Below are 230686 nucleotides of genomic sequence, written 5' to 3'. Positions count from 1 at the left end.
GCCTCATCGGCTTCAACAACCTGCCGACCACCGCGCCGCTGGCGCCCATCACCGCCCGCGTGCGGCCCGAGGCCCAGCGCAGCCGCTTCGCGGTGCGCCGCAGCCTTGCGGCGCTCGGCTACCAGGAAACCATCAACTTCAGTTTTGTGGAAGCGCACTGGGAGCAAGACCTGGCCGGCAATGCCAACCCCGTCAAGCTGCTGAACCCCATCGCCAGCCAGATGAGCGTGATGCGTTCGTCGCTGATCGGCTCGCTGCTGCAGGTGCTCAAGTTCAACCTCGACCGCAAGGCCCCGCGCGTGCGCGTGTTCGAAGTGGGCCGCGTGTTCTTGCGCGACGACAGTGTGGCCACCACCGACAGCACCGTGCGCGGCGTTCACCAGCCCATGCGCGTGGCCGGCCTTGCCTTGGGCGATGCCGAAGAAGCGCGCTGGGACGGCAAGCCGCACCGCGTCGACTTTTACGACGCCAAGGGCGACGTCGAAGCGCTGCTCGCACCCCTGGTGCCGAGCTTCGAAGCGGCCGAGCATCCGGCCCTGCACCCCGGCCGCTCAGCCCGCGTGTTGATCGACGGCAAGGCCATCGGCTTTGTCGGCGAGCTGCATCCGCGCTGGCGCCAGAAGTGGGACTTTGCCCTGGCCCCCGTGGTTTTTGAACTCGACCTCGACGCCGTGACCGCGCGGCCCGTGCCCGTGGCCCAGCCGGTGCCCAAGCACCAGGCCGTGGAGCGCGACATTGCCGTGGTCGTGGCCGAGTCCGTCACGCACAATGCGTTGATGCAGGCCATTCAATCGGCGCCCGCGGCGCAAGGGCTGCTGCGCGACGCCACGCTGTTCGACATCTATCGTCCGCAACCTGCGCGTGACGGCACGGCGCCCGCATCGGGCGGTCTGGCGCAAGGGGAGAAGAGCATGGCGGTTCGCCTGAGCTTCCAGGACGACAACGCCACGCTCACCGACGAGCAGGTGGAACCCGCCGTGCGCGCGATCGTCGAACAACTGAGCGCCACACTCGGCGCCCGCCTGAGAGGTTGATGAGAATGAACGCTGCGGAATTCACGCTCGAAGCCCTCGAAACGCCCGCACTCACCAAGGCGCACCTGGCCGACCTGCTTTTCGAGCAGATCGGCCTCAACAAGCGCGAATCCAAGGACATGGTCGAGGCTTTCTTCGACCTCATCGCCAACAGCCTGATCGAAGGCACCGACGTCAAAATCTCGGGCTTTGGCAACTTCCAGATCCGCGTGAAGGCACCGCGGCCGGGCCGCAATCCGCGCACCGGCGAAGCCATTCCCATCGGCGAGCGGCGCGTGGCCACCTTTCATGCCAGCGCCAAGCTCAAGGAACAGATCCACGGCAGCATCGAGCCCAGCGGCACTTCCGAGGTCGAGTGGAGCCTGGGCGCCGAATAAGTGCTTGGTGCTGCGCGGCTGCGTAGAGTAATCTCTAAGGTTTCCTGCGCACGGTCTTGATTTCAATGGAGAAAACGCTCCCGCCCATTCCCGTCAAACGCTACTTCACCATCGGTGAGGTCGGCGAGCTGTGCGGCGTCAAGCCGCACGTGCTGCGCTACTGGGAGCAGGAGTTCACGCAACTGCGCCCTATGAAGCGGCGCGGCAACCGGCGCTACTACCAGCACCACGAGGTGCTCATGATTCGCCGCATCCGCGACCTGCTCTACGACCAGGGCTTTACCATCAGCGGCGCGCGCAACAAGCTGCAAGAACTCGTGCAAGGCGAGCGAGAGCGCCGCAAGGCCGGCATCGTTCCGCTCGAGGGCATGGAAGCCGTCGAAATCGACCAGGAAGAGTTCGATGCCGCCATGCACCAGGACGACGAAGACACCCACAACCCCGAGCCCCAGCAAGCCACGGCGCGCACGGTCGATCCGTCGCAGCTGATGCACCTGCGGCGCGAGCTTTTTGAAATTCGTGAGCTGCTGACCGTCGGACGGTGATTTCAGCCGGCTATAATTGAGAGCTTCGGTGTGTGGCGCAGCCTGGTAGCGCACTTGCATGGGGTGCAAGGGGTCGAAGGTTCGAATCCTTTCACACCGACCAATATCGTCAGATAGATCAACGGGTCAGAGTCACAAGCTCTGGCCCGTTTTTTTTTTTGCTGTTGGACGACAGCGCCCCGTTGCCGCGCGCGCCATGAAGAGCAGGCAATGCTCTAAAAACGCCAATAAATACGCGAGCCGCGCAGATTTCAATTGCGATTACAAAAGTATTCGTGGCGACTAAAACAGGCGCCCTCCGTTTGCTTTTGATGTATTAAATCTCTAATGCCTGAGCTGCGACTAATTCGAAGATTAGTGCTTGCACCCCAAAATTAGTTGTCCGAAAGACGACAGGTTTTGCGGTGAGATTTCGCCGACCGACCCCCTCCTGAAGCGCGCAACGGAACGCGTGCGCGGTACCTAACGAGCGGGGCGGTGGTCAGGCTCAGGCAGCGCCCACCGGCTTTCTCCCTCGTCGCCACGAGGGATGGCACGCCTCCCAGACGCCCCTCAACCTCCCGTGTTCGCATCCAACGGTGTCGTTTGCCGTCGATGAGACGCCGACCACACTTTCACAAAACTATGGGTTGCGAAATGTAAGTAGTGTTATCTATTTTATGACATTGATTGCGCGCTCTTTTTGCCATGGGAAACGTTTTGGCAACAATAGATAAGATGACCTAAATAAGAGGAGGCATAGAGAAACAGCTAATCCTCAGCAAGATGTTCGCCCGAAGGCGTAATAAAAAGCGGAGGTTTGTTTTGAGACATACATCGGTCGCCGCTCTATTGGTGAGTACCCTGCTTCAAGCCTGCACCATCGTGCCTGGCATGGGTACCGTAGAGCCCTACCAAAGCGCCGAGGATCTGCCGCCCAAGTTCCAGTACCTGCCCGACGCAGCGCCCGAAGACCGGATTACCCCCATTACCCCGGCCCTTGTGCGCACGCTGGCCAAAATGACGCCCAAGAGCGTGCCGCCAGACGTGGGAGCGCTGTTCGGTAAGGCGCAGCGCTACACCATCGGCCCCGGAGACGTGGTGGGCGTCATCGTGTATGACCACCCCGAACTGCTGCCCAGTGCCGGCGCCGTCATCTCGCAGCAGGCCGACCCCACGGGCGTGAGTGTGGCGCCGGGCTTCATCGTCGATTCGTCGGGCGAAATCGCCTTTCCGTATGTGGGCCGCGTCAGGGTTGCGGGGCTCACTGAGGCGGAGGCCGGCGACCTCATCTCAAAGTTGATCGTCACGCAGGTGCGCGAACCCGAAGTGACGGTGCGCATCCAATCATTTCGCAGCCGCCGCGCCTATATAGAAGGCGAGGTGCGCGTGCCGGGCTCGCAGATCTTCACCGACGTGCCCATGACGCTGACCGAGGCCATCAACCGGGCCGGTGGCATCACCGCAAGCGGCAACCGCGCGGCTGTGACCCTTGTTCGCGATGGCAAGTCAATCGACATCGACCTGACGCGCTTGCGCGAAGCCGGCCGTGACGGCAACGACATTCCCTTGATGAACGGCGACACCGTCCGCGTGGGCCATCGCGAAGACGCCAAGGTGTATGTGATGGGCGAAATCCTCCGCCCATCGGCACTGACGGTGCGCAGCAACGGCCGCCTCAACCTGAACGAAGCGTTGGGTGAAGCGGGCGGGCCGATCCTCACCACCTCCAACCCCGGCCAGATCTACGTGATTCGCCAGGGTGCCACGGGCTTGCCCGCGATCTTCCATCTGGACGCCAAGAACCCCGCCGCAATGGTGCTGGCCAGGCAGTTCAGCCTGGAGGCGCAAGACGTGGTCTACATCGACCCGGTGCCGCTCGTGAAGTGGAACCGCGTGATCAGCCTGATATTGCCCGCCGCCCAGGTGGTGAATCTGGGTAGCGAAACGGCGGATCGGTTCCGCTGATAGCGGGCCATCGGCTGAGGTGGAGACGCTGCAAGAACCAGTCGGATCTCTGTTTGTTAGTTCAACCCCGTAGAGATGCCGTGCTTCGAGGCCGGTGCTTTCATACGCATGCTCCTATGAAAATCCTCCTAGTGTTCGGTACCCGACCAGAAGCCATAAAGATGGCGCCGCTGGTAAAGCATTTGCAGACGCTGCCGGCCTTTGAAACCCGGGTGTGCGTGACAGCCCAGCATCGCGAGATGTTGGACCAAGTGCTCAGTCTTTTCGAGATCACCCCGGATTTCGATCTCAACCTGATGAAGCCAGGCCAAGATCTGACCGACATTACAGCCGGCGTGCTGCGCGGGTTGAAGGAAACTTTGACGCAATGGCGGCCCGACGCAATGCTGGTCCATGGCGACACGTCCACTACGTTCGCCGCAACACTGGCGGCTTTCTATCAGCGCATTCCGGTGGGCCACGTCGAAGCCGGCTTGCGTACTGGCAATCTCTATTCACCGTGGCCCGAAGAAGCTAACCGCAAGCTCACGAGTGTGCTTGGGCATTGGCACTTTGCACCTACCGATGCCTCACGCGACAACTTGTTGGCGGAGGGGGTGGCACCTGACACTGTCCACGTGACCGGCAATACCGTGATTGATTCCCTGCTGCAGGTGCGGGACCGGATTAGGGACGACATGGCGTTGCAGCAGCGCTTTGCCGAGCAGTTCCGCTTCATTGACCCGGCCAAGCGCCTGGTGCTCGTGACCGGCCACCGACGAGAAAACTTTGGTGGCGGCTTCGAGCGAATCTGCGAAGCCCTAGGCCGCATCGCCCGCACCCATGCCGATGTGCAAGTAGTTTACCCCGTGCATCTGAATCCGCAGGTGCAGGAGCCTGTACGGCGCCTGCTGGGCAACGTCGGCAATGTGCATTTGATCGAGCCGCTGGATTACCTGCCCTTCGTCTACCTGATGGATCGGAGCACCCTGATCCTGACCGATTCGGGCGGCATTCAGGAAGAGGCTCCTTCGCTGGGCAAGCCCGTACTTGTGATGCGCGACACCACCGAGCGGCCTGAGGCGGTTGCCGCCGGCACTGTGAAGCTCGTGGGCACGGATATCGAACGAATCGTTGCCCAAGCGCATGTGCTGCTGACGGACGCCGCCGCTTACCAAATCATGGCCCACGCCCACAACCCCTACGGCGACGGCCGAGCTTGCCAGCGCATTGCCCAAACCTTGTCGCTCGCCGAAAAGACCCGTTCAGTTTCTCAATCAGCAATCGCATGACCTTCAAGACCGTTTCCGTCATCGGCCTCGGCTACATCGGCCTGCCAACTGCTGCCGTTCTTGCATCGCGCAAGGTCAAAGTCATCGGTGTGGACGTCAACCAGAAGGCAGTAGACATCATCAATAGCGGGCAAATCCACATTGTCGAACCCGACCTCGACATCGTGGTGCATGCAGCTGTGACGGAAGGCTATTTGCGCGCCACAACTCGACCCGAACCAGCGGAGGCATTCCTGATTGCAGTGCCGACTCCTTTTAAGACCGGCCCCACGGGTGATCATGAGCCGGATCTGAGCTATATCGAAACAGCAAGTAGGTCGATCGCTCCGGTACTCAAGAAAGGCGATCTGGTCATTCTTGAGTCCACTTCGCCCGTAGGCGCCACAGAGCAAATGGCAGCTTGGCTGTCCGACGCAAGGCCAGATCTGACTTTTCCCCAGACGCATGGAGGCGAGTCCGATATTCGAGTGGCTTATTGTCCCGAGCGCGTATTGCCTGGCCAAGTACTGCGCGAGCTTGTGCAAAACGATCGGGTTATTGGTGGGATCACAACGAAATGCTCGGAAGCGGCGATTGCACTTTACAAAATCTTCGTTCTAGGCGCTTGTATTACAACCAATGCTCGAACAGCTGAGATGTGCAAGCTGACAGAAAACAGCTACCGTGACGTAAACATCGCATTTGCGAATGAACTGTCTTTAATTTGTGACAAGCAAGACATCAGTGTCTGGGAGCTTATTCGGCTTGCCAACCTTCATCCTCGAGTAAATATCTTACAGCCCGGTCCCGGAGTCGGCGGGCACTGCATCGCTGTAGATCCGTGGTTCATCGTCAGCGCTTGCCCCAAAGAGGCTCGACTTATAAAAATCGCGCGTGAAGTAAATGATTACAAGCCGGAATGGGTAGTCGAGAAAGTGCAGGCCGCCATTTCCAAATTGTTGCAGGCCAACCATTTGATGCGATTGAAAGACGTGTCAGTTGCTTGCTTCGGCCTGACCTTTAAGGCAAACATAGACGATCTTAGAGAAAGCCCCGCTCTAGCCATAGCCGAAAAAATAAGCAAACTAGGAATTGGGGAGTTGTTGGTTGTCGAACCTCACATCTCCAGCTTACCCGCAGTGATAGAAAATGCGGAACTGGTCACCGCTGAATACGCGCGAAAAAGAGCCAATATACTGATACTTTTGGTCGACCACAAAGACTTTGTTGGAAACGTAAATCTAAAAGCTCAGCAATTGTTGGTGGATACGCGTGGAATTTGGGACAAATCGGCCGTTGCGGCCTGATGAAAATTCGCCCACATGAAGCCGAATAGTTCGATGAGTCGTAACTTGCTCCGTTCGGCCGCCATTCTATTTGGTGGGAGTGGTTTATCTAGCCTAATAGTGCTCTTGTCGACCTTGTGGTTGACGCGATTGTACGCGCCAAGCGAGTTCAACGATTTGGCCATATTCGCATCTTTCGTAGGAGTGATTGCTTCTGCCGCTTGCCTTCGATTCGACATTGCTTTGACCATTCCCGAGCAAGAACGACGAGCGAATGCCCTATTGGTTCTTGCGCTGCTGTCTTCCTTTGGAATCTCGATCACGCTGGCCGTTTTGATCTCCATCATGCCTAAATCTTGGGAGTGGATATTCGGGACAACTGGCAAATGGAGAATGGCTTGGTTGCTTCCTCTCGGTATTTGGATGACCAGTAGTTATAGTGCCATTCAATATTGGTTGGTAAGGAAAAAAAAGTTCGCTCTATTGTCGAAATACAAGATCTTCCAAACATTAGCCGGCGTGAGTGTTCAGATTTTAATTGGCGAATTGGGAGGCGGCGCTGTCGGGTTGATGCTTGGCCAAATCATGATAAGCGGAATTTCTTCCCTTGCCTTGGTTTTTTGGTTCGCAGGCGCAGTGTCCTCATATTCTGTTGGAGCATGGCCGAAGATCTTATATGTCACCTTTAGGCAATATAAATTTTTTCCTAAGTACTCCGTCCCAGAGTCGCTGCTAAATATGGCAGGAATACAGGTGCCGGTAATACTTATTGGCACGCTGTTGCTCAACTCTGAAGCTGCATACTTGTTTTTGGCCACGCGAATAATGCAGGCGCCGATGGCACTGATGGGGATGTCTATTTCTCAGTTGTATTTATCGGAGGCGCCGAAAGCAATGCGTGAGAACCGGCTGCCTGATCTAACAATTTCTGTCATTAAAGGATTGTTGAGAGTTGGAGTAGGGCCTTTGCTTCTCGCAGGGCTTCTTGCTCCCGCGCTTACCCCTCTTATTTTTGGAAGCAACTGGGCGCGATCTGGGACCGCAATGTTGTACTTGACGCCTTGGTTCGTCATGCAGTTTCTCTCTTCGCCAATTTCAATGGCACTCCAAGTAACTAAAAATCAAAAGGCAGCGCTTGTCTTGCAGGGCTTTGGATTTTTCTTGAGAGTCGGCTTCGTTATTGTAGGAGTGTGTTTTGTCCCGCAATCGGCGATCGAGCTCTACGCCGCATCAGGCTTTATATTTTATTTTGTTTATTTTCTCCTGCTCATGAAAATTTGCGGGATTGGTATTGCTAGATTAATTGCAGAAGTGAAAAAAGAGGTCATTCTTCTTTTTGTAGCCTTGCTCCTAGGAAGTTTGACTTTCCTAGCCGCATCGTCTGGCTTGAGGCGGAGTTAGGGCAGTGTTGACAGCTTATTGTTTGGTGCTAACTTGTAATCGAGAAACCTAATGAAGGAAATTTTGTTCATTAGTTCTGCGTTGCAGCAACCTAGACATCAAAAGAGAATCGATTTATTTCGCAAAAACTTCCGTTTGACGGTTTTCTATTTTTTGAGAAATAAGTACACGGTTAACATTAAAAATTATGCGACTGAGTCGATTGAAATTGGGGCGGCAAAGGATGGAAGTTATGGAAGTCGAGTATTTCTACTTCTTAAGCTCTGGCTGCTACTTTGGAAAAATCCGTCGGAGCTTGTCTATTGTACTGGTCCGGATCAAGCTCTAATTGCCATATTGGCGAGGAAGAAAGTTTATCTTGAATTGGGCGATCTCTATCAATTGGATGGTCGAGGTAAGTGGTTTGCGCCTCTGGATGGATTTTTTTGTCGTAAATTGGCTGGCCTGATATTAACTTCACCATATTACCTGAGTGCCTACTATGCAAAAAAATACCCGAAAATAGTGTCAAAAACAATTGTCATAGAAAACAAGCTTCCATTTTGGATGAAGGCTGAGGTTGATGGTTTTCGGAGGCTCTTGCCGAATAAAAAGCGAGGTGAGCGCATTCGCATTGGTGTAATTGGAAATTTCGTTTTTCGAAAACCACTCGAAGCACTTGCTGAGTTATTAAAGCGTCGTTCTGATATTGAATTGCACGCATATGGAGATGGATTAATTTCGGTATTCGAGGGGTTGTCAAATTTTACCTATCACGGGACATTCAGAAGTCCTGAGGATTTGCCTGAGATCTACTCTTCAATCGATGTAAATTACATTTTATACGATGCTAGCAATAACAATGTGAAACTTGCTCTTCCAAATAAACTTTATGAATCCATTGCATTTGGATGTCCAATAATTTGTTCCGAAGACGTTTCCCTGGGCTCGCTTGTCCAGGAAAATGGATTTGGGATCGCTTCGCCCATTAGTGACATTGAAGGATCGCTCGATAAATTGATTGTTCATTATGAAAATTATCTCAGCCGCCTATTGAGTGAGCCTGAAGCGAGCTACCTTGATATGCAGCAAGATAAAATCCTCTCATTGATGAGTAATTGAAGTCTGCTATGTTTGACAATAGAACGCTATTGATTTCCGGCGGTACTGGCTCATTCGGTAATGCCGTGCTCAAACGCTTTATTTCGACCGATATTGGAGAGATCCGCATCTTCAGTCGGGATGAAAAAAAGCAGGATGACATGCGTAAGCGCTATAACCATCCTAGGCTTAAGTTCTACATCGGTGATGTACGAGATGCGCGAAGCGTGGCCACTGCCATGCGCAATGTCGACTATGTCTTTCATGCCGCGGCGCTAAAGCAGGTTCCGTCTTGCGAATTCCACCCGATGCAGGCGGTACGCACGAATGTGCTTGGCACCGAAAACGTTTTGGAGGCGGCAATCGCCGCAGGTGTTAAACGCGTCGTGTGCCTAAGCACTGACAAGGCCGTTTACCCGATCAATGCCATGGGCATCAGCAAAGCGATGATGGAAAAGGTGATGGTCGCCGCCAGTCGAAATCTGGAGAGCACAAACACCGTCATTTGCGGTACCCGCTACGGCAACGTCATGGCCTCCCGCGGCTCGGTAATTCCGCTGTTCGTGGAACAGGTTCTGGCAGGTAGGCCCATCACCGTGACGGACCCAACCATGACGCGCTTCATGATGACTCTGGAGGACGCGGTCGAACTGGTGCTGCATGCCTTCAAGCACGGCAGCAACGGCGACATCTTTGTGCAGAAGGCGCCGGCAGCCACTGTGCAGGTACTGACACGAGCCATTCTGGAGGTGATGCGCAAGCCGAATCATGAGGTGCGTGAGATCGGCACACGCCATGGCGAGAAGCTCTATGAAGCGCTGTTGAGCCGAGAGGAAATGGCCTGCGCCGAAGACCAGGGCGACTACTACCGCGTGCCGCCTGACGGCCGTGACCTGAACTACGCCAAGTACGTGGAGGAGGGCGAGCAGCGCATTACCCGCAGCACGCACGGTGAAGACTACAACTCGCACAACACCACCCGGCTCGATGTGGATGGCATGAAGACACTGCTGCTCAAGCTCGACTTCATGCGACGCATTGCCCGCGGTGAACCCGCCATGGCGCAGGAATAAGACCATGAAGGTATTGATTACCGGCGCCCGCGGCTTCGTGGGCAAGAACCTGCAGTTGCACTTGGCCGAGCGCAAGGACGTGCAGGTGGTCTGCTTCACCCGCGACGACAGCGTGGGGCAACTGCCCGCGTTGCTGCAAGGGGTGGACTTCGTGTTCCACCTGGCGGGCGTCAATCGCCCTCATGACCCGCAAGAGTTTGCTACCGGCAACGCAGAACTTACACAGAGCCTGTGCAGCGCCGTCTGCGCCGTGGCCGAATCGACTGGAAAGAAGGTTCCCGTCGTCTACACCTCGTCCACCCAGGCGGGTTTCGACAACCCTTACGGCCGCAGCAAGCGCGGAGCGGAAGAGACGCTGCAGGCCGCCGCCCGCAGCCACGGCATTCCGGTGCACCTCTTCCGGCTGCCCAATGTGTTTGGCAAATGGTGCCGCCCCAACTACAACTCGGCCGTCGCGACGTTCTGCCACAACGTCTCGCGCGGGCTCCCCATCCAAATCAACGATCCGTCTGCGGCCGTCACGCTGGTGTACGTGGACGACGTCATCGAACGATTCGTTCAGTTGATGGACGGTGCAGATGCTCAGGTAAACGCGGATGGTCTTGCCACCGTGGCGCCGCAATACACGACCACGGTAGGTGAGCTTGCCCGGCAGATCCAGTCGTTCAGGGACAGCCGCAGCACGCTCATGACCGATCGCGTGGGAACGGGGCTGGTGCGGGCGCTCTACTCAACCTATGTGAGCTACCTGCCACCCGAGTCGTTCGCCTACCCGGTGCCGCAGTACGGAGACGCGCGCGGCGTGTTCGTCGAGATGCTCAAGACGCCGGACGCCGGCCAGTTTTCGTTCTTTACCGCGCACCCGGGCATTACGCGAGGCGGCCACTACCACCACAGCAAGACAGAGAAGTTTCTGGTGATCAAGGGTCAAGCTCGCTTCAAGTTCCGGCACATGCAGACCGGTGAAGCTCATGAGTTGATCACGGCGGGTGACAAGCCTGAAATTGTGGAGACCGTGCCCGGCTGGACGCACGACATCACCAACATCGGCACAGAAGAAATGGTCGTCATGCTCTGGGCGAACGAGGTGTTCGACCGCGCGCGACCCGACACCTTCGCCTGTCCGCTGTAGACGCTTCGATTACTGATTGTTCCCATGAAAAAACTCAAGGTCTTGACAGTGGTGGGCACGCGCCCCGAGATCATTCGCCTCTCACGAGTGCTGGCGCGTCTCGACGAGCATTGCGACCACGTGCTGGTTCACACCGGGCAGAACTATGACTACGAACTCAATCAGGTCTTCTTCGACGACCTCGGCGTTCGCAAGCCCGACCACTTTTTGAACAGTGCGGCAGATTCGACGGGTGCCGCGCACACCATCGGCAATCTCATCATTGCGGTCGACAAGGTGCTTGGGCAAGAGCAGCCCGAGGCAATGGTGGTGCTGGGTGACACCAACAGTTGCCTGTCAGTCATCCCCGCCAAACGGCGCAAGATTCCGATCTTTCACATGGAGGCCGGCAACCGCTGCTTCGACCAGCGCGTGCCGGAAGAAACCAACCGGCGCATCGTGGACCACACAGCCGATGTGAATCTCACCTACAGCACCATCGCCCGCGACTACCTGCTGCGCGAAGGGCTATCGCCAGACCTGGTGATCAAGACTGGCAGTCCGATGTTCGAGGTGTTGTCGCACTACCGTTCGAACATCGATGCATCCGATGTGCTCACGCGGTTGAGCCTTGAGGCAGGCCAATACTTTGCGGTGAGCGCCCACCGCGAGGAGAACATCGAGTCTCCCCAGTCCTTCGCAAAGCTGGTCGATGTGCTCAACGCAGTGGCCGAAGATCATGGATTGCCGGTGATCGTCTCGACGCACCCGCGTACCCAAAAGCGCATCGACGCGACGGGCGCTCGCTTTCATGCCAATGTTCGCCTGCTCAAGCCTCTCGGGTTTCACGACTACGTCAAGCTGCAGATGTCTGCCCGCGCGGTTCTTTCCGACAGCGGCACCATCAACGAAGAGTCGTCCATCCTGAACTTTCCGGCACTCAACCTGCGCGAGGCGCACGAGCGGCCCGAAGGAATGGAAGAGGGCGCGGTAATGATGGTGGGTCTTGAGGTTGCTCGTGTGCGCCAGGGATTGGCCATCCTCAATACCCAGCCTCGCGGTGAACTGCGAGGCTTGCGCCAGGTCGCCGACTACAGCATGCCGAATGTCTCGGACAAGGTGCTGCGCATCATTCACAGCTACACCGACTACGTGAATCGGGTCGTGTGGAAGAAGTACTGATCCCATGGCCACTCGTGTCTTACTGCTGACGCAATGGTTCGATCCCGAGCCGACCTTCAAGGGCATTGTGTTTGCGCGCGAGCTCGTTCGGCAAGGCTTCGAGGTAGAGGTCGTCACTGGCTTTCCAAACTATCCGGGTGGAAAGGTGTACCCCGGCTACCGCATCAAGTGGCTGCAACGCGAGGTGATAGATGGCGTGCAGGTCACCCGCTTGCCGCTATACCCCGACCACGGCCAGTCCGCCATCAAGCGGGTGTTGAACTACGCGAGCTTCGCGGCGTCTGCGTTCATCTATGGCTTGCTCTTTGCAAAGCGCCCCGCGGTGATGTATGCCTACCACCCGCCGCTGACTGTGGGCGTGGCGGCTGGGTTGATCCGGCTTCTCCGCCGAATTCCGGTCGTCTATGACATCCAGGACATGTGGCCGGACACCTTGCGGGCGACCGGCATGCTCAACAACGAACGGGCCCTCGGCATCGTGGCATCGGTCTGCCAATGGGTCTACAAGCGTGTAGATCACATTGCCGTGCTGTCGCCCGGCTTCAAGAAGTTGCTGATGCAGCGCGGTGTTCCTGAAGCAAAGATTGATGTGATCTACAACTGGGCCGATGAGGCTTCGCTGAGGGCACCCAGCGGTCAATTGCCAGCAGCGTTTCCAACTGCCGAGAAGTTCCGCATCCTGTTTGCCGGGAACATGGGCAAGGCGCAGGCGCTCGATGCCGTTCTGAACGCAGCTGTGCTGCTGCAACAACGCGGGTCGCGTGTTTGCTTTGTATTGCTGGGCGGCGGTGTGGAGGTGAGTCGCCTTGTCGAGCGAGCTGCGGACCTGCAGCTGGGCAATGTGGTGTTCTTGCCGCCTGTGCCAATGGCCGAAGTTGGCACTCTGCTGCAAGCCGCCGACGCATTGCTGGTGCATCTGCGCAAAGACCCGCTGTTTGAAATCACCATTCCGTCCAAGACGCAGGCTTACATGGCCGCCGGCAAGCCATTGCTCATGGCAGTCGATGGCGATGCTGCCAATCTGGTGAGAGAGTCCGGCGCCGGGGTCATTGCTGCGTCTGAAGATCCGCAGTTGTTGGCGACTTCCGCCGAAGCACTGGCGGCCATGGCCCCAGAGGCGCTGGCAGGAATGGGTGCGAAGGCCCAGCGTCACTATCGCGAGCACCTGTCGCTGCGAATCGGCGTCGAGAGGTTCGGCGCGCTTTTCAGGCAGCTAGGCGCGAGAAGAGCATTCGACATGAAGCGAGTGTTTGATGTCTTCTTGGCCGCGGTGGCATTGCTGCTGTTTTCCATCCCCCTTGCATTCTTGACGTGGCAGGTGAGTCGCAAGCTTGGCAAGCCGGTTTTCTTCCGACAGGTTCGGCCGGGGCTCGAAGGGCGGCCTTTCGAGATGGTCAAGTTCCGCACCATGACCGACGCGCGCGACACCATCGGGCAGTTGCTGCCCGATGCCGAGCGGCTCACGCCATTCGGACGCTTCCTGCGTTCGAGCAGCCTTGATGAGCTGCCCGAGCTCTGGAACGTCGTCAAAGGCGAGATGAGCCTGGTGGGGCCACGCCCCTTGTTGACTGAGTACATGCCGCTGTATTCGGCGGAGCAAGCTCGCCGCCACAACGTGCGGCCCGGCATCACCGGCTGGGCGCAAGTCAATGGCCGCAACACGCTGAGCTGGGAAGAAAAATTCAAGCTCGACGTCTGGTACGTCGACAACCGCACGCTGTGGCTCGACATCAAGATCCTGTGGCTCACGGTGCGCAAGGTGCTGGTGCGCGATGGAATCTCCGCGGCGGGCGAGGCGACCATGCCGCGCTTTACCGGCTCTACTGCCGCCTCGCCCGGAGGTGAGTCGTGACGCACCCCTTGTTTGCCGTCTACGGCGCCAGCGGATGCGGCCGGGGCGTGATGCCGCTGGCGCGCGCGCAGCTGGCGCGGCAGGGCATTGCCGAAGCGCGGCTTGTTTTCATCGACGACGCTCCCGTGGCAGCAGTGGTCAACGGCCAGCGGGTGCTGGGCTACACAGAATTCCTGCAAGAAGAGGCGAGCGAGCGTTACGCCGTCCTTGCCATTGCCAACAGCAAGATGCGCGAGCAGTTGGCCCTGCTTTGCAAGGCGGATGGCGTGCGCCCCTGGACGGTGAGTGCGGACAACGTAGTGCGCATGGACGACGTGGTGCTGGGCGAAGGCGCGGCTCTCAGCCCCTTCGTCACCATCACTTCCAACATTCGCATTGGCCGGCATTTCCACGCCAACCTTTACAGCTATGTCGAGCACGACTGCGTGATCGGCGATTTCGTCACCTTTGCGCCGGGCGCCAAGTGCAACGGCAATGTGGTCATCGAAGACCACGCCTACATCGGTTCGGGTGCCGTCATCAAACAGGGCCAGCCCGGCAAGCCTCTTGTCATCGGTCGCGGTGCCGTGGTCGGCATGGGCGCCGTGGTTACGCGCGACGTGCCGGCCGGCGCCACGGTGGTGGGCAATCCGGCTCGTCTGTTTTCTCCCAAAGGTTGATTGTGCTGAATACCTCGTTTTCTCCCTGGCCCAGCTTCACCGCCGAAGAGGCCGAAGCAGTGCAGCGCGTGCTGCTCTCCAACAAGGTCAACTACTGGACCGGGCAGGAGTGCCGCGAGCTCGAAAAAGAGTTCGCCTCGTGGTCGGGCACTGCGCATGCGGTTGCGCTGGCCAATGGCACGCTGGCGCTCGATGTGGCGCTGAAGGCGCTGGACATTGGCCCGGGCGACGAAGTGGTGGTGACGCCGCGCACTTTCATGGCAAGCGTGTCGTGCGTGGTCAATGCGGGTGCCACGCCGGTGTTTGCGGATGTCGATGCCGACAGCGGCAACCTGTCGGCGGCAACCATTGCACAGGTGCTCACGCCGCGCACGCGCGCGGTCATCTGCGTGCATCTGGCCGGTTGGCCCTGCGACATGGATCCGATCATGACGCTGGCCGAACAGCATGGCCTCAAGGTCATCGAAGATTGCGCCCAGGCGCATGGCGCGTACTACAAGGGGCGGCCGGTCGGTTCCATCGGGCATGTGGGTGCCTGGTCTTTTTGCCAGGACAAGATCATGACCACGGGTGGCGAGGGCGGCATGGTCACCACCAACGACGAATCGCTATGGCGCGCCATGTGGGAATACAAGGACCACGGAAAAAGCCACGAGGCGGTGTTCAACCGCGAGCACCCACTGGGCTTCCGCTGGTTGCACGAAAGCTTTGGCACCAACTGGCGCATGCTCGAGATGCAGGCGGTGATCGGCCGCATTCAGTTGCGCCGCATGACCGAGTGGACGGTGCAACGCACCCGCCATGCAGAAGCGCTGTGGGCGGCCTGCCGGCCCTATGCAGCAGTGCGCGTGCCAGAGCTGCCCGAGGACAGCGTGCATGCGCACTACAAGTGCTATGTCTATGTCCAGCCCGATCGACTGGCACCCGGATGGAACCGCGACCACATCGTGAATGCTATTCAGGCCCAGGGCGTTCCTTGCTATCAAGGCTCCTGCTCGGAGGTCTACCTTGAGAAGGCTTTCGACGGCACCGGCTGGCGGCCGGCCGAGCGCCTGCCGGTGGCGCGTGCCCTGGGCGAAACCAGCGTCATGTTCCTGGTGCATCCCACACTGACGGCCGCTGAAATGGAGGCCAGCTGTGTGGCCATCAAGCGGGTATTGAAAGAAGCGAGCGCCGCATGAGCTTGCACACCGCGCGAAGCTGGTTGCCTAAGCCAGGAGCCCCGGTCTGGAGCTGGCTGCTGGCGCTGGCCATGCTCGTGCTGCTGGTGTTGAGCCTGGCGCCGTCCTCGCTAGCCTTGCCCACCACCGGCTGGGACAAGGCCAACCATGCCTTGGGTTTTGCGGTGCTGGGGCTGCTAGGCCAATGGGCCTGGCCGGGGCGCACGGCCGTCGTCCTGACCGCGCTGCTGGCCTACGGGGGGCTCATCGAACTGCTGCAATCCTTCACGCCCGATCGCAGTACCGAGGCTGTCGATCTGCTGGCCGATTGGGTGGGGTTGCTGATTGGCGCCGGCTTGGCGTTCTTGCTGGACCGCCTGCGTCCCGCGGGGCAGGGGGCGCAATGATGGATTCACAGCATGCCGGGTTGGTAAAAACTTCTTCAGGGGGTTCGCATGATCGATCGTATGGCTCAGCCTATGTTGGCGCTGCCGCGCCCCGTAAAGCGGGTGTTGGCCTTGTTGGTGGATGCCGGACTGTGCGTGCTGTGCGTGTGGCTGGCATTCAGCTTGCGCTACGAGCGGTGGATAGAACTGACGGGCGTGCATTGGCTGGCGGTTGCCGGTGCAATCATGCTGGCGCTGCCGCTTTTCGTGGTCTCGGGCTTGTACCGTGCAATCTTCCGCTATGCCGGCAGCGCGGCGCTGATGGCTGTCGTGCACGCCTGCTCTCTGTTCAGCGTCGGCTATGTCCTCATATTCACCGCATTCGGCGTCGAGGGAATTCCGCGCACGGTGGGGCTCTTGGTGCCTGCGCTGCTGTTGTTCACGGTGGGCGCTTCGCGCCTCGTGGCGCGCTATTGGTTGGGCGGCTTGTACACGCAGGTGCTGCGCGGCAAGGCGCTGCCGCAGGTGGTGATCTACGGTGCCGGCGAGGCCGGCCGGCAGTTAGCCGCGGCACTCGCGCACAGCCCGGAAATGGTGGTGCGGAGATTTGTCGACGATTCGGTGCAGCTGCAGGGCAGTACGCTCAACGAACTGCCCATTGATCCGCCGTCCTGGCTCGAAGCCCATGCTGCCGCTGAAGGCATTACCGACGTGCTGTTGGCGCTGCCGTCGGTTTCGTACGGCCGCAGGGCGCAAATTCTGAACGAGCTCTTGTCGCTGCACCTGCGCGTGCGCACGCTCCCTGGCATGGCCGATCTGGCGCAGGGCCGGGTGCAGGTCAAAGATTTGATGGAGGTCGACATCGAAGACCTGCTGGGCCGCGACCCGGTGGCGCCGGTGGACGATCTGCTGAATCGCCATGTGCGTGGCAAGGTGGTGCTGGTGACCGGTGCGGGCGGTTCCATTGGCAGCGAGTTGTGCCGCCAGATCGCGCAGTTAAGGCCCTCGGTACTGTTGCTGGTTGAATGGAGCGAGTACGCGCTCTATGCCATTCACCGCGAGCTGGAGCAAGAAGCCCCCGCGCTGAGCGTGGTGCCGCTGCTGGCATCGGTGTGCGATGGCGCGCGCATGCGCCAGATCATGAGCGTGTGGCGGCCCAATACCATCTACCACGCCGCGGCCTACAAGCATGTGCCGCTGGTGGAGCACAACCCCGTAGAGGGCCTGATCAACAACACGCTGGGCACGCTCACGGCGGCATTGGCAGCGCGGGACAACGGCGTTGGCCAGTTTGTGCTGGTCAGCACCGACAAGGCGGTGCGGCCGACCAACATCATGGGCGCAAGCAAGCGCCTGGCCGAAATGACGCTGCAGGGCCTCGCCCAGCAGAAATCGCGTACCTGCTTTTCCATGGTGCGATTCGGCAATGTGCTGGGCTCCAGTGGCTCGGTGGTGCCGCTCTTTCGCCAGCAGATCGAAGCTGGCGGACCCATCACGCTCACGCACGAAGACATCACGCGCTATTTCATGACCATTCCCGAGGCGGCCCAACTGGTGATCCAGGCCGGCGCCATGGCCGAGGGCGGTGATGTGTTTGTGTTGGAAATGGGGTCGCCGGTACGCATCATCGACCTGGCGCGTCGCTTGGTGGAACTGTCGGGCCGCACGGTGCGCGATGCGCGGAACCCGGAAGGAGACATCGAGCTGTTGATCACCGGCCTGCGTCCCGGCGAAAAGCTGTATGAAGAACTGCTGATCGGCGACAACGCCATGCCCACCGCGCATCCGCGCGTGATGAAGGCCCATGAAGCGTGCCCGCCGTGGGCAGAGCTGGCGACGCAGATCGATGAGCTTCGCACGCTGCTCGCGCGCAACGATGTGCCTGGGCTCAAACGCAAGCTTCAGCAGCTTCTGGGCGGCTACCGGCCGCATGCGGAGGTGGTGGACTGGGTACACCTGGAGCGTGAGCGCCAGAGTGGGACGCTGCCGGAGCATGTCGCAAGCACACCCAGTGCCGCGGCGCCAGTTGCTACCGTCTCGCCTTCGGCCCTCGCTCCAATTTGATCTGATCTCTTATTGGAACTTTAATTTTTAATCGATTTTGATTCTAGGAATTTTAATGTCTGCTGCCACCATTCGGCATCCGGATCCCAATTCTTTTGAGGCTCATGATTCCAAATAACAATTCCATCAGAATGTTTGTAGCATGTCTCCAATTCCAGCATCCAGTAGTCTGCAGGAAGATATTTTCCGCCAAGTAGTGGGTTCCCGCTATTGAATTGCGGCCACAAATAGCAATACACGGGCTTGCCGAACCTCTTTGCAACTCGCAAAGTCTCTTCCGCGTAAATCCTCCATCCCTCCTGATTTCCGTAAAGCGTATAAAGAGAGGGAAAAATTGCATCTACATGCGGAACAAAATCCTGCGCAGCACGGCTATTCAGATTTTCCCATTTTTGCCGCTCCGACTTTCTGCCCGCGTCAAGCAAAGGCCAATAAGTCCTGGTAGGTACCACACCATAGTAGCCGAGCTTGATTCCAGGGCGAGCCGCGCGAATGTTTCGAACTACATTCAAATACTTTTCCCTGCTTTTCGAGCGCTCGTCTTCGTTGTCAGTGTAAAGATGCCAACGTTCGATATCAATGACTGTTGGCAATGGTCCTGAACCCAAGCCGTCTAGCAAGTTTTTTAGGGCCTCTCCTTCGATCATTTGGTCTGATGTTTTTGAAGGGAGCAGCATAGACTCGTAAATAAGTGGATTTCTTGGAACTCCAAATGAAGAAACGTCTACGCCGCCCTTGTAGGTCATCGACTGGACCACTAAAAATGGCTTACTTGATGATTGTGCCGAAGCAGAATTAGCTCCAAAAAAACAAACTGACATTAGCAGCGTAATATAGAATTTCATTTCTACCTTTCTAAAAGCCTCCAAGTTGACGCATGGTCTTGGGCGGCGAAGATTTTCGGCGATTGAAGATGCCACTGCTCAATGCGCAGCACATTGTGTGATATCAGTTTCTTGCTTCCCGGCCCGTTTCCCTACGCAAGCCAATCAATCAGTATTTTGAAGCATCCAGATGCCAGCCACCTTAAAGCTAAATTTCGTAACTCTTGGTCTCGCTTCGTTTTTTCTTCTTGCAACTCTAAATACAGCAGTCACCAGCGATGAATCACAGCGGCTAGTACTATTTCTTCGGCCATTTCTGGTCGGCGTCGTTATTGCTTGCATCATTGCCAATGCAATCAAACGAGGCATTACACCTCGCGGTTTCATAGGTATAGCAATTTATTTACTGGCGGTGCTATACGGCATTGCTGCAGCGTCGCTCAACAATTCTCTGAGCTTGGTTCTTGATTCGCTTTTCATAGACGTGCCGATGGCATTAAGCGGAATTTATTTGCTTTCGGCTGTTGGAAATCTAGACGATAACAGGCAATTCATTCAGGACGAGCAAGCAAAATTCTTTGTCTATTATCCGTTCATAGCAGTCCTCGTGACTGCCGTGGTTGGCGGATTCATTTTTGAAATTCCCCCACGATTCAACTTCGAATACGGCTCCGACCAGCTTGGCCAGGATGTGGTATACAGTCTGGGCTTGACGAACTTTTATGGGTTGGCAACCATTGCAGCCGCATACCTAAATATCAGAAGCAAGACCCGACTGCGTTCAATCCTAATGACGGTACTTATGCTTTTCTTTTTAGCATTGTCGCTCTTGGGTGGAGGTCGAGGGGAGCTATTCGCAACCATACTAATAGTTGCTCTCATCCTCATCAAAAATCGACCGATCTTTACGATCGGCATAATTTCATGCGCTGCGCTAATGCTGATGATATCGGTTGCCGACTTGTCGAGTTTGAGCGATTCATTTGTCATCGTCCGTCGACTCACAGATCTTGCTGGAGGGGATCTGAGTTCGCGAGACGCCCTTCTTTACCAAGTGATCGATCTACTATCGGACGAACTAAACTGTCTTATTTTCGGTTGCGGCCCGGGGTATTTTCAAATTTATTATAGATACGATTTCGGCCTATATCCGCACAACTTATTGGCTGAGTCAGTGGTTTCATTTGGTATTTTTTTCACCGCAGTTTTTTTGTTCTTTGTTGGGCGCGGCCTAAGAAGATACTGGAAAGCCGTTGGACGCCTTGACCCATTTTTACTTCTCGTGCTTTTCTTTTCGATTGTTGGCCTCAAAAGCGGCTACTTGTTTGGATCTTGGATTTTTGTTGCAGCTTTTTTTAATCTGGCGGCACTTGCAGTGACAAGGCGGTCATATGAGCCAAACATTAACGCAATCCGCAGTTGAATTGGCGTTCAGCTATCGATATCAATCCGTTTGTGTCTGAGCGGTCGGGAGAGTCGCCCCGACAGGCGATTGAAGAGATTTCCGCTTTTTGGCAAGAGCCGGTTTTTCAACGATAAACCATGAGATGAATGCAATGCTGAGCGTCAGCACGAGCGCGATCGGCAAACTCGGTTTCGCTAGTATGAGCAGCAGATTGATTACCGGCATGTGCCACACATAGGTGCCGTAGCTCAGATCGGCACCCAGGTGCACGAACGGTGTTCCGAATGCCAGCCACACCACTAGGCAGATGTAGGCGGAAAAATAGATGATCCCGACACGGTTGCCCGATGAGCCGACGATGGGGTCTTGGTCAATTCCAAACGCGATCACGAAGATCAGCGGAATGACCGCCAGCGGCAGCATTCGCATGTGGCGCTGCAACCAGGCGAAGTGCTTCACCGCCAACATTCCGAAGCCGAACATCCATCCCCATACGATTGGTGTTAGAGCCAGCACATCGAATAGGGTCTTGTCCCGCACAACCGGCTGGGTCAACATCAACGGTCCGACCAAGTAGACCGCGAACGAGAGGGCAGAACAAATCAGCACGGCTTGGCGCACATGACGCTCGAGCGCGACGATGACAGGCACCATGAAGTAAAAGAGGATCTCGGTGGTGAGTGTCCAGAGTGAACCGTTGATGACCCCCACACCCACATCACGAAAGTGGCTTGGGTTGTACGCTTGGCCGAGGGATATCTGGGCAATGAACCATCCGGCATATGTCGGAAACCTGCTGACAATGTCGCTGGCGCCGTGGGCCGCCATCGCTACTATCGCGCCGCCGGCAGTTACAAAAACCAGTCCGGGGAAAAGCCGAAGGAAACGATTTTGGAAATAGCGCTTCCCCGGCGCGTTAAAGTAGGACGCGTAGATCAGGAAGCCGCTCACAAAGAAGAAGGCCGGCACCCCTGGAAAATGCTTGAGGAGTTTTACGATTTCGAAATGCGCGTTCAAGTGCTCGGACGCGTGCACTACAACTACTTGCAATGCAAACAGCAGGCGCAGCCACTCAAGGTTGTTCTGCTTTGGAAAAGAGAGAGGCGCACGCTTTGCGCCATCGGAATTCAGTGCCATCGATTCTCCAAGGCTCTAGGCTCTTCAAGCCTAAGAGGCGATTAGACCACTAGCCTCAGCACTCAGCAGATATTCGCCGAGCACCAGATTGCCTCTTCATCCCATTGGGATTTCGGCTTGCTTAATGCCCATTTCCCGGTAGTCGACCGCCTGCCCGCGCTCCTCCGCAAGGTTCTCAGCCAGTAAATTATGGGTTCCGGCATTGGCGCCAGTGCGAGTTCATAGCCTCGCTAAAGGCCTTTGAATTTTGGCTAGCTGCTTCCCGCGCGGCTCTACTCGTTGTATTTGTACTTCGTGTACCTGTAGCCACCGTAGCGGTACCCTTGACTGCCGTAGTGGCGCCGTGTCAAGTCGATGCCGTTGAAGATGACGCCGCTGACTGCCTTGCCACCGTGTGAGAGGCGCTTGGCGCTTTCGCTGAGTTCGCCAAGCTGGGTCTGATCCGCGCGCGCCACTAGCAGCACTGCGCCCATGTAGGGGGCCACGGCGGCCGTGTCGGCGGCCACCAGTACCGGCGGCGTGTCGATCACCACCAGTTCATACTGCGCGGACAAAATGTCGAGCAGTCGCACAAAGCTCTCCGACATCAGCATGTCAGCCGGGTTGGTCGGCAGCTTGCCGGTGGTCAGTATGTCGAGGTTGGGCAATACCTGCGAGCGAATGGCCTGCTGTGCCGAAAGCTCGCCAGCCAGGAGTTCCGAAAGGCCGTTTTCGCGCGGCAGGCCAAACTGCTTGTTCAGGTGGCCCTTGCGCATGTCCGCGTCGATCAGAAGCACCCGCTTGCCGGCGTGGGCCATGATGGCGGCGAAGTTGCCTGAAACAAAGCTCTTGCCAATGTTCGGCGTCGCACCGGTAATTAGCACGCGGTTATTGCCGGCTTCGAGTGTGGCAAATTGCAGTGCGATTCGCAGACTGCGCAACGCCTCGATCGAGGGACTTTCCGGGTGAGTCACGGCCAGCAACTGGATGCCCTTGGCACCTGCGGCAATGCTTTGGTCGAGGGCCATCTGCTCAGCCGTGAAGGGCACCACCGAATAAACCGACAGGCCGGTGTGGGACTCGATCTCCTGCGGATCCTGAATGCCCCTGAAGAACCAACTGCGCATCAGGGCCAGCGCCATGCCGGCCAAGAGGCCTAGCACCAGCGCCAGCGCTACGATCTGCGCCTTCTGCGGCTTAATCGGCTTCTTTGGCTTCACAGCTTTGTCGAGCAGGCGCACGTTGCCAGTTTTGCCTTCCTTCACCAGGCGCAGCTGCAGCGCGTTGTTCTGCAGCGACTGGTAAAGGCCACTGTTCACCCGTACGTCGCGTTCGAGGCGCAATGCATCTTGCTGAAGCGTGGGCATGCGGCTCACGCGCGTGTTGAGGCCGCCGATCTCTTTTTCGATGGCGGCAATTTGCCCATCGATGGTCTTCACACGCAGGTTGGCATCGGCAAAGTGCGCGACCAGTTCGCGGCGCTTCTGCTGGGCTTCGAGCAACCTGGTCTGCAGCTCGATAGTCTGGGCCAGCACGCCCTTGGCTTCTTCGTCGAAGGCCACGGTGCCGTTCTTGTTGCGAAAGTGCGTGTAGGCATCTTCAGAGGCTTCGAGCTGGCGCTTGAACTCGGGCAACTGCTCGTCAAGGAAGATCAGTGTTTTCTGCGCCTCGGCCGCCTTGCGCTCGACGTTCTGCTGCACGTACTGCTCGCCAATGGCATTGAGGATGCGGGTGAGCCACTCACGGTCGCTGTCTTCCAGTGTCACGTTGATCACGTTCGATTGCTTGCCTTGTTCGGCGAGCTGCAGGCGCTTTTGCAGGTCCTCGACCGTCCGCAGCTGCGAGGCGCGCGATACGACGAATTCCGCACCGCGCTTGCCTTCGAGCTTGTCGATGAGGAGGTCGATGGCGCCGCCTTCGAGCACGAAGTGCAGCCGCTGGCCGACGGTGCCGGTCAGCGGCTTGTCCATCGCCTCATGCCGCAGCGTGTACTTGCCTTCGCCTTGGGCGGTAATCAGAAAAGGCTCGTCGTCCTCAAGCGCAGGCGGCACGTCGAAACGCGTAACTACTATGCTTTCGTTGCCATGGACATACCCACCAATGCCGAAGACGCCAGGGTTCGAAAGCCCGTCAGCTCGTCGCGCCAGCCAAGTGCCGAGTACGGGCAGGTAACGTGGCTTGGCGTCGATATAGGCCTGGGTCTTGTCCACTGCCGCGCCGAGCACCATTCGCGAGCGGATGACTTGGATTTCGCCAGTGGCAGGCGTCTTCACGTCGAAGAGGTTGGAAGCTTCTCCCAAGAAGCCCTTGGCATCGGGTGCAGAGTCCTCGACTTGGACCAATAGGTTGGATTGGTAGATGGGAGTGGCCATCACCGCGTAGGCCACTCCGAGCACGAGCGTCACCGCGGTGACTGCAGCCACTAGCCACTTGCGGTCAATCAGGATGTCGATCCATTCCGAGATATTGATCTCGTCATCGTCCGCCGCTGCAGCTGAAATTGCAGCGGGCTGACCGGCGCGCGCGCCGCTGGAAGTAGTGACAGCAGTAGTGTTCATTTGAATTTCCGAATGCGTTCGGCCCAGGTCTTGACGCCAGCGTCGATGAGTTGGAGCGCGTGCTCGAAGGCTTCCTGCCCCATGCGGTAGGGGTCGGGAATATTCAGCTTGGCGGTTTCGGCAAGGCGAAAGACCCTGCCGCGCGTCAGCGGATAGTTGTTTTCGATGTGGCGGCGCTGACCTTCGTCCATGGTGAGGATCAGGTCGGCCTCAACGCACATGGCTTGGGTGACCTGGCGCGCGCGGTGGTAGCCAAGGTCGAGCCCCCGCTCGGCCATCAACGCCTGGGCAATAGGGTCCGCAGGGTGGCCGATCAACGCGCCCGTGCCGGCCGAAGACACGGTGATCTGCGGCAGGGTCTTGGCGAGCAAGACTTCCGCCATCGGGCTTCGGCAGATGTTGCCGATGCAAACGACAAGAACGGTATTCATGGGCTGCGATCGAAATTCAAGATGTTGTCTCCGGCACGAGGCTTTTTATCTTCCGGGGCTGCAAAGTTGAAGGCGGCGTTGTCGCGCACGGAGGTCAGTTCATAAATGGTGTTGCTGCGGCCCAGGCGGGCGCCGCCGTCGCGCGTGAGCGGCGACCATCCAAAGCTCAGCGCAAACTTGGTCGACCGCGGCAGCAGCGCGTCGAGTGGAATCGAAAGATAAATGCCCTTGTCGAAATCGCCTTCGCCAAAGCGAGCGGAAGATACGTTGGTCTTGGTTGCATAGGCGCCAAGCACAAAGCCGTTGTCGAAGCGGCGAATCACTTCAAGCGTCACGCCGCGATCGCCCGCCAGGTATTGGCCCGCGCTGATCTTTGCCATGACACCGTTCCAGCCGGTGTCCCAATACAGGGTGGCGTGGCCGGTGGTCACCTTGTAGTCGCGCAGGCCAAAGTCCTGGTTGAAGTCGCGCTGCCGCACGCGGTTGATGTCCACGCCAAAGGCAACCGGCGAGCGTGCCGGCCGGTACATCCATTCGGCACCCACGCCGGCAAACATGGATTCGAGCAGGCCGCCATACATGCTGTAGTAGTGGTTGCTCGACATCTGCCCCACGTGCGTGAGCTGCAGCGACGGAATGGTGAAGCGCTTTGACGTGACGTACTCGCGCTGGTAGGTGCGCACGCGCGGCAGGTCGCTGGGCGCGGTATAGGTGAACTTGTCGTAGTTGTCGGCCAGCCGCAGGTTCACCGCGCCGCTGAGCCAGGTGCGCGGGGTAAAGCGGTATTCGGCCGTGGCCTGGATGCCAAGCTGATACAGAAGAAAGGCGTCGGGCCCGCCGACGATCTGTCCATAGCTCGGCGCAATGCCAAAGGTGAACTTGTCGCGGGGGCGCACCCAAGGGGCCTGTGTCTCGGTGGCGGCGGCCTCGGCGGCAACTCTGTTTCCCGTGGTGTTGCTCTTGTCGTCGGGCCGGGCCAGTTCGGGTTCGTAGTCGCGCTTGGACACGGCACGCGCGGCATGCGGCGGCAGGGCCTGGATGCGCACGGCCACCCACTCGGCGCGATCGATGGCCTGTGCATGCACCGCAAGCCCGCGCTCCGAGTAATGAAAGACAAAGCTCTTGATGGTGTTTGGCGCATCGTGATGGAGCACCGCAATGGCCTTTTCCACGCGCGCGGTGCGGTAGACGGTGTTGCTGTCGCTCACCCACACATGCAGCACGTCGTCCTTGGGCGCAATGCGCTCGACGGTCCACTCGGTCAGTGCTTCGATCTCCGCCGCGGTTGCCGCCCAGCCGGGCGAGCGCTCGGACGCCTGGGGCTTGAATTCCGGCAGCGGCCGGTCGGCCGGTTTGGGCGACTGCGACGCCGCCAGGTTGCTTGCCAGCGTGAGGCCAATCATGAACTTGTCGCCACGCTCGAAGCCGGCGGACAGCGTGACCTTGGGCGACACGCGGTATGAAAGACCGATGTTGAAGGGCGTGCGCTGGCGCTGGTTGTTGTTCTGCGGCTCGCTTTGATAGTCGTTGCCGTCGTACTCGAGCTTGAGCGTGAGCGGCTCCCACGGCGTGCGCCACTGCACGCCGCCAAAGAGGGCGGCAGGGCCACGAAAGTAGGAGCCGAACCGGGCCTGATTGCTGCTCGCGCTAGCGCGGGTGTCGAAGCGGCTGCCCAGCAGCTTGAAGGGGTTGCTGATGTTGCCGCTCGCGCCCAGGTAGCCCCATCCGATGCCAAGGCTGAAATCGAAGTCATGCCAGCGCTTGCTGGCCACCAGGTACTCGCCGGAGAAAAGGCCGGTACCGCCAAGGTCGCGAAAGCCCAGCGCAAGCTCGGGCACGTGGGCGCTTTCCTTGAGCAGCCGCACCTTGATATCGATGCTCTTGTCCTTGTTCGACTGGCCGGTGGTGCTGGCTGTGTACGCGCGGTTGGAGATTGACGTGTAGCGAAAGCCCGCTTCCAGCCAGTCCAGCGGCTGGAACATGAAATTCAGCCGCGTGTAGGGCCAGATCGACGTGAACGACGTGCGCATGTCGCCGGCCAGCCCCATGCGGGCCGTTGGCGTTTGCAGCAGGCCGGTTTCGCCCCAGTCGTTGCCGCTGATCTGGAGCGGGAGCGGCTGCGAGGCCACTGCCTCGGGGAGAGCCCCGGTGACGGTGGGTGCCGCGAACACGGCTGCGTTGGCGGCCGGGGGCGCATTGAATAGTTCCTGCGGCGACGCGCCTTGCACCGCCAGGAACTTGATCATGCCTTCCGACAGGCCCGCCAGATCGGGCATGCGGCTCGGCGGGGCCCAGATCCAGGCGCCGGGCGCGGGCTCATCGGCGGGCTCGGCGTTCCAGGCCCCGATGCCGACGCGCGCGGTGCGGCCGTCGGGCTGCGCGATCCAGGCCCAGTCGGCTTGGCCGTCGAGCTTGCAGGCGCTGAGGTAGTCGAGCACCGAGCGTCCGCTTTCGTGCGGCACACGGCAAAAGCTGCCGTCCGGCTGCACCACGGTCACCGTTCGCAGCGGGGCGGGCGGAACGGCGAGCCGCTGGCCTTCGCTGAGCACCGGGTCTTCTTTCGGATTCGCCTGCAGCCAGCGCGGATCGACGATGCCCAGCGCCACGCGGCCGGTCGCCGGGAGGCTGTTCAGCATGGCCAGGAGCCGTTCGCGCGGCGCGCGTTCCTCGGGCGAGGGGGCCGATCGGATGGCCGCTTCGACCCGAACCATCAGCGTATCTTTCAGGTACTGCTGGGCGAGCACTTCCTGCGGCACCTGCCACGCCAGGCCGGGGCCGGCCGCTTCCCCGGGCTGGCGCAGGAGCCAGTCGCTGAGCCGCTCGCCCGGGCGCACTTCTGCGGCGCCGGCAGGGGCGCTCGAGGCGGCGTGGGCGGAGGACATCATCAGCACGCTCGCTGCGGCCAGCAGAGTGAGGTGAAGTGGGTTGATGACAGTGCCGTGCGGGGGTGGAGTCATGAACCAGCGCTTGTCGAAGCAACGTTGGCTGGCACAGACGGATTCCACCGTTCGAAGCTCAAGCACGGATCAGGGGAAAGGCACCGCTCGGAATGGACCACCTTTTTGAGTCTGTCGCCAACCCAATTGGTCGCGAGGCCGGCCATTCCCACAAGGCGTCCCCGGCCCTCGAAAGTGGCGCGCAAATAGCTGAATTCCGGACGAAACGTGTGGGAGTCCGAGGGCGAGGCCTTGTAGAGGTGCCGAGCCGCGGCAAGTATTGCCGAGCAGCTCGAAGAGCATCCGCCCAAAAAAAAGGATGATGCGAGTACGCAGCATCCCTTTTTTCGCACTGCGCCAGCGGTGCGTTGGACTCTCGCTAGGAACCCCCCCTTGCGGAGGGCTCCGTTCATTACCTGGTGCCAGTGCTGCCGGTAGTTCCTGTTCCGGTTCCGGTCCCGCCTGGGCCGCCGGGAAGGAGGAAACCGCCGCCACCACCACCGCCGCCACCGCCAGCGGCGGCCGCCAGCAACACTCCGCTGCCAGCGATGATTCCGACCTGTTGCCCGGTGAGGCTGCCACCGCCTGCTGCGCGCACGGCAGCAGCCGCGTCGACCGGTGGCGTGGGCAGTTGTTGGGCCAGTGCAGGTGCGGTCGCAAAGGCTGCGACGGCCATGGCTGCGATCAGGTGACTGTGTTTCATGGATATTCCCCGTTCGGACGAAGCTTGGAAAGCTACAACTGCTCGTAACCTGCGATGCGCATTGTTACCCGTCAACGGTGCAAATGTTACCACTCCATGAGGAACGGCAATAGGCAGAAATGGGTAACAGCGGGGCGCGGCGTTGCACCAAAACGGCACCCCTCGCACGGCCAGCGAGTTGAAAACTTCAGGCTGACAATTGAAATAAAAATTAGAACTTCAGAATTCTTTTGAGGGCAAATCTTTAAAGATTGCAGCGCAGTTGAAGAAGATGATTCCGCTGCTGCTGAAATTATTGGTTTCAATTAATGAATGAAGCATCGCTTGGAATTCGCTGTTTCGGTGCCCCGGGCGCGTTGTTTCTCACTGGAGCGGGGCGGTTGGCGCACCTCGCACCAGGCGCTCGAAGACATCTTCCGGGCCCATCTGGCCGCCCTTGAGCATGATCTCCATGCCGTCGAGCGCGGCATCGTCGCCGTGAATCCGGCAAAGCGACGCGCCCGCGCCCATATCGGCCACGTAAGAAAGCCCCCAGGCATCGAGCGCCTGCACGGCGTGGCTCGAGGTGTCGCCTCCGGCAATGCCGACGCGTTGCAGTCGCACCTTGGCCAGCACCTTGGCCAGCAGGTCGCCGCCGGCGCGCGCGAGCGCCTGGGCGTCGAGCTTGAATTCATCGACTTCCTGGCCGGCGGGGCGGGTACAGGCCAGCACGTTGCAGCCGCGTGCCAGCCCCTGAGCGATTTCTTGCGCGTGGCGCTCCAGCGTGGCGGCGTTCCTTAGCGCGAGCCTTGGCGCGTCGAGCCACACGATGTCGAAGGACTGCGCCGCCGCCACCTGCCGCGCCGTCACGGGCGACAAGCTCCCCGCGAGCACCAGCACGGGTCCGCGCGCGGGGGCGACGTGGCGTTGTTCGGCCCGCGCAGTGCTGCGCGCGCCGAGTGCGGTGGCCAGCGCATCGACCACGCTGCTCGGCCCGACGGCAAGCAACGTGGCGCGCCGTGCCTCCGCCCACAGCACTTCGCCGATGGCTGCGAGCTGCGGGGCGTCTGCCACGTCGAACAGCACGGCGCCGGTTTCGGCAGAGTCGACGGGTGTGTGCAATGCGTGGTGCAGCGCCTCGCCGAGCACCTCTGGCCCCTGGGAGACGACCGTGAAAGGAATGGAGCGCACACCTGCCAAGCCCTGCTTCGCCAGATGCAGCCGCAAGTCCGCCTCGTGCATCGGCGTGACAGGGTGCCGGCTCATCGTCGGATGCCGGTCAATGCGGAACACCTCGCCGCCAGCGCCCGCCGCGGCGAACAGGTTGCCGAAGAGGCAGTGCCGCCCGAGGTTGGGCTGACCGCCGACGATGGCGGTCCACGGCTGTTCGACGGCACCGCGCAGCGCGCGCACGGCGGCGCCGATGGAGCCGATGTGCGGCGCGCTGTCGAAGGTCGAGCAGGTCTTGTAGTGCAGCACGCGTGCACCGAGCGAACGGAACAGCGTGGCGACGGGCGCCAGTTCGGCCTGCATGGCTTCGGGCGCCATGGCGCGCGCCGCGCCTGCAATGCCCAGCACGTCGAGCGGCCCGGCTTGCGCAATCCGGGCGGCGTCGGGAGACTTCAGGAAGAGCAGGGCGCGCAATCCGGCGCGCGCCGCGGTGCCGAGCGTGTCGGTCGCCCCTGTGAAGTCGTCGCCGTAGTAGACGATGGCCGGAGCCGGACTCATGGCTTGCCGAAGAAGTCCAGTGCGCGCGCCAGTTCGGGCGCGCTGCGGGCCGCTTCGTCCAGCGTGGTGCCGGTCCGCGTGGCCGACCAGGCCTGCCGGATGCTGGTCACGCCGGCTGCCGCGCCATCGGGATGCGCGAGGATGCCGCCGCCGGCCATGAAGAGCAGATCGTCGCTGCCGATGGCCGCCCAGGTGGCGGGCACCGTGCCGGCCCACTGGCCGGACGAGAAAGCGGGCATCACCCGGTCGTCGGCGGCATCGGTCAACGGCGTGAAGCAGTCGCGCGCCGATTCAATGACTTCGCTGTCGGGCTGCGAAAACTTGCCTTGCAGGCCGTGCACGTGCATATGGTCGACGCCCGCAAGCCGCCACAGCGTTTGATAGGCCTGAAACGAAACGCCCAGCAGCGGATGCCGCGACAGCGCACCGTAGCCATTGCGATGCCCATGCAGCGCCAGGCCGGTGTGGCGCCGCAGCGTCTGGATGCCCGAATGGCCGCACCAGTTGAGGCTGGCCATTACGCACGATCCGCCTCCGCGCTCGACCAGGTCGGCATGCCGCTTCATCGCATCCGTTTCATCGGTGATGTTGAAGGCCACCATCACGTGCTTGCCAGTGCGCTCCCGGTGCGCGCGCACCACGGCCATCACGGCGGGCACGCGCTCGGCGAGCGGCGCATGCGCGGGGTCGGCGCAAACCTCGTCGTCCTTGATGAAGTCGACGCCCGCGGCGCAGAGCCTTGCGACCAGCTTGGCGGTCTCGGCCGCTGAGAGGCCCACGTTCGGCTTGATGATCGTGCCGACCAGCGCACCGCTTGCCACGCCGGTGGCGCGCCGCGTGCCCGCGATGCCGACACGGGGCATCTCGAACTGCGCGCGGTACGCGGCCGGCACATGCAGCGATTCGAGCCGCAGGCCGGTCACTTCGCCCAGGTCGTAGAGGTTGCCCGACACAGTTGCCGCAAGCGTCGGCAGGTTGGCGCCGATGTTGGCCACGGGAAAAGAAATGTCGACATGCGCGCGCCGCCATGGGCCGCGCGTGCCTTTGCGCTCGAGCAGCGCATTCGGCAGGCTCGGCACTTGCACGGGCGCGAGCTCGGTGATGGCCTCGACCGTGGCGCGCGCGCGTTCGCGCAGCGCATCGGTTTCGCCCTCCACACGCGTGAAGGTGCCGCACGATTGCTCGCCGGCCATCACCTCGGCCACGGCGGCCGGGTCCAGCGGCGTCTCGATGAGGTAGCGCGCGTGGATGCGTTCGGCAGGCGCCATAGTCACGCTCACAGCTTGCTCAGGTCGGGAAAGGGCCGCACTGGCTCGCTGCCGTCCCAGCCCTCGGAGGCGCTGCGGATCAGGTCGAACATCTTGCCTTTCGGGCCTGCCACTTCGGAGAGCTCGATCACCGTGCCCGGGTGGTATTCGGTGTCGAAGTAGATGAAGCGGCCGCGCTCGCCCACCTCGCCGCTCATCACGGGCTTGAAGCCTTGTGCGGTGAGGCGCGCAAGGTCGGTGTCGTAATTGGCCGTCCAGTAGGCGACGTGCTGCAGCCCGGTGCGCCCGGCCTGCAAAAAGTCGCGGTACATCGAGGGCACGTCGTTGCGCGTCTGGATGAGCTCGACCTGTACATAGCCCGAGTTGGCCAGCGCCACCGAGTTGTGCGGCTCATGCGCCTCGCCCTTGTAGCGGTAGTTCTTGATGGGCACCTTCGGGTTGTAGAACCAGGGGCCTACGCCCAGCGTGGTGCTCCAGTAGTCCATGGCGGCCTCGATGTCGTGCACGACATAGCCCAGCTGGCGAATCTCGCCGAGGAATCGACTCATTGCGGTTGGCTCCGTTGGTGTGAGTGTGTTGTTGTGATCAGAACTTGAGAAAGCCGGTCGAGAACCACGGGAACGCGGCCACGATCACCAGGCCGACCAGCATCGCGGCGATGTAACCCCAGATGTGCTTGATGCCTTCGTCGGGGTTGACCTTGCTCACCGCACAGGCGCCGTAGTAGCCCACGCCGAAGGGCGGCGCGAAGAGGCCGATGCCCATCGCGAAGATGACGACCATGGCGTAGTGCACCTCGTGCACACCCGCTGCCTTGGCAATGGGGAACAGCAGCGGCCCGAACAGCACGATGGCCGGAATGCCTTCGAGCACGCTGCCCAGCACGATGAAGGCGACGATCGATACGGCCAGAAATCCGTAGGCACCGCCGGGCAGGGCGCCCATCACACGCGCCAAGTCTTGCGAAAAGCCCGATTGCGTGAGGCCCCAGGCCATGGCCGTGGCGCAGCCGACAATGAAGATGATCGCGCCCGAGAGCGAGGCCGTGTCCACCAGCATCGGCTTGAGCCGCTTCCAGTCGAACTGCCGGTAAACAAAGAGCCCGACCAGCGCCGAGTAGACGATGCCGATGGTCGACACCTCGGTGGCGGTGGCCACGCCTTCGACCACGGCCGCGCGAATCACGAAGGGCAGCAGCACCGCCGGCAGCGCGACCAGCAGCAGCTTGCCGATCTCGCGCTTGCTGTGGCGCTGCACGCCGCTCAGGTCTTCGCGCCGGTAGCGCCACCACACCACCACGCACAGCGCGGCGCCGAGCACCACGGCCGGCAGCAGCCCGCCTGTGAACAGCGCGGCAATCGAAATGCCCGTGACCGAGCCGATGGTGATGAGTACGATCGATGGCGGAATGGTTTCTGTCTGCGCCCCCGTGGCCGAAAGCAGGGCGACCAGGTCGCCAGGCTTGGCGCCGCGCTTGACCATCTCCGGAAACAGCACGGGCGCAATGGCCGCCATGTCGGCGATCTTGGAGCCCGAGATGCCCGATACCAGGTACATCGCGCCGATCAGCACATACGAGAGGCCGCCGCGCACGTGGCCCAGCAGGCTCGCAAGAAACTGGATCATGGCGCGCGCCATGCCCGTCATCTCGATCAGTGCGCCCAGGAAGATGAAGAGCGGCACCGCGAGCAGGATGAGGTGCGACATGCCCTCGTCCAGCCGGCCCACCATCACCAGCAGCGGCGTGCGCGTGGTGAGCGCCAGGTAGCCGAAGGTCGCGAGAGCGAAGGAGAAGGCAATGGGTACGCCCGAGAGCACCGTGGCTGCCACTACCACCACGAAAAAGATCACCAGGTTGAGCTTGCCGAGCGTGGCGAAAAGCGGCGCCGCAAGCCAGAAGGCCGCCACCAGCGCACCCATGCCCAGCACCGCAACCGCAATCTGACGCCCGGTGCACACGCGCAGCAAACGCAGCAGCGCCATCACCACCATGATGCCGATGCCGGCCGGAATGGCCGCGGCGCGCCAGGCGTTGCTGATTTCCAGTGCGGGCGTGACGATGAACGACTCTTCATGCGCGTAGTCGATGGAGGGCCAGATGATCAGCACCAGGAAAGCGATCGAAGCCGCGATGGCAAAGGCATCGAGCATCGCCCGCGTCGAAGGCGCTACCTTCTGCAGCAGCGCCGTCATGCGCATGTGCTCGCCGCGCCGCAGCGCCACCACGGCGCCGAGCATCGACAGCCACAGGAAGAGGATGGACGCGAGTTCGTCCGACCACACCAGCGGCGCATGGAACACATAGCGCGACACCACGCCCGCGAACAGCACGCAGATCTCGGCCAACACCAGCAGTGCGGCCACGGCCTCGACCACGCCGCCCAGCACGCGGTCCGCGCGGCCCGCCATGCCGCTCAGTGCGTTGGCGGACGGCCCGGCGCCCACGAACGGCGCAGCCTCGAAAGTGGATTCATGCACCATGGGCAATCAGGCCAGCTTGCCGACCGCGCCTTCGAGCAGCGCCCAGGCTTCGGGGCCGAAGCGGCCCTTCCACTCGCCATAGAAGCCCGACTCGCGCAGCTTGGCGCGAAAGCTGTCTGCCACCGGCCGGTTGATGGTGAGGCCCTTGGCCTGCAGGTCGCCGACGACCGAATCGTTGAGCTTCTTGATGTCGTCGCGCTGTTGCATGCCGGCATCGTTGATGGCGCGCGCGACGATGGTCTTCAAGTCGTCGGGCAGTGCCTCCCATGCGCGGCCGTTGGCAATGAACCAGTAGCCGTCCCAGATGTGGTTGGTGAGCGAGCAGAACTTCTGCACCTCGAACAGCTTGGCCACCTGGATGATGGGCAGCGGGTTCTCCTGCGCATCCACGATCTTGGTCTGCAGGGCGGAGTAGACCTCGCTGAACTGCAGGCTCGCGGGCGCGGCGCCCAGGCCTTTGAACATGGAGATCGACAGCGGGCTCACGGGCACGCGGATCTTCAAGCCGTCCATGTCCTTCGCATTGGTGACCGGGGCCTTGCTGCTGGTGGTCTGGCGAAAGCCGTTGTCCCACATCTTCTCGAAGGCGTAGAGGCGCGACTTGGCAATGGCGCCGCGCACGTGCGCGCCAAGCTTGCCGTCCATCGCGGACCAGACCTGGTTGTAGTCGTTGAAGGCAAAGCCCACCGCGTTGATGGCTGCCACCGGCACCAGCGTGGCAATGACCAGCGCCGAGGGCGTGAAGAACTCGATGCCGCCCGAGCGCACCTGCGCCAGCATGTCGGTGTCGCCGCCCAGCTGGTTGTTGGGAAAGATCTTGATCTCGACGCGGCCCTTTGTTTCCTTGGCGATGCGGTCGGCTGCCTCCTGCGCGCGGATGTTCAGCGGATGCGTGAGCGGCAAATTGTTGCCGTACTTGTACGAGAACTCGGCCGCGCGGGCGATGCGCGGCAGGGCCGCAACGATGCCGGCGGCGGGGAGGGCGGAAAGCGTGCGCAGGGCGCCGCGGCGGGTCAGGCGAGTCGTCGATGTCATGTCTTGTCTCCGTGATGCGGTTGATGCAATCTGATGCATCCTTGTAATCGGGGCCCAGTGAAGATAAAAGCCTGCATGATCCAGGTCAAACTCTGGCTTGATGGTTTTTGATGTATGCGGGATAACCCTTCACTATCTTCCGCGCCTGCGGATGCGCGCCGTGCCCGCATGGTCGACATTGCGCGCGCCGCGCAGGTTTCGACCGCCACCGTCGATCGCGTGCTCAACCGCCGCCCCGGTGTGCGCGACGCCACGGTGCAGCGCGTACTCAAGGCCGCGGGCGAACTCGACTACCTGCCCGGCCCCGAGCTCTACGCCGCGCTCACGCCGCCGGCCCTCAGGCTGGTGTTCCTGCTGCCGGCCGGCACCAACCGCTTCATCCGCATGCTGGGCGACATGGTGGGCTATTCGCAGGAGCACTGGGCGCCGTTCAACGTGCAGTGCCGCACGGTGTTGATCGAGAGCTTCAATCCGCATGAGCTGGCGGACGCGCTGAGGCGCCATGGCCAGCGCTGCGACGGCATCGCGATGATGGCGCTGGAGCACCCTGCGGTGCGCGAGGCCGTGGCGGCGCTGGCCGCGCGCGGGCTGCCGGTGGTCACGCTGATTTCGGATCTGTCGAATTCGGAGCGCGCCGCGTTCGTGGGGCTCGACAACCGGGCAGCGGGGCGCACCGCGGGCTATCTCATCGGTCGCTTCATCGGCGCGCGCGCTGCCAAGGTCGCGCTCATTGCGGGCAGCCTGAGCTACAAGGCGCACGAGGAGCGCGAAGCCGGCTTCCTGCACGTGATTGACGAGATGTTTCCAAAGCTTGAAGTGGTGGGCCTGCGCGAAGGACAGGACGACGCCGGCAAGAACTACCGCCAGACCCGCGCGTTGCTGGAGCAGTACCCCGACATGGGCGGCATCTACAACATCGGCGGTGCGTCCGACGGCGTGGCGCGGGCACTGAAGGAGGCCGGGCGCGAGCAGAAGGTGGTCTTCATCGGACATGGCCTCACGCCCGATACGCGCACGCTCTTGATCGACGGCAGCATGGATGCGGTGATCACGCAGAGCCCGCACACCACACTGATGAACTGCGTGCGCATCTTCGCCAACCTGCGCGACAAGCGGGAAGCGCTCAGCGGCGTGGAGACCACCCGCAGCCAGGTGATCTTTCGCGAGAACCTTCCGTAGGTTTTTTCGATCCCGCTTTCAGTAAGCCGCGCGCGAGACCGGCTCCGCAGCAGGCGGCGCGCCGGTGAAATCGGCGGCCAGCTTGCGGGCGGCGCCCGCATACAACAGCACGTCGACACCAACCGCGACAAAAGTGCAGCCGAGTTCCAGATAGCGCCGCGCCAGTTTCGGATCCGACGTGAGCGTGCCCGCGGCCTTGCCCGAGGCCACGATGGTGCGCATCGCGGCTTCGATGGCGGCCTGCACCTCCGGGTGGCCGGGCCGGCCCCGATGCCCCATCGACGCGGCCAGATCGGCCGGGCCGATGAAGACGCCATCGATGCCATCCACGGCGCAAATCGCCGCAAGGTTGGAGAGCGCAGTCACGGTTTCCACCTGCACCAGCAGGCAGACTTCTTCGTCGGCGATGTCCAGGTAGTCGGTGCGCGCGCTCCATTGCGACGCACGGCCCACCGCGCTGCCGACGCCGCGGATGCCCAGCGGCGGATAGCGCGTGGCCGACACCAGCGCGCGTGCCTGCTCGGCCGTGTCGACCATCGGCACCAGCAGGTTCTTGGCACCGATGTCGAGCAGCTGCTTGATGAGGGCCGTCTCGCCCTGCACCGCGCGCACCACCGGCTGCGCGGCGTGGGGCGCCACGGCCTGCAGCGCGGCCAGGGTCGAGCGCAGGTCGTTGGGCGCGTGTTCGCCGTCGATCAGCAGCCAGTCGAAGCCTGCGGTGGCGCTCACCTCGGCCATGTACGGGTCGGCCATCGAGAGCCAGAGGCCGATCTGCGGGCGGCGTGCGGCCAGGGCCGTCTTGAAGGGGTTGTGGGCGGGCATGAGAGAGGTATCTTCAGTAGGTGATGTTGCGTGCGTGCGTGCGGTGTCAGCTCACGATTCCCAGATGCCATGGGACGAATTCATGATCGCCCAGGCCCAGCGCTTCGCTGCGCGTGCGCTCGCCCGAGGCATGGCGCAATATCTGCTCGAAGATCTGCTGCCCCAGTTCGGGCACCGAGAGTTCGCCGTCGATCACCACGCCGCAGTTGATGTCCATGTCTTCTTCGAGGCGCTTGAACATCGGCGTGTTGCTGGCCAGCTTGATGGTCGGCGCCGGCTTGCTGCCGAACATCGAGCCGCGCCCGGTGGTGAAGCAGATCAGCTGTGCGCCGCTGGCAATCTGCCCGGTGACCGCCACGGGGTCGTAGCCCGGCGAATCCATGAAGACGAAGCCAGCCTTGTCGATGGGCTCCGCGTATTCGTACACGGCCTGCAGCGGCGTGGTGCCGCCCTTCATGGCCGAGCCGAGCGATTTTTCGAAGATGTTGGCCAGCCCGCCGGCCTGGTTGCCGTGCCCGACCACGCCGTTGAATTGCGCGTTCTGGCCGGCCGCATAGCGCTCCCACCAGGCCAGTCGGTCGAGCAGTTTCTGGCCGACCTCGGGCGTGACGGCGCGCCGCGTCAGCATGAATTCGACACCGTGGATTTCAGGGGTTTCAGAAAGAATGGCGGTGCCGCCGTGGCGCACCAGCACGTCCATGGCCGCGCCCAATGCGGGGTTGGCCGTGATGCCTGAGAAGCCGTCTGAGCCACCGCACTCCAGCCCGATCTTCAGGTGGTTGGCGCCGACGCGGGTGCGCTGCGCGGCGTTGGCTTCGGGCAGCATGTCTTCGATGGCGCGAATGCCGGCTTCGATGGTCTGTCGGGTGCCGCCCACGTCCTGCATCACCATCGTGCGCATGAGGCGGCCCTGCTGCAACCCTTGCGAGTCGACCAGCGCATCGACCTGGTTGCGTTCGCAGCCCAGTCCGACGATCAGCACGCCGGCCAGGTTGGGGTGGCGCGCATAGCCCGCCAGCGTGCGGCGCAGCACGTCGAAATGCTCGCTCGGCGACGACATGCCGCAGCCGCTGGTCTGTGCAAAGGCGGCCACGCCATCCACGTTGGGAAAGGCCGCGAGCCGCTCGGGCGTGAAGTGCGCCGCAATGCGCTTGATGACGGTGGCCGAGCAGTTGACCGACGACAGGATGCCGATGAAGTTGCGCGTGCCCACGCGGCCGTCGGCACGCACAAATCCCATGAAGGTGGCGCGCTCTGCATCGGGCACGTAGGCCACGGGCCGCACGTCCTGGCAAAAGCCCGGATCGCGGTAAGAGTCGACCAGCGTGAGGTTGTGGCTGTGCACGTAGTCGCCGGCCTCCAGGTCGCGCGAGGCCACGCCAATGACGGTGTCGTACTTCTTCACCTGCTCGCCGGCCGCAATGGCGCGCGACGCGATCTTGTGCCCCGCGGGAATCTGCGCACGCGCGCGCACGCCGAATTCGGCAATCGTTTCGCCCAGGGCGATCGGGCTCTTGGCCACCAGCACGTTGTCGTGCGGGTGCAGGCGAAGCAGGGGGCTGTCGTTCATCAACCCTTCTCCATCAGTTCCTTGAGGTTGAGCTTGCGGATCAGCTCGGTCTCCTGCTTGTAGACGGCTTCGACATACCTCTGGTAGTCGGGCCCGTCCTGGTACATGACGGGCGCATCGATGCTGTCGGCCACCTTCTTGAATTCTTCGCTGTTCACCGCCACGCGGAACGCATCGCGCAGCTTCTTTTCCACCGCGGGCGGCAGCCCGCGCGGCGCGCCGATGCCGTTGGGCGCTTCCACCACCACGTCGTAGCCCAGCTCTTTGAGCGTGGGCGTGTCCTTGAAGCGCGGCGTGCGTGCCTCGCCCCAGGTGGCGAGCAGGCGCAGCTTGCCGCTCTCCACGTGCGGTGCCCAGGAGCTGCTGTCGGCCAGCATGTCGACCTGTTCGCCCAGCACGTCCTGCAGCGCCGCGGCGCCGCCCTTGTAGGCGATGGCGTTGAACTTGACGCCGGCCGCCTGTGCGAACTGCTCCATGCCCACGTGCGTGGCGCCGCCCACGCCTGCATGGGCATAGCTGATCACGCCCGGCTTGGCCTTGGCCTGCGCCACCATATCGCGCAGCGACTTGAACGGCGAACTGGCGGGCACCGCAATGCCGAAGGTCTGGCCCGAGGTGCGGGCGAGATAACTCAGGTCCTTGAGCGGATTGATCTGCACGGTGCCGATCTGTGCAAAGCGTGTCACCGAGATGGGAATCTGCCCGATCGTGTAGCCGTCGGGCCGGGCCGATGCCAGCGCCTTGGTGCCGATCATTCCGGACGCACCGGCGCGGTTTTCCAGCGCAATGGGTTGGCCGAGTTCGCGCGCGGCGATCTGGCAGATGGCGCGCATCGACCGGTCCGCGGTGCCTCCGGCCGGCCAGGGGCAGATGAAGGTGATGGGGCGATCGGGATAGTCGGCGGCCATTGCGCGGCCGTGTACGGCGGCCAGTGCGGCGGCGCCGAGGCCGCCCAGCATCAGTTGACGCCGCTGCAGGGAGCGATGGATGGTCATTTGTCTTGTCTCCGACGATTTGTAGTTCGATGAAAGCAGAGCACATTCTTCCGTAGACAATCATTGCAATCCAATGAAATAGCGGACTCTCTTCATAGCCTGAAGGTTATGAAGCCAAGAAGAGGCCGCACGAACCACGATGAGCCAGATTGACCGCGTCCTGCGTTCCAACCTCAAGCTGCGCCACCTGCAAATGCTGGTGGCGCTCGACCAGTTTCGCCATCTGGGGCGCGCGGCCGAGTTTCTGTCGGTGACACAGCCGGCAGTGTCCAAGTCGCTGGCCGAGATCGAGCGCATGTTCGGCCTTGCGTTGTTCGAGCGCTCCACGCGCGGCACCGAGCCCACGCCGTACGGTGACAGCGTGGTGCGCTTCGCACGCTCGGTGCTCGCCGACTACGACCGCACGCGCGACGAGATTGCCGCGGTAGCCAGCGGCGCCGCGGGTCGCACCAGCGTGGGCGCCATGGTGGTGGCTTTGCCGGTGCTGGTGGCGCGCGCGGTCGAGATGCTCAAGACGCACTCGTCGCAAACCACCGTGCTGGTGGAAGAGGGCGACCTCACGCGCCTCTTGCCCAAGCTGCGCCTGGGTGAGCTCGACTTGTTCGTGGGACGCCTGGAGCCCGGCTACGCTGCGCCGGACCTCGAAACCGAGCCACTGCTCTCAGAGCCCATGACCGCGGTGGTGCGGCCCGGGCATGCGCTCGTCGCCAAGCGCCGGCTGGGCTGGGCCGACCTCGCCAAAGAGCACTGCGTGATGCCGCCCCCCTGGGCGTCGCTTCGCGTCAAGCTCGACCAGATGTTTTTCAAGGACGGCGTGCATCCGCCGGCCGACCTCATCGAATCGGCGTCCTTCCTGGCACAGATCAGCTTTCTGCAGCAGCGCGATGCCGTGGCTTTCATGGCGCGCTCCGTCGCGCGGCACTTTCAGCAGCAGGGGCTGCTGAAAGTGCTTTCGCTCAAGGTGCCGATCGACCTGCCGCCGGTCGGCCTCATCACCATGCGTGGGCGCAGGCGCACGCCCAGCACGCAGCAACTCATCGAATGCTTGCGGCGCGCAGCCAGGATGAAGTGATGCGGCGGACGGGGGCCCGACAGTTGTAACAGCCGCGAAAGGGCTTCAAAGTTGGGGATCGGCACGGTATCCCCAATTTATGGGTATGCGGCTTCCCGTGCTTTCCTGCATCATTGAGGGATGTATCTGAATACTTTGGTTTCAGGGCTTCCGCCAGAGGAACGCGCGGCCCTGGTCCAGGCCAGCGAGCTTCGTTCATACCGGCGCAACGAAATCGTTCTTTCCGTGGACGAATGGACGGATCGCCTCTACTGCGTAGCGAGCGGGCTTTTGCGGGTCGTGGCGCATGGCCGCAGCAGCAGCGGCGATGTAACCACCGAATTTATCCGCCGCGACGATTTCTTTTTTGGCGCCTCGCTCGCCGAAGACCGCCACCAGGCTGCCCAGACGCTGATTGCTGCGCTGCCCTCGTCCGTATATCTCATTCCCATTTCCACGATGCGAAAGCTGTGCGAAAGGCATCCTCGAGTTGCCTTGGCACTGCTCGATATCGCCATGAAGCGCGTGGGCGTCATGCGGGGGCAGCTTCGCCGGATTTCGGCGCTGTCGTCCGAAGATCTCGTGAGCCGGGTGCTGCATCAACTGACACAGCTGGCGCCTGCGGCGACGGGTGGATATGACAAACGCATCACCCAGTCGGTGATCGCTTCCTATTCGGGCCTGTCGCGCGAAGTGGTCAACAAGACCATGCGCGACCTGGAGAGCCGCGGTCTGGTGCGCCGCGACGACCATGGCGTGCACGTGCCACCCGACTTCGCGGCAACCGACTTCGATCTGCCGCCCGCCGAACTGGGCCGGGATGGGTCCGGCGCGTCTTGACGGCAGCCGTGTCGGACGAGATGCGGAGCTTCCTATCTGTGAACCCAATTTTAACTTTATTCACATTTGTGATCTGCACCACATCGACGACTCGAAAGCGAATGCCAAGGACCGGTGTTGTCCTTAGCATCGAATCGGTCTCTTCCATGTTCCCGCGAGCCGCGACTTGACGGCCTTCGGGGCCCATCTTTGCGGAACGCCAATGCAGGCGAGCTTTTGAAAATGTCCAACGCAAACATCGAATCGAGAATAACGTGGCACCCCTCCTGGCAACAGGCCGGACGGTTCACGGTAGGCAGTCTCCCGACGTTCGCCGCCAACGACGATTGGCGCATGAATTCCGCGGTGGCCGCGGGAGCCGTGCGTGATCTCTTCGTCAAGGCGAATGCCCTGGACCTCGCCTCGCTGATGCGTTCCATCGAGCTCGGAAACTCCCCAGCGGCGTCACAGATTGCGGGTCGCATCTTGGCATCCCTCTCCGCATCGGCTGAACCGAAGCCGCCCGCGAAAACGAACGGGCTCTTGTCGCCGCGCGAATTGAAGGTGCTGCTGCTCATATCCGAAGGCCAGAGCAACCGGCAGATCGCCGAGGAAACTCATCGTTCGATCAACACGATAGAAGCGCAGCTCAAGAGCATCTACCGAAAGCTGGACGTCAAGTCGCGTACCCAGGCAGTCCGTGAGGCAACGCAGCGGGGGCTGCTGAACTGAGAGCAAGGTGAACTGCGGCGGCCCGAGCTCGATCGCTATTTGGGCGGCGTGTTCGCTGGCGCGGTGTTCGCAGGAGCGACCTGAGGTGCGCTCTGGGTCGGCGTCGACGGCGTGACCGGCAATTCATCCCGCGTCTGCGCCAGGAAGTTATAGGCAAGCGCCAGCAGGAAGACGAAGATAGCCGCGCCGATGCCCCAGCGGAACACGCGCTGGTTGTCGCGCTCGTCGCTTCTGGCTTGTCGAGGATTCATATCGGTCACCCTTCAGTGCAGTTTTCCGACGCTGCACCGGCGCGCGAGAGCGAGCTGTCGGACAGCGGCTCGGCTCGCTGTCGCGAAAAAACAGAACAATGCGGCGCCTGATCAGGCTTTGGCGCGCTCGATGATTTCGTGCACCGTGTGCGAAAGATTCGAGAGATAGAGTGCATCGGCTGAAAACGAACGGCTCATGGCCCCAATGAGCTGGCCGAAATCCTCGTCCACCGGACCCTTGCCCGCATCGCCGCTCCCTCGGGAGAGCAGCAATCCATCGATTCGGCTCTGCACCCGCATGTAGTCGGCCCGCAGCAGCACACTGCGCGCCAGCAGCACATCCAGGGTCAGAAGGTCCAGTGCGGTCATGGGATGTTTGTGTTCGCCCGATCCGAAGATTCGATCGGCAGTTGGACGCAACGCGTAGGAACCTTTCTCGTGTGAGCCGGCTGGGCAGACTACAACCGGAGGGAAGCACTCCCGGCACCTATGCGGGCATGCCGTTTGCCGCTCTCGCGATGTTGTCCCTCCCTTCAACGCCTTGGATGTCCTCCCATGAAAAGATCGCAATCGCGCGTGGGCCATGCCAGCGAGTGCTATGAACTGCTCGAATTCCTGTGTCGACGACAGATGCCGGTGGTGTGCTCGGAGCCCGACGACATTCACAAGATCCTGGCCCTGCGCAGCGCATCGCTGCTCCAGGCGACGACCGAGCCGGCGGTCGTGCTGCGCACGGGCGAGCGGTGGATCGCGCGTGCCACCGTGACCGCAATCACCGCGGAAGGCCGCGCCGCCTGCATGGAGCGCAGCGCGATGGCGCTGACTGCCGGGCGGCGTTGAGAGCGCCGGCAGGCTTCGCCGGCCGGGTGCACTTCAGAGCTGGCCCTGGCCGTCGCCCGTGCGGTCGTGTACCCAGCGCATGGCTTGCTGCTGCGCGTGCCGCAGCGCCTCTGCCTCGGTGGCGTAGGCGATCTCGTCCGTGTCGTCAGGCAACATCGTTTCCTGGTCGTCCGACCCCTGGCCAAGGCAAATCACCACGGGCCGGTACACGCCCGTCTTCGTGCGGGGGGCGCTGTAGGCGAAGCGCCACCCGCGGTAGACAAAGACGTGGCGTTGCTTTTCGTCCCCGGGTGTCGAAGCGGCGCCGGGCTCCGTTCCAGACGGGTCTTGCGTGCTCATCGGTGGTAATCCCCCGTCATAGCACCGTCGCTTCCGCCTCGTGAGGCGGAGGCTTGCCGGCAAACCAGAGCGCGCTGCGGCCGTCGGGCGTCAGTGCCAGAAACCGGGCCACCCTGGGTCCTCCGGCTTCGGGCTTGAGCGTCAGGGCCACGACGAGGCCGGCGGCGCGCAGCACCAGCAGGTTGTTGATGTCCTGGGGATCAGTCAGCGTAAGAGGCACGCGGCACTTCGCGAGCGTGCGCAAGAATTCGATGGACATGGTTCTCCTTGTGCCTATGGTGCCGCTGGCCCGTGGCGACTCTTCATGCAGGCCATGCCGGGGCTCCCGGTTCTCCTCCTTGCGCGCGGCGGCGTTCGAAGGGGTCGATGTTCATGCCCTGGCGGTATTTGGTGACGGTGCGGCGCGCAATGCGGAAGCCCTGCTGCGCCAGCTGGCGTGCCAGCGCCGCGTCGCTCAGCGGTGCCAGGGGCTTTTCTACCGCGATGAGTTCGCGAATGAGACCTTGCAGTGCCATTGGCGCGCTTGCGCCGCCGGCCGCGTGGTCGAGTCCACGCGAGAAGAAGTGCTGCAGCTCGAAGACGCCGGACGGCGTGGCCATGTACTTGTTGTGCACGGTGCGCGACACGGTGGAAGGATGCACGCCGACCTCGTCCGCGATCTCGCGCAGGCCGAGCGGCTTCATGGCGAGCGGGCCGTGCTCGAAGAACATCTTCTGCCGCGCGACGATGGCGCGCGCCACGGCGAGGATGGTGGATGCGCGCTGCGACACGCCGCCGACCAGCCACCGCGCCTGTTCCAGGCACTCCTTCATCGCAGGGCACTGGCTTGCGCGATGTTTTTCGAACAGTTGCGCGTAGGCCGTGTTCAGCTTCACGCGCGGCAGTGCGCTGGCATTGAGCGAGGTCTTCCAGATACCGCGCACCTTCTTAACGGTCACGTCGGGAATCACGATGCGGGCCGCGGTCTCGCCGAACTGCCAGCCCGGGTGCGGGTTCAGGCGCCGGATGCAATCGATGGCGGACTGCACGTCTTGCGGCGACGCATCGAGCGCCTTTGCGAGCTTGCCGACATCGTGCGCGGCGAGAAGGCCGATGTGCTCTTCGAGAATTCGGCGTGCGAGCCGCCGGGTTCCTTCGCTCGCATCCATCGGCTCGTTCGTATTCCTTGCGCTGGCCTCGAGCTGCAGGCCAAGGCACTCGGCCACGCTGCGCGCCGCCACCCCGGTGGGATCGAGCGCCTGCACCCGCCGCAGCGCCGTACGCAGCTCGCGTTCGGCGCCCGCGCCGGTTTCTCCCAGCGCGGTGCCGATGTCTTCGAGCGAGATGCGCAGGTAGCCGTCGTCGTCCAGCGCCTCGACCAAGGCGCGCGCAAACGCCATCTCGCGCGAAGACAGGCGCAGCACGCCGAGCTGCCCGTGCAAGTGGGCGCGCAGCGACTCCCGCAGCGGCACGCGCTGCATCACGTCGAAGCTTTCGTCATGCGAAAGATGACCATCGCGCGGAGCGGGTGCCGCGTCGGTACGGTCGAAGGCCGCGGCTGCTTCGAGTTCGGCGGCAGCGGCTTCGTCACCCTCGGTCTCGGACGGCGGGGCCTCGGCGCCATCGTCCTGCTGCGGCGCATCGATCTCGAGAAACGGGTTCAGCTCCGCCGCATCGCGCAAGGCCTGAGCGTAGTCCTGCGAAGACATCTGGAGCAGCCGCACGGCCTGCTGCAACCGGGGCGAAAAGAGGGGGGCCTGCACTTGGCGGGCTTGCAAAACAATCGTCGTGTTCATGGTGTTGCGTAGCGCCTGCTATCCCCGGTAGCGGGATTGCCGTGCAATGGTCGTGCCAGGGCATTTCGGCCGCGGATGGCCGAGTTTCAATAGAAGTTTGCAAAACTGCGGCGAATCCATCGCCGCCCTGGGGAAGGGTTGCTGCAAATCTTGCGGTTCTCCGCGGGCAGACAGAGAGGGCGCCTTTGCCGCAAACTTTGCGCCATGAAAAAATCATCGAGGGATGCCGGCGCGGCTCCGGCGAGACCCCCAATGCTGTTGCTCGGGCTATGCGCAGCCGCTCTGGTGGGGCTCGGCTTCGTGTGCCGGGAAAAAGCGCGTTCCGCGAAGGGCGATGCCGCCGCTGCCGACATGCTGGCGACCCACCAGGCGCGCCAGGCCCGGCTGGCTCTGCGCGCTCAACGCCTTGAACACGATCTGCGAAGCCCCATTGGTGCCATGGCCGTGGCCCTGGAGCTTTTGCGGACTTCCGACGACAGCGCCACGCAGCTCGAAGCCTTGCAGGTGATCGAGCGCCAGGTCGCGCGTATGACGGCTCTGACAGAGCAACTGCACGAATTCGCACAAGGCTTGAACGATTGAACCGTCGGGTGGGCTCTCTGTCCGGGTGCAGTATCGCGACCGGAGCGAGACGACGAGTCGACACAAAGCAAAAAATCACAGCGAAGCAGCATTCCATGGTGCAAGACAGAGGGCATCACGCCAGGAACGAAGGTGGGCCACGCACTCATTGTTGAAGACGACGAAGATTCGGCGCGGATGATCGCCGCCTTGGTCGCACGCGAAGGACACACCGTCATGTGTGCCCACGCCATCGCTGCCGCACGCAGGCTCATCGCCATGCAGCGGCCCGATCTGCTGCTGCTCGACCTGCATCTGCCCGATGGCAACGGATTCGATCTGCTGGACGATCCGGAGATCGTGAGCGACACCATGCTGGTGCTGATGACCGGGCAGGCGAGCCTCGAGACCTCCATCAAGGCCCTGCGTCTGGGAGCGGCCGACTACCTCGTGAAGCCGATCAATCCGCAGCATCTGAAAGGCCTGCTCAAGCGCCTGATCGCACCGTCGCAACTGCGCGCCGAACTCGACGAGGTGCAGGAGCTCTGGCGTGAGACCGGGCGGTTTGGCCACCTCATCGGCCGATCCCAGCCCATGCAGCGCGTCTATCGGCAGATTTCGAGAGTGGCCGGGACGGCCGTGACCGTGTTCATCCATGGTGAGAGCGGCACGGGCAAGGAGCTGGTGGCCCGCGCCGTGCACGACCTGAGCCGGCGGCGCGAGCAACCCTTTCTTGCCGTCAACTGCGGGGCGCTGTCGCCGCACCTCGTCGAAAGCGAAATCTTCGGCCATGAACGCGGCAGCTTCACCGGAGCGGAACGCCAGCACCAGGGTTTCTTCGAGCGCGCGCACGGCGGCACGCTGTTTCTGGACGAGGTGACGGAAATGCCACCCGAACTGCAGGTGAAACTGTTGCGCGTGCTGGAGAGCGGGACCTTCATGCGGGTAGGTTCCACGCAGGTGCAGCAGACCGACGTGCGCATCATTGCGGCCACCAACCGCGACGCCGCCGAAGCGGTTGCGCGCGGCAAGATGCGGGAAGACCTGCTGTACCGCCTCAACGTATTTCCGATCGGGCTGCCGCCCTTGCGCGAACGCGGCGACGACATCGCACTCATTGCCAACAGCTTTCTGCAGGACCTCGGGCGCCAGGAAGGCGGCACCAAGCATCTCACCCAGGGGGCGCTGGCGCGGCTGGCGGCGCACCGTTGGCCGGGCAACGTGCGCGAACTGCGCAACGTGGTGCAGCGAGCCTGGGTGATGGCGTCCGGCGACAAGATCGACGAAGAATGGCTACCCGCCAGCGGCGACGCGGAATTCGCCAGCATCGATGTGCGGGCCGAGCCCGAGATAGCGCAAGGCCAGGCACATGCGCCGGCTCTCAATGGTGGCAAAAAAAACGGCGCTGCTGCTGCGGCGACGCCCCTGGACGCTGGGGAGCACCAGATCGTGGTTGAAGTGGGAATGCAACTCGCGGAGGTGGAACGGCGCGTCATTCTTGCCACCTATGAACGATGCGGGCGCCACAAGGAGCGAACCGCGGCGCTGCTCGGCATCAGCATGAAAACGCTCTACAACCGGTTGAAGGAGTACCAGCAATGAGGAGAAGGTGGCGGCGGCTGCACCGGGCCGTGCCGATGGTCGGGTGACGAGGAGCCCGCGGCGGTGGCCGCCGTGACGCGCACACCCGCGCGATAGCGCTCCTTCCAGCTGCGCAGGCGCAGCCTGTAAGCCGCGGCCGCGGCGGGATCGAAGTCGGTTCCCAGGTAGTTCGCCGGATTTTCGAGTGGATGGTGAGCGAAATAGCTGCTGAGTTCGTTCATTGCGTGTCTCCGGTGCGCCGCAAGGCAATGGCCACTCGGCAAACGGCGTGCCGACCGGAGCCGGCACGTCGATAGCCGCTGCAACTAGGAGAAAGCGCTTGGATGAGATGAACCCCGGCCACGCCGAGCAAGAGCTGGGCGATCGGATCGATGACGCCATCGTGGTTCCGCGCGTGGCCGGGGAATCTGTTGCCCAACAGCTGGAGCGGGAGGTCGCGCGCCTGAAGCTGCAGCTGCGCGCAACCGTGGGGCAATACGAGACGTCCACCGAGGAGCTCAAGGCGAGCAACGAAGAACTGCACGCCCTGAACGAAGAGCTTCGTTCGGCAACCGAAGAGCTGGAGACCAGCCGAGAGGAGCTTCAGACCGTCAACGAAGAGCTCACCACCGTCAACCACGAGCTCAACTGCAAGGTGGATGATCTCGACCAGGCACACGGCGACATGCTGAACCTGATGGGCGCGACGGCCATTGCCACCGTGTTCCTCGACCGCGAGTTGCGCGTGACCCGCTTCACGCCCAGCGCGGTGGCGGTCTTCAAGCTGATTGCCGCCGACCTGGGGCGGCCACTCTCGGACCTGAGCACGCCGCTGCACTACCCGCAGCTGGCCGCCGATGCGCGCCGGGTGCTCGAGACGCTGCAGCCCACCGAGCGCGAAGTGGGCGACAGCGCAGGCAACTGGTACCTTGCACGGGTGCGGCCCTATCGGACCATCGAAGACCGCATTGCCGGCGTGGTGCTGGCCTTCGTGGACATCACCGGGCGCAAGGCCGCGGAAGAAGCGCTGCGCGAGAGCGAGGAGCGGTTGCGGCTGATGCTCGAGAGCGCGGTGGCCGCGCGCAAGGCGCTCGAAGCCGCCGATGCCGCAAAGGACCGCTTTCTTGCGGTGCTCTCGCACGAGCTGCGCAATCCGCTCGCCTCGATCAGCGGCGCGGCGGAACTGCTGGCGCCCGAGGCGCTTTCCACGCCGCAGCAGGCGCGCGCGGCGCGTGTGGTTCGGCGCCAGGCATCCGCCATGAAAGTGCTGCTGGGCGATCTGCTGGACGTGTCCAGCCTGCGAAGGGGCCGGCTGGAGCTGCGCCGTGAACGCGTTGCAGCGCAGGGCATCGTCGATGCGGCACTGGAGGCGACCGGCCCGCTGGTGGAGCTTGGCCGCCACCGGCTCGAACTGGATATTTCCGGCGACGAGATATTGCTCGACGTCGACCCCATGCGCTTGACGCAGGTGATTTCGAACCTGCTCTCCAATGCGGCCAAGTACACGCCCGACGAGGGCGAGATCCGGCTGTCCCTGCATGCGGAGTCCGGCGACGCGGTCTTCGCGGTCACCGACAACGGCATCGGCATGGAGCCGGACACGGTCGACACGATGTTCGAGATGTTCACGCAGAGCGTGCATGCGCAGGAGCGCTCGGCGGGCGGCCTGGGCATCGGGCTGGCGCTGGTGCGCAACATCGTCGAGCTGCATGGCGGCACGGCAACGGGCGAGAGCAGGGGCCTCGGGCTCGGAAGCCGGCTCACGGTGCGCGTTCCGCTGGCCGAACAGCGCCCGGCTGAGAGCGAACCCGCGCAAGCATTGGCGGCGATGGTTTCGTCGGCCGCGGGTCCGGACGAAGGAAGCCCGCAGCGCGTGCTGCTGGCGGACGACAACGTGGACGCCCTCTGGGGCATGGCGCGCATGCTGTCCATCTCCGGCTTCAGCGTGAGAACGGCCGACAACGGACTCGATGCGCTGCGCGTGGCGGAGCACTTCAGGCCCGATGCGGCGGTGCTCGACGTCGGCATGCCGGGGCTCGACGGGCACGAGGTGGCACGCCGCATTCGCGCGCAGCCCTGGGGGCGCGGCATGCTCCTTGTCGCGGCTACCGGATGGAGCCAGCCCGAGGACAAGTTTGCCGCGCTGGAGGCTGGCTTCGACGAGCACTTGGTCAAGCCCGTGGCTGCGGCCGACGTGCAACGCCTGCTGCGTGCGCGCGACGGAACGGCCGTGCCGGGCGGCTGAACCCTCTCACGCCGCGGGCACGCCGCTTGCCACGCAGGAGGAATCCACCGTACTTTTGCTCGTCAGGTATGCCGAACTCCCTCGAACAACAGCAGGCCATCTTCATAGGCGCTTCCGCGGGCGGCGTCTATGCCATGCTCGATCTCGTGGCTGCGCTGCCGGCCGAGTTTCCCGCGCCCATTTTCTTCGTGCAGCACATCGGTGCTCACCGCAGCCAGCTCGCTTCCTTGCTCAGCGGCCGGGGCCCCAACCGCGCGGTCGAGGGCAATGAGGGCGAGGTGCCGACGCCGGGCACCATCTACATCGCGCCGCCTGACCATCACATGCTGCTGGAAGGCGGCCTGGTTCGCCTGACCCGCGGACCCAAGGAGCACCATGCCCGCCCCGCAATCGATCCGCTTTTTCGCTCCGCTGCGCTGGATTGCGGCCCGCGCGCCGTGGGTGTCGTTCTCACCGGCATGCTCGACGATGGCAGTGCCGGCCTGCGCGCCATCAAGGACTGCGGCGGCATCGCTGTCGTGCAGGACCCGGCCGAAGCCCATGAGCCCGGCATGCCGCAGAGTGCGATGGCCGCGGTACAGGTGGACCACGTTGTCGCACTGCGGGAGATGGGCCGTCTCTTGTTCGAGCTGGCCCAGCCACGCACCGAACTGCCGGCCACCGAGCCGCCCGCAACGCTGCGCCGCGAATACGCTGTGGCGCTGGGAGATCGTGCCGTGGAAAACCTGAAAGCGATCGGCAAACCCTCGATGTTCAGCTGCCCCGACTGCGGGGGCGTGCTGTTCGAACTGAACGACAAGCGCCTCGTGCGCTACCGTTGCCACACGGGCCACGCCTTCAGCATGCGCAGCCTGGCCGCCACGCAGGAACTGGTGACCGACGCCGCGCTGTGGACTGGCCTGCGAACATTGCAGGAGAAGGAATCCATCTTGCGGCGGCTGGCTCTGGTCCAGAAGGCGGAGGGTGTCGGCAGCGCCGAAAACTCCCTGCGCGAAGCAGACGAGTTGGCTGCCGCGAGCGCTGCACTTCGCAAGCTCACGATGAGGGCGCCGAGCCCGGCGAACTTCGACGCGGACTGAGGCAGGCACGCCGCTTGCCGAATGGCGGATCGACGCGCAAAGGTTGCGCGCACAGGCCCGCGCTGGGTTCGCGGATAGAAGGAAAGCATTCAATGAACGATCAAGAAGGGCGCATCCGTTCCCGGCGCGGCTTTGCAGGGATGGATCCCGAACGCCAGCGGGAGATTGCCAGGCAAGGCGGGCGCACCGCCCACGAGTTGGGACGCGCCCATGAATTCACCCCCGAGGAGGCCCGCCATGCGCGGGCCAAGAGTCTCAACGGACAGGGACTCGCCGCCGAACGGCCCCAGGAATAAGCAGGCAGCATGGAGGAGCCGCCGCGGTCAGGCGATCGCGGCGCGCGGCGTGGCGGGTTCCCGCCTGCGCCGCTATTTGCGGCAAGTTTTGCAGGCCGTGGCCGGGCGTCTTTTTCTCCCGCCAATCTCGAAAACCCTGATGGCAGCGGAGGTGGCCCGCTCGCAAGCCCCGGAGAGGCAAAAATGGGTGAAAAATCGGCCCAAAAAACCGGAATGCGGCACTGGCAGGGGGCAAAATTTCAGGATCGAACGAGCGCACGGCAAGCCCGGGGCTCCGGCTCCGCAACCGACATTCAATGCCCACATCGAATCCGCCTTCGCCTTCTCCCGCCAGCGATGAACGAAAGCTCACGCCCAGTACCCTGAGTTTCCCGGTCATCGGTATCGGTGCCTCCGCGGGGGGGCTGGAAGCATTGATCCGTTTTTTTGAGCAGATGCCGGCCAACCCGGGCATGGCGTTTGTCGTGATCCTGCACCTTTCGCCCAAGCACGAGAGCAACGCGGCAGAGATCTTGCAGCGTTCCGCGCAAATGCCGGTGACGCAGGTCACAAAGCCGGTGCCGGTGGAAGCGAACCATGTCTACGTGATTCCGCCGGGTGTCGAGCTGACCATGAACGATGGCTACGTGCGGGCCGCTCCCAACGAACGCGCCACGGGGCACCAAGTGGCGGTGGACGTGTTCTTTCGCACCATGGCCGAGGTGCACAAGGAGAGGGCCGTCTGCATCGTGATGTCCGGCACCGGAAGCGACGGCGCGGTCGGGCTCACGCGCGTGAAGGAGAGCGGCGGCCTGGCCATGGCGCAGTCGCCCGACGACGCGGCGCACGACGGCATGCCGCGCGCGGCCATCGGCACCGGCATGGTGGACATCGTGCTGCCCGCGGCCGAGATGGGCCCGCGCCTGGTCGAGCATTGGCGCAATGCCCAGCGCATTCGCATGCCTGGCGACGAGCAGGCGGAACCCGCCCGGGCGGCCGACGACAGCGGCGACGCGACCAGGCAGGCCGAGAAGGCGTTGCAGGAGATCATGGCGCTTCTGCGCACCTACACGCGGCACGACTTTCTCCACTACAAGCGCGCCACGGTGTTGCGCCGCATCGAACGCCGGCTCCAGGTGAATCGCCTGGCCGATCTGCCGGCGTATCGCGACTTCCTGCGCGAACATCCCGAGGAGGCGGGACCGCTGCTGCAGGACATGCTCATCAGCGTGACCAACTTCTTCCGCGACCCCGAGGCCTTCGAAGCGCTCGAGCGCGACGCGCTTGCCCAGCTGATCTCGAGCAAGCAGCCCCGCGAGCAGGTGCGCGCCTGGGTGGCGGGCTGCGCCACGGGCGAGGAAGCCTATTCGCTGAGCATGCTGCTGCGCGAGCAGGTGCACCTGCAGTCCAAGCCGCTCGACATCCAGATCTTTGCCACTGACATCGATGAGCGCGCCATTGCCGCGGCGCGCAAGGGCCTCTATCCGCAGGGCATTGCAGAGGATATTTCGCCCGCGCGGCTGCAGCAATTCCTCGTGGCCGAGCAGGACCAGTACCGCGTCGCGACCTCGGTGCGCGAGCCGGTGCTCTTTGCGCTTCACAACCTGCTGCGCGACCCGCCGTTTTCGCGGCTGGACATCATCTGCTGCCGCAACCTGCTGATCTATCTCGACCGTGCGGCGCAGACCCATGTGCTGGAGATGTTCCGCATCGCGCTGCGGCCGGGCGGTTATCTGTTTCTGGGCACTTCGGAATCGATCGATGCGGTGGGCAGCCTGTTCACCTCGGTCGACAAGAAGAACCGCATCTACCGCGTGAACCCGGAGCTGCCGCCCGGGCGCCACATGCCGCTCATCAGCGATGCGCCGCTCAAGCCCGGCTGGGCCGGACCGATGGAGGCGCTGCGCTCCCCCAAGCGCTCTGAACGGCTGAGCTTTGCGGAGCTGCACCAGCGCGCGCTGGAACAGTTCTCCCCGCCGAGCGTGCTGATCAACAGCGAGCACGAGGTGCTGCACCTGTCCAACGGCGTGGGCCGATTTCTCGAGAGGGCAAGCGGCGAGCCGTCGAACAACCTGCTGAACAACGTGCGGCCCGATTTGCGCCTGGAGCTGCGAACCGCGCTCTTCAAGGCCGCGCAGACGGCCCGCAGCGTGGAGACCCGCCTGGTGCAAAGGCGCGACGACGGGCGGCAGGTGTTCCTCAACATCACGGTGCGGCCGCTGCAGCCGCAGAAGGAGGACGACGGCAAGGAAGGCGCACCACAGCTCACGCTCGTGGTGTTCGACGAGGTGGAAGACAGCATGCGCGCGGAAAGCGGCGAGCCGGCCGACGCGGCGCGCGAGCTGCTCATCGGCCAGATGGAAGGCGAGATGCGCCAGCTCAAGCTGCATCTGCAGGACACCATCGAAGGCGCCGAGACATCGACCCAGGAACTGAAGGCCTCCAACGAGGAACTGCAGGCAATCAACGAGGAGCTGCGCTCCGCCACCGAAGAACTCGAGACCAGCAAGGAAGAGCTGCAGTCGATGAACGAGGAGCTGGTGACGGTGAACTTCGAGCTCAAGATGAAGGTGGAAGAGCGTGGCCGCATCAACGACGACCTGCAGAACCTGATCACCTCGTCCGAGATTGCGACCGTGTTCGTGGACCGCGGCATGCATGTCAAGCGCTTCACGCCGCATGCGAGCAACCTGTTCAACCTGATTGCCTCGGACCTCGGGCGCCCGCTGTTCGACATCACCAGCCGGCTTGACTACCCGGAGCTGGCGGACGACACAGCCGCGGCTTTCAAGGAGCTGCGCAGCACCGAACGCCACGTGACCAGCACGCAAGGGCGGCACTACCTGGCGCGGATACTCCCGTACCGCACGGCGGAAGACAAGATCGAAGGTGCGATCCTCAATTTCTTCGACATCACCGACCTGACCGCCGCCGAAGAGCAGGTGCGTGCAGGCGAAGAAAGGCTGCGGCTGGTGGCAGCAACCACGCGGGACTTCGCCATCATTACGACCGATGAGAAGGGCTTGATCGCGACTTGGAATGCGGGTGCCCGGCGCATCTTCGGCTACTCTGAAGAAGAAATGCTGCGCAAGCCGCTTGCGACGATCTTCACGGCCGAGGATCAGGCGAACGGCGTGCCCGAAAAGGAAATGCGGCGCGCACTGGAGTCGGGCCGCTCCGAGGACGAACGCTGGCACCAGCGCAAGGACGGCAGCCGCTTTTTCTGCAGTGGCGTGACGACGCCGCTGGAACCCGCCGCAGGCGGCGGCTTCGCCAAGATCGCGCGCGACATGACGGGTACCAAGCAGCATGAGCTCGCCCAGGAGCATCGGCTCTTCAAGGAAAAGAAGGCCAGCCTCAGCGCGCAGATGGCCAATGAGCTCAAGGACAAGTTCCTGGCCGTGATGTCGCACGAACTGAAGCAGCCGCTCAACCTGATCCAGATGAACGCCGAGCTCTTGATGCACATGCCGGCCACCGCCGAGAACCCGTCCGTGCGGCGTGTCGGCGAAACCATCAAGCGCGCCGTGGCCAGCCAGACGCGCATCATCAACGACCTGCTCGATCTCTCGCGCATCCGCACCGGCAAGCTGCGGCTGAACCGCGTGGCCGTCGACCTGGGCGAGCTCGTGCAGGCCACGGCGCACGCCGCGGTAAGTGGCGCGGCCGGCAAGAAGCTCACGCTGGAGGCGGACTGCGAAGCCGGCGTGGTCTGCGATGGCGACCGTGTGCGCATCGAGCAGATCGTGTGGAACCTGTTGAGCAACGCAGTGAAGTTCACGCCCGATGGCGGGCGTATTTCGGTCCGCGTGGCAGGCGACGAAGATTTTGGCTGGCTCAAGGTGGGCGACACCGGCTGCGGCATTGCACCGGAATTTCTTCCGCACGTGTTCGGCATGTTCAACCAGGCGAGCAGCGACGCCACGCCACCCAACGGTGGCCTTGGCATTGGCCTGGCCCTGGTCAGCGAATTGACGCGGGCCCACGGTGGCCGGGTGGAGGTGCATTCGGCGGGACTGGGGAAGGGCGCAGAGTTCGACGTCTGGCTGCCGCGGGTGGGGGCGCATGTGGAGCCCCCGGCGCACAAGACGCCGGCTGAGGTCGACCTCAGCGGATGGCGCGTGCTCGCGGTGGACGACTACGCCGATGCGCTGGCTCCGTTCGCCGAGGTGCTGCGGCTCGAGGGTGCCATTGTCGACGTGGCGCCAAGCGCAAAGAAGGGCCTGGAGCTGCTCGAGACGAACAGCTACGACCTGCTGGTGTCGGACCTGGGCATGCCCGAGATGGACGGCTACCAGTTCATTGCGGAGGTGCGGCGGCGGCCTGCCACGCGCGAGCTGCGGTCCATTGCCATGTCAGGCTTCGGCCGGCGCGCCGATGCGCGCCGCGCGCTCGAAGCAGGCTTCAACGCGCATTTGCCCAAACCCGCTTCGCTCGATGAACTCAAGGCGGCCATCGGCAAGCTGTGATGCCGCGGGCTGGCCCGGCGTCGACGATCAATCAGCCGATGTGCGGAAGATGAAGCCGCTTGCGGGCGCGATCCACTCGACTTTGTCATTCGCGTGCACCGCGGGCATGACCGCTGTGCCGGTGAAAAGGGTGCGTTCCTCGGCCAGCAGAAACTGGCGCGCGGCCGCGCCATCGTCCGCCGGCCCCGGCTGCAGGACGCGCAACGTGGCGCCGCCCAGGTCGAGGGTCTGGCCATGTTCCGGCCACAGCACCGCGGCGTTCGGCCATGATGCAGATCGAAGTTCGTCGAGCGATGCGGCCGATTCCTGTGTGCGCGCCGCTGTCGAGAGCAGCCAGCGCACGGACCCGGGAGCCGCCTGGCCCTGCGCCGAGCAGCGCGGCGCGGGGTCGATCAATGCCCACTGGCCGCTTTCGCCGCCGACAAAATAGCTGTGCGGCGAGCCCGCCTCGCCGGCCACGCGGTGGATGCGCGCCGAGAGCTGGGTGACCAGGCCGGCCTTGAGTGCATAGCGCGCATCGCCTCGGCCATCGGGGTCGAGTCGGCCGATCTCCTCATACGCGGCTTCTTCGATGTTCACGGCGCGGCGGCCTGCGGGCCCATCGGCCACGCGCGGCATGTTGAGCGGAATCCCGGTGAGGGCGCGCGCATGGGCCATGCAGTGGTCGGCGCTGTCGAAACGTGCCAGTTGCTCGAGCGTGCGCCGCGTCACGTTCATCAGCTTGAGCCCTCGGCGAGTTTCCACTGCTTCGGCCGGCTTCAGCCACATGTGTTCGACGATCTCGCGGCCATCGGGCTTCACGTTTTGTGCGGGCGGCATCGCCGCGATGAAGAAGCGGGTGTCGAACCGGCGCGGCATGCCGGGCGGCGTCAGCCAGTGGCTGAAATAGGCCAGCCGGTCCATCGCGAGACGCCAGCCTTGTGCGTCGCACATGGCAAGCAGCGCATCGGTGCCTTGCTGGGCCGCATGGCGCATGGCCTCGAGCCGGCCGGCGGGCAGTTGGTCGAGTTCGACCAGGCGGTCTTCGCTGTCGCCCGCGAACAGGATGCCGGCCTCCTCGAAGCATTCGCGCACCGCGGCGGCGTAGTAATCAAGGCCGCCATCGGGCAGGCCCAGGCGCGTGCTGGCCGCGGCATCGTCCAGCCCCTTGCACATCAGGTGCAGGCTGCGGTCGTGCGTGTCGACCACGCCACCCGGGAACACGCTGGCGCCGCTGTTCTGGTCGTCGGCTTTTTCGGCGCGGCGCAGCAGCAGCACTTCCATGCCGTGGGCGCTGTCGCGCAAGAGAATCAGACTGGCTGCAGTGCGGATGGGGCGCGGCACGGACGATGGCGGGGCCGGCGTGGCCGCCGAGGGCTTGGCGTTCATGGGCGCCGATTGTCGGGCCAAAGCCTCAGATGGCGCGCTGGTTCACCCGCTTGGAAAGCTGCTCGGCGCTTTCCTTGCGCTCGCTGTAGCGGTCGACAAGGTAGTCGGCGGCGCCGCGCGTGAGCAGCGTGAACTTCACGAGTTCTTCCATCACGTCGACCACCCGCTCGTAGTACGAAGAAGGCTTCATGCGGCCGGCTTCGTCGAATTCGAGGAAGGCCTTGGCAACGGACGACTGGTTGGGGATGGTCAGCATGCGCATCCAGCGCCCGAGCACGCGCAACTGGTTCACCGCATTGAACGACTGCGATCCACCCGACACCTGCATGACGGCGAGCGTCTTGCCCTGCGTCGGCCGTACGGCACCCACGCTGAGCGGGATCCAGTCGATCTGCGCCTTCATGATGCCGGTCATGGACCCGTGACGCTCGGGCGAGCACCACACCATGCCTTCGGCCCATTGCGCGAGCGTGCGCAGCTCCTGCACCTTGGGGTGATCGTCCGGTGCGCTGTCCGGCAACGGCAGGCCGGCGGGATCGAAGATGCGCGTTTCGCCGCCCATCGCCTCGAGCAGGCGCGCCGCTTCTTCGGTCAAGAGGCGGCTGTAAGAACGCTCGCGCAGCGAGCCGTAGAGCAGCAGGAAGCGCGGTGCATGCCGCGGCGATGTCGCGCTGGCCAGTCGCTCGGACGAGGGCCGGTCGAACAGCTCGGCGTCGATGTTGGGGAGTTCACGCAGGGCGATCGACACGGCGGCCCTCCGCATCGATGACGGCTTCGCCGTCTTCCTTGGTGAACGCGCCTTTTTGCGGCGCCGGCAGGATGTCGAGCACCTCTTCGGAGGGGCGGCACAGCCGCGTGCCGAGCGGCGTGACCACGATGGGTCGGTTGATGAGGATCGGGTGCGCGAGCATGAAGTCGATCAGCTGCTCGTCCGTCCACTTCGGATCGTCCAGGCCGAGCTCTTCGTACGGCGTGCCTTTCTTGCGCAGCAGGGCGCGCGGCGCCATGCTCATTGCGGCGAGCATTTCGCGCAGCGTTTCCTTGCCGGGCGGCGTCTTCAGGTATTCGATGACCTGCGGCTCTTCGCCGCTATTGCGGATCATCGCCAGCGTGTTGCGCGACGTGCCGCACGCCGGGTTGTGAAAGATGGTGATGGAGGAGGTCGGTGATTGCATTCTTACAATTATGCAACTATTATTGAAATATGGAAGAACAAGACATCGTCAAGTCGCTTGCAGCGCTAGCCCAACCCGTGCGCCTTCAGGTGTTTCGCGCCCTGGTGGTGGCGGGCCCGGCGGGGCTCACGCCCGGTGCGCTGGTCGATGCGCTCGGCGTTCAGGCCACCAGCCTGTCGTTCCACTTGAAGGAGCTGGCCCATTCCGGGCTGGTGACACAAGAGCGAAGCGGCCGCAACTTGATCTACCGCGCCGCGTTCGAGCAGATGAACGCGCTCATCGGCTACCTGACGGAAAACTGCTGCCAGGGCGAGGCGTGCCTGCCGCACGCAGCGCAGGCCTGTGCATGCTGAATGAACGAAAAAAATGAAGCAACTGCGTATCCATCCAAAGGCCCAGGTCGCCATGGCGAGGCCGTTTCTTTCATGAGCGCCAATCCCGCCGCCGTTGTGCCGTCCGCATCTTCCGCACCGCCCCCCGCCATCGGCTTCTTCGAACGCTACCTCACGATCTGGGTCGCGCTGTGCATCGTGGCCGGCATTGCGCTCGGCCAGTGGCTGCCGGGCGTGTTCCGCGGCATCGCGTCGCTGGAGGTGGCCAAGGTCAACGTGCCGGTAGGCGTGCTCATCTGGGTGATGATCATCCCCATGCTGCTGAAGATCGACTTCGCGGCGCTCGGCCAGGTCAGGGCGCATTGGCGCGGCATCGGTGTCACGCTTTTCATCAATTGGGCGGTGAAGCCTTTCTCGATGGCGCTGCTCGGCTGGATTTTCATTCGCCACGTGTTCGCGCCGCTGCTGCCGCCAGGGCAGCTCGACAGCTACATCGCGGGCCTCATCTTGCTGGCCGCGGCGCCTTGCACCGCGATGGTGTTCGTCTGGAGCCAGCTGTGCAGGGGCGATCCGTACTTCACGCTGTCGCAGGTGGCGCTCAACGACGCGATCATGGTGGTGGCCTTCGCGCCCGTGGTCGCGCTCTTGCTCGGGCTCTCGTCGATCACGGTGCCGTGGGACACGCTGCTGACGTCGGTGGGCCTGTACATCGTGGTGCCGGTGATCATTTCGCAATTGCTGCGCAAGCATCTGCTCAAGAAGGGCGCGGCGCACTTCCAGGCGGTTGCGGCGCGGCTGGGGCCGTGGTCGATCTCGGCGCTGCTGCTCACGCTGGTGCTGCTGTTCGCCTTCCAGGGCGAGGCCATCCTGCGGCAGCCGCTGGTGATTGCGCTGCTTGCGGTGCCCATCCTGATCCAGGTGTTCGTGAATTCCGGCCTGGCCTATGTGCTCAACCGCAAGCTGGGCGTGGCGCATTGCGTGGCCGGCCCGTCGGCACTCATCGGCGCCAGCAACTTCTTCGAGCTTGCGGTGGCCACGGCCATCAGCCTGTTCGGCTTCCAGTCGGGCGCCGCGCTGGCCACGGTGGTCGGGGTACTGATTGAAGTGCCTGTGATGCTGCTGGTGGTCGCGGTGGTCAACAGGTCGCAGGGCTGGTACGAAAAGGGCGCGAAGACGGCCTGACGGAAGCCGGCGATCGGCAGGGGGCGCCGGGCTCCCCGCAGGGCGTGTTCTCCGACATGGCCGGGGCGGCTTCAGGGCCATGATCCGGAATCCGGTTCTTCTTCGATGCAGAGTCCATGAAGATCGCGACCTTCAACGTCAACGGCGTCAATGGCCGGTTGCCGCGCCTCCTGGAGTGGCTGGCCGAGTCCCGCCCCGATGTCGCATGCCTGCAGGAGCTCAAGGCGCCCGACATGGGCTTTCCCGCGGCCGCGATCCGCGAAGCGGGCTACGGCGTGGTGTTCCACGGGCAGCGCTCCTGGAACGGCGTGGCCCTCCTCGCGCGTGGAAGCGAACCGATCGAGACCGGCCGCGGCCTCGACGGCAATTCCGAAGACAGCCAGAGCCGGTACATCGAAGCCGTGGTCAACGGCGTGATCGTCGGTTGCCTGTACCTGCCCAACGGCAACCCACAGCCCGGCCCCAAGTTCGACTACAAGCTCGAATGGTTCGAGCGGCTGAACGCCCATGCGGGGCGTCTCTTCAACTGCGGCATGCCGGCCGTGCTGGCCGGTGATTTCAACGTGGTGCCTACCGACGCCGATATTTACAACCCGGCCTCGTGGCGCGACGATGCGCTGCTGCAGCCCGAAAGCCGCGCCGCCTTCGCGCGGCTGCTCGAGCAGGGGTGGACCGACGCCATCCGCGCCCGACATCCGGGCGAGGCGGTCTACACCTATTGGGACTATTGGCGAAACCGGTGGCCGCGCAACGCAGGGCTGCGCATCGACCATCTTCTGCTGAACGACGAACTGGCGCCCCTGCTGGTCGACGCGAACGTGGACCGCGAGGTGCGCGGGCGGCCCGGCGCAAGCGATCACGCGCCAGCGTGGGTCGAACTGGCGCTGCCCGCGCGCTGGGCTTGAGCGCGGGAAATTGGAAACTGCGGCGGAAAAACCACGGTTAACCGGAATGGTGACAGAGAGGTTACATTTGAAGACTGTGCACTATTCAATTACTTGGCCCATTCCTGAGGATCCATTCCAGTGATTACCGGAGCAACGGCCGATGCCAGCTTTTCCCGGGGTTTCGACGCCGGGTTCGTCATGGCCTTTCAGCCCATCGTGGATTTCGAGCGGCGGGAAATCTTTGCGCACGAAGCGCTGGTGCGGGGCGCCTCGGGCGAGGGCGCCCTGGAAGTCTTCTCGCGCGTGAATCCGCAGCACCGGTTCGCGTTTCATGAAGCTTGCCGCGTGAAGGCCATTGAAACTGCATCCGAACTGGGCATGCAATCGAAGCTCAGCCTCAACATCATGCCCAACGACGTGGCCGGGCAGACAGAGTGTTTTCATACGGCCATGGCGGCCGCCGAGCGCTGCAACTTTCCGGTCCACCGCCTGATGTTCGAGATCACCGAAGGCGAACGCGTGGCCGACCTGCCGGCATTGGCGGCCGCCTTTCGCACCTACAAGGGCTATGGCTTCACCTCGGCCATCGACGACTTCGGCGCCGCCTATGCGGGCTTCGAACTGCTCGCGGAGTTCCAGCCCGACGTGGTGAAGATCGACATGGGCCTGGTGCGCAACATTCACAACGACCCGGTCCGGCTCAGCATCGTGCGGGGCCTTGTCGGCACCTGCCTGGAGCTCGGCATTCGTGCCGTTGCAGAAGGCGTCGAGTCTTCCGACGAAGTGCACGCGCTCCAGTCGCTGGGCGTGGAACTGTTCCAGGGATTCCTGTTCGCCCGGCCCGCCATCGCCACGCTGCCGCCGGTGGCGTGGGACGCCGCCTGAGGCGGAGGCACGGGCCGCGCCTTCGGGCGCCGACTCACATGTTGCTGGTTGCGCGGACCTCTTCGATGGTGGTCTTGCCCGCAAGAACCTTGTCGATGCCGTCCTGGCGCAGGGTGCGCATGCCTTCCTGCATGGCGGCGTCCTGCAGTTCCTCCGCGCGGGCGCCGTTCTGGACCAGGCGGCGCAGCGTCCTGGAGATCACCATCAGTTCGTGAATGCCGACGCGCCCGTTGAAACCGGTGCTGTCGCAATGCGGGCATCCGGTGCTCGTGAAGGCGTGCAGCTGCCCGTCGCGGCCATATTGGCCGAGCCAGTGCTTGTGTACCAACTCGCGCTCGGCCTGCATGGCATCGTGCGCGGCGAATGAATGCATGTAGTCGGCCAGCAGTTCCTCGACCTCTTCGGCGCGCATGGGCCGGCTCTGGATGCAATGGGTGCAGAGGCGGCGCACCAGCCGCTGCGCCAGCACGGCCAGCAGCGAATCTGCAAAATTGAACGGGTCCATGCCCATGTCGAGCAGCCGCGTCACGGTTTCGGGCGCGCTGTTGGTGTGCAGCGTCGACAGCACGAGGTGGCCGGTGAGAGAGGCCTCGATGGCCGTCTTGGCGGTTTCCTCGTCGCGGATTTCGCCGACCATGATCACGTCGGGATCGGCGCGCACGAAAGCCCGCAGCGCCTTGGCAAAGGTCCAGTCGATGCGCGGATTGACCTGGACCTGGCGCAGGCCGGGCTGGGTGATTTCGACCGGGTCCTCGGCGGTCCAGATCTTTCGCTCGGGCGTGTTGATGTGCATGAGCGCCGAGTGCAGCGTGGTGGTCTTGCCCGAGCCCGTGGGGCCCACGCAAAGCACCATGCCGTAGGGGCGTTCGACCGCCTTCTTGAACTGCGCGAGGTTGCGCTGCGAGAGCCCGAGCTTGTCCAGCGCAATGGGTTGCGCCGAGGCCAGGATCCGCATCACCACATCTTCGAGGCCGTTGGCCGTGGGAATGGTGGCCACGCGCAGTTCGATGCGGTGCTGCGGCGAATACTTGGCGAAATTGATCTTGCCGTCCTGCGGCTTGCGCCTTTCGCTGATGTCCAGGTCGCACATGATCTTGATGCGCGCCACCACCACGTTGCGGTAGGTGGCCGGCAGCTCCAGGTGGGTGTGCAGCCGCCCGTCGCGGCGGAACCGGATGCGGGTCTTCTCCTGGCCGGGATAGCTTTCGATGTGGATGTCCGACGCGCCTTCGCGGTGCGCGTCGATGATCATGCTGTTGATCATTCGCACCAGCGAGTTGTCCGACTGTTCGATGGGCGCCTCTTCGACCACCGGAGCGCGCTCTTCCTTCTCCAGGGTGACCAGCAGTTCGCTGGTACCTGCTCCGTCGAAGTCGAGCGGCCGCGAGGGGTCGTGGACGATGGTGGGATCGGGAGTGTCCTGGCCGAGCTTTCCGTAGGCCTTGTAGAGCACGGTGTCCAGCACCAGGCATTCCCCGATCACCGGCACCACCTTCATCTGCGTGATGAACTCCACTTCGTCGATTGCCGCGTGCCGGCTGGCCGGATCGTCGAGCGCAAGAATGAGGCGCCCCTCGTGGAACATGAGCGGCATGACCTGCAGGCGCCGCGCTGCGCCGTGCGTGATGGTTCGCAAGGCGTCCACTGCCACCGGGAACACGTGCAGGTTCACCAGCGGATAGCCCATCTTGCGCACGAGCGCGGCCTGCAGCTGGGCCCTGGTGACCACGCCCATGCGCACCAGCGTCTCGCCGAGCGGCACGCTGCGGTCGAGCTTCTGCTGCTCCAGGCCTGCGCGCAACTGCTCTTCGGTGAGGACGCCGAGCGCCATCAGTGCCTGGCCGATACGCAGGATCGGCATGTGGCTTTGAACCTCCAGCGCATGCAGCAATTGCTCGGGCGTGACGACTTCTGTGGGGGACATGAATGGATCTCCTGTGGGGCGATTCTGCTGGGGCCGGCCGGGCTTGTCAGCAAGAGAGCGGCGCCGCCTCCGCGCGGGCGCAATTCGGCACTACGAAAGTTCTCAGAATGAAGGTGGCCTGGTCGATGCGGGCGCATCAATCCGAAAACCCGAAGGTATTGCGGCCCGCCGACTTGGCGCGGTAGAGCGCGGCGTCGGCGCGCGCCAGCAGGTCGGCGTCGGTGATGGCGGCGTCGGTGACGGCCGTTTCGGTGGGCTGGTGAAACGCAATGCCGATGCTGGTGGTGACCCTGAGGCTCTGGCCGTCGAGCTCGAAGGCCGAGGTGCCGATCTGTTGGACGATTTTTCGTGCCACGGCCACGGCGGCTTCGCGCGTGTGCACGTTTTCCAGCACCACCACGAACTCGTCGCCGGCCAGGCGCGCGACCGTGTCGGTGCTTCGCACGCTGGCCAGCAGGCGCTTGGCGTATTCCACCAGCACACCGTCGCCGGTCGCATGGCCGAAGGTGTCGTTGATGGTCTTGAAATGGTCGACGTCCAGAAACAACACCGCCAGCGCGTTGCCCGAGCGCTGGGCGCGGGCCAGGGCGCTGGGCAGATATTCGTTGAAGGCGAGCCGGTTCGACAAGCCCGTGAGCGGATCGAGGCGGGCCAGGTCGATCAGCTGGCGCTCCACCGCCTTCAAGGCGCTGATGTCCAGGCTGAGCGAGAAGATGCCGCGCGTGACGCCGTCGGGACCGATGTCGGGCACGTAGCTCACGCGGGTCGTGCGGTCGAAGTCCTTCGTCCGGGTCTTGGCCTCGAACTCCACGCGCTCGCCGGCCAGCGCGCGCGCGATCATGGCCTTGCGCGAAAGATAAAGTTCCTCGCCCGCCACCTCGCTCACATGGCGGCCCAGAAGTCGGGCGGGGTCCACGCCCATCCACTCCCGATACGTGGCGTTGGCGAAGGTGATTTTTTCGTCGCGATCGATGTAGGTGATGAGCGCCGGCAGGTTGTCGGTGATGGTGCGCAGGCGCATCTCGCTTTCCGCTTGGCGCAGTTCCGCCTGCTTCAGCGCGGTGATGTTGAAGGTCATGAGATAGAAGCCGACGAACTTTCCCTCGGCGTCCATGTCTGGAATCAGGTTGACCTGGAAGTAGCCGGTCTTTCCGTAGAGCGGGGCCTGGACCGGAAAGCGCACCGACTTGCCCTCGCGCACCAGCGGAAGGTAGGGCCGCTGCTGCCGGTACACCGCCTTGCCCACGGACGAGCGCAGGGTCACGCCGTCGAGCGGGCCATCGCCCAGGCCAGCCATGCGCCGCGCGCGGCTGTTGGCGAACAGGCAGTTCTCGTTGCTGTCGAAGTAGCCCACCAGCGCTGGAATGCTGTCGGTCACGTCGCGCAGCCGCTTTTCCTGCGCGGTCAGGGCCTTGCGTATGTTCACTTCGTCGGTGATGTCGAAGGTCATGGCGAACACGCCCTGCACCACGCCGTTCGCGTCCTGGTCGGGAATGTAGTGGGCCTTGAAGGTCCGCTCGCCGATGCCAAGCGCTGCGTCGCCGGCTTTCTCGATGACCACCGTTTCGCCGGCCAGCGCGCGCTCGTAGGCGGGCGCAACGATCGCGAAATCGGCCGGGCCCCGGACCTCGGGCATCGACCGGCCGACCATCGCACGCTCTCTGTGCAGCGCCATGACCTGTGCATTGACGAAGGTGTATTTGAGCGACGCATCGACGTGCGACACCAGCGCAGGAATGTTGTCCGCGATGATGCGCACCTGCGCTTCGCTGTGCGCCAGGCTGAATTCGATGCGCTTGCGCTCCGTCACGTCGGAGGTCATGGCGTAGTAGCCGCGAACCTGTCCGGCCTTGTCGAGATCGGGAATGAGCTCGGTCTGGAAGTAGCGGTCGTGTTCGCCGCGGCTCGCATCGCCCCGCCTCTCGAAACTGACGGCCTCGCCGGCCAGCACGCGCTCGACGCCGGCCTTCATGGCCGCATCGTCTTCGCCGAAGCTTTGTGCCTGCCGCCCGATCAGCTGCGCCGCGCCGCGGTCGAGCTTCTTGCAGAGCGGTGCGTTCACGAAGGTGTAGCGGCCTTGCGCATCGACGTGCGACACCATCGCGGGCAGGTTGTCGGTGATGTCGCGCAGGAACTTCTCGCTCGATTTGCGTTGCCACATCAGCGTGTCGAAGGTGCGCGCAATGTCGCCGATCTCGTCGCGCGGATAGGTGCGCGGCCCAGCCGTTTCGAGGGCCGGGTTGTCCACGTCGAGCATGTGCCGGTGCAGGTGCGTGAGCGGCCTGAGCTGCCGGCGCACGAGGCCCAGTGCGGCGGCGCCGGCGACCACTGCCAGCACCACCGCCCCCATCCATGCAGAACGCTCGATGGCGTCGACCCGCGCGAAGGCTTCCTTGCTGGGATACATGGACCCCATGACCCAGTTGGTCTCGCGCAGCCGCTTGAAGGCATACAGCCCGTGCACACCCGCATGGTTGACGCCCTCGGTCGCGCCTTCGTAGCCTTCCATCGGACGTTCGATCTCGGGGTTGCCGACCCCCTTCAGGCCCGTCTGGTTGACGATGCGCTCGGTGCGCGGGTGGTCGATCACGGCACCGTCGGTGCTGGTGATGAACAGGTAGCCGGTCCGGCCGAATTTCACGTCGGCAAGCTCGCCCAGGATGTTCCGTTCCTTCAGGTCGATGGCCCCCGAGATCACATACTTCACACGGCCCGCAGGATCGAGCACCGGTTCGGTCAGGGCGATCTGTGCCAGGCCGGTGAGCCGGTTCAGATAAGGTTCGGAGATGACGCTTGCCTTGGCGGCGAGCGTCTGCTGAAAGTAGGGCCGGTCCTTGATGTTCACCCTGCCGGGCTGCTGCGCACCGCTGAGGCTCGCGATCAGATCGCCGTCGGCCGTAAAGAATGCGACGTTGCTGAAGGCCTTCCGAAGCGACGGGTGCTTTTCGACAAAAGCCTGCAGCGTTGCCGCGTCCGGGAAGTCGTTGGTCGTCACGCTGTCGGCAAAGGTTTCGAGCAGGGTGCGCCGGCTGACGAACTTTTGATCTACTGTATTTGCAATGGCCGACAGCCGCGCGAACGCTTCGTTTTCGATCGAGGCCTTCATGCTCGTCTTCACCAGCTGCAATGCCACGGTGGCAATGGCGAAGGTGGCCGCAAGGACCACCGCGGCCACGCCGAGACTGAGGCGTGTGTTCAAGCTGATGTGGATATTCCTGAGACCTGATGAGTTCATTGGGGTGGAAAAAGCATCGCGATGCGGCCCGCTTTGCGCACCTAGTGTGTCAGAAGCGGGGGGTAGGGTACCTCGCGCAATCCCCCATGGCTCGTGGGTCGTCCCATGGCGTCACATCTCCTCGCGCTTGAGCAGGTAGTCGAGCGGGCCGACTCGGAACCAGCGGTAGCCGTAAGGCTCCAGCAGCATGCAGTGCTTGCCTTTCGCGTCGGCGCGGCTGTGTGCGTTCGACAACAGGTTGATCAACTGCTCGCCATGCCGACCGAACGCCTTGGCTTCGAGCTTGATTTCCAGCGGGTCGGCGCGGAAGTTGTGGATGAAGGCCACCGCATTGCCGCGCCACTCGTAGCGAATCACGAGCACGGATTTTTCAACGTGGGGAATCACCTTGAAGTCGCCCCATCCGATCTCCGGCACCTCCTTGCGCATGCGGACCACGCGCTCCATCCAGTTGAGCAGCGAATCGGGGTCGCGCCGCTGCGCCGCCACGTTCACGTGCTCGAAGCCATAGGCGCCGCCACTGATCACGGGAATCACCGGTTTCGACGAGACGGTGAACCCGCCCTGGCGTTCGGTGGACCATTGCATCGGGGTTCGCGCACAGGTGCGCTCGGGCAGGTTCAGGTCATCGCCCATGCCGATCTCGTCGCCATAGCGCATGACCGGCGTGCCGGGCAAGGTGAACATCAGGCTGTAGGCGAGCTCGAGCCGGCGCCGGTTGCCGCCCAGCATCGGTGCGAGGCGGCGGCGTATGCCGCGATCGTAGAGCTGCATGTCCTTCTCGGGGCCGAAGGCCTCGAACACGCGCTTGCGCTGTGCGGGCCGCAGCCGCCCGAGGTCGAGCTCGTCGTGGTTGCGCAGGAACATGCCCCACTGCGACGTGGCTGGCCGTTCGCGGGTGGCCTCCAGCGCCTTGGCCAGCGGCCGCGTGTCGCCCGCGGCCATGGCATAGAAAAGGTTCTGGTTGACCTGGAAGTTGAACATCATGTGCAGCCGCTCCCCCTCGTCGCCGAAGTAGGCCATGTTGGTCTTGGCCAGCACATTGGCCTCGGCCAGGATGATGGCGTCGCCACGGCGCCATTGAAGCAGCTCGCGGAACTCCCGCAGCATGTCGAATCTTTCCGTCGGGTGCACGACCTTCGGGCCTTTTGCGCCGATCACGAAGGGCACCGCATCCATGCGGAAACCCGACACGCCCAGCTGCGTCCAGAAGCCCATGATCTTGAGGATCTCCGCCTGGACGGCCGGGTTCGCCGTGTTCAGGTCGGGTTGAAAATCGTAGAAGCGATGGAAGTACCAGCGCCTTGCGACCTTGTCGAAAGTCCAGGTCGATTTCTGCACGCCGGGAAAAACCACACCATCGGTATAGCGGGGCGGCTTCTTGTCGGACCAGACGTACCAGTCGCGGTATTTTGAATTCCGGTCCTTGCGCGCCTCTTGAAACCAGGGGTGCTGGTCCGAGGTGTGGTTGACGACCAGGTCCATCAGCACGCGCATGCCGAGCTGCTCGGCCGAATGCGTGAACTCGACGAAGTCGCCAAGCGTACCGAATCGGGGGTCGACGTTGTAATAGTCCGAAACATCGTAGCCGTCGTCATGGCCCGGCGATGGATGGAACGGCATCAGCCACAACGTCGTCACACCCAGGCCATGGAGGTACTCCAGCCGCCGCGTCAGCCCCTCGAAGTCGCCGCAGCCATCGCCGTTGGAGTCCATGAAGGTTCCCACCGACAGGCAATACACCACGGCGTTCTTGTACCAAAGGTCGTTGATCATGCCGGGGAACCTCCTAAGAATAGGTACCTCGCAATGCAATAACCCGAAAGGAAATTCGATGTCGGCCGATGCTTGGTGGAAGAACGGAATCGTCTATCAGATCTATCCGCGTTCGTTCCAGGACAGCGATGGAGACGGCATCGGCGACTTGCGAGGCATCCAGAGGCGGCTCGATTATCTGGTCGAGCTTGGCGTGGATGCTGCGTGGATTTCACCGATCTACCCCTCACCAATGGCCGACTTCGGGTACGACATTTCCGACTACTGCAATGTCGATCCGCGTTTTGGGACGCTCGAGGCGTTCGATGCACTCGCGGCTGAATGCAAGGCGCGCGGCCTGAAGCTGGTGCTGGATTTCGTGCCCAACCACACCTCGGACCGGCACCCATGGTTCGTGCAGAGCCGGGCTTCCCGCAACAACTCCAAGCGCGACTGGTACCTGTGGCGAGACCCCGCGCCCGGCGGCGGACCACCCAACAATTGGCTGAGCAACTTCGGCGGACCCGCATGGACCTTCGATGAAGCCAGCGGGCAGTACTACTGCCATTCGTTCCTGAAGGAGCAGCCGGATCTCAACTGGCGCAACCCCCAGGTGCGCAAAGCCATGTATGACGTGCTCCGCTTCTGGCTGCGCCGCGGCGTAGACGGCTTTCGCGTCGACGTGCTGTATCACCTCGTCAAGGACGCCGAGTTTCGCGACAACCCGCAGAACCCTTCGTTCCAGGTGGGCCAGGATCCTTCGCACCAGCTGCTGCCGCTGTACACCACCGACCGCCCGGAGATGCAAGACGTCATCGTCGAGATGCGCCGCGTGGTCGACGAGTTCAGCGACGAATCCTCCACGCGCGTGCTGATCGGCGAGCTCTATCTTCCGCTGGAGCGGCTCATGGCCTACTACGGGCGCACCTCCGACGGGCTGCTGCAGGGTGTTCAGCTGCCGTTCAACTTCCAGCTCATCGCCGCGCCGTGGCATGCGGCCGAAATCGACCGCATCGTGCGCAACTACGAAGCGGCATTGCCGCATGGCGCGGCGCCCAACTGGGTGCTGGGCAACCACGACAAGCCGCGTATCGCGAGCCGTGTCGGACAGGAGAGGGCGCGGCTCGCGGCCATGCTGCTCCTCACGCTGCGCGGCACGCCCACGCTCTACTACGGCGACGAGATCGGCCTCACCGACGTTCCCATTCCGCCGGACGAAGTGCAAGACCCGTTCGAGAAGAACGAGCCCGGCAAAGGCTTGGGGCGCGACCCGCAGCGCACTCCCATGCAGTGGAGCCGCGCGCACGCCGCCGGCTTCACGGACGGCACGCCGTGGCTGCGCCTGGGCGGCGACTGGGACATGCGCAATGTCGAGGCGCAGCTGGCCGATCCGGCCTCCATGCTGCAGCTCTACAAGAAGTTGATTGCGCTGCGGCGCAACGAGCCCGCGCTGCATGAGGGAAGCCACGAGCAACTCGAAGCGGGTGCCGACGTGCTGGCCTATGCAAGAAGCTCGGGCACGCGGCGGCTGGTGGTGCTGCTGAACTTCGCCACCGCCGAAACCCCGGTCGCCGCGAACCTTCTGCCGGCCGACACCGTCGTGCTCGCCTCGACCCATGCCGACCGCACCGGCGCGGTGAAAGGCGAACTGGTGCTGCAGCCGCTCGAGGGCGTGATCGTCGCGCAGTAGCCGGCGGCCTCTGGGCTGCGGCAGCTGCATAAGGCAGCGCCTATTTGCCGGATGGATAGGTTTCCGGCACCTCGATATCCGGCGCGGCCGCGTCGCGCTCCAGCGGCTCGACCGCGCGGGTCCGGTCGAAGTGCAGCAGCGCGTCGAACTGCACCGGCAGACGGGCGAAGAAGTAATGGCTCTGCCGCTCGGTCTCAGGGCGGTAGATGACGCCAATGGCGCGCTCCAGCCGCTGTTCCCGCAGCGCAAAGAAGTGGCTTCCTTCGCCGCGCAGGGGCAGCATGAAGCGCTCCAGGCCGGTCTCGTGCATGAGGCCTTCATAGCTGTCGGGCCGGGAGGAAAGAACCTGTTTGCGCTCGGGGGCCGCACCCCAGTCGGATGCCGCCATCACAGTGCCCGTGTGGGTGGTAAAGCCCACGAGAACCGCGTCGCGGCCCTGGCGTTCGCGCACCAGTTGGCCGACGTTGAGCTCGCCGCGCTGCTCGCCCATTTCAGTCGCGCGCGCATCGCCCAGGTGCGAGTTGTGCGCCCACACCACGATCTTCGGGCGTTCGCTGCTGCGCCACAGGTGGCGCTCGAGTTCGCCCAAAGTCTCGACCATGTGCCGGTCGCGCAGGTTCCACGACGACACGTCGCTGAGGTACATCGAGCGGTAGTACGCCTCGGCGTTCTTCACCAGGCGTGCGTTCTGCTCGGCATTGAAGGCTGCATCCTCATTGGCCGCAATGCCGCCGCGCCATGCGTCGGCGGAAGCGCGGCGCATCTCGACCAGCATGTCGATCACTTCCTGCCGGCACGAGGCGGTGTTGCCAAGCCCGGCCATGAGCCCATAGACCTGCCCGCCGTCGCCGAAGCGGTCGAAGCACGCGTAGCGTTCGCGTGCGCTCTGCGCCGTGTCTGGATCGGTCCGGTCGAAGTAGGCGAGCACGGCCTCGATCGAGGCATGCAGGCTGTACAGGTCCAGCCCATAGAAGCCGGTCTTTCCCTGCACCGGGCCGGCCTCGTTGAAGGCCCGCTGCCATTCGATGAAGCTTGCCACGTCTTCGTTGCGCCACATCCAGGTGGGAAAGCGCCGGAAGCCCGTCAGCGCATCGCGCGCGCTGGCGTCTTCGCCGTCGCCGCGGACGTAGCGGTTGACGCGATAGGCATCGGGCCAGTCGCCCTCGATTGCCACGGCGTTGAATCCCTTTTCGGCCATGAGGCGGCGCGTGATGTCGGCGCGCGCCGCATAGAACTCGTGCGTGCCGTGCGAGGCCTCGCCGAGCAGCACGTAGTGCGCGTCGCCGATCAGATCGAGCAGGGCGTCGTGGTCGCCCAATGAGCCGTCCATCGGGTGGGCCGCGAGGCGCAATGCGTCGGTTTCTTTCGAAATGCGTGAGGGCGGCATCGTTCATTGTCCTCAGTCGGAGAGCGGGCTGCGGCGGCGCGCGTTGTGAAGCAGGCGGCACACTTCCTCGTCGCTGGTCTGTGAGAAATCCAGGTACCAGCGGCCCACTCCCAAAAAGGGGTCCGGCATCTCGGCGCACACGACCTCGTCGGCCTCGCTGCGCAGCAGCTCGCAGGCTTCGGGCGCCCCCACGGGCGCGGCCACCACGACGCGGGCGGGGGCCTGCCGGCGCACCGCGCGTACGGCGACGCGCATGGTCGAGCCCGTGGCGAGGCCGTCGTCCACCAGGATCACGACGCGGCCGCGCAGGTCTGGCGCGGGCCGCCCGCCGCGGTACACGCGTTCGCGCCGTTCGAGTTCGTACGCTTCGTTGCTTGCGACTTCCTCGACGTCCCTGGTGGAGATGCCGAGCTCGCGCACCAGCATGTCGTCCAGCAGCCGCTCGCCGCCGCTGGCAATGGCGCCCATCGCAAATTCAGGATTCCACGGCACGCCGAGCTTGCGCACCACCAGCACGTCGAGCGGGGCGTGGAGCGCCTTGGCCACCTCGTACGCCACCGGCGTGCCGCCGCGCGGCAACGCAAGCACGGTCACGTCGGAGCGGCCGGCCAAGTTGGCCAACCGTTCGGCCAGCACGCGACCCCCATACTTGCGATCGCGAAAAGATTCGAAAGCCATTTCGATGTCCTTGCGCCCACCTTATTTTTTGCGGCGCACGGACGTTGTGGGGCCGATGCGCACATCGGCGTAGGCATGCGCTGCCACCGGGGCACGATGCGCGCGCCGGATCGAGCGTCTTGCGCAGGCCTGCCTTCCACGCATCCGGCTGGTGTTCGACGGCGGGCAGGCGCGCCAGGCGTTCGGTACCGCTCATCTTTCACCTCCGGAGCGCATGTGCATTTCAATCAGGACGCCTGGATCTCGATGCGCCTCGGCTGTGCGTGCTGGGCCTTCGGAATGCGCAGCTTCAGCACACCCTGCTTGAGTTCCGCCGAGATGGCGCCCGTGTCCAGCTCCTTGCTCAGCGTGAACACGCGGCGGAAGCGGCCCAGGCCCACTTCGGTGTGGCTCGATTCGAGACCCTCGGGCACCGACAGGTCGGACTCCGCTTCGATGGTGAGCGTGTCCGAAGCCACGTGCAGGCCGAGCTTGTCGCGCGAGACCCCTGGCAGGTCGGCATAGAGCGTGATGCCGCCGCTGTCCTCGATCACGTCGACCGGGGGCGTGAGCGCGGCGTCGCTGTAGCGCGCGCCGTCTTCCTTGCGGGCGAGCTGCGCCCGTTCGGCAACGCGAGGCGATGTGTTGGTAGTCATGGCCATCTCTCCTTTCAAATTTGCTTGCGGCTCTTTTCGTTTCACTGGACTGCGATGCGGCGCGGCTGCGACGAAGCGCGGCGCTGCACCGAAATGCGCAGCACGCCGTCCTGGTACTTGGCCGTCACCGCCTCGGGGTCGGCGTCGTCAGGCAGGGTCAGCACCCTGCGGAACGAGCCCTCGAAGCGTTCGTTGATGTGGATGGCCGCCTTCTCGTCCTCTGGCGGGAGCGCGTTTTCGCGCTTTCCGGCGATGGTGAGAAGGCCGCGCTCCAGGTTGACTTCAAGGCTCGACGGGTCGACGCCGGGCGCGAACGCATAGATCTCCACCGTTTGCGGCGTGCCGCCGATGTTCAAGGCGGGAAAGCCGTTGCGGCCAAAGCCACGGATGGTGGGAGACAGATCGAAGGCCTGCTGCATCTCGCGTTGCAGGCGATCCATTTCGGCGAACATGTCGCGCGGGAACAGGGATCGGTACATGGCGAAAACCTCCATTCAGACAAAAGTTGAACGGAGCGCCGGAGGCGTCTCCAGCGCTTCCGATGAGCGAAATAGGCGCTGCCGGCGTGTTTTCAAGAGGCTCTTTTGGGGGCCGATGGCACGGCCGTTGCGCGCCGGACATGGATTGCAGCAATTTTTACGCGCCCCCGCCCACGATTCCCGCCCCTCTCGAGGCGCGCAAGGCGCATCCTCCGGATACGCGCGGAAATCCATGCCGCCGGGTGCATGGGTCCGCGCTGGATTCGAGCCGCAATGCACGCGCTCAAGCGATCAGGAGACAGCCATGGACTTCGAAGGGATTTACTGCTTTGACACGGCGACGGTCCGCTTTGCAATCTACCCCGATGGCCGCGATGGCGCGCGGATCATCGCGCAGATTTCAGAAGAGACCCTGCACGATGTGTTCGGCACCAGGAATCTGGGCGACCGCCTGCTGGATACATGCAAGACGCACTTCGTGGCCCTCAGCGCCGCCGCGCTCCGGTGCCACCGGGCCAACCCGAAAGCACCGATCTGCCTGACGATCGACGATTTCTCGCCGCGCGCCTTGCCAAGGTCCGCCAACGACCATGACGCCACGTCGGGGGCGCCGGTTGCCGCGTAAGTAAAAATGCCGCGCCTCGCGCGTGGGTTGTTCAAACCCACAGCGCGTGATGGGCAACTCTCCGACACCGCAAGGCGGCTTCAGCCTTAACCGCCGGGCTCGGATTTTTTGCAAATTGGGCGGTCAGGTCTTGTGAAAGCCGAAAGCGTGCCCCTTTGGGCACCCGGTTCGCTGGCCTTCTGCAAGCAAGGAACACCGGTGCCAGTGAACCAGCCGCCAAGAACGCCAGAAGCACAAGACGCCTACCTGTTTCGGGAGGGAACCCACTCCCGCTTGTACGACCTCCTGGGTTGCCACCCGGCAAAGGAAGGCGGAGCGCATTTCGCGGTCTGGGCCCCCAACGCAGAGTCGGTGGCGGTGGTGGGCGACTGGAACTACTGGTCGGGTGAAGCCGACCCGCTTTCGCCGTCGCCAGACGGCACGGGCATCTGGCAAGGCCATGTTCCCCACGCGGCGCTGGGCCAGGCCTACAAATACCGGATCCGGTCCCGCTTCGGTGGCTTCGTCGTCGACAAGGCCGACCCCTTCGCGTTCTGCAGCGAGCTGCCGCCCGCCACGGCCTCGCGCATCTGCGAACTTTCTTACGAATGGCAGGACCGCGAGTGGATGACCAGGCGCGGCGCGCGCAATGCGCTGGACGCGCCAACGTCGGTCTACGAGGTGCACCTGGGCTCATGGCGCCGGCGCGATGGCCAGTTCATGAGCTACCGCGAGATTGCCCACGAACTCGCGGCCTACGTGAAGCAGATGGGCTTCACGCACGTCGAACTCATGCCGGTGACAGAGCATCCGTTCTACGGCTCGTGGGGCTACCAGACCACCGGCTACTTTGCGCCCACTGCGCGCTTCGGATCGCCGCAGGACTTCATGTACCTGGTCGACCACCTGCATCAGAACGACATTGGCGTGCTGCTGGACTGGGTGCCTTCGCACTTTCCGACCGACGAACACGGCCTGGCGTATTTCGACGGCACGCATCTCTACGAGCATGCCGATCCGCGACAGGGCTTTCATCCGGAGTGGAACTCGAGCATCTTCAACTACGGGCGTTCGGAGGTGCGCAGCTTCCTCGTGTCGTCGGGCCTCTTCTGGCTGGACCGCTACCACCTGGACGGCCTGCGCGTCGATGCGGTCGCGTCGATGCTGTACCTGGACTATGCGCGCAACCACGGCGAATGGATTCCCAACCGCCATGGCGGCCGCGAGAACCTGGAGGCGATCGATTTCCTGCAGACGCTGAACCGCGCCGTGTACCGCGAGCATCCCGACACGATCACCGTGGCCGAGGAGTCGACCGCGTGGCCGCGCGTCTCTCGGCCGACCGACATGGACGGCCTGGGCTTCGGCGAGAAATGGAACATGGGCTGGATGCACGACGTGCTCGCCTACATGAAGGAAGAGCCCATCCATCGCAAGTACCACCACCACAAGATGACGTTCTCGCTGGTCTATGCGTTCCACGAGAATTTCGTGCTGCCGCTCTCGCATGACGAGGTGGTCCACGGCAAGGGCTCGCTGCTGGGCAAGATGCCCGGCGACCCCTGGCAGCAGTTCGCGAATCTGCGCGCGCTGTTCGGCTTCATGTGGGCCCACCCGGGCAAGAAGCTGCTGTTCATGGGCGGCGAGTTCGGGCAGCGGCGCGAGTGGACGCACGACGGCGAACTCGAATGGTGGGTGTGCGACCTGGAAGGGCACTCGGGCCTGCAGCGGCTCGTGGCGCAGCTCAACCGCGTGTACCGCGGTGCACCCGCGCTCTACCAGCAGGACTTCACCGCCTCGGGCTTCGAGTGGATCACGGCGGACGATGCCGAACGCAGCGTGTTCGCCTTCGTGCGCAAGGGGCGTGACGGTCATCCGCCGCTGCTGGTGGTCAGCAACATGACGCCGGTGCCGCGCACCAACTACCTGCTGGGCGTGCCGCAGGGCGGCTTCTGGCACGAACTCATCAACACAGATGCGGTGGAATTCGGCGGTTCGGGTTGGGGCAACCTGGGCGGCGTCGAATCCGCGCCCGTGCGTTCGCATGGCCGCATGCAGTCGGTGTCCATGACCCTGCCGCCACTATCCACGCTGATCCTGGAACACCGGCCATCATGAAAAAACTGTTCGCAAACCCAGAGACGCCCGCAGCTTCGAGAATGCCCGACGTGCGCGACGGCAATCGGCGCGCGGTCATCGACGCGATCCTGCCTTCGGTGGACAACGGCCGCTTTCCGGTCAAGTGCGTGGTGGGAGAGCAGGTGCGCGTGAAGGCGCATTGCTTCACGGACGGCCACGACGTGCTGCGCGTGCAGCTGTGCTGGCGGCCGCACGACAAGACCGAGTTCCGCGAAGTGCCGATGAAGCTGCTGGTCAACGACGTGTGGGAGGGCGCCTTCTCGCCGCCCGCGCTCGGGCGCTACTACTACACCGCGTTGGCGTGGGTCGATCCCTTCGAATCGTGGCGCAGCGAAATGACGCGACGCGTCGAGGCCGACGACGTGCGCATTGCCTCGCAAGTGGGCGCGCTCGAGGTGGCCGCCGCCGCCGAGCGGGCTGAGGGCGCCGACCGGCAGGCGCTGGCGCGATGGGCGACCGAGCTCGATGCCGTGGCGGCCCATCCGTCGTCGGAAGTGTCGACCCTCAAGGCGCTGGCGCTCGACGAAGAGCTGGCCATGCTGGCGCGCCGCCACCCTGACAGGCGACACGAGGTGCGCTTTCCGGTCGAGCTGCCGCTGGAGGCCGAGCGCGAGCGCGCGCGCTTCAGCACTTGGTACGAGCTGTTTCCGCGCTCGGCAGGCACCACGCCTGGCGTGCACGGCACCTTCAAGGACGTGGAGGCTCGGCTGCCCGCCATCGCGGCCATGGGTTTCGACGTGCTCTACTTTCCGCCGATCCACCCCGTTGGCCGCGTGCAGCGCAAGGGGCCCAACAACGCGCTGGCCAGCGGGCCTGACGACGTGGGGAGCCCCTGGGCCATCGGCGCGGCCGAAGGAGGGCACAAAGCGATCCTTCCGGCCCTTGGCACGGCAGAAGATTTTCGCCATCTCTACGCGCAGGCTGCGGCGCACGGGCTCGAGATCGCGCTCGACATCGCGTTCCAGTGCGCGCCCGATCATCCCTACGTGAAGGCGCATCCCGACTGGTTCCGCTGGCGGCCGGACGGCAGCGTGCAGTACGCCGAGAACCCGCCCAAGAAATACCAGGACATCTATCCCTTCAACTTCGAGAGCGAAGACTGGCGCGGCCTGTGGGCAGAGTTGCGCAGCGTCATCGAGCACTGGATAGGCGAGGGCGTGCGCATCTTCCGCGTCGACAACCCGCACACCAAGGCCTTTCCGTTCTGGGAATGGGCCATCGGCGAAATCCGGCGCGAGCACCCGGAGGCGATCTTTCTTGCCGAGGCGTTCACCCGGCCCAAGGTGATGCACCGGCTGGCCAAGCTGGGCTTCTCGCAGTCGTACACCTACTTCACCTGGCGCAACACCAAGCAGGAGCTCATCGAATATTTCACCGAGCTTTCCACCTCGCCCGGCGTCGACTACTTCAGGCCGAACGTGTGGCCGAACACGCCCGACATCCTGCACGAGCAGCTGCAGGGCGGCGAGCCCTCGGTGTTCATGGCGCGGCTGGTGCTTGCCGCCACGCTGTCTGCCAACTATGGCATCTACGGCCCGGCCTACGAGTTGCGCGAGCACCTGCCGCGCTCGCCCGGCAGCGAGGAATACCTCGACTCCGAAAAATACCAGCTGCGCCACTGGAACCACGACGACCCGGCCAGCCTGGCGCCGTTCATCGCCCGCGTGAACCGCATCCGCCGCGAGAACCCGGCGCTGCAATGGGACCGCGGCCTGCGCTTCCTCCCCATCGACAACGAGCAGCTGCTGGCCTACGCCAAGGCATCGGAGGGCGGCGACAACGTGATCGTCACGGTGGTCAACCTCGACCCCTACAACGTGCAGTCGGGCTGGGTGGAACTGGATCCCAAGAGCGTGGGCGTGGACCCTCTGCGCGCGTTCCAGATGCACGATCTGCTGAGCGGGCAGCGCTTCACCTGGGAAGGCGGGCGGCACTACATCCGGCTCGACCCGCACAGCGTGCCCGCGCACATCTTCGTCGTCAGGCGGCGCCATGGCGACGAACGCGACTTCGACTACTTCCTGTGAGGCCGCGCCCATGAACGCTCCTGTCTCCCACATTGCGCTTGAAACGGTAGAGATCGACATCAGCGACGATCCGCTGTGGTACCGCGACGCTGTCATCTACCAGCTCAACGTCAAGGCGTTCTTCGATTCGAACAACGACGGCATGGGCGACTTCAAGGGCGTGACGGCCAAGCTCGACTACGTGAAGGAACTGGGCGTCAACACTATCTGGCTGATGCCGTTCTACCCCTCGCCGCTGCGCGACGACGGGTACGACATCGCGGCCTATGAAGACGTGAATCCGCAGTACGGCACGCTCGACGACTTTCGCGAGATGCTCGATGCCGCGCACGAGCGCGGGCTGCGCGTCATCACCGAGCTGGTCATCAACCACACCTCGAGCGATCACCCGTGGTTTCAGGCCGCGCGCCGCGCGCCGGCGGGCTCGCCCGAGCGCGATTTCTACGTGTGGAGCGACACCGACCAGATCTACCAGGGTACGCGCATCATCTTCACCGACACGGAGACCTCGAACTGGGCCTGGGACCCGGTGGCCAAGGCCTACTACTGGCACCGCTTCTTCAGCCACCAGCCGGACCTGAACTTCGACAACCCGGCCGTGCTGGAGGCCATCTTCAAGGTGATGCGTTTCTGGCTCGACATGGGCGTGGACGGCTTCCGCCTGGACGCCATTCCCTACCTGGTGGAGCGCGACGGCACCAGCAACGAGAACCTGCCCGAGACCCACGCGGTGATCAAGAAGGTGCGCGCCGCCATCGATGCGCAGTACAAGAACCGCTTTCTGCTGGCCGAAGCCAACATGTGGCCGGAAGACGTGCGCGAGTATTTCGGCGATGGCGACGAGTGCCACATGGCGTACCACTTTCCGCTGATGCCGCGCATGTACATGGCCATTGCGCAGGAAGACCGGCATCCCATCGTCGAGATCATGCAGCAGACGCCGGACATTCCCGAGGGCTGCCAGTGGGCCATTTTCCTGCGCAACCACGACGAGCTCACGCTCGAGATGGTGACCAGCAAGGAGCGCGACTACATGTACACCATGTACGCCGCCGACATGCGCGCGCGCATCAACCTGGGCATTCGGCGGCGCCTGGCGCCGCTGATGGAAAACGACATCGATCGCGTGAAGCTCATGAACGGCATGCTGCTGTCGATGCCGGGCTCGCCCATCATCTACTACGGCGACGAGATCGGCATGGGCGACAACGTGTTCGTGGGCGACCGCAACGGCGTGCGCACGCCCATGCAGTGGAGCCCCGACCGCAACGCCGGCTTCTCGCGCGCCGATCCGCAACGCCTGTACCTGCAGCCCATCATGGACCCGATGTTCGGCTACGAGGCGCTCAACGTGGAGGCGCAGGCGCGCGACAGCAGCTCGCTGCTCAACTGGACCAAGCGCATGCTGGCGGTGCGCAAGACGAGCCATGCCTTCGGCCGCGGCAAGCGGCGCTTCCTGAAGCCGGGCAACCGCAAGATCCTGGCCTACCTGAGCGAATACGGCGACGACATCATCCTGACGGTGTTCAACCTCTCGCGCGCCGCGCAGCCGGTGGAGCTCGACCTCTCGGCCTTCAAGGGTCGCGTGCCCATCGAGATGCTGGGCCGCGCGCCGTTTCCGCCCATTGGCGAACTGCCGTACCTGCTCACGCTGGCCTCGTACGGCTTCTACTGGTTCCGGCTCACGTCCGACGCCGAAATGCCCAGCTGGCACCAGGAGGGCGTGGCGCTCCAGGAGTGGCCCACGCTGGTGCTGTTCGACGGCTGGACCAGCTTCTTCCGCGACCGCGTGATGCCGTGGCGCATCGGCATGTCGGAGCGCATGCGCAACCAGTTCGAGCTGGAGACGCTGCCGCGCCACATCGAGATCCAGCGCTGGTATGCGTCCAAGGGCACCACCATCGAACGCGCGCGGCTGGCCGACCACGTCATCTGGGAAGTGGGCCCGCTAAGCTGGATGCTGCCCCTGCTCGAACTCGACGGGCCGCCCGGCGGCGCCACCTATTTCATGCCGTTGGCGCTGGCCTGGGAAGAGCGCGACGAAGAGCGCATGGCCGGGGTCGCGCAGGCGGCGCTCGCCAAGGTGCGGCAGCAGGCGCAGGTGGGCCTGATGGGCGACGCGTTCTACGACGAGGCTTTTTGCCGCGCGCTGTTGCAGGCGATCCGCAACGGCATGGAACTGGAAACCGCGAACGGGCGGCTGCGGTTCCGCGCGACGGCCGCCTTTGCCGCCATCGACCCCGACATCGCCAGCTTGCCGGTCGGGCGGCCGAGCGGCGTGAGCAGCAACACCGTGGTCACGCTGGACGAGACCCTGTTCCTCAAGGGCTACCGCCACCTGCGCGAAGGCCTCAACCCCGAGCTGGAAATGGGCCGCTTCCTGACCGAGGTGGCCAAGTACCCGCACTGCGTGCCGGTGCTGGGCGCGCTCGAATACACCGGCAACGACGGCCGCACCATGACGCTGGCGATGGTGCAGTCGTATGTGTCCAACCAGGGCGACGGCTGGGACCATACGCTGGGCTACCTGGAGCGATTCCTGCGCGACTTTGCCACCACCAACGGCGCGCTGCCGGACCCCATCGCGGTGCACGGCGGCTTCCTGGCGCTCATGGCCACGCTGGGCCGGCGAACCGCCGAGCTGCACCAGGCGCTGGCGATACGCACCGGCGCGGCGGCGTTCGACCCCGAGCCGATGCTGGCCGACGACATCGCGCGCTATACGGCGCAGGCTCGCGCCGATGCCACGGCCACGCTGGCGCTGCTGCGCGAAAGGCTGGGTCAGCTGCCCGCGGCGGCGCAACCCGATGCCGAGGCCCTGCTTGCCATGGAAGACGCGTTGCTGTCAGCGGTCGATGCGCGCAAGCCGCAGGCGCAGGGCGGCATCAAGAGCCGCTATCACGGCGATTTCCATCTGGGGCAGGTGCTGCTGCGCGACAACGATTTCGTCATCATCGATTTCGAGGGCGAGCCGGCCCGCGGCTTCGATGAACGCCGGGCCAAGGGCTCGCCGCTGCGCGACGTGGCCGGCATGCTGCGCTCGTTCAACTACGCGCGCTGGTCGGCCCTCAGGCGCGTGGCGCAAAGCGCGGAGGAGGCCGCCTACCTGGCGCCGCCGGCTGCCGGCTGGGAGCAAGCCGCGCGCCAGGCCTTCATGGACGGCTACACGGGGGCGTTTGGCGCGGAGGGCGACGCGACGCGCATCGATGCCGAACTGCTCGCGCTGTTCGAGCTCGAGAAAGCACTGTACGAGCTTCGCTACGAGCTCAACAACCGCGCCGACTGGGCACAGGTGCCGTTGAACGGCGTGCTCGCGATCCTGCAGGCCGAGCGGCCCGGTTGATGCTTGCATCGCATCCGCCGCTTTCGTCCGCCACCGCAACCGCAATCACGCACCGGAGAGAAACATGGACAGATTTGGCATTCACCTGGAGCCGCTGAACGCAATGCTCTACCAGGTCGGAGCCTTCGTGCCCCGCCTGGCCATTGCGCTGGTCGTGGTGCTGGCCGGCTGGCTCATTGCCAAGACGGTGCGTTTTGCGGTCACCAAGGCGCTGCGCGCCATCAATTTCAACGTGCTGACCGAACGCGCCGGGCTGGACAACTTCCTGCGCCAGGGCGGATGGCCCGGTGATACCAGCAGCCTGTTCGGCGTGCTGGCCTACTGGCTGGTCATCTTGGCGGCGCTGCTGATAGCGTTCAACGGCCTCGGCCTGAGCTACATCGCCGACCTGCTCGGGCGCGTGGTGTGGTTCGTGCCGAATCTCTTCGTGGCCTTGCTGGTGCTGGCCTTCGGTTCGTACTTCGCCCGCTTCGTGGGAGAGGCGGTGTCGAGCTACTTTCGCGGCGCGCAGTTGCGCGATGCCGTGCTGCTGGGGCAGGTCGCGCGCTATGCGGTCATGGCCTTCGTGATCCTGATTGCGCTCGACCAGGTCAAGATCGGCGGCGACATCGTGCGCGAGAGCTTCCTGGTAGTGCTGGCCGGCGTGGTGTTTGCATTGGCGCTGGCCTTCGGCCTGGCGGGCAAGGACTGGGCGGCGGAGCAGATCGAGCGCTGGTGGCCGCGCCAGCCGAAGGACAACAGCTTGCCCAGGGACCACAGTCCGCCGAGGAGCAGCCCGCACGACGATCGCCCGCCGCGCTGAAATTCATGACACGCAGCCCACGCAACTCGATCACGGCCGTCTGGCCGGGGCGGCCGTATCCGCGCGGCGCCAACTGGGATGGGGAGGGCGTGAATTTCGCGCTTTTTTCCCAGCACGCACACGGCGTGGACCTGTGCCTCTTCGACGAGAAGGGCCGCCATGAACTCCAGCGCATCCCGATCCGGGAGCGCACCGACGGCGTATGGCACTGTTACCTGCCCGAGGCACGTCCGGGGCAGGCCTACGGCTACCGCGTGCATGGCCCCTACAAGCCGGAGGAGGGCCACCGCTTCAATGCGCACAAGCTGCTGGTCGACCCGTACGCCAAAGACCTCGTCGGCGAGCTGCGCTGGGGCGATGCGCTCTACGGCTACACGGTGGGCAGCAAGCGCGAAGACCTGTCGTTCGATCGCCGCGACAGCGCGCCGCTGGTGCCCAAGGGCCGCGTGCTGGAGCCCGCCTTCACCTGGGGCGACGACCATCGGCCGTCGGTGCCCTGGCAGGACATGGTGATCTATGAGCTGCACGTGCGCGGCTTCACCATGCGCCACCCCGATGTTCCGCCCGAGCTGCGCGGCACCTACGGCGGCCTGTGCTGCGCACCCGTGGTCGACTACCTGAAGCGCCTGGGCGTGACCACCATCGAGCTGCTGCCGGTGCACAGCTTCCTGAACGACCGGCACCTGGCCGAGAAGGGCCTGCAGAACTACTGGGGCTACAACTCGCTGGCCTACTTTGCCCCGGAGACGCGCTATAGCGCCTCGGGCAAGGTGAAGGAATTCAAGACCATGGTGAAGACGCTGCACTCGGCAGGCATCGAGGTGATTCTCGACGTGGTCTACAACCACACCTGCGAAGGCAACCAGCTCGGGCCCACGCTCTCGATGCGCGGCGTGGACAACGCCTCTTACTACATCGTCAATGCCGAGCGCCGCCGCTACTACGACGACTTCACGGGTTGCGGCAACACCGTCAACCTCGAGCATCCGCATGCCCTGCAGCTGGTGATGGATTCGCTGCGCTACTGGGCCGAGGAGATGCACGTCGACGGTTTTCGTTTCGACCTGGCCTCGGCGCTCGCGCGCGAAGCGGGCAAGGTCGAGAACCTGGGCGGCTTCTTCGACGCCATCCGGCAGGACCCGACGCTCAACCGCGTCAAGCTCATCGCCGAGCCCTGGGACCTGGGGCACGGCGGCTACCAGGTGGGCAACTTTCCGCTTGGCTGGGCCGAGTGGAACGACCGCTACCGCGACGGCATGCGCGGCTTCTGGAAGGGCGATGCGGGCGTGATCGGCGAGGTCGGCAAGCGGATCTCCGGCTCGGAAGACCTGTACGGCTGGTCGGGCAAGCGGCCCAACGCGAGCATCAACTTCATCACCGCGCACGATGGCTTCACGCTCAACGACCTGGTCTCCTACAACGAGAAGCACAACGAGGCCAACGGCGAAGACAACCGCGACGGAAGCAGCCACAACATCTCGTGGAACTGCGGCGTCGAAGGGCCCACCTCGGACCCAGAAATAGAGGGGTTGCGCGAGCGCCAGAAGCGCAACCTGCTGGCCACGCTGCTGCTGTCGCAGGGCGTGCCGATGCTGCTGGCCGGCGACGAGCGCGGCCACACGCAAAACGGCAACAACAACGCCTATTGTCAGGACAACGACATCAGCTGGATCGACTGGACGCCCACCCCGGAGCGGCAGGCGCTGATCACCTTCGTGGAGCGCACCATCGCGTTGCGGCGTGCCCATCCCTCGTTCCGGCGGCGCAGCTTCTTTGCCGGCAAGCCCTCCGAAGCCGAGACCGTGACCGACGTGGTCTGGCTCAAGCCCGACGGGGCCGAGATGCGCCCCGAAGACTGGAGCGACACCAACGCGCGGTGCATTGCGATGTACATGTCCGGCGGCGGCATTGCCGACCGCGGGCCGCGGGGCGAGTCGCAGCACGACGACGATTTTCTGGTGCTTTTCAACGCGCACCACGACGAGATTTCATTCACGCTGCCGGCCGCACGGTATGGCGCGTGGCGGTTGTTGCTTGACACCGCCAGCGGCACGCCACCACCTGCCACCGAGGACGTGGCCGCGCTCGCGCCGGCCTGGTCGGAGCCCGCCTATCCGCTGCAATGCCGTTCGCTCGTGGTGCTGAGCCGGCCGGACGTGCGGCCATGAGCCGTGTTCACGAGATGCCCTTCGGTGCCACGGTGCACGGCGGCGGGGTCGACTTTGCGCTTTGGGCGCCCTCGACCGGCAGCATCGTTCTGCTGCACACGCCCGCCGGCGCGGCGACCGCGTCGCACGCCATGCAGCGCAGCGCCGATGGCTGGCACCGCCTCACGCTCGCGGAGGCGCGCCATGGCGACAGCTACGCCTACCGGCTGCCCGACGGCACCACCATGCCCGACCCGGCTTCGCGCTTCAACCCACAAGACGTGCACAAGCCGAGCCAGGTGGTCGATCCGGGCCGCTTCGAATGGACCGACACGGCGTGGCACGGCCGCCCCTGGCACGAGGCCGTGGTGTATGAGCTGCACGTGGGCACATTCACCGAGGAAGGCACTTTCAAGGCCGCACGCGAGCGGCTCGGCGAACTGGCGGAGCTTGGCATCACCGCCGTCGAGCTCATGCCTCTCGCGGATTTTCCGGGTGCGCGCAACTGGGGCTACGACGGCGTGCTGCAGTTTGCACCCGATGCCAGCTACGGGACGCCGGACGACCTCAAGGCGCTGGTCGCCGCCGCGCATGCGCTGGGGCTCATGGTGTTGGTCGACGTGGTCTACAACCACTTCGGGCCGGAAGGCAACTACCTGCATGCGTGCTGCCCCGAATTCTTCAACGCAGCGGAGCGCACGCCCTGGGGCTCCGCCATCAACTTCGACGGTCCCGGCTCGCGCACCGTGCGCGACTTCTTCATCCACAACGCGCTGTACTGGGTGGAAGAGTTCCACCTCGACGGCCTGCGCATGGACGCGATCCACGCCATTCGCGATACGTCTCCCAAGCACATCGTGCAGGAGATCCGCGAGGCGCTGAACGCCGGCCCGGCGCGCGAGAGGCATGTGCACCTGGTACTGGAGAACGATGCCAACCAGGCCTCGATGCTCGCGCGCGATGGCAGCGGCCTGCCCATTGCCGGCACCGCGCAGTGGAACGACGACCTTCACCATGCCGTGCACACGCTGGCCACCGGTGAACGCGACGGCTACTACGCCGACTATGCCGACGACCCGCCGGCCGGATTTGCCCGTGCGCTGGCACAGGGCTTCATCTACCAGGGCCAGCCGTCGGAATTTCGCGGCGGCGAGCCGCGGGGCGAACCCAGCACGCAGCTGCCGCCTGCGGCCTTCGTGTCTTACCTGCAGACCCATGACCAGGTAGGCAACCGCGCGTTCGGCGAGCGCATTCATGCGCTGGGCGATCCGGTGCTGGTGCGCGCCGCATTCGCCTGCCTGCTCTTGTCGCCGCACGTGCCCATGTTCTTCATGGGCGACGAGTTCGCGGCGTCTTCGCCGTTCCTTTATTTTTGCGACTTCGGTCCCGAGCTTGCGTCGGCTGTGGCCGAGGGGCGCCGCGCGGAGTTCGGCGGCTTCGCGGCCTTTGCCGACAAGGCGGCCCGTGCGCGCATTCCCGATCCCAATGCCGAGGAGACTTTCCTTGCATCGAAGCTGCGGTGGCGCGAGCGCGGCACGCAGCCGCACTTCGCGCGCCTGTGCGAAGTGCAGAAATTGCTCGACGTGCGCCGGCGCCTCCTGGTGCCGCACTTCGCGAGCGCACGCCGCGCGGGAAGCCATCGCTCTGAGGAGGGCGTCATTCGAGTCGAGTGGGAGTTGGCTGGCAAGCGTCTTCATCTGATCGCCAACTTTGGCGCGCAGCAAGTTCTACAAGCTGAGGTGCTGCCCGGCGAAGTGATCTACAGCGCGGGTGCCGCAGCCGACGCGGAGGGCCTGCGGCTCGAGCGCGGCGCGGTGCGCGCGACGTTGGAGGAGATGGAGGGCAGCACTGGTGGCTGATCCGGGTCATTGGTCCCACGACGTGCTGGAGCGCCTGTGCTGGCACTACGGCATCTCGCCGACCTATGTCGATGCGTTCGGAACGCAGCGCCACGCCACGCCCGAGAGCCTGGCCGCGCTGCTGGCCGAGTTCGGCGTGGAGGCGGGCGCTGTTGAAACGGATGCAGCTGGCTCGTCGCCCGTGCCCGCGATGCCGCCTGTGCGGGTGGTGGAGGCGCACGCGCCGCACTGGTCGCTGCAGCTGCCGCATCTCTCCGGCAGGCTCCACTGGCGGTTGAGCGACGAGGAGGGGAATTCGCGCCAGGGCGAAGTGGAGGCACAGCCCTGGCCGCATGGCAGCTGCACGCTGCAGTTGGCGGAACCGCTCGCGCCTGGCTATCACTGGCTGCACATCGACGGCCTGGTGGGGCGGACCCTGGTCGTCGCTTCGCCCGGCCGCTGCTACCGGCCGCCTGCGGTGCGCGATGGCGGCCGCGTCTGGGGGCCGGCGGTGCAGCTGTACGCACTGCGTTCGCAGCGCAATTGGGGCATGGGCGATTTCGGCGACCTGGAGGCGTTGATCGACGGCATGGCCGGGCAGGGCGCCGACGTGGTCGGGCTGAATCCGCTGCATGCGCTGTTTCCGACCGATCCGCTGCGCGCCAGCCCCTACAGCCCGTCGTCGCGGCAGTGGCTCAACGTGCTGTACATCGACGTCGAGGCGGCCGATGATTTTGCCCACTGCGAGGCCGCGCGCCGGCGCGTGGAGTCGCCTGAGTTCCAGGGCCGCCTTGCGGCGCTGCGGGCTGCGCCGCTGGTCGACCATGCCGGCGTGGCGGCCGCAAAGTTCGAAGTGCTGGAGCTGCTGTTCGAGCACTTTCGCTCGCACCATCTGCCGCAGGCCGGTGCGCCCGACGAAAGGGGCAAGGCATTTCTCGCCTTCGTTTCGTCGCAAGGCGAGCCGCTTCGTCAGCACGCGCTTTTCGAAGCGCTGCAGGCCCACTTTGCCGCGGCCGATCCGCAGTGCTGGGGCTGGCTCGCATGGCCCGAAGCCTACCGCGAGGCCGATGCGCCCGAGGTGCGGGCCTTCGAGGCGCAGCACGCAGATCGCCTGCAATACCACCAGTACCTGCAGTGGGTCGCCGATAGTCAGTTGGCGCGCGCAGGCGAACGCTGCGCGGCGCTTGGCATGGGCATCGGGCTCTACCTGGACCTGGCCGTCTCCGCGGACCGCGGCGGATCGGACGCCTGGACCGCGCAGCATTGCTTCGCGGTCGGTGCCAGCATCGGCGCGCCGCCTGACGAGTTCAACCCCGCCGGGCAGAACTGGGGCCTGCCGCCGCTGCGCCCGGACCGGCTTCGCATCCATCACTACGAGCCCTTCGTGCAGATGCTGCGCGCCAACATGCGGCATGCGGGCGCGCTGCGCATCGACCACGTGATGGGGCTGATGCGCCTGTTCTGGATCCCGCCGGGCCGCACCGCGCACGATGGCGCGTACGTGCGCTACCCCGTCGAAGAAATGCTGGCCATCGTGGCGGTCGAGAGCCATCGCCATCGCTGCATGGTGGTGGGCGAAGACTTGGGCACGGTGGAAGACGCGATGCGCGAAGCGCTCGCGCGCGCCGATGTGCTGTCGTATCGCCTGCTGTACTTCGAGAAGCAGCATGACGGCGGATTCACCCCGCCCGAGACCTACCCGGCGGCCGCGCTCGTCGCCATCAGCACGCACGATCTGGCCACGTTGGCGGGGTGGTGGTCGGGCCATGACCTGCGGCTGCGCCTGGCGCTCGGGCTCTTTCCCGACCCGCGGCTGTTCGACGCGCAGCTGCTGGGCCGCGCGCAGGAGCGCATCCGCTTGCTCCTTGCGGTGCGCGAGGCGGGTCTGCTGTCGCAGGACGAAGCCGCGCAGGCCCTCGCGCATGCCACGCCTTCGCCGCGGGCCATGCAGGCTGTGCATGCCTATCTTGCCGCGGCGCCGTCGGCGCTGATGGTGTTTCAGCTCGAAGACGTGGCCGGCGAAGTGGAGCAGGCCAACATGCCCGGCACCACCGACACGCATCCCAACTGGCGGCGCAAGCTGGTGTCGACCGTGCACGAACTTGCGGCCGGCGATGCCATGCGGGGCCTGACCGAGCGCCTGCGTGCCGCACGGCCGCGCCGCAGCGCGGCTGCGGAACCGGCGCCGCTGCGGCTCCAGGCGCGCGTGCCGCGGGCCACCTACCGACTTCAGTTTCACAAGGGCTTTGGCTTCGACGACGCCATTCGCGTGCTGCCTTACCTGGCGCAGCTCGGCGTGAGCCACGTGTATTGCTCGCCGATCCAGCGGGCCCGTGCGGGAAGCACCCATGGGTACGACGTGGTGGCCCATGCCGAGATCAACCCCGAACTCGGTGGCGCCGAAGGCTTTGCGCGCTTCGTCGAGGCGCTGCAGGCGAACGGGCTGGGGCAGCTGCTCGACATGGTGCCCAACCACATGGGCGTGCTCGGCGCCGACAACGCATGGTGGATGGACGTGCTGGAGAACGGCCCGGCCTCGCTGTTCGCGCACCACTTCGACATCGACTGGCAGCCGCTCAACAAGGAGCTGGCCGGTAAGGTGCTGCTGCCGGTGCTTGGCGGCCACTACGGCGAGGTGCTTTCCAGCGGAGAGCTGGTGCTGCACTTCGAAGCAGCGGAGGGCAGCTTCGCGCTGCGCTACTTCGACCACCGGTTTCCGCTGGCGCCCGAAACCTATCCCGTGGTGCTGGCGCGCGCGCTGCCGCACCTGAAGGACCCGGCGCTGACCGCTCAACTAGCCAGCCTCTCGACCGCCTTCGGGCACTTGCCGGGCCGCCACGCGCAAACGCCTTCCGAATGCACGGAGCGCGTGCGCGACAAGGAACTGTTCAAGGCCCGCCTCGCGCACCTGGCCGAGGCGCATCCGTCGCTGGCGCGCGCCGTGCTTGCGTCGGTGGCCGAGCTCAACCTCGCATCGCAGGAGGCACGCGACGAGCTGCACAAGCTCATCGACGTGCAGGCCTATCGGCTCGCCTATTGGCGAGTGGCGGCCGACGAAATCAACTACCGGCGTTTCTTCGACATCAACGATCTGGCGGCAGTGCGCATGGAGCGCGAGGAGGTGTTCGAGGCCACGCAATCCTTCGCGCTCGATCTGGCGGCGTCCGGCGCGGTGGACGGCTTGCGCATCGACCATCCCGATGGCCTGTACGACCCCGCGCGCTACTTCAGGCAACTGCAGGAAGGGTATGCGCGCCGCGCGGGCATTGTGCTGCCGGTCACCATGGGGCCGGACGGCCGGCCGCCGCGCCCACTGTACGTCGTCGCCGAGAAGATCGCCGCCTCGGAAGAAGAAGTGCCCGTTGAATGGCACGTGCACGGCACCACCGGCTACCGCTTTGCCAACGTGGCCAACGGCGTGCTGGTCGACACCACCGCGGCCGAGGCCTTGCGCAAGACCTGGCATCAGTTCACGGGCGAGACGCAGGACTTCGAATCCGTGGCCCGGTCGAGCAAGCGCGAGGTCATGCGCAATGCGCTGTCGTCGGAACTGAACGTGCTCTCCACCGAGCTGCTCAGGATTGCGCGGGCCGACCGCAGCACGCGCGACTACACGCTCAACGCGTTGCGCCGCGCGCTCACGGGCGTGGCGGCATGCATGCCCGTGTACCGCACTTACATCGTCGAGGCGCCGTCCGCGCAAGATGCGCATTTCATCGACGCCGCCACCGAGTCGGCCGAGCAGCAGAGCCGCGATGCCGACCGCTCCGTCTTCGCCTTTGTGCGGCGCGCGCTGCGCGGCGAGGCGGCCGAGCATGCGACACCCGCGCTGGCCGAACGCGTGCGGCGCTTCGCGATGCGCTTTCAGCAGTTCAGCGCGCCGGTCGCGGCCAAGGGCGTGGAGGACACATCCTTCTATCGCTACTTTCCGCTCAGCTCGCTCAACGAAGTGGGCGGCGAGCCCGACCATTTCGGCTTCGACGTGCCCGAGTTCCACCTGCTCAGCGCCGACCGTGCGCAGCACTGGCCGCACACCATGCTCGCGACCTCGACGCACGACAACAAGCGCTCGGAAGACGTGCGCAACCGCATCGGCGTGCTCTCCGAAATACCTGGCGATTGGCGCGATGCGCTGGAGCGCTGGCATGCGTTCTGCCGTGGCGGGGAAGAGGCCGCTGCACCTTCGCGCGCTGACGAATACCTGCTCTACCAAACCCTGCTGGGCACCTTGCCGTTTGGCGGCCTCGATGCGGCCGCAGTGCCGGCGTACGCCGCGCGCATCTGGCAGTACATGCAGAAGGCCGCGCGCGAAGCCAAGCTCCATACGCGCTGGACCCAGCCCGATCCGCACTACGAAGCCGCGCTCGAAGACCTGGTGAAGAGAATTCTCTCGGACCGTTCAGCGGATGCATGCCTTGCGGACATCCAGCGCATGGCCGATCGCCTGTCGTGGTTCGGCGCATGGAACGGCCTGACGCTCACGCTGCTGAAGTACGCCTCGCCCGGCGTGCCCGACCTGTACCAAGGCAGCGAACTCATCGACCTGAGCCTGGTCGACCCGGACAACCGGCGGCCGGTGGACTATGAACTGCGCAGCCGGCGTCTTGACCAACTTCAAGCGATGGCCGCCGAGCCCGATCTCCCCGCGCGAGTGCAGGCGCTCGCCGCAGTGCCGCATGACGGCGGCGCGAAGCTGTGGTTCATCTGGCGGATGCTGTCGATGCGGCGCGAGAACGCTGAGCTTTTCCGCGAGGGCGGGTATGAAGGGCTGGCCGTCGAAGGGCCGCTGGCGCGGCATGTGGTGGCCTTTGCGCGGAGGCACGAAGGGCGGTCGCTGGTGGTGATGGCGGGGCGGTTGTTTGCGGGCATTGCGCACGAGGCAGAAGGCAACGCGCCGATGCTTCCCGATGCGATCGCTTGGCGGGGGACCAAGGTGGTGCTGCCCGAGGGGTTCGGAGGTGCGGAGTTGGAGAACGTGCTGACTGGAGAAACGCTCTCGATCAATAGGAATGTCGTTCCGCTTGACGAGGCGTTCCGCCGGATGCCTTGGGGTGCTTTCAAGATTTGAGCGATGGGCCGCGGCACCCTTAAACCCGCGGCCCACACCCTCCTAAAGCCCGTAATACTTGTCGATGGTCCCGCTGTACCTGTCGTCGTAGTCCGGCACCTGGTCGCTCGCATAGCGCGGTGCACCTTCGATCTGTGCCTTGTCCAACGGCACCACATAGCCATCTTGCGAAGTGTCGTACTTCAGCATGGACCACGGGATCGGGTAGCGGTCTGTGCCCATGCCGAGGAAGCCGCCGAACTCCATCACGGCGTAACGGACCTGGCCCGAGATCTTGTCGATCATGAGATCGTCGATGCTGCCGAGTTTGTCTCCCGCCGCGTTGTAGACGGATGTTCCCTCGACACGTTCTGAAGAAATAACTGGATTGGCGCTTGCCATGGAAGTAAGTCTCCGGCCGCCATTTCTGGGGAATGACGGCGTTGGTTGCAATGCCCAGACATGCAACTTTCGGTCTGGAAAATTCCCGCCGCATCGGCCAAAAGATCGTCGTCTTGTAGGAGGCTGTCTGGCCCCCAGGGGCAGAACTCCGAGCGGGCTTTTTCGGCCCGCTGCCGCTGCTGCGTATGTACCTTGCCGACAGGTTGGCGTCAAAGCAAGACGAGCAACACCAAACATGCAGTGGACAGGCCCACTTCCAACATTTCCTTGCCCGACATGCTGCGCAGCCGCCGTGCGGTCAGGGTCACCAGCGGCAGCAGAAGGGCGAGGCCGATCCAGCGGTCCAGCGGCACGAGGCAGATGCGTGCGAGTGCCCACAGCCAGGTGCAGTGGGCGAGAAAGACCCAGAACTCTGCGCGGCTGGTCGTGGAAGTCAGGTCTAGCGCATTGCGCCAGCCTTTGGCCACGGCGTCCCACCAGTCGATCTGCTCTTTGTCCAGCAGCTTTTGCAGACCGTGCAGCGCCAGCACGCACAGCAGAATGGGCCCGAAGTAGACACTCCACAAGGCGATGCCGGTGTACAGCGGATGGCCGTAGCCGGTGCCACCACCGCCCAGGCTCGTGGCGGCCAGCACCGTAAGGCCTGTGCCGGCCAGCAGCGTGCCCGCCGCCACGGCGAACTTCGGGATGCCCACGCGCAGCAGGCCGCGCCCGCCGGCAAACAAGGCAAGCGCGAGCACGGTGGCGGCCAGGAAGTACTTCAGCGCCGCAGCAGACGACTTCCAGCCCTGGTGTGGCCGCGCGGCCCAACGGCTCGACACGGGCGGCTCCAGCGGGAGGGCGACGGGCGCCCATTGCCGCGCAGGCTCGTGGCGCGCCGTCAACAGCCGCCGGCCCCAGTCTTCGGCTTGCGGCGCGAGTTCCGTCAGCGCCAGTTCCAGGTGATACAGGCGCCGTGCGTTGTCCAGATCGTGCGGCACCAGAAGCGGCTTTGTTGCGGTGGCACCGGCCGCCATGAGCGCTGGTAATTGCTCGCGCCAATGCAGGGGAGCGGGCTGCGCCTCGCACGCCAATGGCCCGGACGCTTCGCCGGGCTGCACCATGGTCACCGCATTGGCCTGCATGACGCTCAGGTTGTGTTCCGGGCGATCCCAGGCGCAGGCGAAGGCGAGGCCGCCGAGTCCGGTGCCGGGCGCACCGCCCAGAACGATGTCGGGCCGAAAAACGGGAAGCGGCTGCGTGGAGGTGTTGGCCAGGCGCAGCGCCAGCATCAGGCGGACTCTGCCATCGGCGGCCGGCGCAGCCCACAGGCCGGGCGCGATGGGCTGCATGTCGCGTCTCTCGATCGCGAAGAAGGGCGTGCGCGCGGCGCCGGTCTCCCACCGCGGGGCCAGCCCCTGGTTGAGCGCGCCTTGCCAGGCGGCGCGAAAGGGGGTATCGAGCACGTCGCTTCGCGCGTGGCCGCGCGCAATCGCGGCGGCCACGGTGTCTTTCGGGGCGGATGCCATGCCGGGCAGCTGGCGCTTCAAGGACTCCCACACGCCGGGCCGGGGCGCGGGGGTAGCGGCCGGGCCGGTGATCTGGGCCACATACGCATGCAGGAGTTCGCGGCGCAAGTCCTCCACCTCGGCAGCGGGCGCGTCGGCGCTGCGCAACATGCGAATGAGGAAGAAGGCCTGGGCTGCGTTGCCGCCCACCGTCGTTTCGCGCAGGGCGGCGGTGAATTCGGTGGGCCCCGACGCAAGGGCCAAGGCCGGCAGGCAGAGCAAGACACAGAGGATGCGGCGCAGGTAGTGCGTCATGGGCGATGCAGGGGCCGATGGCGGAGTTCAGGGCGAGCGGATCATAGTGTTGATCCGGGCGCGCGGCTCCTGTGTCGCCGCCGGGCATTCAAGAAGGAACGCCTGGTCGCTTGCCTTTCTTTCCTTGCGCCTTGATGGCTCCAGACGCAGCCGCCTTCAGGATGCGGCGGAACGTCGGGCATTCCATGTGGCTGGGAGCCGGGCAGGCGGCGGCATGCCGCAGGCCGTCGCGCATGGCGCCCAGTTTGCGGATCGTGCGGTCCAGTTCGTCCGCCTTGGATGCGAGCATCTGCCGGTCGATGCGCGGCTTGCCTTCCGGCGCGAACATGAGTGCAATCTCATCGAGGGAGAAGCCCGCGGCGCGCCCGACGGCGATCAGCGCCAGCCGTTCCAGCACGCCGGGGTCGAACAGGCGGCGCAGGCCGCGCCGGCCGGTGGAGGCGATGAGCCCCTTTTCTTCGTAGAACCGCAACGTCGATGCGGGAACGCCGGATCGCTGCGCCACTTCGGCAATGTCCAGATGTGTCGTTGTTGTCGTCACCTCTTGACCTCAAGTCGACTTGAAGTTGCACAGTCTAGCTTCCGCCTCTCAAGGCCAGCCAAGGAGAAACGATCATGGACATCACGCAACAGCAACAGCAACAGCAACAGCAAAAGGAAACCGAACAGGCAGCGCTCTGGAATGGCCGCGCCGGTCATGCCTGGGTCGATGCGCAAGAGTTGCTCGACGCGATATTGCAGCCGTTCGAAGACCGGCTTGTCGACGAGGTGCGCGCCGGGTCGGCGCATCAGGTGCTCGACGTGGGCTGCGGCACGGGCGCAACCACGCTGGCGGTCGCGCGGCTGTTGGCCGGCACGCAAGGCAGTTGCATCGGCGTCGACATCTCGCAGCCGATGACCGCCGCCGCACGGGCACGCGCGCAGCAAGAGGGCGTGCCGGCAAGCTTCATCTGCGCCGACGCGCAGCGCCACGCCTTCGAACCCGCAAGCTTCGACATGATCATTTCGCGCTTCGGCGTCATGTTCTTCGACAGCCCGGTGCGGGCCTTTGCAAACCTACGGCATGCCGCGCGGGGCGGCGCGGCGCTTCGGGCCCTCGCCTGGCGCAGCCCCGCGGAAAATCCGTTCATGACGACGGCCGAGCGGGCTGCCGCGCCGCTGCTGCCGAACATGCCGGCCCGCCAGCCGGATGCGCCGGGGCAGTTTGCCCTCGCCGACCCGCGTCGGGTGCGTTCCATCCTGGAAGAGAGCGGCTGGACCGGCATCGACATCCAGCCCGTGGATGTCGACTGCACGATGCCCGAGAAGGATCTGCGAGGCTATTTCACACGGCTCGGCCCGTTGGGCCTGATGCTTCAGGAGCAGGTGGCGGACGAGCGCACGCGCGCGCAGGTCATCGACACGGTGCGCGCCGCGTTCGACCCGTATGTGCACGGCAGCGAAGTTCGCTTCACGGCGGCCTGCTGGATGATCGGCGCCCAGGCAGCTTCCGCGTAGTGGCGCCTAACCCAGTAGCCGCGGCACCAGTTGCACCGTGAGCGCCGCCAGGATCCCTTGCGCGGTCACGCAGTGCCACATCAGCCCGGTGTTGTCGATCGTTGCGCGGGCTGCGGGCTGCAGCCGGCCGGACCACGAGCGCACCAGCACGTAGCCACCCATCAGCAGCAGCACGGCGATGTGGAACGCCTGGTAGCCCAGCAGCATGCCGACCGATGCGCTCCAGCCTTGCGCGCGCGGGTCGAGCCCGGCCAGCAGATGGCCGCCGATGTCGAGCGCTGCCGAGGCGGCTGCAAAGGCCATGGCCAGCGCCATGAGCAGGCGCAGCAAGCGCTGCCGGCGCGCATTGTCCGTGCGCAGTGCGTGCGTGGCCAGCACCATGGCGGCGGAGCCCGCCGCGAGCAGCAGCGCCGCGCCCAGCGGCCAGCGCGCAGCCGGCAGCGTGGCGCCGGGCGGTGGGCACACGTCGCTCGCCATGGCAAGGTGCACGTGGGTGTACAGCAGCGACACGAAGATCGTCATGTCCACCGCAATCAACACGATCATGGCCCACCATGAATGCGATGCCCGGCCCTGCGCGCCGACCGGCAGGCGCAGGCCATGGCCCACGTCGACCACGGCGGCCGGCGGCGGACGGTCGGAATCCCAGAGCCAGCGCAGGATGCACGCCACCGCGATCACGCCGCATGCAAAGGCCGGCAGGGTGTGAGAGACGGTGAGAAGAAGAAAGAAGCCCGCCGTTCCCGCGGCTGCCGCCAACGGCCACCAACTGTCCGTCGGCAGGCGCAGCAGGTGCATCGGGCGGGCATCGCGCCAGCTGGTCACCAGCGTTTCGCGGCCGCCGAACACCGTGCCCGGCAGCCAGTGCCGGCCGGCATCGACCGCCTGCGGCAAGCCGGGTTGCCGCCATAGCGGGTAGCGCGAATCCACCTGCGGGATGCTGCGCGCGCCGTATTCGCGCGACGGCAGCCATTCGAGCGTGCCCGCGCGCCACGGGTCGCCGTGGTCGCGCGAGGGCTGGCGCAGCGTGCGAAACGCATCGACCAAGAAGAGCAGCACGCCAGCCGCCAGGGTGTAGGCGCCGACGGTCGACAGCATGTTGAGCGTGTTCCAGCCCAGGTCGCCGCCATAGGTGTACACGCGCCTCGGCATGCCGAGCATGCCGGCAAGGTGCATGGGGAAGAACGCAAGGTTGAAGCCGCCGAACATGAGCCCGAACACCCAGCGGCCCCAGCGCTCCGAAAGGCAGTGTCCGTTGAAGAGCGGGGCCCAGTAGTAGAACCCCGCGAACACCGGAAACACCATGCCGCCGATGAGCACGTAGTGCAGGTGCGCGACGATGAAGTAACTGTCGTGCGCCTGCCAGTCGAACGGCAACACCGCCACCATCACGCCGGTGAGGCCGCCCAGCACGAAGATGAAGTGAAAGCCGAGCAGGAACAGCGTCGGCGCATTGAGCACGACGCGCCCGCGCCACAAGGTGGCGATCCATGCGAATACCTGCACGCCGCTGGGAATGGCCACGATGAAGCTCGCGGCCGACACCACCAGCAATGAGAGGTTGCCCAGGCCGGCGGTGAACATGTGGTGCGCCCATAGCGCGAAGCTCACCGCGCCCACGCCGATGAGCGCCAGCACCACCGCGCGGTGGCCCACCAGCGGCGTGCCCGCGAGTGTGGCCACCATCATCGACACCATGCCGGCCGCGGGCAGGAAGATGATGTAGACCTCCGGGTGGCCGAAGAACCAGAACAGGTGCTGCCACAGCAGCGGGTCGCCGCCGCGTGCGGGAATGAAAAACGGCCAGTCGAACGCGCGCTCCAGCTCCAGCAGCATGGTGGCGGCAATCACGGCCGGGAACGCGATGGCAATCATCATCGCGGTCACCAGCATGGCCCAGGCGAAGATGGGCATGCGCGCGAGCGTCATGCCGGGCGCGCGCGTGAAGAGAATGCCCACGATCAGCTCGATGGCGCCGGCAATGGCCGAGATCTCGATGAACCCGATGCCCAGCAGCCACCAGTCGGCACCGCGCCCGGGCGAAAACTCCTTGCTGGTGAGTGGCGGATACATGAACCAGCCGCCATCGGGCGATACGCCGAAGAAGATGGTGCAGAAAAAAGCGATTCCGCCGATGGCATAGGCCCAGAACGCGTAGGCCGAAAGCAGCGGAAACGGCAGGTCGCGCGCGCCGATCATGCCCGGCAGCAAATAGATGGCCACCGCTTCGACGATGGGAACCGCAAACAAGAACATCATCACGGTGCCGTGCATCGTGAAGAGCTGGTTGTAGGTGCGTGCGTCGATCAGGCCGTTGTCGGGCACGGCGAGCTGCGTGCGCATCATCAGCGCCAGGATGCCCGCCAGCACGAAGAAGAGCATCGCCGTCCCGATGTAGAAAACCCCGATGCGCGTGTTGTTCACTGCCGAGAACTGCCGCCAGCCGGTGGGCGGGCGCCATGCACGCTCGAGCGCCTCGCGTTCGCCGGCGGGGCGCGGCGGCGGGTTCGAGACGTGGTCGAGGGCTTGCGTCATCTACTTCAGTTGCGTGAGCCAGGCGGCGATCGATTGCAGGTCTGCGTCCGCGATGCGTTCGCCCGACGAAGGCATGCGCGTGCCGGGCTTCATCTGCTGCGTGTGGGCTACCCATGCCGCGAGTTGCGCGGGCTCGTTGGGCACAGTGCCGGCGCCCAGGTGCAGCCGGCTTCCGACGTGGGTGAGGTCGGGCCCGAGGCGGCTTTCTTCGCTCACGCCGCGCACCGTGTGGCAGGCGTTGCAGCGGTGCGCCAGAAAGGCCTCGCGGCCACGCTCGATCTCGGGCGATGCCACCGATGCAACGGCGGGCCTCGCCACTGCCGCAAGCCAGGCATCGAATGCGGCTGGCGCTTCGGCCACAACGTGCAGCGCCATGCGCGCATGCTGCTCGCCGCAATACTCGGCGCACTGTCCGCGCCATGTGCCGGGCTGATCGGCCTGCAGTTGCAGGTGCTGCACGCGGCCGGGCAGCATGTCCATCTTGCCGCCGAGCGACGGCACCCAGAAGCTGTGGATCACGTCCGCGCTGCCAAGGCCGAAGTACACGGGCCGCCCAACCGGAATGCGGATCTCATTGGCCGTGACCACCTCGGCCCCGGTGGCGGGGTCGCGGTAGCGCACCTCCCACCACCACATGTGGCCCGTGATCCCGACGATCAGCGCGTTCGGCGGCGGAACGGGCTTCCACGGCGGCCGGTGCCATTCGCTGTAGGCGAAGAGCGCCGCAAGCACCACCGCCGGAAACACGAGGCCGCCGCCAATGATCCACCAGCGGGTGTCGACAGCACCGCCGCTGCGGCGGCGAACGGCAAGGGCGAGCAGCACCATCACCGCGGCGAAGATCAGCGTCCCGCCCACGGCCAGCACGCCGCTCACTTCGAGCAGCGTTTCCGCGACGGGGCCCGCGGCCCGCAGGGCAGATTGGGGCGGCCCCGCGGCAGTCATCGCCGTCATTCGAGGGCGAGCAGGAAGGCCGCGATGTCGCGCGCATCCTCAGGCGACACGCCCATGGCCGGCATGGTGGTGCCGGGCACCAGTGCGGCGGGCGCCACGATCCAGCGCGCGAGGTGCTCGGGCCCGTTGGGCACGTGCCCGGCAATGTAGCTGCGGCGCCCGAAGGCCGCGAGCGTGGGGCCCGTGCGCCCGCGCGCGGCCTGCACATCGGGAATGGTGTGGCAGCTGCCGCACTGGTACTGGGCCAGCAGAAGCCGGCCGCGTTCGCGCTGGGCGGAGGGGGCGCGAAGGTGTTGTTCGTCCGGCGTGCAGCCGCCCGCGAGCACCGCCAGCGCCAGCAAAGCGAACGGGCAGACAGCGCGGTACGACGAGACGGCCACCATGCCGCGATTCTGCGGACCGGAACGCGGCTTGCGCCGACACGGCAGCGCCGGTGCGCGTCGGACAATGCCGCCAATTGATTGCTGCCGATGGGTGCGCCGAAGACCGTTCTTCTCACCGTTGCCGCGCTGGGCCTTGCAGGCGCGGCGGCGGGCGCGCTGGTGGTGTATGGCGGCTTGTACAACGTGGCCGCAACGGAGCAGCACACGCAGCCGGTCCATTCGCTGCTCGAAACGGCCATGCACCAATCGGTGAAGCTGCGCGCCCGCAACATCGAGACGCCGCGGCTCGACGACGAGCAACTCGTGCTGCGCGGCGCGGCGTGCTTTCGCGACAAATGCGTGCAATGCCACGGCGCACCGGGCGTGGCCCAGGGTGACATCGGAAAGAGCATGCAACCCCTGCCGGGCCCGCTGGTGGATGCGCGCCACCACTGGAAACCGCGCGAGCTGTACTGGATCACCCGGCACGGCATCAAGATGAGCGGCATGCCGGCGTGGGAGTTCAGGATGTCCGACGAAGAGCTGTGGTCAGTGGTAGCGTTCCTCGCGCGCCTGCCCGATCTCACGCCGCAGCAATATGCGCAAGCGACGCGCGTGGAACCGACGGGTGCAGCGGGTGCGCCGGCCGCATGCGGGGCCGCACCCGGGGCGGCGCCGGTGCACGCAGGCGATGTTCGGCGCGGCGCGCAGGCGCTTTTTCAATACGCGTGCAATGCCTGCCACACGATTCCGGGCGTCACGAGTTCGTCCCCCAACGTGGGACCGCCGCTCGCCGGCATCGGTGGCCGCTCGCTCATCGCGGGAAAACTCGCCAACACGCCGGACAACATGGTGCGCTGGCTGCGACATACGCATGAGGTGGACCGCCTCACGGCAATGCCGGAAATGGGCGTGACGGAGCAAGACGCACGCGACATCGCCGCGTACCTTGCGACACTGCGGTAGTGCTACTACATCGCTAGTATTTGGCGGCGGTGCGCTCGTCGTCGACCGTGGCAATCCGCAGCCGAGCCCGCTCGTGCCTGATGACGAGCTCAGCGCATCGCTGCTGCAAGGATGCGTCCGCCGGAGGCCGATCGCTGCAGTCCACGAGAAGCTGCGATTCTTCGAAGTCCAGGCCGTGAAGAACCTCCTGGCCGTGCGAATTGAGGGCCAGGAGGTTTTCCGCCGACAGGTGGGCGCGCAGGGCTTCCGAAATGGCGAGCGTCTGCAATCGCTTCACCGTTTCGTCTTTGGAGCGTCGGTTCTTCCTACCATTCATTATTTCTTCATTGCCTTGATGTCGGCCTTGCCCTTTGCCTCGTCGGCCTTGGCTTCCTTCACGCAAGCGTTCTTGGCGTCACCTTTGAGGTCGTCGCACTTTTCCTTGGCGACCTTGTAGGAGGCTTCCACCTTGGCTTCGGCGACCTTGCGAGCGTTTCCGTCGCTGGGCTTCTGCTTCTGGTCGAGTTCGGCCTTGGCAATCTTTTCCTTGCCCTTGGCTTCTTCCATGCAGACGTCCTTGGCGTTGTCCTTCATTGCATCGCAGGCAGCCTTGGCGGCTTTGTAGTCGGCCTCGATCTTGTCGCGGGCAGCCTTGAATTCGGCAATCGCCGGATCGGCCGCGGTCGGAGGCGGGGGGTTCACTTGCGCATGCACCTGAACGACGGTCAGGCAGGAAGCTGCGGCACACATCAATAACAGTTTCTTCATGGTGTGATCTCCTGGACGCACGGTGGTTTTTCTTGCAACGGAGACTCCGGCGTCGAAGCCAATATAGAAGCCAGCGGCCTGGCATCGGTAGGACGCTTCGCGAAGCGGCCGTAAGCACATGCCGACGCTTCGGCGTGGCGCTGTCCTGTGGCCTGCAGGTCGTCGGCACCCGCCGCCGCCGGCGATGCGCCCCGTCCTACCGGGCGGGCTGGTGCGGGGCGCACACTGCCTGAACGCGGATCTACAGGAGATCGCCATGCAAAAGCTTCACGCGTTGTTCGTTGCCATGTGGGTCGTGTGCTCGGCCGTGCCTCCAGCGGCAGCTCAGACCGCGCCGCCGCATCCGGCCGAGATCGACCCCGCTCTCGTCGAATACAGCGCCGCCCGGGGACGGATCGGCGCCACCTCCAAGGTGGCTTTGGGCCAGTGCGAGGCATTGGCCGGACCGGGCAGGATCGTCTGCATCAAGGAAGCCCAGGGCCGCGAAAAAATTGCCCTGGCCGAACTTGACCAGCAGCGCAATCCAAGCGACGCCAATGCCCGCCGGCTCGCGGAAACGAGAGCAGCGGTGAACTACGAGGTCGCCGTCGAAAAGTGCAACGACCGCCAAGGCGGGGACAAGGCCGAATGCCTTTCACGCGCCAGCGCGGAAGAATCGAAAGCCCGCGCCGGCATCAAGGCTCCCGGAAGCTAGTCGTTGCGGATCACGCTGACCTTTCCGTCGCCCTCCAGCCGCGCAATCTTGATCACGCTCAAGTCGTCGATGCCTTCTTCGCGCAGCTTTGCCAGCACCTCTTCGACGGTGATGCGCTGCTTGCGCAGCGTGCGCGTGACGAACTTGCCGTGCCTCACCAGCGGTTCGGCCGGCGGCTCGAGAAAAGCGGCGACCTTTTCGAAGCGGTAGGCGAGCACGTCCAGCAGGTAGTTCCATCCGATCAGAGTGCCCAGGAGGGCGATGCCGTTGGTGACGGACCGGTATTCGCCCTGCATGGCATTGCTCGACGCATCGGCCACCAGCACGATGAACAGCAGGTCGGCCATGCTCATCGAGCCCACGTCGCGCCGCAGCACGAAGCGGAAGACGATCAGCAGGAACCAGTAGATGACGCTGCCGCGGACCACCATCTCGAGCAGCGGCTGGTCGGGGGAGAACAGATCGGACAGGTTCATATGCGCCCTTCGGCGGCGGCGAGGGCGGCCACCTGCAACCGGATATTCCGCGCGTGCGAGGGGGCCGGGTGTCGTGCATTCGGCCTCAGGACCCGTCGGCGCAATCCCACATCGGGGCGCTCCGGACGCGTGCAGCTTTCGCCCCGCCAGACTGCTCCGACGCACAGGTCCTGTGTCTTCCGACCCCCGTCGCGAGTGGGCGGTGCAGGATGAAATCCCTTTCACACTTCAGGAGAGCAACGATGCCAAGAGGTGACAAGTCGTCCTATACGGACAAGCAGAAACGCAAGGCCGAACATATCGAGGAAGGCTACGAACACCGCGGCGTGGGCAAGGCCGAAGCCGAGAAGCGCGCATGGGCCACGGTCAATGCCGAGACCGGCGGCGGCAAGAAGAGCGGCAGCGGCCGCGGCAAGGCCGAAAACCACGCGCCTTCGCGCAAGGGCGGGCACAAGGGCGGCGCTGCGGCGGCATCGCGCACCGCCGCCGAGCGCTCGGCCTCGGCCAAGAAAGCGGCCGCCACCCGCAAGCGCAACGCCGAGCATCGCAGTGGTTGAGTAAACGAACCCAGGAGATTCCCAATGACTCGCGTATCCGAACTGATGACCCGTGGCGTTCGAACCCTGTCGCCCTCGGACTCGGTGGCGCTGGCCGCCCAGGCCATGGACGAGTTGGACATCGGCTCCGTTCCCGTGTGCGACGGCCAGCGGCTGATGGGAATGGTGACTGATCGCGACATCGTTCTTCGCGTGGTGGCGCAGAAGCTTTCGCTGGAGACTGCGGTGTCCGACGTGATGTCGAAGGACGTCAAGTGGTGCACCGACAGCGACAACGTCGAAACGGTGATGGACGAAATGGCCGGCTACCAGATTCGCCGCATGCCGGTGGTCGATGGCGACCGAAGGCTGGTGGGAATGCTCTCGCTCGGCGACGCGGCGGCGAAGGGTGACGCCGGCAAAGCGGGCGATACGCTCAACATCATTTCTCAGCCGGCCGAACCGGACCGCTCGAAGCAGTCCGCGGCAAGCGGGCCCGCTGGCGGAGGGGCGTCCTGAGCGAGACGTTTGCCGGTTTTTCAGCGCTTCGCAGGCAGGCGTATGCGTGAGCCGGGCGTGGTGGAGATTCGCTGCGCTTCCTCCGCCTGACGCAAAAAACGCTGATTGCGCGCAGGCGTCTGCGACGCCACGCAGTCGCGCGGAACAACGGCTTCCAAGTCGCGCATGCCCGCATCGGCCACGGTGGCCAGGATGCACTGATCGCTTGCCACGCCGGTCACGATCAGCCGGGTGGCTTTCAGATAGGCGAGCAGCAGTTCCAGCGGGGTGGCAAAGAAGGCCGACTGTTTCGGTTTGAGGACAAAATAGTCCTGCTCCTCGGGCAGGAGCGCTGAAGTGATCTCGGCGCCGGCACCTCCCGAGGCCAGCGACAGTTCCACCAGGCCTGGAAAATCCGAGCGCCAGCGCCCCCGGTTGTCGTTGACGTAGATGGTGGGCACGCCGGCGCGCGTGCAACGTGCCTTCAGAGCTGCAATCCGCCCGGTGATGGCGTGCGCACCCGGCAAGAGCTTCTCGGCGTCGGGAAAATCCCAGCAACTGATCATGTCGATGATCAGCAGAGCCGTATGGCCGGCTGCGGGAATGGGTGCAAGCACGGGAGGCTGGGAAGGCGCCATGAACCGGGGTCTCTGTGAGGGGAGACTCCACGATTCCCAAAGGCCGGCGCCGGGGCCGTAGGAAAGCCGCGCGTCGCGGCGAAAGTCGCCGCCATGCGCATCGGTCAGGACCGGGGTGGACGGCCGCTCACCGTTCGTCGGGCACGCCGAACGCTGCGCGCATCTCGTCGAGCCGCGCCTGCGCCACGTGAAAGCACTCGGAAATCTGCTCGGCCGTTGCTGCGGGATAGCCGGGCGGCGGCTGCAGCGCATTGCCCAGCCGTTCCCAGGCGGCCTCCCACGCCAGCTTGGCGAGCGCGCGGGACTCCGGGGTGGATGGAGCGGGCATGTGGGTCCTTGGTTTGCAACGCAATGAAGTATGCGCCGGATATCGCTGGATGGCGGGGCGGGCGGCGTAGGAGGCCGCTTTCACGACGACGCGCGTTATCCCGCTCCGCCGGGACGAAAGCTGCTCGACCATGGCGGCGAGGATGACGGCCGCCGCTTGCTGCAGTAAATTCAAAAAAACCAGGCCCCGCCCCAAGCGCAGGAGCCGGACCCATCGACATGCACGGATTGCCACCCTGCGCCACAGCCACCGTTCACAAGGAGCTGCCCCGATGAAAACGACCGATCTCAGCCGGCCCTTTGCCATCGTCGCCGGCGCGTTGTCCGGTATCGGCCCGAACCGCTGACACCGGGGCCGATCCCATGGACACCCTTTTCGGTTCAGGAGTCGCCGTCGTGGACACGATTCTGAAGAGCACCGGCGGCAGCGTCGTGGTCTGGAGTGCGGATCCAGAGGCCTACGCCAGTGATCATGAACGCGCCACGCGCAGCAATTTTGCGCAGCGGCTGGCAGCGATGAAGCAGTTCCGCTTTGCCGGCGAATACGACGCGTCGCGCGCCCACGAGAACACGCCGCTGTACTTCGTGCCGAGCGACACCATCTCCAGTACGCAACTGGCGCACTCGCTCGGCATCTCGACGCTGCACGACCTGTTCGGCGGCGTGGTTCCGTATCCTTTCGTCGCCACCAAGGCCATCACGCATCCGCTGGCCGGCCGCGCGGCCGCCTGTCCCGAGGGATGGGCGCCGGCCTTTGCCGCCGCCGTATCGGATGCGGTGCTCGACGGCTTCTCGGCGTTCTCGCTCGAGGACGCGCGATGGGCCGGGCGCCAGCTGCTGGAAAACGGCCCGGTGCGCGTCAAGCCCGTGTGCGCCACCGGTGGGCGGGGCCAGACGATGGTCACCGACGCCGATGCGCTGGACCGCTGCCTTGCAGCCATGGAAGAGAGCGAGATTGCGCTCCATGGCGTGGTGCTCGAAGAGAACCTCGAAAACCCCGAGACCTACAGCGTGGGGCAGGTGCTGGTCGACCGCCTGATCATGAGCTACTACGGCCGCCAGCGCATGACACGAGGCAACGACGGGCAGAGCGTCTATGGCGGCTCCGACCTGACGCTCGTGCGGGGCAACTTCGATGCGCTGCTGGCGATGAGCAGCCCGCCACCGGCGCTGTGCCTGGCCATCGAGCAGGCGCGGCACTATAACCAGGCGGTGATCGACTGCTTCCCGGGCTTCTTTGCCTCGCGCGTGAACTACGACGTGGCGCAGGGTGTGGGTGCGGGCGGCACCTGGCGTTCGGGCGTGCTGGAGCAGTCGTGGCGCGTCGGCGGCGCGACGGGAGCGGAAATGGTCGCGCTCGAACTCTTCTGGGGCGACCCGGCGCTCGACCGGGTGCGCGTTTCCTGCTTCGAGGCGTATGGTGCGGAAGCGCCGATCCCGGCCGATGCAAAGGTGCACTACCGCGGTATCGACAAACAGACAGGACACCTCACCAAATACGCATTGCAAAAGCCGTATGACAGCGACCCGACATAACTTCATAGACATATCCGTAGATGGTCAGCACATTGCCGGAACGCTGGTTGCCGCCTCCACCATGGTGCCCGGCGTTCTCCTGGTCCACGGCTGGGATGGCAGCCAGGAGCAGTACATCGCGCGCGCACACGAAATTGCCGCGCTCGGCTGCGTCTGCCTGACCTTCGACCTCCGCGGCCACGCGCGCCATGCCTCGCTGCGCCAGGAGGTCACCCGCGAGGACAACCTGCGCGACGTGCTCGCGGCCTATGACACGCTCATCAGCCACCCGACCGTCGACCCCGGTGCCATTGCCATCGTCGGCAGCAGCTACGGCGGATACCTGGCGGCGCTGGTCAGTGCCATGCGGCCGGTGCGCTGGCTCGCGCTGCGTGCGCCGGCGCTCTACAGGGACCGCGAATGGCTGGCCCCCAAGGGGCAATTGAGCAGGCCCGATCTCGTGGCCTACAGGCGCACGCTGGTCGGCCCGCGCGACAACCGCGCGCTGGCCGCATGCGAGGCGTTCACGGGCGACGTGCTCATCGTCGAATCGGAGCACGACCAGATCGTGCCGCACCCGGTGATCGAGAACTACCTGGGTGCGTTCAAGCGCGTGCGCTCCGCAACGTACAGGGTTCTCTCCGACGCCGACCATGCGCTTTCGAAACAGGCGCACCGCCAAGCCTACGGGCAACTGCTCGTTTCCTGGATGACCGAGATGACCATCGGCGCCAGAGCGACCGGCGCCATGACACGGCCCGTGGCCGCGAGTCCTGCGTAGGAGGCCCTATGAAGAGTGCAAACCAGCGCCGGCTGCAAGTGCTGCGAACCGGCCTGGTGGCCGGCACCTTGGCAAGCTTTGCTTCCACCGGGGCGCTGATGCTGTGCGGCCGCCGCGATGCCGGCAGCATGGTGGCGCCCACCAACGCCACCAGCCACTGGCTGTGGGGCGACCAGGCCTTCGCGGTGCGCGAACCCACGCTCAAGTACACCGCGATTGGCTATGCCACGCACCATGCGAGCGCCATCTTCTGGGCGCTGCTCTATGCCTGGCTGCATGCGAGCCGCCACCCGGCGCAGTCGGTGCCCGCGGCGCTTGCCAGTGCCGGTGCCGCCTCGGCGGTGGCCTGCGCGGTCGACTACACGATCACCCCGCGCCGGCTCACGCCGGGTTTCGAGCATCACCTTTCGAAACGCTCGATGGGCATCGTCTACGGCCTCTTCGCCGTGGGGCTGGCGGCCGGCTGCCTGCTGGCGCAGCGCGGGCGCGGGTAGGCCTGGCGGGAGCGCGGCGCGCGGGTAGTGCGCCGTGCTACGTGCACTCAAGGAGCTTTCCTACGTCGCGGGATTTGCAGTCCTTTCATCGTTCAGCTTCCATCAACCCAACCGGAGCCCACGATGCCCACCTCCACCAAGCGCGCAGCACCCGACGCCTGCAGCCTTCTCGACACGGACCACCGCAACGTCAAGAAGATGTTCAAGGAATATGAGGAACTGACTCATTCGCGAGCTGCCAATGCGCAGCAGAAGAAGCGCGAGCTTGCCAACCAGATCTGTACCGAGCTGACCGTTCACGCGCAGATCGAGGAAGAAATTTTCTACCCGGCGTTGCGCGAGGCGATCAGCGAAACCGATCTGCTGGACGAGGCCGAAGTCGAGCATGGCACCGCCAAGGAACTGATCGCGCAGATCGAATCGGCCACCGACGTGGACGACAAGTTCGACGCCAAGGTCATCGTGCTGGGCGAGTACATCGACCACCACGTGAAGGAAGAGCGCAACGAGATCTTCGTCAAGGCACGCGCAGCCAAGAGCCTGGACCTGATGGCCATGCGCGAGCAGCTTGCAATGCGCAAGGAAGAATTGATGGAAGAGGTCACGGGCGTGGCCGCCTGAGCGGGAGGCCCGAGCCGGCCTTTGGCCGTTGATCCCGACGCCCGGCCGGCATCGGCCGGGCGCCCTTTTTTCCCTCTTCGCCTTGGAGCTCACCATGACAAATATCGTTTCCCGGCTGTTTCCCACGGCGACCAACATGATTCGCCTGGACCACACGCACGTGCTTTCCACCTTTCACCAGTACAAGGCAAGTGCGCCGTCCCGCGTGAAAAAGGGACTGGTCAACACCATCTGCACCGCACTCGAAATTCATGCGCAGCTCGAAGAAGAAATCTTCTATCCCGAGTTGAGCAAGGTCTGCGAGGACGAACGAATCACGAAGGCGCGCGACGAGCATTCGGAGATGCGCCGCCTCATCAGCCTGCTGCGCACCATGGAGCCCGAAGCGCGCGACTACGACGAGACTCTGTCGTCGCTGATGCGGGACGTGATGCATCACGTCGCGGACGAAGAAACGATTCTGCTGCCCGCGGCCGAGAAGCTGCTGGCCGACAAGCTCGGCGAAATGGGCGCGCAGATGACCAAGCGCCGGCTGCAGCTTGCCGGGCCGCGCTCCGGCGAGATCGCTCTGGACATGGGCCGCGCGGCTTCAGGCAACACCGCGGCCATCGCGATGGTCGGGCTGGCCGCAGCCGGGCTCTTGCTGGCACGGCGCTCCGGCCACCGGCGCTGGCATGCGCGCGCCTGAGAACTCGCCCTGTTGCTGCGACACCGACGCTAGTCATTGAATGGAGTTTTCATGCCAACCTCGAAGCTGCCTCCCGGTTCCGACCGCGCCACCACCAGCGCTGCGGCAGCCGCCCGCAATACCGACAGCGGCGCCGCGAACCTGCCGGGCGGTTTACCGCCCGACCCACCATCGCAAAAAGCCGCGCACGCGCAGGCGCTTGCGGCTTCGATGCCTTTCAACGCGAACAAGCCGCTGGAGCATGGACACGACAACGCGCTTCGCCCCCAGGCCGGCCAGACAGCTGAGCCGCTGTCGTCGGCGGCAACCGCCAGCACGCTCTCGGAAGAGATCGGTTCGGAGAAGACCGGCAGCATGGCCATGCCGGGCCTGAACGCCACCATCGAATCCCTTGACAGGGTGCGCGTGGACTCGGGTGGCCAACGGCTCACCACCAATCAGGGTGTGCCCATCGCGGACAACCAGAACTCGCTGAAGGCCGGACTGCGCGGCCCCGCGCTGCTGGAAGACTTCATTCTTCGCGAAAAGATCACCCACTTCGACCACGAGCGCATTCCGGAGCGCATCGTGCATGCGCGCGGCTCGGGCGCCCACGGCTTTTTCGAGTGCTACGAAGGCATTCCGCAGTTCACCAAGGCTGCCCCTTTGCGCGAAGCGGGAAAAATCACACCGGTCTTCGTGCGCTTTTCCACCGTGGCGGGCGAGCGTGGCTCCAAGGACACCGCGCGCGACGTGCGCGGCTTCGCCGTCAAGTTCTACACGGACGAGGGCAACTGGGACCTGGTGGGCAACAACATGCCGGTGTTCTTCATCCAGGACGCGATGAAATTCCCGGATCTCGTCCACGCCGTGAAACCCGAGCCGCATCACCAGATGCCGCAGGCCGCCAGCGCGCACGACACCTTCTGGGATTTCGTCGGGCTCATGCCCGAGTCGACCCACATGCTGATGTGGGCGATGTCAGACCGTGCCATTCCGCGCAGCTTTCGCATGATGCAAGGCTTTGGCGTGCACACCTTCAGGCTGGTGAACGAAGCCGGCGATTCCGTGTTCTGCAAGTTCCACTGGACACCTGTTCTCGGAACCCATTCGCTGGTGTGGGAGGAGGCGGTGAAGATCTCGGGTGCCGACCCCGACTTTCATCGCCGCGACCTGTGGGAGGCCATCGAGGCCGGGGAGTTTCCGGAATGGGAACTTGGCCTGCAGATCTTCACCGAGGAAGAGGCCGATGCCTTCAGTTTCGACGTGCTCGACGCCACCAAGATCGTGCCGGAAGAACTGGTGCCGCTCACGCCGGTAGGCCGCCTGGTGCTCAACCGCAATCCCGACAATTTCTTTGCCGAGACGGAGCAGGTGGCGTTCTGTGCCGCGCACGTGGTGCCGGGCATCGACTTCACCAACGACCCGCTGCTCGCGGGGCGTATCCACTCGTATGTCGACACGCAGATCACGCGGCTGGGCGGACCGAACTTTCATGAGCTGCCGATCAACGCGCCGATGGCGCAGGTGCACAACAACCAGCGCGACGGAATGCACCGCCAGGCCGTCCATCGAGGGCGTTCGGCCTACGAGCCGAACTCGCTGGGCGGCGGCTGTCCATTCCAGGCCGGCGCTTCGGCGGGCTTCATGACCTTTCCCCAGCGCGTGGAGCAGGACAAGGTGCGCGGCAAACCCGAGAAATTTGCCGATCACTACACGCAGGCCAGGCTTTTCTTCGACAGCCAGACGCCGACCGAGCAGGCGCACATCGCGGCCGCGTTTCGCTTCGAGCTCTCGAAATGCACCGTGCCTGCCGTGCGCGAACGCATGGTGGCGAGCCTCGTCAACGCATCGCCGCTGCTGGCGCAGCAGGTGGCCGAGGGGTTGGGCATGCCGCTGCCGCCCGCGCTGCCCATGGCACTCGAGCAGCCCGTGAAGCCGGAAGTGACGCGCTCGCCTTCACTCTCGCTGATGGCGCGGCCCGGCGACGGATCGGTGCGAACGCGCAAGGTGGCATTGCTGGTGGCGGATGGCATACAGGGCGAGCAGATTGCGGCCATCCAGGCGGCGTTGCTGGCCGAAGGCGCCGTGGGCCGGCTGGTGGGTCCGCGTATAGGCCCGTTCCGCACGGCCGAGGGCGAGACGATGGAAGCCGATGCCTCGATGGAGAACGAACCCGGCTTCCTGTTCGACGCGCTCGTGCTGCCCGATGGAGCAGGCGGCGTGGAGCTTCTCTCCGCCAATCTCCACACCGAGCCGTTCATCAAGGATCAGTTCCAACACGGCAAGACGATTCTTGCGCTCGGCGCGTCCGCCGTCCTTTTGGCCGAAGCGAAAATTCCCGAGGCCCTGCCTTCGGGCGATCCGGATCCGGGCGTGCTGCGCGCCGGCGCGGAGAATTTCGAGTCGGCCCTCAAGGCCTTCGTCGCGGCGCTCGCGAAGCATCGGCATCCGGCACGCGAACTTGGCGTGCTGGTGGCGGGCGACGACTAAAGGGAGAACGCGAACGTTCTACAGAAGATCCCGCAGGCGGTAATACATCATTCCCAGCACCAGCGCAGGGGTGCGCAGCATGGTGCCGCCGGGAAAGGAGTGGTGCCCGATGCGCGCGAAAAGATCGAAGCGTTCCGCCTGTCCCGCAATGGCCTCGGCCGCCAGCTTGCCCGCCATGCCGGTGAGCGCCAGGCCATGGCCGGAGAAGCCTTGCAGGTAGTAGATGTTGCCTCCGATGCGCCCGAAGTCCGGCGCCTGGTTCATGGTGATGTCGACGAAGCCGCCCCATGCGTGGTCGACGCCCAGATCCGACAGTTGGGGAAAAACCGCAAGCATGCTCTTGCGGATCTTTTCGATCAGGTTGCGCGGCGTCCTCGCGCTGTAGCTGTCGCCCGAGCCGAACAGCAGACGATGGTCCGCGCTCAGGCGGAAATAGTCGAGGACGAAGTTCGTGTCCGATGCCGCCGGCCTGCCTCGCATGAGCGAATCCGCGCGTGCCTTGTCCATCGGCTCGGTGGCGATCATGTAGGTGCCCACGGGCATGATGCGCGACGACACCTCGGGTGCCACGTCGTCCCCGTATTCGGCGAGGTAGACATTGCCGGCCAGCACCACGTAGCTGCACCGCACCTCGCCCTGCGCGGTCTTGACGATGGGGCGGGGACCGCGCTCGATCACTTGCGCGGCCGAGTTTTCGTGCAGCTGGGCACCCGCGGCGCGCGCGGCGCCCGCAAGGCCCAGCGAATATTTCAGCGGATGCAGATGGCCTGAGCGCGCGTCGAAAGTGCCGGCGTCGAAGCGCTCGCTGGCCACGCACTCCGCAACGTCTTTGGGCCCCAGCCATCGGAGCGGATAGCCGTGCACGCGGTGCACGTGGTCCATCCATTCGCGAAGCGCACGCGACTTGGACGGCTTGACCGAAAGGTTCAGATAGCCGGGTTGCCAGTCGCAGTCGATCGCGTAGCTCGCAATCCGCTCCTGCATGAGATCCAGCCCTTCGACCGAGATGCTCCAGGCACGGCGCACGTCTTCGGGCGAAAACTGGTCTTCAATCGCTTCTTCGCCGTCAGAGCCGAAGCCGACGATCACCTGTCCGCCGTTGCGGCCCGAAGCGCCCCAGCCGACGCGCTGGGCTTCGAGCAGCACCACGGCAAAGCCGCGCGTGGCAAGTTCGAGCGCCGCCGAGAGCCCCGCCAGCCCGCCGCCCACCACGCACACGTCGGCAGTGGCAATGCCTTCGAGCGGGCGTGTGGCCTCGAACCGCGTCGCCCGCTGCACGCTGGCTTCGTAGTATGAATTCTCGACAACGCCGAGTTCCTTGCGCAACAGCAATCACGTCACCCGGAAGTTGAGGAACTGCCACGGATCTTCACTGTCCATTTCCTCCTTGAAGAGCGGACAGCGGTCCTTCAGCGGCGTCCAGTCGCCATACACGCCCACCACTTCTCCCAGATAGGGCATGGCGGCTTCAAGCACCACGCGGTGGTCGAGGTCGTCCGGCTCCACCAGCCCCGCATCGGGATTGCGCAGCGCCCACACCATGCCGCCCAGGATGCCGGCCACCACCTGCAGGCTGGTGGCGCTGTTGGCAGGCGCGAGTTCGCGCGCCTGTTCGATGGTGAGTCGCGAGCCATACCAATAGACGCCCTTGGGGTTGCCCATCAACAGCACGCCGAGTTCGTCCATGCCTTCGGCGATTTCGTCGCGCACGATTCTCTGATGGTGTTGCAGCTGCCAGTTCTTTCCCGCCAGTTCGTGCAGGGAGAGCACGGCGTCGTCACAGGGGTGATAGGCATAGTGCACCGTGGGGCGGTACAGCACCTCGCCGTCCTTGCGCAGCGTCAGGTGGTCGGCAATCGAGATCGATTCGGCATGCGTGACCAGGAAGCCGTGGTAGGGACCTTCGAGCGGCGTCCAGCTGCGAACTCGCGTGCCGATGCCCGGGCGGCTCAGATAGATGGCCGCGTCGCTGCCGAAGCCGTGTCGCGCCGCATCGGCCGGCCAATGTCGCTCGTGCGTGCCCCATCCCAGCTCGGCGGGTTGAAGTCCTTCGTCGACGAAGCCCCGTATCGACCAGGTGTTGACGAATTCGTTTCTCTGCTTGCGCTGGCGGGCGACCTGCGTGTCGCGTTCGGCAATGTGAATCACCTTGATCTCGAGCTGCTGCGCGAGCGCGGCCCAATCCTCGTAGCTGGTGGGCATCGACTCGAGTTCGGCATGCGTGTCGGCCGCGATATTCAGCAGCGCTTGCTTGACAAGCGCCGACACCACGCCGGGGTTGGCGCCTTGCGTGATGATTGCCGTGGGTCCGCTGCGCTTGTCGAGGCGCCAGGCCGGCAGCTCCTCGCGCAGGCTGTAGTTCGAACGGCGCGAAGGAGGGAGGCCGGGGTCGTCGTACCGGCCATCCCAAGGCTCGTTGCAGGTGTCGAGATAGAAGACCCCGCGCTCGCGGCAGAGCTTGATGAGCGCAAGACTGGAGACATCGACCGACAGGTTGACCAGGAAGTCGCCTTTGCCGAGCAGCGGCTCGAGCACGGCGGCGAAATTGCCTTCTTCGAGCCGGGTGGGAATGACCTCGACCCCCAGCTTCTTTGCCAGCCCGCTGCGGTCTTCGCCTGCCTTCACGATCTTGATGTCCGAAGCCTTGAGATCGAAATGACGCAGCAGCACGGGCAGCAGCGCCTGGCCGATGGAGCCGAAGCCGATCATCGTCAGCTTGCCGCCAAGGCGCGCCAGCAATCCGTTGTTGCTGTTCTTCTTCTTCGTCATCCGCATACCTCGCTGAGTGGCACACGCCCGGCATCCGGAAATGCCGGCCTGCTTCGATTCGTCGGGTCAATGTGGCGCGGCGGCAATGGCGCGTGCGTCAGCTTGGCTTTGCCGATGGTGTAGGAAGACTCCATGCGCGCGGCTTCGACTGGCTCATGGTAGAAACCGGCCACCCTGCGCGCTGCGCGCACCGCATCGACCCGATGTCAGAACACCTAATCCCGCAAATTTCAGAGATGGCCGTCAACGTCGGCTTCCGCCGCTCCTGGGCTCAACGGCAGCTGTGGCTGCTGCTTGGCCTTGCCTTGCTGTTCCTGGCCGGCTGCGCCGGCCTACCGGCGGGGGTGGAACGCAAGCCGTCGATGGCAATCACGGATGGCGCCGACACGGAGCTGGGGCGAATGGTCACCGCGGCGTCGCCGCCAGGGCAGGGGCTGAGCGGCTTCCGGCTGCTGCCGATGCCGCAATATTCGCTGCATGCGCGCATCGAGCTCGCGCGCCGCGCTCAGCGCTCCATCGACGTGCAGTACTACCTGGTGCAGAACGACGAAACCGGTCGCTACCTGCTGCGTGCGCTGCGCGATGCGGCAGAGCGCGGTGTGCGCGTGCGCCTCCTGGTGGACGACCTCTACACCGCCGGTGCCGACCCGTTGTTCGCGGGCTTCGCGGCGCACCCGAACGTGGAAGTGCGGATGTTCAATCCGTTCCCGGCCGGGCGCGGCCGGTTGGGCACGCGCTGGGCGTCGTCACTGCTCGACTTCGACCGCGTGCATCGCCGCATGCACAACAAGCTGTTCGTGGTGGACAACACCATGGCGGTGATGGGCGGGCGCAACATCGCCAATGAATACTTTCTGCGCGATGGCGGCTCCAACTTCATCGACATCGACACGCTGGTGGCTGGCACCGTCGTGCCGCGGCTCTCGTCGCTGTTCGACATGTACTGGAACAGCCCCTATGTGTATCCCGTCGAATCGCTGGTCTCGACCGGCGGCACGCCGCAGCAGCTGCGCGAACGCTTCGAGCAACTGACCGGAGGGCCGGACACTCTGCATCCCGAGCCCATCGTTTCCACCGACCTGCTTGGGAACAACGCGCTCGCCAAGGATCTGGACGAGGGCGTGTTGTCGCTTGTCTGGGCGCGCGCCGAAGCGTATGCCGACGCCCCCGCCAAGGCATTGGGGCCCACGGACGAGGCCCGCGGGCTGCCGGCCGACGAATCGACCGACAGCGTGCTCTACAACGTGCGGCGATACCTGCGCGGCGCGCAGCAGAACATCCTGCAGACGACGCCCTACCTGATTCCGGGTCGCGGCGGCATGGAGACGATGCGCCTCGTGCGGCAACGGGGCGTGAGCTACACCATCGTCACCAATTCGCTGGCGGCCACGGACGAATCGCTGGTGCACATCGGCTACCGCCGCTACCGGCCCGAGATGCTGGGCCTGGGCGTGGAACTCTACGAGCTGAGCCCCAAGCGCGTCGAGGAAACCAAGCGCTTCGGCATCTACGGCTCGGCGAGCGGACGATTGCACGGAAAGTCGGCCGTGGTCGACCGCAACATCGTCTTTATCGGCTCGATGAACTTCGATCCGCGCTCGATGCTGCACAACACCGAGATCGGGATCTTCATCTTCAGCCCCCAGATTGCGCAGCAACTCACCAGCCTGATCGGTTTCATCCGCCTGGACGGCGCCTATCAGCTGCAGTTGGGCCCGCGTGGCGGCATCGAATGGGTGAATCCCGCGTCGGGCGATGGGGCCGACACCATCCTGCACGTGGAGCCGGAAACAGATTTCTGGTCGCGCTGGAAGCTGGAGCTGTTGGCTCCGCTGGTGCCGGAGAGCCTGCTTTGAAGGGCGTTCTGCGCTATTGCTGCAGGCGCCCGCTCAGGTAGGGCTCGGGATCGACGGCGGTGCCGTTCTTGCGGATCTCGAAATGCACCTTCACGCGGTCGGCGTCGCTCTTGCCCATTTCGGCGATCTTCTGGCCCTGCCGCACCACCGCGTTTTCCTTCACGAGGATGGTTTGCGCGTGGGCGTAGGCAGTGAGGAAGGTCTCGTTGTGCTTGATGATGACCATGTTGCCGTAGCTGCGCAGCTCGCCGCCCACGTACACCACGCGGCCGTCGGCCGAAGCCACGATGGGGTCGCCGGCATTTCCGGCAATGTCCAGGCCCTTGTTGCGCACGCCGTCGAAGCGGGCGATGGTGGTGCCGCTGGCGGGCCTGATGAACATGGCCTGCGGCTGCTGGACTGGCGGCGGTATGTACACGCCCGGCCGCGCGGGCGGCTGCGGGGTGGTGCAGGCTGCGAGGCCGGCCGCCAGGAGAACCGCGGCGCCGGTACGAAAAGCTAGATCTTGAAGGTGCATGGCTCTGTTGGAACGATTTCGTTGCGGAGGGTTCCTTCGGGTCGGCGCGCCGGGCAAGCCGCCGCGGGGCATGCTAGCAAACTCGCGAAAGCGCCCTCAGCGCGGCGGTGCGGCCGGACCCGGCGGAAGCTACTTGAGCGGGATCGGAGTGCCGCGGTCGATGGGCACGGCGGTGACGCTGTTCTTGGGCGAGCCGTCGATCAGCAGGTCGGAATAAGTGAGATAGACCAGCGTGTTGCGCTTGGGGTCGACCATGCGCACCACCCGCAGCCGCTTGAAGAGAATCGACAGCCGCTCGGTGTAAACCTCCTCGCGCTTGGGCAGGGGCTGCGTGACGCTGACCGGGCCGACCTGGCGGCAGGCAATGGAGGCCTCCGACTTGTCTTCGGCCACGCCGAATGCGCCGGCTAGGCCTCCCGTCTTGGCACGCGAGACGTAGCAGGTCACGCCGTTGACCTTGGGGTCATCGTAGGCTTCGACCACGATCTTGTGGTCGGGCCCGATGAGCTTGAACGCGGTGTCGACATCGCCCACGACTTCTGCGTGTGTAACAGCGGCCAAGCCCGCACCCAGGGCAAGGCCGCAGGCGAGGGCGCCGCGGCGCAGCAAGGTGGTCATGGGGGTGGTGCGGGGTGCCTGGGTCATGCGGTTCAAACGATGCTGAGTTCGTGCACGCGATCGAAGCTGCCGCGCCGCCGGTCTTCGAAGAAGTGCTCCAGCGCCTCGCGCACGGTGCGAAAGGCGATTTCTTCCCAAGGGATTTCTTCCTCGGTGAAAAGCCGGGCCTCGATGGTCTCGTGGCCGGGATCGAAGCGGTCGTCCAGCAGACGCGCGCGGTAGAACAGGTGAACCTGGCCCACGCGCACCACGCTGATCACTGCGAACAGGCCCTGCATCTCGTAGTGGGCGCCGGCCTCTTCGTCGGTCTCCCGGGCCGCGCCCTGTGCCGCGGTTTCGCCAAGCTCCATGAACCCCGCGGGCAGCGTCCACTTGCCCCAGCGCGGCTCGATGTTGCGCTTGCACAGCAGCACCTTGTCGCCCAGGACGGGAATGGTGCCCACCACGTTCAACGGGTTCTCGTAGTGGATGGTGTTGCAGGCAGGGCAGACCGCGCGCTCCTTGGTGTCGCCGTCGTCGGGGACGCGGTAGACCACTGCGGTGCCGCAGTTCTTGCAGTGCTTGATGGGTACGCGCAGGATCATGAAGCGTGACGTAAGAGGGTCAGACGACCTTGACGGTCAGCTTGGGCAGGCCGGCCACTTCGCCAACCAGCGTGTCGCCCGCCACCACGGCGGCCACGCCTTCGGGCGTGCCGGTGAAGATCAGGTCGCCGGGCTGAAGCTCCCAGGCGGCCGACAGATGCTCGATGGTCTCGGCCACGTTCCAGATCAGCTTGGCGACCGTGCTGCGCTGGCGGTCGGTGCCGTTCACCTGCAGCGAGATCTCGGCTTTTTCGGCATCGCCCGCTGCCGCCACCGGCACGATCGGGCCGATGGGCGCGCTCTGCTCGAAGCTCTTGCCGATGTCCCAGGGGCGGCCCTGCTTCTTCATGTCGTTCTGCAGATCGCGGCGCGTCATGTCCAGGCCCACGGCGTAACCGAAGATGTGCTTGTGCGCATCGGCCGCCTTGATGTTCTTGCCGCCGGTGCCGATCGCCACCACGAGCTCGATCTCGTGGTGCAGGTTCTTGGTGAGGGTGGGGTAGGCGATGGTGCCGGTCTGCCCCGCATCGACCACCACCGCGGCGTCGGCTGGCTTCATGAAGAAGAAGGGCGGTTCGCGGCCGGTAAAACCCATTTCCTTGGCGTGATCTTCGTAGTTGCGGCCCACGCAATAGATGCGGTGCACCGGAAAGCGGGCCGACTGTCCGACCACCGGAATGGAAACGGCCGCGGGAGGGGCGAAAACAAACTCGGAAGCCATTGCGTCTGTCCTTTCAGCGAAACAGGAAAAAACGGCAGTGTGCCAGAGGCAGACCGGGGCTGCCGGTGAGCGCTATGCTCTTGGAATCATGAAGCTGCACAACTACTTCCGCTCCTCTTCGTCTTTCCGGGTGCGCATTGCGCTCAATCTCAAGGGCCTGGAATACGACTACGTGCCGGTGCACATTGCCCGCGGCGACCATCGCACGGGCCCGTACTCGGCCATTTCGCCCGACATGCTGGTGCCGCTGCTCGAAGACGAGGGCGAGCGCTTTTCGCAGTCGATGGCCATCATCGAATACCTTGACGAGACCAACCCCGAGCCGCCGCTGCTGCCGAGCGACCCGGTCGGCCGTGCCCACGTGCGCGCGCTTGCCCAGTCGATTGCCTGCGAGATCCATCCGCTGAACAACCTGCGGGTGCTCAAGTACCTGGTGAAAGAACTCAAGCTCGACGACGCCGCCAAGAATGCCTGGTATCGGCACTGGGTGCGCGATGGCATGCTGGCCTTCGAACGCCAGCTGGCGCTGCAACCCGCCGGCATCTTCTGCTACGGCAACACGCCCACGATGGCCGACTGCTGCCTGGTGCCGCAGATCTTCAACGGCAAGCGCTTCGACTGCGACTTCAGCGGCCTGCCGCGCACGATGGCGGCCTACGAGGCCTGCATGGAGCTCGACGCCTTCCAGCGCGCCCAGCCCTCGCAAGCGCCCGACGCGGAAGCCTGACCGGGTGGCCGGGCCCGCCATGATGGACGCGCACTGGCTCGTGCCGGACTGGCCGGCGCCACCGAACGTACGGGCCGTGTGCACCACGCGCCAGGGCGGTGTTTCGCGCGGCCGCTACGAAAGCCTCAACCTCGGCGACCACGTGGGCGACCTGGCCGACGACGTCGCCGAGAACCGCCACCGCCTGGAGCAAGCCATCGGCGCGCGCCCGGTCTTCCTGCAGCAGGTGCACGGCATCGGCGTCGCGGCGCTCGATGAGGCCGAATCGGAGGGCGTCGTGCGCGACGGCACGGCGGCCGATGCCTGCACCGCATCCACGGTCGGGCTGGCCTGCACCATCATGGTCGCCGACTGCCTGCCCGTGCTTTTCACCGACGGATCGGGCAGGCGCGTGGCGGCGGCGCATGCCGGCTGGCGCGGCCTTGCCGGCGGCGTACTCGAAGCCACCGCCCGGTGCTTCACGCCGGAGCCTGAGGCCGGACCCCCGCGCGGCGCTAGCAAAGTCATAGCGTGGCTCGGCCCCTGCATCGGGCCCGGCGCGTTCGAGGTCGGGCCCGAGGTCAAGGCTGCGTTCGAGGCGCATGCGCCCGAGGCCGCAAGCTGCTTTCGACCCGCCCCGGCGGCCGGCAAATGGCTCGCCGACCTGCCCGCGCTCGCGCGCCAGCGTTTGCGCGCGGCCGGCGTGGATGCCGTGTATGGCAACGACGGCAGCGACGGCTGGTGCACCGTCACCAACCCGTCACGGTTCTTTTCGCACCGGCGGGACGGCGTCAGCGGGCGCTTCGCCGCCCTGGTCTGGAAGGTCTGAATCTTTTTTGGCGGCCGCCGCTGCATCCGCGGCCGCAGCGGCGGCCAGGCGTGCCGCCTCCTGCGCCTCGGCCTCGCGTTGCCTCATGGCGCGGCGCCGGCCCGGTGTTCCCATCAGGTAAACCACCAAGGCCACCGGCGCCAATCCGTACAAAAGAAATGTGAAGATGGCGCCCAGCACGGTGCCCGTGGTGTTGGTGGCTTCGGCCACGGCCATCATCACGGCGACGTAGAGCCAGCCGATCACGATCAGGTGGATGAACACAACAAGTTTCAGTCGGTAAGTAGGTGGGCGGCGTTGTGAGCGCCTCGTGAAATGCAGCATACTCAAAACACGAGAAGCCATCCGTTCAGACTCAGGTGAGGACCAGGAGACATGATGAAGCAACAAGCGACGGGGGCCGATGCGTTCGCGCCCTTCCAGCAGGCACTTTCAGAGGGATGGAACAAGGCGCTGGAATCGTTCCAGCAATCCGCCGCACAGGGGGCCTCGGCCTTCAATGTCACCGGCGGCACGCCGCTGTGGCAGATCCCGTCGTCCGCCAGGATGCCCGAGTTGCCCAAGGTCTCCATCGACCCCGAAAAGCTCCAGTCCATCCAGCAGCAGTACGTGGCCGAGGCCGCCGAACTCTGGCGCCAGGGCCTCGCCGCCAAGCCCGAAGGCGACAGGCGCTTTTCGTCGGAGGCCTGGGGAAGCAATCCGCTCGCGGCTTTTTCGGCGGCCGTGTACCTGCTCAACGGCCGCACGCTTCTGAACATGGCTGACGCCATCGACGGCGACGAAAAGACCAAGGCGCGCCTGCGCTTCGCGGTCGAGCAATGGATGGCGGCCTCGTCGCCGAGCAACTCGCTCGCCTTCAATGCCGAGGCGCAGAAAAAAGCCATCGATACGCAGGGCGAGAGCATTGCCAAGGGCATCCATAACCTGCTGCACGACGTGAAGCAGGGCCACCTCAGCATGACCGACGAGAGCGCCTTCGAAGTGGGGCGCAACGTGGCGACCACCGAAGGCGCCGTGGTGTTCGAGAACGAGCTGTTCCAGCTGCTTGAGTACAAGCCGCTCACGGCCAAGGTGTACGAGCGGCCCTTCCTGCTGGTGCCGCCTTGCATCAACAAGTTCTACATCCTCGACCTGCAGCCCGAGAATTCGCTGATCCGCTATGCCAACGAGCAAGGCCACCGCGTGTTCGTGGTGAGCTGGCGCAACCCCGACGAATCGCTGGCCAACGCCACCTGGGACGACTACATCGAGAACGCCGCCATCAAGGCGATCCACACGGTGCAGGAGATCAGCGGCAGCAAGCAGATCAACGCGCTCGGGTTTTGCGTGGGCGGCACCATCCTCAGCACCGCGCTGGCCGTGCTCGCGGCGCGCGGCGAAAAGCCGGCGGCGTCGGTCACGCTGCTCACCACGTTCCTCGACTTCAGCGACACCGGCATCCTCGACATCTTCGTGGACGAGCCAATGGTGGCCTACCGCGAAATGCAGCTGGGCAAGGGCGGCCTGCTGCCGGGCATGGACCTGGCCTCGACGTTCAGCTTCTTGCGCCCGAACGACCTGGTGTGGAACTACGTGGTAGGCAATTACCTGAAGGGCGAGACGCCGCCTCCCTTCGACCTGCTCTACTGGAACAGCGACGCCACCAACCTGCCGGGCCCGTTCTACACCTGGTACCTGCGCAACACGTACCACGAGAACAAGCTCGCGAAGCCGAACGCGCTGACCGTGTGCGGCGAGAAAATCGACCTGGGCAAGATCGACATCCCGGCCTACATCTACGGCTCGCGCGAAGACCACATCGTGCCCATCGGCGGCGCCTATGCCTCCACGCAACTGCTGCCGGGCAAGAAGCGCTTCGTCATGGGCGCCTCGGGCCACATTGCCGGGGTGATCAATCCGCCCGCCAAGAAAAAGCGCAGCCACTGGATCCGCGACGACGGCAAGTTTCCGAAGACGCAGGCCGAATGGTTGACCGGCGCACAGGAGCATCCCGGCAGCTGGTGGACCGACTGGGCACAATGGCTCAAGGGCCACGCGGGCAAGCAGATCCCCGCGCCCAAGACCTACGGCAACGGCAAGGCCTACAAGGCCATCGAGCCGGCCCCGGGGCGCTACGTCAAGGCCAGGGCCTGACCGACCGGCGCCAAGACAAGCCACGCACTCACTTCAAATCACTTCAACGGAGAACCTCATGGAAGACATCGTCATCGTTTCGGCTGCACGCACGGCGGTCGGCAAGTTCGGCGGCTCGCTCGCCGGCATCGCGGCCACGGAGCTGGGCGCCCTCGTGATCAAGGAAGTGATCGCACGTGCCAATCTCACGGCCGACCAGGTCGGCGAAGCAATCATGGGGCAGGTGCTGGCCGCGGGCGCGGGCCAGAACCCCGCGCGCCAGGCATGGCTCAAGGGCGGTGGCGCCAAGGAAACGCCCGCGCTCACCATCAACGCCGTCTGCGGCTCGGGCCTGAAGGCCGTGATGCTCGCGGCACAGTCCGTGGCCACGGGCGACAGCGAAATCGTGATTGCGGGCGGGCAGGAGAACATGAGCATGGCGCCGCACGTGCTGCCCAACTCGCGCAACGGCCAGCGCATGGGCGACTGGAAGCTGGTCGACACCATGATCGTGGACGGCCTGTGGGACGTCTACAACCAGTACCACATGGGCATCACGGCCGAGAACGTGGCCAAGAAGTTCGGCATTGACCGCACCGCGCAGGACGAACTCGCGCTCGGCAGCCAGACCAAGGCCGCGGCCGCGCAGGATGCCGGCAAGTTCAAGGACGAGATCGTCGGTGTGAGCATTCCGCAGAAGAAGGGCGACCCCATCGTCTTCGACAAGGACGAGTTCATCAACCGCAAGTCCAGCGCCGAAGGCCTGGCCGGCCTGCGTCCCGCCTTCGACAAGGCCGGCGGCGTGACCGCGGGCAATGCCTCGGGCCTGAACGATGGCGCAGCCGCCGTGATGGTGATGACCGCCAAGAAGGCCGCTTCGCTCGGCCTCAAGCCGCTGGGCCGCATCGCGAGCTATGCCACCGCCGGCCTCGATCCGGCCATCATGGGCATGGGCCCGGTGCCCGCGTCGACCAAGGCGCTGCAGCGCGCCGGCTGGAAGGCCGCCGACCTCGACCTGCTCGAGATCAACGAAGCCTTTGCCGCGCAGGCCTGCGCCGTGAACAAGGAAATGGGCTGGGACGTGAACAAGGTGAACGTGAACGGCGGCGCCATTGCCATTGGCCACCCCATCGGCGCGTCGGGCTGCCGCATCCTGGTGACGCTGCTGCATGAAATGCAGCGCCAGAACGCCAAGAAGGGCATTGCTTCGCTGTGCATCGGCGGCGGCATGGGCGTTGCGCTGACGATCGAGCGATAGGTCGTTCGTCGGGCGGCGCACTTTGTGCACCGCCCAAATTTTGAGCAAACTGATTATTCCTCATATAAAACAACGACTTAAATCGTGTTTACAAGGAAGCACATCAGTTATCCCCAAAGTTGTCCACGGAAATTGGGGACGGCGCGCGCTTCTTGACGAATCGCCTGCAAGTCCTTGTTTTCAGTAGTCCGAGCCGCCATCAAGCGATGGCCGCCTGCTCACCGGCATAGTGCAGGCACAGCGTGTCGACCAGCGCCTGCGCATAGATGGGCAGCGCCGCCCGGTCCCGCACCAGCAAATACCGCTCCCGCACGCACCACGCGTCGCTGAGGTCGATCAGCGCGAGCTGCATGCTCTGCTGGTTGCGCCGCGCGGCCGATTCCGGCACCACGCCAATGCCTACGCCGCTGCCGATCATCCGGCACATGGCGTCGAAGCTGCCGAGCTGGATGCGCAGCTTCTGACGCTTGCCCAGGTTGTCGGTGATCTGCGCCAGAAAGGCCTGCAAGGTGCTGCCTTGCTGCATGCCGATGGCGTCTTCGTCGAGCGTCTCGGCGAATGAAATCTTGCGGCGCTTCGCGAAGCGGTGCTTGCGCGAGGTGACGAGCACCAGCCGGTCGGTGCTGAAGTGGATGGCTTCCAGGCCCAGCGTATCGACGCGGCCCGCCACGATGCCGATGTCGGCGCGGCCGTCGAGCACGCCGCGCGGGATCTGAGCATTCGGTTTTTCCTGAAGGTCGACGTTGATCCGCGGATTGCGCGCAAGAAAGCCGGGCAGGATTTCAGGCAAAAAATCGGTCACCGCCGTGGTGTTGGCGAACACGCGCAGATGGCCGCGCAGCCCGCCGCCGTATTCGAGCAGGTCGGCGCGCAGCTGCTCGGTCTGGTGTGCAGCACCAGCCGCGCATGATGCAAGAAGGCTTCTCCCGGCGGCAGCAGACGAACGCCGCGTGCTTCCCGCTGCAGCAGCTGCAACCCGGCCTGGGACTCGAGCGCCTTGATGCGCGCACTGGCCGCCGCGAGCGACAGATGCTGCCGCTCGGCCGCCCGCGTGAGATTGCCGAGTTCGGCCGTGGCAACGAAAAGGCGCAGGTCAGTCAGGTCGAAAAGCATGGTGCCATCGTACTCAAGCCTTCGGTATTTCAGAAGGCTGGGTTCCGAAATCGCAGATTGCGCGAAGGCGGGGGGGCAACGACCATGCGGGCATGGAGACAACACACATGAACCTGAAATTTCGCGTCGGCGCGCTGCTTTCGCTGGCGGCGGGGCTTGTGCTTGCGGTGAGCCCGGCGAGCGCAGAGCCTTACCCCTCCCGGCCCATCACGCTGGTCGTGCCGCAGGCCGCGGGCGGCACCAACGACATCGTCGGGCGTCTCGTGGGGCAGAAGCTCGGCGAGGTGATGAACAACGCCAGCGTGGTGGTCGACAACCGGCCCGGCGCGGGCGGCAACATCGGCACGCAGCTGGTCGCCAGGGGCCCGAAGGACGGCTACACGCTGCTCATGACCATCAGCAGCAGCCAGGCGATCAATCCGGCCCTCTACAAGAATCCGGGCTTCGACCCGGTGAAAGACTTCAAGCCCGTGGGTCTGATCGGCGCGGTGCCCAACGTGCTGCTGGTCAACCCCTCGTTTCCGGCCAAGGACTTCAACGAGTTCCTGAAGCTTGCAAGGCAGAAGGGCGCCAACTACCAGTACGCCTCCGCGGGCAACGGCACGCTCAACCACCTGCTCGGCGAAATGCTCAACAGCATGGCTGGCATATCGTTGCAGCACGTGCCGTACAAAGGTGTGGCCCCCGCGCTCAACGACGTGCTCGGCGGACAGTTGCCGATCGTGTTCGCGAGCCTGCCGTCGGCGCTCTCGCACATCAAGGCCGGCAAGCTGCGGGCGCTGGCCATAAGCGGCGACAAGCGCTCGCCCGTGCTGCCCGACGTACCCGCCATCGGCGAAGCGGTACCGGGCTACAACGGCACGCTGTGGATCGGCCTGTTCGCCCCCGCGGGCGTGCCCGCCGACGTGCTGGCCACGCTGCAGGATGCAACGCGCAAGGCACTGGTTGCCAAGGACCTGCGCGACAAGCTCGACCAGCAGGGCGTCGAGATTGCGGCGCCCACCACGCCGGACCAATTTTCGAAACTGCTGCAGGACGATCTCGCCAAGTGGGCGCGCATCGTGAAGGCATCCGGCGCCGCGGTGGACTGAGAAACCATGAGCCTTCCCATGCATGAAACTTCTTCCCCACTGATCGACAGCGACGCGCTGGCCAGGCTCCAGGCGTGGCAGGGCCGCAGCGAAACGCTGACCGACGAGGTCACTGCCGCGCCCGTGCGCGCTCTCTCCGCCACGCTGGATCGCGACGACGCGCTGCCTGTGGCCGGCACGCGCCTGCCCGAGCTCTGGCACTGGCTCTATTTCCTGCCGCACCATCGCCAATCGGAGATCGGCGACGACGGACATGCGAAGCGCGGCGGCTTCCTGCCGCCCGTGCCGCTGCCGCGCCGCATGTGGGCCGGTGGCCGGCTGGCGTGGGAGCGGGGCAATCCGCTGCAGGTGGGCGACAAGGTGGAGCGCATCTCGACCATCGCCTCGGTCACCCACAAGGCGGGCCGCAGCGGCGAGCTGGTGTTCGTGCTCGTGCGCCATGAAGTGCGCAACGAACGCGGCCTTGCGCTCACCGAAGAACACGACATCGTCTACCGCGCCGCGGCCGCACCCGGCGAGAAGACCCCGCCGCCCACGCCGGCATCGAAGGACGCCGCCTTCAGCCGCGAGATCGTGCCCGACGACGTGCTGCTGTTCCGCTACTCGGCGCTTACCTTCAACGGGCACCGCATCCACTACGACCGCCGCTACGTGACGCAGGTCGAGGGCTATCCGGGCCTCATCGTGCACGGGCCGCTCATCGCCACGCTGCTGGTCGACCTGCTGCGCCGGAACGTGCCGGGCGCGCAGCTCGCGCGCTTCGAATTCCGCGCCGTGCGGCCGACCTTCGACATTGCGCCGTTCCGCGTGCACGGCAAGCCGGCCGAAGGCAGTACGGACGGCAAGACTCTCAGCCTCTGGGGCGAAGACGCCGATGGCTGGCTCACCATGCAGGCCACGGCCGTGCTCGCATGAACAAGGAAAAAAGCCCATGACAAGACCTCTCGACGGCATCACCGTGGTTTCGCTCGAACACGCGATTGCGGCACCGTTCTGTACCCGCCAGCTGGCCGATCTTGGCGCCCGCGTCATCAAGGTGGAGCGACCCGGCGTCGGCGACTTTGCGCGCGCCTACGATGCGCGCGTGGGCGGCGAGGCCTCGCACTTCGTATGGGTCAACCGCTCGAAGGAAAGCCTCACGCTCGACCTCAAGCAGCCTGCCGCGCTCGCGGTGCTGCAGGAGCTGGTGGCCGAGGCCGACGTGCTGGTGCAGAACCTCGCACCCGGCGCGGCCGCACGCATGGGGCTGGGCGCCGAAGCGCTGCAGGCGAAGCACCCGCGGCTCATCGTCTGCGACATCTCGGGCTACGGCGAAGACGGCCCATACCGCGACAAGAAAGCCTATGACCTGCTGATCCAGAGCGAGGCGGGTTTCCTGTCGGTCACGGGCACGCCGGACGATCCGTGCAAGTCGGGCAATTCCATTGCCGACATTGCGGCGGGCATGTACGCCTACACCGGCATCCTCGCGGCGCTGCTCCAGCGCGGAAAGACCGGCAAGGGCTCGCACATCGACGTGTCGATGCTCGAGTCGCTCGCCGAGTGGATGGGCTACCCGATGTACTACGCCTACGAAGGCGCGCCGCCGCCGCCGCGTAGCGCCGCCTCGCACGCCACCATCTACCCGTACGGCCCGTTTCCCGCGGGCGATGGCGGCACGGTGATGCTGGGCCTGCAGAACGAGCGCGAATGGCGCGTGTTCTGCGAGAAGGTGCTGCTGCAGCCGGGCTTTGCCACCGACGCGCGCTTCGACAGCAACGCGCGGCGCAACGAGAACCGCGATGCACTGCGCGCGATCATCGTGGAGACCTTCAGCACGCTCGGCACCGTGCAGGTGGTCGAACGCCTAGACGCCGCGCAGATTGCCAATGCGCGCATGAACGACATGGCCGGGCTATGGGCGCATCCGCAATTGCAGGCGCGCGAGCGCTGGCGAAACGTAGGCTCGCCGGCGGGCGAGATTCCAGCCTTGCTGCCGGCGGGACGCCAGAGTGCCTTCGACTACCGCATGGACCCCGTGCCCGCGGTCGGGGAGCACACCGAGTCCATCCTGCGCGGCCTGGGCCGCGGCGATGCCGAGATAGCCGCGCTGCGAGAGGCGGGGGCGGTGTGAGCACGGCCACGCATGCGGCGCTGGCCCTGGCGCGCACCTTTCTCTTCGTGCCCGCCGACCGGCCCGAGCGCCACGCGCGCGCGCTGGCCACCGGTGCGGGCGGTGTCATCGTCGATCTCGAAGATGCCGTGGCGCCCGATCGCAAGGTGGCGGCGCGCGAGCAGCTCAGGGCGTCTTTCGCCGCATTGCCCGCCGCGGAAAGAGGGCGCCTGCTGGTACGCATCAATGCCCATGGCACGCCGTGGCATGACAGCGACCGTGCGTTGGTGGGCGAGCTTGCCGCCGAACGCCTGATTGCCGGCGTGGTGCTGCCCAAGGCAGAGCGCGCCGCCGACTTGCATCAGCTCGCCGCGGACATCGGACTCAAGGGCCTGCTCGTGCCGTTGATTGAATCCGCCGCGGGCCTCGAAGCCGCTGGCGAACTCGCGGCCGCGCCGCAGGTGCTGCGGCTCGCGTTCGGCAACCTCGACTTCCAGGCCGACCTGGGTCTTGCCTGCGATGCGGACGAGGCTGAACTGGTGCCGGTGCGCCTGGCACTGGTGCTGGCCTCGCGCCGTGCCGGCCTGGCCGCCCCCATCGACGGCGTCACGCCCGATTGGCGCAATGCGCCGCGGCTCGCGGCCGACGCCGCGCGTGCACGCCGGGGCGGCTTCGGCGCCAAGCTTTGCATTCACCCCGACCAGGTCGCACCGGTGCACGCCGCGCTGGGGCCGAGCACCGATGAGCTGGCATGGGCTCGCCGCGTGATGGAGGCGACCCGCGCCGCCGGCGGCGGCGTGGCGAGCCTCGACGGGCGCATGGTCGACGCACCCGTGGTGCGCCTGGCCGAGCGCCTGCTCGCGCTCGATACGCAAACGGCGCCCTGACGAACGCCGCAGATCGACATCAAGACAAAGGAGACAACGAAGTGAAAGCAACAAACAACTGGAAAACACGGGCAATGCATGCGGCTGCGCTGGGCGCCTGCCTGCTGGCGGCCCATTCGCCCGCGGCGGCGCAGGCCCCTTGGCCCGAGAAGCCCATCACCATGGTCGTGCCGTATTCGGCCGGCGGCCCGACCGATGTGGTCGCGCGCATGCTGGCGATCCCGATGGGCAAGTCGCTCGGGCAGACCGTCATCGTCGAGAACACCGTGGGCGCGGGCGGAACCATCGCGCCCGGGCGCGTGGCCAAGGCGGCGCCCAACGGCTACACCATCCTCATCCATCACATGGGCATGGCCACCGCACCCGCGCTCTACAAGAAGCTCAGCTACGACCCGCTGAAAGACTTCGAATACGTCGGACAGGTGATGGACGTGCCCATGACCTTGCTTTCGCGCAAGGACTTTCCGGCCAACAATTTCCAGGAGCTGCTGGCCTACGTGAAGATCCACAAGGACAAGGTGACGCTCGCCAACGCCGGCGTCGGTGCCGTGTCGCAGCTGTGCGGCATGCTCCTTGCGCACCAGATCGGCGTGCAGCTCACCACCGTGCCCTACAAGGGCGCCGGTCCCGCGCTCAACGACCTGATGGGCGGGCAGGTCGATCTGCTGTGCGACCAGACCACCCAGACCGCGCCGGTCATCAAGGACGGCAACCGGGTCAAGGTGTTCGGCGTGACCACGCCCAGGCGCCTGTCCAGCATGCCCAACGTTCCCACCCTCGACGAACAAGGCCTGAAGGGTTTCGACGTGAAGGTTTGGCACGGCATCTACGCACCCAAGGGCACGCCGCCGGCGGTGATGGAAAAGCTCAACACCGCTTTGCGCGCCGCGCTGCAGGACGACATGGTGAAGCAGCGCTTCGCCGAACTGAGCACCGAGGCCGTGTCCATGGACAAGGTGACGCCCGAGGCGCTGCGCAAGCACCTGGCCGCCGAGACCGAGAAATGGGGCAAGGTGATCCGGGCGGCGGGGGTGCAGGCGGATTAGCCTGCAGAGGATTGCGCGCGCAGTGTCTCGTCGAAGAGCAGGAGCAACTGCCGCGCGAACACATCCATGTTCGACACGCGGTCCGCGTCGCCGGTCTCGATGGTCCTGCTTGCGGTGGCCGTACCGGCGATAGCCACGCACACATGGCCCGGCGCGTCGCCGTACGGGCTGCCGGAAGGGCCGGCCGCGCCGCTCTCCGCAATTCCCCACGTGGCGCGGTGGCCGTCGCGGATCCTGCCCGCGATGAACCTGGCATAGGGTTCTGTTTCCGCGCGCATGCCGTCGGCCATGTCCTCCGGGGTGAGCCCCAGCAGCGCCTTGGCGGCGCGCCGCGAATAGACGACCGCGCCGCCAAGGAAGAAAGCCGAGGCGCCGGGAATGGCAAGCAGGGCAGCCGACACGAGCCCGCCGGCCGAAGATTCGGCTACGGCCACCGTCTGGCGCCGTTCACGCAGGGTGGCGCCGACTCGGGCAGCGAGCACGGAGAGCGGCTCGAGGCCAGAAATTCCGGACACTGTGACAATCCCGAAATTCATACTTTCGAACTCCTTGAAGGGCAGCGGAATGCGCAAGAAGGTACAGACTCATGCATATGGTTGCACATCGGCCCTGCATTGACAGCTGCTTGCCAGCTTGGCTCAGTGTTTTCCTCAGCGATAGGTGGCTTGAAATTCGCTAGAGTGAAGGCGGCCGTTCAGGCTTTAGCTTCGCAACACATCAAGGAAGATTTATGAGCAAGAAAGTTGCATATGTCACCGGAGGCATGGGTGGCATCGGAACTGCCATCTGCCAGCGTCTGCACAAAGACGGCTTCACCGTCATCGCAGGCTGCGGCCCCACGCGCGACCATGCCAAATGGCTGGCCGAGCAGAAGGCCCTGGGCTTCGAGTTCCATGCGTCGGTCGGCAATGTCGGCGACTGGCAATCCACCGTCGAGGCGTTTTCGGCCGCCAAGGCTGCGCACGGTCCCATCGACGTGCTGGTCAACAACGCCGGCATCACGCGGGACCGCATGTTCCTGAAGATGACGCCCGAAGACTGGAGCGCGGTCATCGAGACCAACCTCAACAGCATGTTCAACGTCACCAAGCAGGTGGTGGGCGACATGGTCGAAAAAGGCTGGGGCCGCATCATCAACATCAGCTCGGTCAATGGCGCCAAGGGCCAGGCAGGGCAGACCAACTACTCGGCGGCCAAGGCCGGCATGCACGGCTTCACGATGGCGCTGGCGCAGGAGCTGGCGAACAAGGGCGTCACGGTCAACACCGTGAGCCCGGGCTACATCGGCACCGACATGGTCAAGGCCATCCGCCAGGAAGTGCTCGACAAGATCGTGGCCACCATCCCGGTCAAGCGCCTGGGCGAGCCGAGCGAAATTGCCTCCATCATCTCGTGGCTTGCCACGGACGAGGGCGGCTACAGCACCGGGGCCGATTTCTCGGTCAACGGCGGCCTGCACATGCACTGATCATGCTGACCAGAGCCTGATTGAAAAGACCCGCTTCGGCGGGTTTTTTCATTTGAATCATGTGGCTTCTACGAATGGAAAGTGGCTGAAACGGTCCTACAGTTTCCAACCCGATTCGGAGGCAAGACATGGCAGAGACAACAAGCACACCACCCAGAAAACTTCCTCTTTACCGTTCCCTCTACGTCCAGGTGATCACCGCCGTGGTCATCGGCGTGCTGCTCGGCCACTTCTACCCCGCCATCGGCGAATCGATGAAGCCGCTGGGCGACGGCTTCATCAAGCTCATCAAGATGATCATCGCGCCGATCATCTTCTGCACGGTGGTGGTCGGCATCGCGGGCATGGAAGACATGAAGAAGGTCGGCAAGACCGGCGGCCTGGCTCTCCTGTATTTCGAGGTCGTGAGCACCATCGCGCTGGTGGTCGGCCTCTTGCTGGTCAATCTGCTGCAGCCCGGCGCGGGCATGAACATTGACCCGGCCTCGCTCGACACCAAGGCGATTGCCTCCTACACCGGCCCGGGAAAGATGACCGGCACGGTCGACTTTCTGCTGAACGTCATTCCCAGCACGGTGGTCGATGCCTTTGCCAAGGGCGAAATCCTGCAGGTGCTGCTGATCGCCGTGCTGTTCGGCTTTGCGCTGCACCGCTTCGGCGGTCGCGGCACGCTGGTGTTCGACGTGATCGAGAAGGGCTCGCACGTGCTCTTCGTGATCGTCGGCTACATCATGAAGCTGGCACCCATCGGCGCCTTCGGGGCAATGGCCTTCACCATCGGCAAGTACGGGCTGGGCAGCCTGTTCTCGCTCGGCAAGCTGATGGGCACGTTCTACCTGACCTGCCTGCTGTTCATCTTCGTGGTGCTGGGGCTCATTGCGCGCTTCCACGGCTTCAGCATCTGGAAGTTCATCAAGTACATCAAGGAGGAACTGCTGATCGTGCTGGGCACTTCGTCGTCCGAATCGGTGCTGCCGCGCATGATGGAGAAGATGGAGAACCTGGGCGCCAACAAGGCCTGCGTGGGCCTGGTGATTCCCACCGGCTATTCGTTCAACCTCGACGGCACGTCCATCTACCTGACGATGGCGGCGGTGTTCATTGCGCAAGCCACCAACACGCCCATGACGCTGATGCAGGAGATCACGCTCCTCGCGGTGCTGCTGCTCACCTCCAAGGGTGCGGCGGGCGTGACCGGCAGCGGCTTCATCGTGCTGGCCGCCACACTGTCGGCGGTGGGCCATGTGCCGGTAGCGGGCCTGGCGCTGATCCTCGGCATCGACCGCTTCATGTCCGAGGCCCGTGCGCTGACCAACCTGATCGGCAACGGCGTGGCCACCATCGTGGTCGCCAAGTGGACGAACGAACTCGACACGGAGCGGCTGCAGGCCGGGCTCAACAACGAGAGCTGGGTCGAGGCGCAGGAGCCCGAGGTGCTCGAAGGCGCCCGCGTCACCAAGATGGCCGATTGATGTCCGTGTAGGGCAAGGGAAAGGCATCGTTCCTGCAAAATGGAACGATGCCCCACAGCGTTTCACTGATCAACACCATTGCCGCCGGCTTGGGCCTGGCGCTCGTGTTCGGTTTCCTGGCGGTGCGGCTGCGCTTGCCGGCGTTGGTGGGCTACCTGCTGGCGGGCGTGATCATCGGGCCCTTCACGCCGGGCTTCGTGGCCGATGCGGGCATTGCGGCGCAGTTGGCCGAAATCGGCGTGATGCTGCTGATGTTCGGCGTGGGCCTGCATTTTTCGCTCGACGACCTGTTGGCCGTGCGCAAGATCGCTCTGCCGGGCGCTTTGGCGCAGATTGCGGTGGCCACCCTGCTCGGCGGCGCGCTGGCGCTCTGGTGGGACTGGTCATGGGGCGAGGCACTGGTCTTCGGCCTGGCCCTGTCGGTGGCGAGCACGGTCGTGCTGCTGCGGGCGCTCGAGAGCCTCGGCATTCTCGATTCGTTCACGGGCCGCATTGCCGTGGGATGGCTGGTGGTCGAGGACCTGGCCATGGTGTTGGTCCTGGTGCTGATGCCGCCGCTTGCGGGCGCCTTGGGCGGGACTGCCGGCGATCCGGCGGGCGCTGCGCCGGACCCTCTGTGGCAGACGCTCGGGCTCACGCTGCTGCAGGTGGGAGGCTTCGTGGCGCTGATGCTGGTGGTCGGAAGGCGGGCCTTTCCCTGGATTCTCTGGCAAGTCACGCGCACGGGGTCGCGCGAACTGGTGAGCATCGCCTTTGCATCGGCGGCATTGTTCGGCGTGTCGTTTGCGCTTGGCGCGTTCTTCGCCGGCATGGTGATGCGTGAATCGGAATTCAGCCACCGCGCCGCGCAGGAATCGCTGCCGCTGCGCGACGCCTTCGCTGTGCTGTTCTTCGTATCCGTGGGCATGCTCTTCGATCCTTCGGTGCTCCTGGATCGCCCATTGCAGGTTCTGGCGGTGGTGGCCGTGATCGTGCTGGGCAAGTCGCTTGCCGCCTGCGCGCTGGTGCTGGCGTTTCGCTATCCGCTGCGCACCGCGCTCACCGTGAGTGCGAGCCTCGCGCAGATCGGGGAGTTCTCGTTCATCCTTGCGGGGCTCGGTGTCTCGCTGGGGGTGCTGCCGGTCGAGGGCCAGAGCCTCATCCTGGCCGGCGCGCTCATTTCCATCGCCACCAATCCGCTGTGGTTCAGCCTGATCGTGCCGTTGCAAAAATGGCTGCACGCCCGTCTTCCGTTGGCGCTGGCACTCGAATCGCGCGACCACCCGCTGGCCGAATTGCCCACGACCACCGAAGCCAGATACCTGTCCAGGCAGGTGGTGCTGGTGGGCTATGGCCGCGTCGGTCGCCGCATTGCGTCCGAGCTGGAGGCGAACGACGTTCCCTATGTGGTGGCGGAGCAGAACCGCGAACTGGTGAAGAAGCTGCGCGAAGCCGGCGTGGCGGCCGTTTGGGGCGACGCGGCCGATCCTTCCGTGCTGATCCAGGCGCACATTGCGCGCGCCCGGGTGTTGGTGGTGGCCACGCCAGACGCCATCAACGTGCGCCAGATGATGGAAATCGCGCGCACGCTCAATCCGGCGATCGAGACAGTAATCCGCAGCCACAACGAAGATGAAGCCCGCCTGCTGACGCAGGAGACCGCCGCAACCGTCTTTCTGGGCGAACACGAACTGGCGCAGGCCATGGCCCGCGACGTGGTGCGGCGCGCCGTGGCTGCGGCGGCCTGAGCTACCGCCGGATCAGGGGCTCAAAGGTCTTCGATGACCAGCGTGCGATATCGCTGCGCGATCGAATAGGGCACGGTGCGCACCACCTCCATCAGGTGATTGGCGGCTTCCTCGTTTTTCGTCCTGACCAGGAGGCCGGTGTGGCCCTCGCGCGCCAGCTTGGTATAGGCGCGCACGGTGGCCGCATCGGTGCCGGCCGAAGGCAGCGGCTCGTCGGCCTCCCTCACGGTGGGCGTGATCTCCTCCAGGATCGTTGCAGCGGGAATCAGGTAGATCTCGTCGCCGCTCACGCCGTTTTCGATCAGTTTGTGGCCGATGCGGCTGGCGTCCTCCGGGCTCGGAAACATCACCATCGAATAGCCAGTGGGGTAGAAAGCGCCGCCGAAGCTTGCCCGCATGCGCGGCTCTAGGACGAAATTCTTCATGATGCTGCCTCCTGGATGATGCAGTTCTTTTCCCAAGACATTAGGCTCGCTGCGGGCAGAGATGTGTAGGCCTGCTCCCCGTATTTCAGCGGGTTTTGCGCGGGAAGGCCCCTCCGCCAGGCGGGCCTTGTGTACACTCCCAGCTTCATGCCGTGCCATTTCTTCCCCACCACCGTCTGCGCAGCCTCGCTGGCCCGCCTGACGCCGCCTGCCTTCGCGCGGGCGAACGGGGCGTTGGTTGCACGAATGATTACCACCATTACCACCGCGGCCCCCTGAGCACGCGCAGGTGGCCGTTTCGGCAGCCACCTGGTGTATCGCTCTTCTCCGAATGAATGAACCCAGCTCTGGCAGCTGGGTTTTTTGTTTTTCACCCGGAGATTTCCATGTACCGCGATCCAGTCCAGTCACTCGAACCCCTGCCCAGCCGTTCCGCGGCACCTCGCGCATTGCGCGTGGGCATGATCGGCATCGGCACCGTCGGCGCGGGCACGTTCCGGGTGCTGGCGCGCAACCAGGCCGACATTGCCGGACGCGCGGGCCGGCCGATTGAACTGGTGATGGTGGCGGCGCGCAACCTGGAGCGTGCCGCGCGCATCGTGGGCGGCACTGTTCCGGTGACGGACGACCCGCTGCGCGTGGCCACGCACCCGGACGTCGACGTGGTGGTGGAAGTGGCTGGCGGCACCGGCCCAGCGCGCGACTGGGTGCTGGCCGCCATTGCGCACGGCAAGCACGTGGTCACGGCCAACAAGGCCCTGCTGGCGGTGCACGGCGCCGAGATCTTTGCCGCGGCTCGCCAGCATGGCGTGGCCGTGGCCTACGAGGGCGCCGTGGCGGTGAGCATTCCCATCGTCAAGGCGCTGCGCGAAGGCCTCACGGCCAACCGTATCGAGTGGGTGGCGGGCATCATCAACGGCACCACCAATTTCATCCTGAGCAAGATGGAGGACGAAGGCCTGGACTTTGCCGCCGCGCTCGCCGAGGCCCAGGCACTGGGCTATGCCGAGGCCGACCCGGCCTTCGACATCGAGGGTATCGACGCCGCGCACAAGCTCACCCTGCTGGCCGCCAATGCGTTCGGCACCTCCGTGCGGCTTGCCGACGTGCAGGTGGAAGGCATCACGTCACTTCAGCGGACGGACGTGGCCTGCGCCGCGCAGTTGGGCTTTCGCATCAAGCTCCTGGGCGTGGCCCGCCGGAGGGAAGAGGGCGTGGAGCTCCGCGTGCAGCCCGCGCTGGTGCCCGTGTCGCACCTCATGGCGCATGTGAACGGGTCGATGAACGGCATCATGGTCAAGGGCGATGCGGCCGGCGTCACCATGTACTACGGTGCGGGTGCAGGGTCCGAGCAGACCGCCTCGGCGGTGATCGCCGATCTGGTGGACGTGGCGCGGCTCGACGGCACCCATGCGGCACAGCGCGTGCCGCACCTCGGGTTTCATGCCCACGCGATGAGCGCCTTGCCGGTGCTGCCGCGCGCCGCGACATGCTCATCGCACTACCTGCGCGTGCCCGTGCATGCGGCCGGCGACGTCGAGGCGATATCTGCCTGGCTCGTGCGGCAGCAGGTGCCGGTACGCCATGTGACGCTGGCTGCTGCTGCGCAGCCCGGCTCGGGCCCGCAGGTGCTGGTGCTGACGCAGCCGGTGCAGCAGGGCACGATGGACCTGGCGCTGCACGCGCTGCAGGCACATCCCTCGGTCGCAGGGAAGGTCACCGCGCTGCGGGTGGAGGAACTGGCGTGAGGGGCCTTCTTACGTCCTGACCTGGGACAGAATCAGGCAAAGCGGACCCTGGCACCGCCAACAAACGGGAGTCGCAATGAAATTCGATCGGCACGGTGGCCCTCAGGACCGCGATGGGAGCCGTGCGTGAAACGCAGCCTCCTCGTCATTGCGCTGGCCCTGGCAATGCCCGCCTTCGCCCAATCCACGCCGCCTGCGCAACCTGCGGAATCGGCGGAGGGCACTTCTTGCCATGCGGAAGAAGCTGCGCTGGAGCGCGACATGGACCTGGCGCGCTCCAGGGGGCAGATGCTGCGCCGGCGGCAACTCGCCGACACACTGACCGCGCTTCGCACGCGCTGCCAGGGGACGGAACCGCCTCAAAGCCGTGCGGCGCGCATCGACAAGCTGGAGCACGACATCCGGCTGCTTCGGTCAGAACTCGAGCATGCCGAGGAGCAACTGCGCGAGTTGAAAAGCCAACGGCCCTGAGGCCCGGCCTCACAGCCGCGGCAATTGCATGCGCAGGCGCCGCGCCGCTTCTTCCTCGCGCGCATCGTCAACCTCGCGCAGCACATTGCCCAGGTCGACCGGCCCGGTGTCGCGCACGTGCGTGCCGGTCAGCACCGACTCGACGCGCAGCAAGCCGCGCTCGTACAGGTGCCAGATCTCGTCGCCGTAGTGCGTGCCCAGGAGTTCCGGCGCAAACTGGCCAAAGAAGTTGCGCAGGTTTTCAACATCGCGCAGGAGCATGCGCCTGGCGTGGTTGTTGCCCGCGGCATCCACGGCCTGCGGCAGGTCGATGACCACCGGGCCGTCGGCTGCCAGCAGCACGTTGAACTCCGACAGGTCGCCGTGCACGACGCCCGCGCACAGCATGCGCACCACTTCCTTCAGCAGGCTGGCGTGGTGCTGCATGGCTTCCTCGGGTGTGAATGCCACGTCGTTCAGGCGGGGGGCCGCGTCGCCGTTGGCGTCGGTCACCAGCTCCATGAGCAGCACGCCTTCCAGGAAGTTGTAGGGAACCGGCACGCGCACGCCGGCCGCCGCCAGCCGATAGAGCGCATCGACCTCGGCGCTCTGCCAGATGGCCTCGGTCACCTGGCGGCCGAAGCGCGTGCCCTTGGCCATGGCGCGCGTCTCGCGCGAATTGCGCACGCGGCGGTTTTCCGTGTAGTCGACGGCCTGTCGAAAACTGCGCTTGTCGGCTTCCTTGTAGACCTTGGCGCAGCGGGTGTCGTCGCCGCAGCGCACCACATAGACCATGGCTTCCTTGCCGCTCATCAGCTGGCGTACCACCGTGTCGATCAGGCCTTCGTTGACCAGCGCCTGCAGGCGTGGTGGTGCTTTCATGGGTACCGCTCCGTCGGTTCCAGGGTCCGGGTCGAGAGGAAGGCTCTCAGGCTTTCCGGGCCGATCTGGTAGACCCCATCATGCCTGTGCGCGGCAAAGCCCAGCCGGTGCGCACTGTGAACTGCCGTGTGGCCTGTGTGCACCGGCTCTTACCGCTATGGTGAAAGCCGGTCATTCGAAAGCTGGGCCTGCCTTGTTCGCTTGACTTCGATCGTCGCTAGCGCTGGTTGCGCAGCACCCCGAACATTGCGCGAAGCGGGCGCGTGACGCGCCACGAGTTCGAGGCGTAGACGGCTTGCATGGATGCTGCCAGCTGCTCCGCATGAACCTTCAGCGTGTTCAGTTCCTCCTGCAGCGCGTGTGCAACGTGTGCAGCCTGTGCAGCCTGGGGCGGCTGCGCCGCGGCGTCCAGCGCGCGGCTCAATGCAAGCATCTCCCCACGCATTTGCGTCACCGCGTTCGCGAGCCGACGGTTCTCTTGGCGTGCGTCTTCCAGATCTAGGCCGTGCTGCTGCAAGGTTGCGGCTTGCGCTTCCAGGCTTTGTGCGTACTTCGTGGCCTCGGCAATCGACATCTGGAGCTGCGTGTTCTGGTCGCGCAGGCTCAACGCGTATTCCTCGGCCTGGGTGGCCTTGTCGGTCTGCGCGGCATGATCCTGCTTCAACTGGCGCACAAACGGATCAGGCTCGGAGGCCTGCTCGCCGAAAACGACTGGAAAATGATCGCCTGTCAGGATGCCGCGCGTGCGGGCATCCATGCAGCACATGGTGAAGGCGCGCCGTGGCGTGGATGAAGGGTTGATGCCGGAGCGATGGATCAGCCAGTTGTGCAGAAGCACTGCGTGTCCCGCAGGCACCTCGAGCGGCACCGTCAGATCGTCGCGGCAGTACTCGCGCACATGCTCTTCGGTCAAGGTACTGCCGTGCAGGCTCAGCAAGCCCAGGCGATGCGAGCCCCGGATGGCATCCATGCAGCCGTTGTCCCGGGTTGCGGGGTCGAGCGCAACCCAGATGGTTGCCTGCGGGTCGCGGTCGAGTTGCCAAACCGTGCCGCCGTCCTGATGCCATGGGAGGTAGGTGCCCTGGCCTGCTGGCTTGTTCATGACCATGGCGCGGAAGATCGACACCGCCGCATGGGCGCCGTATATGTGCGCGCAAATCTCGCGAAAGAGCGGCCTGTCGATCAGCGCTGCGAAAAGGTCGTCTGTTTCCAGACCTTGAATCTTCCGGTACAGGCGAGTGCCTTCTTCGAACTGGCTCACGGCCTCGGGCAACGCCTCGTAGGCGCCGCCCGTGTCGTACTGCATCTGGATCGCCGGATTCGAGATCTGCCCCAGGGCCAGAGCGTCAGCACGCTGCTGCAGCGCCTGTACCTGTTGAGCATCGAGCACCTGCCCAAGGTGCAGGAAACCGTCGCGCGAAAAACTCTGCCAGTCTGCGTCGGTCAGCATCTTTGGATCCTTTTTGAGATGAAGTGACGCGGGCAGCGCGCGGCCCGCAGTCGCGTGGCGCGGCATCGCCTCGGTCATCGGCGCCTTCCTGGTCGGCTCCCCCGAACCGAAAGGCGCCGTAAAGGCATGCGGTTCGCGCATGGCGGTGGCCAGAATGCCGGCCAGCCGATCGGGCTGCGGCGTGTCCGCCGCCTCTCGCTGCATGACCAGCCGCACAAGCTGACGGCGACGGCGCTGCTCGTCCGCATCGTTCTGCAGGCCTAGCGCATGAATTTTCTCGCGCGCTGCCGCGCGGCTATTCCACAGCTCGGCCAGCTTCCGCGCGAGCTGTTGCTGACGGATGCCTTCGAGGCTGCACGAATCGTCGGCACGGTCGAAGTGCTGCAGGGCGCCGCACAACTTGGTGCGGGTGTACAGGTCGGCCCAGATGCCGAGGCACGGCACGCCCTGCGCCAGCCCGAAGACGATCGGGTGGTAGCGCGAACTCACGATCATTTGTGCCTGCCCGGTCAACCGGGCCACTTGGCGCGCCGAGAGAACCGGCATCAGGTGAAGCACCGTCGACCGCATGCGCCGTGCCAGCGCGCGACCCACATCCTCGTCGGACCAGGGAGCGCCCATAGTTGCGGCGGCCCTGGCATGCGGAATGAACACCAGCCGACAACCCGTTCGAGCGGAGGTCTGCTCCAGTTGATCGGCCAACTGGTCGAGCAACGGGTCGTCGCTCGTCGGATCGACGAATGGATGGAACGTAATGCCGATCCACGGCGTCTCCACGGAGAAGGGCAGGCATGCGGGCTCGGTGTCGGCAGCTTCTTTCCAGAGTTCTGCCGCATCGTCGATCTGGTAGGACAACTGCTCGGGGAGCGCACCGAGCTCCAGCGCGAACGCGAAGCTCTGCGCTTCCCTGACACCGATCCACCACGCTGCGCGGACGATCTCCGACACCAGTTCGCGATGCCGCGCGTTCAGCTCCGGTCCGAGGGTCTGGCCCAGGATGATGATCGGCGCTCCGTTCGCCACGGCTTTTCGGCACAGAGCCACCCGCTCATAGATGCAGTTCGGCCAGGTGCTTCGCAGATTGCCGCCCCCGGAGATCAGCAGGCCGTCCGATTCGTCGGCCATGCGCGCGAAGGCGCCGGGCGTTTCGCTGGTCCAGTGCATGTGCGAAAGCCTGGCCAGGAGCGCTTCGCGCGCTTCGTCCGATGCGCAGTTGTCGAAGCCCAGGCGCGGCAGACCTTCGACTTCATACGCTGCCGCGGTGAAGGCCGGGTCGGCGGAGACCACATGCAGTGTGGCGTCCGGGTCGATGGTGCGCAGCAAGCGCACGTTGCTTTCGAGCATTGCCTCGTCGCCCACGTGATAGCTGTGCGCGCCGCCGACATCGCCGATCAAGGTCCAGCGCCTTGGGCGCCTGCCCACAACGGATTGCGCTTCGCGCAGCGCTTTATCGGGCACGGTCTTCTACCGGTGTGCAGGCCATTGCCGCTTGCAATGGCGGGCCGGCCGATTCCAGTTCTTGGAGGCGCAGTCGCATGCGTGCGCCGCAGTTCTCGGCACTGAACTGCTGTTTCAGCATGGTGCGCGCGGTATCGGCGCGACGCTGCGCCTCGCGCCGGTTGTGGAACACCTGGCGCATTTGCCAAGCTGCATGGTTCTCGTCCGGTTCGGCCCAGACCTGGCCTTCGTGGAACGGATACTGGTTTTCGGGTACCGGCACAAGCTTGAAGTCGACGGGCCAGCCGGTGTCCGAGGAGACCAGCTCGACGGTTGCCGAGTAGTCGGTCGCGATCACCGGCTTGCCGAGCGCCATGGCTTCGGCAATCAGCAGGCCCAGTCCTTCGCTGCGGTGCAGGGATACGACGGCGTCGCATGCCGTGATCAGCTGCAGCGTTTCGGTGCGGGTCAAAGTCTCTTCGATCAGGGTCAGGTCAAGGTCGGTACGCAGGATGTCGCGCAGGGCTTGGCTGTGCGCAGGCGCGATGTCTGCGTTGAGTGTCTTGAGCACCAGGCATACGTTGGGATGGGCGGAACCTTCATCGCGAAATGCCTTCTTGAATGCACGCACCAGAGCCATGGGGTTCTTGCGTTCGGCATAGGAAAGAAAATCGAAGCTGAAGAAGAACAGGAAAGCGTGCTCCGGAAGTCCGAAGCGTGCACGGTCCAAGGTCGGTGGGGCCTCGAAGTCCAGCGGCAGCGGCATGTGGAGCACGGGCTTGCCGATCCTGCGGGCGAGCATGGTCTGAATGAAACGGGTCGGCGCCCAGATTTCGTCCACCAGATCGAAGGCCGCGAGCCATGGCGCCGGAAAGTGTTCGAGCTCCCAGAAAGGCATGGCCACGCGGTAGGCGTCCGACCGCAGGGCCGACCCCAGGTGGGCAATGACGCCCGGCAACTGGTCCGCGTTGATGTTGAAGACCTGTACCCTGGCGGTGGCCGTGTCGTCGAACAGCGGCTCCAGCGACTTGTCCACGGCGGCGGACATGGAGCCGAATTGGATCGGCAGGCCACGCGCATCGAGTCCGGCGTGCCGCAGCGTGCGGAGCACCTGGCGACCCGCTTCGCCAACGCCGAGTGCGAGGCGAAGGTAGCCGATTACCGCCGCGTCCGGCTCTGCACCACGCCTTGCGGGCGGGCGCCGACCGTGGGCGGGCGCCGCCTGAACGCCGGCGCGCAAAGCGACGGGTGCGACGAGCCGGCTGTCTTTCAATAGTGTTCGCGCATTCTGGACGTACCAGTCGACGTAGCGGCCTACGCCTTCACTCGTTGCGAGATCGTAAATGCCTCGCAGCCAGGGCTCGCGCTCGTGCAGGTACGACATCAGGTTCGTGACGCCGCGGGATGCAGTGCCGGCGGTTCGTGCGCACGGCAGGTGCAGATACTCCTCGTAGGTGTGGAACGGATCGCCCCCGGACCAGTGGACATGGCGGTCGCGGAACATCCGGCGCACTACCTCGGGCAGCAGCGTGCCTGATGCAAAGCGCCCGTAAGCGTAAATGGCGTTCGGTACCCGGCCGTGGCCGTTCGCGAGCACCTGCGCGGCATAGCGGCGCAAAAGTTCGCCAAGCAGCGGCGACTGCTGCTCATCACGGAATGACTCGGTGTGTTTGGACAGGTACTTCGGGTTGAACGGATCGATGCCGCTGAAATGGAAAAAGCGAAGTGGCGCGCCATCGATCTTCCAGTCGTCCGGTTCTCCGCCGAGTGCGCGCTGCTGCAGGTTCCAGTACGCCACGTTGTAGGCGGTGTCGCGCAGGATGCGGGCGCCGGCCGCAAAGCCTGGCACCAGGTCCATGAATTTCTGATCCACGAAGATGCCGCGATCCGGCTCGTTGACGCATTCGTATTGCAGGCGCCGCGACCACCAGCGAAGGATCCGGTCGGCTTCCTCGCCAGCCCCCACCCCAAGAAAACCCAGGTTGTAGACACCCGCGCGCATGATCCCGAGATCGTTCGGAAAGTTGGGCTGCTCCAGCGGTTGAGTGAGGTGCGGCGTGAGCACGAAGGAAGCGCCTTCGTCGAGCAGCGAGAACACCCGTTCGAGCGGGGCGAAGACTTCGATGTCAGGGTCCAGGTACACCACGGATTCATGTCCGCGCGCGAGCAGATGCCGGATCATGAACGGCTTGATTGCCGTGTTGAACTCCATGATGTCGTAGCGGAACGCAAACTCTCGGAAGTTCGGAATGCCGAGCGTCTTGGCCGCAATGAGTTCGCATTGCCCCGGATAGAAAGCGGCCTCTGGCAGCGCCTCGTCGGCAAGGCACAGATAAACATCGGCTTCCGGATGGTGGCGTTTCGCGCTTTCCAGCAAAACCCTCGCCATCGGCACGTAGTTGTTGGAGCAGATGGTGAATATCGCGCGGGGACGGGTGGCCATGGGGTGAGGTGTTTTTCAACGGCCGTTTGGAGCGACGACCATTCCGTGATCATTCATGCGGGTCAAAGGCGCGCCGAACAGGAGTAGCGCTGAAATCTCGAAAGAGAGTTTCACTAATGTTACGCACAAACAGACATGAGCCCCGAAATGCCGTTTTGATTGCACGTCTCACATCATCTGAAAATCAGATCAATTGATCCGAATTTTCGATTTTACGGATGATGGCGGACTGCCTAAAGTCAGCCCCGATGAATGCCATTGCACCGCCTCCTTTGCTGATCGGCTGCGCAGCCGGCTTTTCCGGCGACCGCACCGATGCCGCCGGGCCGGTGGTCGACACGCTGATCGAGCGGCTCGCCAGCGGCCCCGCCGGGCAACGCGCTTTCCTCATTTTCGAAACCCTGGCCGAACGCACGCTCGCGCTCGCCCAGCTGCGCCGCCGCGACAACCCCGACGCCGGCTATGAGCCCTTGCTCGATGCCATGCTGAGGCCCGTGCTGGCGCGTTGCCTGGCGCACGGCATCCGCATCGTCAGCAACTTTGGCGCGGCCAACCCGCGCGCCGCGGCGCGCCACATCGCCCGCATGGCGCGCGAGCTTGGCGCCGCGGCGCCGCGCATCGCGGTGGTGGAGGGCGACGATCTCTCCGGGCCTGAACACCGCGCGCTGTTGCATGAAACGCTCGGCGCGCAGATAGAGGGGTTGCGCATCGTCAGCGCCAACGCTTACATCGGCGCCGAGCCGATTGCCGCCGCGCTCGACGCCGGCGCGCAGATCGTCGTGTGCGGCCGCGTGGCCGATCCGTCGCTCACCGTCGGCCCTGCCATGTCGCACTTCGGCTGGCGCGCAGACGACTGGCACCGGATCGGCCGCGCCACCATGGCGGGCCACTTGCTGGAGTGCGGTGCGCAGGTGTGCGGCGGCTACTTTGCCGACCCGGGCTACAAGGAGGTGCCGGGCCTCGAAGCGGTGGGCTTCCCCATCGCCGAGATCGACGCCGACGGGAACTGCACCATTGGCAAGGCCGACGGAACCGGCGGCCTCGTGAGCGAAGCCACGGTCAAGGAGCAACTGCTGTATGAGGTGCACGACCCGAGCGCCTATCTCACGCCCGACGTGGTGGCCGACATCGCCGAGGCCGAGGTGAATCAGCAACCGGGCGCGGCGGATCGCGTGGCGCTCTCCGGCGTGCGCGGCCACACGCGGCCGAGCCACTACAAGGTGAACGTCTGCCATGAAGGCGGCTGGCTCGCCGAGGGCGAAATCTCCTATGCGGGGCCGCGTGCCGAGGCACGTGCGCGGCTTGCGGCGGAGGTGCTGCGCAAGCGGCTCGATGGGCTCACGCTGCGCGTAGACCTGATCGGCGCACTCAGCATCCTGGGCGACGACGCCGGCCGCATGCTCGCGGACACGCGCGACACAGGCCTTCGCGACGTGCGCCTGCGCGTCGCGGCCACGCATGCGGAACGCGGGCAGGCCGAGCGTCTCGCGCGCGAAGTGATGGCGCTCTACACCTGCGGGCCCGCGGGCGGCGGCGGCGTGCGCACGGCGCTCACGCCACGGCTCAACACCTTGTCCTGCCTGCTCCCGCGAGAAGCGGTGCCGGTGCGCTTCGAACTGCTCGACGCGGAGGCCCTGGCATGAACACGAACACCACGACAGACATGATCGAAGTGCCGCTCTACCGCGCCGCTCATGGCCGCACGGGCGACAAGGGAGATCGCTCCAACATCAGCGTGATCGCCTGGCATCAGGATCTCTACCCGTTGCTCGCTGAACAGCTCACGCCCGAAAGTGTGTCGATGCAGTTCCGCCATCGCGCGCCGGCACGGGTGCAGCGCTTTCTGTTGCCTCGGCTGCATGCGATGAATTTCGTGCTCGACGCGGTGTTGGACGGCGGCGTCAACGATGCGCTGAACCTCGATGCGCATGGCAAGGCGCTGTCATTCCTGCTGCTCGACATGCCCATCCGCCTGCCGCGCGCACTGGCACCGCTGCTGGCAGGGCCGTAGCAGCTGCGCCTTCCTTTTTTCCTAGCCATCCATTCGGAGACAAAACAATGAAACGACGTACCCTGACCCTCTCTGCCGCCGCGCTCGCCCTGGCGCCGCTGCTGGGCCATGCGCAGCAGGCCTTTCCTGAAAAACCCATCACCTTCATCGTGCCCTTTGCGGCCGGCACGGCCACCGACCAGATCGCACGCGCGCTGGGCAACAGCATCACGGCAGAAACGAAGCAGCCCGTCGTAATCGACAACAAGGCCGGCGCCAGTGGCTTCATCGCCTCGCAGCAGGCGGCCAAGGCCGCGGCCGACGGCTACACGGTGCTGATCACCACCAACACCACGCACGCCGCCAACGAGCACCTGTTCAAGAAGCTGCCCTACGACCCGGTGAAAGACTACGCGCCCATCACCGCGCTGGGGAAGGGCGGCCAGATCATGGTGGTGAACCCATCGTTCCCGGCCAAGAGCGTGGCCGAGTTCGTGGCGCTCGCGAAGAAAGAGCCGGGCAAGTACAGCTTCGGCAGCGGCAGTTCGTCGAGCCGCATGGCGGGCGAGCTGCTGCAGCAGATGGCCGACATCAAGCTGCTGCACGTACCCTACAAGAGCAACACGCTGGCGGTCACCGACCTCTTGGGCGGGCAGATCCACATGATGATTACCGACGCGGCCACCGGCCTGCCGCAGGTGAAGGGCGGCAAGCTGCGCGCACTGGGCGTCTCGAGCGCCGCGCGTTCACCGCTCGCCCCTGATGTGCCCACCATTTCCGAAGCCGGCGTGAAGGGCTACGAGATGGGCTACTGGTTCGCGGCCTATGCACCCGCGAAGACGCCGCCAGCCGTGGTCAAGCGGCTGAACGAACTGCTCGTGAAGGCTGCGAAGAGCGAGTCCGCCAAGGCTGCTTTCTACGAACCCACCGGCACCGAGGTGTTCACCACCTCGCCCGAAGAGCTCGCCAAGTTCCAGACGGCCGAGTCGCAGAAGTGGGGCCGCATCGTGAAGGCCGCCGGCATCGAAGCCGAGTAGAGCGCGCGCTGGCCGTAACGGAGATCGGCACCGCACAAATACCTCAACGAAGGAGACAACCCATGAAACGCTGGAGCCTGTTGGCTGCCACGGTGGCTTCGGCCGCCCTTTTTCTGAGCGCTTGCGGCGGAAGCGGCGGCGGTGGAGGCGGTGGCTTCGTGCTGCCGCCGCCAGGCGCGACGACACCACCGCCCGCGGCCTCCGAAGCGCCGAAGTTCAAGCTCGCCATCACGAAGACCGAGGACGTTGCCGGCACCTTCGGCAGCGTGGGAGCCTACGAGAAGATCACCGGCACCTTCACGGGCGAAGTCGATCCCAAGGACGCGCACAACGCCATCATCCAGGACCTGTCCCTTGCGCCGCGCAACGCCAACGGCAAGGTGGAGTACAGCTCCGACTTCGTGCTCTTCAAGCCCAAGGACATGGGCAAGGCCAACGGCGTGCTTCGCTACGACGCACCCAACCGCGGCAACATCGTCAACCTCGATCCGTACTTTGCGTCGCGCGGCTACGTGTTCCTCACGGCCGCCTGGCAGGGCGACGTGCCGGCTGCGGCGGGCAAGCTCACGCTCCAGGTGCCGGTTGCAAAGAATGCGGATGGCAGCACCATCACCGGCACCTACCGCGCCGAGCTGTTGCCCACGGCGGCCACCAATGATTCGCTGCCGCTGCCCGGCGGGCCGTACAACTCGGCGATGCAGGCCTATGCAACGGCGAGCCTGGACAACACGCAGCCCGGCTACGTGCTCACGCGTCGCATCAACGAAGCCGATGCGCGCCAGCTGATTCCTGCGAGCGACTGGAAGTTTGCCAAGTGCAGCGCCGCCGCGCCGTTCCCCGGCACACCGGACGAAACGAACGTGTGCCTCAGGGACAAATGGGACCCGGCCTACATGTACGAGCTGGTCTATGTCGCAAAGGACCCGAAGGTCATGGGCCTGGGGCTCGCGGCCGTGCGCGACATGATCGCCTTTTTCCACCATGATGCGAGCGATGCCGCAGGCACCGCCAACCCGGTGGCTGCCGCCATCAAGAACACCATTGCGTCCGGTGTGTCGCAGTGCGGCAACTTCATGAAGACCTTCGTCCACCTCGGCTTCAACGAGGACCGGGCGGGGCGCAAGGTGTTCGACGGCGTGTACGCGCAGATTGCGGCGCGGCAGACCAACATCAACATGCGCTTCTCCATCCCCGGTGGCGGCGGAGGCGTGCGCACCGACCACACGGCCTTTGGCCAGGCCGGCACCCGTGGGCTGTCGAAGGACTACGTGGACGACGTGGCCCAGCGCCGCGGCGGAATCTTGTCGCGCTGCGAGGCGAGCGGCACCTGTCCCAAGCTCTTCATCGGATTCAGCGGCACGGAGTTCTTCGTGCTGCAGGGGTCGCCGCTCCTGACGGATGCCTGGGGCACGGCGGACCTCGTGCAGCCCGGCAACGCGCGCATCTACTACTACGCGAGCACGCACCATCTGCTGGGGCTTCCGTCGCTTCCTGGCGCGAGCGCGGGAGCGCTCTACGCCACCAACGCGAACGCCGGCGTGGTGCCGGTGGTGCGCGCGCTCTACCAGAACCTCGAAGAGTGGGTCGTCAAGGGCACCGCGCCGCCCGACAACCAAGTGCCCAAGCTTGCCGATGCCACGCTGGTGCGGCCACAGCAACTCAAGTTTCCGGCCGTTCCGGGTGCCGCCTACACGGGCCTGGTCAACACCTATTCATTGCTCGACTGGGGGCCGAACTACCGTCCGCAGGACGAGAGCGGCATTGCCACGCAAGTGCCGCCGGCCTACCTGGGCCGCGACTACGCGATTCTCGTGCCGCAGGTGGATGCCGACGGCAACGACATCGCAGGCATCCGCAGCCTGGACGTGGCGGTGCCCGTGGGCACCAACACGGGTTGGAACTACACCAACAAGCCGGGCACCATCGACCTGGCCGGCCTCTTCGGCTCGTACTTTCCCTTTGCCAAGACGTCGGCCGAACGATCGGGCAGCGGCGACCCGCGGCCTTCGCTCCAGGAGCGCTACACCGACCAGGCCGGCTACGTCGCGGCCGTGACCGCCGCCGCCAACGACCTGGTCGCCAGGCGATTTCTGCTGCAGGTGGATGCCGATGCAGCCATTGCGAAGGCAGCGGCGAATCCGGTGCTGCCGTAGCGCGCTGCTGCTGTCCGCTATCGCGCGTTCCTCTCCGATGCGGTGTGCACCGCAAAGCCCGCTTCACCCGGCGCAATGTCGTCGCGCAAGGTGAGGGCGGGAATCTCGTAGTCGCCGAAGTTCTGCGGTCGAAACGGGATCGGATCGGTGGTCCACAGCGTGTCGAGCCGGCAGCCCAGGTCGTCGGTGATGCGCCCGTAAGCGTCGGCATCGACCTTGCCGGTGCGGTACACCACGAAAGGCGGCAGCACCTCGAAGCCCGGGTAGTACAGGATGCCGTGGTGAATGGGAAACAGCAGGTCGTCCATCGGCCCGTTGATGCCGCGCGCGCCGTAGTGCGAGGCCCAGCCGCCGGCCGTGACCACGAGCATGGCGCGCTTGCCGGCCATCACGCCCTGGCCGAAGCGGTCGCCCCAGTGCCTGTCGGAATGCTCGCCCACGCCGTAGCCAAAGCCATAGGCATAGACGCGGTCGACCCAGCCCTTGAGGATGGCCGGCATCGTGTACCACCAGAGCGGAAACTGGAAGATCACGGCGTCGGCCCACAGCAGCTTGGCCTGCTCGGCGGCGACTTCTTCGCGCTGGGTGCCGGACTCGAAGGCGCGCAGCGAATCCGCGATGGGATCGAAGTGGGCACCGGGCTCGAGGTGCGCAAAGTCGTCGGCGGCCAGCGTCGCTTTCCATCGCATGGCGTAGAGGTCTGACACGCGGACTTCGTGTCCCGACTGCGCGAGGTGTTCGACGATGAACTGCTTCAACGATCCGTTGAGCGAGCGGGTTTCGGGGTGGGCATGAACTAGAAGGATTTTCATGCACGCAGGTTAGGGGTCACCAAGCTATATTGGAAATGAATAATCAGAATTCCAGGAATAGCCATGGACAATTTCAGCCGGCTCGACCTCAACCTGCTGCTCACGCTCGACATGCTCTTGGCCGAGCGCAGCGTGACGCGCGCGGCCCAGCGCCTGAACCTGTCGCAGCCTTCGGTGAGCGTGCAGCTCGCCAGGCTGCGCGAGGTGTTCAACGATCCGTTGCTGGTGCCCGCCCAGCGCGGCATGCGGCCCACCGCGCGCGCCGACGAACTGCGCGAGCCGTTGCGCGAAGCGCTGGAATCATTGGGCCGCGCGGTGGCGCCTACGAAGCCGTTCGACCCCGGGGAGGCGACCACCACCTGGCGCGTGGCGGCGGCCGACTATGCCGAGTCGGCGATCCTGCTGCCCGCGCTCGCAGGGCTTCGTGCCGCCGCGCCGAACACCCGGCTGGCCGTGGTGGAGGCGGTGCCCTCGCGCATGGCAAGACAGCTGGAGCAGGGGGAGCTCGACCTGTTCTTTCACACCAGCGTCGGCGCGCCGCCCGGGCTGCACCGGCGGGTGCTGTTCAACGAACGCTACGTGCTGGCCGGTCGCGCTGGCCATCCACGACTGAAACGCCGGCCCACGCTCGCGCAGTTCTGCGCACTGGAGCACGTGGTGGTGTCGCTCGGCGGCGGCGGCTTTGCCGGGCCCACCGACGATGCGCTGGCCGAAAAAGGCGTGGCGCGGCGCGTGGCGCTTTCGGTGCCGCACTTTCTTTTCATGATGTCGGTGCTGGCCGGCACCGACATGGTCGCGATGCTGCCCGAGCGGCTGGCGCGCGGGGCGCCCGGGCTGCGCGTGGTGGAGGCGCCACTGGAAGTGCCGGGCTTCGAGATGGCGATGCTGTGGCACGAGCGGCGGCACCGGGACCCGGCGCATCGCTGGCTGCGGGAGCGGATTGCCGCAAGCCTGCAGGCGCCCGGCTAATTGCCCTGAGACCTGAAGATGCTCTTCATCACCGGCCCGGCACCGTCGAGATGACATTGGGCCACCCGGCGTGGCAGGCAAGCTGCGAGACGATCGTCGGCGTGGCCGTTTGCAGCAAGCCGTCGTCGTCCATCGAGCCGTCGAGGTGATAGGAGATCCGGGGAAACTGCCCGGCGAACATGTTCTTGAAGTAGCCCGCATGCGGCGCGGCATTGGGCTTCTCCACGGGATATCGCGAAGCCGCAGGCTCGACATGCGGCATGAGTCTCTCAGGAAGCGGTCCTGCCAGCCCGGGCCGCGCGAGATGCCAGCGCCGGCTGTGCTGCCCCTGCTTCGCGAACACATGCGCCAGGTGCTTCTTGACCGTGTTGACGCTGATGCCGAGCTGCTCGGCAATCTGCTTGTTGGACATGTCGAAGTTCATCAACGAGAGCACCTCGTGCTCTCGCGCGGTGAGCCGTACTGCAGGCGGTGCCGCAAGTGCCGAACGTTGGCCGGCCACCGCCAACCGCAGCACCGACAGGTAGAGGGCCTGCAACACCGGGTTCGGAAAGCCCAGCGTGCCTACCAACACGGCATCGAGCGATTGCGCGAACTGGTCTGCGCTTGCTCCCCACTCGACGCAGCCGCGCGCCTGGATCCGAATCGCCGCATCCAGCCCTTTTGTCGAGGGATGCTCCCAGCCAAGGAGCCAATCGGTGCCTGGAAAGCTGCGGCGCAGATCGTCCAGCTGGCCAATTCCCTCCGTCGAAATCAACGCGATGTCCACCAGCAGCAGGCGCGGCACTCGTTGCCGGCAGCAGGCCTCCAGGTCGGCAATGCTGTCCATCTCCGCGTGCTCGATCCGGTACATCCGCTCGGCCCGGTGCCTCGACGCCAGCAGGCCCGGTTCGAACAACGCGGATGCGCGGTTCCAGCAGCTTGCGATCAGGACTGAGACACAGGCTTCCAGCGCGGGGTGCGCCGCAGGAGGCGGGATCTCGAGCCAGGCGGGTTGAAGACTGCTCGCTGTGCGCAACGCGGGGAACGCGAATGGCGACAGCGGGCGAGAGCCTTGCGTTGACGGCTGCGAACCTGCGCGCCATGCAGATTCCAGCCCCTCAGACGAGCGTGGGACTTGTTTCATGCTTCCCCCGGGCGTTTGTTGAGTGGGCCCTTAAATTAATGATAAAGGGTTACACAGGTATCCGGATTGATTCCCGGCTGTTGCAAGGTATCGAGATGTATGCCGGGTCAAACCGCGAACGACCGGCGCGGCGCGTCACCCTTTGGGTGACAACTTTCGACCTATGGACAGTGCGCGGGGCCGCGGTTCAGCATCGTCTCCCCTTTGCTGATAAGTGAACCTGGTCAATTGCCAGCGAACGCGGCTCGTTCGGAGTTGCGCTGTTCTCCGTCGGCGTTTTTTTAACCAACTCGAGGAGCGTTCATGCCTGCGTTCACCTTTACACCCGGCTCGTCCGTCACTCTGGACGAAACCGCCAGTTTGCAGAACCTCGTCGCTACCCCCACGCCTGCGGAAGACGCTAACGACAACGACATCCTCGTAACTTCGCTGCCGGGCGTCTTCACCACCCGCCTGACGGCCGTAGGTGCGCCAGCCCCAACCAAAGCCGCCCTGAGTGGCTATACGGGGGCAGTGGGCAACACAGGCGCCAACGCATTCACGTTCAGCGGCACCGGCGCTTTCACCGGTATGTCATTCACGGACTCAGGTGGCGCTCCGCTCAATGGTTTGGACAGCGGCCTCAATACCGCCGACGGCGAAGACATCCTCCTTTACACCGACACGACCAACAACAACGTCGTCTATGGGAAGGCCGGCACTGTCATCGTATTTGCGGCCTATCTGGAGGAGACGGGAACCCCGGTGACGGGCGCAAAGATCTGGATGGTTCAGTATGAAGCGATATCGAACCCCGATGCGGCCAACGCCGACGATGTAGTCGACCTGACTGGCAAGGTCTACGTCAGTGTCAGCCAGGATGCGGAGTTCAACCTCGCGAACGCGCCATCCGGCCAGAACCTGTTCCTGATGTTCACGAAGAGCAACCCGACGATCGTCGACGGCCGGATTACCGACGTGACGATCATCGCGACGGGGAAGGACCCGGCAAATCAGTCCGGCCCCAATCCCAACATCACCACCGACGACATCAACATCACGACCGGCGACACGATCAACACCAGCCAGGCTGGCGGGCCGACCACGTTCGGCTCCAACAGTCAGATGATCACCGAGCAGGAGGGCATCCGCTTCACGTTCGTGACCGGCGCCAGGGCGGACGTCACCATTCCGAACCTGGACCAGAACGAGGCCGATCTGGAGTCGAACATCGACTTCACCGGCATGTTCGTCGGAGCGAGAACTGCTGATTTTGACATTGTGCAGTTGCAAAGCGGAAAGAGTGCCCAGGTCAAGGTCACCGCATACAGCACGGTGGTTGAGTCCGGCAACAGCTTCATCGATGGCTATGCGAACGACTCGGTTGTTCTTATCACGAGCGTGCGCGTGCTCGACTCCGTCACCGGGACGGCTCTCGAAACCTTCGCAAACGGCGCCGAGGGCGCACTGAGTACGACCATCGCCATCAGCATCACCAACGGCGTCGCGCTGATCACCGGCGTCAAGGCCGGCTACTCGATCGAATACACGACGTCGGCAGACCACAACCGTGTACTCGTCGAAAACGGGGCGGCCACCAATGCCTCGGGCAACACCCACGCGGACTTCGACATCGGGGGGTTCCGGCTGATGCAGGTTTCCGCCGCAACGTCAGAGGTCGGCTCGATGATGAACTTCGAGGACGACGGCCCCTCGCTCGCGCTGGCAACGCCCACAGACACGGCGCTGGTCGGCACGCAGGATGCCGACACCATCGGAGCAGCCACCGACTCCGCCACCACGAACTTCGCGACGGCCTTCAGCGCGAGCTCGAGCAGCTATGGCGCCGATGGAGCGGGCTCCACCGGCTCGGCCTTCGCTCTCGGCGTGAAAACGCAAGGTGGCGACTCAGGGCTCAAGAGCGATAGCGCGACCATCTACCTGTACCTGGTGAGCGGCAAGGTCATCGGTTCGACATCCGGCACGCAAGCCGGAATTCTTGCCACCAACACCATTTTCGACCTGGCTGTAAGTGCAAGCGGCGCAGTGACGCTGCAGCAGTTCGCAGAAATCGACCACGCGCTGCCGGGGGCTTCGTCGAACTACGCGGCCCAGCAGGCCACGATGGCCGACGATCTGGTCACGCTGTCCGATACGGTGACGCTCACCGACCAGGATGGCGATACGGCCTCTGATTCAGAGGTGCTCAACATCGGTGCCAACATCAAGTTCGACGACCACGGCCCGTCCATCTTGCTGGCAACGCCCACCGATACGGCGCTGGTCAACACGCAGGACGCCCAGACCATCGGAGCCAGCACCGACTCCTCCGTCCAGAGCTTCGCGAGTGCCTTCGGCACGACCTCGAGCAGCTACGGCGCTGATGGAGAGGGCTCTACCGCCTCGACCTTCGCGCTGTCCACGCCGGGCGGGGATTCAGGGCTCACGAGCGACGGCGCGGTCATCAGGTTGTACTTGGTGGGCGGGAATGTCATCGGTTCGACGGCCGCCACCGCGGGCGCGATCACGGCGGGCAACACCATCTTCGACGTCGCGGTCAGCGCGGCCGGATCGGTGACCTTGCAGCAGTTTGCCGAGATCGACCACGCGCTACCGGGCGTGGGGTCCAACTATGCGGCCCAGCAGGCCACGATGGCCGCCACATTGATCACCCTGACCAATACCGTGACGCTCACCGACGGAGATGGCGATACCGCCAGCGATTCGAGGGTGCTCAATATCGGCGACAACATCAAGTTCGACGACCACGGCCCGACGGTGACGGCCATCTCCGATCTCACCGGAGCGAACGACGGCCTACCCATCGCCGGAACGTACAACTTCTCCGTGGGCGCCGACGACGTGGACAACGCGTCGACTGACGGCATCGTGCTGAACAGCCTGAGCGGCACGACCGCCGGCGGGCGGCCCATTACCGATGCGGCCGTCACGCACTTCGCCGAGGACGGCACCACGGTCACCTACCACTTCAGCTTCAACTTCTACGCCGGGCCAACCTCGACCACGACGCAGGCGGCAACCGGCACGGTCATCTTCAACAAGACGGACGGTACCTTCAGCTTCGACCTGGACCAGATCTTCGGTGGACAAACGACGTTCTCTACCAGTGCGCCGATGGCTTCCTTCAACTACGACACCGAAGGCAACAACTCGCCCGAAATCGTGGTCCAGCAGTACAGCAGCGACTTCTTCGGCGTGCTGTCCGCCAGGGCGGCCACGCCGCCGAGCGACACCAGCGACCTGGTATCAGGCGGCGATCACGTGTTTACGGCGGGCGAAACCTTCAACAGCGTGAGCGCCGGTTTTGTCAATGTCGCGACCAACACCCTCGGCGTGAATTCCGACACTGTGCAGGCCGGCGAGTTGCTGAATTTCGACTATTACAGGTCGAATCCGGTGAGCAACCCCAACCTGACGAGTCCGCCGCAACGGCCCAACGCGGCCGTCGTCGGCACGGACAAGGCCTATGCCGACGCGATCAACATCACGATCGATCAGATCACGGACGGCGAAGACGTGGCTGTCTTGCTGAAGTTGGTCAGCAAGACGAACAGCAACGACACGACGACCACGCTCCTGATTGCCAATTCTGCGACGGACTATCAATCCGCCGGAGGAGGCATGAAGATCGTCAGCATCGGCACGGACGACTACAACAGCGCCGTCTACAAGATCGCCGGCGTGCAGGTCATGAGCAGCACCGAAGACATCACCGGGACGGGCGTCAGCCTGAGTACCCACGGCTCGGCGAACCTGACCGCGACAGGGATGAACTATGCCGATACGGCGGACAACGACGTGTTCAAGATCATCAAGATCGACGTGATCACATCGACGACCATCAACTCGGACGTGGACTTGAACTTTGGGGGCCGGCTGATCGACGGCGATGCCGACTACGCGACCTTCGACTTCGACGTGCACCTGGAGATCGATGGCATCGCCAACCTGATCGCCTCAACCAACCAGACGGAGCCTATCGCGTAACCAGCTCTTGACGAGGGGGCGGCAGGAATGCTGCCCCTTGCCGCTTGGCCTGTGTCAAGGCGTAGTGAATTCGAAATCTGAGAGGTGGCATGAAACCTCAGGAAAAGTCCGGCGAACTGCTTCAGGCGGTCACAGCGCTCCGCTCCTACTTCGTGCGGGCGGCCTGGTTCAGTGTGTGCTCCGGCCTTCTTTTGCTGGCTCCGAGCGCGTACATGCTGGAGGTGTATGGGCGGGTCGTGAACAGTCGCAGTGCGCTCACGCTGGCCATGCTGACGCTGCTGGTGCTGGCCGCTTTCTGCTTGATGGAAGTGCTCGACTGGGCACGCGCCGAGGTGATGTACCGCGCCGGGCAGCAGCTCGATCGGAAGCTGCGCAATCGCGTGTTCGTCGCCGTCTTCGAAGCCGGTCTCAAGCGGTTGCCGGGCGGAACCGTGCAGCCGCTGAACGACCTTCGCACCTTGCGCGAGTTTCTCTATTCACCTCCGCTGCTGGCGCTCATGGAAGCGCCGGTTGCACTGGTCTTCATGGGGCTGATGTTTGCCATCAGCCCGGTGCTGGGCTGGTCGGCCGTCGTGGGTTCGCTGCTGCAGGTATTCATCGGCTGGCTCAACGACCGCAACACGCGTCCGCCGCTGGTGTCGGCCAATCGATGCGCGATCGAAGCCCAGCAGTATGCGGACGCCGCGCTCCGAAACTCCCAGGTCATCGAGTCGATGGGCATGCTGCGGGACGTGCATCGCCGCTGGATGGGCAAGCGGCGCGATTTTCTGCAGCGCGAGGCCGTGGCCTCGGACAGCGCGGGGAGCTATCAGGCCGTCAGCAAGTTCTTGCAGATCACCACGGGTTCCCTGCTGCTCGGACTGGGCGCCTGGCTGCTGCTGAAGAACCAGCTCAACGGCGACGCGGGAATGATGGTGGTCGGCTCGATCCTGGGCGGCCGGGCCCTGGCGCCGCTGGTGATGCTGGTGGCGCAGTGGCGCACGGTGGTCAATGCGAGCGATGCATGGCAACGCCTGGGCAGTCTGTTGAGTGCCATTGCGCCGCGGCCGGAGACCATGCCCTTGCCGCCGCCCAAAGGCGCGCTGCATGTCGAAAACCTTGTCGCAGGCGCTCCGGGCGGAGGCTCGGCCATTCTGAAGAACGTGGCCTTCAGCCTGGCGCCCGGCGAGGTGCTGGCCGTCGTGGGTCCCTCTGCCGCGGGGAAGACAACACTGGCACGGCTCATCGTCGGCCTTTGGCCTGCGGCGAGCGGCAAGGTGCGGCTGGACGGCGCGGACGTGTTCGCGTGGGACAAGACCGAACTCGGCCCGCACATCGGCTATTTGCCGCAGGAAGTGGAATTGCTCGAAGGCACCATCGCCGAAAACATTGCACGCTTTGCAGAGGTGCGGCCTTCGAAGGTCAAGGAGGCCGCGGTGGCCGTCGACCTGCATGCCTACATCACGAGCCTTCCGCTGGGCTACGACACCCCGATAGGGACCGAAGGCGCGGTGCTGTCGGGCGGGCAGCGGCAGCGGGTCGCGTTGGCGCGCGCTCTTTACGGCGAGCCCGCGCTGGTGGTGCTCGACGAGCCGAATTCGAGCCTCGACGACGCCGGCGACGCCGCGTTGGCGGCCGCCATTCTGAAACTCAAGGCGCGCGGCAGCACCTTCGTCGTCATGACGCACCGCACCAGCGTGCTGGCCGTGGCCGACAAGATGCTGGTGCTGTCTGACGGCGCGATGCAGGGATTCGGCGCACGCGACGAGGTCTTGGCCGCGCTGCAGAAAGCCGGTGAGCAGGCGATGGACCGAATCCGCAAGGCCGCAAACCAGCCTGTGTCGAGACAGCGCGATGCCGACAACGCCGCGAGCGTCGCGCCAGAGCCGAGCCCACAGCCATGAACAAACCTTCGTTCTTCAGCCGCAGCGAACTGGCGCGCGCTCTTTGGGGGTTCCGAAGGGAGTTCCTGCTGGTGGGCTCGCTGAGCTTCCTGGCCAACCTGCTCATGCTTGCGCCGACGCTGTACATGCTGCAGATATTCGACCGCGTGTTGTCCAGTCAAAGCGAAATGACGCTGCTCGCGGTGTCCTTGATCACGCTGCTCCTGTTCGTGGCGCTGGCCTTGTCGGAATGGCTGCGCTCGCGCCTGCTGGTGCGGGCCAGCCTGCGCTTCGACCGGCAGCTGAGCACCCGGGTGTTCAACGGGAGCTTCCAGGCCTATCTCGGCCAGGCGGCGTCCACGAAGTCCAAGCCCTTCGCTGACCTCAACCTCATCCGCCAGTTCTTTACCGGCTCGGGCGTCTTCGCGCTATTCGATGCGCCCTGGACGCCGATCTACATCGCGGTGATCTTCGTTCTCCATCCCTGGCTCGGCGTGCTGTCGCTGGGGTTCGCGCTGGTCCAGGCCGCACTGGCGTGGTTCGGGCAGAGGCAGACCGCCGCACCCGCCGAAGAGGTGCAGAAAGCCGCGGGCGAAACGATGGGCGACCTGCAGGGGAAGCTTCGGAACGTCGAGGTGCTCGAATCGATGGGCATGATCGCCAACCTGCAAAAGCGCTGGAATCGCCAGCATGCGGGCTCCATGGACAAGGGCGCTTTGGCGCAGGGCTTCATCAACCGCGTGGCCGGCTGGAGCAAGTTCATACGCTACAGCCAACAGTCGCTCGCATTGGGGGCGGGCGCGCTGCTGGTGATCGATGGCCAGTTGTCGCCAGGCGCCATGATTGCCGCGAACGTGCTGATGAGCCGCGCACTGGCGCCCATCGACCAGCTGGTCGGCACGTGGCGCGGCTTTGTCTCCTGCCGCGGCGCATTCCAGCGCCTCGAAAGACTGTTGGACGAATTCCCCCGGCAGGAAAATGTTCCTTCCCGGGCCGCACCGACCGGCGCCATCAGCTTGCAAGGCGTTTCTGCAGGGGCCGCGGGCCGTCCGGCACCCATCCTCAAGAACATTTCGTTTGCGGTTCCCGCAGGAACCGTGGTCGCGGTGCTGGGCCCTTCGGGCTCGGGCAAGTCGACGCTGGCGAAGGTCATGGTGGGCATCTGGAGCGCGTCGTCCGGCGCGGTGCTGCTCGACGGCGATCCGATCGGTGGCTGGAATCGTCTGGAGCTGGGGCCGCACATCGGCTACCTGCCGCAGGACGTGGAGTTGTTCGGCGGCTCCATCGCCGAAAACATCGCGCGGCTCGGCGAGGTCGACTCGCGCAGGGTGATCGAGGCCGCAAGCAGCGCTGGCATGCACGAGACGATCCTGCGCTTTCCGAAGGGCTACGACACCCTCATCGGCGATGCAGGCAGCCTGCTTTCGGGCGGTCAGAGGCAGCGCATCGGGCTGGCGCGTGCGATCTATGGCGACCCTTCGCTCATCGTGCTGGATGAGCCGAACGCCAACCTCGACGACGCGGGGGAGGCCGCACTGGTGATCGCCATACGGCAGTTGAAGGCCAAGGGAAAAACGGTGTTCCTGATAACGCACCGCCAGGGCGCGGTTGCCGTAGCCGACCGCCTCATGGTCTTGAGCGATGGCGTACTGGCCGCGGACGGGCCGCGCGACGCCGTGCTGGCGTCTTTCCGTCGCCCTCAGCTTGCTGCCGTGCGAACGGCGGCCCTGGTGCAGTCGGCTTGAGCCGGCGCCTTCGTCCAGTCATCGATTCATCTCCGGGAGCTTCAAATGGCCAAACCGAATCTTCTCAGGGACGTCACTTCCAACCCCTCGCCGGTCGAGGACAGCGACCCGTCGCAGGACGATGCACATGGCCTCAGGAACGAGTTCGGACGCGCAGGGCGCATCGGCGCGTGGGCGCTGGCGGCCGGATTCGGCGGGTTTCTGCTGTGGGCCGCGTTTGCTCCACTGGACGAGGGCGTGCCGAGCCAGGGGCAGGTGGCCATCGACACCAAGCGCAAGGCGGTCCAGCACCAGATCGGCGGCATTCTCAAGGAGGTGCGGGTGGGCGAGGGCGATCAGGTGCAGGAGGGCCAGTTGCTGTTCAAGCTCGACGACGCCGCGGCCCGGGCGAGCTTCGAAACCGTGCGGCAGCGTTATCTGGGTTTTCGCGCCATACAGAGCCGGCTGCTGGCGGAACAAGCAGGCCAGAACACCATCGACTTCCATCCGGACTTGCAAGCGGCGGCTTCGGACCCGCTGATCCGCCAGCAGATGTTCAACCAGGAGCAACTGCTCAGGTCGCGCCGCGCCGCCTTGCGCGCCGACCTGCAATCGATCGAAGAGAACATCCAGGGCCAGCACGAGTTGTCTCAAGCTTATTCAAGCATGCTGGTCAGCCGCCGAACGCAGCTTTCGCTTCTTCACGAAGAACTGGGCCAGACGCGCAAGATGGTCGGTGAAGGGTTTGCCCCGCGCAATCGCCAGCTGGAAATGGAGCGCCAGGTTGCGGAATCGAACACCTCCATTGCCGAACTCATCGGCAACATGGGCCGTGCCCGGCGGTCCATCGCGGAGCTTCGCCAGCGTGCCATTGCCAGGCAGCAGGAGTACCACAAGGAAGTGGAAACCCAGCAGGCCGAAGTCAGCCGCGAAGTGCTTGGCGACTACGAGAAGTTCGTCGCCCTGCGCGACGAACTGGGCCGGACCGAGATCCGCTCGCCTGCATCGGGCCAGGTGGTGGCGTTGGTGGCGCAGACGGTTGGCGGCGTGATCGCGCCGGGGCAAAAACTGATGGACGTGGTTCCTGGCAACGAGCCCTTGCTGCTTGAGACCCGGGTGCCGCCGCACTTGATCGACCGCATTCGCGCCGGCATACCGGTCGATGTGCGCTTCTCGTCCTTTGCCCACTCTCCGCAGCTCGTGGTGCAGGGCAAGCTGGTTTCGGTCTCCGGCGACTTGCTGGTCGACCCGCAAACCAACGCGAGCTACTACCTGGCGCGCGTGGCCGTGACGCCGGAGGGCCTGAAGAAGCTCGGCAAGCGTTCGCTGCAGCCGGGCATGCCGGTCGAGGTTGTCTTCAAGACCGGGGAGCGCTCGCTGCTCGTCTATCTATTGCATCCGCTCACCAAGCGCATCGCGGCCTCGATGACGGAAGAATGAGAGTGAAGAAATCCCTGTTGGCATTCGCTGCTGCCGGCCTTCTCTCCGGCCAGGCTTGGTCGCTCGACTTGTCGCAGGCCTATGGGGAAGCGCTGGTTCAAGACTCGACGATCCGCGCCGTGCGTGCGGCCACGGACGCCCGGCGCGAGCGCTTGCCGCAGGCTCGTGCGCAGCTGCTTCCCAGCGTGTCGGCGAGCGTCTCTCGCTATCGAAATTCGCTGGAACGAACCTCGCCCGATGCCTCCGGGCAGCTGGTCACCGCCAACCTGCGCTACACCAGCAGCAGCGAGGCGTTGACTTTGCGCCAACCGCTCTTTCGCATGCAACTGGTGGCCGACTACCGCCAGGCGCAGGCGCAGGTTGACGATGCCGAGGCAACGCTGGAGCGCGAGACGCAGAACGTCGGCGTCCGCGTGAGCGGCGCCTATTTCGAGGCGCTCCTGGCCGAAGAACATCTTGCGCTGGTGCTGGCGCAGAAGACGGCCTACACGACCCAGTTCGATGCTGCACAGAAGCGGTTCAGGGCCGGCCTTGGCACGCGCACCGACATCGATGAAGCACGTGCGGCGCTGGACCTCAACGTGGCGCAGGAACTCGAGGCGCGCCAGAACCTGGACTTCACACGCCGGCAGATCCAGAGCCTGGTCAATCACCCGATCGACAGGCTGGCGCCGCTGGATTCGTCCAGGATGCGGCTGGTCCCGCCGGTGCCCGACCGGCTGGAAGCCTGGGTCGAGCAGGCCGAGACCAACAGCCCAGAACTCCAATCGCTTGTCGCGCAAGTGGAAGCGGCCAAATACGAGGTGGAGAAGGCCCAAGCCGGCCACTATCCCACCCTGGACGCCGTCGCCCAGTGGTCGCGCAACGACAGCGACACGATCACCAGCATCAAGACCCGCTACACCAACCGGTCCATCGGCCTGCAGCTCAACATTCCGCTTTATTCGGGCGGCCATGTGAGTTCGACCGTGAGGCAGGCGCTCGCAGGACAGCTGCGCGCTGAAGAGGCCCTCGAAGCCATGCGCCGCGACCTGGGAGTCCGCCTGCACCGCGAGTTCCGCGGCGTGACGGAAGGGGTGCTCCGGGTCAGGGCACTCGAACAGGCGGTGCGTTCTGCCGAGCAGGTCGTCATCTCGAACAGCCGATCGTTCGAGGCCGGCAGCCGCACCTTGCCCGACGTTCTGAACGCGGAGCAGCTGAAGGTCTCCGCGCAGCGCGACCTGGCGCAGGCCCGCTTTGTCTACATGCTGTCGCGCGTACGCTTGCAGGCGCTTGCGGGCGGCCCCAAAACCGAGGTCATCGACGAGATCAACGGCTGGCTCGTGCGTTGATTCCTGGCCCGTCAGATGAGGGGCACGCTGGTCTCCTTCAGCACGCGCAGCACGAAGTGCGACTTGCTGTGGCGGATGCCCGGAATCTTGTAGAGCTTTTCGCGCAGCAGCCGCTCGTAGTCTCGCGTGTCGCGCACCGCGATGCGGATGTAGTAGTCGTAGTCACCCGACACGAGATACGCCTCCTGGATCTCCGGAATGGTCGCAAGCACGCGGCCGAAGTCGTACAGCGTCTCGTCGGTGTGGCTTTCGAGCGTGACCTGCACGATGACCGAATCGTGATAGCCGAGCCTGGCCGGATCGACGTCGATGGTGTAGCGCTTGATCACGCCCTGGGCTTCGAGCTTCTTGATGCGCGTCCAGCAACTGGTGGGCGACAGGCCGACCTCGTTGCCGATCTCCTGCAGGGTCTTGCGCGAGTCGAGCAGCAGCACCCGGAGGATCGTCATGTCGATCTTGTCGAAAGATCCTTCTTCATTCGACGGCATTTTTCGAAGAGTTTTCATGAAATGAACCGAAAGAGCCAAAAGAAAGAAGCAAATTCTGCATCAGAACCGGAAGAATCGACGGCATGAGACTGCTCGACCTTCCTCCCACTTCTTCTGCATCCCTTCAGCACGCGGCTTCCGCCGATGCGACCCGCGTGCGCAACGGGGCCGAGGCCCTGCTCGATACATTGGTCGAATGCGGCGTCGACACTCTTTTCGGCTATCCCGGCGGCGCCGCGCTGCCGCTTTATGACGCGCTCCACGGCGAGCCTCGGCTGCGCCATGTGCTGGTGCGGCATGAGCAAGCCGCCGTACATGCCGCCGAAGGCTATGCGCGCACCACGGGGCGCGTGGGCGTGGTGCTCGTCACGTCGGGGCCGGGCGTGGGCAACACCATCAGCGGCCTGCTCGACGCCATCAGCGATTCGGTGCCGCTCTTGTGCATCAGCGGGCAGGTGGCGACGGGGGTGATCGGCACGCAGGCCTTCCAGGAGAGCGACGCGCTCGGCATGTCCAGGCCGGTGACCAAGTGGAACCAGCAGGTGCGCGGGGCCGACGACGTGCCGCAGCTGGTGCGCCGCGCGCTGGAGATCGCCGCGTCGGGACGGCCGGGGCCGGTGCTGCTCGACGTGCCGAAGGATGTACAGCTCATGCGGCTCGGCCGCGGTGCCGAACTGCGACCGCTGCGCGCACTGCGCACGGGCAGGGCCGCGCTGCCGCCGCGGGCCATGCTGCAGCGCGCGGCCGACCTGATCGGGACGGCGCGCCGGCCGGTGATCTACGGCGGCGGCGGGCTGATCAACTCGGGCCCGGCCGCGTGTGAAGCTTTCGCGCAGCTGGTGCACCGCCTGCATGCGCCGTGCACGCTCACGCTGATGGGGCTCGGCGCCTTTCCTGCGTCGGACCCGAAGTTCATCGGCATGCTGGGCATGCACGGCATGCTCGAAGCCAACCTGGCCATGCACGAGGCCGATCTGGTGGTGTGCGTCGGCGCGCGCTTCGACGACCGCGTGACCGGCAAGCTTGACGAGTTCTGCCCGCATGCGCGCAAGATCCACATCGACATCGATCCGGGCAGCATCAACAAGGTGGTGAAGGTCGACGTGCCGATGGTCGGCGACTGCGGCGATATCGTCCGAGCCCTACTCGCGTTGCTGCCCGCGGATGCGTTGGTGCCCGAACGGCTTGCGCCCTGGTGGCAGCGCATCGAACGCTGGCGCGCGGAAGATTGCCTTGGCTTCACGCCGCGCGGTGACGCGATCCTGCCGCAGCAGCTGATGTCGTCGCTGCAGCGCGCCGTTGCCGGGCGCGACGCCATCGTGTCGACCGACGTGGGTCAGCACCAGATGTGGGCCGCGCAATACCTGCGCTTCGATCGGCCGCGGCGCTGGCTCACATCGGGCGGGGCCGGCACCATGGGCTACGGATTGCCGGCGGCCATCGGCGCGCAGGTTGCGCATCCCGGCGCGCTCACGGTGTGCGTGAGCGGCGACGCCTCGGTGCTCATGAACATCCAGGAGCTTTCAACGGCCGTGCAGCACCGCACGCCGGTCAAGCTGGTGCTGTGCAACAACGGCTACATGGGCATGGTGCGCCAGTGGCAGGAGCTCAACCACGGCAACCGGCTGAGCCACAGCTGGAACGAGGCGCTGCCCGATTTCGTCGCGCTCGCCAAGGCTTTCGGTTGGGGTGCGCGGCGCGTTCGGGATCCGGCCGAGTTGGAGGCGGCGCTTGCCGAATGCCTTGGCAGCGAGGGGCCGTTCTTTCTCGACGTGCAGGTTGCCGCGCAGGAGAACTGCTTTCCGATGATGCCGGCGGGGTGTGGGCACCATCGGGTGATGCTTTCGAAGGACCGGTGGTACGAAGAGGAGTCTTGAGGTCTTTCTCCCTCTCCCGGTTTGGCTCCCTCTCCCTCCGGGAGAGGGCGGGGGTGAGGGCATGTGCTTGTGATGAGGCGCGGCCGTTTCGTTGGCGCCGATGCCCTCACCCCAACCCTCTCCCAGAGGGAGAGGGAGAAAGAAGGGGAGGGCTCGGCCCCCTCTCCCAGAGGGAGAGGGGGCAAGAGTGGAACGCTCAGGACTTGATGAACGCCAGCAGATCGGCGTTGAACTTGTCCTTGTGCGTGTCGGTCAGCCCATGCGGCGCACCCGGATAGACGATGAGCTTGTTGTTCTTCACCAGCTTGGCCGAGGCCAGGCCCGAGGCGCCGATCGGCACGATCTGGTCGTCGTCGCCGTGGACGATGAGCGTCGGCACGTCGAACTTCTTCAGGTCTTCGGTGAAGTCGGTTTCCGAGAACGCCTTGATCGAGTCATAGGTGTTCTTGTGGCCTGCCATCATGCCCTGCGCCCACCAAGCGTCGATCAAGCCCTGCGACACCTTCGCACCCGGCCGGTTGAAGCCGAAGAACGGACCCGTGGGCAAGTCCTTGTAGAACTGCGAGCGGTTCGCGAGCTGCGCCGCGCGCAGGCCGTCGAACACCTCCATCGGCAGGCCACCGGGGTTAGCGGCGGTCTTCAGCATTTGCGGCGGCACGGCCGAGATCAGCGCGGCCTTGGCAACGCGCTTGGTGCCGTGGCGGCCGATGTAGCGCGCCACCTCGCCGCCGCCGGTCGAGAAGCCGACCAGGATGGCGTTCTTCAGGTCCAGCGTTTCGATGACCGTGGCCAGGTCGTCGGCGTAGGTATTCATGTCGTTGCCGTTCCAGGGCTGGCTCGAGCGGCCGTGGCCGCGGCGGTCATGCGCCACGGCGCGGTAGCCCTGCGAGGCAAGGAACAGCATCTGCGATTCCCAGCTGTCGGAATTGAGCGGCCAGCCGTGGCTGAACACGACGGGTTGGCCGGTGCTGGGGCCCCAGTCCTTGTAGTAAAGCTGGGTGCCGTCCTTGGTGACGATGGTGTTGCTCATGAGTTGCTTTCCTTTTGAAGATGCGTGGACCGCGCCGGCTTTCGGTGCGGCAGTGGAAGCGGCGGATGCCGCCATGGAGAAGCCGGTCCCCGCGAGGGCGCCGGCTGCAACGGAAGCGCCGCCGACCAGCAGGCTGCGGCGGGTCGGGGCGGCGGTAGTGAGATTCTTGCTGTTGACGGTCATGGTGCGTTCCTTTTTTGACGTGGTGGTTAATGCAAACTAAAACTATCGTTCGTATGAATATCGCGTACGATATAAATGTGAGAGAAAAACAGGAAGGCGGATGTGGCAGGCCATCACGCGTTCCTGTCGAGGTTGGAACGCAGCGTTTTCAACTGCGTGCGCAGCTTGACGATGTCCTTGGGCTGCAGCTCCATGGCTTCCGCGAGACATGACGGAAGTGCCTTGGCCTTGGCGCGAAGCGCGCGGCCTTCGGCGGTGAGCGAAACGATCACCTGCCGTTCGTCCGTTGCCGACCGCACGCGCTGGATGAGGCCACGCGCTTCGAGCCGTTTGAGAAGGGGGGTGAGGGTGGTCGTTTCGAGCGCCAGCCGTGCGCAGATCTCGGACACGTTGACGCCGTCCTGCTCCCACAGCACCAGCATGACGAGGTATTGCAGGTAGGTGAGGTCCAAGTCACGCAGCAGGCCGCGGTACACCTTGTTGAGGCTCAGCATCGTCGAATAGAGCGCGAAGCAGAGCTGCTCGTCCAGCGCCAATGCATCGCCCTGGGGGGCGCCTGCGGACTTGGCGGGGAGTGGCTTGGAAGGCATGGGCCGAATGATATATCGCATGCGATCTAATTGCAAGCGATGGAGTGCAAGTGCCAGATGAGCAACTCCGGCATTTGTACACCTGGCGCAGGCCAGATGAAAAGGGGGCGGCATTTCTGCCGCCCCCTTTATCCCCTTGCTCGAGAGCCCGCTACACGATCACCGCTGGCTGGCTGGTCGTGCCGATCAGATTGGCAATGCCATCGATCTCCAGATGCACGTCGAAGTCGAAGTTCGCGAAGTCGGCGTCGCCGTCGATCAGCTGGCCTCCAAAGTTCAGGTCCACGTCCGAGTTGATCGTCGTTTCTGTGACCACATCGATCTTTATGATCTTGAACACGTCGTTGTCCGATGTATCGGCGTAGTTCATCCCGGCTGCGGTCAGATTCACCGAGCTGTGGGTACTCAGGCTCACGCCCGTGCCGGTGAGGTCTTCGGTGCTGCTCAGGACCTGCACGCCCGCGATCTGGTAGGTGGCGCTGTCGTAGTCGTCCTCTCCGATGCTGACGATCTTCGTGCCTCCTGCGCCAGACTGATAGTCCGTCGCAGAGTTGGCAATCAGCAGCCGGGTCGTGGTGGTGTTGGTCGACGCATCGAACAATTTCAGCAGGATCGCCACGTCTTCGCCGTCCGTGATCTGATCGATCGTGATGTTGATCGCGTCGGCGTAGGCCTTGTCCGTACCGACGACGGCAGCTCCGGGTCGCGGCGGCGGACTCGTCAAGTTGGGGTTGCTCACTGGATTCGACCTGTAGAAGTCGAAGTTCAGCAACTCGCCGGCCTGCACGGTGTCGGAGTTCACGCCGAGGGTGCTGGTCGCGACATTGACAAAACCCGCACCTGCGCTATTGAAGGTTTCGCCGGCAACAAACGCGTGATTTCCGCCCGCTACCAGGTCGCTGGAGTCACTCGGCGGCGTGGCAGCCCTGGCGGACAGCACGCCGAAGAAGTCGCTGCTGTACTGCTGGACCACGATTTCCGGCGAGTTGTTGCCTTCAGTGTCGTAGTTGAACGAAGCCAGCGGCGAGCTCGTGGAGAACGTCGTTTGTCCACCGATGAGCTGATCCATGTCAAAGGCGAAGGTACCGTCGGTCTTGTTGAAGACGACCGTGCCGGTTGCCGCCTGCGTCGTCGTCGACGTGGGCCCCGGGTAGTAGTTGAAGCTGAAGTGGTAGGTGACCGAGGTGGCATCTTCGGCAAAGTGCGTGACGGCCGCATCGGTGATCGGCCGGCCGCCGCCGGTCGTTCCGGTCAGGCTGTTGAGCACGATGCCGTCGGTCGACGCGTTGTCCACGTCGTCGGCGCCCACGGAGAAGTTGTAGGTTCCGGCAATGGGCAGGCCGTCATTCGCTCCAGTGAGGTCGGAGATGGCGGTCACCGTCGGGCCGTCGTCGTCGAACTTGATGTTGGCACCGATGTTGAGCACCTCGGAGTCGGTCGCTGTGTCGCCATCGCCATCGGTGACCGTTACGGAATTGGTCAAGGTGATCAGCGTGTCAGCCAGCGTGGCTTCCTGGGCCGCATAGTTCGACCCTACGCCTGGCAGCGCGTGATCAATCTCGGCGAACTGCTGCAGCGTCACTGAACCGGTTCCACTGACCGCGACGTCGAAGATGGTGTTGCCCACGGTGATGCCGGCCTCGGTGGCAGAAGTGGACCCGATGACCTTGCCGCCCACCAGGTACAGCCTGATGGTTGCGCCGTCACTCGTGAGTCCGGAAGAGACGCCCTGAGTCGATACGCCAAGCGCAAAGGTCGAGGCGGTGGAGCCCGCCCCGTCGGCGCCGTAGCTGCTCGAGGTCACGCCGAAGGCGGTCGAGAAGTCCTGCGTGTCGGAGTCGGTATTGGCGCCGATGGTCTGGGCATCCTGCGTGTTGAGCAGCACCGTGTCGGTGGGCGCTGCCAGCACGACGGACGGCCCGTCGTCGTCGAACTTGATGTTGGCACCGATGTTCAGCACCTCGGAGTCGGTCGCCGTGTCGCCGTCACCGTCGGTCACCGTCACCGTGTTGGTCAGGGTGATCAGCGTATCGGCCAGCGTGGCTTCCTGGGCCGCGTAGTTGGACGAATCACCCGGCAGTGCGTGATCGATCTCGGCGAACTGCTGCAGCGTGACCGAGCCGGCCGCGCTGACTGCAACGTCGAAGATGGTGTTGGTGGCAAGAATGCCAGCCTCGGTGGCTGAAGTCGAGCCGATGACCTTCCCCGCCACCACGTACAAGTAGATGGTGGCGCCATCGCTCTTGAGCCCCGAGTCGCCACCCTGAGTGGCCACACCGAGCGCAAAGCTAGACGTCGTGGTGCCCGCCCCGTCGGCGCCGTAGCTGGTCGACGCCACGCCAAAGGCCGTTGCAAAGTTTTGCGTGTCGGAGTCGGTGGCCGCGCCGATGGTGTCGGCATCCTGCGTATTGAGCAGCACCGTGTCGGTGGCCGCTGCCAGCGAGACGGACGGCCCGTCGTCGTCGAACTTGATGTTGGCGCCGATGTTGAGCACCTCGGAATCGGTCGCCGTGTCGCCATCGCCATCGGTGACCGTTACGGAATTGGTCAAGGTGATCAGCGTGTCGACCAGCGAGGCCTCCTGGTCCGCGTAGTTGGACGAGTCACCCGGCAGCGCGTGATCGATCTCGGCGAACTGCTGCAGCGTCACCGAACCGGTGGCGCTCACCGAGACGTCGAAGATGGTGTTGCCCGCCGTGATGCCGGCTTCGGTGGCCGAAGTCGACCCGATGACCTTTCCGGCCACCAAGTACAGCCGGATGGTCGCGCCATCGCTCTTGAGCCCCGAATCCCCACCCTGCGTGGCCACGCCGAGCGTGAAGCTCGAAGTGGTCGTGCCCGGCCCGTCGGCGCCGTAGTTGACCGAGGCCGCGCCAAATGCGGTAGAGAAGTCCTGCGTGTCGGAGTCGGTGGCCGCGCCGACGGTGTCAGCATCCTGCGTGTTGAGCAGCACCGTGTCGGTGGCCGCTGCCAGCACGACGGACGGCCCGTCGTCGTCGAACTTGATGTTGGCGCCGATGTTGAGCACCTCGGAGTCGGTCGCCGTGTCGCCGTCACCGTCGGTCACCGTCACCGTGTTGGTCAGGGTGATCAGCGTATCGGCCAGCGTGGCTTCCTGGGCCGCGTAGTTGGACGAGTCACCCGGCAGTGCGTGGTCGATCTCGGCAAACTGCTGCAGCGTGACCGAGCCGGCCGCACTGACCGCGACGTCGAAGATGGTGTTGCCCACGGTGATGCCGGCCTCGGTGGCCGAAGTCGATCCGATGACCTTCCCCGCCACCACGTACAAGTAGATGGTGGCGCCATCGCTCTTGAGCCCCGAATCCCCACCCTGCGTGGCCACGCCGAGCGCAAAGCTCGAAGTGGTGGTGCCCGGCCCGTCGGCGCCATAACTGCTCGAGGTCACGCCGAAGGCGGTCGAGAAGTCCTGCGTGTCGGAGTCGGTGGCCGCGCCGACGGTGTCAGCATCCTGCGTGTTGAGCAGCACCGTGTCGGTGGCCGCTGCCAGCACGACGGACGGCCCGTCGTCGTCGAACTTGATGTTGGCCCCGATGTTGAGCACCTCGGAATCGGTCGCCGTGTCGCCATCCCCGTCGGTCACCGTCACCGTGTTGGTGAGCGTGATCAGCGTGTCGGCCAGCGTGGCTTCCTGGGCCGCGTAGTTGGACGAGTCACCCGGCAGTGCGTGGTCGATCTCGGCAAACTGCTGCAGCGTGACCGAGCCGGCCGCGCTGACTGCAACGTCGAAGATGGTGTTGGTGGCAAGAATGCCGGCCTCAGTGGCCGATGTCGACCCGATGACCTTGCCGCCCACCAGATACAGGTAGATGGTGGCGCCATCGCTCTTGAGCCCTGAGTCGCCGCCCTGCGTGGCCACACCGAGCGCAAAGCTCGAGGTGGTGGTGCCCGGCCCGTCGGCACCGTAGTTGACCGAGGCCGCGCTGAAGGCCGTTGCAAAGTCCTGCGTGTCCGAGTCGGTGTTGGCGCCGATGGTGTCGGCATCCTGCGTATTGAGCAGCACCGTGTCGGTGGCCGCTGCCAGCGAGGCCGATGGGCCGTCGTCTTCGAAGACCATCATGGAGCCAACTTCTCCCGTGGACTGGACGGTCTGAGGCAGACTGAATCCACCGATGTCGAAACTGGCGTCGAAATTCTTGTCCGTCGAGCCGACGTTTTCAATCAATACGCGGTTGTGGCCGCCACTCGTCTGGTATTCGATGACATAGCCGGCCTTGACTCCGCTGATCACAGCGGTGTCGCCGTTGAGATTAATGGACAGCCCCGTCACCAGGTTTCCGGCCGAATCACGGACGACGACGGAACTGATATTGACGGCCGTATTATTTTGAAGGTTGTCCACATAATTGTCGCCAGTCGCCAGCACCGTCGTAAAGGCGCTGATCTTGAGCGTGGCGGCTTTATCGGGCTGCAATTGCGCGACCGTGAAAGCTGCCGAAGTGGTGCTGACAAGGCCGGTGAAATTGATGTTCGATTCTTCGTCGGCCTCGTTCTGATCGAGATTGGGAACCGTGTTGTCGGTGTTGGCGCCACTCACGAAAGTGAAATACATCCCTTCGGCACCGTTCTTGCCGCCGGGGGGATCAATCATCTGGTTGTTGGTGCCCAGGCTCGTGAACCCGCCGCCCTGACTGGAATTGACCGTGTCTCCGTCGTTGAATTTAGCGCCCGTCGATTCATTCGCCGGATTCTTGCCAGTCACGACGATGGCGGTGCTCGCATTGCCGAACATTGCGAACAGATTCTGGCCTGAGGGCACATTGGCAAAAGAAAACGCGTTATCCGAAGTGACGGAGACAAATATCTTGTCCGCGAGATTGACGGGGTCGTCCGGGTTCGAAGCATCCGGATTCGATATCGCTTCGTATTGAACCGTCCAGAGCTTCGCGCCTGACACCGGTGTTCCCGTTTCCTCCAGGTAGGCCGCAAACACGACGACATTGAGGGCCGTCTTCCCATAGACGATGTTGTTGTTGGTTGTGTCGGTGTAAAGGAAGATATCTTCGCCGTCGGTGGTATTGAGGCCGCTGTCGGCACCGTTGAACAAAGCGCCGTTGGTGTCCGTGAATGCAAGATCGCTCACCGTTCCGGACACGGTGAATGTGAATGCGTTGGTGCCGGTATTCGTGCCGTCGTAGCCGCTCAAGGCGGCGTTGATGGCGGTCCCGACATTCTGGGTCGCCAGTCGGGTGCTGAAAGCTGTCGGCAGCGAGCTTGCGGCGATGTCGTTGTCGTTACTGTCGCCCGCAACAGCGGGCGTAGCGGCAAGGTTCTGCAAATTGGCGGATTCGTCCAGAGTGACGGTCGAGCCGGCCGTCAAATTTAGCGCGGGCATACAACACTCCTTTGCTGAAAAAATACTCCGATGGCAATAGCAATTTCGAGAGAGGCGTTGGCGAACTTCCAGGTTCGCGTATCAGGCGGGATATCGATGCTGAACCGCCAGCCTGCGCCTTGTCCATAGGTCGTAAGTTGTCACCCAAAGGATGACGCGCAGTGGCGGTGGCGCACTCATCCATGGGGAGGTGCCGTCGCGCCTCGACGTCGTGCGCCACGCGCGCCGCTCGCGCTTCGCTGCATTCACACTTCGATACCTTGGGAGGATCGCGAATCGATTCGCGCAGTTGTGCGGCCTTTATCATTACTTCAAGCGAGCGTCTCAGGGAAGCCCATGGAACAAGTCCCACAGCCGCCTGCCAGGTTGGAACCTGCGCGGAACGTAGATCCTGCTCGACCGTCGGCGCGAGACTTTTGCGCGTGGCCGGCATTCGCACGGCCCGCGCGGCGGGCATCGAGCCATCGTCAACCGGATTGCCCGGAGATCCAATCTCCCGCCGCGTGCCTTGCGCTCGAAACCCGTGTTTCAGTTCTCGTCGCAAGCAGCCCAAGCCGCGCATCGGCGTTGTTCGGGCTGGGCCTGCTGGCCTCGAGGCATCGGGCCGAGCGGATGTACCAAGTCGAATACGCGGAGATGAACAGCATCTCCGACCTGGAGGCCCGCTGCCGGCGACAGGCACCTCGTTTGCTGCTCGTGGATATCGCGCTGATTTCGCCGCACAGCGTCAACCAATTGACCGATCTGCGCCGCCACTTTCCAGCCACCGACTGGCTCCTCGGCTGGGAGCAGCCTTCGACACAAGGCCTGGATGCAGCGATTCGATGTCAAGCGCGCGGCTGCGTCGAGTGGACAGCGAGCGCAGAGCAGTTTGCACAATTGCTGGATGCCGTTCTGGCAGGCGCCCTGGGCTTTCCAGGTCCGGTGTTGCAGGCGCTGTATCTGTCCGTGCTGCGATTGAAGGCGGCCGGCGGACGACCGGCCTCCAGTGCAACACCCCCTGCAGTGAGATTGACCGCGCGAGAGGACGAGGTGCTGTCGCTGATGTACCGGGACATGACCAACAAGCAGATTGCCGAGCGACTCGGCATCAGCGTCAACACAGTCAAGAAGCACCTTGCGCATGTGTTCGCCAAGCAGGGGCAGCACAGTCGGCGCTGGCATCTTGTCTGACCCGGATTCGCCGTTCTGCTAACTGAGCGTCAGGAGTGCCCGTCCACCTGCATCTGGAAGAGAAAGTAGGGCGGTATGCGGCGATACCAGCCGAGGGTCAGCGCGAGGCATGCAGGCAGGCTGTGCTTCGAGAGCGGCATGCGCGCGATTGTGCCCGGGCCCTCCGGAGGGTCTGAACGGGCGTGACACATTGTCCCGCTCCTGGAACATCGCCCGCCTTTGCCGCGTGCAAATCGAAGGTGCGCCCCTGTGAAGGCCCGGACGGAACGGGCCTTGCTATGACAAGCGGGTCCATGACTTCGCCTCGCCATCCACCCCTGCCCATGACCTCCGCCGATCTCGCCTTCGCCCCCCGGCACGACCTGGGTATCCGCACGGTGAGCGTGAGCGCCCCCGGGCGCTTGCACCTGGGTTTTCTCGATCCTTCCGGCTCCCTCGGGCGCGCCTTCGGCAGCCTCGGGGTGGTGATCGACGGTTTTACGACCGAGCTCGAGCTTTCGACTTCATCGTCGGATCACCTGGCGGCCGACACGCCAGCCGCCGAAGCGGAGTTGGCACGCGCCGCCGCGCATCTTTCGCTGCTTCGACAGCGCAGCGGCTGCCATGCGCCGCTGTCGTTGCGGCTGTCCCAGGTGCTGCCGCCGCATGCGGGCTTCGGTTCGGGAACGCAACTCGCCACGGCCATCGGGCGCGCCTTTGCCGAATGGCACGGCCTGGACGTGAGCACCGCGACGCTGGCGCACTGGCTCGGCCGCGGCCTGCGCTCGGGCATCGGCATTGCGGGTTTCGACACCGGCGGCCTGCTGCTCGATGGCGGTCCCGGGGCCGATGGCCTGCCGGCGCCGCTCCTCTCGCGCATTCCGTTTCCGGAGGATTGGCGAATCATCGTGGTCCAGGACCCTGGACACCGCGGCCTTTCAGGCGGCGCAGAAAAGAACGCCATAGCGGCTTTGCCACCTTTGCCGCAAACGGTGGCAGCCGACATCTGCCACCAGGTGCTGATGCGCGTGTTGCCCGGCGCGGCCAGCGAGGAGTTCGCTCCGTTCGCCGCCGGAATCAACCGCATGCAGCAATTGCTCGGCGAGCACTTCGCGCCGGCGCAGGGCGGTGTCTTCACCAGCCTGGCGGTCGCGCGGCTGATGCGATGGTTCGCCGATGCGAGCCGCGCCAACGGGGCGGCCATCGGACAAAGTTCGTGGGGCCCCACCGGCTTTGCGATCGTGTCCTCGGAGACCCGGGCCCAGTTGCTCGTCGACGCCGCGCGGGCCGGCGGGCATGTCGACCCGCAACTCGAGATCCGCATCGTCACCGGCCGCAACCGCGGTGCCGTGGTGCGCGACCGCAGCGCGCCGGCACGCATGCGGTGAATTCGCCCGCCAAACTTTTCCATTCACTCCAACGCAGGCTCTCTCACATGGAACGTCCCCGCATCCTTCACATGTTCACCCCCGGCCCCCAGATGAGTCCGTTCGACATCAACATGGCGGCGGACGCGGGCTACCAGATCATCGTGCCGTATTGCGGCGTGGCAATCGACCGCATCACGGGGCTGACGCAGGACACCATCTTTTCGCGCGGGCCCAAGGGCGTTGCGCGCACCGGCATCTTCATCGGCGGGCGCGATGCGCAGCTGGCGGCCGACATGCTCGAGCGCGCAAGGACCTCCATGGTCAAGCCCTTCGTCGTCTCGCTGATGGCCGACCCGAGTGGTGCGTACACCACGGCCGCGGCCATGGTGGCGTGCGTGGAGGCGGCGTTGAAGCGCAACCATGGCCACGGCCTGGAAGGCCAGCGCGTGGTGATCCTCGGCGGCACGGGTCCGGTGGGCCGTGTGGCGGGCGTCCTAGCGGCGCAGGCCGGGGCCGACGTTTACTTGTCGAGCCGCAACGGCATCGACGCGGCGCAGGAGGCGGCCGATGAAACCGGCCAACGCTTCGGCGTGAAGCTGCACGGCCTCTCGGGCGGCGACCCTGACGCCGTGCGCCGCTCCATCGCCGATGCCGACGTGTTGCTGGCCTGCGCGGCCGCGGGCGTGCAGGTGGTGTCCGCAGAAGCGCTCGGCGCCGCAACGCGGCTCAAGGTGGCGGCCGACGTGAACGCCGTGCCGCCCGAAGGCATCGCCGGCGTGGGCGTGATGGACGACGCCAAGCCGCTGACCGGCACACAGGCCGTGGGCATCGGCGCGCTGGCCGTAGGCAACGTCAAGTACCAGACGCAGCATCGCCTGCTGGTGCAGATGTGCGAGGCCGAGAAAGCGCAGGTGCTGAGCTTTGCCGAAGCCTTCGCCGTGGCACGCGCCTTCCTGGTCGAGCAGGCCGCGAAGACGGCTTGAAGCGCCTCCGCTCCATGCCGACGATTGCCGTTGCCGCCATCTCCGCGCGCGCCATGGCCCAGGCTGCGGCCAATGACGGCTTCAAGGTGGTCGCGCTCGACCTCTTTGGCGACATCGACACGCGCCGCGCTGCATCGCGCTGGCTGCCCATCGGCGCGTCGGGCAGCTTGCAGATCGATGCCGCCAGCGTGATGGCGGCGTTGCGCACGCTGGCGGAAGAGGGCGCGGGCGGCGAGCCGGTGCTGGGCTGGATCGCGGGCAGCGGCTTCGAAGGCGAGCCCGACTTGCTCGAAGAGGGTGCGGCCGTGCTGCCGCTGATCGGCACCGCGCCCACCGCCGTGCGCCGCCTGCGCGATCCTGCGGCATTCTTCGGCTTTCTTTCGGCGCACGTCATGCCGTTTCCGCAGGTGTTGCTGCAGCCGCCCGAGGACCCTGCGGGATGGTTGATGAAAGACGCGCATGGCTGCGGCGGCTGGCATGTGCGCCACGCGCCCTGGTCGATGGACGAGCCGCCTTCGTCGCACCACTACTTCCAGCGCGAGATGCCGGGGCTGCCGATGTCGGCCACTTTCGTCGCCAATGGCCGGGACGTGCATGTGCTCGGCTTCAACGAGCAGAGCGTGCGCCGCTTCGGCACGCGACCCTATGTGTTCTGCGGTGCCATCGGACCAGTCCCGTTGGCGGACGACGTTGCAGATCGGGTGACTTCGATCGCGCGCGCATTGACCGTCGAGTTCGATCTGCACGGCCTCTGCAGCCTCGACTTCATGCGCGACGGCGACGCCATCGGCGTGCTCGAGATCAACCCCCGTCCGCCGGCCAGCATGAGCCTCTACCGCTGGCCAGACGGCTCGCCGGGCGTGATGCAGGCGCATGTGCGTGCCTGCCTGCAGGGCGAGCTGCCGCCGTCAACGCGTTCTTCGTCCGGGCAGGACATCGAAGGCATCGAGATCGTGTTCGCGCGGCAACCCATCGAACTCGATGCGGCTGCGGCAGAGCGGCTCGCCGCATGGCCCGGCCTCTGCGACGTGCCGGCCGCAGGCCAGCGTTTCGACATCGACGACCCTGTGTGCACGCTGACCGCGAGCGGCACCAGCGCGGAGCAGGTGCGCGCCCGCTTGAACGAAGGCCGTGAACGGCTGCTGCAATCATTGGAGACCCACGCATGAGCAACACATCCTCGCCCACGGCCGCTGCAGGCCTGAGCGTCAACCTGCTGGCCCGTCCGCTGGTCGAGCGGCTTCTGGCCGACTTCGATGCGCTCGGGCTGCGGGTGCGCCGCGACGACACCGGCGTGCACATCGTCGATGCCGGCATCGAGGCGCCCGGCAGCGTGGCAGCGGGCCTGCAAGTGGGCGAGATCTGCATGGGCGGGCTCGGGCACGTGAACCTGCGAAGCGGCTCAGCGGGCGAGGGCTGGCCCACGTGGCTCGACGTGCGCAGCTCGCAGCCGGTGCTGGCCTGCCTTGGCAGCCAGTACGCGGGTTGGAGCCTCGCGGCATCCAAGGAAGAGACCGGCGGCAAGAAATTCTTTTCGCTCGGCTCCGGCCCGGCGCGTGCACTGGCGGTGAAGGAAAAGCTCTTTGCCGAACTGGACTACCGCGACCACGCACCATGCGGCGTGCTGGTGCTCGAGGTCGACCGGGCGCCGCCGAAGATCGTCATCGACAAGCTGCTGCGCGATTGCGGCCTGGCCCCCGAGGCGCTGACGTTGATCCTTACACCCACCACCAGCCTTGCAGGCACGACGCAGGTGGTGGCGCGCGTGCTCGAGGTGGCACTGCACAAGGCGCACGAACTGGGCTTCGCGTTGGCCAATATCGTCGATGGCGCTGGCACCGCACCGCTGCCGTCGCCAAGTGCCGATGGCGTCGAGGCCATGGGTCGCACCAACGACGCCATTCTGTACGGCGGTCGCGTGCACCTGACGGTTCGCGGCGACGACGATGCGGCGCGTGAGCTGGCCCGTGCGCTCCCGTCGCGCAATTCACGCGACCATGGTCGATCGTTCGCGCACATCTTCAAGGAGGTCGAGTACGACTTCTACAAGATCGACGGCGCGCTGTTCGCCCCGGCCGAGGTGTGGGTCAGCAACATCGACAGCGGCAACACCTGGCACGGTGGCGCGCCCGATATGGGACTGCTGCAGCGGCTCTGGCTGCAGGAAGCATGAAGGCAATCACATGACCATGCGCATCGTCATCATGACCGATGAAATCGGCTGGCACACCCGCCAGCTGCAAGCGGCGCTGCGTGCACGCGGCGCGGTGGGGCGCTGCGTCGATCTGGCCGACTGCAACATCGACACCACCGCCGCCTGGCACGGCTTGGTTATTCCGGGCTATGGCCGCGAGCTGCCTGACGCGGCGCTGGTGCGCGGCATTGCGGGCGGAAGCTTCGAGCAGGTCACCAAGCGGCTTGGTGTGCTGCATGCGCTGCGCGAACTGGGCGTGCCGGTCTACAACGATGCGCGCGCCATCGAGCGCACGGTCGACAAGTCCATGACCAGCCTGCTGCTGCATGCCGCGCGCATTCCGGCGCCGGCCACCTGGGCCACCGAGTCGGCGGCGCAGGCGCGGCGCATTGCCATGCGCGAGGTCGCCGCGGGGCATGCGCTGGTGCTCAAGCCCTTGTTCGGCTCGCAGGGCAAGAACCTCCGGCTCGTGGGCGAGGTCGACGGTGTGCACCATCCCATGCCCGACATCGATGCCGGCTATGCGGGCCTGGCCTATCTGCAGCGCTTCGTTCCGCCGATGGCCTCGCCCGGTTTCGACTGGCGCGTGATGGTGGTGGGCGGGCGTGCCATCACCGCGATGCGGCGCGTCAGCATGCACTGGGTTCACAACGTCGCGCAGGGCGCGCGCTGCGAGCCGGCCGAGCTGGAGCCGGCGCTCGCGCGCATGGCCGAAGGCGCGGCTCAAGCGTTGGACATGGACTACGCTGGCGTTGACCTCATCGCCGCGGCCAGCGGGCCGAAGATCCAGGTGCTGGAGGTCAACGGCGTGGCCGCCTGGCAGGGGCTGCAGCGCGTCACCGGCTTCAACATCGCGCGCGCCATCGTCGATGACCTGCTCGACCGCAAGATGGCGCAGGTCCGGCACCGCGTGCAGGAGAGCGAGGCGCCGGAGCGCCGCGCCTGATGGCCATGCGCCAAGCGGCCACCGAGCGCGCCCGGGCCTGTTTCCTTCGGGCCTGCTGGCTCGACGTGGCCGTGCGCAAGCCGGGCAACGTGAGCCAGGCCTCGCCCGGCCACGGCATGCAGGCTTCGATGTTCATCGCGAGCGCACGCGCCGCGGCCGGCGCGCTGTTCGAGCCCGGCTTGCGCGTGGGGGAGCGCATCGAGGCCGCGGTGGAGGCCACCTGGGCAGTGGCCGGGTGCAACACCAACCTCGGCATCCTGCTGCTGTGCGCGCCGATTGCGCTGGCCGTGGAGCGGCACCCGGGCGCCGCGACGCCCGCGGCCTTGCGCGCCGCCATCGAGGGCGTGCTGGCCACGCTGGACATCGACGACGCCAGCGCGGCCTACCGCGCCATTGCACGCGCGCACCCCGGTGGCCTCGGAAGCGCGGCGGAGCAGGACGTGCACGACGCTCCCACCATCGACCTGCGCGCCGCCATGGCCTTGGCCGCGGACCGCGATCTCATCGCGCGCCAGTACCGCGACGGTTTCGCGGATCTGTTCGCGCTGGCGTTCCAGGCGTCCGCCTACCAGCCCGGTTGCGGGGAGGTCCTGGCAGGTGCCGACATGCCACCGGATGCGGCCACTGTGGCTTCCGTCCAACGGCTTTACCTGGCTTGCCTCGCCGCCTTTCCCGATTCACACATTGTTCGAAAACACGGCGAGCGCGTGGCACAGACTGTCATGACGGCGGCGCAGGCCTGGCGCGAGCGCGCCACCGCCGGCACCGTGCTCGATGCCGATCCTGCCTTTGCCGAGTGGGACCTTTCGCTAAAGGCCGCGGGCGTCAACCCCGGGACGAGCGCCGATTTCACCGTGGCGGCGCTGCTGCTTTCGGGCTGGATCCAGTCGTGCGCGGCGCCGGCGCGCGATGCGGCGAGCGCATGGCACGGATCGTGATACCCATGGCATTGCGCTGGTCTTCCTGACCGGTGTCGTAATGACCCTAATCACCTTGGACCTCTGAGAGGAGACTCGAAACCATGGCAAAAATCGATCGACTGATGGTGGGCGAATCGCTCGTTGGCGACGGCAATGAAGTAGCCCATATCGACCTGATCATCGGGCCGCGCGGCAGCGCTGCCGAGACCGCCTTCGCCAACGCGTTGACGAACAACAAGGACGGCTTCACTTCGCTGCTCGCAGTCGTGGCACCCAACCTGCTGACCAAACCGGCCACCGTGATGTTCAACAAAGTGACCATCAAGGGCGCCAAGCAGGCGGTACAGATGTTCGGTCCAGCGCAGCGCGGCGTGGCGCTGGCGGTGGCCGACAGCGTGGAGGATGGCACCATCCCCATGGCGGAGGCGGACAACCTGTTCATCTGCGTAGGCGTGTTCATCCACTGGCTTGCCGACGACGACAAGAAGATCCAGGACTACAACTACCAGGCTACCCGCGAGTCCATCCAGCGCGCAGTGGCCGGTCTGCCGACCGCCGCCGAGGTGGTCGACAAGAAGGGCACGACGGCGCATCCTTTCGCTGCCCACCTCTGAAGCCCACAAACAAGAACCGACGCGTGAACCGCGTCGGTTTTTTTCCATCTCCCGCCGCAACAAGCGGCGGAGGGCACTGTTCAGTGCTTGGCGGGCACCATGCCGCTGGCGAGAAAGTTCAGCACGGTGGCACCGGGCGCCGACTTGGAAGCGCGATGCGTGGGCGCATGGCGTTCGATCTGTACGCCTACGGCCTGCACGTCGTCGAACTTGCGCGGCTTCACCACCTTCACGCGGACCCAGCCGGCACCGAACTCATCGATGAGGATGTCGGCAATGGCTTCGGCAAAGGCCTCGAGCAGCTGCAGCCGGTGCTCGGCCAGGAGCCGCACCAGCCGCTCGCGCACCACGCCGTAGTCGATGGTGTCGCCGATGCGGTCGGTGTCGCAGGCGCGCGCGCGCGGCACGCCGGCATGCACGTCGATCACCAGTGGTTGCGGATGATGCAGTTCCGAATCATGGATGCCGATCACCGTCTGGCCGTTGAAGCCTTCGATGAAGATCAGGTCCATGGGGGCGGGGGCCTCGGCCGCGCCCACCGCGCCGGAGGCATGCGAGACATTCGACGCGAAGGGACCGGTGGAAGGACGCGGGCTCGGGCTGGTGTTCAAGTGGTGTCTCCAATGATTCGAATGTGTTTGAAAGTGTGTCTTGCGGCGGATAGTCAGCCAACGACAGGATTCATCAACGCAAAATGCAGGCCAGAGATCGGACCCGCCGCGGGGCTGCGAGTGCTTGGTGTTTAACCCGGTGCGCAGTAACTCAGCAGGCACAACAATGGGCCGACCAAGGAGACATATGGAACGCGCCGGAGAACTCCAATGACATTGACGCTTCGACAAGGCGATAGGCACGCTGACCGTGTGCTGGACGTGGTGAGGCGGGGCTTTCACGAGGAGGGCAACGATCTGGTCACGCGCTCCTGGAGCCGTTGCCTGAATCAATATCAGCTCGACCCGGGCCGCCCGCGCGAACCCGTGATCATTGCGTCGTCGGCCTTGCAGAGCCGGCGCAACCAGCATGCCGACGTGATCGAGTGCGCGCGCTACGAGATGACCACGCTCTACCAGCAGCTCGCGGATGCGGAATCCGCCGTGGTGCTGACCGATACCGATGGCGTCATCGTGCACATGGTGTCCTCGCCCGAGTTCGCGGCCGAGGCGGAGCCCATGGGCCTGCGCGCAGGCGGCATGTGGGGCGAGGCCGAGGCCGGCACCAACGGCATGGGCACCTGCCTTGCGGCCGCGCACCCGATCTCCGTGCGGCGCGAAGAACATTTCTTCAGCCACTTCACGCAGCTCACCTGTTCGGCGGTGCCAGTGTTCGATCCGTCCGGCGAGATCATTGCCGTGCTCGACGTGACCAGCCGCTCCAGCCTGATGCAGCAGCATGTGCTGGTGCTGCTCGGCATGACGGCGCGCATGATCGAAAACCGGCTCATCGACAAGCGCTTTTCGAATGCGCATCCGCTGCACTTCCACAGCCGGCCGGAGTTCGTCTACACGCTGCACGAAGGCAAGCTCGCGGTCGGAGACGACGGGCGCATTCTCGCGGCCAACCGCAGCGCGCTGTTCCAGCTCGGCCTGCAATCGATGGACGAGATCCGCACGCAGCGCATCGACGATCTGTTCCAGACATCGCTCGAAGACATCGTGCAACGCAGCCTTTCTTCTTCATTCCATCCGGTGGTGGCCTACCGGGCCAATGCGGCGCTGCGCTTCTTCGCGGTGGCGCGGCGGCCGGCCTCCGATGCGGCCACGCCTTCGCGTGCGCGCGGCGCAGGCTCCGCGCCGCTGGTGGCCGAAACGGTCGCTGAACCCTTCCGCACGCCGATGCGCCCATCGGCCGCGCGTGCGCCGGGCATCCGCACCTTCAAGGACGCGCGCCTCGTCGCGCACCTGGACACCGCGCGGCGCGTGGTCGCGCGCCGCACGCCCGTGCTGCTGTGCGGCGAAACGGGGTCGGGCAAGGAGGTGTTCGCGCGTGCCATCCACGAGACCAGCCCGCATGCCGAAGGCGCCTTCGTCGCCGTCAATTGCGCGAGCCTGCCCGAGACGCTGATCGAATCCGAACTCTTCGGCTACAAGGCCGGTGCCTTCACGGGCGCGCAGCGCAGCGGCCGGCGTGGCAAGATTCTTCAGGCCGACGGCGGCACGCTGTTCCTCGATGAAATTGCCGACATGCCGCTGGAGCTGCAGGCCCGCCTGCTGCGCGTGCTCGACGAGCGCCAGGTCACGCCGCTCGGCACCGAGGAAACGCATCCGGTGGACTTCCAGCTAGTGAGCGCAAGCCATCAACACCTGCCGAGCCTGGTGCGCGAAGGCCGCTTCCGCGAAGACCTCTACTACCGGCTCGCCGGCATCGAGCTCGACCTGCCCCCGCTGCGCGACCGCACCGACAAGCGCGAACTGATCCACGACGTGCTGAAGGACGAAGGCGGCAGCGACAGCCGGCTCGGGGACGACGCCGAACGCGTGCTCATGGCCTATGCATGGCCCGGAAACCTGCGCCAGCTGCGCCACGTGCTGCGCAGCGCCGCCGCGCTGGCCGACGGCAAGACCATCACGCGCGAGCACCTGCCGTCGTTGGCCGCAAGGGTGGTGCCTTCGCCCGTCTCGGCCTATGCAGCGCTGCCCGCCGCATCGGAGCCCGCGGAAGCTTCAGCGGACGCCGCGCCGTCCGACGCGGCACCCGCCGTCAAACTCAACCCGATCCAGGCCAACGAGCGGCAAGTGCTGTTGCAGATGCTCGAGCAGCATCGCTGGAACGTGAGCAACGTCGCCAAGGCGCTCGATGTCAGCCGCAACACCTTGTACCGAAAACTCCACAAGCTTCACATCGAGATCTCTCCACCCGATTGAGCCGACGGGCTCGCTGGACATGACGACGAATGGGGAGCCACCGGCTACGGGCAACAAGATCGATCCACGCGGTGCGGCCCTGGTGGTCGAAGACGGAGAGCCTCCGCTGCCGACCTCGCTGCCGCGCTCGCGCATCGCGTGGTGCATCACGGGTTCCGGCCACTTCCTGGAGGAGTCGCTGGCGCTCGCCTCGCGGCTGCCCTCGGTGGACCTGTTCCTCTCGGCCGCCGCCGAGGAGGTGCTGCCCATCTACAAGCTGCACATCGAGGCGCTGAAGAAACGGTTTCGCGTCTTTCGCGACAAGACCGCGAGCGGCGTGCCGGTGGGCATGCTCTACGACGACGTCTATCACACGGTGGTGGTGGCGCCCGCCACCAGCAACACGGTGGCCAAGTGCGCTTTCGGCATCAGCGACAGCCTGCCGACCAACATGTTCGCCCAGGCCGGCAAGCTCGGAATTCCTGGCATCGTGTTTGCATGCGATACGGAACCGGTGGTGGTGACCAAGTCGCCGCATGACTGGGTCACGCTGCGTCCGCGGCGCATCGAACTGGACAACGTGGAGCGGCTGCGCGGCATCGACTTCTGCCACGTGGTCTCGTCGCCGGCCGAACTCGAAGCCGTGCTCGATGCACGCATGAAGGAACTCTCTCTCGCATGGAACACATCGTCTTCCTGACCGGGCGCCTCGCCCAAGCCAGCCTCACGCGGGTGCTGGCGGGTATCGAGGCGGCACCGTTCACATGGGAAGTGCGAGAGATCGGGTTGCAGGTGGCCGCGCTGATGACGGCCGACATGATCCGCCGCCGCGTCGCGGCACCTGTGGTCACCGAGGCCCAAGGTGAGGGCGCCACACCGCGCCGCGCCGACCGCATCATGGTGCCGGGCCGCTGCCGCGGCGACGTCGAGGCCCTGAGCCTTCACTTCGGTGTTCCGGTGGAGCGCGGCCCGCAAGAACTGAAAGACCTGCCGCGCCACTTCAACCGCAGTGCGCGTGCGGTCGACCTCAACGAGTACGAGGTCGCGATCTTTGCCGAGATCGTCGATGCGCCTCGGCTCACGGTGCCGCAGATTATCGGGCGGGCGCGGCTGCTGGCGGCCGACGGTGCCAACGTCATCGACCTGGGCTGCCTGCCCGAGACGCGCTTCGACCACTTGGCCGACAGCGTGCGGGCATTGAAGGCCGAAGGCTTCCAGGTGAGCGTCGATTCGAGCGAGGCGCAGGAGCTGCTGACGGGCGGCAAGGCCGGTGCGGACTACTTGCTGAGTCTCACGCTCGACACCCTGTGGATTGCCGATGAAGTCGAATCCACACCGGTGCTGATTCCGCGCGTTCCGGCCGATGAAGAATCGCTGTACCAAGCCGTGGCGCAGATGCAGCGGCGCGGCCGCGCCTTCCTGGCCGATTCGATCCTCGATCCGATCCCGTTCGGCCTTACCGCATCGATCGTGCGCTACCACCGGCTGCGTGAGCGCTTCCCCGATGCGCCGATCATGCTCGGCGTTGGCAACCTCACGGAACTGACCGAGGCTGACACCAGCGGCATCAACGCGGTGCTGTTCGGCATTGCGGCCGAGCTGAACGTGGCGGCCGTGCTGACCACGCAGGTGAGCCAGCATGCGCGCCGCGCGGTGAGCGAGGCCGACTGGGCGCGGCGCATCATGCATGCGGCGGCACGCAATGCCACGCTGCCCAAGGGCATGAGCGATGCGCTGATGACGGTGCATGCGAAGCATCCGTTCCCAGACACGCCCGAAGAAATCAGCGAGATCGCCTCGCAGGTGCGCGACCCGAATTTCCGCGTGCAGATATCGCCGCTGGGCCTGCACGTGTACAACCGCGACGGCCTGCGTTTGGGGCAGGGCGCCTTCGAACTCTGGCCGCAGCTCAAGCTGCAAGACGACGCCGACCATGCGTTCTACATGGGCGTGGAGCTCGCGCGCGCCGAGATCGCCTGGCAGCTCGGCAAGCGCTATGTGCAGGATCAGCCGCTCGACTGGGGCTGCGCTGCGCCGCGGCCTTCCGAAGACCTCGCACGCTGGTGCGCGCCTGGAACCACCATGAAGACATCGAAAAAGAACAACAACGCGGCCGAGCCCGGCGCCGTGAGCACCACCACCGCACCGACACCCTCATGAACGACCAGATCTTCGAAGCCGTGGTCACCACCGTGGCTCCCGATGGCAAACCGCACGTGGCGCCGATGGGCATCCGCTACCAGGAGGGCGGCATCCTGCTGATGCCGTTCAAGCCCTCGACGACGCACGACAACATCGTAGCCACCGGCCATGCGGTGCTCAACATCGTCTGCGACACCCGCGTGTTCGCCGGCTGCGTGACCGGCCGCAAGGCGTGGCCCACGCTGCCGGCCGAACGCATCGAAGGCGTGCGCCTTACCGCCGCGCTGCGCCACGTCGAATTGAAGTTAGCCGAGCAGCGTGACGACGCACAGCGTCCGGTGCTGCGCATGATGGCCGTGCACGAGGCCACGCACGCGCCCTTCGTCGGCTTCAACCGTGCGCAGGCCGCGGTGATCGAAGGGGCCGTGCTGGTCAGCCGCCTTCACATGCTGCCTCCCGAGAAAGTGGAAACCGAAATGACCTACCTGCAGATTGCAATCGACAAGACCGCCGGACCCGAAGAGCGTGAAGCCTGGGAGTGGCTCTGCGCCGCAGTCGCGCAGCACCGCACGGGCATGCCGGAGCGCGCATCATGACGCGCATGCTGGTGAGCGTTCGCAGCGTCGACGAAGCCTTGCTCGCGGCCCGCGGCGGGGCCGACTTCATCGATCTGAAGGAGCCCAGCGACGGCGCGCTGGGCGGTCTGCCCGTGGCGACCATCGGCGCCATCGTGGGGGCATTGCGCGCGCATGGCAGCGGCCTTCCGGTGAGCGCAACCATCGGCGACCTGCCGATGCATGCGCTGGACCGCATTCGTGCGCAAGTGGACGCGGTGGGTGCCTGCGGCGTGGACTACGTGAAGGTCGGCATCGAGCGAGGCCCTGAAGCCTTTGCGGTACTTGATGCGCTGGCGGCTTGCGATTGGCCGGTGGTGCCGGTCTTCATTGCCGACAACGGGCTGGACGCTGCGCTGATCGCGCACGCCTGTGCACTCGATTTTCCGGGGATCATGGTCGACACCGCCGACAAGCTCGCCGGCAGCCTGTTCGATGCGGTGCCGATGGCAGACTTGCGCGCCTTCGTGGCAAAGGTGCGCGCATCGGGCCGAATGGCCGGTGCGGCGGGTGCGCTGCGTGTGGCGCACATTCCCTTGCTGCAGGCGCTGGCGCCCGACTTCGCGGGATTCCGCAGCGCAGTGTGCGTGGCGGACCGCAAGACGGCGCTCTGCCCGGAGCGGCTCGCGGCACTGGCCGCGCTGCTGCATGGAGAGGCCGCCCTGGAGCCGGCGGCGGCCTGAGCTTTCTTGCGCCGGCAAGCTCGGTGTTCAGCGGGGCGTGAAGGTGGCCTCGCCCAGCAGCAACGACCGCATGATCGCCAGCTGGTTCTTGTGAAGCAGCGTGATCGGAAAAGCCGCGTCGTCGGACTGTTCGGCAAACTGCTGGTCGAGCACGCCGGCATCGCCAAGCTCCGCCAGCGTCATCTGTGGATCAATGGCGCACGACTTGACCAGCACCAGTTGCTCGGCATTGAGATGCTTCGCCAGATCGAGCGCAATGGTGTCCGACGTGGCGTCCCACCCGGTGCGCTCGTCGGGGTGGTCGCGGCGCAGTTCGAGTGGCAGCCACAAGGCCGTCTTTCCCTGGCGCAGCAGGTCGGGGATGTCGGTCTTGCGCGTGGCCAGCTGCAAGCCCGGATTCAGCGCATGCAGCTGGTAGGCCGTCTGCGCCATGGCCAGCACGGCCATGTTGTGGGCGGCCAGGTCGTTGAACTGCCAGTGCGACTGCACGCGCCGCACTTCATCCGCAAAGGTGCCGCCGCCGCAGACCACGGTGACGCGCCCGCCGCCGATCTGCGTCAGGAGGTCGAGCCACTGCGGCAGCACCGGGTCCGAACAAAGGCTGCCGCCGATCTTGACGACCCACATCAGTCGTGCTCCCGTTCGAACAGCGCCGCCACCGCGACGCTCGGTGCGCACACCTGTGCCCAGGTGGTGGTGCCCGCGGCCGCATGGCGGGCCACGCGCGCAACGTCGCCGCCGTAGGCGGCAAAGCGGCGCGGGACTGAACCGGCACTTTCGGCAGCCGCGGCGGCCGCCAGATCGGGCACCAGGAAGGCACCGCAGCCCGCGCTCACGATCACGGCCTCGCGCGAGAGCGCATGCGCGGCCAGCACGCGGCGCAGCTGCCCGGCAATGGCGTCGACCTGTGCCGTGCGCCAGGCCCGCGCAAGATCCAGCCATTCGCCCGCGGAGGCGTCGCGCTCGTCCAGCCCCACCATGCGCGCGAGGCGTTGGCGCGTTGCGGGCAGGCCCTTGTCCGCGTTGTCGGCGCTCGGGTACAGGTCGTGCGCCGGGTCGAGCTCGCCACACAGCCGGTAGACGTCGGCCGTGGTGGCGAAGAACTCGTTCATCACGTGCCGTGCCTGGCCGCGCCATTCGATCCGCTGCGTCAGCGCACATACCGGGGTTCGCACCACGCCGTGGTAGGCGAGCTCGCCGCTCACCAGGCGTTCGGCGTCGGTGCGGCTGGTGGTCAGCACGCCCTCGTTGCCGAACGCGATCAGGTCGGTGGTGGTGCTGCCGATGTCGACCAGCACGCCTTCAGGGAACACAAGCGCCGCATGCCGCGCGGTGGCGAGCCAATTGGCCGAGGCAATGTGCTCCCAGTGCCGCGAAACGTCCGCGGCGGTGGCGCACCAACCGGCATCGCCGGCAAAGAAGTGCAGGGCGCCTGGCGGCACGGGGAGTGATGCCGAAAGCGCAGAGGCAATGCCTCGCACGCCGGCTTCGCGATCGGGAAAGAGGTCGACCATTTCGCCGGTCATGGTCACCGCATGCTGCGCTGCGCCCAGGCCAGGCCAGCGCGCCTCTGCGGCTTGCAGAGCGCGCGTCAGATGATCGAGGCCCTGCCAGAGCGGACAGCCCCATTGCGCCACGTCGACCACCTCGCCGCCTTGCAGCAGGCAGGCCTTGACATGCGCGCCGCCGATGTCCCACCCGACGGTGGCGCGTTCAGGCGACGGCACGCGCAAGTTCCCGTTCTTGAGCGCCGCAGCCGTGCAGCCGGTCTGCCAGCAGCTCCGCGGCCAGGTTGCGGCCCAGCGCCGCCGAGAGCCCGACATAGGCGCAGGTGACGCGCGGATTGACCTCGATCACCACCGGCCCGCGCTCCGGATGCCAGACCAGGTCGATGCCTGCGAAACCGTGCAGTCCGGGGATGGCGCGCGCCACCTGCTGGGCCAGTGCCGCCAGGGGAGCCCGGCGCGAATCGGTGCGGCTCACTGCATCGACGTTCACGCCATCGAAGGACAGTCTTCCATGCTCGTCGATGGAGATGCGTTGGCGGTTGATGCTCAGCATTTCGGCATTCTGCGCCGTGCACAGCAGCGAGAGGCTCAAGGCTTCGCCTTCGATCCAGGGCTCGAGGGTCAAGGTGGCGCCAGCCTCCGTACGCCGTGCCATGTCGCCCCGCGCATCCGCCTGGCGAGTGTGCACGTAGGTGGCCACGCCGCCCGCGCCATCGTCGGGCTTGACCACCCAGCGTGCGATATCGGGCGCATCGGCAAAAGCCAGGGTCGTCTGCACGCCGTGGGCGGCCAGGTGAGCGAGCGTGGCTTTCTTGCCGGCCGTGAGTTCGATGGCTTCGACGCTGCAGCCGAGCCAGCGCGCATTGCCCACCGTTCGCTGGAAGCGCGCCAGCAGGCCGTCCGTTTCGGGCGCCACCAGCCACACCAGGTCATGCAGCGCGCTTTGCCGCGCCACGAAGTCGAAGGCCGATTCGTTGGCGCGCGGCCGCAGCGGCACTGCGCCGGCGGGCAGGGTGTTCCCCGGTTCGCAGACCGCCGCCGAGACCGAACAATCGGCAACGCGCCGCAGGTCCGCCACCATGGCATCGCGCATCGACAGGCCCAGCGGCAACAGCTCGTCGGCGGCCGCATCGTCGCCGTAGTCGCTCCATCCGCCGCCGCTGAGATACTCGTAAACAAAAACGCGTGTCGTCATTTCATCATCCACTTTCCGGGCTCTTTCCCATGACTTCCGAACTGAACCTGATCCCCGTCGTCGACCTGCTGCAGGGCCAGGTGGTGAGGGCCGTGCGCGGCGACCGCAAGGCCTACCGGCCGATCGTTTCGGCGCTGTGCGCCAGCAGCGACCCGGTCACTGTGGCGCGCATTCTTTGCGACCACTGCGCGGCGCGGCAGCTGTACGTGGCCGACCTCGATGCCCTGCAAGGCGGCGCGGTGCAGATCGCGGTGCTGGCCGATCTGCTGCGGGCGCTGCCCGAGGTCGAGCTGTGGCTCGATGCGGGCCTGGCCGATGCAGCTGCCGGCGAGGCGCTGCGCGGCCAGCTGGCGCCGTATGCGTCGCGCATCGTGCTGGTGTACGGCAGCGAATCGCTGCGTTCGCGCGAGGCGCTGGAACGCTGCTTCGCAAGGGACGAAGAGAGCGCCGGTGCGGGCCAGTCGGGCGCCGCGCTGTCGCTTGACCGGCGCGGCGGCCAGCGCCTGGACCACGCCGGCTGCTGGGAGGCGGTCGACCTGTGGCCAAAGCGGCTGATCGTCATGACGCTCGAGCGCGTCGGCTCCGGCGCCGGGCCCGACCTGGAAACCCTTCAGGACGTGAGGCGCCTGGCACCGGGCGCCACCGTGATCGGTGCTGGCGGGATCCGCAGTGAGGAGGACCTGGCGCGTGCCAGCGCGGCCGGCGCCGATGCCTGGCTGGTGGCCAGCGCGCTGCACGACCTCCAACTGCCGCGCGTGCGCCGCTGATCTGCCGGGGGTGGCGCAACGGGGGTGGTTGAGGCATGCCATCAACCCGCTGCACTCACGAACCGTGCCATCCCCGATGGCGCTCGCATGCGCCGCCGGAGGCCCCCGCCGGCACGCATTGACCGCCAAAAGCGCAACACTATGTCTCACAAACTGTGTGTCATAGGGTGCTACCCCTAGGCGCACGGGCCTTGCGGCTGAATGGCACATGGCTTGCGTGGTGGCCTGCCCATGAATGAATCCGACACTGCCACGCAGCCCGCCAATGCCCCGTGGACCTGTCCGTTTTGTCCCCTGTTGTGCGACACCTTCGACGTCGACATCGGGCCGCCCGGCACGCCGCTGAAGCTCGTGGGCAGCGATTGCCCGCGTGCGCGCAATGGCCTGGCCAATTTCGATGCCACCGCCAGCGCGGGGCAGCCACGGGTCGATGGCCGCGACTGCAATCTCGATACCGCGCTGGCCGCCGCCGCCTCTCTGCTGGCCGTCAGCCGCCAGCCCCTGTTCGGCGGCCTCGGCACCGACGTCGCCGGCGCGCGAGCCCTCTATGCGCTGGCCTGCGAGACGGGTGCCATCTGCGACCCCGCACAGGGAAAGGCGCTGATGCATGGTCTGCGCGCATTGCAGGATCGCGGAGGCTTCAGCACCACGCTGGCAGAGGTGCGCACGCGCGCCGACCTGATCGTCTGCATGACCGTGGAGCCCACGGCGCACTACCCTGAATTCTTCCACCGCTGCGGAGCGGGGGACCGCGAAGACCTGGCCATCGAGACCTTGCCCCTGCACGGCGACCTGTTCGACACCGTGGCCCTGTTGGCTGCGCTCGTGGCGGGCCGCGTCCGGTTGGACGACGATCGCGTGCCCGCCGAGCTGGCGGCGTTGTCGGCGCGCCTGAAGGCGGCCCGCTATGCGGTGCTGGTGTACGAATCGGCCCGCCTGCCTGCCCAGGGAGCGCTGATCATCGAGGCCATCCAGCGCATCGTCGGCACGCTCAACCGCAGCACGCGCGCAGCCTCGCTGCCGCTGGGCGGCGGCGATGGTGCTTCCACCGTGAACCAGGTGTTCGCCTGGCTGTCGGGCCTGCCGCTGCGCTCGCGGGCCGGGCCGTTGGGCTTGGAGCACGAGCCGCTGTGCTTCGATGCCGAACGCCTGTTGGCGGACCGCGGGGCGGACACGCTGCTGTGGGTGTCGAGCTACGGCCCCGAGCCTTCGCCACCCCCTACGGAGGTGCCGTGCATCGTGCTCGGCCATCCGGCCATGCGCCTGCCGCACGATGCGCGTGAGCATGTGTTCATTCCCGTGTCGACGCCGGGCATCGGTTCCGGCGGCCATCTGTTCCGCACCGACGGCTCGGTGATGTTGCCGCTCCGGCCGTTGTACGCAGATGGGCTGCCGAGCGTCGCCGACGTGGCTCGACGCCTGACAGATGCGGTCAAGGCGCAGAAGAAGGGGCGCGTGCAATGACGGCCACACTTCGCCTGCGCGGCGGCCGCGTCATCGACCCTGCGAACGGTTGCGACGAGGTGCGCGACCTGTACGTGCGCGACGGCCGCATGGTCGAGCTGGCGCCGCACGAAGCTGCCACCGAGGAGATCGACCTCGGCGGCTGCATCGTGATGGCGGGCGGCATCGACATGCACACCCACATCGGCGGCGGCAAGGTCAACCTCGCGCGCATGCTGCTGCCCGAAGACCACCGCGCCAATGCAAACCCCGTGGCGCTGCCCGACAACGTGCTGGAGCTGGCCTCCTGCGGCACCTGCACGCCCGGCACGCTGGCCACCGGCTACCGCTACGTCGAGATGGGCTACACAGCGGCCTTCGAGCCGGCCATGATGGCCTGCAACGCGCGCCACACGCACATGGAGATGGGCGACACGCCCATCCTCGACCATGGCGCCTACGTGATGCTCGGCAACGACGAGCTGTTTCTGCGCATGCTGGCCGAGCGCTGGGATTTCGAGCGCATTCGCGACTACGCGGGCTGGACCATCAACGCCAGCAAGGCGATGGGCGTGAAGGTGGTGAACCCCGGCGGGATCTCGGCCTTCAAGTTCAACCAGCGCAAGCTCGACGTCGACGAGAACCACGTGCACTGGCAGGTCACGCCGCGGCAGGTGGTGCACACGCTGGCCCGCGCGCTGCGCGAGCTCGGCGTGCCGCATCCGCTGCACATCCACGGCAGCAACCTGGGCGTGGCCGGCAACATCCAGTCCACGCTCGACACCATCGCCGCATTGGACGGCCTGCCCGGACACCTCACGCACATCCAGTTCCACGCCTACGGCACCGAGGGACCGAAGAAGTTTTCTTCGGCCGCGCTGCAGCTTGCCGAAGTGGTGAACGCGAACAAGAACGTCAGCATCGACGTAGGCCAGATCATGTTCGGCCAGACCGTCACGGCATCGGGCGACACGATGCGCCAGCATGCGCAGTCGGGCCTGGCCGATCCGCGCAAGTGGATCGGCGCCGACATCGAATGCGAAGCCGGCTGCGGTGTGGTGCCGTTCCGCTACCGCGAGCAGAGCTATGTGAATGCGCTGCAGTGGGTCATCGGGCTGGAGATCTTCTTGCTGGTCGACGATCCGTGGCGCGTGGTGCTGACCACCGACCATCCCAATGGCGGCCCGTTCACGAGCTACCCGCACCTGATCCGCCTCTTGATGGACCGCAGCTTTCGCGAGGAACAGCTTGCCAAGCTGCACCCCGAGGTGGCGGCGCAGGCCGCGCTGCGCTCGATCACGCGCGAGTTCTCGCTGTACGAGATTGCCATCATGACGCGTGCCGGACCCGCGCGCCTGCTTGGCCTGCCTGACCGCGGCCACCTGGGCACGGGCGCCGCGGCCGACATTGCGGTGTACCGCGAGAACGCCAACCGCGAGGCGATGTTCGCGACCCCCGAATACGTGTTCAAGGACGGCGTGCTGGTGTCGCGCGCGGGGCGAGTCACCGCTGCGCCAGTGGGAGGCACGCACTTCGTCGCGCCGGACTACGACCGCGGCATCGAGCAGCGCCTGCGCCGGCATCTCGCGGCACAGGGCTCGGTCAACTTCGACCACATTGCCATCGGACACGACGAGCTGTGCCAGTGCTGCAACGGCGGGCGCCTGCTGCCGGCGGCTTGCTTCCAGGAGGCGTCGTCGTCATGAAGGCGACGGCTCCATCCTCCGTGCTGCGCAACGGCGTTGTCATCGACGAAACCTTTGCCGAGGCCTTTCCGATGAAGGCCACGCGTATTGTCATCACTGCGCACACGCTCGAGTGGGCACGCCACGCCGGCGTGTCGGCCACCGGTTTCGCCACCTCGGTGATCGCCTGCGGCTGCGAGGCCGGCATCGAACGCGAGCTCGGCCCGCATGAAACGCCCGATGGTCGGCCAGGCGTGAGCGTGCTGATTTTCTCCATGTCGGGCAAGGAACTCGGCAAGCAGCTCGAACGCCGCGTGGGCCAATGCGTGCTGACCTGCCCGACCACGGCCGTGTTCGCGGGCCTGCCGAAGGGCGCAGGCAGCGACGTGGCGGCGCTCGGCAAGAACCTGCGCTTCTTCGGCGACGGCTGGCAGATATCCAAAATGATCGACGGCGTGCGCTACTGGCGCGTGCCGGTGATGGACGGCGAGTTCGTCGCACAGGAAGACACGCCCGTGGTCAAGGCCGTGGGCGGCGGCAACCTGCTGCTGCTGGCGCGCGACACCGATGGCGCGCTGGCCGCCGCCGAAGCCGCGGTGGTGGCGATGAAGCGGCTGCCCAATGTGGTCATGCCCTTTCCGGGCGGCGTGGTGCGCTCGGGCTCCAAGGTCGGCAGCCGCTATGCGAACCTGAGCGCCTCGACCAACGATGCGTTCTGCCCCAGCCTCGTCGGCCTGGTGCCTCACAGCGAGTTGGCGAGCGGCGGCGAGTCCGCACAGGAGATCGGCTGCGTGATGGAGATCGTGATCGACGGATTGACCGAAGCCGATGTGGCCGCGGCCATGCGCGTCGGCATGGAGGCGGCCATCAACATTGGCCCGGCAGGCGGGCTGCTGCGCATCTCGGCCGGCAACTACGGCGGCAAGCTGGGCCCGTTCCACTTCCACTTGCACAAGCTGCTCGGCACAGCGGGAGATGCCTCATGAGCGGATGGCATTTCAGGCTGCGGCAGGCGCCGGCATTGCGCGTCGACTTGCGCGGCATTACCCCGGCGGCGCTCGCGGAACTCTCGGCCGCCCAGGTGCGGCAGCTGCCCGTGGGCCATGGCAACGAGATGCTGCCGCTGGCCGAACTGTTCGACGTTGCGCCGGGCGAAGAGGGCGTGCTTCGCTTCGAAGGCAGCCTCGAGCGCTTCGACCGCATCGGCTGGCAGATGGACGGCGGCAGCATCCGCGTCGAAGGGCACGCGGGTCACTACGCGGGGGGCTGCATGCGCGGCGGCGAGTTGCGCATCGACGGCCATGCGGGCCTCCTGGCCGCCTGCGAAATGGCCGGCGGCAGCATCGACGTGAAGGGCGACGTCGGCGACTTTGCCGCCAGCACCTTGCCCGGCAGCATGGACGGCATGCGCGGCGGCACCTTGGTCGTCCATGGCAATGCGGGCGAGCGCTTCGGCGACCGCATGCGCCGCGGCACCGCGCTTGTCCATGGCGGCGCGGGCGCTTTCCTGGGCTCGCGCATGGTGGCGGGTACGATCGGCGCGGGTGGCAGCGTTGGCGCGCATGCGGGCTTTGGCATGCGCCGCGGCAGCATCGTCTTCGCGGAGGCCGGTGCGGCCTTGCCGGAAGGCATTGGATCGGCGCTGACCTTCGTGCCCAACCGGGCTGCAACGCCGGTGTTCTGGGCGCTTCTGGCGCGAGACCTCGCGCGCCATGGCGGATTGTTCAGCGACCTGCCGGCACGCCGCATCGAGCGCCATTTGGGCGATCTTTCGGCGGATGGCAAGGGCGAGCTGATCACGTGCTTATGACTTCCTTCCCAACTTTCAATCTCGAGTGCCTATGACGCATCCTTATCTTTTTCATGCCGGCGAAGCCACCGTGCTCGCCAGGGAAGGCCAGTTCACCGATGCCATGCCGGAGATCCTGATCGGCGCGACCGATGGCCCGGTGGGCCAGGCTTTTGCCAACATGATGGCGCAGAGCAAGGGCCACACTGCGATGTTCGCGATCCGCGCCTGCAACCAGCTCGTGCGGCCGGCGACCATCATGGTGCCCAAGGTCACGCTGAAGGACGTGGCCAACATCGACCTGTTCGGCGGCGTGGTGCAGAGCGCCACGGCCGACGCGGTGGTCGATTGCCTGATCGAAGGCATCATTCCCAAAGAACATGCCAATACGCTGTGCATCATCAGCCTGGTGTGGATCGATCCGCGCTGCGCCAAGGACCAGGACCTGGACAAGAAAGACATGTACCGTACCAACTACGAAGCCACCAAGCTCGCGATCCGCCGTGCACTCCACAATGAGCCCTCGGTGGACGAGCTGATTGCCAATCGCCACCGCATCAAGCACGATATGGACGATTGGAGCTGACCTTGCCTTCCTTCGCGCTCCTCGACGACTGCGGCTCGACGCCCGAGCGGCCCACCAGCCGGCTGCACGCCGGCTTCGTGCGCGAGCACCGGTGCACCGACGCAGCCGGCCTCGACGGCGTGTGGGCGCGGGTCGATGCCGATCTTCGGCAGGGCCTGCACGCGGTGCTGCTGGCCGACTACGAATGGGGCGCCAAGCTGCTGCACGCGGGACAGGCGCGACTCGCGGCCGACGATGCATCGGCACTGCGCGTTCTGATGTTCCGCGATTGCGAAAAGCTCTCGGCCGATGAGGTCGCGAGCTGGCTCGAAAAGTTCGAACAGCACGAGGCCGGCGAGGTGCTCGACGGCGGCCACCCCCGGCCCGCCGGTGTAATGGACCTGCAGCCCAGCATCGACGAGGCCGCCTTCACCGACGCCATCGCGCGCATTCACGACGCCATCGCGGCGGGCGAGACCTACCAGGTCAACTTCACCTACCGGCTGCAGGGCCGGAGCCATGGTTCGCCGGTGGCGCTGTACCGGCGCCTGCGCGAAAGGCAGCCCGTGGCCTACGGCGCGCTGATCGCGCTGCCTGAAAGCAACGAAGGCGACATCACCCACGTGCTCTCGTGCTCGCCCGAGCTTTTCTTGCGCCATGACGGCGGCGTGCTCACCGCGCGGCCCATGAAGGGCACCGCGGCGCGCGTCGATGCGCCGGAGGGCGACAGCGAGATGGCCCGCCTGCTGTCGGTCGATACCAAGAACCGGGCCGAGAACGTGATGATCGTCGACCTGCTGCGCAACGACATCGGCCGCGTGGCGTGCACCGGCTCGGTCAAGGTGCCCACGCTCTTTGCCATCGAACCGTACGCCACGGTGTTCCAGATGACCTCGACCGTACAGGCGACGCTGCGTCCGGGTGTGGGCATGCCCGAGCTGCTGCGCGCGGTGTTCCCCTGCGGCTCGATCACCGGTGCGCCCAAGCACCGCACGATGGAATGGATTGCCCAGCTGGAGAGCACGCCGCGCGGCCTTTATTGCGGCGCGATCGGCTGGATCGATGCTCCTGCGGAGGGCGCGTCCATCGGCGATTTCTGCCTCTCCGTGGCCATTCGCACGCTCACGCTCGGCACCGAATCGAAGGAGGGCGCAAGGCCGCTGCGGCTGGGCATTGGCGCCGGCATCGTGCAGGACAGCAACGCGGCCGACGAGTTCGAGGAGTGCCTGCTCAAGGCGCGCTTCCTGACGGCCCTCGATCCCGGTTTCGAGTTGTTCGAAACCATGCTGGCCACGCCGGCCGACGGCATCCGCTATCTCGACCGCCACCTGGGGCGGCTGGCGGGCAGCGCGCGGGTGCTGGGCTTCGAGTTCAACACCGATGCTGCGATGGAGGCGCTGCGGAATACGTTGCCCACGCTGGCGCCCGACCAGCCTTCTCGCCTGCGTCTGGCGCTTGCACACGACGGGCGCATCGGCATCACGCACTCGGCGCTGCCGCCGTTGCCGCCCGGCGCGGTGAAGCTGCTCATTGCAAGCCATCGCTTGCCCAATGCCAACCCGCTGGCCGCGCACAAGACCACGGTGCGCCAGCACTACGATGCCGGCGTGCGCACCGCCGAGCGCGCCGGTGCCTTTGACAGCCTGTTCTTCACGGAAGACGGCCGGCTCGTCGAAGGCGGGCGCAGCACGGTGTTCGCGCGCATCGACGGGGGTTGGTGGACGCCGCCTGTTGCCGACGGCGCGCTGCCCGGCGTGATGCGCGGCGTGCTGATCGAAGACTCGATCTGGGAGGCCGCGGAACGCAGCCTGTCGCTGGAAGACTTGCAGGCGGCGCAGAAGCTGGTGGTGTGCAATGCGCTGCGCGGCGTGCTGCCGGCGCAGCTGCAACTTCCTCAGGTGCCATCCCGGTTGCGGCCGCCGTTGCAGCCGCAGGTCCACGCGGCATCGGCCGCCTGAGGCGGGAGCGCGCTTCGATTCCGGTTCCGCGATGAAGCTCGCGCTGTTCGACCTCGACCACACGCTGATCCCGTTCGACAGCGGCATGGCCTGGACGCGCTTCCTGGTGGCGCGCGGCGTGCTGCCGGCAAATGCCGAGACCGTCTACCTGGGTTACTGCCAGCAATACGTGGACGGGACGCTCGACATCCGTGAGCTGCATCGTGCCAGCGTTGCGCCGCTGGCAAGCTTTGGCATGGCCAGGCTCCGGCAATGGGCCGCGGAGTTCGAGGCCGAGATGGCGCCGCACGTGCCGGATCAGATGCGTGCGCTGGTGAAAAAGCACCAGGATGAGGGCCACCTCTGCGCCATCGTGACCGCCACCACCCGCTTCATCGCCGAGCCCTTCGGCCGCGTGTTCGGCGTGGCCGACGTGCTGGCGACGCGCTCGCTGGTGGTTGACGACACGCTCGACGGCGGCATCGACGGCGACCCGTGCTTCGGCGTGCACAAGCTGATGCACGTCAACCAGTGGCTGGCGCTGCACGGCACGCGCCTCGAGGCACTAGAGCAGTCGTGGTTCTATTCCGATTCGACCAGCGACCTGCCGTTGCTGGAGGCGGTGTCCGACCCGGTGGCGGTGGCTCCTGACCAGCGACTGCGCGCCCATGCGCTGAAAGCCGGCTGGCCGATTCTCGAGCGCAGCTGAACCGAAGGCCCGTGCGCGGGCGCCCTAAACCTGGATCAGCCCCCAGCGCAGCGCCACCCATGTCAGCTCGGCCTGGTTGACCGCGCCCAGCTTCTGCTTCACGCGGTACAGGTGCGAGCCCACCGTGCTGAGCGACAAATTCAGCGTGCTCGCAATCTGCGCCACCGTCATGCCGCGCGCGAGTTGGATGAACACCGAGAACTCGCGCTCGCTGAGCAGGTCGGCCGGGTTGGCTTCCCCTTCGATCTGCGCCGTGGCCAGGGCCTGCGCGGTGGTCGCGTCGATGTAGCGCTCGCCGCGCGCCACGGCCCTTACAGCCGCGATCAGCGCCTCGGGCGCGCTGCGCTTGGCCAGGTAGCCCAGGGCCCCGGCGCGCAGCACGCGGCGTGGATGGATCGTGTCCTCGTGAGCGGACAGTGCCAGTACGCGCGCCTTCGGGTCGTGGGCCAGCAAGCGCCGCAGGGCTTCCAGGCCGCCCATGCCGGGCATCGAGAGGTCCATCACCACTAGGTCGGGCCGCACCTGCGGATAGTCCTGGCAGGCCTGCTCGCCGGTGTCGGCTTCGGCTGCCACCTCGATCTTCGCATCGGCCAGCAGCATGCGAAAGCCCATGCGCACCAGCGCATGGTCGTCGACCAGCATCACTCGAATCGTCTGATCCGCTTGGTTGTTCATGAATTCTCCGTGGCGGCCGCCGGCAAGGGCAGGCGCACCGTCAATCGGGCGCCGCTTGGCACGGCGGGTTCAAGGCGCAATTCGCCGCCCAGGCTGTCGATGCGCTCGGCGAGCCAACGCAGGCCATAGTGCCCGACGCTGGTTTCCCTTGCGGCCTCAGGGCCGGGAAGGCCGCGGCCGTCGTCGGTGAGCATGAGATTCACCGCGTGTTCGTCGCCTTCCAGCGCCAGCACGATGCGGTGCGCCTCGCCGTGCCGCAGCGCATTGGTGATGCCTTCCTGCGCCGCACGGTACAGCACCAGCGCAGTGTCGGTATCCAGCCGGAGGCGGTCGAGCTCGATGCCGAGGCGCCATTCGATCTCCACGCCGCCATGGCTGTTGCGCGTGCGCTCGACCAGGTCTTCGAGCGCGGCCACCAGGCCGAACTTGTCGAGCACCAGCGGCGTGAGGCGCGGGATCATGCCGTGCATGGCGGTGTACAGGCGCGCCGATTCATCGGCGATCAGCCGCGCCGCTTGCTCCGCCTGCGGGTCGAGCGCCTGCACGCGCTGCGCGATGGACAGGGCCATGCTGCGCATCGCGGTGACCGATTGGCCCAGCTCGTCGTGCAGCTCGCGTGCGATGAGGCGGCGTTCCTGCTCGATCTTCTGGTCGACCCAGCGGCCCAGTTCGCGGCTTTCGGACAACCGGCTTTCGGCCCGCACCGCGCGCCGCTCGGTTTCGATGTGCTGCTGCAGCATGCCGACCATGCGGTTGAAAGCGGCGCCGATGGCCGCGGCCTCGGTGCCAGGCAGGGCGCGCAGTGCCACGTCGAAGCGCCCGCTCTCGAGCTGGTTGAGCGCATCGACAATATCGGCGAACGGTCGCGTCGCACGGCCCACGAGCCAGAACACGCCCGCATTGACGACCGCCAGCAAGCCGAGCGCACTGAGCATCAGCAATACGAAATCGTCCCAGGCATCGAGCACGGCGCGCGACGCGTTGGAGTGCACCACCAGTTTGCCGCCCGGAAAGGCGATGGACAACTTAGAGGGTGGCGGCGAGACCAAGCCGGCGAACCAGTCGGGCGCATCGCGGCCGGCCTTGTAGACCGAGGTCGGCGAGCTGTACAAGACCTGGTCGTCGTTGTCGAGCAGCGTGATGTCGTTGGAGCGCACGCGCCCCACGCCCTGCAGGAACGACAGCATCGCCGGCGTGCCCTGGGCCGCATAGAGCCATGCGGTGCGGTTCAGCAGCTGTGCGGCCACGCGGTTGGCCGCCACGACTTCCTCGTGCACCGATTCGCGCATGGCGCGCAGCTGCAGTGCGAGCATGGCCGTGACGAACAGCAGGGTCAGCAAACTGACGATGAGGTTGATCTTCAGACGCAGCGTCATGGCGCCCGTCCGTCGCCGAAGTGGCCGAGCAGCGCGTAGCTGTCGAGTGCGGCGACCATCGCGGTGGCCATGGCCGGATGCGAGGGGTCGTGTCCTGCGCCGTCGACCCAACGCAGTTGGCTGTGCGGAATGCGGCCGTGCACGGCCTCTGCACCTTGGGGGCGGCAGATGCCGTCGTCGCGCGAATGCAGCAGCAGGGTCGGCACCTGCGGCAGCGCGCCGAGGCGATCGAGCAGCGGAGGCGCATCGAGCCAGCAGCGGTGCTGAAGGTAGTGGCTCTGCACGCGATAGCGGTCGACCAGTGCGTCGAGCGTGGCGCGGTCGAGTTCGGCGTCGATGGTGGGCGCCGGCTCGTCGCCTGGCGTGGCCTCGCCGCGCGCCAGCGTCTGCTCCCAGCGCCACCAGGCAAGCGCGAGCCGCCGGGGCAGGTCCCCATCGCCGGACGATGCGTTCGACAGCCCGCGAGCCAGGAAGCCCAGCATGTCGTGGCGCTGGCCGGCCGGCGCCACGGACGCGAAACGCGCCCATGCGGCCGGCGCGCGGCCGGCCCTGTCCTGGAAGAAAGCCTCGATATCTTCGACCCGCGGAAGGAACACCGCGCGCAGCAGCAGGGCCGCCACTGCCCGTGGTTCGAATGCCGCGTAGGCGAGCGCCAGCGTCGCACCCCACGAGCCGCCGGCCACGAGCCAGCGCGGCACTTCGAGCTGTTCGCGCACATGCCGCAGATCGTCCAGAAGATCGGCCGTGCTGTTGTGCGCCGTCTCGCCGCGCGGTCGGCTCCGGCCAGCGCCCCGCTGGTCGATGGCGATCACGCGATATCGCGCGGGATCGAAGAAGCGGCGCAGCAGCGGCGAGCTGCCCGATCCGGGCCCGCCATGCAGCACCACGGCGCAGATGCCCGCCGGATCACCACTTTCTTCTACATGCAGCACGTGCCCGTGCGAGACCGCCAATGCATGGGTTCGCCAGGGCGGAGATTCGGGGTACAGGCCGGTAGGAAGCACGGGGGCCATGGTACGCGGTGACCCCACGGCCGCTATTCATGAAAATCATGAAGTCCCATTCATGATTTCACGGCTAGGTCTTGGTGGTTCATGGGTTCAATATGCGTGCTGGAGCGTACGAAGTTCCCGCAGCCGCCGCGTGGCGCTGTGCAACCTCTGCAGGAGACACTACATGAAATGGGAAACCCCGACGGCAACTGATCTTCGCTTCGGTTTCGAGATCACGATGTACGTCAGCGCACGCTGATTGCGCGCCTCGTCACAACCCGTCCCGCTAACCCCGGGGCGGGTTGTTTCGAACTTCTTCCTCCATCTTTTTTCTTCGATGCGCATCACCGTATTGGGCTCGGCCGCCGGCGGCGGCTTTCCGCAATGGAACTGCAACTGCCCCAATTGCGCCGGTGTGCGCGCGGGCACGGTGCGCGCCAAGCCGCGCACGCAGTCCTCCATATTCGTGCGGCCCGACGACAGCACCGACGGCGTGCTGTTCAACGCCTCGCCCGACATCCTGGAGCAGATCCGCAGCAGCCCGGTGCTGCAGCCGGCGCGCAAGATGCGCGACACCGCAATTGCCGGCGTGGTGCTGATCGATGGACAGATCGACCATGCCACCGGCCTCTTCATGCTGCGCGAGCGCGGCACGCCGCTCCCGCTGTGGTGCACAGACCCCGTCGCTGAAGACCTGAGTCAGGGTAATCCCGTGCTGCGCGTGCTCTCGCACTATTGCGGCGTGGCACGCCATCCGATTGCACTCGACGGCAGCGCGTTCGAAGTGCCCGGCGTGCCCGACCTGAGCTTTCGCGCGATGGCGCTGACCGGCAAGGCCGCGCCGTATTCGCCGCACCGCGAGCAGCAGGTGGAGGGCGACAACATCGGCGTGACGATCTTCGACCGCAAGAGCGGCAAGAGCCTGTTCTATGCGCCGGGCCTCGGCGCCATCACGCCGCCCGTGTTCGACGCCATGGCCAATGCTGATGCGGTCATGGTCGACGGCACCTTCTGGACCGACGACGAGATGGTGCGCCTTGGCGTCAGCGGCAAGCATGCTCGAGAGATCGGCCACCTGCCGCAGTCGGGCGAGGGCGGAATGATCGAGTGGTTGTCCCGGTTGCCGCCGACCACCCAACGGCGCATGCTGATCCATATCAACAACACCAACCCGATCCTCGACGAAGATTCCGAAGAGCACGCGGCGCTCAGGCGCGCAGGCATCGAACCGTGCGAAGACGGAATGACCATTCAACTCTGATTGATAGCGCTCCAGCGCGACACCATGCACGCCGACAGAATCCAGGACCCATTTCGCACGGCCGCGGGCAGCGACAAATCAGCGCCGGCATGGAGCCGTGAAGAGTTCGAAGCCAAGCTGCGGGAGCGCGGCCGCAGCTATCACATCCACCATCCGTTCAACGTCATGCTCAACAGCGGCCGGGCTACGCCTGAGCAGATCCGCGGCTGGGTGGCAAACCGCTTCTATTACCAGATCGCGATCCCCATCAAGGACGGCGCGGTGATCTCGAACTGCCCCGATCCCGCGGTGCGGCGCGGGTGGGTGCAGCGCATCCTCGACCACGACGGCTTCGAGCTCGGCGGAATCAAGGACGAAGGCGGCATCGAAGCGTGGCTGCGCCTGGCCGAGGCCGTGGGCCTCTCGCGCGAAGAGGTGCTCGACCTGCGCCACGTGGTGCCGGCCATGCGCTTCGCGGTCGATGCCTACGTGAACTTTGCGCGCCGTGCGCCATGGCAGGAGGCGGTGTGCTCCTCGCTCACCGAACTCTTCGCGCCAGAAATCCACAAGCAGCGCCTGGCCACTTGGCCGGAGTACTACGGCTGGATCGAGACGGGCGGCCTGACCTACTTTCGCAACCGCGTGAGCCAGGCGCGGCGCGACGTGGAGCAGGGCCTGGCCATCACGCTCGACCACTTCGACACCCGTGCGCTGCAGGAGCGCGCGCTGGAAGTGCTGCAGTTCAAGCTCGACATCCTTTGGGCCATGAACGACGCAATGGCCACGCGCTACGGCGTGAGCGGCGCATGACAGCGAGCAAGACCATGCTCACCGCCGAGAGCAAACCCCGCGTCGGTCCCGGCTTTCGCCTGCAATGGGAGCCGGCGCAGGAATGCCATGTGCTGCTTTATCCCGAAGGCATGGTGCGGCTCAACGGCAGCGCGGGCGAGATCATGAAGCGCTGCGACGGCGAGCGCAGCGTGGCGCAGATCGTGGCCGACCTGGAACAAGCCTTCGACACCACCGGGCTCGAACCCGAGGTGCGCGGCTTCGTCGAAATGGCGGCGCAGCAGAACTGGCTGCGGTGGGACGCCGCATGACCACCGCGGCACCCCGCCCCGGACCCCCGCTCTGGCTGCTGGCCGAGCTCACCTACCGCTGTCCGCTGCATTGCGTGTTCTGCTTCAACCCCGTCGACTTTGCCCGGCAGGAGGACGAGCTCAGCACCGACGATTGGCTGCGCGTGCTGCGCGAGGGCCGCGAGCTTGGCGCCGTGCAATGCGGCCTCTCGGGCGGCGAGCCGCTCTTGCGCGACGATCTCGAAGTCATCATCGCCGAGGCGGCGCGGCTGGGCTACTACACCAACCTGCTGACCTCCGGCGTCGGCCTCACCGCTCAGCGTGCCGCCGCGCTCAAGGCCGCGGGTCTGGACCACGTGCAGCTGTCGTTCCAGGACTCCACGCGCGAGATGAACGACTTTCTCTCGCACACCAAGACCTTCGAGCTGAAGAACAAGGTCGCGAAGATCATCAAGGACCAGGGCTGGCCGATGGTGCTGAACGTGGTGATCCACCGCATGAACATCGACCACATCGACCGCATCATCGAGATGGCGCACGAGATGGGCGCCGAGTACCTCGAGCTGGCCAACACGCAGTACTACTCGTGGGCCTTCGTCAACCGCGACCAGCTGCTGCCCACGCACGAGCAGCTTCGCCACGCCGAGGAGGTGACCGACGCCTGGCGCAAACGGCTGGGCGAACGCATGCGCATCTTCTTCGTCGCGCCCGACTACCACGAGGGCAAGGCCAAGAAATGCGTCAACGGCTGGGGCAGCATGTTCCTCACCGTGGCGCCGGACGGTACTGCGCTGCCTTGCCACACCGCCAAGATGCTGCCGGGGCTCGAGTTTCCGAGCGTGAAGGCGCACAGCCTGCGCGAGATCTGGTTCGACTCGGAAGGCTTCAACCGCTATCGCGGCACCGGCTGGATGAAGGAGCCTTGCGCGAGCTGCGACCAGCGCGAGCAGGACCTGGGCGGCTGCCGCTGCCAGGCGTACCTGTTGGCGCAGGATGCGGCCGCCGCCGACCCGGTGTGCGCGAAGAGCCCGGACCACCACCGCGTGGTGGAAGCGGTGGAGCGCGCAGCCGCGCGCGACCCGGCGGCGCCCACCGAGCATCCGCTGGTATTCCGCGATCCGGCCAATTCACGGCGGCTCTCGGCCGCGCTCGTCACGCCGGACGCGTGAGTCCGCGCGGCTGCACGCTGGCGATTGCTTTCTTTTCGCGCTTCGCCGGCCGCCGCTCGCGCAGCCAGCCCAGATCCGGCGCGAACCGCCACACCAGCAGCAGCAGCGCCAGCAGCGCAGGAATCCACCGCAGGTCGGCGTCCGCCGGCACCTGTTGCGCGTAGCGGCTATCGAGCATGGCCGTCATCAGCGCATCCGGCTTGTTCAGACGCCGGTAGTTCACACCCATCAGCTCGGCCAGCGACCGCAGGTGGTCTTGCCTGAGCTCTGAAAGATGCTCGTGATTCAGCGTGCCGCCCATGGCCGAGCCTTGCACCACCTCATCGGCACGCCAGTAGCCCGCCGGCTCGCCGTTGCTGCCAGTCTTGGGAATGGGCACCGGCACGTCGCCCCCTACGCCGATCAGCCACCCCTTCACCTCGCCGGGCTTGATGTCGGTCATAGGCGGTGTCTCGTTGATGCGCAGCGGCGGCGATTCCTGCCCGTCGCTGATGAAGACGAAGCTGGTGTCCGGCCCGATGCTGCGGGCGCCGCGCACCGCCCAGGTCACGCCCTTGCTGACGTTGCTGGCGTTGGCCCAGCGCATGCGGCCGTCGATGCGTTCGAGCGAGGCCAGCAGCTCTTCGTAGTGGCTGCAGACTTCGATCGGCGTGAGGATCACCACTGAGCGGTAGTCCGCAAACACGCTCCAGCCCACCTTGGAGCCGCAGGGCAGCGCACCCAGCACGTCGCGCATGGCCGCGCGGGCCAAGGTCAGCCGGCTGACGGCCGCGTGGTTGAGCTCCACGTCTTCGACGTTCATGCTTTGCGTGATGTCGAAACTCACCTGCCAGTTGAACACCGGGCGCTGCAGCTGCACGCGCGGAGGCCAGACGGCGAGCGCCAGCAGCAGCAGGGCCAGCACGAGCGGCCCGTTTCCGCTGCTGCCGGCAAAGCGCCGCGCGGTGGATAGCCATTGCCGCAATGAGAGTCTCACGGCAGGTCTCCCGCAACGAAGCCCGGAACACGGACTCGGCGCTGCTCGTGCGCGGGCTGCTGCTCAGCCGAGAAGGCCTCATGGTCCTCGGGCGCGAGCCGCAGCGCGCGCTCCAGGTTGTAGCGCGCATCCCAGTCCTGCGGCGCGGCGCGCAGCAGGTCGCGCAGCCGCTGCTTCCCCAGTTCGAATAGGGGCAGTGCGCCGGCCTCTTGCGCCATGCCTTGGCGCAGGTACATGTTGCCCAGGTTGAACAGCGCCTGCTGCGCGACGGGGTCGCGTTCACCGCTCTGGATCAGGGGCGCAAAGCCCTTGAGCGCGGCGTCGTGCGCGCCGGCCTTGGACAGCGCCAGCGCCTGGGCCAATTGCAGCTGGCGCGGCGCCGAGACGGGCGCGGGCGTCGCGTCCTTGCCGACCGGCGCGGCAGCGATGCGGGCGATCTCTGCGTTCAGGCCCATTGTCTGGCGCAGGCGCAGCCCACGCTCCAGCGCCACGCCAGCGCAGCACAGGCTCACGACGCCAAAGACCAGGTGAACCGTACGTCGTTTCATGTATTTTTCCGCCAGCTCTGCAGCTGTACCGCGCGGCAGGCGAGCAGGCCCGCGCAGCACAGCATCGCCGCCACATAAAACGCCGCGCCATGGCCCTGCCGCGGCACCCGCTCATGAATGGTCAGCGGAAAATTCTGCTGCCGGTCGATCTCGGCCATGGCTGCCGCCATGGCATTGGAATCGTCGACCTGGTAGAGCCGGTAGGGCGTGGTCAGCGTCTTGAAGAACTGGTGCAGCGCCAGTTCTTCGCCGAGGCCGTAGGCCGACACCGTCTCGGTGTTGAGGTTGGGCGAGTTCGGGCCGCTGCGCACGTAGATCCAGTACAGGCCGATCTTCTCCCGCGCGAGGCCGGCGTGGACGCGCTGCCGAGTGGCTTCGTCCAGCTGAGCGCCGCCATCCGAGACGATCAGGATCACGCGGCTTCCCGAATAGCTGCGGCCTTCGAATTCCTCGATGGCCGCCAGCAGCGCGGCATCCATTCGGGTCTCGGGCAGGCCGCGACCGATGGCGGTGGCGGCGAGCGCGGCCTGCACGGTGTCGGTCTTCTGCGTGAAGGGCACCACCGCGATCGGTACCGTGCTGAAGGTCATGAAGGCAAAGCGGTTGTCGGGCCGCTTGGCAACGAATTCGCTCAGCAGTTCGCGCACGACCTTGGCCTTGGGCTCTTGCGACATGCGGCCCGCGGTCTGCAGGCCGTTGGTGTGGACCGTCGCGTCCATGCTGCTGCTGCGGTCCATGAGAATGAGCACCTCCGCGCCGCGACCGGGCCGCTCGACCACGGCGCCCGATTGTCCCGGCCCCGCGAGACCGAGCACCGTGAAGGCCATGGCGCCGGCCGCAAAGGCGCGCCACATGAAACCGACAAGGCGTCCGACCCGATCGGCCGGCAGCCAGGCCAGATACGAAAAGCCCAGCGTGTCGCTGCGCCTGCGCAGCAGCGGCAGCAGCGCAAGCGGCAGCAGCACGAGCATCCAGGGGTGGGATAGGTCGAAGCGCATGGGTCCGGCGGCCGTCAATGCCTGTGGCGCTTTTCCGCATTGCGCAAGTCACGGCACAGCGGCCTGAGCGGGTAGGCGGCTTGCGGCTGGGTCGGGGCGGCAGCGCTTTCGGCAAAGAAGAAACGCCGTGTCGACTCGCGATAGAAATCCTCGAGGCGCGGTTGCAGCGGACGCAGGTAGGGTGCGTCGGCCAGCAGCTGCGGCAGGCTCGCGCCATGCACCACGCGGCCGGCGCTCCTGTTCAACGCGCGGTGCACCACGCGCCACGCCTCGGGGCTCGCCGGGTCGTCGATGCGGTTCAGTTCGCGCCAGGCATTCGCAAATGGAAGCTTCTGCGCTTCGCGCCGGTTGCGCCACGCCCACCAGCCGAGCCACGCCGCGAGCACCGCCAGCAGCGAAAGAAGCGAGAGCTTCAGCTGCTGCTCGACGGCAAAGGTGGGAAGCGCCGCGACGGGACGGTCCGGCCGCAGTGGCTGCAGGTCGCCTTCGCCGAGCAATTCAAGCGGCGTCAGCGGCCCGATGCTGATCGGCCATGCAGGCAGCGCCAGCGCCGGGCCGGATGCGGTCGCAATGCTGAGCGCCGGCAACGAGATGGCGGTCAGCGCGCGCGGGGCATTGATGACCTGGTAGTCGATGGCCAGCCAGCGCCGCCCCTCGGTATCGGTCTCGATGCGCGACGGCCTGCGCTCCAGCCACAGATCGATTCGCGCCGTGCTGGGCAGTGCGGCCGGCTGCAACGGTTGGCCGGCCTGCTCGAGCAGCACGCGCTGCGTGAGCACGTCGCCGATCACGTGGCCAAAGGCGCGCGGCTGCTCGACGGTGGCCGCGGTTGCTGCGGTTGCCGTCATGGCCAGCACCAGCACGGCTGCATGGAGCCGGTTCATGCCGTCGTCTCCATGAAGTAGCGCGTGAGCGCCTCGGCATCGAAACGGCCGTGCAGATGAAAGGGCGGCATGCCGTGTGCTTCGAACAAGGCGGTGAGCTCGGCGCGCCGCGTTGCGACCGCGTCGCGCCACCGCGTGCGAAGCGATTCGCGCATCCAGAGGCTGCGCCGCACGCCGGTTTCGGCATCGCTCAGGGCGACCAGTGCACGCGCGTCCGGCGGCTCGGTTTCGGCCGGGTCCCAGACCACCAGCGGAACGACGCAGGCCGGTGCGAACTGTTCGAGCAGTTCTCCAAGTGCGGCAATCGGCCAGTGAAAGTCGGAAGCCAGAAACACCAGGCCGCCGCGGCCGACGAGGCGTTCGGTGGCGCGGCGCAAACCTGCCAGCGCACTGTCGTCCGTGAGGGGAGCGCCGGGTGTGGCGCGGCAGTCGCGCAGCATTCGCGCCATCAGGCTGCCGTTGCCGCGGCTGTGACGCGCGGGCACGAACAGATCTTCACGTTCGCGCTGGTCGAAGGCCAGCAGTCCGACCGTATCGCCGGCACGAAACGCGCTGTAGCCCAGTGCCTCGACCAGGTCGGCCACCACGTCGAGCTTGCGTCGCTCGGCACCGAAATGCATCGAGGCCGACACGTCCACCACCACGTGCACGGGAATGGCCACGCGCAGCCGGTGGATGCGCACCAGCCAGTCGCCGCGCCCATCGCGCACGCTGGCACGCAGGTCGATGCGGCGCGGATCGGGATGGTCGAACAGGCGCCGGTGCGCGGCAAACTCCTGGCCGCTGCCCTGGCTCAGCCCGCGCTGCGCACCCGGGCGCCAGCCGCCGAAGCGGCGCGGCAGCTGGTAGTGGAATTCGTCGACGCGGTCCATGGCCAGTTCGATGGCGTCAAGGCGCTGCGATCTTGTCCATGATCTGGGCAACCAGCGCTTCGGACAGCTCGGCTCGGCGCAACTCGTACACCGGCGTGAAGAACACGCGATGCCCGAGCACCGAAGGCAGCACCGCCGCAAGATCGGCCGGCTCCAGGTGCGAGCGCCCCTCGAGCCAGGCGACCGTGCGTGCGGCGCGCAGCAGTGCGCTCATGCCGCGTGGGCTGGCGCCGGCAAGGATCAGGCGGTCCATGTCCACGTTGTCGAGCCGGATGCCGAACTTCTGCGGCGTCTCGGTGGCTTCCCACACGTCGAGCACATAGCGCTCGATGGTCTCGCTGGCGCGCACGCTGCGCTGCACCTGTGCGCCAATGGCGTTGAGCCGGTCCCAGGGCAGGATGGCCGGCGCCACCTTGTCGATCAGGCTTTCGGTGTCGTGGTAGGCGGTGTCGAACACCAGCGACTGCCGAATGCCGCGGTCGCTCGGCTTGGGCATGTTCAGCTCGAACATGAAGCGGTCGCGCGCCGCCGAGGCCAGCTCGAAGGTTTCCTCGCGCTCGACCTTGTTGCGGTCGGCGAACACAGTCATGTGCGGAAAGCTGTATTCGCGGTCGAAGGCCGAGACCGTGCGCTCGGCCATGGCCCGCAGCAGCAGAGACTGCACCTGCGGCCGGGCCCGGTTGATCTCGTTGAAGAAGAAAGTGACCAGGCGCTCGCCGTGGCGCAGCAAGGGCCCCGGGTCGATGCGCGGCCGGCCTTGCGCGTCGACGTAGGTGTGATAGACCAGATCGCCCGGCATCAGGTCGACCGTGCCCTCCACGCGCTCGAAGTCGCCGCCGATCGCGCGCGAGAAGGCGCGCAGCACCGTCGTCTTTCCGACCCCCACGTCGCCTTCGAGCAGCACGTGGCCGCGCGCGAACAGCGCCACGTTGATGAGCCGGATCGTCTCCGTTTGCCCGATGATCGCCTTCGCGACCTCGCTTTCGACGCGCAATGCGAAGCGGCGCCAGTCTTCGAGTTGTTCTTCGTTGCCCATGGTGTTGCCTCTTGTCGCGCGATGCCGCGGGCTACTTCGATTCCATCATCTTCTTCAGATTGGCAAGCCCGCCGCGGTAGACATCGGTCACGGCCTTGAGCGCGGCTTCGTCGTTCTGGTCAGGCGGGGGATTGTTGTTGGGAAAGGCACGATAGAAGGCGCCGCGCCACTCGACGACGGACTTGCCGCCGTCCGCCACCACCGAGAGGGTGGAGGTGTAGTTCGTGACCGGCAATGCACCGCCGTCCTTGGCGCGGTAGCTGTATTTCTTCTGCGCCTCGTCGTAGCTTTCGAGCGTCTCGACCAGCGTGCCGCCGCCCTTGAGCTTGAGGGTCCTGACCGAGCCTTCGGCGTTGCCCTTGTCGGACGGGCTTTCGGCCACTGCGGGATGCCAGTCTTTCAGCGCATTGAAATTCTTGATCTTGGCCCACACGGCATCGGCGGGAGCCTCGATGGTGACCTTCTCGCTCACCTTCTGGCGCGTGGGGCCGTGGGCCAGGCCGGGAGCCGATGCGGAAATGAGAACGGATGCGAGAAGGACAGAGAGGGCTCGTCGGCTGGAAGGAAGTGTCGGCATGGAAACGTCCGTGATGAAGAATGAGAAAGGTCGGTCGAAAAAATTCAGTGGTCCATCGGCGCGCCGATGAAGGCGCCGAACCCGCGGCTGTTCTGTCCCGTGGCAATGGTCTTGAGCTTCTGCCCGCTCGCGGCATCAAGCACCTGCACGTTGTCGTCCATCCAGTTCACGACGTACACGCGGTCGGCATGCGCGGCAATGCCTTCTGGATACGCGAAGCCGGGGAGGGTGCGCAGCACCTTGAGCGAAGCGGCGTCGATCACGCTGACCGTGTCTTCGTGCTGGTTGGTCACGTAGAGCAGCGCGCCGCGCTCGGCCAGCGCCGCGCCGTAGGGCGCCTTGCCCACCTTCACGGTGGCAATGACCGCCGGGCGGCGAATGTCGCGCATGTCGACCACAGAGACGTCGTTGCTCTGCACGTTGAGCGCATAGAGCCGGGAGCGCGGAGCGTCGTAGAGCAGCGCGAACGGATGGCTGCCGACGCGCACGCGCGCCAGCACGCGCCGCGCATGGGCATCGACCACGGCCACGCTGTCGTCGTCGCGCTCGGCCACGAACACGATGGTGCCGTTTGGATGCGCAGCCACGCCGGCGGGCGCGCGGCCGACCGCGATCGAGGCCAGGGGCTTGGCGGCATTGGCGGCCTGTGCATCGAACACCAGCAGCCGGCTGCTGTACCAGTCGGCCACGTACAAGTGCTTTCCGTCTGCCGAGATATCGATGCCTACCGGCCCGTCACCGGCCGGCAGCGTGTTCACGACCTTCTGCCGGCGCATGTCGATGACGGAGATCGTCTTGCTGTCGGGGTTGGACACGAACACTCGGCCGGCGCGGCTGGACGCCACTACGCCCGCCGGCGACCGCCCCACTGGCACGGTGGCCACCACCTGCTGCGATGCAACATCGATCACCGAAACATCGTGGCTGCCCTGGTTGGTGATATAGGCGAATGGCGCAGCCCAAGCCGACGTGCAGTAGAGCAGAACCGCGGCAACCCCGGCGCGCACAGGTGTTGCGGTACCTGTCATGGCCACGTGCCGGGGGTTCGGTTCAGCGCGCGGTGGCAGGGCCGATGAAGCAGCCATTGTTCACCTTGGCCTGCAGCGCCTTGTAGCGCTTGATGTCGGCCTGCAGCTTTTCCGAGTCGCGGATGTAGCCGCCGCGCTCGCCGCCGATGGTGGTGGCCTTGGCCGCGGTGCTCAGGTCTACATACTCCGAATACCTGATCTCCTTGGCAATGGCGTCGACGGCGCAAGAGCATTTGCTCGTCATCTCGAAGCGGCCCGCGTCCGGATGCGCGGCGATGCATTCCTGCACGTACAGCACGCGGTCGATGGTGGGAAAGTCGTTCGCGTGCTGCGGCGCGCCATGCACGGCCATTGGCAGGCCAAGAAGACACAGAAGGCGGATTGTTTTTCTCATGGCGTTCGCGTTGGGTTCAGGAAATGGCGGCACTAGCGCGCCGGCGCCTTGGCTCCGTCGATGAGCAGTTCCTCGACCAGGAGGGGCTGGGCCGTGGCGCTCTCGCCCGGTATGGAGGTGCGAATGCCGTAGACGCCGCCCGGCACCGCGTCGGACAGCGTGAAGCGATAGGTCTTGCCCGCGAACTTTTCGTACTTCGGCCGGTTCGGGTCGTCAAGGAAAGGGCTGAACGCGATCTCCTTGCCCTTGACCGTGCGGCCCTGGTAGCGCAGCGACACGTCGCGCACCTCGGCATCCTGGTAGATCGCCATGCGGATGCGCTTGCGGAAGTGGTATTCGGAGCCGCGCGTGAGTCGCTTCATCTCGCGCACGTCATGCTCCAGAAAATAGAGGATGACGGGGTTGCCTTCGGCCGCCGGGACCTCGGGCACCGCGAGTTTGCGCGCGCCGCTCAGGAACGCGCCCTTGGCGTCGCAGCAGCTGCCGTCGGCCTTGGCGATCAGCGCCACGGTGACGTTGTCGGAAAAGGCTTCTTCGAAGCTGCCGGCCTTGCCGAAGGTATAGCGCAGCAGCATGGGCGCCTGCAGGCCCTGCAACTGCGGCGTCATGAACAACAGGCGCTCTGCGGCCGAGAAGTCGCGCTTGTCGGCCTCGGCATGCGAGGCCAGGGGAGCACAGAGCAGGGCGCAGAGCGAAAGACGAAGCGGAAAGGCAATGGCGAGGCGCATGAAAGACCTGGTCAGTTGTTGGGCACTCCGAACGATGCATCGACCAGCGGAACGCCGTACTCCTTCAGGATGGCCTGGATCTCGGGCGCCTTGGATTCGATCAGCCCTTCGATCTGCTGCTTCCATTCGCGTTCGCCGTAGCGCACGCCCATGGCCATCTGATAGTCCAGCCGCAAGCCTTTTTCGGACTTGAGCGGCACCACGACGAGCGCGGGGTTCTTGACGCGCCGGGCAAAGAAGCCGGCGATCGGCCCCCAGACCACGACGGCATCGAGCTTGCCTTCGGCCAGGTCCTTTTCGACGATCTCGCCCGGGTACTGCGCGGGGTCGGCGCTCATGAGCTTGTAGGGCACGCCCTGTTCGAGAAGGCCGTGCTTGTTGAGCCATTGCGAAGCCGGCGAGCGGTCGTAGATGCCGATGCGCAGCGACTTGAGCTTGGCCGGATCGAGCTTCAGGAAATCTTCCGCCGAAGCCACGTTGTCCATGCCCTTGCCCTTGGGAAAGACCAGGGCGTAGGTGGAGCGGTAGTAAGGCTTGGTGACCGAGACTTCGTCGAGCCCGACGGGCACGCCCATCACGATGTCGCACGGGTAGTCCTGGCCCGGAAGCTTGTAGCGCAGCGTGTTGCGAAAGAATGCCAGCCGCTGCGGAAACGAGTAGTAGACGACCGGAAGACCCAGCGTCTTGCCGAACAGCTCGGCGATGCGGTTCTCGATACCTTCTCCCTTGGTGTTGGAGAAGGGCATGTTGTTGGGGTCCTGGCAGACGCGAAACTCCTTGCGTGGAGGCGTCTCCTGGGCCATTGCGGGAAGCAGCGCGCAGCAGCATGCCGCGCCAAGGAGGCCCGCCCGCAGGCGAGCGCCGAAGGACACGGGCCAGCCAGCACGCGGCCGGGCGGTCATTTGTTTTCTTCCACGCGGGCGCGCGTGATCGCGCCGTCGGACCGGCCCTTCAGGTAGGCGTAGAGCTGGTTGATGTTTTCCATCACGGCGGGGTTGTTGCCGAAGCTCTGCATGCCCTTGTCGAGCCGACCGTCGCGAACGGTCTTGATGAAGTCTTCCTTCTTCATCGTCTTCAGGCTGTTGATCAGCGAGGGGCCGACCATGCCTTCCTGGTTCGGGCCGTGGCAGCGGTCGCAGGCCGCGGAGCGCCAGGTGCGGAAACCCTTCATGGTTTCGGGATCCACCTTGTAGCCATCGGTGACTTTGTAGGGCGCCGGATCGGGCGCGGCGGCGACGGCCAGTGTGCAGGCGACGCCGGCAAGCAGTACGAGGGAAGGCAGCAACGTTGACTTACGAAATTTCATGGCTCCTGGGTCTCCGATATCTTTGAAAGTACGGGGGGAGAGCCCTCGAGCGAGTGCTCTCCCGGTCCGCATGTTGCGTCTATCTATCGATGGACGCCTCGGTCATAACGCCTCACTTGGGCAACGCGAAGACAGTCAGCGAGCCGCCGAGTTCGGTGTACTGGCTCAGCTCCTTGTAGCCGCCGACGGCGCCGAGGCCTTCGGTGCTCTTCTCGGGGTCGATGCCCGCGGCCATGCCGATGCCGGCCCAGCCGCCAATGCCCGAGAACACCCCGATGTACTGCTTGCCCTTGTGCTCATAGGTGAACACGTTGCCGATGATCCCCGACGGGGTCTTGAACTTGAACAGCTCCTTGTTGATGTCCTTGGCATCGACGCACTTCAGGTAGCCTTCCAGCGTGCCGTAGCAGGAGATACCGCCGGCGGTGTTCAGCGAACCGCTCCACACCGAGAACTTCTCGGCCTTGGTCTGCACGATCTTGCCGGTGCCCGCGTCCCATGCAATGAAGTTGCCCATGCCGCCATGGCTGCCCGGCGTGGGGTACATCGAGAGCGTGGCGCCCACATACGGCTGGCCTGCGGTGTATTCGACCTTGAACGGCTCGTAGTCCATGCAGACGTGGTTCGTCGGCACATAGAAGAGCTTGGTGTTGGGGTCGTAGGAGGCGGGTTGCTGGTCCTTGCTGCCCAGTGCGGCAGGGCAGACGCCCTTGGTGTTGACGTCGGCGCCGTTCTGCGCGGTCGAGTACTTGGCAACCACTTGCGGCCGGCCGGTCTTCATGTCGACGTGCGTGGCCCAGTTCACCTTGGGGTCGTACTTTTCGGCCACCAGCAGCGCACCGGTCACGCGGTCCAGCGTGTAGGCGAAGCCGTTGCGGTCGAAGTGCACCAGTGCCTTGGTCGGCTTGCCCTTGACGTTGATGTCCGCCAGGATCATTTCGTTGATGCCGTCGAAGTCCCACTCGTCATACGGCGTCATCTGGTAGACCCAGTTGACCTTGCCGGTATCGACGTCGCGCGACCAGATGCTCATCGACCACTTGTTGTCGCCGGGCCGCTGCGCCGGGTTCCAGGTCGACGGGTTTCCGGTGCCGTAGTACACGGCGTTGGTCGCCTTGTCGTAGCTGTACCAGCCCCAGGTGGTGCCGCCGCCGATCTTCCACTGATCGCCCTTCCAGGTCTTCAGCGAAGAATCCTTGCCGACCGGCGCCATCTTGCCGTCGGTCCAGGTCATGGTCTTGGCCGGGTCCATCAGCATTTCTTCATCGGGACCCGTGCTGAAGCCCTTCCAGGCCAGCTTGCCGTCCTTGATGTTGTAGGCAGCCAGGTAGCCGCGCACGCCGAACTCGCCGCCGCTGATGCCGGTGATGACCTTGTCCTTGAAGACGTGGGGCGCGTTGGTGTTGGTGGCTCCGACCTTCGGATCGCCGTTCTTCACCGTCCACACCACCTTGCCGGTCTTGCCGTCGAGCGCCACGAGCGTGGTGTCGGCCTGCTGCAGGAAGACCTTTCCTTCCGCATAGGCAAGGCCCCGGTTCACCGTGTCGCAGCACATGACCGCGATCACTGACTGATCCTGCTTGGGTTCGTACTTCCACAGGATCTTCTGGGTCTCGACGTCGACCGCGAACACCTTGTTCGGGAACGGCGAATGCAGGTACATCGTGCCGTCGACCACCAGGGGCGAGCCCTCGTGGCCGCGCAGCACGCCGGTGGAGAACGTCCACGCGACCTGCATCTTGCCCACGTTGCTCTTGGTGATCTGGTTCAACTTGCTGTAGCGCTGGTTGAACATATCGCCCGCTTGCGTGGCCCAGTTCTTGGAGTTGGCGATGTTTTTCTCCACGTCGGCATTGGCAAGCGCCAAAGCCGGAAGAGCCAACATCGCGACGCCGATATGCCGTACAAGACGGCCGGCGATCTGCCTGGAAAACTTCATAAATGTCTCCTCACATCTCAGTGGGTTTCGAACACGATCATGGCAGCACCCGCGGATCTTTCGATCGCTTTGGCGAATGCTGCGGTCCGCAACATCCATGCCTGCCAGTTCCAGCACGGAGCACTTCGACGGCCCATGCCCGCTCCATTCGAAGACACGCGGCTCCCCTCGGAAGAGGCGTGCGCGGAGCAGCGCTCGCGCAGCGCGCGGCGGCGTGTCGCAATGCGGTCCGAACTTAGGGAAATCCCGGGCGTTCGACGCGTGGTCCTGCCCCGGACGCCGTGCATTGCCGCAAGCTTGCAACGAGTGCGCATCCAAATTTGACGCAAAGTGTCTCGTGCGAAGTACGGCTGTACTGCGCAGGGAGACGCAAAGGCACCCGCGCGGCCGGTGGGAAGCGACTTGGCACAGTGAAAACCCTCGTCGCGCAGAGGCACAGAATTTGCGAATTGAATGCGAACGGCAAATACCATCGGAGTCCGAACTGCTCGACACATTCCACCGGCCTACATGCTGCGAACCATCGACTTAACCAAGCGCTATGGCACGCGCACGGCGCTGCAATCGTTGTCGCTGCATTTGCCCGCAGGCCAGTTCGTGGCGCTGCTCGGACCCAACGGTGCGGGCAAGTCAACGCTGTTCCAGGTGCTGACCGGCATGTTCGCGGCCGACGAGGGCGAAGTCGAAGTGGCCGGCCATTCGCTGCGCCGTTCCGCCACCGCGGCGCTGCGGCACATCGGCGTCGTGTTCCAGCAGATGTCGCTCGATCTGGACCTGAGCATCCGGCGCAACCTGCTGTTCCAGGCCGACCTGCACGGCCTGCCGCGGCGGTTGGCCGAAGAGCGCATCGCGTCGGCGTGCGAGCGCCTGAACATCGACGCCAACCTGGACCGCAAGGTGCGCGAACTGTCGGGCGGCAACCGGCGCAAGGTCGAGCTCGCGCGTGCGAGCCTACACCGGCCGGCCGTGCTGCTGATGGACGAAGCCACGGTCGGGCTCGACCCGAAGTCGCGCCAGGATCTGCTGGCCGCATTGCATGCCGACGTGCGCGAACGCGGCGTGTGCGTGCTGTGGGCAACGCACCGGGTCGAAGAAGCCGAAGAGGCCGACCGCGTGCTGGTGCTGCACAAGGGGTCCCTGCTGGCGGACGGCACGCCGGCGGAAGTGGGCCAGTTGCTCGGCGGCGCCACGCTAGAGGCGGGCTTCATCGCGCGCACCGCTTGAAACAAAAAGAAATCAGAGTCAGAAAAATGGAGACATCGCATGCCGCAACCTTCCTTCCTTTCGCTCCCCGGCGCGCTCGTTCACGCGGCCTGCAGCCATAGCGCGGTTGCGCTCGCGCTCGTGCTGGCCGCGACGAGCGGTGCCGCGCTGGCGCAGGGCACCGCCTACGTGTCGAGCGAAAAGGACAACGCGCTCACGATGATCGACCTGGGTACCCTGGCCGTGAAGGGCACGATTCCCACCTGCAAGCGAGCGCGCCACATCCAGCTCACGCCCGAGCGCCAGATCATGGTGGCCTGCACCGACTCCAACCAGGCCGACCTGATCGACCCCGCGAGCGGAAAGTCGGTGCGGCGAATTCCGCTCGGCGACGAACCCGAGGCCTTCGACCTGTCGCCGGACGGCAAGGTGATCTACGTTTCCAATGAAGACGCGGGCGAGGCCAGCTTCATCGATGCGGCCAGCGGCAAGAAGCTGCGCTCGGTCAAGGTGGGCGCGGAGCCGGAGGGCGTCAAGGTCAGCGCGGACGGCAAGACCCTGTACGTGACCTCGGAGGTGGCGAGTCTCGTGCACGTGATCGACACGGCCAGCGGCAAGGTCGTGAAGAACATCCGGGTCGGCAAGCGCCCGCGGCGCATGGCCATCACGCCCGACAGCAAGGAGCTGTGGGTCACCAACGAGCTGGGAGCCAGCGTCAGCATCGTCTCCACCGCCACGAACGAGGTGACCGCCACCCTGAAGTTCGAAGTGAAGGGCGCGCGCGCCGAAGACATCACGCCGGTCGGCATACAGATGACGAGCGACGGCAAGCGCGCGTTCGTGGGCCTGGGCCGCGCCAACCACGTGGCCTTCGTGGACGTGCCGGGCCGCAAGGTGAGCTCGCTGGTGCTGGTCGGCAAGCGGGCCTGGAACGTCACGCTCGACAAGGCGCAGGCGCGGCTCTATGTGGTCAACGGATTGAGCGACGACGTGACCGTGGTCGACGTGGCCGGCGCAAAGGCCATCAAGAGCGTTCCGGTGGGACGCGTGCCCTATGGGCTCGTGATCGTCGAATGAGGCCGCGCGCAACGGTTTGCCGGCTATGGGGCACGTGGCTGGCCATAGTGCTCGCCGGGCCTTTTGCCGTGGACGCGGCCGGCGCGGCGGTGCTCAAGGCAACGCTGATCACGCCCGCCGACGATCCGCGCATGGAGCGTACGCGCACCGAGCGGGCCTACCTCGGACATCCCGGCGGCCCGCTGGCCGAAGGGGTCGAGGTGGCGCTCGACGAGGCGAGGTTCGAGCTCGACGCGGCCGGTGCCGAGGTGGCGCTGGCCAGCGCGCCGGCCGCTTCGCTCGATGCGGCGCGCGCCGCGGCCATCGCAGCCGAGAAGGCCGGCGCGGCGGTGCTGCTGACCGACCTCCCGGCCGACTGGACGCTGGCCGTGGCCGATGCCGTGAAGCTGCCGGTGCTGAACCTCAGCGAGGCATCCGACCGCCTGCGCCAGCAGGACTGCCGGGCCCGCCTGTTCCACTTGATCCCAAGCGAACGCATGCGCAGCGATGCGTTGGCGCAGACCCTGGTGTCACGCAAATGGAGCAAGGTGCTCCTGCTGGTGGGCAGCGGTCCGCAAGACGCCATGCGCGCGGCCACCGTGCAGGCCTCGATCAAGCGCTACGGGCTGCAGGTGGTGGCCAGCAAGCCTTTCAAGCTCTCGGCAGACCCGCGCGAGCGCGATCTGGCCAACCCGCTGCTGCTCACGGCCGGCAACAGCTACGACGCGGTGTGGGTGGTCGACAGCGACGGCGAATTTGCCCGCACGCTGCCGTACCGCACTGTGTTGCCGCGGCCGGTGGTGGGCGACGGCGGGCTGGTGGCGCTGGCCTGGCATGCGCAGTTCGAACGCTACGGCGCGCCGCAGGTGTCGCGGCGTTTTGCCAAGATCGCCAGGCGCGCGATGACCGCGCACGACTGGGCCGCGTGGATGGCCGGAAAGACCCTGGCGGCAGCCGCAATCGGCGCGCCCAAGGGCCCGAACGCAGCCTGGGCCCAGGCCATCGCCAAGGGCACCCTCGACGGCTCCAAAGGCACCAACCTGAGCTTCCGCGCCTGGGACGGCCAGCTGCGCCAGCCCATGCTTTTGAGCGACGGGCAGGGCGTGATCTCGCAGGCCCCGGCCGAAGGCATGCTGCATCCGCGCGACGTGCTCGACACGCTGGGCGCAGACGCACCGGAGAAGCTATGTCCGATCGCACGCTGAAGACCGCAAAGGCCCCCGCGGGCGAAAACGCCGAGCGGCTGGCAAGGCGGGGCGTGGCTCACGCGCTGCAGGCGATGCGCGCCATCATCCTGCGCGAGCTCATCAAGTTCTCGCAGCAGACCGGGCGGCTGGTGTCGGCGCTGGTGCGGCCGTTGTTGTGGCTGGCGGTGTTCGCGGCGGGCTTTCGCAACGTATTTGGCGTGGCGATCGTCGAGCCCTACGACACCTACATTCCCTACGACGTCTACATCGTGCCGGGGCTGGTCGGCATGGTGCTGCTGTTCAACGGCATGCAGTCGTCTCTCGCCATGGTGTACGACCGAGAGATGGGGCTGATGCGCCTGCTGCTCACCGCGCCGCTGCCGCGGCCGTGGCTGCTTTTTTCCAAGCTGTGCGCCACGGCACTGCTGTCGGTGCTGCAGGCGCTGGCCTTCGTGATCGTGGCGGCGCTCATCGGCACCGAGCTGCCGCTGCTGTCGTTCTCCGGCCTGCATGCGCTGGTGGCGCTGGCCGCCGGTGCGCTCATGCTCGGCGCGCTCGGGCTGCTGCTGTCGGTGCACATCAAGCAGCTGGAGAACTTTGCGGGCACGATGAACTTCGTCATCTTTCCGATGTACTTCCTGTCGACCGCGCTCTATCCACTGTGGAAGCTGCAGGAGTCCGGGGCCGAGTGGGTGTACCAGCTGGCGCGCTTCAACCCCTTCACCTATGCCGTGGAGTGGATCCGCTTCGCGCTCTACGGCAAGGACCCGGGCCTTGCGCCTTACGTGGTGCTCGGCTGCCTGGCGGTTTTCTTCGGCCTCGCGTGCTGGGGCTACGACCCGCAGCGCGGCTTCGGCGGCCTGACCAAGCGTGGCGGAGGCGGGCCATGAACGGGCAGGGCAACGCTACCCGTCGCCGCTGGCTGCGCGATGCGGGCGCGCTGGCGCTGGGCGCATTGCCGCTGGCTCGCGCCGTGGCGTCGACCGAGCCCTTTCCTTCCCGTGCGGTGACGCTCTGGGTGCCCTGGCCCGCGGGCGGCGCCACTGACATCTCGCTGCGGGTCCTGGCCGAGCTGGCCTCGGCTGCGCTGGGGCAACCGGTGCTCACCGAAAACCGCGGCGGTGCCGGCGGCACGCTGGCCATGCCGGTGCTGCAGCAGGCGCGGCCCGACGGCTACACCATCGCCCAGATGCCGCAGCCGGTGTTCCGCGCGCCGCACACGCAAAAGGTGCTGTGGGATCCGATTCGCGACGTGACGCCGATCATCCAGGTCTCCAGCGTGACCTTCGGCGTGCTGGTGGCGGCCGGCAGCGGTTTTCGTTCGCTGGAAGACATGTTCGCGTTCGCGCGTGCGCGGCCCGGTGAGCTGACCATTGCCACCAACGGCATCGGCACCACGCCGCACATGGTGCTGGAGGCGCTGTTCACGGCGCGCGGCCTGCGCTACATCCACGTGCCGTACAAGGGCACGGCCGAGCAGCTGAACGCGATTGCGGGCGGACAGGTGATGGCAGGCGTCAACTCCACCGGCTTCGGGCCCGCGGTCGACTCGGGCACGCTCCGGTTGCTGGCGATCTTTTCGGGCGAGCGCTCCAAGCGCTGGCCGCAGGTGCCCGTACTGCGCGAGCTCGGCTTCGACATCGTGGCCAAGTCGCCGTATGGGCTGGCCGGGCCGCGCGGCATGTCGCGCGCAGTGGTGGCTGTGCTGCACGATGCTTTCAAGAAAGCCATGTTCGATCAGCGCTTCAAGGACGAACTGGCCAAGTACGACCAGGAGGTCGATTACCTCGGGCCGGAAGCGTACGCGCAGTCGTGCCGAGAGATCTTCGCGCAGGAGCGCGCCATCGTGGAGAAGCTGGGCCTGACGCGCACCGGCACCTGAGGAGGAGAACCCGTGATCCGATCGAACCAGACGACAACCCGCCGCCTGATCGGCCTTGCCGTGGCCGCCGCGGCCTGCCCGACGCCGGGACACGCGCAGGAAACCGCGCCGCAGGCGGGCAGCCTGCCGACCGTGGAAGTGGTCAGCACCACGCCCGTGCCGGGCATCGAGGTGCCGAAGGATCAGATTCCGTCCAACGTGCAGACCGCGGACGATACGCATCTGCGCCGTGCGCAGAGCCTGAACCTGCCCGACTTCCTGGCCACGCAGATGCCGAGCGTGAACGTGAACGAGATCCAGGGCAACCCGTACCAGGTCGACGTGAACTACCGCGGCTTCAGCGCCAGCCCGGTGCTCGGAACGCCGCAGGGCCTGTCGGTGTACCAGGACGGCGTGCGCATCAACGAGCCCTTTGGCGACGTGGTGAACTGGGACCTGATTCCGAAGGCGGCCATCTCGAGCATCACGCTGCTGCCCGGCTCCAACCCGCTGTTCGGCCTGAACACGCTGGGCGGTGCGCTGTCGCTGCAGACCAAGCGGGGCGACACCCACCCCGGCACCGAGCTGGAGTTTCAGGCCGGCTCCTTCGGTCGCGTGAGCACGGAGCTTTCGCACGGCCGCAAGCTCGCCGATGGGGGGCACCTCTTTCTCTCGTTCGGTGGACTCAACGAAGACGGCTGGCGCAACTACTCGCCCTCGCGCGTGCGCCAGCTGTTTGCCAAGGTAGGCCAGGACAGCGGCAAGCTCTCCTGGGACCTGAGCTTCACCCATGGCGACAACCGGCTGGTGGGCAACGGCCTGCTGCCCGAGTCCATGCTGATGCAGAACCGCAAGCAGGTCTATACGCGACCCGACCAAACCGGCAACCGCATGTCGATGCTGACGCTCAATGGCAGCTACCGCCTGAGCGACCAGCAGACGATCTCGATGACCGCGTACACGCGGCGCTCGCGCTACAGCACGCTCAACGGCGATCTGAACGACGATTTCAGTCCGCCGGACAGCCTGAATTCGGGCGTGGAGAACCGAACCTACACGCGCCAGCACGGCGAAGGCGTTGCGCTGCAATCGACCTACACCGCGGGCATGCATCAGCTCACATTCGGCGCTTCGGTGGACCGCGCGCGTACGCACTTCTTGCAGACCGAGGCCGAGGGCATTCTCGACGCCACCCGCGCCGTGGTGCCGCAGGAAGAAGCCGAGGTGGATGCGCTCCTTGCAGGAAAGAGCCGCACTGCGAGCGTTTATTTTTCCGACCTGGTGACGCTGCGGCCGGACCTGCAACTGAGCCTTTCGGGCCGCTACAACGACACCCGCGTGACCACCCGCGACGACGGGCGCGCCTTGCTCGGGCTTGCGACCCAGCTCGATGGCGAAGGCCGCTACAAGAAGTTCAATCCCGCCATCGGCCTCACGTGGCAGGCCACGCCGCAGCTCACGGCCTATGCCGGCTGGAGCCAGGGCAACCGCGCGCCGAGCCCGATCGAGCTCGGCTGCTCCGATCCGGCAAACGCCTGCGTGCTGCCCAATGCGCTGCAGTCCGACCCGCCGCTCAAGCAGGTGGTGTCGCAGACTTTCGAAACCGGCTTGCGCGGAACTTTCGCCAAGGACCTGCGGTGGAATGCATCGGTGTTCCGCACCGTCAACAAGGACGATCTGCTGTTCGTCAGCAGCGGGCTTTCGCGCGGGTACTTCAGCAACTTCGGGCGCACGCTGCGCCAGGGCGTGGAGCTCGGCCTTTCGCAGCAGACCGAAAGCATCGACTGGTCGCTGTCGTACAGCTACCTGCGCGCGAGATACGACTCCCCGGCGTGCCTGGTGGCCGAGGCGAATAGCAGCGCAGAAACCAGCGCTGCCTGCACCGGGGAGGGCGAAATCGCGGTGCGGCGCGGCGATCGCCTGCCGGGCCTGCCGGCGCATTCCCTGAAGTTCAACGTCGACTGGCGCGTGACGCCCGCCTGGACCTTGGGCGCGCAGTACCGCGCCTACTCCCGGCAGACCGTGCGCGGCAACGAGAACGGCTTGCACGCACCCGAAGGGGATCTTTTCAGCGGCAGCGGCCGCATCGGCGGCTATGCGCTGCTGGACCTCACGACGCGCTGGAAGCTGGGCCGCAACGTAGAGCTTTTTGCCAAGGTGGCGAACGTGTTCAATCGCCGTTATGCCACCGCCGGCCAGTTGGGCCGCAATGGCTTCGATGCCAGCGGCGCGGTGCTGGCGCCCGATGCATGGCGCAACGCGCAGTTCGTGGCGCCCGGCGCGCCTCGCGCGGTGTGGGTCGGCGTGCGCGTGCAGCTCGGGGTCTGAGGGCGGAGGCCGAAAGGCTCAGGTGCGCCGCGTGCTGCGTTTTTTCGCCGGCGCGCGCGCAGCCGGCAGCGTGCCGAGCTGCTGCAGGATCTGCGCCTGGCCGTGCGCGCGCAGGTAATCCTCGAACGCCAGCGCCACCTGCGGCAGCTGCCGCGACGCCAGGTGCATCACGTACCAGTCGCGCACCACGGGATTGCCCGGCACCGGCAGCACGCCCAACAGGCCCGCGTTCATCTCGAGCACGCAGGTGTGCATCGACAGGAAGGCGATGCCGAAGCCCGCGGCGCACATCTGCTTGATGGCTTCGTTGCTCGACAGCTCGGAGCCGATGCGCAGCGGCAGTCCCTCGTCCTTGAAGAAGCGTTCGACCGTGGTGCGCGTGCCCGAGCCGCGCTCGCGCACCAGCATGCGCGTGTCCGACAGCATGGCAAGCGTGGGTTTGGGCGCCAACATCAGCGGATGGGAGGGCGCCGCGAGAAAGGCCATCGGGTGCTTGGCGAAGGCGCTCGAATCGGTCTTCAACTCCGCGGGGGGGCGACCCATGATCGCGATGTCGATCTCCTGGCCCGCGAGCATGCGCACGATCTCGTCGCGGTTGCCGACCTGTAGCTTGACCTTCACCTTCGGGTGTTCCTTGGCGAAGTTCACCAGGATGGGCGGCAGCAGGTACTCGGCCGTGGTGATGGCGCCCACGCGCAGCGTGCCCGAGAACACGCCCTGCAGCATGGCCATTTCGTCGCCCGCCTCGCGCCACAGGTCGAGGATGCGGCCGGCATAGCCCGCCAGCAATTCTCCCGCCTCCGTCAAGCGAATGCCGCGGCCCGTGCGCTGCAACAGCGGCGTGCCGGCCGACTCCTCGAGCGTGCCGATCTGAATCGATACCGCGGGTTGCGTCAGGTGCATTTCGTCCGCAGCAAGTGAAACGCTGCCGAGCCGCGCCACGGCATGGAAGGTGGCGAGCTGGCGAAAGCTCGCGTGCTTGGATAGAGGCATGAAGTGATATTAGGTTTGACAAATGTGAATGTCAAAAGATTTAATTTTTATTTATCTGTCATGCGGCCTACATTCACTTCACCGACAGCACCAAACCCCTTCACTCGAGAGGCACTCCATGGGCAACATGAACGAAGCAATCCAGATCACCGACGCCAAGAAGCGCTACTCGGCCGGTGTGCTGAAGTACGCGCAAATGGGCTATTGGGACGGCGACTACCAGCCCAAGGACACCGACATCCTCGCGCTGTTCCGCATCACGCCGCAAGACGGCGTGGACGCAATCGAAGCTGCTGCGGCGGTGGCCGGCGAATCGTCTACCGCGACCTGGACCGTGGTGTGGACCGACCGCCTGACCGCCTGCGACATGTACCGCGCGAAGGCCTACAAGGTGGAGCCGGTGCCCAACAACCCGGGCCAGTATTTCTGCTACGTGGCATATGACCTCTCGCTCTTCGAAGAGGGCTCCATCACCAACGTGACGGCTTCCATCATCGGCAACGTCTTCAGCTTCAAGCCGCTGAAGGCCGCGCGGTTGGAAGACATGAAGTTTCCGGTCGCCTACGTCAAGACCTTCCCTGGCCCCCCGACCGGCATCGTGGTGGAGCGCGAGCGGCTCGACAAGTTCGGCCGGCCTCTGCTGGGCGCGACCACCAAGCCGAAGCTTGGGCTCTCGGGCCGCAACTACGGCCGCGTGGTGTATGAGGGCCTGCGCGGCGGCCTCGACTTCATGAAGGACGACGAGAACATCAACTCGCAGCCGTTCATGCACTGGCGCGATCGCTTCCTGTTCGTGATGGACGCGGTCAACAAGGCCAGTGCCGCCACCGGCGAGGTCAAGGGCAGCTACCTGAACGTCACGGCCGGCACCATGGAAGAGATGTACCGCCGCGCGCAGTTCGCCAAGGAGCTGGGTTCGGTGATCGTGATGATCGACCTGGTCGTCGGCTACACGGCCATCCAGTCGATGAGCCACTGGTGCCGCCAGAACGACATGATCCTGCACCTGCACCGCGCGGGCCACGGCACCTACACGCGCCAGAAGAACCACGGCGTGAGCTTCCGCGTGATTGCCAAGTGGATGCGCCTGGCCGGCGTGGACCACATCCATGCGGGCACGGCGGTGGGCAAGCTCGAGGGCGACCCGATGACGGTGCAGGGCTACTACAACGTCTGCCGCGACACGCACACCAAGGTCGACCTGCCGCGCGGCATCTACTTCGACCAGGACTGGGGCGCGCTGCGCAAGGTGATGCCGGTGGCTTCGGGCGGCATCCATGCAGGGCAGATGCACCAGCTGCTTGACCTGTTCGGCGACGACGTGGTGCTGCAGTTCGGCGGCGGAACCATCGGGCATCCGCAGGGCATCCAGGCCGGCGCCACGGCCAACCGCGTCGCGCTCGAAGCCATGGTGCTGGCGCGCAACGAAGGCCGCGACATCGCCAACGAAGGGCCACAGATCCTGCGCAACGCGGCCAAGTGGTGCACGCCGCTGGCGGCCGCGCTCGATACCTGGGGCGAGATCTCCTTCAACTACGCATCCACCGATACGTCGGACTACGTGCCGACACCGTCGGTGGCCTGAATCCCTGAATCCGTTCCCCCCGTTCCGCAGTTCTCCAGGAGCAACAGACATGCGAATCACACAAGGCACTTTTTCCTTCCTGCCCGACTTGAGCGACGAGCAGATCAGCCGCCAGATCGAGTATTGCCTGGACAAAGGCTGGGCCATCGGCCTCGAATACACCGACGACCCGCATCCGCGCAACACCTTCTGGGAGATGTTCGGCAACCCGATGTTCGACATCAAGGACGCGGCCGGCGTGATGCTCGAACTCGCGTCCTGCCGCAAGACCTTTCCGCAGCAGTACATCCGCGTGACGGCGTTCGACTCGACGCACGGCACCGAGTCGGTGGTGATGTCCTTCATCGTCAACCGTCCTTCCAACGAACCGGGCTTCCGCCTCATCCGCACGGAGGAGCCGGGCCGCACGATCCGCTACAGCATGGAGAGCTACGCGGTGCAGGCGCGGCCCGAAGGCAGCCGGTACTGAGCGAAACCGGCCGCAAGCACATTGCCAGAGGCACGCATGGACGCCACAGAAACCCCCGCCACCCCGGCCGTTGCCACGGCGCCGAAGCAGCTCTTCGAGTCCTCGGGCGTGAAGGCGCTACTCGACCAGCTCGACGCCGAGCTGGTCGGACTGGCGCCGGTCAAGGGCCGCATCCGCGACATTGCGGCGCTGCTTCTGATCGACAAGCTGCGCCAGGAGCAGGGGCTGCAGTCTCAGCCGCCCTCGCTGCACATGTCGTTCACCGGCAACCCGGGCACCGGCAAGACCACGGTGGCCATGCGCATGGCCGAGGTGCTCAAGCAGTTGGGCTACGTGCGCAAGGGCCACCTGGTGGCGGTGACGCGTGACGACCTGGTGGGGCAGTTCATCGGCCACACGGCGCCCAAGACCAAGGAAGTGATCAAGAAGGCGATGGGCGGCGTGCTGTTCATCGACGAGGCCTACTACCTCTATCGGCCGGAGAACGAGCGCGACTACGGACAGGAGTCGATCGAGATCCTGCTGCAGGTGATGGAGAACCAGCGCGACGACCTGGTGGTGATTCTCGCGGGCTACAAGGACCGCATGGAGACCTTCTTCAGCAGCAACCCGGGCATGGCCTCGCGCATTGCGCACCACATCGATTTTCCGGACTACAGCGAGGCCGAGTTGATGCAGATCGCGCAGCTCATGCTGGGGCGGCTGAACTACAGCTTCGATGACGGCGCGGCTTCCACCTTCTCGCGCTACGTGAGCCTCAGGCGGAGCCAGCCGCACTTTGCCAATGCGCGATCGATCCGCAATGCGCTCGACCGCATCCGGCTGCGCCACGCCACGCGGCTGTTCGGCAGCGAGCAGGCCCTGACGCGCGAGCAGCTCTGCACGCTGCAGGCGCAGGACATTCTTGCGAGCCGCGTCTTCAATCCTCCCGCCGAAGGAGCCCAACGATGAGCATCGAAGCCCTCGTATTCGACGTCGACGGCACCCTGGCCGACACGGAGGAAGTCCATCGCATGGCCTTCAACCTCGCGTTCGAAGAGCTCGGGCTCGGCTGGCATTGGACGCAGGCCGAGTACCGCTCGCTACTGGCCGTCACGGGCGGCAAGGAGCGCATGAAGACGTATATCGATTCGCTGCCCCTCCGCGCATCGGAAAAGAAGCGGCTGCACGAGCGGGTGCCGGAGATCCATGCGGCCAAGACGCAGCACTACACCGACATGGCGCGGCGCGGCGGCATCGAGCTGCGCCCCGGCGTGCTGCGTTTACTCGACGAAGCCCAGGACGCCGGCTTGCGGCTGGCGATTGCAAGCACCACCACGGCCGCCAACATCGATGCGCTGCTACAGGCCACGCTGGGCCCTCGCGGCCTCGCGATGTTCGACGTGATTGCCTGCGGCGACCAGGTGCGTGCGAAGAAGCCGGCCTCCGACATCTACCTGCTGGCGCTCGACACGCTCGGCGTGCCGCCCGAGCGCGCCATTGCGATCGAAGACTCGGTCAACGGACTTCATTCGGCCCTTGATGCCGGGCTCTGGACGCTGGTCACGCCCACTTTCTGGACCGAGAGCAGCGATTTCAGCGGCGCGGGCCTGGTGCTGCCCAGCCTCGGCGACCCCGCGCAGCCGCTGCCGGGGGAGCCCGGTGGGCACCTGTCGTCTTCTGCGTGGCTCGGGGTCGAGGAACTGCTGCGGTTGGCCAGCGTGGCCCCGCCGATCAATGCCGTGCAGGCGCTTTACCGAGAGGACAGCTAGATGCAGAAAAACCAGACCACCATGCGGATCGCGCCCAGCCTGCTGTCGGCCGACTTCGCGCGGCTCGGCGAAGAGGTCACGGCGGTCATCCAGGCCGGGGCCGATCTGATCCATTTCGATGTCATGGACAACCACTATGTACCGAATCTGACAATCGGTCCGCTGGTGTGCGAAGCCATCAAGCCGTACGCGACGGTGCCGATCGACGTGCACCTGATGGTCAAGCCGGTCGATGCGCTGATCCCGATGTTCGCGCAGGCGGGCGCTTCGATCATCTCGTTCCACCCCGAGGCCAGCGAGCACATCGACCGCACGATCCGGCTGATCACGGCCAGCGGCTGCAAGGCTGGCCTGGTGCTCAACCCCGCCACGCCGCTGCAGGTGCTTGACCACGTGCTGGACCAACTCGACCTGGTGCTGCTGATGTCGGTCAATCCCGGCTTCGGCGGGCAGAGCTTCATTGAAAGCGTGCTGCCGAAGATCGAGGCGGTGCGCCGCCGCATCGATGCCACCGGGCGCGACATCTGGCTGGAGGTCGATGGCGGCGTGAAGCCCGAAAACGCCGCGCGCATCGGCGCTGCGGGGGCCGACACGCTGGTGGCGGGCTCCGCGGTGTTCAGCGGCGGCCGCTACCGCGACGCCATCGATGCGATCCGCACCCAGGCATTGCAGGGTCGGCGCGACATGGAAGGGCGTTCCGCATGACAAAAGACCTGAGCGGCATCGAGGCGATCGCGTTCGACCTGGACGGCACGCTGGTCGACAGCGCACCGGACATCCGTGTGGCCCTGAATGCCGCGCTGGAAGAGGCGGGGCTTGAACTTTTCGACCTCGACACGGTGCGCGCATGGATCGGCGACGGCCCCGATGCGCTGATCCTGCAGGCGCTCCGGCGGCAAGACCTCGGCGGCAGCGAGGCGTTGCGCACGCGGCTGCGCAAGGCTTTCGACGCGGCCACGCTGGCGGCCCCGCTGAAGCACGGCAGCGTGTTTGAGGGCATTCCCGAGCTGATCGCCGGCCTGCGCCGTGCGCTCCCGATGGTGGTGGTCACCAACAAGCCGACGCCGCTGGCACGCGCCGTGCTGGATGCAGCCGGCCTGTTGCAGCCGATGGCCGGGGTTTTCGGTGCCGACGCGGCTGCGCAGCGCAAGCCCGCGCCTTTTCTGCTGCAGGCCGCGGCACGCCAGCTGGGTGTGGAACCCGCGCGAATGCTGATGGTGGGCGACGGCCCGGCAGACCTGCTCGCCGCGCAAGCGGCCGGCTCGCCGGCGGCGCTGGTGGCGTGGGGCTATGGCGGCCATGCGGCTGCAGATGCGGCCGCTGTGGCACCCGCCTGGCGAGTCGCAACGCCGCAGCAGCTGCTGTTGACGGTGCGCGAGTCGCGCGCCGTTCGCCGGGATGAAGAAACGACGACAACGACTCGATATTGAAATCAACCAGGAGACGATCATGCCCATAGCAGGCAAGGCCACGCTGACCCAATACATCATCGAGGAGCGCCGCCGCCACCCCGGGGCCACGGGCGCGCTGAACGCGCTCATTACCGACGTCTCTCTTGCCTGCAAGGCGATCTCGCGCAAGGTGGCGCTCGGCGCCCTGGGCGACGTGCTGGGCAGCGCCAACACGCAGAACGTGCAGGGCGAGGAACAGAAGACGCTCGACGTGGTGAGCAACGACATGTTCCTGCGCGCCAACGAGTGGGGCGGCCACGTCGCGGGCATGGTGTCGGAAGAGCTGGAAGAGCCCTACCTGCCGCCGCGGCAATACCCGCGCGGCAAGTACCTTCTGCTGTTCGATCCCCTCGACGGTTCGTCGAACATCGACGTCAACGTGGCGGTGGGCAGCATCTTCTCGATCTTGCGCGCGCCCACGCCAGAGGCCGATGCGAAGCCCGAGGACTTTTTGCAGCCGGGCACCGAACAGGTCGGCGCGGGCTACGCGATCTACGGTCCATCGACCATGCTGGTTCTGACCCTGGGCAACGGCACGCATGCCTTCACGCTCGATCCGCAGCTCGGCGAATGGGTCCTGAGCCATCCGAACCTGCGCATTCCGCGCAATACCAACGAGTTTGCGATCAACGCGTCGAACAGCCGCTTCTGGGAACCGGCCGTGAAGCGCTACGTCGACGAATGCCTGGCCGGCAAGGAGGGCTCCCGCGGCATCGACTTCAACATGCGGTGGATCGCCTCGCTGGTGGCCGAGACGCACCGCATCCTGATGCGCGGCGGCGTCTTCATGTACCCGCGCGACAGCAAGGAGTCGGGCCGGGACGGGCGGCTGCGGCTGCTCTACGAAGCCAATCCGATCTCCTTCCTGATCGAGCAGGCCGGCGGCATGTCGAGCACCGGCCGCAGGCGGCTGATGTCGGTCGAGCCGGAGTCGATCCACCAGCGCATCGGCCTGGTCTTCGGCTCCTCCGAAGAGGTGGCGCGCGTGGAGGCGTATCACAACGAGGCGCCGCAGGACACCTACCAGGCGCCGCTGTTCGGCAAGCGCGGCCTCTTTGCAACGGCCGCTTGAAAAGCAGCAGGGCACCCACACACACCGGGGCCGAGCCCGAACGGCCCCGAAAGAATTTCTTTATCTCTCCGAGGCCACCATGTCAGCCAAACATCCCATCGTTGCCATCACCGGTTCGTCCGGCGCAGGCACCACGTCCGTCACGCGAACCTTCGAGAACATCTTCAGGCGCGAGAGCGTCAAGGCGGCCATCGTGGAGGGCGATAGCTTCCACCGCTACGACCGCACGTCCATGAAGGCGGCCATGGCCGAGGCCGAGTCCGCCGGCAACCGGAACTTCAGCCACTTCGGCGAGGACGCGAACCTGTTCGCGGAGCTCGAGGCGCTGTTTCGCGACTATGGCGAAGCGGGCTTGGGCCAGAGCCGCAAGTACCTGCACGACGCCACGGAGGCGGCGCCCTACAAGCAGGAGCCCGGCACCTTCACGCCGTGGGAAACGTTGCCGGACAGCGAGCTGCTGTTCTATGAGGGCCTGCATGGCGGCGTGACGACGGAAAAAGTCGACATCGCGCGCCACGTCGACCTGCTGATCGGCGTGGTGCCGGTGATCAACCTGGAGTGGATCCAGAAGCTGCACCGCGACAAGAACACGCGCGGCTATTCCACCGAGGCCGTGACCGACGTGATCCTGCGTCGCATGAACGAGTACGTGCACTACATCTGCCCGCAGTTCACGCGCACGCACATCAACTTTCAGCGCGTGCCCGTGGTCGACACCTCCGACCCGTTCATAGCGCGCACCATCCCGAGCCCGGACGAGAGCCTGGTGGTGATCCGCTTCGCCAATCCGATTGGCTTCGACTTTCCGTATCTGCTGAGCATGCTGCACGACTCGTTCATGTCGCGCGCCAACACGCTGGTGGTGCCGGGCGGAAAGATGGAGCTCGCCATGCAGCTGATCTTCACGCCGATGATCCTGCGGCTCATGGAGCGGCGCAAGAAGTCGTACGCGATCTAGCGGTCGCACCTCCCTAACCACAGGCTCCCATACACACCAACAAACAACAACCAGGATCTCAGGCATGACGACTGAAAACCTCGCCTTGCGCACGCAGTGCGCCAACGCCATCCGCGCGCTGGCCATGGACGCCGTGCAAGCCGCCAATTCCGGCCACCCGGGCATGCCGATGGGCATGGCCGACATCGCGGAGGCGCTGTGGCGGCACCGGCTGCGGCACGACCCGGCCGACCCGCGGTGGATGAACCGCGACCGCTTCGTCGTCTCGAACGGCCACGGCTCGATGCTGCTGTATGCGCTGCTGCACCTGAGCGGCTATGCGCTGCCCATCGACGAGCTGCGGCGCTTTCGGCAGCTGCATTCGCGCACGCCGGGGCATCCCGAAGTCGGTGTCACGCCGGGCGTTGAGACCACGACAGGGCCGCTGGGGCAGGGCATCAGCAACGCCGTCGGCATGGCCCTGGCGGAAAAGCTGCTGGCTGAGGAATTCAACCGGCCGGGCCATGAGGTGATCGACCACCGCACCTATGTCTTCCTGGGCGATGGCTGCCTCATGGAAGGCATCAGCCACGAGGCGTGCTCGCTCGCGGGCACCTGGCGCCTCAACAAGCTGGTGGCGTTCTACGACGACAACGGCATCTCGATCGATGGCGAGGTGGGCGGCTGGTTCAGCGACGACACGCCGGCCCGGTTCGAGGCCTACGGCTGGACCGTGTTGCGCAACGTCGACGGCCATGATGCCGCGGCGCTCGACGCGGCCATCGCCCGGGCCATCACCGCGGACCGGCCGGTGCTGGTGTGCTGCAAGACGCGCATCGGCCAGGGCTCGCCGAACCGCGCCGGAACCGCGAAGGCGCACGGCGAGGCGCTGGGTGATGCCGAGATTGCGCTGACGCGCGAGGCGCTGGGCTGGAACGCCGCGCCGTTCGAGGTGCCGCCTGCGATTGCCGAGGCGTGGTCGGCGCGCGAGTCGGGCGCGGCGCTGCGCAAGGCTTGGCTGGAGCGCTTTGCCGCGTATGCGGAGGAGTTTCCGGTGCTCGCGCGCGAGCTGGTGCGGCGCCATCGCACCGATGCACCGCTCACCGCGCAGGTCGAGGCGGCATTGGCATCAGCCACGTCGAGCGCGGAGCGGCGCAAGGCCTCCGTGGCCACGCGCAAGGCTTCGCAGGTGGTGCTCGACGAGGTCGGGCCCGCGATGCCGGAACTGATCGGCGGCTCGGCCGACCTC

At 65.4% G+C, this 230686-nt stretch carries 199 protein-coding genes, 1 tRNA gene and 2 pseudogenes (2 of these 202 only partly in view); 121 read left to right on the top strand and 81 right to left on the bottom strand.

The features are described 5' to 3' along the window. The 18 genes and pseudogenes from pheT to BLR24_RS01695 form a co-directional block, all read left to right on the top strand. Positions 1–1034: the final stretch of a phenylalanine--tRNA ligase subunit beta gene (gene pheT, locus BLR24_RS01775; RefSeq protein WP_093011732.1), read on the top strand. Its footprint begins 1408 nt before the window's first position; only the last 1034 of its 2442 coding nucleotides appear in the window; the start codon falls outside the window, past its left edge; its stop codon occupies positions 1032–1034. A gap of 5 nt (positions 1035–1039) precedes the next feature. Beyond that, on the top strand, positions 1040–1411 hold the full coding sequence (locus tag BLR24_RS01770) for an integration host factor subunit alpha (protein ID WP_055804702.1): 372 nt from the start codon (positions 1040–1042) through the stop codon (positions 1409–1411). Positions 1412–1476: 65 nt separating this feature from the next. Further along, positions 1477–1956 (top strand): MerR family transcriptional regulator, encoded by a 480-nt coding sequence (locus BLR24_RS01765; RefSeq protein ID WP_093011729.1) that lies wholly within the window; start codon positions 1477–1479, stop codon positions 1954–1956. Positions 1957–1982: 26 nt separating this feature from the next. Further along, positions 1983–2059: transfer RNA gene (locus BLR24_RS01760), tRNA-Pro, on the top strand. A gap of 770 nt (positions 2060–2829) precedes the next feature. Next, positions 2830–3903, top strand: a complete 1074-nt coding sequence (locus BLR24_RS01755) for a polysaccharide biosynthesis/export family protein (RefSeq protein WP_093011726.1) — start codon at positions 2830–2832, stop codon at positions 3901–3903. A 116-nt stretch (positions 3904–4019) separates the two neighbouring features. Further along, a complete protein-coding gene (gene wecB / locus BLR24_RS01750; protein ID WP_093011723.1) occupies positions 4020–5174 on the top strand; it encodes a non-hydrolyzing UDP-N-acetylglucosamine 2-epimerase in 1155 nt (384 codons plus the stop codon). After that, positions 5171–6460, top strand: coding sequence for a UDP-N-acetyl-D-mannosamine dehydrogenase (gene wecC, locus BLR24_RS01745; protein WP_093011720.1), 1290 nt, complete (start codon positions 5171–5173; stop codon positions 6458–6460). The genes wecB (BLR24_RS01750) and wecC overlap by 4 nt, the downstream gene beginning before the upstream one ends. A 15-nt stretch (positions 6461–6475) precedes the next feature. Then, complete coding sequence (locus BLR24_RS01740) at positions 6476–7840, top strand: lipopolysaccharide biosynthesis protein (RefSeq protein ID WP_093011717.1); 1365 nt, start codon at positions 6476–6478, stop codon at positions 7838–7840. A gap of 51 nt (positions 7841–7891) precedes the next feature. Next, positions 7892–8941, top strand: coding sequence for a glycosyltransferase (locus BLR24_RS01735; RefSeq protein WP_093011713.1), 1050 nt, complete (start codon positions 7892–7894; stop codon positions 8939–8941). Between the two features lie 8 nt (positions 8942–8949). After that, complete coding sequence (locus tag BLR24_RS01730) at positions 8950–9993, top strand: polysaccharide biosynthesis protein (RefSeq protein WP_093011710.1); 1044 nt, start codon at positions 8950–8952, stop codon at positions 9991–9993. A gap of 4 nt (positions 9994–9997) precedes the next feature. Then, entirely contained in the window at positions 9998–11125 is a 1128-nt protein-coding gene (locus tag BLR24_RS01725; protein WP_093011707.1) for a UDP-2-acetamido-2,6-beta-L-arabino-hexul-4-ose reductase, read from the top strand. Positions 11126–11149: 24 nt separating this feature from the next. Further along, positions 11150–12286, top strand: a complete 1137-nt coding sequence (gene wecB / locus BLR24_RS01720) for a non-hydrolyzing UDP-N-acetylglucosamine 2-epimerase (RefSeq protein ID WP_093011703.1) — start codon at positions 11150–11152, stop codon at positions 12284–12286. Positions 12287–12290: 4 nt separating this feature from the next. Beyond that, positions 12291–13379, top strand: a pseudogene (locus BLR24_RS30935) (glycosyltransferase family 4 protein); the annotation flags it as partial. A gap of 144 nt (positions 13380–13523) precedes the next feature. Further along, a complete protein-coding gene (locus BLR24_RS30930) occupies positions 13524–14138 on the top strand; it encodes a sugar transferase (RefSeq protein ID WP_254787147.1) in 615 nt (204 codons plus the stop codon). After that, a complete protein-coding gene (locus BLR24_RS01710; RefSeq protein ID WP_093011697.1) occupies positions 14135–14797 on the top strand; it encodes an acetyltransferase in 663 nt (220 codons plus the stop codon). The genes BLR24_RS30930 and BLR24_RS01710 overlap by 4 nt, the downstream gene beginning before the upstream one ends. A gap of 2 nt (positions 14798–14799) precedes the next feature. Continuing rightward, entirely contained in the window at positions 14800–15978 is a 1179-nt protein-coding gene (locus BLR24_RS01705; protein WP_093011694.1) for a DegT/DnrJ/EryC1/StrS family aminotransferase, read from the top strand. Further along, the gene (locus BLR24_RS01700; protein ID WP_093011691.1) at positions 15975–16364 is read left to right on the top strand and encodes a VanZ family protein; all 390 of its coding nucleotides are present in this window, start codon (positions 15975–15977) and stop codon (positions 16362–16364) included. Before BLR24_RS01705 ends, BLR24_RS01700 begins: the two co-directional genes overlap by 4 nt. 48 nt (positions 16365–16412) lie before the next feature. Next, entirely contained in the window at positions 16413–18407 is a 1995-nt protein-coding gene (locus BLR24_RS01695) for a polysaccharide biosynthesis protein (protein ID WP_093011688.1), read from the top strand. A 20-nt stretch (positions 18408–18427) separates the two neighbouring features. On the opposite strand, the gene BLR24_RS30225 is transcribed toward BLR24_RS01695, so the two are convergent. Further along, positions 18428–19252: a hypothetical protein gene (locus BLR24_RS30225; protein ID WP_139188689.1), complete on the bottom strand. Its 825-nt coding sequence runs from the start codon at positions 19250–19252 to the stop codon at positions 18428–18430. Positions 19253–19421: 169 nt separating this feature from the next. Between BLR24_RS30225 and BLR24_RS30220 the strand changes: the two genes are divergently transcribed. Then, on the top strand, positions 19422–20654 hold the full coding sequence (locus tag BLR24_RS30220) for an O-antigen ligase family protein (RefSeq protein WP_139188688.1): 1233 nt from the start codon (positions 19422–19424) through the stop codon (positions 20652–20654). 21 nt (positions 20655–20675) lie between these two features. Here BLR24_RS30220 and BLR24_RS01690 read toward each other — a convergent pair whose 3' ends face one another. The 10 genes from BLR24_RS01690 to BLR24_RS01640 all read right to left on the bottom strand — a co-directional run bounded on the left by BLR24_RS01690 (position 20676) and on the right by BLR24_RS01640 (position 34871). Continuing rightward, a complete protein-coding gene (locus BLR24_RS01690; RefSeq protein WP_093011685.1) occupies positions 20676–21773 on the bottom strand; it encodes an acyltransferase family protein in 1098 nt (365 codons plus the stop codon). Between the two features lie 272 nt (positions 21774–22045). Continuing rightward, on the bottom strand, positions 22046–24310 hold the full coding sequence (locus BLR24_RS01685) for a polysaccharide biosynthesis tyrosine autokinase (RefSeq protein WP_093011682.1): 2265 nt from the start codon (positions 24308–24310) through the stop codon (positions 22046–22048). After that, positions 24307–24741, bottom strand: coding sequence for a low molecular weight protein-tyrosine-phosphatase (locus BLR24_RS01680; protein WP_093011679.1), 435 nt, complete (start codon positions 24739–24741; stop codon positions 24307–24309). The genes BLR24_RS01685 and BLR24_RS01680 overlap by 4 nt, the downstream gene beginning before the upstream one ends. Next, positions 24738–27698, bottom strand: coding sequence for a YjbH domain-containing protein (locus BLR24_RS01675; protein ID WP_093011676.1), 2961 nt, complete (start codon positions 27696–27698; stop codon positions 24738–24740). Before BLR24_RS01675 ends, BLR24_RS01680 begins: the two co-directional genes overlap by 4 nt. 391 nt (positions 27699–28089) lie before the next feature. Then, positions 28090–28380: a hypothetical protein gene (locus BLR24_RS01665; protein ID WP_093011673.1), complete on the bottom strand. Its 291-nt coding sequence runs from the start codon at positions 28378–28380 to the stop codon at positions 28090–28092. A 363-nt stretch (positions 28381–28743) separates the two neighbouring features. After that, positions 28744–30087 carry a four-carbon acid sugar kinase family protein gene (locus BLR24_RS01660; protein WP_093011670.1) on the bottom strand — a complete coding sequence of 448 codons (1344 nt, stop codon included), beginning with the start codon at positions 30085–30087 and terminating at the stop codon, positions 28744–28746. Next, entirely contained in the window at positions 30084–31355 is a 1272-nt protein-coding gene (locus tag BLR24_RS01655) for a ribulose-bisphosphate carboxylase large subunit family protein (protein WP_093011667.1), read from the bottom strand. Before BLR24_RS01655 ends, BLR24_RS01660 begins: the two co-directional genes overlap by 4 nt. A gap of 8 nt (positions 31356–31363) precedes the next feature. Then, positions 31364–31903: a VOC family protein gene (locus BLR24_RS01650; protein WP_093011664.1), complete on the bottom strand. Its 540-nt coding sequence runs from the start codon at positions 31901–31903 to the stop codon at positions 31364–31366. 37 nt (positions 31904–31940) lie between these two features. After that, complete coding sequence (locus BLR24_RS01645) at positions 31941–33836, bottom strand: TRAP transporter large permease (RefSeq protein ID WP_093011661.1); 1896 nt, start codon at positions 33834–33836, stop codon at positions 31941–31943. A 6-nt stretch (positions 33837–33842) separates the two neighbouring features. Then, on the bottom strand, positions 33843–34871 hold the full coding sequence (locus BLR24_RS01640; protein ID WP_093011658.1) for a TRAP transporter substrate-binding protein: 1029 nt from the start codon (positions 34869–34871) through the stop codon (positions 33843–33845). 114 nt (positions 34872–34985) lie between these two features. Between BLR24_RS01640 and BLR24_RS01635 the strand changes: the two genes are divergently transcribed. Next, positions 34986–36050 (top strand): LacI family DNA-binding transcriptional regulator, encoded by a 1065-nt coding sequence (locus tag BLR24_RS01635; RefSeq protein WP_093011655.1) that lies wholly within the window; start codon positions 34986–34988, stop codon positions 36048–36050. An 18-nt stretch (positions 36051–36068) separates the two neighbouring features. On the opposite strand, the gene hpaI is transcribed toward BLR24_RS01635, so the two are convergent. The 3 genes from hpaI to BLR24_RS01620 are packed head-to-tail and all read right to left on the bottom strand — an operon-like array spanning position 36069 to position 39437. Then, complete coding sequence (gene hpaI, locus BLR24_RS01630) at positions 36069–36872, bottom strand: 4-hydroxy-2-oxoheptanedioate aldolase (RefSeq protein ID WP_093011652.1); 804 nt, start codon at positions 36870–36872, stop codon at positions 36069–36071. A 46-nt stretch (positions 36873–36918) separates the two neighbouring features. Then, positions 36919–38442, bottom strand: coding sequence for a UxaA family hydrolase (locus tag BLR24_RS01625; protein ID WP_093011649.1), 1524 nt, complete (start codon positions 38440–38442; stop codon positions 36919–36921). Further along, positions 38442–39437 (bottom strand): tripartite tricarboxylate transporter substrate binding protein, encoded by a 996-nt coding sequence (locus BLR24_RS01620; protein ID WP_093011646.1) that lies wholly within the window; start codon positions 39435–39437, stop codon positions 38442–38444. The genes BLR24_RS01625 and BLR24_RS01620 overlap by 1 nt, the downstream gene beginning before the upstream one ends. 139 nt (positions 39438–39576) lie before the next feature. On the opposite strand from BLR24_RS01620, the gene BLR24_RS01615 reads away from it, so the two are divergent. The 3 genes from BLR24_RS01615 (at position 39577) to BLR24_RS01605 (ending at position 42039) form a co-directional block, all read left to right on the top strand. Then, positions 39577–40509, top strand: a complete 933-nt coding sequence (locus BLR24_RS01615) for a LysR substrate-binding domain-containing protein (RefSeq protein ID WP_093011643.1) — start codon at positions 39577–39579, stop codon at positions 40507–40509. 120 nt (positions 40510–40629) lie between these two features. Continuing rightward, on the top strand, positions 40630–41328 hold the full coding sequence (locus BLR24_RS01610; protein WP_093011640.1) for a Crp/Fnr family transcriptional regulator: 699 nt from the start codon (positions 40630–40632) through the stop codon (positions 41326–41328). A gap of 222 nt (positions 41329–41550) precedes the next feature. Then, complete coding sequence (locus tag BLR24_RS01605; RefSeq protein WP_093011636.1) at positions 41551–42039, top strand: helix-turn-helix transcriptional regulator; 489 nt, start codon at positions 41551–41553, stop codon at positions 42037–42039. A 35-nt stretch (positions 42040–42074) separates the two neighbouring features. On the opposite strand, the gene BLR24_RS01600 is transcribed toward BLR24_RS01605, so the two are convergent. Continuing rightward, positions 42075–42290, bottom strand: a complete 216-nt coding sequence (locus BLR24_RS01600) for a hypothetical protein (RefSeq protein ID WP_093011633.1) — start codon at positions 42288–42290, stop codon at positions 42075–42077. A 111-nt stretch (positions 42291–42401) separates the two neighbouring features. Continuing rightward, positions 42402–42659, bottom strand: a complete 258-nt coding sequence (locus BLR24_RS01595) for a hypothetical protein (RefSeq protein WP_093011630.1) — start codon at positions 42657–42659, stop codon at positions 42402–42404. 186 nt (positions 42660–42845) lie between these two features. Between BLR24_RS01595 and BLR24_RS01590 the strand changes: the two genes are divergently transcribed. Further along, positions 42846–43130, top strand: a complete 285-nt coding sequence (locus BLR24_RS01590; RefSeq protein WP_093011627.1) for a hypothetical protein — start codon at positions 42846–42848, stop codon at positions 43128–43130. Between the two features lie 33 nt (positions 43131–43163). On the opposite strand, the gene BLR24_RS01585 is transcribed toward BLR24_RS01590, so the two are convergent. Genes BLR24_RS01585 through rpoN form a run of 3 tightly spaced genes read right to left on the bottom strand, consistent with a single transcriptional unit; the run spans position 43164 to position 45244 of the window. Beyond that, the gene (locus BLR24_RS01585) at positions 43164–43469 is read right to left on the bottom strand and encodes a hypothetical protein (RefSeq protein WP_093011624.1); all 306 of its coding nucleotides are present in this window, start codon (positions 43467–43469) and stop codon (positions 43164–43166) included. Positions 43470–43485: 16 nt separating this feature from the next. After that, positions 43486–43728 carry a hypothetical protein gene (locus BLR24_RS01580; protein ID WP_093011621.1) on the bottom strand — a complete coding sequence of 81 codons (243 nt, stop codon included), beginning with the start codon at positions 43726–43728 and terminating at the stop codon, positions 43486–43488. A gap of 43 nt (positions 43729–43771) precedes the next feature. Beyond that, positions 43772–45244, bottom strand: coding sequence for an RNA polymerase factor sigma-54 (gene rpoN, locus BLR24_RS01575; protein WP_093011618.1), 1473 nt, complete (start codon positions 45242–45244; stop codon positions 43772–43774). 252 nt (positions 45245–45496) lie between these two features. Here rpoN and BLR24_RS01570 point away from each other — a divergent pair, with 252 nt between their 5' ends. Then, complete coding sequence (locus BLR24_RS01570; protein WP_175543139.1) at positions 45497–45826, top strand: histidine kinase dimerization/phospho-acceptor domain-containing protein; 330 nt, start codon at positions 45497–45499, stop codon at positions 45824–45826. Positions 45827–45958: 132 nt separating this feature from the next. After that, a complete protein-coding gene (locus BLR24_RS01565) occupies positions 45959–47407 on the top strand; it encodes a sigma-54-dependent transcriptional regulator (RefSeq protein WP_093011612.1) in 1449 nt (482 codons plus the stop codon). Here the strand turns inward: BLR24_RS01565 and BLR24_RS01560 are convergent. Further along, entirely contained in the window at positions 47377–47628 is a 252-nt protein-coding gene (locus BLR24_RS01560) for a hypothetical protein (RefSeq protein ID WP_093011609.1), read from the bottom strand. The genes BLR24_RS01565 and BLR24_RS01560 overlap by 31 nt on opposite strands. 107 nt (positions 47629–47735) lie before the next feature. On the opposite strand from BLR24_RS01560, the gene BLR24_RS01555 reads away from it, so the two are divergent. From BLR24_RS01555 to BLR24_RS01540, 4 genes are all read left to right on the top strand, one after another. After that, positions 47736–49631, top strand: a complete 1896-nt coding sequence (locus tag BLR24_RS01555; RefSeq protein WP_093011606.1) for a PAS domain-containing protein — start codon at positions 47736–47738, stop codon at positions 49629–49631. A 68-nt stretch (positions 49632–49699) separates the two neighbouring features. Continuing rightward, entirely contained in the window at positions 49700–50710 is a 1011-nt protein-coding gene (locus tag BLR24_RS01550) for a chemotaxis protein CheB (protein WP_175543138.1), read from the top strand. A gap of 92 nt (positions 50711–50802) precedes the next feature. Beyond that, positions 50803–51006: a KGG domain-containing protein gene (locus tag BLR24_RS01545; RefSeq protein WP_093011600.1), complete on the top strand. Its 204-nt coding sequence runs from the start codon at positions 50803–50805 to the stop codon at positions 51004–51006. A gap of 296 nt (positions 51007–51302) precedes the next feature. Then, on the top strand, positions 51303–55454 hold the full coding sequence (locus BLR24_RS01540) for a CheR family methyltransferase (protein ID WP_093011597.1): 4152 nt from the start codon (positions 51303–51305) through the stop codon (positions 55452–55454). A gap of 27 nt (positions 55455–55481) precedes the next feature. Here the strand turns inward: BLR24_RS01540 and BLR24_RS01535 are convergent, their stop codons facing one another. From BLR24_RS01535 to arsC, 3 genes are read right to left on the bottom strand one after another with little or no spacing between them, the layout of a single operon-like run. Further along, positions 55482–56822 (bottom strand): NUDIX domain-containing protein, encoded by a 1341-nt coding sequence (locus BLR24_RS01535; RefSeq protein ID WP_254787126.1) that lies wholly within the window; start codon positions 56820–56822, stop codon positions 55482–55484. Between the two features lie 25 nt (positions 56823–56847). Further along, on the bottom strand, positions 56848–57585 hold the full coding sequence (arsH, locus tag BLR24_RS01530) for an arsenical resistance protein ArsH (protein WP_302848479.1): 738 nt from the start codon (positions 57583–57585) through the stop codon (positions 56848–56850). Beyond that, positions 57551–57997, bottom strand: coding sequence for an arsenate reductase (glutaredoxin) (gene arsC, locus BLR24_RS01525; protein ID WP_093011593.1), 447 nt, complete (start codon positions 57995–57997; stop codon positions 57551–57553). The genes arsH and arsC overlap by 35 nt, the downstream gene beginning before the upstream one ends. Before the next feature lie 29 nt (positions 57998–58026). Between arsC and BLR24_RS01520 the strand changes: the two genes are divergently transcribed. From BLR24_RS01520 to BLR24_RS01505, 4 genes are all read left to right on the top strand, one after another. Beyond that, positions 58027–58350, top strand: a complete 324-nt coding sequence (locus BLR24_RS01520) for an ArsR/SmtB family transcription factor (RefSeq protein WP_093011590.1) — start codon at positions 58027–58029, stop codon at positions 58348–58350. Positions 58351–58422: 72 nt separating this feature from the next. Further along, the gene (gene arsB, locus BLR24_RS01515) at positions 58423–59511 is read left to right on the top strand and encodes an ACR3 family arsenite efflux transporter (RefSeq protein WP_093011588.1); all 1089 of its coding nucleotides are present in this window, start codon (positions 58423–58425) and stop codon (positions 59509–59511) included. Between the two features lie 116 nt (positions 59512–59627). Further along, positions 59628–60416 carry an exodeoxyribonuclease III gene (locus BLR24_RS01510; RefSeq protein ID WP_093011586.1) on the top strand — a complete coding sequence of 263 codons (789 nt, stop codon included), beginning with the start codon at positions 59628–59630 and terminating at the stop codon, positions 60414–60416. A 120-nt stretch (positions 60417–60536) separates the two neighbouring features. After that, on the top strand, positions 60537–61283 hold the full coding sequence (locus BLR24_RS01505) for an EAL domain-containing protein (RefSeq protein WP_093011583.1): 747 nt from the start codon (positions 60537–60539) through the stop codon (positions 61281–61283). Positions 61284–61317: 34 nt separating this feature from the next. Here the strand turns inward: BLR24_RS01505 and BLR24_RS01500 are convergent, their stop codons facing one another. The 3 genes from BLR24_RS01500 to BLR24_RS01490 all read right to left on the bottom strand — a co-directional run bounded on the left by BLR24_RS01500 (position 61318) and on the right by BLR24_RS01490 (position 68218). Further along, entirely contained in the window at positions 61318–63207 is a 1890-nt protein-coding gene (locus BLR24_RS01500; RefSeq protein WP_093011580.1) for a GspE/PulE family protein, read from the bottom strand. A 136-nt stretch (positions 63208–63343) separates the two neighbouring features. Next, on the bottom strand, positions 63344–66406 hold the full coding sequence (locus BLR24_RS01495; protein WP_254787125.1) for a sensor domain-containing diguanylate cyclase: 3063 nt from the start codon (positions 66404–66406) through the stop codon (positions 63344–63346). Positions 66407–66553: 147 nt separating this feature from the next. Continuing rightward, entirely contained in the window at positions 66554–68218 is a 1665-nt protein-coding gene (locus BLR24_RS01490; RefSeq protein ID WP_093011574.1) for an alpha-amylase family protein, read from the bottom strand. Positions 68219–68276: 58 nt separating this feature from the next. On the opposite strand from BLR24_RS01490, the gene BLR24_RS01485 reads away from it, so the two are divergent. After that, complete coding sequence (locus BLR24_RS01485) at positions 68277–69887, top strand: alpha-amylase family glycosyl hydrolase (protein ID WP_093011570.1); 1611 nt, start codon at positions 68277–68279, stop codon at positions 69885–69887. A gap of 40 nt (positions 69888–69927) precedes the next feature. On the opposite strand, the gene BLR24_RS01480 is transcribed toward BLR24_RS01485, so the two are convergent. From BLR24_RS01480 to BLR24_RS01465, 4 genes are all read right to left on the bottom strand, one after another. After that, positions 69928–71274: an erythromycin esterase family protein gene (locus tag BLR24_RS01480; RefSeq protein WP_093011567.1), complete on the bottom strand. Its 1347-nt coding sequence runs from the start codon at positions 71272–71274 to the stop codon at positions 69928–69930. A gap of 12 nt (positions 71275–71286) precedes the next feature. Next, positions 71287–71952 carry a phosphoribosyltransferase gene (locus BLR24_RS01475; RefSeq protein ID WP_093011564.1) on the bottom strand — a complete coding sequence of 222 codons (666 nt, stop codon included), beginning with the start codon at positions 71950–71952 and terminating at the stop codon, positions 71287–71289. A gap of 227 nt (positions 71953–72179) precedes the next feature. Continuing rightward, on the bottom strand, positions 72180–72587 hold the full coding sequence (locus tag BLR24_RS01470) for an Hsp20/alpha crystallin family protein (RefSeq protein WP_175543137.1): 408 nt from the start codon (positions 72585–72587) through the stop codon (positions 72180–72182). 41 nt (positions 72588–72628) lie between these two features. Then, on the bottom strand, positions 72629–73066 hold the full coding sequence (locus BLR24_RS01465; protein WP_093012734.1) for an Hsp20/alpha crystallin family protein: 438 nt from the start codon (positions 73064–73066) through the stop codon (positions 72629–72631). Between the two features lie 304 nt (positions 73067–73370). Here BLR24_RS01465 and BLR24_RS01460 point away from each other — a divergent pair, with 304 nt between their 5' ends. The 8 genes from BLR24_RS01460 to BLR24_RS01425 all read left to right on the top strand — a co-directional run bounded on the left by BLR24_RS01460 (position 73371) and on the right by BLR24_RS01425 (position 91034). After that, positions 73371–73691: a hypothetical protein gene (locus BLR24_RS01460; RefSeq protein ID WP_093011558.1), complete on the top strand. Its 321-nt coding sequence runs from the start codon at positions 73371–73373 to the stop codon at positions 73689–73691. A gap of 198 nt (positions 73692–73889) precedes the next feature. Then, positions 73890–75788 (top strand): 1,4-alpha-glucan branching protein GlgB, encoded by a 1899-nt coding sequence (glgB, locus tag BLR24_RS01455; protein WP_093012731.1) that lies wholly within the window; start codon positions 73890–73892, stop codon positions 75786–75788. Continuing rightward, a complete protein-coding gene (locus BLR24_RS01450) occupies positions 75785–77836 on the top strand; it encodes an alpha-1,4-glucan--maltose-1-phosphate maltosyltransferase (RefSeq protein ID WP_093011555.1) in 2052 nt (683 codons plus the stop codon). The genes glgB and BLR24_RS01450 overlap by 4 nt, the downstream gene beginning before the upstream one ends. Positions 77837–77846: 10 nt before the next feature. Next, positions 77847–81179: a maltose alpha-D-glucosyltransferase gene (gene treS, locus BLR24_RS01445; RefSeq protein WP_093011552.1), complete on the top strand. Its 3333-nt coding sequence runs from the start codon at positions 77847–77849 to the stop codon at positions 81177–81179. 64 nt (positions 81180–81243) lie between these two features. Beyond that, positions 81244–81981 carry a mechanosensitive ion channel family protein gene (locus BLR24_RS01440; RefSeq protein WP_093011550.1) on the top strand — a complete coding sequence of 246 codons (738 nt, stop codon included), beginning with the start codon at positions 81244–81246 and terminating at the stop codon, positions 81979–81981. Between the two features lie 5 nt (positions 81982–81986). Next, positions 81987–84149 carry a glycogen debranching protein GlgX gene (glgX, locus tag BLR24_RS01435; RefSeq protein WP_093011547.1) on the top strand — a complete coding sequence of 721 codons (2163 nt, stop codon included), beginning with the start codon at positions 81987–81989 and terminating at the stop codon, positions 84147–84149. Beyond that, positions 84146–85987 (top strand): malto-oligosyltrehalose trehalohydrolase, encoded by a 1842-nt coding sequence (treZ, locus tag BLR24_RS01430; protein WP_093011544.1) that lies wholly within the window; start codon positions 84146–84148, stop codon positions 85985–85987. Before glgX ends, treZ begins: the two co-directional genes overlap by 4 nt. Further along, positions 85980–91034 (top strand): malto-oligosyltrehalose synthase, encoded by a 5055-nt coding sequence (locus BLR24_RS01425; RefSeq protein ID WP_254787124.1) that lies wholly within the window; start codon positions 85980–85982, stop codon positions 91032–91034. The genes treZ and BLR24_RS01425 overlap by 8 nt, the downstream gene beginning before the upstream one ends. 42 nt (positions 91035–91076) lie before the next feature. Here the strand turns inward: BLR24_RS01425 and BLR24_RS01420 are convergent, their stop codons facing one another. The 3 genes from BLR24_RS01420 to BLR24_RS01410 form a co-directional block, all read right to left on the bottom strand. After that, positions 91077–91415 carry a PRC-barrel domain-containing protein gene (locus BLR24_RS01420; RefSeq protein ID WP_093011538.1) on the bottom strand — a complete coding sequence of 113 codons (339 nt, stop codon included), beginning with the start codon at positions 91413–91415 and terminating at the stop codon, positions 91077–91079. A 209-nt stretch (positions 91416–91624) separates the two neighbouring features. Next, positions 91625–93217: a hypothetical protein gene (locus BLR24_RS01415; protein WP_093011535.1), complete on the bottom strand. Its 1593-nt coding sequence runs from the start codon at positions 93215–93217 to the stop codon at positions 91625–91627. Positions 93218–93305: 88 nt separating this feature from the next. After that, on the bottom strand, positions 93306–93758 hold the full coding sequence (locus BLR24_RS01410; RefSeq protein WP_093011532.1) for a helix-turn-helix domain-containing protein: 453 nt from the start codon (positions 93756–93758) through the stop codon (positions 93306–93308). 74 nt (positions 93759–93832) lie between these two features. On the opposite strand from BLR24_RS01410, the gene BLR24_RS01405 reads away from it, so the two are divergent. Then, positions 93833–94714 (top strand): class I SAM-dependent methyltransferase, encoded by an 882-nt coding sequence (locus BLR24_RS01405; protein ID WP_093011529.1) that lies wholly within the window; start codon positions 93833–93835, stop codon positions 94712–94714. Positions 94715–94720: 6 nt separating this feature from the next. On the opposite strand, the gene BLR24_RS01400 is transcribed toward BLR24_RS01405, so the two are convergent. From BLR24_RS01400 to BLR24_RS01390, 3 genes are read right to left on the bottom strand one after another with little or no spacing between them, the layout of a single operon-like run. After that, positions 94721–97249 carry a cbb3-type cytochrome c oxidase subunit I gene (locus BLR24_RS01400; RefSeq protein ID WP_093011526.1) on the bottom strand — a complete coding sequence of 843 codons (2529 nt, stop codon included), beginning with the start codon at positions 97247–97249 and terminating at the stop codon, positions 94721–94723. Beyond that, entirely contained in the window at positions 97250–98194 is a 945-nt protein-coding gene (locus BLR24_RS01395; protein WP_093012728.1) for a cytochrome c oxidase subunit II, read from the bottom strand. Between the two features lie 5 nt (positions 98195–98199). Beyond that, the gene (locus BLR24_RS01390) at positions 98200–98586 is read right to left on the bottom strand and encodes a c-type cytochrome (protein WP_093011522.1); all 387 of its coding nucleotides are present in this window, start codon (positions 98584–98586) and stop codon (positions 98200–98202) included. Positions 98587–98673: 87 nt separating this feature from the next. On the opposite strand from BLR24_RS01390, the gene BLR24_RS01385 reads away from it, so the two are divergent. Next, positions 98674–99531, top strand: coding sequence for a c-type cytochrome (locus BLR24_RS01385; protein WP_254787123.1), 858 nt, complete (start codon positions 98674–98676; stop codon positions 99529–99531). Between the two features lie 13 nt (positions 99532–99544). Here BLR24_RS01385 and BLR24_RS01380 read toward each other — a convergent pair whose 3' ends face one another. Both BLR24_RS01380 and BLR24_RS01375 read right to left on the bottom strand, forming a co-directional pair. After that, positions 99545–99808, bottom strand: coding sequence for a hypothetical protein (locus tag BLR24_RS01380; RefSeq protein WP_093012725.1), 264 nt, complete (start codon positions 99806–99808; stop codon positions 99545–99547). Positions 99809–99846: 38 nt separating this feature from the next. Next, entirely contained in the window at positions 99847–100278 is a 432-nt protein-coding gene (locus BLR24_RS01375; RefSeq protein WP_093011515.1) for a hypothetical protein, read from the bottom strand. Between the two features lie 256 nt (positions 100279–100534). Here BLR24_RS01375 and BLR24_RS01370 point away from each other — a divergent pair, with 256 nt between their 5' ends. Continuing rightward, on the top strand, positions 100535–100972 hold the full coding sequence (locus BLR24_RS01370; RefSeq protein ID WP_093011512.1) for a hypothetical protein: 438 nt from the start codon (positions 100535–100537) through the stop codon (positions 100970–100972). Here BLR24_RS01370 and BLR24_RS01365 read toward each other — a convergent pair. Continuing rightward, positions 100969–101448, bottom strand: a complete 480-nt coding sequence (locus tag BLR24_RS01365) for a DUF421 domain-containing protein (protein WP_093011509.1) — start codon at positions 101446–101448, stop codon at positions 100969–100971. The genes BLR24_RS01370 and BLR24_RS01365 overlap by 4 nt on opposite strands. A 242-nt stretch (positions 101449–101690) precedes the next feature. Here BLR24_RS01365 and BLR24_RS01360 point away from each other — a divergent pair, with 242 nt between their 5' ends. Beyond that, entirely contained in the window at positions 101691–102005 is a 315-nt protein-coding gene (locus tag BLR24_RS01360) for a plasmid stabilization protein (protein WP_093011506.1), read from the top strand. A 24-nt stretch (positions 102006–102029) separates the two neighbouring features. Further along, positions 102030–102503, top strand: coding sequence for a CBS domain-containing protein (locus BLR24_RS01355; protein ID WP_093011503.1), 474 nt, complete (start codon positions 102030–102032; stop codon positions 102501–102503). Between the two features lie 20 nt (positions 102504–102523). Here BLR24_RS01355 and BLR24_RS01350 read toward each other — a convergent pair whose 3' ends face one another. Further along, positions 102524–103099 (bottom strand): cysteine hydrolase family protein, encoded by a 576-nt coding sequence (locus tag BLR24_RS01350; protein ID WP_254787122.1) that lies wholly within the window; start codon positions 103097–103099, stop codon positions 102524–102526. 148 nt (positions 103100–103247) lie between these two features. After that, on the bottom strand, positions 103248–103448 hold the full coding sequence (locus BLR24_RS01345; protein WP_093011497.1) for a hypothetical protein: 201 nt from the start codon (positions 103446–103448) through the stop codon (positions 103248–103250). Positions 103449–103843: 395 nt separating this feature from the next. Here BLR24_RS01345 and BLR24_RS01340 point away from each other — a divergent pair, with 395 nt between their 5' ends. The 6 genes from BLR24_RS01340 (at position 103844) to BLR24_RS01315 (ending at position 110018) form a co-directional block, all read left to right on the top strand. Then, the gene (locus BLR24_RS01340) at positions 103844–104983 is read left to right on the top strand and encodes a DUF3182 family protein (protein ID WP_254787121.1); all 1140 of its coding nucleotides are present in this window, start codon (positions 103844–103846) and stop codon (positions 104981–104983) included. After that, entirely contained in the window at positions 104964–105743 is a 780-nt protein-coding gene (locus BLR24_RS01335) for an alpha/beta hydrolase family protein (protein WP_093011491.1), read from the top strand. Before BLR24_RS01340 ends, BLR24_RS01335 begins: the two co-directional genes overlap by 20 nt. 8 nt (positions 105744–105751) lie before the next feature. Then, the gene (locus BLR24_RS01330; RefSeq protein WP_093011487.1) at positions 105752–106237 is read left to right on the top strand and encodes a hypothetical protein; all 486 of its coding nucleotides are present in this window, start codon (positions 105752–105754) and stop codon (positions 106235–106237) included. A gap of 123 nt (positions 106238–106360) precedes the next feature. Continuing rightward, positions 106361–106858 carry a hemerythrin domain-containing protein gene (locus BLR24_RS01325; protein WP_093011484.1) on the top strand — a complete coding sequence of 166 codons (498 nt, stop codon included), beginning with the start codon at positions 106361–106363 and terminating at the stop codon, positions 106856–106858. Positions 106859–106952: 94 nt separating this feature from the next. After that, a complete protein-coding gene (locus BLR24_RS01320) occupies positions 106953–107546 on the top strand; it encodes a hemerythrin domain-containing protein (RefSeq protein ID WP_093011481.1) in 594 nt (197 codons plus the stop codon). Between the two features lie 51 nt (positions 107547–107597). After that, positions 107598–110018 carry a catalase gene (locus tag BLR24_RS01315; protein ID WP_093011478.1) on the top strand — a complete coding sequence of 807 codons (2421 nt, stop codon included), beginning with the start codon at positions 107598–107600 and terminating at the stop codon, positions 110016–110018. Between the two features lie 18 nt (positions 110019–110036). On the opposite strand, the gene BLR24_RS01310 is transcribed toward BLR24_RS01315, so the two are convergent. Both BLR24_RS01310 and BLR24_RS01305 read right to left on the bottom strand, forming a co-directional pair. After that, complete coding sequence (locus tag BLR24_RS01310) at positions 110037–111350, bottom strand: NAD(P)/FAD-dependent oxidoreductase (RefSeq protein ID WP_093011475.1); 1314 nt, start codon at positions 111348–111350, stop codon at positions 110037–110039. Further along, positions 111351–112787: a homospermidine synthase gene (locus BLR24_RS01305; RefSeq protein WP_093012722.1), complete on the bottom strand. Its 1437-nt coding sequence runs from the start codon at positions 112785–112787 to the stop codon at positions 111351–111353. A 236-nt stretch (positions 112788–113023) separates the two neighbouring features. Here BLR24_RS01305 and BLR24_RS01300 point away from each other — a divergent pair, with 236 nt between their 5' ends. Further along, a complete protein-coding gene (locus BLR24_RS01300; RefSeq protein WP_093011472.1) occupies positions 113024–114643 on the top strand; it encodes a phospholipase D family protein in 1620 nt (539 codons plus the stop codon). Positions 114644–114656: 13 nt separating this feature from the next. Here BLR24_RS01300 and BLR24_RS01295 read toward each other — a convergent pair whose 3' ends face one another. From BLR24_RS01295 to BLR24_RS01280, 4 genes are all read right to left on the bottom strand, one after another. Then, positions 114657–115160, bottom strand: coding sequence for a murein hydrolase activator EnvC family protein (locus tag BLR24_RS01295; RefSeq protein WP_093011469.1), 504 nt, complete (start codon positions 115158–115160; stop codon positions 114657–114659). Positions 115161–115289: 129 nt separating this feature from the next. After that, positions 115290–115805: a CreA family protein gene (locus BLR24_RS01290; RefSeq protein WP_093012718.1), complete on the bottom strand. Its 516-nt coding sequence runs from the start codon at positions 115803–115805 to the stop codon at positions 115290–115292. A 5-nt stretch (positions 115806–115810) separates the two neighbouring features. Continuing rightward, positions 115811–116362: an NUDIX hydrolase gene (locus BLR24_RS01285; RefSeq protein ID WP_093011466.1), complete on the bottom strand. Its 552-nt coding sequence runs from the start codon at positions 116360–116362 to the stop codon at positions 115811–115813. Between the two features lie 19 nt (positions 116363–116381). Continuing rightward, the gene (locus BLR24_RS01280; protein ID WP_055804494.1) at positions 116382–117083 is read right to left on the bottom strand and encodes a fumarylacetoacetate hydrolase family protein; all 702 of its coding nucleotides are present in this window, start codon (positions 117081–117083) and stop codon (positions 116382–116384) included. An 88-nt stretch (positions 117084–117171) separates the two neighbouring features. On the opposite strand from BLR24_RS01280, the gene maiA reads away from it, so the two are divergent. Together maiA and pgeF are read left to right on the top strand one after the other, a co-directional pair. Beyond that, positions 117172–117810, top strand: coding sequence for a maleylacetoacetate isomerase (gene maiA, locus BLR24_RS01275; protein ID WP_093011463.1), 639 nt, complete (start codon positions 117172–117174; stop codon positions 117808–117810). A 22-nt stretch (positions 117811–117832) separates the two neighbouring features. Beyond that, positions 117833–118618, top strand: a complete 786-nt coding sequence (gene pgeF / locus BLR24_RS01270) for a peptidoglycan editing factor PgeF (RefSeq protein WP_175543168.1) — start codon at positions 117833–117835, stop codon at positions 118616–118618. On the opposite strand, the gene BLR24_RS01265 is transcribed toward pgeF, so the two are convergent. Continuing rightward, entirely contained in the window at positions 118550–118882 is a 333-nt protein-coding gene (locus tag BLR24_RS01265) for a hypothetical protein (protein ID WP_093011457.1), read from the bottom strand. The two genes, pgeF and BLR24_RS01265, sit on opposite strands and share 69 nt — an antisense overlap. A gap of 114 nt (positions 118883–118996) precedes the next feature. Between BLR24_RS01265 and phaC the strand changes: the two genes are divergently transcribed. Together phaC and BLR24_RS01255 are read left to right on the top strand one after the other, a co-directional pair. Next, on the top strand, positions 118997–120751 hold the full coding sequence (gene phaC, locus BLR24_RS01260) for a class I poly(R)-hydroxyalkanoic acid synthase (RefSeq protein WP_093012715.1): 1755 nt from the start codon (positions 118997–118999) through the stop codon (positions 120749–120751). 58 nt (positions 120752–120809) lie between these two features. Continuing rightward, positions 120810–121988, top strand: coding sequence for an acetyl-CoA C-acetyltransferase (locus BLR24_RS01255; protein ID WP_093011454.1), 1179 nt, complete (start codon positions 120810–120812; stop codon positions 121986–121988). A 199-nt stretch (positions 121989–122187) separates the two neighbouring features. Here BLR24_RS01255 and BLR24_RS01250 read toward each other — a convergent pair. Beyond that, positions 122188–123101, bottom strand: a pseudogene (locus BLR24_RS01250) (LysR family transcriptional regulator). Positions 123102–123214: 113 nt separating this feature from the next. Between BLR24_RS01250 and BLR24_RS01245 the strand changes: the two are divergent. From BLR24_RS01245 to BLR24_RS01225, 5 genes are read left to right on the top strand one after another with little or no spacing between them, the layout of a single operon-like run. Beyond that, positions 123215–124192 carry a Bug family tripartite tricarboxylate transporter substrate binding protein gene (locus BLR24_RS01245; RefSeq protein ID WP_093012712.1) on the top strand — a complete coding sequence of 326 codons (978 nt, stop codon included), beginning with the start codon at positions 123215–123217 and terminating at the stop codon, positions 124190–124192. A gap of 6 nt (positions 124193–124198) precedes the next feature. Beyond that, positions 124199–125107 carry an HTD2 family dehydratase gene (locus tag BLR24_RS01240; RefSeq protein ID WP_093011451.1) on the top strand — a complete coding sequence of 303 codons (909 nt, stop codon included), beginning with the start codon at positions 124199–124201 and terminating at the stop codon, positions 125105–125107. A gap of 16 nt (positions 125108–125123) precedes the next feature. Next, entirely contained in the window at positions 125124–126305 is a 1182-nt protein-coding gene (locus BLR24_RS01235) for a CaiB/BaiF CoA transferase family protein (RefSeq protein WP_093011448.1), read from the top strand. Continuing rightward, a complete protein-coding gene (locus tag BLR24_RS01230) occupies positions 126302–127171 on the top strand; it encodes an HpcH/HpaI aldolase/citrate lyase family protein (protein WP_093011444.1) in 870 nt (289 codons plus the stop codon). Before BLR24_RS01235 ends, BLR24_RS01230 begins: the two co-directional genes overlap by 4 nt. 41 nt (positions 127172–127212) lie before the next feature. Beyond that, positions 127213–128217 carry a tripartite tricarboxylate transporter substrate-binding protein gene (locus BLR24_RS01225; RefSeq protein ID WP_093011441.1) on the top strand — a complete coding sequence of 335 codons (1005 nt, stop codon included), beginning with the start codon at positions 127213–127215 and terminating at the stop codon, positions 128215–128217. Here BLR24_RS01225 and BLR24_RS01220 read toward each other — a convergent pair. Beyond that, positions 128214–128789, bottom strand: coding sequence for a CinA family protein (locus BLR24_RS01220; protein WP_254787120.1), 576 nt, complete (start codon positions 128787–128789; stop codon positions 128214–128216). The two genes, BLR24_RS01225 and BLR24_RS01220, sit on opposite strands and share 4 nt — an antisense overlap. A 158-nt stretch (positions 128790–128947) precedes the next feature. Between BLR24_RS01220 and phbB the strand changes: the two genes are divergently transcribed. From phbB to BLR24_RS01205, 3 genes are all read left to right on the top strand, one after another. Next, positions 128948–129685 carry an acetoacetyl-CoA reductase gene (gene phbB / locus BLR24_RS01215; RefSeq protein WP_093011438.1) on the top strand — a complete coding sequence of 246 codons (738 nt, stop codon included), beginning with the start codon at positions 128948–128950 and terminating at the stop codon, positions 129683–129685. Positions 129686–129813: 128 nt separating this feature from the next. Further along, positions 129814–131157, top strand: coding sequence for a dicarboxylate/amino acid:cation symporter (locus BLR24_RS01210; RefSeq protein WP_093011435.1), 1344 nt, complete (start codon positions 129814–129816; stop codon positions 131155–131157). A 47-nt stretch (positions 131158–131204) separates the two neighbouring features. Beyond that, a complete protein-coding gene (locus BLR24_RS01205; RefSeq protein ID WP_093011432.1) occupies positions 131205–132884 on the top strand; it encodes a cation:proton antiporter domain-containing protein in 1680 nt (559 codons plus the stop codon). A 20-nt stretch (positions 132885–132904) separates the two neighbouring features. Here the strand turns inward: BLR24_RS01205 and BLR24_RS01200 are convergent, their stop codons facing one another. Continuing rightward, positions 132905–133309 carry a hypothetical protein gene (locus BLR24_RS01200; RefSeq protein WP_093011429.1) on the bottom strand — a complete coding sequence of 135 codons (405 nt, stop codon included), beginning with the start codon at positions 133307–133309 and terminating at the stop codon, positions 132905–132907. A gap of 386 nt (positions 133310–133695) precedes the next feature. On the opposite strand from BLR24_RS01200, the gene BLR24_RS01190 reads away from it, so the two are divergent. Both BLR24_RS01190 and BLR24_RS01185 read left to right on the top strand, forming a co-directional pair. Further along, positions 133696–135057 carry a homoserine dehydrogenase gene (locus tag BLR24_RS01190; protein ID WP_093011422.1) on the top strand — a complete coding sequence of 454 codons (1362 nt, stop codon included), beginning with the start codon at positions 133696–133698 and terminating at the stop codon, positions 135055–135057. Between the two features lie 126 nt (positions 135058–135183). Then, positions 135184–135528 carry a DUF1090 family protein gene (locus tag BLR24_RS01185; protein WP_254787119.1) on the top strand — a complete coding sequence of 115 codons (345 nt, stop codon included), beginning with the start codon at positions 135184–135186 and terminating at the stop codon, positions 135526–135528. Positions 135529–135537: 9 nt separating this feature from the next. Here BLR24_RS01185 and BLR24_RS01180 read toward each other — a convergent pair whose 3' ends face one another. From BLR24_RS01180 to BLR24_RS01170, 3 genes are all read right to left on the bottom strand, one after another. Further along, positions 135538–136389, bottom strand: coding sequence for a PA4780 family RIO1-like protein kinase (locus BLR24_RS01180; RefSeq protein WP_093011419.1), 852 nt, complete (start codon positions 136387–136389; stop codon positions 135538–135540). Positions 136390–136606: 217 nt separating this feature from the next. After that, positions 136607–139198, bottom strand: a complete 2592-nt coding sequence (locus BLR24_RS01175) for a phytanoyl-CoA dioxygenase family protein (RefSeq protein WP_302848482.1) — start codon at positions 139196–139198, stop codon at positions 136607–136609. An 88-nt stretch (positions 139199–139286) separates the two neighbouring features. After that, the gene (locus tag BLR24_RS01170) at positions 139287–141719 is read right to left on the bottom strand and encodes a glycosyltransferase (protein ID WP_093011412.1); all 2433 of its coding nucleotides are present in this window, start codon (positions 141717–141719) and stop codon (positions 139287–139289) included. A 248-nt stretch (positions 141720–141967) separates the two neighbouring features. Here BLR24_RS01170 and BLR24_RS01165 point away from each other — a divergent pair, with 248 nt between their 5' ends. The 4 genes from BLR24_RS01165 (at position 141968) to BLR24_RS01150 (ending at position 146899) form a co-directional block, all read left to right on the top strand. Then, the gene (locus tag BLR24_RS01165) at positions 141968–143362 is read left to right on the top strand and encodes an acyclic terpene utilization AtuA family protein (protein ID WP_093011410.1); all 1395 of its coding nucleotides are present in this window, start codon (positions 141968–141970) and stop codon (positions 143360–143362) included. After that, positions 143359–143730: an AtuA-related protein gene (locus tag BLR24_RS01160; RefSeq protein WP_093011407.1), complete on the top strand. Its 372-nt coding sequence runs from the start codon at positions 143359–143361 to the stop codon at positions 143728–143730. Before BLR24_RS01165 ends, BLR24_RS01160 begins: the two co-directional genes overlap by 4 nt. Before the next feature lie 47 nt (positions 143731–143777). Then, entirely contained in the window at positions 143778–144746 is a 969-nt protein-coding gene (locus BLR24_RS01155) for a Bug family tripartite tricarboxylate transporter substrate binding protein (protein ID WP_093011404.1), read from the top strand. Positions 144747–144808: 62 nt separating this feature from the next. Beyond that, positions 144809–146899: an alpha/beta hydrolase domain-containing protein gene (locus BLR24_RS01150; RefSeq protein WP_093011401.1), complete on the top strand. Its 2091-nt coding sequence runs from the start codon at positions 144809–144811 to the stop codon at positions 146897–146899. Between the two features lie 17 nt (positions 146900–146916). On the opposite strand, the gene BLR24_RS01145 is transcribed toward BLR24_RS01150, so the two are convergent. After that, entirely contained in the window at positions 146917–147711 is a 795-nt protein-coding gene (locus BLR24_RS01145) for an NAD(P)H-dependent oxidoreductase (protein WP_093011398.1), read from the bottom strand. Positions 147712–147774: 63 nt separating this feature from the next. On the opposite strand from BLR24_RS01145, the gene BLR24_RS01140 reads away from it, so the two are divergent. After that, positions 147775–148680, top strand: a complete 906-nt coding sequence (locus BLR24_RS01140; protein ID WP_093011395.1) for a LysR family transcriptional regulator — start codon at positions 147775–147777, stop codon at positions 148678–148680. A 28-nt stretch (positions 148681–148708) separates the two neighbouring features. Here BLR24_RS01140 and BLR24_RS01135 read toward each other — a convergent pair whose 3' ends face one another. Further along, complete coding sequence (locus tag BLR24_RS01135) at positions 148709–149698, bottom strand: helix-turn-helix transcriptional regulator (protein ID WP_175543135.1); 990 nt, start codon at positions 149696–149698, stop codon at positions 148709–148711. 411 nt (positions 149699–150109) lie between these two features. Between BLR24_RS01135 and BLR24_RS01130 the strand changes: the two genes are divergently transcribed. The 5 genes from BLR24_RS01130 to BLR24_RS01110 all read left to right on the top strand — a co-directional run bounded on the left by BLR24_RS01130 (position 150110) and on the right by BLR24_RS01110 (position 160150). Continuing rightward, complete coding sequence (locus tag BLR24_RS01130) at positions 150110–153793, top strand: beta strand repeat-containing protein (RefSeq protein ID WP_093011389.1); 3684 nt, start codon at positions 150110–150112, stop codon at positions 153791–153793. A gap of 89 nt (positions 153794–153882) precedes the next feature. Continuing rightward, positions 153883–155676: a type I secretion system permease/ATPase gene (locus BLR24_RS01125; RefSeq protein WP_093011386.1), complete on the top strand. Its 1794-nt coding sequence runs from the start codon at positions 153883–153885 to the stop codon at positions 155674–155676. Beyond that, positions 155673–157400, top strand: coding sequence for a type I secretion system permease/ATPase (locus tag BLR24_RS01120; RefSeq protein WP_093011383.1), 1728 nt, complete (start codon positions 155673–155675; stop codon positions 157398–157400). The genes BLR24_RS01125 and BLR24_RS01120 overlap by 4 nt, the downstream gene beginning before the upstream one ends. 45 nt (positions 157401–157445) lie before the next feature. Continuing rightward, positions 157446–158819, top strand: a complete 1374-nt coding sequence (locus tag BLR24_RS01115; protein WP_093011381.1) for an HlyD family type I secretion periplasmic adaptor subunit — start codon at positions 157446–157448, stop codon at positions 158817–158819. Further along, positions 158816–160150: a TolC family outer membrane protein gene (locus BLR24_RS01110; RefSeq protein ID WP_093011379.1), complete on the top strand. Its 1335-nt coding sequence runs from the start codon at positions 158816–158818 to the stop codon at positions 160148–160150. Before BLR24_RS01115 ends, BLR24_RS01110 begins: the two co-directional genes overlap by 4 nt. A gap of 11 nt (positions 160151–160161) precedes the next feature. Here the strand turns inward: BLR24_RS01110 and BLR24_RS01105 are convergent, their stop codons facing one another. Further along, positions 160162–160656 (bottom strand): Lrp/AsnC family transcriptional regulator, encoded by a 495-nt coding sequence (locus BLR24_RS01105; RefSeq protein ID WP_217636269.1) that lies wholly within the window; start codon positions 160654–160656, stop codon positions 160162–160164. Positions 160657–160721: 65 nt separating this feature from the next. Between BLR24_RS01105 and ilvB the strand changes: the two genes are divergently transcribed. Further along, on the top strand, positions 160722–162515 hold the full coding sequence (gene ilvB / locus BLR24_RS01100) for a biosynthetic-type acetolactate synthase large subunit (protein WP_093011376.1): 1794 nt from the start codon (positions 160722–160724) through the stop codon (positions 162513–162515). A 196-nt stretch (positions 162516–162711) separates the two neighbouring features. On the opposite strand, the gene BLR24_RS01095 is transcribed toward ilvB, so the two are convergent. The 3 genes from BLR24_RS01095 to BLR24_RS01085 form a co-directional block, all read right to left on the bottom strand. Continuing rightward, entirely contained in the window at positions 162712–163728 is a 1017-nt protein-coding gene (locus tag BLR24_RS01095; RefSeq protein WP_093011373.1) for an alpha/beta fold hydrolase, read from the bottom strand. A 113-nt stretch (positions 163729–163841) separates the two neighbouring features. Then, positions 163842–164318, bottom strand: coding sequence for a MarR family winged helix-turn-helix transcriptional regulator (locus BLR24_RS01090; RefSeq protein ID WP_093011370.1), 477 nt, complete (start codon positions 164316–164318; stop codon positions 163842–163844). Positions 164319–164469: 151 nt separating this feature from the next. Beyond that, positions 164470–169671 (bottom strand): beta strand repeat-containing protein, encoded by a 5202-nt coding sequence (locus BLR24_RS01085; protein ID WP_139188687.1) that lies wholly within the window; start codon positions 169669–169671, stop codon positions 164470–164472. 636 nt (positions 169672–170307) lie between these two features. Here BLR24_RS01085 and BLR24_RS30570 point away from each other — a divergent pair. The 8 genes from BLR24_RS30570 (at position 170308) to fae (BLR24_RS01045) (ending at position 177850) form a co-directional block, all read left to right on the top strand. Beyond that, on the top strand, positions 170308–170844 hold the full coding sequence (locus tag BLR24_RS30570) for a response regulator transcription factor (RefSeq protein WP_175543134.1): 537 nt from the start codon (positions 170308–170310) through the stop codon (positions 170842–170844). Between the two features lie 323 nt (positions 170845–171167). Further along, positions 171168–172211, top strand: a complete 1044-nt coding sequence (locus BLR24_RS01075) for a beta-ribofuranosylaminobenzene 5'-phosphate synthase family protein (protein ID WP_093011361.1) — start codon at positions 171168–171170, stop codon at positions 172209–172211. A gap of 47 nt (positions 172212–172258) precedes the next feature. Then, positions 172259–173176 carry an NAD(P)-dependent methylenetetrahydromethanopterin dehydrogenase gene (locus tag BLR24_RS01070; RefSeq protein ID WP_093011359.1) on the top strand — a complete coding sequence of 306 codons (918 nt, stop codon included), beginning with the start codon at positions 172259–172261 and terminating at the stop codon, positions 173174–173176. Positions 173177–173190: 14 nt separating this feature from the next. Continuing rightward, positions 173191–174345, top strand: coding sequence for an ATP-grasp domain-containing protein (locus BLR24_RS01065; RefSeq protein WP_093012702.1), 1155 nt, complete (start codon positions 173191–173193; stop codon positions 174343–174345). Next, complete coding sequence (gene mch, locus BLR24_RS01060; protein ID WP_093011356.1) at positions 174342–175349, top strand: methenyltetrahydromethanopterin cyclohydrolase; 1008 nt, start codon at positions 174342–174344, stop codon at positions 175347–175349. The genes BLR24_RS01065 and mch overlap by 4 nt, the downstream gene beginning before the upstream one ends. Before the next feature lie 16 nt (positions 175350–175365). Further along, positions 175366–176316, top strand: coding sequence for an ATP-grasp domain-containing protein (locus tag BLR24_RS01055; RefSeq protein ID WP_175543166.1), 951 nt, complete (start codon positions 175366–175368; stop codon positions 176314–176316). Then, positions 176316–177254, top strand: a complete 939-nt coding sequence (locus BLR24_RS01050; protein ID WP_093011351.1) for a triphosphoribosyl-dephospho-CoA synthase — start codon at positions 176316–176318, stop codon at positions 177252–177254. The genes BLR24_RS01055 and BLR24_RS01050 overlap by 1 nt, the downstream gene beginning before the upstream one ends. A gap of 83 nt (positions 177255–177337) precedes the next feature. Continuing rightward, complete coding sequence (fae, locus tag BLR24_RS01045; RefSeq protein ID WP_055796023.1) at positions 177338–177850, top strand: formaldehyde-activating enzyme; 513 nt, start codon at positions 177338–177340, stop codon at positions 177848–177850. An 80-nt stretch (positions 177851–177930) separates the two neighbouring features. On the opposite strand, the gene BLR24_RS01040 is transcribed toward fae (BLR24_RS01045), so the two are convergent. Further along, a complete protein-coding gene (locus BLR24_RS01040) occupies positions 177931–178362 on the bottom strand; it encodes a dihydroneopterin aldolase (protein WP_093012698.1) in 432 nt (143 codons plus the stop codon). 309 nt (positions 178363–178671) lie between these two features. Between BLR24_RS01040 and BLR24_RS01035 the strand changes: the two genes are divergently transcribed. The 5 genes from BLR24_RS01035 to BLR24_RS01015 are packed head-to-tail and all read left to right on the top strand — an operon-like array spanning position 178672 to position 184129. Then, on the top strand, positions 178672–180711 hold the full coding sequence (locus tag BLR24_RS01035; RefSeq protein WP_093011348.1) for a sigma-54-dependent Fis family transcriptional regulator: 2040 nt from the start codon (positions 178672–178674) through the stop codon (positions 180709–180711). A gap of 19 nt (positions 180712–180730) precedes the next feature. After that, a complete protein-coding gene (locus BLR24_RS01030) occupies positions 180731–181390 on the top strand; it encodes a flavoprotein (protein WP_093011345.1) in 660 nt (219 codons plus the stop codon). Further along, the gene (locus BLR24_RS01025) at positions 181369–182850 is read left to right on the top strand and encodes a DUF6513 domain-containing protein (RefSeq protein WP_093011342.1); all 1482 of its coding nucleotides are present in this window, start codon (positions 181369–181371) and stop codon (positions 182848–182850) included. Before BLR24_RS01030 ends, BLR24_RS01025 begins: the two co-directional genes overlap by 22 nt. Further along, entirely contained in the window at positions 182847–183428 is a 582-nt protein-coding gene (locus BLR24_RS01020) for a DUF447 domain-containing protein (RefSeq protein ID WP_093011339.1), read from the top strand. Before BLR24_RS01025 ends, BLR24_RS01020 begins: the two co-directional genes overlap by 4 nt. Further along, positions 183425–184129 carry a (5-formylfuran-3-yl)methyl phosphate synthase gene (locus BLR24_RS01015; RefSeq protein ID WP_254787118.1) on the top strand — a complete coding sequence of 235 codons (705 nt, stop codon included), beginning with the start codon at positions 183425–183427 and terminating at the stop codon, positions 184127–184129. The genes BLR24_RS01020 and BLR24_RS01015 overlap by 4 nt, the downstream gene beginning before the upstream one ends. A gap of 27 nt (positions 184130–184156) precedes the next feature. Here the strand turns inward: BLR24_RS01015 and BLR24_RS01010 are convergent, their stop codons facing one another. Genes BLR24_RS01010 through BLR24_RS01000 form a run of 3 tightly spaced genes read right to left on the bottom strand, consistent with a single transcriptional unit; the run spans position 184157 to position 186832 of the window. Next, positions 184157–184756 (bottom strand): amino acid kinase family protein, encoded by a 600-nt coding sequence (locus BLR24_RS01010; RefSeq protein WP_093011336.1) that lies wholly within the window; start codon positions 184754–184756, stop codon positions 184157–184159. Beyond that, complete coding sequence (locus BLR24_RS01005) at positions 184756–185856, bottom strand: hydantoinase/oxoprolinase family protein (RefSeq protein WP_254787117.1); 1101 nt, start codon at positions 185854–185856, stop codon at positions 184756–184758. The genes BLR24_RS01010 and BLR24_RS01005 overlap by 1 nt, the downstream gene beginning before the upstream one ends. Continuing rightward, positions 185843–186832, bottom strand: a complete 990-nt coding sequence (locus tag BLR24_RS01000) for an ATP-grasp domain-containing protein (protein WP_093011330.1) — start codon at positions 186830–186832, stop codon at positions 185843–185845. Before BLR24_RS01000 ends, BLR24_RS01005 begins: the two co-directional genes overlap by 14 nt. A 29-nt stretch (positions 186833–186861) precedes the next feature. On the opposite strand from BLR24_RS01000, the gene BLR24_RS00995 reads away from it, so the two are divergent. From BLR24_RS00995 to BLR24_RS00960, 8 genes are all read left to right on the top strand, one after another. Then, positions 186862–187599 carry a HisA/HisF-related TIM barrel protein gene (locus BLR24_RS00995; protein ID WP_093011327.1) on the top strand — a complete coding sequence of 246 codons (738 nt, stop codon included), beginning with the start codon at positions 186862–186864 and terminating at the stop codon, positions 187597–187599. A gap of 231 nt (positions 187600–187830) precedes the next feature. Next, positions 187831–189063 carry a molybdopterin-binding domain-containing protein gene (locus tag BLR24_RS00990; protein WP_093011324.1) on the top strand — a complete coding sequence of 411 codons (1233 nt, stop codon included), beginning with the start codon at positions 187831–187833 and terminating at the stop codon, positions 189061–189063. After that, positions 189060–190748, top strand: a complete 1689-nt coding sequence (locus tag BLR24_RS00985) for a formylmethanofuran dehydrogenase subunit A (protein WP_093011322.1) — start codon at positions 189060–189062, stop codon at positions 190746–190748. Before BLR24_RS00990 ends, BLR24_RS00985 begins: the two co-directional genes overlap by 4 nt. Then, complete coding sequence (fhcD, locus tag BLR24_RS00980) at positions 190745–191713, top strand: formylmethanofuran--tetrahydromethanopterin N-formyltransferase (protein WP_093011319.1); 969 nt, start codon at positions 190745–190747, stop codon at positions 191711–191713. Before BLR24_RS00985 ends, fhcD begins: the two co-directional genes overlap by 4 nt. Next, positions 191710–192537 (top strand): formylmethanofuran dehydrogenase subunit C, encoded by an 828-nt coding sequence (locus tag BLR24_RS00975; RefSeq protein WP_093011316.1) that lies wholly within the window; start codon positions 191710–191712, stop codon positions 192535–192537. The genes fhcD and BLR24_RS00975 overlap by 4 nt, the downstream gene beginning before the upstream one ends. Before the next feature lie 31 nt (positions 192538–192568). Next, the gene (fae, locus tag BLR24_RS00970) at positions 192569–193102 is read left to right on the top strand and encodes a formaldehyde-activating enzyme (protein WP_093011313.1); all 534 of its coding nucleotides are present in this window, start codon (positions 192569–192571) and stop codon (positions 193100–193102) included. Positions 193103–193104: 2 nt separating this feature from the next. Further along, entirely contained in the window at positions 193105–195039 is a 1935-nt protein-coding gene (gene pabB / locus BLR24_RS00965) for an aminodeoxychorismate synthase component I (RefSeq protein WP_093012692.1), read from the top strand. Positions 195040–195070: 31 nt separating this feature from the next. Then, positions 195071–195727 (top strand): HAD family hydrolase, encoded by a 657-nt coding sequence (locus tag BLR24_RS00960; protein ID WP_093011310.1) that lies wholly within the window; start codon positions 195071–195073, stop codon positions 195725–195727. A gap of 24 nt (positions 195728–195751) precedes the next feature. On the opposite strand, the gene BLR24_RS00955 is transcribed toward BLR24_RS00960, so the two are convergent. From BLR24_RS00955 to BLR24_RS00945, 3 genes are read right to left on the bottom strand one after another with little or no spacing between them, the layout of a single operon-like run. Continuing rightward, positions 195752–196402 carry a response regulator gene (locus BLR24_RS00955; protein ID WP_093011307.1) on the bottom strand — a complete coding sequence of 217 codons (651 nt, stop codon included), beginning with the start codon at positions 196400–196402 and terminating at the stop codon, positions 195752–195754. After that, a complete protein-coding gene (locus tag BLR24_RS00950) occupies positions 196399–197778 on the bottom strand; it encodes a histidine kinase (RefSeq protein WP_093011303.1) in 1380 nt (459 codons plus the stop codon). The genes BLR24_RS00955 and BLR24_RS00950 overlap by 4 nt, the downstream gene beginning before the upstream one ends. Beyond that, positions 197775–198791 carry an alpha/beta hydrolase gene (locus BLR24_RS00945; RefSeq protein ID WP_254787116.1) on the bottom strand — a complete coding sequence of 339 codons (1017 nt, stop codon included), beginning with the start codon at positions 198789–198791 and terminating at the stop codon, positions 197775–197777. Before BLR24_RS00945 ends, BLR24_RS00950 begins: the two co-directional genes overlap by 4 nt. Positions 198792–198954: 163 nt before the next feature. On the opposite strand from BLR24_RS00945, the gene pqqA reads away from it, so the two are divergent. From pqqA to pqqE, 5 genes are all read left to right on the top strand, one after another. Then, on the top strand, positions 198955–199029 hold the full coding sequence (pqqA, locus tag BLR24_RS00940; protein WP_010100094.1) for a pyrroloquinoline quinone precursor peptide PqqA: 75 nt from the start codon (positions 198955–198957) through the stop codon (positions 199027–199029). A gap of 78 nt (positions 199030–199107) precedes the next feature. Then, positions 199108–200031, top strand: coding sequence for a pyrroloquinoline quinone biosynthesis protein PqqB (pqqB, locus tag BLR24_RS00935; protein ID WP_093011300.1), 924 nt, complete (start codon positions 199108–199110; stop codon positions 200029–200031). Positions 200032–200055: 24 nt separating this feature from the next. Continuing rightward, positions 200056–200820, top strand: coding sequence for a pyrroloquinoline-quinone synthase PqqC (gene pqqC, locus BLR24_RS00930; protein WP_093012687.1), 765 nt, complete (start codon positions 200056–200058; stop codon positions 200818–200820). After that, complete coding sequence (gene pqqD / locus BLR24_RS00925; RefSeq protein WP_093011297.1) at positions 200817–201110, top strand: pyrroloquinoline quinone biosynthesis peptide chaperone PqqD; 294 nt, start codon at positions 200817–200819, stop codon at positions 201108–201110. The genes pqqC and pqqD overlap by 4 nt, the downstream gene beginning before the upstream one ends. Further along, positions 201107–202258 (top strand): pyrroloquinoline quinone biosynthesis protein PqqE, encoded by a 1152-nt coding sequence (gene pqqE, locus BLR24_RS00920; protein ID WP_093012685.1) that lies wholly within the window; start codon positions 201107–201109, stop codon positions 202256–202258. The genes pqqD and pqqE overlap by 4 nt, the downstream gene beginning before the upstream one ends. On the opposite strand, the gene BLR24_RS00915 is transcribed toward pqqE, so the two are convergent. The 13 genes from BLR24_RS00915 to BLR24_RS00855 all read right to left on the bottom strand — a co-directional run bounded on the left by BLR24_RS00915 (position 202242) and on the right by BLR24_RS00855 (position 213544). After that, positions 202242–203234 (bottom strand): vWA domain-containing protein, encoded by a 993-nt coding sequence (locus BLR24_RS00915; RefSeq protein ID WP_093011294.1) that lies wholly within the window; start codon positions 203232–203234, stop codon positions 202242–202244. The genes pqqE and BLR24_RS00915 overlap by 17 nt on opposite strands. Then, positions 203231–203782, bottom strand: coding sequence for an MxaK protein (locus tag BLR24_RS00910; protein WP_093011290.1), 552 nt, complete (start codon positions 203780–203782; stop codon positions 203231–203233). The genes BLR24_RS00915 and BLR24_RS00910 overlap by 4 nt, the downstream gene beginning before the upstream one ends. Then, the gene (locus tag BLR24_RS00905) at positions 203779–204780 is read right to left on the bottom strand and encodes a vWA domain-containing protein (RefSeq protein WP_093011287.1); all 1002 of its coding nucleotides are present in this window, start codon (positions 204778–204780) and stop codon (positions 203779–203781) included. Before BLR24_RS00905 ends, BLR24_RS00910 begins: the two co-directional genes overlap by 4 nt. Before the next feature lie 14 nt (positions 204781–204794). Further along, a complete protein-coding gene (locus BLR24_RS00900; protein ID WP_093011284.1) occupies positions 204795–205664 on the bottom strand; it encodes a calcium incorporation protein MxaA in 870 nt (289 codons plus the stop codon). Then, positions 205661–206536, bottom strand: coding sequence for a DUF58 domain-containing protein (locus BLR24_RS00895; RefSeq protein ID WP_093011281.1), 876 nt, complete (start codon positions 206534–206536; stop codon positions 205661–205663). The genes BLR24_RS00900 and BLR24_RS00895 overlap by 4 nt, the downstream gene beginning before the upstream one ends. A 16-nt stretch (positions 206537–206552) precedes the next feature. Continuing rightward, on the bottom strand, positions 206553–207572 hold the full coding sequence (locus tag BLR24_RS00890; protein WP_093011278.1) for an AAA family ATPase: 1020 nt from the start codon (positions 207570–207572) through the stop codon (positions 206553–206555). 31 nt (positions 207573–207603) lie between these two features. Continuing rightward, complete coding sequence (locus BLR24_RS00885; protein ID WP_093011275.1) at positions 207604–208149, bottom strand: SRPBCC family protein; 546 nt, start codon at positions 208147–208149, stop codon at positions 207604–207606. A 44-nt stretch (positions 208150–208193) separates the two neighbouring features. Continuing rightward, positions 208194–209177, bottom strand: coding sequence for a YVTN family beta-propeller repeat protein (locus tag BLR24_RS00880; RefSeq protein ID WP_093012682.1), 984 nt, complete (start codon positions 209175–209177; stop codon positions 208194–208196). Positions 209178–209199: 22 nt separating this feature from the next. Beyond that, positions 209200–209571, bottom strand: coding sequence for a hypothetical protein (locus BLR24_RS00875; protein WP_254787115.1), 372 nt, complete (start codon positions 209569–209571; stop codon positions 209200–209202). Positions 209572–209603: 32 nt separating this feature from the next. Further along, positions 209604–210299: a hypothetical protein gene (locus BLR24_RS00870; RefSeq protein WP_093011269.1), complete on the bottom strand. Its 696-nt coding sequence runs from the start codon at positions 210297–210299 to the stop codon at positions 209604–209606. An 11-nt stretch (positions 210300–210310) separates the two neighbouring features. After that, positions 210311–211201, bottom strand: a complete 891-nt coding sequence (locus BLR24_RS00865) for a substrate-binding domain-containing protein (protein ID WP_093011266.1) — start codon at positions 211199–211201, stop codon at positions 210311–210313. Then, a complete protein-coding gene (locus tag BLR24_RS00860; RefSeq protein WP_093011263.1) occupies positions 211198–211605 on the bottom strand; it encodes a c-type cytochrome in 408 nt (135 codons plus the stop codon). Before BLR24_RS00860 ends, BLR24_RS00865 begins: the two co-directional genes overlap by 4 nt. Positions 211606–211717: 112 nt before the next feature. Then, positions 211718–213544, bottom strand: coding sequence for a methanol/ethanol family PQQ-dependent dehydrogenase (locus tag BLR24_RS00855; RefSeq protein WP_093011260.1), 1827 nt, complete (start codon positions 213542–213544; stop codon positions 211718–211720). Between the two features lie 510 nt (positions 213545–214054). Between BLR24_RS00855 and BLR24_RS00850 the strand changes: the two genes are divergently transcribed. Genes BLR24_RS00850 through BLR24_RS00825 form a run of 6 tightly spaced genes read left to right on the top strand, consistent with a single transcriptional unit; the run spans position 214055 to position 221179 of the window. After that, positions 214055–214768 carry an ABC transporter ATP-binding protein gene (locus tag BLR24_RS00850; protein WP_093011257.1) on the top strand — a complete coding sequence of 238 codons (714 nt, stop codon included), beginning with the start codon at positions 214055–214057 and terminating at the stop codon, positions 214766–214768. A 39-nt stretch (positions 214769–214807) separates the two neighbouring features. After that, a complete protein-coding gene (locus tag BLR24_RS00845) occupies positions 214808–215824 on the top strand; it encodes a PQQ-dependent catabolism-associated beta-propeller protein (RefSeq protein WP_093011254.1) in 1017 nt (338 codons plus the stop codon). Beyond that, entirely contained in the window at positions 215821–217008 is a 1188-nt protein-coding gene (locus tag BLR24_RS00840) for a type 1 periplasmic-binding domain-containing protein (protein WP_093011251.1), read from the top strand. The genes BLR24_RS00845 and BLR24_RS00840 overlap by 4 nt, the downstream gene beginning before the upstream one ends. Then, positions 216990–217880, top strand: a complete 891-nt coding sequence (locus BLR24_RS00835; RefSeq protein ID WP_093011248.1) for an ABC transporter permease — start codon at positions 216990–216992, stop codon at positions 217878–217880. Before BLR24_RS00840 ends, BLR24_RS00835 begins: the two co-directional genes overlap by 19 nt. After that, on the top strand, positions 217877–218872 hold the full coding sequence (locus BLR24_RS00830) for a tripartite tricarboxylate transporter substrate binding protein (RefSeq protein ID WP_093011245.1): 996 nt from the start codon (positions 217877–217879) through the stop codon (positions 218870–218872). The genes BLR24_RS00835 and BLR24_RS00830 overlap by 4 nt, the downstream gene beginning before the upstream one ends. Positions 218873–218884: 12 nt before the next feature. Further along, positions 218885–221179: a TonB-dependent receptor gene (locus BLR24_RS00825; protein WP_254787114.1), complete on the top strand. Its 2295-nt coding sequence runs from the start codon at positions 218885–218887 to the stop codon at positions 221177–221179. An 18-nt stretch (positions 221180–221197) separates the two neighbouring features. Here BLR24_RS00825 and BLR24_RS00820 read toward each other — a convergent pair whose 3' ends face one another. Beyond that, entirely contained in the window at positions 221198–222172 is a 975-nt protein-coding gene (locus tag BLR24_RS00820; RefSeq protein ID WP_093011239.1) for a LysR family transcriptional regulator, read from the bottom strand. 127 nt (positions 222173–222299) lie between these two features. On the opposite strand from BLR24_RS00820, the gene BLR24_RS00815 reads away from it, so the two are divergent. The 9 genes from BLR24_RS00815 to tkt all read left to right on the top strand — a co-directional run. Further along, complete coding sequence (locus tag BLR24_RS00815) at positions 222300–223757, top strand: form I ribulose bisphosphate carboxylase large subunit (RefSeq protein ID WP_327198106.1); 1458 nt, start codon at positions 222300–222302, stop codon at positions 223755–223757. Positions 223758–223806: 49 nt separating this feature from the next. Continuing rightward, positions 223807–224226, top strand: coding sequence for a ribulose bisphosphate carboxylase small subunit (locus tag BLR24_RS00810; RefSeq protein ID WP_055796143.1), 420 nt, complete (start codon positions 223807–223809; stop codon positions 224224–224226). Positions 224227–224262: 36 nt separating this feature from the next. After that, positions 224263–225177: a CbbX protein gene (cbbX, locus tag BLR24_RS00805; RefSeq protein ID WP_093011236.1), complete on the top strand. Its 915-nt coding sequence runs from the start codon at positions 224263–224265 to the stop codon at positions 225175–225177. Then, complete coding sequence (locus BLR24_RS00800) at positions 225174–225977, top strand: HAD-IA family hydrolase (protein ID WP_093011233.1); 804 nt, start codon at positions 225174–225176, stop codon at positions 225975–225977. Before cbbX ends, BLR24_RS00800 begins: the two co-directional genes overlap by 4 nt. Continuing rightward, positions 225978–226682, top strand: a complete 705-nt coding sequence (rpe, locus tag BLR24_RS00795) for a ribulose-phosphate 3-epimerase (protein ID WP_093011229.1) — start codon at positions 225978–225980, stop codon at positions 226680–226682. Continuing rightward, complete coding sequence (locus BLR24_RS00790) at positions 226679–227407, top strand: HAD-IA family hydrolase (protein ID WP_093011226.1); 729 nt, start codon at positions 226679–226681, stop codon at positions 227405–227407. Before rpe ends, BLR24_RS00790 begins: the two co-directional genes overlap by 4 nt. 19 nt (positions 227408–227426) lie before the next feature. Beyond that, entirely contained in the window at positions 227427–228500 is a 1074-nt protein-coding gene (locus BLR24_RS00785) for a class 1 fructose-bisphosphatase (protein WP_055796158.1), read from the top strand. Positions 228501–228579: 79 nt separating this feature from the next. Then, complete coding sequence (locus BLR24_RS00780) at positions 228580–229458, top strand: phosphoribulokinase (RefSeq protein WP_093011223.1); 879 nt, start codon at positions 228580–228582, stop codon at positions 229456–229458. 64 nt (positions 229459–229522) lie between these two features. Continuing rightward, a protein-coding gene (gene tkt, locus BLR24_RS00775) for a transketolase (RefSeq protein ID WP_093011220.1) crosses the window boundary here: on the top strand, positions 229523–230686 show its 5' portion. The gene runs 876 nt beyond the window's last position; the window shows 1164 of its 2040 coding nt (coding positions 1–1164); the start codon lies at positions 229523–229525; the stop codon falls past the right edge of the window.

It is taken from the genome of Variovorax sp. OV700 (genome assembly GCF_900099805.1).
Classification (GTDB): Bacteria; Pseudomonadota; Gammaproteobacteria; order Burkholderiales; family Burkholderiaceae_C; genus Variovorax.
Note: the sequence above shows the minus strand (reverse complement) of the source record. Positions and strands in the feature narration are given on the sequence as shown.

What these genes read in the sequence shown, in the direction of transcription:
- BLR24_RS01770 (WP_055804702.1), top strand. Translation starts at nt 1,040, where the DNA reads ATGAACGCTGCGGAATTCACGCTCGAAGCCCTCGAAACGCCCGCACTC.
- BLR24_RS01765 (WP_093011729.1), top strand. Translation starts at nt 1,477, where the DNA reads ATGGAGAAAACGCTCCCGCCCATTCCCGTCAAACGCTACTTCACCATC.
- BLR24_RS01755 (WP_093011726.1), top strand. Translation starts at nt 2,830, where the DNA reads ATGGGTACCGTAGAGCCCTACCAAAGCGCCGAGGATCTGCCGCCCAAG.
- wecB (WP_093011723.1), top strand. Translation starts at nt 4,020, where the DNA reads ATGAAAATCCTCCTAGTGTTCGGTACCCGACCAGAAGCCATAAAGATG.
- wecC (WP_093011720.1), top strand. Translation starts at nt 5,171, where the DNA reads ATGACCTTCAAGACCGTTTCCGTCATCGGCCTCGGCTACATCGGCCTG.
- BLR24_RS01740 (WP_093011717.1), top strand. Translation starts at nt 6,476, where the DNA reads ATGAAGCCGAATAGTTCGATGAGTCGTAACTTGCTCCGTTCGGCCGCC.
- BLR24_RS01735 (WP_093011713.1), top strand. Translation starts at nt 7,892, where the DNA reads ATGAAGGAAATTTTGTTCATTAGTTCTGCGTTGCAGCAACCTAGACAT.
- BLR24_RS01730 (WP_093011710.1), top strand. Translation starts at nt 8,950, where the DNA reads ATGTTTGACAATAGAACGCTATTGATTTCCGGCGGTACTGGCTCATTC.
- BLR24_RS01725 (WP_093011707.1), top strand. Translation starts at nt 9,998, where the DNA reads ATGAAGGTATTGATTACCGGCGCCCGCGGCTTCGTGGGCAAGAACCTG.
- wecB (WP_093011703.1), top strand. Translation starts at nt 11,150, where the DNA reads ATGAAAAAACTCAAGGTCTTGACAGTGGTGGGCACGCGCCCCGAGATC.
- BLR24_RS30930 (WP_254787147.1), top strand. Translation starts at nt 13,524, where the DNA reads ATGAAGCGAGTGTTTGATGTCTTCTTGGCCGCGGTGGCATTGCTGCTG.
- BLR24_RS01700 (WP_093011691.1), top strand. Translation starts at nt 15,975, where the DNA reads ATGAGCTTGCACACCGCGCGAAGCTGGTTGCCTAAGCCAGGAGCCCCG.
- BLR24_RS01695 (WP_093011688.1), top strand. Translation starts at nt 16,413, where the DNA reads ATGATCGATCGTATGGCTCAGCCTATGTTGGCGCTGCCGCGCCCCGTA.
- BLR24_RS30225 (WP_139188689.1), bottom strand. Translation starts at nt 19,252, where the DNA reads ATGAAATTCTATATTACGCTGCTAATGTCAGTTTGTTTTTTTGGAGCT.
- BLR24_RS30220 (WP_139188688.1), top strand. Translation starts at nt 19,422, where the DNA reads ATGCCAGCCACCTTAAAGCTAAATTTCGTAACTCTTGGTCTCGCTTCG.
- BLR24_RS01690 (WP_093011685.1), bottom strand. Translation starts at nt 21,773, where the DNA reads ATGGCACTGAATTCCGATGGCGCAAAGCGTGCGCCTCTCTCTTTTCCA.
- BLR24_RS01685 (WP_093011682.1), bottom strand. Translation starts at nt 24,310, where the DNA reads ATGAACACTACTGCTGTCACTACTTCCAGCGGCGCGCGCGCCGGTCAG.
- BLR24_RS01680 (WP_093011679.1), bottom strand. Translation starts at nt 24,741, where the DNA reads ATGAATACCGTTCTTGTCGTTTGCATCGGCAACATCTGCCGAAGCCCG.
- BLR24_RS01675 (WP_093011676.1), bottom strand. Translation starts at nt 27,698, where the DNA reads ATGACTCCACCCCCGCACGGCACTGTCATCAACCCACTTCACCTCACT.
- BLR24_RS01665 (WP_093011673.1), bottom strand. Translation starts at nt 28,380, where the DNA reads ATGAAACACAGTCACCTGATCGCAGCCATGGCCGTCGCAGCCTTTGCG.
- BLR24_RS01660 (WP_093011670.1), bottom strand. Translation starts at nt 30,087, where the DNA reads ATGAGTCCGGCTCCGGCCATCGTCTACTACGGCGACGACTTCACAGGG.
- BLR24_RS01655 (WP_093011667.1), bottom strand. Translation starts at nt 31,355, where the DNA reads ATGGCGCCTGCCGAACGCATCCACGCGCGCTACCTCATCGAGACGCCG.
- BLR24_RS01650 (WP_093011664.1), bottom strand. Translation starts at nt 31,903, where the DNA reads ATGAGTCGATTCCTCGGCGAGATTCGCCAGCTGGGCTATGTCGTGCAC.
- BLR24_RS01645 (WP_093011661.1), bottom strand. Translation starts at nt 33,836, where the DNA reads ATGGTGCATGAATCCACTTTCGAGGCTGCGCCGTTCGTGGGCGCCGGG.
- BLR24_RS01640 (WP_093011658.1), bottom strand. Translation starts at nt 34,871, where the DNA reads ATGACATCGACGACTCGCCTGACCCGCCGCGGCGCCCTGCGCACGCTT.
- BLR24_RS01635 (WP_093011655.1), top strand. Translation starts at nt 34,986, where the DNA reads ATGCGGGATAACCCTTCACTATCTTCCGCGCCTGCGGATGCGCGCCGT.
- hpaI (WP_093011652.1), bottom strand. Translation starts at nt 36,872, where the DNA reads ATGCCCGCCCACAACCCCTTCAAGACGGCCCTGGCCGCACGCCGCCCG.
- BLR24_RS01625 (WP_093011649.1), bottom strand. Translation starts at nt 38,442, where the DNA reads ATGAACGACAGCCCCCTGCTTCGCCTGCACCCGCACGACAACGTGCTG.
- BLR24_RS01620 (WP_093011646.1), bottom strand. Translation starts at nt 39,437, where the DNA reads ATGACCATCCATCGCTCCCTGCAGCGGCGTCAACTGATGCTGGGCGGC.
- BLR24_RS01615 (WP_093011643.1), top strand. Translation starts at nt 39,577, where the DNA reads ATGAGCCAGATTGACCGCGTCCTGCGTTCCAACCTCAAGCTGCGCCAC.
- BLR24_RS01610 (WP_093011640.1), top strand. Translation starts at nt 40,630, where the DNA reads ATGTATCTGAATACTTTGGTTTCAGGGCTTCCGCCAGAGGAACGCGCG.
- BLR24_RS01605 (WP_093011636.1), top strand. Translation starts at nt 41,551, where the DNA reads ATGTCCAACGCAAACATCGAATCGAGAATAACGTGGCACCCCTCCTGG.
- BLR24_RS01600 (WP_093011633.1), bottom strand. Translation starts at nt 42,290, where the DNA reads ATGAATCCTCGACAAGCCAGAAGCGACGAGCGCGACAACCAGCGCGTG.
- BLR24_RS01595 (WP_093011630.1), bottom strand. Translation starts at nt 42,659, where the DNA reads ATGACCGCACTGGACCTTCTGACCCTGGATGTGCTGCTGGCGCGCAGT.
- BLR24_RS01590 (WP_093011627.1), top strand. Translation starts at nt 42,846, where the DNA reads ATGAAAAGATCGCAATCGCGCGTGGGCCATGCCAGCGAGTGCTATGAA.
- BLR24_RS01585 (WP_093011624.1), bottom strand. Translation starts at nt 43,469, where the DNA reads ATGAGCACGCAAGACCCGTCTGGAACGGAGCCCGGCGCCGCTTCGACA.
- BLR24_RS01580 (WP_093011621.1), bottom strand. Translation starts at nt 43,728, where the DNA reads ATGTCCATCGAATTCTTGCGCACGCTCGCGAAGTGCCGCGTGCCTCTT.
- rpoN (WP_093011618.1), bottom strand. Translation starts at nt 45,244, where the DNA reads ATGAACACGACGATTGTTTTGCAAGCCCGCCAAGTGCAGGCCCCCCTC.
- BLR24_RS01570 (WP_175543139.1), top strand. Translation starts at nt 45,497, where the DNA reads ATGCTGTTGCTCGGGCTATGCGCAGCCGCTCTGGTGGGGCTCGGCTTC.
- BLR24_RS01560 (WP_093011609.1), bottom strand. Translation starts at nt 47,628, where the DNA reads ATGAACGAACTCAGCAGCTATTTCGCTCACCATCCACTCGAAAATCCG.
- BLR24_RS01555 (WP_093011606.1), top strand. Translation starts at nt 47,736, where the DNA reads ATGAACCCCGGCCACGCCGAGCAAGAGCTGGGCGATCGGATCGATGAC.
- BLR24_RS01550 (WP_175543138.1), top strand. Translation starts at nt 49,700, where the DNA reads ATGCCGAACTCCCTCGAACAACAGCAGGCCATCTTCATAGGCGCTTCC.
- BLR24_RS01545 (WP_093011600.1), top strand. Translation starts at nt 50,803, where the DNA reads ATGAACGATCAAGAAGGGCGCATCCGTTCCCGGCGCGGCTTTGCAGGG.
- BLR24_RS01540 (WP_093011597.1), top strand. Translation starts at nt 51,303, where the DNA reads ATGCCCACATCGAATCCGCCTTCGCCTTCTCCCGCCAGCGATGAACGA.
- BLR24_RS01535 (WP_254787126.1), bottom strand. Translation starts at nt 56,822, where the DNA reads ATGAACGCCAAGCCCTCGGCGGCCACGCCGGCCCCGCCATCGTCCGTG.
- arsH (WP_302848479.1), bottom strand. Translation starts at nt 57,585, where the DNA reads ATGCGGAGGGCCGCCGTGTCGATCGCCCTGCGTGAACTCCCCAACATC.
- arsC (WP_093011593.1), bottom strand. Translation starts at nt 57,997, where the DNA reads ATGCAATCACCGACCTCCTCCATCACCATCTTTCACAACCCGGCGTGC.
- BLR24_RS01520 (WP_093011590.1), top strand. Translation starts at nt 58,027, where the DNA reads ATGGAAGAACAAGACATCGTCAAGTCGCTTGCAGCGCTAGCCCAACCC.
- arsB (WP_093011588.1), top strand. Translation starts at nt 58,423, where the DNA reads ATGAGCGCCAATCCCGCCGCCGTTGTGCCGTCCGCATCTTCCGCACCG.
- BLR24_RS01510 (WP_093011586.1), top strand. Translation starts at nt 59,628, where the DNA reads ATGAAGATCGCGACCTTCAACGTCAACGGCGTCAATGGCCGGTTGCCG.
- BLR24_RS01500 (WP_093011580.1), bottom strand. Translation starts at nt 63,207, where the DNA reads ATGTCCCCCACAGAAGTCGTCACGCCCGAGCAATTGCTGCATGCGCTG.
- BLR24_RS01490 (WP_093011574.1), bottom strand. Translation starts at nt 68,218, where the DNA reads ATGATCAACGACCTTTGGTACAAGAACGCCGTGGTGTATTGCCTGTCG.
- BLR24_RS01485 (WP_093011570.1), top strand. Translation starts at nt 68,277, where the DNA reads ATGTCGGCCGATGCTTGGTGGAAGAACGGAATCGTCTATCAGATCTAT.
- BLR24_RS01480 (WP_093011567.1), bottom strand. Translation starts at nt 71,274, where the DNA reads ATGCCGCCCTCACGCATTTCGAAAGAAACCGACGCATTGCGCCTCGCG.
- BLR24_RS01475 (WP_093011564.1), bottom strand. Translation starts at nt 71,952, where the DNA reads ATGGCTTTCGAATCTTTTCGCGATCGCAAGTATGGGGGTCGCGTGCTG.
- BLR24_RS01470 (WP_175543137.1), bottom strand. Translation starts at nt 72,587, where the DNA reads ATGACTACCAACACATCGCCTCGCGTTGCCGAACGGGCGCAGCTCGCC.
- BLR24_RS01465 (WP_093012734.1), bottom strand. Translation starts at nt 73,066, where the DNA reads ATGTACCGATCCCTGTTCCCGCGCGACATGTTCGCCGAAATGGATCGC.
- BLR24_RS01460 (WP_093011558.1), top strand. Translation starts at nt 73,371, where the DNA reads ATGGACTTCGAAGGGATTTACTGCTTTGACACGGCGACGGTCCGCTTT.
- BLR24_RS01450 (WP_093011555.1), top strand. Translation starts at nt 75,785, where the DNA reads ATGAAAAAACTGTTCGCAAACCCAGAGACGCCCGCAGCTTCGAGAATG.
- treS (WP_093011552.1), top strand. Translation starts at nt 77,847, where the DNA reads ATGAACGCTCCTGTCTCCCACATTGCGCTTGAAACGGTAGAGATCGAC.
- BLR24_RS01440 (WP_093011550.1), top strand. Translation starts at nt 81,244, where the DNA reads ATGGACAGATTTGGCATTCACCTGGAGCCGCTGAACGCAATGCTCTAC.
- glgX (WP_093011547.1), top strand. Translation starts at nt 81,987, where the DNA reads ATGACACGCAGCCCACGCAACTCGATCACGGCCGTCTGGCCGGGGCGG.
- treZ (WP_093011544.1), top strand. Translation starts at nt 84,146, where the DNA reads ATGAGCCGTGTTCACGAGATGCCCTTCGGTGCCACGGTGCACGGCGGC.
- BLR24_RS01420 (WP_093011538.1), bottom strand. Translation starts at nt 91,415, where the DNA reads ATGGCAAGCGCCAATCCAGTTATTTCTTCAGAACGTGTCGAGGGAACA.
- BLR24_RS01415 (WP_093011535.1), bottom strand. Translation starts at nt 93,217, where the DNA reads ATGACGCACTACCTGCGCCGCATCCTCTGTGTCTTGCTCTGCCTGCCG.
- BLR24_RS01405 (WP_093011529.1), top strand. Translation starts at nt 93,833, where the DNA reads ATGGACATCACGCAACAGCAACAGCAACAGCAACAGCAAAAGGAAACC.
- BLR24_RS01400 (WP_093011526.1), bottom strand. Translation starts at nt 97,249, where the DNA reads ATGACGCAAGCCCTCGACCACGTCTCGAACCCGCCGCCGCGCCCCGCC.
- BLR24_RS01395 (WP_093012728.1), bottom strand. Translation starts at nt 98,194, where the DNA reads ATGACTGCCGCGGGGCCGCCCCAATCTGCCCTGCGGGCCGCGGGCCCC.
- BLR24_RS01390 (WP_093011522.1), bottom strand. Translation starts at nt 98,586, where the DNA reads ATGGTGGCCGTCTCGTCGTACCGCGCTGTCTGCCCGTTCGCTTTGCTG.
- BLR24_RS01385 (WP_254787123.1), top strand. Translation starts at nt 98,674, where the DNA reads ATGGGTGCGCCGAAGACCGTTCTTCTCACCGTTGCCGCGCTGGGCCTT.
- BLR24_RS01375 (WP_093011515.1), bottom strand. Translation starts at nt 100,278, where the DNA reads ATGAAGAAACTGTTATTGATGTGTGCCGCAGCTTCCTGCCTGACCGTC.
- BLR24_RS01370 (WP_093011512.1), top strand. Translation starts at nt 100,535, where the DNA reads ATGCAAAAGCTTCACGCGTTGTTCGTTGCCATGTGGGTCGTGTGCTCG.
- BLR24_RS01365 (WP_093011509.1), bottom strand. Translation starts at nt 101,448, where the DNA reads ATGAACCTGTCCGATCTGTTCTCCCCCGACCAGCCGCTGCTCGAGATG.
- BLR24_RS01360 (WP_093011506.1), top strand. Translation starts at nt 101,691, where the DNA reads ATGCCAAGAGGTGACAAGTCGTCCTATACGGACAAGCAGAAACGCAAG.
- BLR24_RS01355 (WP_093011503.1), top strand. Translation starts at nt 102,030, where the DNA reads ATGACTCGCGTATCCGAACTGATGACCCGTGGCGTTCGAACCCTGTCG.
- BLR24_RS01345 (WP_093011497.1), bottom strand. Translation starts at nt 103,448, where the DNA reads ATGCCCGCTCCATCCACCCCGGAGTCCCGCGCGCTCGCCAAGCTGGCG.
- BLR24_RS01335 (WP_093011491.1), top strand. Translation starts at nt 104,964, where the DNA reads ATGACAGCGACCCGACATAACTTCATAGACATATCCGTAGATGGTCAG.
- BLR24_RS01330 (WP_093011487.1), top strand. Translation starts at nt 105,752, where the DNA reads ATGAAGAGTGCAAACCAGCGCCGGCTGCAAGTGCTGCGAACCGGCCTG.
- BLR24_RS01325 (WP_093011484.1), top strand. Translation starts at nt 106,361, where the DNA reads ATGCCCACCTCCACCAAGCGCGCAGCACCCGACGCCTGCAGCCTTCTC.
- BLR24_RS01320 (WP_093011481.1), top strand. Translation starts at nt 106,953, where the DNA reads ATGACAAATATCGTTTCCCGGCTGTTTCCCACGGCGACCAACATGATT.
- BLR24_RS01315 (WP_093011478.1), top strand. Translation starts at nt 107,598, where the DNA reads ATGCCAACCTCGAAGCTGCCTCCCGGTTCCGACCGCGCCACCACCAGC.
- BLR24_RS01305 (WP_093012722.1), bottom strand. Translation starts at nt 112,787, where the DNA reads ATGACGAAGAAGAAGAACAGCAACAACGGATTGCTGGCGCGCCTTGGC.
- BLR24_RS01300 (WP_093011472.1), top strand. Translation starts at nt 113,024, where the DNA reads ATGGCCGTCAACGTCGGCTTCCGCCGCTCCTGGGCTCAACGGCAGCTG.
- BLR24_RS01295 (WP_093011469.1), bottom strand. Translation starts at nt 115,160, where the DNA reads ATGCACCTTCAAGATCTAGCTTTTCGTACCGGCGCCGCGGTTCTCCTG.
- BLR24_RS01290 (WP_093012718.1), bottom strand. Translation starts at nt 115,805, where the DNA reads ATGACCCAGGCACCCCGCACCACCCCCATGACCACCTTGCTGCGCCGC.
- BLR24_RS01285 (WP_093011466.1), bottom strand. Translation starts at nt 116,362, where the DNA reads ATGATCCTGCGCGTACCCATCAAGCACTGCAAGAACTGCGGCACCGCA.
- BLR24_RS01280 (WP_055804494.1), bottom strand. Translation starts at nt 117,083, where the DNA reads ATGGCTTCCGAGTTTGTTTTCGCCCCTCCCGCGGCCGTTTCCATTCCG.
- maiA (WP_093011463.1), top strand. Translation starts at nt 117,172, where the DNA reads ATGAAGCTGCACAACTACTTCCGCTCCTCTTCGTCTTTCCGGGTGCGC.
- pgeF (WP_175543168.1), top strand. Translation starts at nt 117,833, where the DNA reads ATGGACGCGCACTGGCTCGTGCCGGACTGGCCGGCGCCACCGAACGTA.
- phaC (WP_093012715.1), top strand. Translation starts at nt 118,997, where the DNA reads ATGAAGCAACAAGCGACGGGGGCCGATGCGTTCGCGCCCTTCCAGCAG.
- BLR24_RS01255 (WP_093011454.1), top strand. Translation starts at nt 120,810, where the DNA reads ATGGAAGACATCGTCATCGTTTCGGCTGCACGCACGGCGGTCGGCAAG.
- BLR24_RS01240 (WP_093011451.1), top strand. Translation starts at nt 124,199, where the DNA reads ATGAGCCTTCCCATGCATGAAACTTCTTCCCCACTGATCGACAGCGAC.
- BLR24_RS01235 (WP_093011448.1), top strand. Translation starts at nt 125,124, where the DNA reads ATGACAAGACCTCTCGACGGCATCACCGTGGTTTCGCTCGAACACGCG.
- phbB (WP_093011438.1), top strand. Translation starts at nt 128,948, where the DNA reads ATGAGCAAGAAAGTTGCATATGTCACCGGAGGCATGGGTGGCATCGGA.
- BLR24_RS01210 (WP_093011435.1), top strand. Translation starts at nt 129,814, where the DNA reads ATGGCAGAGACAACAAGCACACCACCCAGAAAACTTCCTCTTTACCGT.
- BLR24_RS01205 (WP_093011432.1), top strand. Translation starts at nt 131,205, where the DNA reads ATGCCCCACAGCGTTTCACTGATCAACACCATTGCCGCCGGCTTGGGC.
- BLR24_RS01200 (WP_093011429.1), bottom strand. Translation starts at nt 133,309, where the DNA reads ATGAAGAATTTCGTCCTAGAGCCGCGCATGCGGGCAAGCTTCGGCGGC.
- BLR24_RS01190 (WP_093011422.1), top strand. Translation starts at nt 133,696, where the DNA reads ATGTACCGCGATCCAGTCCAGTCACTCGAACCCCTGCCCAGCCGTTCC.
- BLR24_RS01180 (WP_093011419.1), bottom strand. Translation starts at nt 136,389, where the DNA reads ATGAAAGCACCACCACGCCTGCAGGCGCTGGTCAACGAAGGCCTGATC.
- BLR24_RS01170 (WP_093011412.1), bottom strand. Translation starts at nt 141,719, where the DNA reads ATGGCCACCCGTCCCCGCGCGATATTCACCATCTGCTCCAACAACTAC.
- BLR24_RS01165 (WP_093011410.1), top strand. Translation starts at nt 141,968, where the DNA reads ATGAATGCCATTGCACCGCCTCCTTTGCTGATCGGCTGCGCAGCCGGC.
- BLR24_RS01160 (WP_093011407.1), top strand. Translation starts at nt 143,359, where the DNA reads ATGAACACGAACACCACGACAGACATGATCGAAGTGCCGCTCTACCGC.
- BLR24_RS01155 (WP_093011404.1), top strand. Translation starts at nt 143,778, where the DNA reads ATGAAACGACGTACCCTGACCCTCTCTGCCGCCGCGCTCGCCCTGGCG.
- BLR24_RS01150 (WP_093011401.1), top strand. Translation starts at nt 144,809, where the DNA reads ATGAAACGCTGGAGCCTGTTGGCTGCCACGGTGGCTTCGGCCGCCCTT.
- BLR24_RS01145 (WP_093011398.1), bottom strand. Translation starts at nt 147,711, where the DNA reads ATGAAAATCCTTCTAGTTCATGCCCACCCCGAAACCCGCTCGCTCAAC.
- BLR24_RS01140 (WP_093011395.1), top strand. Translation starts at nt 147,775, where the DNA reads ATGGACAATTTCAGCCGGCTCGACCTCAACCTGCTGCTCACGCTCGAC.
- BLR24_RS01130 (WP_093011389.1), top strand. Translation starts at nt 150,110, where the DNA reads ATGCCTGCGTTCACCTTTACACCCGGCTCGTCCGTCACTCTGGACGAA.
- BLR24_RS01125 (WP_093011386.1), top strand. Translation starts at nt 153,883, where the DNA reads ATGAAACCTCAGGAAAAGTCCGGCGAACTGCTTCAGGCGGTCACAGCG.
- BLR24_RS01120 (WP_093011383.1), top strand. Translation starts at nt 155,673, where the DNA reads ATGAACAAACCTTCGTTCTTCAGCCGCAGCGAACTGGCGCGCGCTCTT.
- BLR24_RS01115 (WP_093011381.1), top strand. Translation starts at nt 157,446, where the DNA reads ATGGCCAAACCGAATCTTCTCAGGGACGTCACTTCCAACCCCTCGCCG.
- BLR24_RS01110 (WP_093011379.1), top strand. Translation starts at nt 158,816, where the DNA reads ATGAGAGTGAAGAAATCCCTGTTGGCATTCGCTGCTGCCGGCCTTCTC.
- BLR24_RS01105 (WP_217636269.1), bottom strand. Translation starts at nt 160,656, where the DNA reads ATGAAAACTCTTCGAAAAATGCCGTCGAATGAAGAAGGATCTTTCGAC.
- ilvB (WP_093011376.1), top strand. Translation starts at nt 160,722, where the DNA reads ATGAGACTGCTCGACCTTCCTCCCACTTCTTCTGCATCCCTTCAGCAC.
- BLR24_RS01095 (WP_093011373.1), bottom strand. Translation starts at nt 163,728, where the DNA reads ATGACCGTCAACAGCAAGAATCTCACTACCGCCGCCCCGACCCGCCGC.
- BLR24_RS01090 (WP_093011370.1), bottom strand. Translation starts at nt 164,318, where the DNA reads ATGCCTTCCAAGCCACTCCCCGCCAAGTCCGCAGGCGCCCCCCAGGGC.
- BLR24_RS01085 (WP_139188687.1), bottom strand. Translation starts at nt 169,671, where the DNA reads ATGCCCGCGCTAAATTTGACGGCCGGCTCGACCGTCACTCTGGACGAA.
- BLR24_RS30570 (WP_175543134.1), top strand. Translation starts at nt 170,308, where the DNA reads ATGAACAGCATCTCCGACCTGGAGGCCCGCTGCCGGCGACAGGCACCT.
- BLR24_RS01075 (WP_093011361.1), top strand. Translation starts at nt 171,168, where the DNA reads ATGACCTCCGCCGATCTCGCCTTCGCCCCCCGGCACGACCTGGGTATC.
- BLR24_RS01070 (WP_093011359.1), top strand. Translation starts at nt 172,259, where the DNA reads ATGGAACGTCCCCGCATCCTTCACATGTTCACCCCCGGCCCCCAGATG.
- BLR24_RS01065 (WP_093012702.1), top strand. Translation starts at nt 173,191, where the DNA reads ATGCCGACGATTGCCGTTGCCGCCATCTCCGCGCGCGCCATGGCCCAG.
- mch (WP_093011356.1), top strand. Translation starts at nt 174,342, where the DNA reads ATGAGCAACACATCCTCGCCCACGGCCGCTGCAGGCCTGAGCGTCAAC.
- BLR24_RS01055 (WP_175543166.1), top strand. Translation starts at nt 175,366, where the DNA reads ATGCGCATCGTCATCATGACCGATGAAATCGGCTGGCACACCCGCCAG.
- BLR24_RS01050 (WP_093011351.1), top strand. Translation starts at nt 176,316, where the DNA reads ATGGCCATGCGCCAAGCGGCCACCGAGCGCGCCCGGGCCTGTTTCCTT.
- fae (WP_055796023.1), top strand. Translation starts at nt 177,338, where the DNA reads ATGGCAAAAATCGATCGACTGATGGTGGGCGAATCGCTCGTTGGCGAC.
- BLR24_RS01040 (WP_093012698.1), bottom strand. Translation starts at nt 178,362, where the DNA reads ATGGACCTGATCTTCATCGAAGGCTTCAACGGCCAGACGGTGATCGGC.
- BLR24_RS01035 (WP_093011348.1), top strand. Translation starts at nt 178,672, where the DNA reads ATGACATTGACGCTTCGACAAGGCGATAGGCACGCTGACCGTGTGCTG.
- BLR24_RS01030 (WP_093011345.1), top strand. Translation starts at nt 180,731, where the DNA reads ATGACGACGAATGGGGAGCCACCGGCTACGGGCAACAAGATCGATCCA.
- BLR24_RS01025 (WP_093011342.1), top strand. Translation starts at nt 181,369, where the DNA reads ATGGAACACATCGTCTTCCTGACCGGGCGCCTCGCCCAAGCCAGCCTC.
- BLR24_RS01020 (WP_093011339.1), top strand. Translation starts at nt 182,847, where the DNA reads ATGAACGACCAGATCTTCGAAGCCGTGGTCACCACCGTGGCTCCCGAT.
- BLR24_RS01015 (WP_254787118.1), top strand. Translation starts at nt 183,425, where the DNA reads ATGACGCGCATGCTGGTGAGCGTTCGCAGCGTCGACGAAGCCTTGCTC.
- BLR24_RS01010 (WP_093011336.1), bottom strand. Translation starts at nt 184,756, where the DNA reads ATGTGGGTCGTCAAGATCGGCGGCAGCCTTTGTTCGGACCCGGTGCTG.
- BLR24_RS01000 (WP_093011330.1), bottom strand. Translation starts at nt 186,832, where the DNA reads ATGACGACACGCGTTTTTGTTTACGAGTATCTCAGCGGCGGCGGATGG.
- BLR24_RS00995 (WP_093011327.1), top strand. Translation starts at nt 186,862, where the DNA reads ATGACTTCCGAACTGAACCTGATCCCCGTCGTCGACCTGCTGCAGGGC.
- BLR24_RS00990 (WP_093011324.1), top strand. Translation starts at nt 187,831, where the DNA reads ATGAATGAATCCGACACTGCCACGCAGCCCGCCAATGCCCCGTGGACC.
- BLR24_RS00985 (WP_093011322.1), top strand. Translation starts at nt 189,060, where the DNA reads ATGACGGCCACACTTCGCCTGCGCGGCGGCCGCGTCATCGACCCTGCG.
- fhcD (WP_093011319.1), top strand. Translation starts at nt 190,745, where the DNA reads ATGAAGGCGACGGCTCCATCCTCCGTGCTGCGCAACGGCGTTGTCATC.
- BLR24_RS00975 (WP_093011316.1), top strand. Translation starts at nt 191,710, where the DNA reads ATGAGCGGATGGCATTTCAGGCTGCGGCAGGCGCCGGCATTGCGCGTC.
- fae (WP_093011313.1), top strand. Translation starts at nt 192,569, where the DNA reads ATGACGCATCCTTATCTTTTTCATGCCGGCGAAGCCACCGTGCTCGCC.
- BLR24_RS00960 (WP_093011310.1), top strand. Translation starts at nt 195,071, where the DNA reads ATGAAGCTCGCGCTGTTCGACCTCGACCACACGCTGATCCCGTTCGAC.
- BLR24_RS00955 (WP_093011307.1), bottom strand. Translation starts at nt 196,402, where the DNA reads ATGAACAACCAAGCGGATCAGACGATTCGAGTGATGCTGGTCGACGAC.
- BLR24_RS00950 (WP_093011303.1), bottom strand. Translation starts at nt 197,778, where the DNA reads ATGACGCTGCGTCTGAAGATCAACCTCATCGTCAGTTTGCTGACCCTG.
- BLR24_RS00945 (WP_254787116.1), bottom strand. Translation starts at nt 198,791, where the DNA reads ATGGCCCCCGTGCTTCCTACCGGCCTGTACCCCGAATCTCCGCCCTGG.
- pqqB (WP_093011300.1), top strand. Translation starts at nt 199,108, where the DNA reads ATGCGCATCACCGTATTGGGCTCGGCCGCCGGCGGCGGCTTTCCGCAA.
- pqqC (WP_093012687.1), top strand. Translation starts at nt 200,056, where the DNA reads ATGCACGCCGACAGAATCCAGGACCCATTTCGCACGGCCGCGGGCAGC.
- pqqD (WP_093011297.1), top strand. Translation starts at nt 200,817, where the DNA reads ATGACAGCGAGCAAGACCATGCTCACCGCCGAGAGCAAACCCCGCGTC.
- pqqE (WP_093012685.1), top strand. Translation starts at nt 201,107, where the DNA reads ATGACCACCGCGGCACCCCGCCCCGGACCCCCGCTCTGGCTGCTGGCC.
- BLR24_RS00910 (WP_093011290.1), bottom strand. Translation starts at nt 203,782, where the DNA reads ATGAAACGACGTACGGTTCACCTGGTCTTTGGCGTCGTGAGCCTGTGC.
- BLR24_RS00905 (WP_093011287.1), bottom strand. Translation starts at nt 204,780, where the DNA reads ATGCGCTTCGACCTATCCCACCCCTGGATGCTCGTGCTGCTGCCGCTT.
- BLR24_RS00900 (WP_093011284.1), bottom strand. Translation starts at nt 205,664, where the DNA reads ATGAACCGGCTCCATGCAGCCGTGCTGGTGCTGGCCATGACGGCAACC.
- BLR24_RS00895 (WP_093011281.1), bottom strand. Translation starts at nt 206,536, where the DNA reads ATGGACCGCGTCGACGAATTCCACTACCAGCTGCCGCGCCGCTTCGGC.
- BLR24_RS00890 (WP_093011278.1), bottom strand. Translation starts at nt 207,572, where the DNA reads ATGGGCAACGAAGAACAACTCGAAGACTGGCGCCGCTTCGCATTGCGC.
- BLR24_RS00885 (WP_093011275.1), bottom strand. Translation starts at nt 208,149, where the DNA reads ATGCCGACACTTCCTTCCAGCCGACGAGCCCTCTCTGTCCTTCTCGCA.
- BLR24_RS00880 (WP_093012682.1), bottom strand. Translation starts at nt 209,177, where the DNA reads ATGACAGGTACCGCAACACCTGTGCGCGCCGGGGTTGCCGCGGTTCTG.
- BLR24_RS00875 (WP_254787115.1), bottom strand. Translation starts at nt 209,571, where the DNA reads ATGAGAAAAACAATCCGCCTTCTGTGTCTTCTTGGCCTGCCAATGGCC.
- BLR24_RS00870 (WP_093011269.1), bottom strand. Translation starts at nt 210,299, where the DNA reads ATGCGCCTCGCCATTGCCTTTCCGCTTCGTCTTTCGCTCTGCGCCCTG.
- BLR24_RS00865 (WP_093011266.1), bottom strand. Translation starts at nt 211,201, where the DNA reads ATGACCGCCCGGCCGCGTGCTGGCTGGCCCGTGTCCTTCGGCGCTCGC.
- BLR24_RS00860 (WP_093011263.1), bottom strand. Translation starts at nt 211,605, where the DNA reads ATGAAATTTCGTAAGTCAACGTTGCTGCCTTCCCTCGTACTGCTTGCC.
- BLR24_RS00855 (WP_093011260.1), bottom strand. Translation starts at nt 213,544, where the DNA reads ATGAAGTTTTCCAGGCAGATCGCCGGCCGTCTTGTACGGCATATCGGC.
- BLR24_RS00850 (WP_093011257.1), top strand. Translation starts at nt 214,055, where the DNA reads ATGCTGCGAACCATCGACTTAACCAAGCGCTATGGCACGCGCACGGCG.
- BLR24_RS00845 (WP_093011254.1), top strand. Translation starts at nt 214,808, where the DNA reads ATGCCGCAACCTTCCTTCCTTTCGCTCCCCGGCGCGCTCGTTCACGCG.
- BLR24_RS00840 (WP_093011251.1), top strand. Translation starts at nt 215,821, where the DNA reads ATGAGGCCGCGCGCAACGGTTTGCCGGCTATGGGGCACGTGGCTGGCC.
- BLR24_RS00835 (WP_093011248.1), top strand. Translation starts at nt 216,990, where the DNA reads ATGTCCGATCGCACGCTGAAGACCGCAAAGGCCCCCGCGGGCGAAAAC.
- BLR24_RS00830 (WP_093011245.1), top strand. Translation starts at nt 217,877, where the DNA reads ATGAACGGGCAGGGCAACGCTACCCGTCGCCGCTGGCTGCGCGATGCG.
- BLR24_RS00820 (WP_093011239.1), bottom strand. Translation starts at nt 222,172, where the DNA reads ATGCCTCTATCCAAGCACGCGAGCTTTCGCCAGCTCGCCACCTTCCAT.
- BLR24_RS00815 (WP_327198106.1), top strand. Translation starts at nt 222,300, where the DNA reads ATGAACGAAGCAATCCAGATCACCGACGCCAAGAAGCGCTACTCGGCC.
- BLR24_RS00810 (WP_055796143.1), top strand. Translation starts at nt 223,807, where the DNA reads ATGCGAATCACACAAGGCACTTTTTCCTTCCTGCCCGACTTGAGCGAC.
- cbbX (WP_093011236.1), top strand. Translation starts at nt 224,263, where the DNA reads ATGGACGCCACAGAAACCCCCGCCACCCCGGCCGTTGCCACGGCGCCG.
- BLR24_RS00800 (WP_093011233.1), top strand. Translation starts at nt 225,174, where the DNA reads ATGAGCATCGAAGCCCTCGTATTCGACGTCGACGGCACCCTGGCCGAC.
- rpe (WP_093011229.1), top strand. Translation starts at nt 225,978, where the DNA reads ATGCAGAAAAACCAGACCACCATGCGGATCGCGCCCAGCCTGCTGTCG.
- BLR24_RS00790 (WP_093011226.1), top strand. Translation starts at nt 226,679, where the DNA reads ATGACAAAAGACCTGAGCGGCATCGAGGCGATCGCGTTCGACCTGGAC.
- BLR24_RS00785 (WP_055796158.1), top strand. Translation starts at nt 227,427, where the DNA reads ATGCCCATAGCAGGCAAGGCCACGCTGACCCAATACATCATCGAGGAG.
- BLR24_RS00780 (WP_093011223.1), top strand. Translation starts at nt 228,580, where the DNA reads ATGTCAGCCAAACATCCCATCGTTGCCATCACCGGTTCGTCCGGCGCA.